Genomic DNA, 162,390 nt, shown 5'->3' on the forward strand with positions numbered 1-162,390 from the left:
CGGCGTCGCGCCGGCGTACGACTCGGCCAGCTCGCGCGCGACGACGCCGAGCGACCAGCCGTCGGCGACCAGGTGGTGCAGCACGAGCAGCAGCACGTCGTGCCCGGGCAGGCGGACCAGCGTGGCGCGCCACAGCGGCCCGGCCGCCAGGTCGAACGGCTCGCGGATCAGCGCGGCGGCCGCCTCGTCGGTCCAGGCGGCGGCGTCGAGCCGGGTCAGCGCGACGGTGGGCTCCGGGTCCACCACCGGGGTGTCGCCGGTGAAGCGGGTACGCAGCGCGTCGTGCCGGGCGGCGAGCCGGTGCAGGGCCCGGCGCAGCGTGTCCTCGTCGAGGTGCCCGTCGACCCGCCAGGCGACCGGGATGACGTAGCTGGGGCTGTCCGGGTGGATGCGGTGCAGGAACAGCAGCCGCTCCTGGCCGAACGACGCCACGGCCGGGGCGTCGTCGCCGCCGGCGACCAGTGCCGGCGCAGGGTCGGTGGCGGGCGCGTCCGCGACGGTCTCGGCCAGGCCGGACACGGTCAGTCCTTCGAACAGGTCGCGCAGCGACACCTCCACGCCCAGTTCCTCGCGCAGGCGGGCGATCAGCCGTACGGCCAGCAGGGAGTGCCCGCCGAGGGCGAAGAACGTGTCGTCGACGCCGACCCGGGCGACGCCGAAGACGTCGGTCCAGACCTTGGCGAGGCGTTCCTGGACCGGGTTCTCCGGGGCCCGGTACGCCACGGCCATCTCCGGGCGGTCCGGGGCGGGCAGCGCCTTGCGGTCCAGCTTGCCGCTCGGGGTCAGCGGCAGCTCGGCCAGCGGCACGAACGTCGACGGCACCATGTAGCCGGGCAGCCGTCCGGCCAGCCGGTCCCGCAGCTCGCCGACGTCGAGACGGTCCCCGACGACGTAGGCGACGAGACGCTTCTCGGCGGCCTCGCCGGTGGCCACCACCACCGAGGCGCGTACGCCGGGCTGGTCGTCGAGCACCGCCTGGATCTCGCCCAGCTCGACCCGGTTGCCGGCGAGCTTGACCTGCTCGTCGACCCGGCCGAGGTAGTCGACCACGCCGGGGCGGTGCCAGCCGGCCAGGTCGCCGCTGCGGTACATCCGCCCGCCCGGCTCGCCGTACGGGTCGGGCAGGAACCGCTCGGCGGTCAGGCCCGGCCGGCCGACGTAGCCGCGTGCGAGCTGTACACCGGCGAGGTACAGCTCTCCGGGGTCGTCACCGGTCACGGGACGCAGCTCGGAGTCGAGGACGTGCAGCTGGGTGTTGTCGACGGCAGCGCCGATCGGCACGCTCGCCCCGGTCCACTCCGGCCGGCAGGCCCAGGCGCTGACCTCGATGGATGCCTCGGTCGGACCGTACAGGTTGTGCAGCTCGACGTCGGGAAGGACGCGCAGCACCCGGTTCTGCAGGTCGGTGGGGAGTGCCTCGCCGCTGGCGAGGATGCGGCGCAGGCTGTGGCATCCGGCGACGCCGGGTTCGCCGGCGAACAGCGCCAGCATGGTCGGGATGAAGTGCACGCTGGTGATCTCCCGGCTGCGGATGATCTCCACCAGGTACCGGGTGTCCCGGTGCCCGCCGGGCCGGGCGAGGATCAGCCGCGCGCCGACGGTCAGGGGCCAGAACAGCTCGTGCACGGACACGTCGAAGGCGTACGGGGTCTTCTGGAGCACCCGCTCGTCGGAGGTCATGCCGTACTCGTGCTGGCCCCAGCGCAGCCGGTTGACCACGCCCCGGTGCTCGACGACGACGCCCTTGGGCCGCCCGGTCGAGCCGGAGGTGTACATGACGTAGCAGGCGTTGCGCTCGTCGACGGCGACGTCGCACGGCTCGGCGGACTCGTCGGCCGTGTCGGCGACAGTCAGTTCCGGCAGGCCGGGCAGGCCCAGGTCGACGTCCATGCCGGGGCCGCGGACCACTGCCACCGCGCCGGCCTGACCGGCCATGTAGGTCAGCCGGTCGGTGGGCAGTTCCAGGTCCAGCGGCAGGTACGCCGCGCCGCTCTTGAGGACGCCGAGCAGGACGACCAGCAGGTCCAGGGACCGCTGGGCGCCGACGGCGACGACCGTCTCGGGCCCGGCGCCGCGGCGGCGCAGGGCGTGGGCGAGCCGGTTCGCCCGCCGGTCCAGCTCGCGGTAGGTCAGCTCCGCGCCCTCGAACTCCAGGGCCACCGCGTCCGGGGTACGCCGGACCTGCGCCTCGACCAAGCCGTGGATGGTGCTCATGCCTGCTGCTCCTTCAGTGCCTGCTCGACGTCCTCGTCGCTCATCGCGGCGATCTCGGCCATCAACCGGTCCTCGACTGCCACCGCGAGTCGCGCCACGGTGGGCTGTTCGAAGAGGGTGCGGACGGCCACCTCGCAGCCGAAGACCGCGCGCAGCCGGATGGCGACCCGGGTGGCGAGCAGGGAGTGGCCGCCCAGGTGGAAGAAGTCGTCGTGGATGCCGATCCGGTCGACGCGCAGCACCTGCCGCCAGACGTCCGCGATCGCCTCCTCGGTGGGCGTACGCGGCGGTTCGGTGCCGGCGCCGGGCGCGGCCCGGTAGCCGGCCGGGTCGGGGAGCCGGTCCCGGTCGACCTTGCCGCCGACGGTGCGCGGCAGCTCGTCGAGGACGATCACCACCGCCGGCACCATGAACCCGGGCAGCCGCTCGCTCAGCCGGTCGCGCAGGTCGTCGACTGAGACCGCGTCGCCGGCCAGGTAGGCGACGAGGCGGTCCTGCCAGGCGATGACGACCGCGTCGCGTACGCCCGGGTGTTCCCGCAGACGGGCCTCGACCTCGCCCACCTCGACCCGGAACCCACGCACCTTCACCTGGCCGTCGGCCCGGCCCCGGAACTCCAACTGCCCGTCCGCCCGCCACCGCACCAGGTCCCCGGTGCGATACAACCGGCCACCCGGCTCACCACCGAGCGGGTCCGGCACGAACCGCTCCGCCGTCGCACCCGGCCGGCCCAGATAACCCCGCGCCAACTGCGTACCACCGACGAACAGCTCACCCACCGCACCCACCGGCACCTCGGCCAGCGAGCCGTCCAGCACGTACAACGCCCGGTCCCCCACCGCCCGGCCGATCGGCACCGCGCCGTCCACTGCGGACGGCACGTCGTAGACGGTGGCGCTGATCGTGGTCTCGGTCGGGCCGTACGTGTTGACCACCGCGACGTCCGGGTGGTGCCGCCGCCACCAGGCCAGGTCGGCCGGGCGTACCTCGTCCCCGCCGAGCACCAGCAGGCGCAGCGCGGCCGGGCTCCAGGTGGGTGCGGAGGTGCCGTCGGCGGTGACCTCGGCGATCAGCTCGGTGAGGTAGCCGGGGACGACCTCCATCACCGTCACCCGGTGGCGTTCCACGTCGGCGACGAGCTGGGCCGGGGCGACCAGGCCGTGCTCGGGCAGCACCAGCGCCGCCCCGCAGCTCAGTGCGGGGAAGATCTGCTCGACGGAGGCGTCGAAGGCCAGGGCGGCGAACTGGAGCACCCGGTCGGCCGGGCCGAGCCCGAAGCGGCGTCGCATCCGGGACACGTGCGCGGCCATCGCCGCCCGCGACACCCCGACGCCCTTGGGCCGGCCGGTCGAGCCCGACGTGTAGATCACATACGCCAGCTGGCCGCCGTCCACCGGCACACCCGGGTCGTCGTCCCGGCCACCATCGGGCAAGTCGCCGTCCAGCACCACGCTCACGCCGAGGTCGGAGGTCAGCAGTTCCCGCCGCTGCGCCGGCCAGGACGGGTCGATCGGCACATACGCGCCACCCGCCTTCAGCACACCCAGCACCGCCACCAACATGTCCACCCCACGCGGCAACCGCACACCCACAAGCGACTCCGGACCCACACCACGACCCCGCAACCACCACGCCACCCGATTGGCCCGCGCGTTCAACTCCCCGTACGACACCACCCCACCAGCAGCAACCACCGCCACCGCACCCACACCACGCCGCACCCGCTCCTCGAACCCCACCACCGGATCCACCACCCGGCCCACCACCTCCGGCGCACCGAAACGCCGCAACACACCCCGCTCCCCCGACGGCAACCCCAACCCACCGACCCGCACACCCGGATCAGCCACCACCGCCACCAACAACTCCCGACACCGACCCACCAACCGACCGATCGACACCGCATCGAACAGATCCGTCCGGTACTGCACGAAGCCGCCGGCCGCGCCGGGGTCGGTGGTGAAGGTGACCATCAGGTCGAACTTGGTGACGTCGAACGGGATCTCGGCGGGACGCAGCCGGGCGGCGCCGAGCCGGGGCGCGGCGATCGAGCGCACCTCCAGGTCGAACATGGCCTGGAACAGCGGGGACCGGCCGGCCTCCCGGTCGGGGCGCAGCTCCTCCACCACCCGCTCGAAGGGGAGTTCCTGGTACTGGTAGGCGTCCAGCGCCCGGTCCCGGACCCGGCCGAGCAGCTCGGTGAACGTCGGGTCGCCGCTCAGGTCGGCGCGCATCACCACTGTGTTGACGAAGAAGCCGATGACGTTCTCCACCTCGGGCCGGGTACGTCCGGCCACCGGCACCCCGACGCCGAAGTCGTCCTGCCCGGTCCAGCGGGCCAGCACCGCCTGGAAGGCGGCCAGCAGCGTCATGTAGAGCGTGGCGCCGTGCGCACGGCCGATCCGTTCCAGCGCGGCCACCAGTTCGGGATCCAGGGTGAACTCGTGGGTCGCGCCGGCCCAGGACGGGCGGGCCGGCCGGGGCCGGTCGGTGGGCAGTTCCAGCGCGGGCAGGCCGGCCAGCCGCTCGCGCCAGTGGGCCAGTTCGGTGTCGAGGCGCTCGCCGGTGAGTTCCCGGCGCTGCCAGCCGGCGTAGTCGGCGTACTGCACCGGCAGTTCCGGCAGCGACTCCCCGGCGTAGGCGGCGCCCAGTTCGCGTACCAGCACGCCCATCGACCAGCCGTCGGAGACGATGTGGTGCATGGCCAGCACGAGCAGGTGGTCCTCCGGCCCGAGCTGCCAGACCAGGGCCCGGAACAACGGGCCGGACGCCAGGTCGAACGGGCGGTGCAGCTCCCGCTCGGCCTGCGTCACCGCCTCGGTGTACGGGTCGGCGGCGGATCGGGTGTCGTACCAGTCGGCGGTCACGTCGCCGATGGCGGCGACCCGCTGCACCGGCTGTGTGTCGACCACCGGGAAGGTGGTCCGCAGCGACTCGTGCCGGTCGACGAGCTGCCGCAGCGCCCGGTCGAGCCGGTCCCGGTGCAGCGGTCCGTCCACCCGCCATGCCAGCGCCGCCATGTAGTCGGGCGCGTCGGGCTCCAGCCGGTGCAGGAACCACATCCGCTCCTGCGCGAACGAGAGCGGGAAGTCGCCGCTGCGCCGCAGCCGGGTGATCGCAGGCGCGGCCCCGGCGGTGGACGCGGGCAGCGCGGCGGCGAACTCGGCGATGGTCGGGTGGGCGAAGAAGGTCCGCACGTCGACGGGACGGTCGAGCGCCTTCACCAGGCGGGCCACCGCGAGGGTGGCGAGCAGGGAGTGGCCGCCCAGGTCGAAGAAGTCGTCGTGGATGCCGATCCGGTCGACCCGCAGCACCTGCCGCCAGACGTCCGCGATCGCCTCCTCGGTCGGGTTACGCGGGCCCTCGAAGCCCACGCTCACGTCCGGACGGTGGCCCTCCGGGTCCGGCAGCCGGTCCCGGTCGACCTTGCCGCCGACGGTGCGCGGCAGCTCGTCGAGGACGATCACCACCGCCGGCACCATGAACTCGGGCAGCCGCTCGCCCAGCCGCCGCCGTACCTCGTCGGCGGTCACGCCGTGCGAGGCCAGGTAGGCGACGAGGCGGTCCTGCCAGGCGATGACGACCGCGTCGCGTACGCCCGGGTGTTCCCGCAGACGGGCCTCGACCTCGCCCACCTCGACCCGGAACCCACGCACCTTCACCTGGCCGTCGGCCCGGCCCCGGAACTCCAACTGCCCGTCCGCCCGCCACCGCACCAGATCCCCGGTCCGGTACAGCCGGCCACCCGGCTCACCACCGAACGGGTCCGGCACGAACCGCTCCGCCGTCGCACCCGGCCGGCCCAGATAACCCCGCGCCAACTGCGTGCCACCGACGAACAACTCGCCCACCGCACCCACCGGCACCTCGGCCAGCGAACCGTCCAGCACGTACAACGCCCGGTCCCCCACCGCCCGGCCGATCGGCGGCGCACCGGTGAGGCCCAGCGGAAGGTCGGCGACCGTCGTGGTGACTGTGGTCTCGGTCGGGCCGTACGCGTTGAGCACTGCCACGTCGGGGCACCGGGACGCGAAGCGGTCCACGTCGCCGGGGCGGACACGGTCTCCGCCGAGCACCATCAGCCGCAGGTCGCGCGGCACCTCGCCGTCCCGTTCGGTCAGCTCGGCGACCAGCTCGCCGAAGTACGCCGGCGGCAGGTTGGCAAGCGTCACGCCGTGCCGGGCCAGCAGCGGCAGCAGGGTGGCCGGGGCGACCAGGCCGTGCTCCGGCAGCACCAGCGCCGCGCCGCAGCTCAGTGCGGGGAAGATCTGGTCGATCGAGGCGTCGAAGGCCAGTGCGGCGAACTGGAGCACCCGGTCGGCCGGGCCGAGCCCGAAGCGGCGTCGCATCCGGGACACGTGCGCGGCCATCGCCGCCCGCGACACCCCGACGCCCTTGGGCCGGCCGGTCGACCCCGACGTGTAGATGACGTACGCCAACTGCCCGTCCGCGACCGGCACACCGGGGTCGTCGTCCCGGCCACCGTCCGGCAGCTCGCCGTCGAGCAGGAGTTCGAGCCCGGCGTCCGCGCGGACGACGTCGACACGTGCGGCCGGCCAGGACGGGTCGATCGGCACATACGCCCCACCCGCCTTCAACACACCCAGCACCGCCACCAACATGTCCACCCCACGCGGCAACCGCACACCCACAAGCGACTCCGGACCCACACCACGACCCCGCAACCACCACGCCACCCGATTAGCCCGCGCGTTCAACTCCCCGTACGACACCACCCCACCAGCAGCAACCACCGCCACCGCACCCACACCACGCCGCACCCGCTCCTCGAACCCCACCACCGGATCCACCACCCGGCCCACCACCTCCGGCGCACCGAAACGCCGCAACACACCCCGCTCCCCCGACGGCAACCCCAACCCACCGACCCGCACACCCGGATCAGCCACCACCGCCACCAACAACTCCCGACACCGACCCACCAACCGACCGATCGACACCGCATCGAACAGATCCGTCCGGTAGACCAGCGTCATGGCGAGTTCGTCGCCGCGCGGCTGGGCGAACAGCGACACCGCGAACAGCGCCTTGGGGCGGTCGGTCTCGAAGTCGGTGAAGCGCAGCGGTCCGGCCGAGGGGCCGTCGCCCGGCACGTTCTGCATCGCGAACCAGGCGTCGATCAGCGAGTCGGTGTCCGGCCGCTCGGGCCGCAACTCGCGGACCACCCGCTCGTACGGGACCTCCTGGTGGTCGAGCGCGTCGAGGGCGTCGTCGCGGACCCGGCCGAGCAGCTCGGCGAACGTCGGGTCGCCGCTCAGGTCGGCGCGCGTGACCACCGTGTTGACGAACAGGCCGATGAGGTTCTCCACCTCGGGCCGGTCCCGGCCGGCCACCGGGGAGCCGATGCCGAAGTCGTCCTGCCCGCTCCACCGGCCCAGCAGCACCTGGAACGCGGCCAGCAGCGTCATGTAGAGCGTGGCGCCGTGTTCCCGGCCGACGCGGTGCAGGCCGGCCACCAGTTCCGGGCCGAGGACGAACTCGGTGGTCGCCGCCGCGTGCGAGGGTCGCTCCGGGGCGGGCCGGTCGGTGGGCAGGGTCAGCGCGGGCAGGCCGGCGAGCCGGTCACGCCAGTAGTCCAGGTCGGCGCGGAGCCGGTCGCCGTCGAGCTCGCGGCGCTGCCGCTCGGCGTAGTCGACGTACCGGACGGGCAGGTCGGGCAGGGGCTCGCCGGCGTACGCGGCGGCCAGCTCGCGGGCCAGCAGGCCGACCGACCAGCCGTCGGAGGCGATGTGGTGCGTCGCCGCCAGGACCACGTGCTCGGTGTCGGTGAGCGTCCAGACGACGACCCGCAGCAGCGGTCCGGTCGCCAGGTCGAACGGCCGCTCCGCCTCGGCTTCGGCCGCCCGGGCCACCTCGGCGGCCGAGGTGGCGGCGCGCCAGTCGACGGGGGTGCCGGCCGACGGTGGCAGGACGACGCGGGGCATGCCGTCGCGTTCCACGAAACGGGCGCGCAGCGCGTCGTGCCGGTCGACCACCGTGTCCACCGCCGTCTGGAACCGTTCCCGGTCGAGCCGGCCGTGTACCCGCCACATCGGAGTGGTGACGTACGCGGTGTCGCGACCACCGGCCAACCGGTCGAGGAACCACATGCGGTGCTGGGAGAACGACGGAGAGTAATCAACCTGGACACAGTTCTCTAGCTGGCGCAATTCGAATTCTCCTCGACTGGAAACCGGCAGGCGACAAGCGATTACCGACGCAGGCGATTGCGTCGGCGCGCAATTCGGTCAGACATCCCGAAGCGCCATGCCCATTCATTCACCCACCGGGCGAAATGCATGGCAAGGCGGAAAACGGTCGCATGCACGACCCATTCCACCGCTCGCGTTGATCAGGTGTAGGGCCTGGCTGGACGCCACCCCCCCGTAGCCGTATGTCGGATTTGATCCCGCTACGACCACAAACGAGAGATCACAGAATCACTCCCAAGCGACCTTTACGATCCTTAAGTTCGTCTCCGGACGCAGATCCCCCGACACCTCCGGACGGACTCATTCTGCAACGCCGTCCGACGCTCTCGCAAACCCCATCCTGTCGGGAAGCCGATGATCGATGGACGACAACTCGACGTGGATCTTTTGGAACGGACGTCCATTCAGGGACGCCTTTTCCCGCATCGCCGCAGATGGCGGCGGGGGCGAGCGCCCGGGCGTCGTGGCCTCCCCGGAGCACCGCCGCGCCGGGCAACCCGGCGAAAAAATTCTTCGCGTACGGTTGCCCGGACGGCGGTGGTGGACATGAACGGCGGACGGGCACGCGCCCGTCGTACCACGCGCACCTCCCCCGGACGGTGTACCCGGCCGACCGGCCGGACGACCGCGCCGGCGGTGCCGGACCGGCCACTGTGGCCGCAGTGTGACGCTCGCTACACGGCCTCGGCACCGGCCGCCGGCGGCGTGGCCATCCGATGGTTGCGGCCGGGCACCCGGAAGTGGTGGAACGTGACAGTGGCGCTGACGTCCAGCGCGTGCACCCAGTGCCACCAGCCGACCGGCACCAGCAGCATCTGCCCCGGTTCGAGCACCGTCTCCAGCACCGTCGCCTCGGCGTACCGGGGATGCCGGTCGAGGTCCGGTCGCGCCGCGTCCACCGCGCTGAACGTCCCGCCGCGGGGATAGACCAGATGCCGCTGGTACGACGGCACCAGCCGGACGTGCTTGCGCCCGAGCACCTGGCAGAGCAGCACGGTGCTGTTGTCCACGTGCAACGGCGTCACGGTGCCGGCCGGCCCCAGCAGCAGGTGCCCGCCACCGGACGGGTCGACGAGGTGCGCCGGCGGCCGCACGTCGGCGGCGAGCGCCCGCAGCGCGCCGTTCCAGTTCTCGTTGCGCGGCACCATGTAGTAGTCGTTCGTCCGCGCGCCGGAGTCCAGCAACGCCACGTAGTCCGCGAACGGCATGGTGGTGCGGTGCCTGTCGTACTGCCAGGCGTGATCGGGGTTCGCCTCGCGGCCGGTCATCACCTCGACGACCGCGTCCGGGCACCTGCTGGCCATCCGGGCCGGTGTCCAGTCCCGCGCGGGCCAGTCCTCCATCAGGCCGTCGAGCACGACCGGCCGGTTGCCGTAGTAGTAGCGGGCGAAGAACTCCTCGGCGCCGGGATCGGACCGGCGTTCCAGGACGCGGCCCCCGTCGTCCTCGCGCAGCACGCGGTAGGTGTCCAGTACCGACTCCATCCAGTCGTAGCGCAGCGCGAGCCGCCGGCACACGGCGAAGTACGGGTGGCCGGCGAGCGCCGCCAGCTCCGCGTCGACGGCGTCGGCGTCCGCGCCGGCGGCGACGGCCGCCGCGCGGGCCTGCCCGGCGGCGACGCCCATCGCCAGGTTCTCGGCGAGCCACTCCCGCCAGGCGGGGAGCAGGCCCGGCGCGGCGGCCACCGTCACCGGGTGACCTCGACGGGCGGAGCGGCCGGCGCGGCCGGGCGGAGCGACAGCACCACGGCGTCGCCGCGGACGTCGGCGGGCGGCGGCGTGAGCCGGGGCGCGCGGGTGTACTCCGAGCAGTTGACGTAGGAGTTCTTGACGTGGGCCGGGATGTGGTCCGGCGTGGTGTCGGTCATGCCCGGCAGTCAACCGGCGCGGCGTCCCGGCCCGCCAGGGACGCCGATCCCGTCCGGCCCGGGACGCCGTCGCCGCACCGCACGGCCGATCCCGCCGTCCCGGCCGGACCGGGACATCCGCCCCTGGCCGCCGGGACGCCGCCGCCCGCAGGGTGACGGCGGCGGGCCGCGCCGGCGCGGGAACGGTACGGCGGGCCCGCGTACCGCCCGGCCCGCCACCCGGCTCACGCCGTTCAGGTGGTCCCCCGACGCCTCCCGGCCTGACACAGTGGACCCGACATGCGTGACGACCTCCTCACTCCGCGTCGAACGGCCTGGGCCGTCCTCACCGCCACCGGCGTGCTCACGCTCGGCGCGGTCGCCGGCTGGGCGGTGGCGACTCCCCCGTTCACCGCCGGTCAGCTCTACTCGCTCGTCGACCTGCTCGACGGCGTCGTCTACGGCGCGGCCGCCTGGCTGATCCTGAGCCGCCGGCGCAGCGGCAGCCGGCTTCCGGGGTGGATCGCCGGCGCGGCGGCGCTCGGCGGCGCGCTCGCCGCGTGCTGCGCGCAGTGGCAGCTCGCCGTCGGCGGGCCGCCGCTGCTGACCGCCCTGCACCAGTGGGCCTGGGTGCCCGGCCTCTACTCGCTCGTCGTGGTCATGCCCTGGCTGCTGCCGGAGCGGCCGCCCGGACGGCTCGACCGGATCGCGGTCGCGGCCGGCCTGGGGTACGTGGCGCTGACGGTGGCCGTCCTCGCCACCGCGCCGCCACCGGTGGGGGTGGTGCCGCTGACACCGGAACTACGCGACGCCCGCGCCGCGCTGCTGCGACAGTTGTCCCCCGTCCTGCCGTACGCGCTGGTCGGGCTCGGCGCGCTCGCCGCCGCCGGGGTCGCGTGGCGGTGGCGGCGCGGGGAGCCCGCGCGGCGCAACGGCCTCGGCTGGGTGACCGCGGGCAGCGCGTTACTCACCCTGGCCTTCCTGGCCACGCTCCTGCCGCCGGCGGTGGTGCCGCCGGCCGCGCCCGCGCTGCTGATGCTCGCCTCCCAGGCGTTCTTCCCCGCCGCGGTTGCGGTGGTGGTGCTGCGCCAGCAGTTGTGGGGCCTGCGGCTGGCCGTCCGGCGAACCCTGGTCTGGTACCTGATGACCGCGACGGTGATCGCCGCCTACTGCGCGGCGGTCGCCGTGTCCGACCGGCTGCTGCCGCACGCCGCGCCGCTGCCGCAACTGCTGGTCACCGGCGTGATCGCGGCGGCCTTCCAGCCGGTCCGCGCGCTCGTGCAGCGACGGGTGGACAGGCTCGTGCACGGCGAGCCGCCCGAACTCCTGCTGCACCGGGTGGTGCGCAGCGGCGGCAGCACGACCGACATCGGCGCGGCGGTCGCCACCGCGCTGCGGCTGGCCGACGTACGGATCACCGAGGACGGGCCGCAGCCGCCGCCGCACGAGGGCGGTCCGCCGGTCACCGTGCCGCTGACCCGCGGCGACCGGCTGGTCGGCCACCTGCACGCCTGGCCCCGGCCCGGCGAGCTGCTGGACGACCGGGCCGGGGAGGCGCTCGCCGTCCTCGCCCCGGTGGTCGCCGCGATGGTGGACCTCGCCGGCACGAACCGGGACCTGGCCCGGTCGCGGCAACGGCTGGCGGAGGTACGCGACGAGGAGCGCCGCTCGCTGCGCCGGGATCTGCACGACGGCCTCGGACCGGCGCTCAGCGGCATCGGGCTGGGCCTGGCCGCCACCCGCAACCTGCTGCGCCGCGACCCGGACCGGGCCGAGGAGCTGCTGGACCGGCTGACCGAGGAGCTGACCGCACGGGCGGCGGAGGTACGGGAGCTGGCGCACGGGCTGCTGCCGCCGGTGCTGGCCGACGGCGGCCTGCGTCCCGCCCTGGACCTGCTGCGCACCCAGTACGCGCGGGCCGGGCTGCGGATCGTGATGCGCGCCCCCGCCACGCTGGACCCGCTGCCGGAGCCGGTCGCCACCGCCGCGTACGGCGTCACCGCCGAGGCGGTGCGCAACGTGCACCGGCACGCCGGGGTGGACACCTGCACGGTGTCGCTGGACCGGCGACCGGACCTGCTCCGGGTCACCGTCACCGACGCGGGCCGGGGCGTGGCCGCCGGGCCGGTCCGCCCCGGCGTGGGCCTGCACGCCATGCGGGAGCGGGCGCAGGCGGTCGGCGCGACGCTGACCGTCGGGCCGGCGCCCTCCCGTGGCACCACCGTCTGCCTGACCGTCCCCCTGGAGTGCCGGTGACCGATCACCCGATCCGCGTCGTCGTGGTGGACGACCACCCGGTCTTCCGGCTCGGCATGAGCGCGCTGCTGGACACCCTCGACGGCATCGAGTGCGTCGGCGAGGCCGCCGACGCGTCCGAGGCCCGGGTGCTTGTCGACAGCACCAGGCCGGACGTGGTGCTGATGGACCTCCATCTCGGGCCGGGGTCCGGGATCGAGGCCACCCGGGCGTTGAGCCGTGACCACCCGGAGGTCCGGGTGCTGGTGGTGACCATGCTCAACGACGACGCCTCACTCGTCGCCGCGGTACGCGCCGGAGCGCGTGGATACGTGCTCAAGGGGGCCTCGGCCGCGGACGTGGAGCGCGGCATCCGGGGTGTGGCCGGCGGCGACCTGGTCCTCGGCGGCCCGCTCGCCGACCGCGCCGCCGCTCTGCTGGGCGCCCGCGCCGACGGCCCGTTCCCGGAACTGACCGACCGGGAACGCGAGGTGCTCGGCCTGCTCGCCCGGGGCCTGTCGAACCCGCTCATCGCGCACCGGCTCGGGCTGAGCGCCAAGACCGTACGGAACAACGTCTCCGCCATTCTGGTCAAACTCCGTCTCGGCAGCCGCGCCGAGGCGATAGCCCGGGCGCGCGACCACGGAATGGGTAATCCGAACGCCGCCGAACTGCCGCCGTCCCCGGCCCGCTGAGCGGCACTGCCGATTCCGATTCCGGCGCCCGGGATCGATTCCGACACGGCCGGCGGAGACGATTCCCGCCCGCTGTTCCGGGTGACGGCCCCGGCACCGGCCGGTCGGCGTCATGGCTGCTCACCGGCGCTGCGCCGGCCGCCCCGCCGCGCCGGGAGCGGGCGGAGAAAGACGCCTCCCCGCGTGCAAAGAAAGCCTTCCCTAACCAAGGTGAGGCTCATCTTCGCTGGACCGGGACTCGGCGCGGAAACGGCGGCTTACGGCCGCCAGCCCCGCATTCCGTTGTTAAGGTGAGCGTGATCCTCAGTGGCGGCGGACGGGTTTGAGGACCGGGCCGCCCGGCAAATACCAGACGGCATTCGAGCACCACGAGGCCGGCCGTTCGTGTCCGCCGGCCCGCATGACTTGGAGGCACCATGAAGACCCTGTTGCAGTCTCCGCCGGTACGTGAATGCGCCGCCACCGCGTGCAGCTTCAACGACAACGGCTGTCACGCTCCCGCGATCACCGTGGCGGCGTCCGCCGACGCGGCCTCCTGCGCGACGTTCGTCGAGTCCTCGCTCAGCGGCGGGATCGCCGAGGTCACCGGCGCGGTGGGCGCCTGCGCGCGGGCCGAGTGCGTGTACAACACCAACCTCGCCTGCACCGCCGAGTCGATCACGGTCGGCCCGGGTGCCACGGTCAGCGACTGCCTGACCTACCAGCCCGCCTGACGAACCGGACACCACGCCCGTACGGGTCACGACGGTCACCGTCGTGACCCGTACGGCATGTGCGGCACCCGACCCGCCGTTGCACAGGTAAGCCTTACCTACTACCGTCTGACCTGGGCCGACTTCACCCCTTCCCGGCCGAGGAGACAGACATGGCGTTGCACCCCGCCGGGCGCCCGGCCCCGTCGGCCGGCGTCGCCCCGGTCACCGCCCGGCCGTCGGCGCTCCCCTCCACGCCCCGCGACGCCGTCTCCGCCCGGTGCGTGCTGAGCGCCGCCTCCTCGGTGCGGCTGACGCTCGGCGACACCACCGCCGACCTCCTCTCCGCCCACGCCGTCCTCCCCGACGGCACGATCGTGCTCGCGGTCGACGCGATGAGCCGCACCGGCGGCCTGCTGGTGGCCGCGCGCGGCCACAGCGGTGCGGTACGTCTCGACGTGACCCACCTCGCCCCGGTCGCCGTACGCTCGCGGGTGCGCGCCCGGCTGCGGATCGTCGGTACCGCCCGCCGCTTCGACCCGGCCGCACTCGACGCCTGCGACCCGGCCACCGTGATGTCGCTGCTCGACCTGCCGCCGGTGGCGCTGTGGGCGATCGCGCCGGACGAGATCGTCCTCGACCGGGCCGCCGGGCCCGTCGCGGTGGACCCCGGCACGTACCGGGCCGCCCGCCCGGACCCGATCGCCGTCGACGAGGCCGCCCACCTCGCGCACCTGGCCCGCTGCCACAGCGATCTCCTGGAGCGGCTCGGCACGCTCGTCGACGGGGGCGCCGGCGCGACGCGGATCGTCCCGGTCGCGCTCGACGCCGAGGGCATCGTGCTGCGCGCGGAGCGGCCGGACGGTCACGCCGACACCCGGTTGTCCTTCGCTCACCCGGTCACCGCCGGCGCCGGCCTCGCCGAGGCGCTGCGGACGCTCGTCGCCTAGGGCGTGTCCTGCCGATCTTGTAGTGGTTGATCGTTGACGATGTGTCGGTGGTGCGTCGTGGTGAACTGACCGATGAGGCGTGGGCGGTGATCGCGCCGCTGCTACCGGAGCCGGGCGGTGCTCGTGGGCGGTGGCGGGATCACCGTCAGGTGATCAACGGGATTTTGTGGAAGCTGCGCACGGGTGCGCCGTGGCGTGACCTGCCCGAACGTTTCGGACCGTGGAAGACCTGCCACGAGCGCCTGCGTCGGTGGAGCGCCGACGGGACATGGGGTCGGATCCTCTCGGCGGCGCAGATCGCCACCCTCAAGACCTGGAAAATCCTGGTCAAGCTGCGCTGCTGCCCACGCCGAGCGACCGCGATCGTGCAGGCCATCCTCGTCCTGCACCGCGTCGAAGCCGACCGCCACGCAGGATGAAAATGGCTCAATCTGCTCGACCTGGCTGTCTACAAGATCAGCGTGTCCCGGGTGCTTGGTGACTACGGCACCGCTGTCGACTACGCTCGGCAGGTCGACCCGGCCCGGATCGTCATGCCGGAGCGCCGAGCTCGCTACTGGGAAGACACAGCGCTGGCACTACACGGCCGCGGGCGCCCACAGGCGACATTCCAGGCGCTGCTTGCTGCCGAGCGAGACACCCCGCAGGAGGTTCGCTACCGGCCATGGGCGCAGCAACTCACAACCGAACTACTCAACCGCGACAGCCGCAACCTGCTAGGGCGTGTCCTGCCGATCTTGTAGTGGTTGATCGTTGACGATGTGTCGGTGGTGCGTCGTGGTGAACTGACCGATGAGGCGTGGGCGGTGATCGCGCCGCTGCTACCGGAGCCGGGCGGTGCTCGTGGGCGGTGGCGGGATCACCGTCAGGTGATCAACGGGATTTTGTGGAAGCTGCGCACGGGTGCGCCGTGGCGTGACCTGCCCGAACGTTTCGGACCGTGGAAGACCTGCCACGAGCGCCTGCGTCGGTGGAGCGCCGACGGGACATGGGGTCGGATCCTCTCGGCGGCGCAGGTGTACGACGACGGCACACCGGTGCAGTGGACGATCAGCATCGACTCGTCGATCGTGCGGGCGCATCAGCATGCCGCTGGCGCCCGCAAAAAAGGGGCTCCCCGACAAGTGCGGCGACGCCTGGTACGCAAGATGGCGAGGCCATCGGCCGATCACGCGGAGGACTGAGCACGAAAATCCACCTCGCTGTCGACGGACGCGGCCGGCCGTTGTCGATCCTGCTCACCCCGGGCCAGGCCGGCGACAACCCCCAGCTTCTCGCCCTGCTCGATGCGATCCGCGTCAACGAGCCCGGACCGGGCCGGCCCCGCAAGCGCCCTGACGTGCTGATCGCGGACAAGGGCTACGCCCATGACTCCACCCGTCGAGCCCTGCGCCAACGCGGGATCCGGCACGTCATCCCCGAACGCGCCGACCAGATCGCCCGCCGCGCCGCCAAGGGCAGTACCGGCGGGCGACCACCCGCCTTCGACAAGGCGATCTACCGCAAACGCAACGTCGTAGAACGCTGCTTCAACCGACTCAAGCAATGGCGTGACCTGGCCACCCGCTACGCCAAACGCGCATCCCTCTACCGAGCCAGTCTGATCCTCATCGCCGCTGTCATCTGGCTTCCATGATCGACAGGACAGGCCCTAGCCCGTGGTGACGCCGGCCCGGGCCGCCGCCTCCCGAGACACCTTGTCTTGATGCCTGTCTAAGCAGAGACTTGCGCGCTGATTAGATGGGTGTCAACCTAGAGACATGCCGAAGCAACAGGCGCCGATCCCCCTCGTCGACCTCAGCGCCGACGGGCCGTGCTGCCCCTCGCTGGCGCAGCGCCGGGTCCCCGCCGAGACGGCGGCGGTGCTCGCGCCCGCGTTCAAGGCCCTCGGCGATCCGGTACGGCTGCAGCTGATGTCGATGATCGCCTCCGCCGAGGGCGGCGAGGTGTGCGTGTGCGACCTGACGCCGGCGTTCGACCTGACCGGGCCGACGATCTCCCACCATCTCAGGACGCTGCGGGAGGCGGGCCTGGTGGACGCCGAGCGGCGGGGCACCTGGGTCTACTACCGCGCGCGGCCGCAGATCCTGCGCCAGCTCGCCGGCCTGCTGTCGATCGAGCCGGCCGCCGCGGCGCAGCGGTAGGCCGCACGCCACACCCCCACGGGAAGGCGGTCCGATCACCGCCGAGCCCCGTTGCCGCCACACCGACACCCCACTGGAGCGTCCATGAGCACCGCCACCAGAGCCGACCATGCCCCGCCGGTGGTGGCACGCCTGTCGCGCCTCGACCGGTTCCTGCCGGTCTGGATCGGCCTGGCCATGGTCGCCGGTCTGCTGCTCGGCCGGATCGTCCCCGGCCTGGACGACGCTCTCGGCGCCGTCGAGGTCGGTGGCATCTCCCTGCCCATCGCCCTCGGCCTGCTGATCATGATGTATCCGGTCCTGGCCAAGGTCCGCTACGACCGCCTCGACACCGTCACCGGTGACCGGCGCCTCCTGGTCTCGTCGCTGATCCTCAACTGGGTCGTCGGTCCCGCCGTCATGTTCGCCCTGGCCTGGGTGTTCCTGGCCGACCAGCCGGAGTACCGCACCGGGCTGATCATCGTCGGCCTGGCCCGCTGCATCGCGATGGTCATCATCTGGAACGACCTGGCCTGCGGCGACCGGGAGGCGGCGGCGGTCCTCGTCGCCGTCAACTCGGTGTTCCAGGTCGTCGCCTTCGGCCTGCTCGGCTGGTTCTACCTGTCGGTGCTGCCGGGCTGGCTGGGTCTGGACGGCGCGGCGCTGGAGGTCTCCGGCTGGGACATCGCCGGTAACGTACTCGTCTTCCTCGGCATCCCCCTGCTCGCCGGCTACCTCTCCCGCCGCCTCGGCGAGCGCACCAGGGGCCGCGACTGGTACGAGCGGCGGTTCCTGCCCAGGGTCGGGCCCGTCGCCCTGTACGGACTGCTGTTCACCATCGTCGTGCTGTTCGCCCTGCAGGGCGAGGCCATCACCGACCGGCCGGCCGACGTGGCCCGCATCGCCCTGCCGCTGCTGGCCTACTTCGCCCTCATGTGGGCCGGCTCCTACCTGCTCGGCCGGGCCATCGGCCTGAACTACGAACGCACCACCACCCTGGCGTTCACCGCGGCGGGCAACAACTTCGAACTGGCCATCGCGGTCGCGATCGGCACCTTCGGGATCGCCTCCGGCCAGGCTCTCGCCGGCGTCGTCGGCCCGCTGATCGAGGTTCCGGTCCTCGTCGGCCTGGTCTACGTGTCGCTGTGGGCCCGCGCCCGCCTGTTCCCCGCGCCGGGAACCCGGCCGTGAGACGCCCCGACCGCGCTGCGGCACGCCGCGCGGCGACCACCCGGATCAGGGAGACCCGATGAGCGACAAGCCCAGTGTCCTGTTCGTCTGCGTGCACAACGCCGGCCGTTCCCAGATGGCCGCCGGGTGGCTGCGCCACCTCGCCGGCGACACCGTCGAGGTGCGTTCCGCCGGCAGCGCGCCCGCCGGCCAGGTCAACCCGGCCGCCGTCGAGGCCATGCGGGAGGTCGGCATCGACATCACCGGCCAGACCCCCAGGCTCCTGGAGTACGAGACGGCGGAGTCCTCGGACGTCATCGTCACCATGGGCTGCGGTGACGCCTGCCCCGTCTTCCCGGGCAAGCGGTACGAGGACTGGAAGCTCGACGACCCCGCGGGCAAGGGCGTCGACGCGGTACGCCCCATCCGGGACGAGATCCGCACCCGGGTGGAACGGCTGCTCGCCGAACTGCACCCCACCGCCTGACATCCGCCCTCTCGGTCGCCCGCCGGAGTGGCAACCGACGATGGTCCGGTCCTGATTGCACCGGCGGGCGGCCGCCGCAGGTGCAACGATGCAAGCGTGGGAACTGCGAAGACTGCCACCCCTGCCATCTCGCCGCTCACCGGCGAGCCGATCAAGCGTGCCGACGCCGAACGCCTCGCGGGCGTCCTGAAGGCGTTGGCCGACCCGGCCCGGCTGCGCCTGCTCAGCCTGATCCAGTCCGCGCCGGAGGGCGAGGCGTCCGTCAGCGACCTCACCGCGCCGCTCGGTCTCTCCCAGCCGACCGTCAGCCATCACCTCCGGATCCTCACCGAGGCCGGTCTGATCGAGCGGGAGAAGCGGGGTGTGTGGGCGTACTACCGTCTGGTGCCGTCCGCGATCTCGGCGATCGCCGAGTTGCTGACGCCGCCTCGTAAACGGCCGACGAAGAAGGTCCGCTGAGCAGTCCCCCCTTGAGGTGCGCGGCCCGAGCCGGTAGAAACGGCGGGGCCGACAGGAGGTCAGTCATGGCCGACACCGACGGGTTGTTGTCCGCGACGCCGCGTACGACGCTGCGCCGGATGAAGGAGAAGGGGCACCGCGACCGCGCCGCCCTGTTCGACGTGCTCCGGGCCGCCTCCGTCTGCCATCTCGGCGTGCTCGTCGACGGCGGTCCGATGGTGGTACCGACCGTCTACGGCTTCGACGACAGGCACCTCTACCTGCACGGCTCGGTGGCCAGCCGGAGCCTCACCACCGACGCCGAGGTCTGCGTGACGGTCACCGTGGTCGACGGGCTGGTCCTGGCGCGCTCGGTGTTCGAGCACGGGATCAACTACCGCAGCGCGATGGTCTACGGCCGGCCCCGGTGGGTGACCGACGCCGAGGAGAAGGTGTACGGCCTGCGGCTGCTGACCGAGCACGTCGCCCCCGGCCAGTGGGACCACGCCCGCCGGCCGAACCGGCGGGAACTGGCGGCCACCGCGCTGCTGGCGCTTCCGCTGGCGGAGGCGTCGGTCAAGACGCGCAGCGGACCGCCGGACGACGGCGACAGCCCGGACGCCGCCCTCGGGCTCTGGGCCGGCGAGCTGCCGCTTGTCGCGCGCTGGGAGCAGCCGGTGACCGACCCGGCGCTGCCGCCGGCGACGCCGGTGCCGGCGCACGTCGCGGCGCGTGCCGGCACCCGCGCCGACCAGGGCTGACGGGCGGCCCTCCGTCCCTACCGGAGCTGGCGGGCCACCTCCGCCAGCGGCAGCCGGGGCTGGACGGCCGCGCGGGCGGCCACCACGGCGAGCGCCCGGGGCACACCGGCGCAGTGCGCGATGATCTCCCGTACCGCCGCGCGCTCGGCGGTGAGGCGACGCTCGCCGAGGCGGGCCGCCAGCAGGTCCCACGCCTCGCCGGCGGCCAGTTCGTCGACCACGACCGGGCACGCGGCCTCGCCGACGACCAGGCCGGTGAGGCGGTTCCGGCTGGTCACGACCACCATGCAGCCGGGTACGCCGGGCAGCAGCGGCCGCACCTGGTCGTCGTCGCGGGCGTCGTCGAGCACGATGAGCATCCGGCGTCCGGCGAGCGCGCTGCGGTAGAGCCCGGTGCGCGCCGCCGGTCCGCACGGGATCCCGCCGGGTACGTCGAGCGCCTCGATCAGGCCGCCGAGCGCCTCGGCCGGCGCCACCGCAGGCCGTACCGGGTCGCTGCCGCCGAGCTGGACGTGCAGTACCCCGTCGGCGAACCGGGCCGCCGACCGGTGCGCCCAGCGCAGCGCCAGCGCCGTCTTGCCGATCCCGGACCGGCCGGACAGGACGCACACCACCACGCTCGACATCCGCCGCGGCCCGCCGTCGAGCAGCCGGTCGAGTTGCCGCAGTTGTGCCGACCGGCCGGTGAAGCCGGGGATCTCCAGCGGCAGCTGCATGGGACGGATCCGGGCCGCGACCGCCGGGTGGGCGGGCAGGCCGAGGACCTCGCGGAGCAGCCGGACGGTCGCGGGCCGCGGACGGGTCACCCGCGACGACTCCAGGTTGCGGATGCTCCGGACGCTCAGTCCGGTGCGGGCGGCCAACTCCTCCTGTGTCAGGTTGGCCATTCGCCGTGCGGTAGCGATCTCATGACCCAACGTATCCATGTAGCCGATCACAGCGTCGTCTCCGTACCGGTTCTGGTGGATTCATGACGGTGGACCACCGAAGCCGCGGCCGCTGAGCGGGCAGTCAGCAGCGACATTGCCGGTGATCTGCCGGTGAAGCTCCTGTTGGCCAGACGAGGTTAAGTCCACAGTGGGTCCGACGCTATCGACCGGAGTCGAATCGACAGTCGACGAGACGGTCCTTCCCGGCATCGGTGCAGCGTCGCAGAAGCAGCACTTCCGGTCACTCTCCGCAAACCTCAGATCCGTCCGGCGCGGGCCCGGAGGGCAGCGCCGACCAGGAGGACGAACATGCGAAGGTACGTCAGCGACACCGCCGAACTCACCGACGAGTACGGCATCCGGATCGGCCGCTGGACGCAGTACCGCGATCTCGGCCCGTTGCCGTTCGACGCCATGTGGTGCGTGATCCCGCCCGGTGGCAGCAGCAGCGAGGACGTCCACCCGGAGGTCGAGTTCGCCGTGGTGACCCGCGGCACGGCCATCTACGAGGCGGGCGGCGAGAAGGTCGAGGTGCCGACCGGCGGCGTGATCCTGCTCGAACCCGAGCAGAGCCACGTCATCCACAACCCCTCGCCGGAGCAGCCGCTCACCATCCTCAGCATCTACTGGATGCCCCGGCCCGGCGAGGCGGCGCAGCCCGGCGACTCGGCGCAGCCCGTTGCGGACGCCGGGGCCGGCCGTGACTGAGGCCGCCTCCTCCGGCGCGGTGCTGGTGGTGACGCCGCCACCGACGCCGAACGGGCCGCTGCACCTCGGGCACCTCAGCGGCCCGTACGTCGCCGGGGACATCGCGGCCCGCGCGCTGCGCGCCGCCGGCCGGCGGGTGGTGACCCAGTGCGGGCTGGACGCGCACCAGAACTACGTGCTCGCCCGGGCGGAGGCGCGGGGCGAGACGCCCGCGGACACCGTCGCCCGCTACGGCTCGTCGATCCACGCCGCGCTGCGCGCCGCGCGCATCCGGTACGACGTGATGGCCGACCCGCTTGCCGACGCCGGCTACCGCCGGGCGGTGGCGCGCCTGCTCACCGACCTGGTGGAGGCGAAGGTGGTGGAGGTCGCCCCGGTGTCGCTTCGCGCGTGCGCGGCCTGCCGCCGGACCCTGCACCACGTCCGGGTCGCCGGGCGCTGCCCGGCCTGCGGCGCCGGCGCGAACGGCGGCACCTGCGAGGGCTGCGGCGGGTTCTGCACCGCCGCGAACCTGGCCGCCGCGCGCTCGACCTGCTGCGACGCGGCACCCGAACCGGTCACGCACACGGTCCCGGTGCTGCGGCTCGACGAGCACCGACAGCGGCTGGCCGAGTTCTGGTCCCGGGCGGTGCTGCCGCCCCGCCTGCGGCGTCTCGTCGCCTCGTACCTCGACGGCGGGCTGCCGGAGGTGCCGCTGGCGTACCCGACGGACTGGGGCGTCGAGTGGGACGACGGCCTGCGCATCGACGTCTGGGCGGAGATGGCCCTGGCCAACCTGGTGCTGCCCGCCCGCCACCTGCGGCCGGACGCGGACACGCTGGCCGGGTACCTGGACGCGTGGCGGGACGTGGACGAGCAGTGGATCTTCCTCGGGGTCGACAACGCGTTCTACTACGCGCTGCTCATCCCGGCCCTGCACCTGGCCGCCGGGCTGCCCGACCGGCCGACCGGGCTGGTGGTGAACGAGTTCTACCGGCTCACCGGCGCCAAGTTCTCCACCAGCCGCGAGCACGCAATCTGGGCGCACGAGTTCCTGGCCACCGAGGATCCGGCGGTGGTCCGGGCGTTCCTGAGCTGGGACCGGCCGGACAGCTACGAGTCGGACTTCCGGCCGGAGGCGTACGAGGCGTTCGCCGCCCGGTACGCCGCGACAGTGGCCGGCACCACCGCCGGCCTGGACGGCGTGCTCGCCGACACCGAACTGACGCGCGGCGAGCAGGCGCTGCGGCCGGAACACTTCGACCCGGCCACCGCGGTCCGGGCGGCGCTGGCCGCGTACCCCGGTGCGCCGGAGCGGGCGGCCCGCCTGCTCGGCGTCGTCGGCGGCGCGGAACCGGCGGGTTCGGATGGGTGAGCCGTGCGTGCTCGTCGTCGGCGCGGGCATCAGCGGCGTCCTGCTCGCGCGGCGGCTGCGGGACGCGGGCGCCGACGCGGTCCTGATCGGCCCGCACGACGGCGGTCCGGACGGGCGGCCCGCCGACGCGACTGCCGCGTCCGGCGGGCTGGTGCGGGCCTTCGAGCCCGATCCGGCCGCCCGGTCCCTCGCCGCCGCGAGCCTCGCCGAACTGCTGGCCGATCCGTCCCTCGCGACAGCGGCCGGGTGGCGGCGGACCGGCTCGCTCTACCTGCTCGACGCCGGGGCGACGGCCGGCGTGGACGGCGCCGAGGTGCTCACCCGGGACGAGGTCACCGACCGGTTCGGTTTCGCCGGACTCCCGGACGGCACGGTGGGGATCTGGGAGGACCGGGCCGGCTACCTGGACCCGGACCGGCTGCGCCGGGCCGTCCTGCGTGGCCTCGGCCGGACCGAGACCACACCGGTGGCCCGCCTCGACGACCGCGTGGTCGAGCTGCGCGACGGCCGCCGGCTCACCGGCGACCTCGTCGTCGTGGCCGCCGGGGCCTGGACCCCGCGCCTGCTGCGCGCCGCCGGGCTGCCGGCCTCGCTGCGCACCAAGCACATCCAGTACGCCCACCACGTCACCGGCCGCGCCGAGCTGCCGTGCTTCGTGGACGAGACCAGCGGCCTCTACGGCCGGCCGGCCGGTCCCGGGCGGGTGCTGCTCGGACTGCCCAGCGACAGGTGGGACGTCGACCCGCCGTCCCCCGAGCCGGACGCCGCGCTGGTGGCACGGGTCCTGACCGTGGCGGCTCGGCGGCTGCCCGGCCTGGACCCGCGACCGGCCGGACCGCCGGTGAGCGCCGCCGACTGCTACAGCGAGCCCGCCGGCCTGGCCCTGCGCCACGTGTCCGGCGCGGTGCACACCTTCACCGGCGGCAGCGGCGGCGCCGCCAAGACCGTCCTGGCCGCCAGCCGGCTCGCCGCCACCGCCCTGCTGAACACCCGAACCGCGATCCCTGTCCCCCACGGCCAGACAGAGGAAGACTGATGACGCAGACCTTTCACACAGTGGGAATCGGCGCCGGGCCGGCGAACCTGAGCCTCGCGGCGATGTACGACACCCTCGCGCCGCACGACATCGCGCTGTTCGAGGCCCGCGACCGGCCGGGCTGGCACGACGGGATGCTGCACAGCGGCGTCCGCATGCAGACCGGCTGGGTCAAGGACCTGGTCTCGCTCTACGACCCGACCCACCCGCTGTCGTTCCTCAACTACCTGGTCACCACCGGCCGGGTATACGCCCTGCTGGGCGCCGGGTTCGACACCATCCCCCGGATCGAGTACCAGCAGTACCTGGTGTGGGCGGCGGGCCGGCTGCCGCGCATCACGTACGGCACCCGCGTGGACCGGGTCGAGTTCGACGGCGCGCTGGTCAGCCGCAGCGGCGGTACGGCCCTCGCCCGCTCCCGGCACCTGGTGCTCGGCAGCGGAACCGTCCCCTTCGTACCGGAGTTCCTGGACGCCCTCGACCCGCGCCACCTGTTCGTCGCCGACGAGCTGCACCGGCGCCTCGCCTCGGTGCCGGACGAGCCGGACCTGCCGTGGATCGTGATCGGCAGCGGCCAGACCAGCGCGGAGTGCGTCGCGGCGCTGCTCGCCCGCGGGTGCCGCGACATCAGGTGGATCGGGCGGCGGTCGTGGTTCGCCCCGCTGGAGGACTCCCCGTCGGCGAACGACCTGTACCGGCCCGCCTACCAGGAGGCGTTCCTCACCCTGTCCCGGGACGTGCGGGAACGCCTCGTCTCCGGTCAGATCCTGACCAGCGACGGCATCTCCCCGGGCACGTTGCGCGGCGTCTACCAGCACAACTACGAGGAGCGGCTGCGCACCGGCCGGTTCCCGGTGACGATCATGCCGAGCCGTACCGTCACCGGCGCCCGGCAGCTCGACGGGGAGGTCGAGCTGGAGTGCCTGACGGCCGGCAGCGGCGAGGAGCGGCACCGGGCGGTGAACCTCGTCGTCGCGGCGGGACGCCGGCAGGCGCCACTGCCCTTCGACCCCGAGCTGACCGCGCTGATCGACCTGGACGAGCGCGGCGAGCCGGTCATCGAGTCGGACTACTCGATCCGCTGGAAGCACGCCGACGACCACAAGATCTTCGTGCTGAACCGGGGGCGTTACGTCCAGGGGCTCGTCGACTCCAACCTGAGCATCCTGCCGATCCGCAGCGCGATGATCCTCAACTCGATCGCCGGCCGCACGGTCTGCCGGTTCCGCGACGACTACCTGAGCACCCGATGGGCGTGAGCGCGATGACGTCGTTCGACTACGACGACCGGATCTTCGTCTCCGTCGACCACGCCGGTGACGCCGATCCGCTGCGGGGCCACTACCACCAGCGCGGCGACCTGGTCTGGGCGGAGATCTCCGGCGGTCCGGTACGGCACGGCCGGCTCGCCGGCACCTGCGACGCGCAGGGCGTGGTGCGTTTCGCGTACGTGGAGGTGCTCACCGACGGCAGCATCGTGGTCGGCGAGTGCGAGTCGCGGCCCGAGCGGCTGCCGGACGGCCGGATCCGGCTGCGCGAGCAGTGGCGCCGGCACGGGCCGCGCCGCGACAGCGGCGTCTCCGTCATCGAGGAGGCCGCACCGGCCCGGGCAGAGGCGAGGGGCAAGCAGCATGTCTGACATCCAGATCGTCGGCTTCGTCGCGGCGAGCCTGCTCATCATCATCGTGCCGGGCGTCGACTTCGCCCTGGTCACCCGGCAGACCGTGCGGTACGGGCGGCGGGCCGGATTCGTGGTGCTGGCCGGGCTGTTCGCCGCCGCGCTGGTGCACGCCTCGCTCGCCACCGCCGGCCTGTCCGCCCTGCTGGTGTCCTCGCCGGCGCTCTACACGGTGCTGCGGGTCGCCGGTGCGCTGTACCTGCTCTACCTGGGCGGCACCATTCTCTGGGCCACCCGGCCCCGCCGGACCGCCCCGGTGGCGCAGCCGGTCCCGGTCGGCGCGGGCGGGGCCGGCACAGAGGCCGCCGCGCCGGTCCGGGACATCCCGGCCGCCGACGAGCCGCACGTGGCCCGGCGCTCGTTCGTCATGGGCGTCACCAGCCAGCTGCTGAACGTCAAGGTGGTCGTCTTCTACGTCTCGTTCGTGCCGCAGTTCGTCAAGCCCGGCGACGGCGCGGCGGCCCGCACGGGGGTGCTGGCCGCCACGTTCATCGGCCTCGCCGTGCTCTGGTGGGCCTGCTACATCCTGCTCATCGACCGGTTGCAGCCGTGGCTGACCCGGCCGTCGGTGCTGCTGGTGATCGAACGGCTGACCGGGCTGATCCTGATCGTCCTGGCGGTACGGATCGCGCTGAGCCACTGACCCGCATCACGGCGCCCGCCGGCCCGGCCGTCCAGCCGGTCCGGCGGGCGCTCGTGCTGTCAGGCGTTGCGCGGGCGGTGGGCGACGGTGAGGACGTGGGTGGTCGGCCAGTCCAGCGGCCGGCCGTCCAGGTCGGTCAGGGACGCGACGGGCGCGATCCGGTTCTCGATCACCCAGTCGTTGCGGACCGGCGCCGACGCGGGGCCGATCTCGAAACCGGCCTCGGTGAGCAGTTCCGACCAGTCGGCGAAGCTCAGGCCGCAGAACTGCTCCTTCGTCTCCGACAGCCAGTTGTCGGTGTAGTCCTTGCGGGTCAGGTAGTCCATCGCCGCGCCCAGGCCGAGACGGACCGCGCCGTCGGCCAGCGGCTCGTACGCGAAGCCGAACGCGAAGTCCACGGCGAACTGGTCGAGCCGGGCCCGCGTCGACAGTCCGGAGACGTACCGCCGGACCTCGGCCGAGGACAGGTCGGCGAGATCCCGGCGCGGTGAGGCGGGATTGTCCCCGTCGTCGCCGGTCAGCCGCAGGATCACCGGCCGGTCGGGCTCGTCCGGCCCGCACACGTCGCTGTTGATCCAGACGCCGCCGGGCACCGTGTGGTCGTGGATGCGGCGGGCGAACTGGAGCAGCGACTCCCGCTGCCGCCCGTACGACCAGATCTCGTGGGTCAGCGCGAAGGTGAGCGTGGTGTCGACCGAGCGGTCCTTGAACACCGCGCCGCCGAGGACGTTGCGGTGGAAGAAGTAGACGTTGGCGTTGCGGAACACGCCCTGCGCCTTCTTGTGCAGGCACTCCTGATAGAGGTGGCGGGCCACCTCCACGCCGATCAGGTCGCTCTCCCGCAGCGCGGACTCCCGGTCGGCCAGTTCCAGGACGGCACCCGCGCCGCAGCCGATGTCCACGATGCGGCCGGGCTGCACGTACCGGCGCACCGAGTCCCACTTGCGGTGCGCGGCCGAGGCGAACGCCTCCACGTAGGTGCGGTAGTCGCGGGTGACGGTGAGGCCGCCCTCGTCGCCGACCAGCGGGTCGTTCACCACCGACCGGATCGCCTCGACCAGGCGGTAGCGCTCGAACACGTCGATCGTCGCCGGATGGGTGAGCGTCCGCCAGCTCTCGTCGCCGACGGCCAGGCGCAGCAGCACGTCCCACGGCCGTTCCGGCGTCTCGGGCAGGTCCGGGTCGGCCTCGACCTGCGCGATCGCGAAGCCGAGCCGCTCGTACAGCTTCGCGACCTCCGGCGTGGAGCAGGCCACCACCGTGTCGGCGGGGGTGAGTTCGAGCCCGGTGGCCACCGCGATGCTCTTGAGCGTGACCTCGGCGAACGCGTCGGTGTACGCGGTGTCGAAGATCGGCACGGCCAGCGAGCGCAACCCGGTCAGCACGCTGAACCGCTCGATCGCGGCCTCCCGCCTGTGGTACGCGACGGGGTTGCGCCTGGTGTTCTCGTGGTTGGCCGACGTCACCGCCCAGACCACTGTGGCCTCGTCGCCGGCGAGCCGGCTCAGGTAGTCGGCCTGGAACCGGGTCAGCAGGTGGTGCCGCCCCGGGAAGAGCACGAAGCGGGTCGGCAGGTCGGTCATGGTCACCTCGCCTGGGCTGTGGAGCGGTCGGTGATCATACCGGGACGCGCCAGGAACGCCAGAGATGGCCGTACCGGCCGTCGGCGGCGAGCAGTTCCTCGTGCGTGCCCTGCTCCACGATCCGGCCGTGGTCGAGCACGACGATCCGGTCCGCGCTCACCGCCTGGCTGAGCCGGTGCGCCACGATCAGCGTGGTCCGTCCCTGCGTGGCCGCGAGGGCCGCCCGGTCCAGGTCACGGGCCCCGGCGCTGCCCGCCTCGGCGGTCGCCTCGTCGAGCACGGCGACGGCGGGCGCGGTGAGCACCAGCCGGGCCAGGGCGACCTGCTGGGCCTGCGCGGCGGTGAGCCGGTGGCCGCCCTCGCCCACCGGCGTCGCCAGCCCGTCCGGCAGGGCACGCAGCCAGGTGGTGGCGCCGACCCGCTCCAGCGCGTCGAGCAGCTCGGCGTCGGTCGCCTCCGGGGCGGCCAGGCGCAGGTCCTCGGCCAGCGGGCCGGCGAAGACGTGCACCTCCTGGCTGACCAGTGCCACGTCCCGCCGGGAGGTGGCCTCGCCCGTCCCGGTCAGCGGCGCGCCGTCGAGGCGTACCGATCCGTCGGTGGGCGCGATGATCCCGGCGGCGATGCCGGCGAGCGTGCTCTTGCCGGCGCCGCTGGCGCCGACCAGCGCGACCCGCTCCCCCGGTGCCAGGCGCAGCTCGACGTCGGCGAGCACCGGCGGCCCGTCGTCGTAGTGGTGCCGGCGCACCGTGACGTCCAGCGCGGCCGGGCCGCGCGGGCCGGCGGGCGGGGTGGCCGGGCCGGAGGCGGTGGCCGGGCCGGTGCCGGGCAGGTTCGCCACGCCGACCAGCCGGGCGAGGCTCGCGCCGGCCTGCAGCACCGAGTCGGACTCCATCAGCAGCAGGCCGATCGGGTTGAACAGCCGGTGGAAGTAGAGCGCGGCGGTGGTGGCCGCGCCGACGGTGACCAGGTCGTCGCGGACCAGGAGGAAGCCGGCGACGAGCACGGCGGCCAGGCCGAGGAACTCCGACCTGTTGATCCGCAGCCCGAAGCGGGTGTGCAGGTTGAAGATCTCCAGCGACAGGTCGCGGGCCAGGCCGGACCGCTCGGCGATCGCCGCCACGTGGGCGTCCTCGGTCCGGTACGCGCGCACCGTCGCCGCGCCGCGCAGCGCACCGGCCATCGCCTGCGTCCGCTCACCGGTGGCGACCCGCTCGCGGGCGTAGTACGGCATCGAGCGCCGCAGGTACCAGCGCAGCGCCAGCGCGTACGCGGGCGCTGCGACCAGCCCGGCGAGGCCGAGCCGCCAGTCCAGCGCGACCAGCCCGAACACGGTGAGCACGACGGACAGCAGCGCGCCGACGAACGCCGGGCCGCTCACCGCGATCACGTTCGTCACCACCGCCACGTCGTCGCCGACGCGGGCCAGCAGGTCGCCGGTGCCGGCCCGTTCCAGCGTCGCGGACGGCAGGTGCAGCGCCCGGTCGAGGACGCGCTCGCGCAGCCGGGCCAGCACCGTCTCGCCGAGCCGGGACGCCAGCGCGGCGCCGAGCGCGGTGAGCAGGCCGGTGAGCACGGCAGCGGCGGCGATGACCGCCACCCGGCCGGCGATCCGGGAGGGCGGGGCGTCGGCGATGACGTCGTCCACCAGACGGCCGAGCACCCAGGGTGCGACCAGTCCACCGGTGGCGGCGGCGACGAGCACGGTCGCCGCGGCGGCGCTGAGGCCGGGCCGGTCGCGGAACCGGGCGACGAGCGTGGTCCAGGTCTGGCGGGCGGACGCGACAGGCAGCAACGTCCGGCCGGGGGTACGCGGTTCGGCGGTCACCGCAGCGTCTCCTCGCGGTAGCGGGGGTCCTCGGCGAGCAGGCGCTCATGTGGTCCCTCGGCGGCCACCCGGCCGTCGGCGATCACCACCACCCGGTCGGTGATGCGCAGCAGGGCCGGGCTGCTGGTGATCAGCAGCGTGCCCCGGGGCGCCGCCCGGCGCGCTTCGGCCAGCCCGTCGGCGAGCTGCGCCTCGGTGGCCGCGTCGACGGCGGTGGTGGGGTCGTGCAGCACCAGCACGGGCGGGTCGGCGTGCAGCGCCCGGGCCAGCCCGAGCCGCTGGCGCTGTCCACCGGAGAGGTTCGCGCCCCGCTCGACGAGCCGGTGGTCCAGGCCGCCGGGGTGCGCGTCCACCACGTCCTGGGCGGCGGCCGCCCGGACGGCGGCGTGCAGCCGCGCCTGATCGGTACGGGCGCCGGCGGCGAGGTTCGCCGCCACTGTGCCCTCGAACAGCGTCACGTCGTGCGGCTCGACGAGCACGGTGCCCCGCAGCGCGTCGACGTGCAGGTCGTCGGCGGGCACGCCGTCGACCTGCACCGTGCCCCGGCGCGCGTCCGGCGGCACCCGCCCGGACAGCAGCGCCACCAGCGCCTCGGCGTCGGCCGGGTCGTACGCGAGCACACCGACCACCTCGCCGGGGCCGACGCGCAGGTTCACCCCGTCCAGTCCGGCGTGCCCGACGTCGTCGAGGGCGAGCCGGGGCCCGTCCGGGTGGGCCGGGGCGGGCGTGTCGCCGGGCCGGGTGAGCGGCTCGACGCCGAGCACGCGCGCCACCCGGGCGGCGGAGGCGCGGGCCATCGCGAACAGTTGCACGCAGTAGCCCATGGTCTGCACCGGCTCGGCGACGAACTGCGCGAGGCCGACCACTGTGACCAGCTCGCCGATGGTGAGCCGGCCGCGCAGGGCGAGCCAGCCCGCGACACCGGCGACCGCGGCGAGGAACAGGCCGTTGGCGGCGGTGGTGAGCCCGAGGTGCAGTCCCTTGGTGTTGGCGGCGCGCAGCGTCACGGCGAGCGCGTTGCGGCTGGCGGCGGCGTACCGGCCGGCGGCGTGGTGCTGGGCGCCGATGCCGCGCAGCACGCGCAGGCCGGAGACGAGGTCGACGGCGAGCGCCGTGGTCTCCGCGAGGGCCTCCTGCTGGGAGCTGCTGCGCCGGGACAGCAGCGGCGCCATCCGTTGCAGCACCAGCACGAGCACCGGTACGCCGACGAGCACGCCGAGCCCGAGCGGGATGTCGATGACCAGCAGCGCGGTCGCCGCGACGGTCAGCGCGGTCACCGCGGCGACACCGAACCCGGCGACCCGCACCACGTAGGCGGCGAGTTCGGCGTCGGAGGCGGCGACCGAGAGCAGTTCGCCGTCGCGCAGGCCGGACCGGTGCCCGCGCGGGTCGAGCGCGCGCTCGGCGATCTTCACCCGGAGCAGGTGCGCCTCCCGTTCGACGGCGGCGAACGCCTGGCGGGCGCCGTTGCGGTAGGCGAACGCGAGCACGGCGAACAGGGCGGCGAGGCCGGCGACCGAGTACGCGAGCGCCCAGGGGTCGCCGGTCACCACGGCGCGGTCGATGATGACGCCGATCGCCACCGGCACGAGCGCCTCGGCGACCTGGTGCAGGCCGAGCAGCGTCACGCCGATCAGCACCGGCCGTCGCTGGCGGCGCAACGCCTGACGCAGCACGTACCGGGCCGTGACGGCGCCGCCGGCGGGTTGCGGGGACACGAGGGGAGGCCTCCAGTGCTCGAAGTGAGGACAGCCTAACCTCAGCACGCGCGGTGACCGAGGCGGGTGGCACGGCTCACCACGGCCTCCGCCAGCGGGGCACGGTGACCGCCGGTAATGTTGATCAGGCCGAGAGTGCACCCATATGTCCGCTGCCCCGAGGAGCGACCATGCTCGATCACGCGTCCGGCCGCATCGACATCGCCCGCCTTCAGGAGACGCTCGACGGACCGTGGGCCGAGGTCCGCCGGGCTCACCGCGACCATCTCGACGAACGGTTCCTGCCGGTCTACGGCGAGACCGGCGACCAGGCGCGCGAGCGGATCACCCGGCTGCTCGGCGAACTCCCGGTCGAGCTGGGCATCGCCGCGGGCTTCCCGGCCGAGTACGGCGGCCGGTCCGACGTGGGCGCCTCGATCGTCGCCACCGAGATGCTGGCGCAGGTCGACCTGTCACTCATGGTGAAGGCCGGCGTGCAGTGGGGCCTGTTCGGCGGCGCGGTCGCCGCGCTCGGCACCAAGCGGCACCACGACGCCTACCTGCGGGACATCGTCTCCGGCCGGATCTTCGGCTGCTTCGCGATGACCGAGACCGGCCACGGCTCGGACGTGCAGCAACTGCGCACCACCTGCGTGTACGACCCGCAGACGCAGACCTTCGACCTGCACACGCCGCACGAGGCGGCCCGCAAGGACTACATCGGCAACGCGGCGCGGGACGGGCGGATGGCCGTGGTCTTCGCCCAGCTCATCAGCGACGGGCGCCGCCACGGGGTGCACGCGTGGCTGGTGCCGATCCGCGACGAGCACGGCAACCCGATGCCCGGCGTGACCATCGGCGACGCCGGACCCAAGGCCGGCCTGCTCGGCGTGGACAACGGGCGGCTCAGCTTCGACCACGTACGGGTGCCGCGGGACATGCTGCTGGACCGGTACGCGCAGGTGGCCGAGGACGGGACGTACTCCAGCCCGATCGAGAACGACTCCCGCCGGTTCTTCACCATGCTCGGCACGCTGGTGCGGGGACGGGTCAGCGTGGGCGGCGCCGCCTCGGCGGCCACCAAGGCGGCACTGGCCATCGCGGTGCGCTACGGCGACATCCGCCGCCAGTTCAGCGACGCCGAGGGTGACCGCGAGGTGCTGCTCAACGACTACCTGGCCCACCAGCGCAAGCTGCTGCCCGCGCTGGCCACCACGTACGCGCTGCACTTCGCCCAGACCGAGCTGGTCGCCGCGCTCGACGAGATCCAGGGTGGCGACGGGCCGGTCGACGAGCACCGGCAGCGGGAGCTGGAGTCCCGGGCCGCCGGGCTCAAGGCGGCGCAGACCTGGCATGCCACGCGCACCATCCAGATGTGCCGGGAGGCGTGTGGCGGGGCCGGCTACCTGTCGGAGAACCGGCTGCCCAGCCTCAAGGCCGACACCGACGTGTTCACCACGTTCGAGGGCGACAACACGGTCCTGCTCCAACTGGTCGCCAAGGGCATGCTGACCGGCTACCGGGACGAGTTCGGCTCCCTGGACGGCTGGGGGCGCGCCTCGTTCGTGGCCGAGCAGGTACGCGAGATGGTGCTGGAACGCACCGCCGCGCGGGCGCTCATCGCGCGGCTCGTCGGCGCGGTGCCGGGCCGGGACGACGAGGTCGCCGTCACCGACCGGGGCTGGCAGCTCAAGGTGTTCGAGGACCGCGAGGAGCACCTGCTCGACAGCGCGGTACGCCGTCTGCGCGGTGGCGCCTCCACCAAGAAGGACCGTCCGTTCGACATCTTCAACGACGTGCAGGACCACGTCCTCGCCGTCGCCGCCGCGCACGTCGACCGGGTGACCCTGGAGGCGTTCGTCGCCGGCATCGACGCGACCGCCGACCCGGCGGTCAAGGAGCTGCTGTCCCGGGTCTGCGACCTGTACGCGCTGAGCGTCATCGAGGCGAACAAGGGCTGGCTGCTGGAGCACGGCCGGCTCACCCCGGCCCGGTCGAAGGCGATCACCGGCGTGGTGAACGGGCTGCTCAAGGAGCTGCGCCCGTACATGCGCACGCTGGTGGACGGCTTCGCCATCCCGGATGCGTGGCTGCACGCCGCGATCCTGCGCGAGGAGCCGGCACGGCAGGAGACGATGGCCGCCCACGACGCCACGGGCGACCCGCAGGCGGTCGCCGCGTAGCCGGCCGGCGCCACGGCCCCGGCCGCGGACCGGTAGCCGATCCGGCGGCAGACATCGACCGACGTGCATTGACACATTTCGTTACGGCGGTGATAGTAACTGCAAAGCTCCCGCCGGTCCCTCCGCTGGGACGCATCGCGGCGGCGCCACACCGACGTGGCCGGCACACCGCCACCACCACCGTCCAGGGAGCGCCGTCGACGACGTCCCCTGGAGGACGCATGAGAAGACGAACGAAGATCTACGCGGGACTGGCCGCCGCCCTCGTCCCGCTCGCCTCCGTGGTCGTGGCGCTCGGCGCCACACCCGCCGGCGCCGTGATCGGCGGCTCGGGGCCCTACCCCGCCGACTACGAGACCTCGTCGAGCCTGCCCAGCCACACCATCTTCCGGCCCCAGACGCTCCCGTCCGAGCGCCTTCCCGTCCTGGTGTGGGGCAACGGCGCGTGCTCGGCCAACGGCCTGTCGCAGGGCACCTTCCTGCGCGAGATCGCCTCCCACGGTTTCCTCGCCATCGCCAACGGCGCGCCGAACGGCTCCGGCTCCACGAACGCCCAGATGCTCACCCAGTCCATCGACTGGGCGGTGGCGGAGAACTCCCGGTCGGGGAGCAAGTACTACAACCGGATCGACACCACGAAGATCGCCGTGGCCGGGTTCTCCTGCGGCGGCCTGGAGGCGTACGCGGTCTCGAACGATCCGCGCGTCACCACCACCGGCATCTTCAGCAGCGGCCTGCTCAACGACGCCGACGACTACCAGCTGCGGCGACTCACCAAGCCGATCGCGTACTTCGTCGGCGGGCCGAGCGACATCGCCTACCCGAACGCGATGGACGACTGGGGCAAGCTGCCGGCCGGGCTGCCCGCCTTCATGGGCAACCTGGACGTCGGGCACGGCGGCACGTACGACCAGCCCAACGGCGGCGAGTTCGGCCGGGTCGCGGTGCTCTATCTCAAGTGGCGCCTGAAGGGCGACGTCAGCGCCGGCGCCACCTTCGTCGGCCCCGACTGCGGTCTGTGCCGCACCCAGTGGAGCGTCCAGCAGAAGAACCTGACGCTCGACGGCCCGCCGCCCACCACTCCCCCGCCCACGACCCCGCCGCCGCCCACCACGCCGCCGCCGGGCGGGGCCTCCTGCACCGCCGTCTACGCCGTCCAGGACCAGTGGAACGGCGGCTTCGTCGCAGGCGTGACGGTGACCGCGGGGAGCACCGCGCTGACCGGCTGGCGCGTCACGCTCACGCTGCCCGGCGGCGCCGCGATCAGCTCACTGTGGAACGGCGTGCCCAGCGGCACCAGCGGCACCGTCACCGTGGCGAACCAGAGCTACAACGGACGGCTCGGCGCGGGGCAGAGCACCACCTTCGGATTCCAGGGCACCGGGACCGGCGGGGGCGCCACCGCCACCTGCACCGGTAGCTGAACCATCTCGGCGGGGCCGGCGCCGGACGCCGGCCCCGCCGAGTGAGTATCGTCTCGCCGGGACGCCCGGCCCCTGCCCGGTCCGTCGTGGACGGTCCGGACCGGCCTCGGAGAGACTGCCTGCTCGCGCGACCGGCGGCGGCCGGAGACGAACGGTACGTGCACCGGAAAGCCCTGCGCCGTAAGCTTTTCGGCCATCCACATGAAGTTGACATGGTAGATGGTTGGGCTAGGGTTCCGCCGAACGGTTGTCACCGAGGCAGGTATCCGGTCACCACGAGGACGGCATGACGGCACAGTGCAGTGGCTTCGACATCCGCTTGCTGGGCAGTCTCCGGATCACGTTCGCCGGGCGGGAACTGCCGCTGCGCTCGGCCCAGCGCCGGGCCGTCTTCAGCGCGCTGGCGCTCACCCCGGAACGGGGCCTGTCCCGGGACGAGCTGATCTCCGCCGTCTGGGGTGACCATCCGCCGGCCAGCGCGACCGGCAACCTCTACACGTACGTCTCCGCCCTGCGCCGCATGCTCGAACCGGACCGCGACAGGTGGTCCTCCGGCCGGGTGCTCACCTCCGAGGGCGGCAGCTACCGGCTGCACGTCGACGCCGACGCCGTCGACGTCCACCGCTTCGAGCGGTTGCGCGAACGCAGCCGCGCACCCCGCGCCGCGGGGGACACGACGGGCGAACTGGCAGCGCTGGACGCCGCGCTGGCGCAGTGGCGGGGCGACGAGGCGCTCGTCGGCGTACCGGGACCGCGGGCGGCCGGCCACCGGATCCGGCTCGGCGAGCTGTACCTGACCACTGTGGAGCGCCAGGCCGAACTGATGCTGGGCCTCGGACGCGGCGCCGAGGTCGTCGACCGGCTGCTCACGCTCGTCGACCGCCACCCGGCCCGGGAGAGCCTGTACGCGGTGGCGATGCGGGCGCTGGCCGCGCAGGGCCGTACCGCCGAGGCGCTCGCGCTCTACGCCACGCTACGCGACCGGCTGGTCGAGGAGGCGGGCACCGAACCCGCCGCGGCCGTCCGGCAGATCCACGACCAGCTGTCCGGCGCCACCGCGGCCCCGGTACGCGGCCCGGGACCGGTCCCGGCCCGGCACCCCGGCTTCCGGGGCCGTTCCGCCGCGCTGGCCCGGCTGCGCGCGGCGGTCACCGGCCTCGCCGGCGGACGCGGCGGCAGCATGTGGATCAGCGGCGAGGCGGGCATCGGCAAGTCAGCGCTGCTGGCCGAGGGGCTCAGCGGCGCGGCGCCGCTCGGCGTCCAGGTCGGCTGGGCCGTCGGCGACGAACTGGCGTACCGGATGCCGTTGAGCATCGTGCTGGAGTGCCTGTCCCTGGGCAACGACGCGGACGGCCTGCCCGCCTCGCTGCACGCCTGCACCGGTGGGGCGCCACCGACCATGACCGTCATCGACACGGTCCAGCGGTTCGTGGTCGCGCGGTGCGCCGAACGGCCGCTGCTGCTGGTCCTGGACGACCTCCAGTGGGCCGACGACATGTCGCTGCTGGTCTGGCACGCGCTGCACAAGCTCACCACCCGGCTGCCGCTGCTGCTCGTCTCCGCCGCCCGCCCGGTCCCGGCCGGATACGAGGTACGGCTCCTGCGCCGGGTGCTGCCCCGCGACGGCACCACGGTCGTCGACCTCGGCCCGCTCGACGACGACACCGCGACCGGCCTGGTCCGCGCCTGGTCCCGTCCACCCGGCCCGGACCCCGGCACCGTGCGCTCGTTCGTCGCGGCGGCCGCCGGGAACCCGTACTACCTGCGGCATCTCGTCCTCGCCGACCGCGACGGCCGGACCGCCGACACACCCGGACCGGAACTGACCGACGCGGTCTCCCGGCACCTGCAACCACTCGCCGACGACACCCGCCAGTTGCTGCGGGCGATCGCGTTCCTCGGCAACAACTACCTGGTGGCCGACCTGGCCGCGGTCACCGGCAAGTCGGCGCCGGAACTCGTACCCGCGGTGGAGGAGGCGCTGGCCGCCGGAATCCTCGTCGAGGACGGACGCCGCTTGCGGTTCCGGCATCCGGTCATCCGCCGCGTCCTGCGCGGCGCGATCCCCACCGCGCTGCGGGTGCTGATGCACAGGCAGTTCGCCCAGCGGCTCGCCGAGGCCGGCGGCGACCTCGGCCGGGTCGCGGGCCAGCTGCTGGCCGGGCCGGTGCCGGTCGACGCCTGGGTACAGGAGTGGCTGACCGCGCACGCCGCGCAGCTGGGCGCCGCCGCACCCGCGCCCGCGATCGCGGTGCTGCGCCACGCCGTCGCCTCGCCCGGCCTGTCCGCGTCGTCCCGCGAGCTGCTCACCGCGGAACTGGCCCGGGTGCTGCACCGCTGCGGCCTGCCCGCCGGCCCCGAGGCGACCTGGGTGTCGGCGCACACCGGGGACGCCGCCACGCGCGCCGAGATGTACCGGATCGCCGGCCCGGACGGGCCCTCGGCGAACGTCGGCCCGGCGGTCGTCGGGCAGCGGTGAGGAGACTGCGCATCACCGTTCTGGGCCCGGTACGCGCCTGGAACGGCGAGGTCGAGATCGACCTCGGACCGGCCCGGCGGCGGGCCCTGTTCGCGATGCTGGCCGCGAACGCCAACCGCCCGGTCACCCGCGCCGAACTGATCCGGGCGTTGTGGGGCGAGTCGGCGCCGAGCGCCGCGGCGGGCAACATCTACACCTACGTCTCCGGTCTGCGGCGCGCCCTGGGCCCGGCCGGTGGGCTGCTGCGTTCCGGGCGGGCCGGATACACGCTGCGCCTCGAACCGGGCGCGCTGGACGCCGACCGGTTCGAGACGCTGTGCGAGGCGGCCGGGGCGCAGGCCGGCGCCGGGCGGCCCGGACCGGCGGTCGCCCTGCTCGACGAGGCGCTCGCGCTCTGGCGGGGTGAGGCGTACGCGAACGTCACCGGACTCTTCGCCGACCTCGACCGGCACCGCCTGGCCGAACTGCGGATCGCCGCGGCGGAGCGGCGGGCCCGGCTGGTCCTGGCCGGCGGCGGCGACGACACGCTGATCGCCGACCTGACCGCACTGGTCCGCGACCATCCCCTGCACGAGCCGTTCCACGAGCTGCTGATGCGCGCGCTGCACCGGGCCGGCCGGGGCACCGAGGCGCTGGACGTCTTCCACGCGGCGCGCCGGGTGCTCGCGGACGAACTCGGCGTCGAGCCCGGCCCGGCGCTGCGCGAGCTACAGGGCCGCATCCTCGCCGAGCCGGCACCGCCCGTACCGGTGGCACCGGCGGCGGTGGCGGCGGTGGCGGCGCCGGCCGTACCGCGACGGGGACGCCTGGTCGGACGCGACGCCGAACTGGCGCTGCTGCGCGACCTGCTGGACGCGGTGGGCGAGGGCCGCAGCGCGATCGTGTGGATCGAGGGCGAGCCGGGCATCGGCAAGTCCGCGCTGCTCGACGCGGCGCTGCACGAGGCGCGGGCCCGGGGCCACCGGGTCGCGCGCGGCAGCGCCGAGGAACTCAGCAGCCGCATCCCGCTGCACGTGATGCGGCGGGCGCTGCGCCTGGAGGACGCGCCGCACGACGAACCGGCCTCCGCCGTCGACCGGGTGCTCGACCACGTCCGCGGGCTCACCGCGACGGGCCCGCTGGTGCTGGCCGTCGACCACCTCCAGTGGGCCGACGACGTGAGCCTGCTGGCCTGGGAGCGGCTGGCCGCGCTGACCCGGTGGCTGCCGCTGCTGCTCGTCGCGACCGCACGGCCCGAGCCGGGCCGCCGCGACCTGGCCCGGGTACGGCGGGGCGTGAGCACCCGCGACGGGCACCTGATCCGGCTCACCCCCCTGCCCCCGTCGGACATCGAGCAGATCTTCGGCCGGACGGTGGGCGTGCCGCCCGGCGCCACGCTGCGGTCGCTGGCGCCGCTGGCCGCCGGCAATCCGCTGTACGCCCGGGAACTGGTCAGCGGCCTCGTCGCCGAGGACGGGGTACGCGTCGTCGACGGGCTCGCCGAGGTCGACGCGCGGGCCGACGAGATGCCGCGCGCGCTGCTGGACACCGTGCGGGCCAGCCTCGACCACCTCTCCCCCGGTGCCCGGGAGTCGTTGCGTTACGCCGCCCTGCTCGGCGACGAGTTCGCCGTCGCCGAGGTCGCGGCGGTCACCGGTCGGTCGCCGTTCGACCTGATGGCCGAGCTGGAGGAGGCGGTCGCCGCCGACGTCCTCGTGGACGCGGGCAGCGAACTGGCGTTCCGGCAACCGGTGCTGCGGCGGGCGCTCGCCGGCAGCATCCCCGCCGCGCTGCGGCCGACGCTGCACCGGCATGCGGCACAGGCGCTCGCGGACGACGGCGGCGCCGTCACCCGGGTCGCCGACCACCTGCTCGCCGGGCCGCCCGAGGTGGACGAGTGGCTGGTGGACTGGCTGGTCACGAACGGCGCCGAGCTGTCCCGGCGCGCCCCGGAGGCGGCCCGCGAGCTGGTACGCCGGGCCCTGGCGGGTCGCCGGCTGCCGCCGCCGCAGCGGGCTGCGCTCGCCGCCCTGCGCGACGGTCTCGACCGGTAGCGCCTCAGCGCAGCCCCGGTACGCCCACGAACCGGCGGGCGGCGGCCGCCGGGACCGGCGTACCCGGGCCGGTGCGGCGCGCCAGGTGCTGGCGCAGGGCGGCCAGGGCGAGGGCGTCGAAGCGTACCCGCCCATCCACCGGCGGCTCCTCCACCGCCAGTTCCCGCACCAGCAGCCGGGCGGGGGCGCCGGCCTCCGGCTCCTGCACCTGGAGCACCGTGAACGCCGTACCGGGGAGGAACAGGACCCGGGCCGGCACGCCGTCGGCGGTCTCGAACGCCGCAGTGCGCCGCGCGGTGGCCGACCAGATCAGCACCTCGACCGTGCCCGGCAGGCCGGCGGGCGGCTCGGCGAGCGCGTTTGTGAACCCCCAGTCGGTGAGCACCCGGCGCTGCGCGATCCGCCGCAGGTCCGCGGCGGTCAGCTCGGCGCCGGCGTACGCGACGCCCCGGTGCACCGGCAACCGGCGTACGCCCGCCGACACGCACCTGGCGAACGGCACGTGACCGCCGGGCTCGGCGGACCGCAGCGCCTGGTCGAGGCCGTCGCCGGCAGCCGAGAGGTAGAGGCGGACGGCTGTCGCGTACTCCACCGCGTCGGCGCCGCCCGCGAGCGCCGGATGCGCGGCGAGCACGTCCGCCACGCCGGCGGCGACGTCGGCGATCTCCCGGCGGAACGCCCGCCGGAACCAGGTCCGCTCCTCGTCCAGGTCGGGGCCGGGGCGTACGCCCCGCGCGTCGTCGCCGGGGGTGCGCTGGAAGCGGACGGGCGCCGGCGCGGGACGGTGCACCGGCAGCGTCATCGTCGGGCTGGTCGCCCAGCCCGCACCGCCGCCGGCCACCGGCCCGGCCACGTCCCGCGCCGCCGCATCCGGCGCCCTCGCGTCCGGCGCCCTCGCGTCCGGCCCGATGCCGTCGCGGCCGGCGACGCCCGGCCCGGCCACGTGAAGCCCGGAGCCGTCCGGCAGGGTCGTGTCCGGCGGGACGGCGGGACCGGCGGCTGCGGGAACGGCCGCGGCCACCGCTTCGGCCGACGGCGCGGGCGGGCCCGCCACGGCGACGGGCACCGGCTCCGGGACGGGTGCCGGCACCGACGGCGCGGGAGGCAGTCCGGCGGCGTGACCCGTCGTGTGCCGGTACGTCCCGGCCTCGATCCCCCGGGCCGAGAGCCCCGGGCGACCCGGCGCCACGAGCGAGGACGGCTGCACCGCCGCCCGCTGGCGGGTCGCCGGGTCCAGCCGCGCCGCCAGGTCACCGGCCAGTTCCCGGTGGCGGTCCGCCACGGCCGGCGCCGGGTCGTCCACGACGAGCCGGACGCGGTCCGGGTCCATCGGCACGGCGCGGATCCGGTCGGCGTGCCGGGGTGGCTCCGGGCCGCGCAGCCAGAGGCCGGACGGGATCACCTCGACCACCGCGTCGTGGGCGTACTGGTAGACGCGCGGGCCGACCGGCTCGCCGAGTTCCGGCGGCTCTCGGTGACGCAGGATGCGCGGCGTCACCGCCTTCGCCCCCAGCGTCTCCCGGGGGCGGTAGGCCAGTTCCTCGGCGAAGACCTGCCAGCCGGGCCGCCCGTCGGCGTCGACGGTGAACAGGGCGGGGCCGTCCGGACGGCCGGTGGGCACGCCGGTGAAGACCCGCACCGGGCAGCGCAGCAGGTCGGCCAGCGCCTGCCCGAACGGCTCACCGTCGGGCAGCGCGACCGGGCCGTACTGGACGAAGCGGGCGTGCTCGCGCCCCTCCGGCGCCAGGCCACGCCAGAACCGGGCGATGTCGTCCAGGCGCAGCGGCGCCGTCCCGGGGCAGCCCACCAGGACCGGCATGGCGTCCGGCAGGCACGGCATCGTCGAGGTGAGGTGGCTTCCGTGTACGGCGACGGCGGCCTCGTCGCGGCTCTCCCGGAGCCAGACGCCGCCGGGCAGCGGCTCGGCGGCGCAGGTCGAACTGATCGTCAGGTGGTCGACTGCGGCGCCGTCCCAGGCCGGTACGGGATAGCGCTTCGACTGCCAGACCGGCGTGTGGCCGCGCCGGTAGCAGACCCAGCCGCCGAGATCCGTCGCGTGCACGAACAGCAGTCCCGCCGCGCCCGGGATCATCCGTCCGAACGGGGCGATCACCGGCCGGCCCAGCCGGTCGGCGAGCCACTGGCCGGCGAGCGCCCCGGTCTCCGGGCGGGCGCCGCAGACCACGAGCCGGATGCCCCGGCGCAGGCGCTGCCGGCGCAGCTCGGTCGCGACCGTGTCCCAGATGTCGAACGGCAGCTCGTGTTGCAGGTCCAGGATCACGATGTCGTTGTCGGGATCCCGGTCCACCGACAGCGCGACCGTACGGGCCTCCGTGCTGATCCGCTCGCTGGCGTGCAGCACCAGGGCGTTGCCGACGGTGTGGCGCGTGATCACCTCAGATCATGCCGGAGCGCAGGGCGTAGGCCACCGCGTGCGAGCGGTTGCGCAGCTTCAGCCGGTGGTTGAGGCCGTAGATGACGTTCTTCACCGTGCGTTCGGAGTAGCGCAGTTCGTCGGCGATCTCGTTGGTGTCGAAGCCCTCGGCCATCAGCCGCAGCACGTCGATCTCGCGCGCGGTCAGGCCGGAGGCGTTGAGCCCGTTGGGGTTGAGCACGTCGCGCTGGAGCCGTTCGATGTGCTTGAGCAGCTCGCCCACCAGGTTCGGGGGCAGCACGCCGCCGCCGGAGGCGGCCGCCCGGACGCTGTGCACGAGGCGTTCGGCGGTGACCGCCGCCCGTGGCAGGACCGCTACGACCCGGCACTCCACGGCGGTCAGCAGTTCCTGTTCGCTGACCTCGGTGGTGATCAGGACGACCGGGGCGCCGATCTCGGTCGCCGCGAGGCGCAGCATCGCGATCACGTCGGTGGTGAGCCGCTCCGCGGCGACGACGAGGACCTGCGCCCGCGTCCGGTCCGCGCTGTCCAGCAGCGTGATGTCGGAGCGCGACCGGAGGTGGGCGGTCAGACCGGTGTGGGTCAGCGGGTCGGGCGCGTGCACAAAGACGGCAACTTGCTCCACAGCCATCTCCATCACTGTCAGTAGGGGCTGACAGTCTCATGGAGAGTCCTTCAGGAAATCTCCACACTTCCTTTCCGGAGGGCGCCGAGCCGTGAAGATCTACCCATAACTACTGGTCAGACTTTTTTCAGTCAGTGAAGATTGATTTCGACGGGGCCCATCTTCTCCGTCGCGAGCTTCCCGGCGTTCGCGGCAGCGGCCTGGATCGCCTCCATGATCGCCGTCTGCAACGACGCTGCGTCACGCTGCTCGTACACCCTCGGGTCGACCCGGACGGCCTGGACCTTGCCGAGGCCGCTGGCCATGACCACGACCGTGGCGTCCTGGGAGCGGCCGGTGACGATCGCCCGCTCCAGCTCCGCCTGCGCGTTGCGCATCTGGTCCTCCAGGCGCTGCGCATTCTCCATGAACTCCTGGAACGAGGGGGGAACGGGCTTGGACTCGGGCTGCATGCCGGGCCTTTCTGTGGGTGACGGTCGGGTGGTCAGCCGACGGCGGCCAGGCCGCCGAGCCGCTCGCCGGCCGCCGGGCCGGGCGCGGCCAGGTCGGCGAGCGCGAGGGTACGGGAGCCGGTGCGCCGGGTCAGCGCGAGCGAGAACTGGTGGGCGGCGTGGACGGTGCGCTCGGGCAGCCGGCCGGCCAGCTGCGTCAGCGCGGCCCGGACGTCGTCGGGCACCTCGTGGCCCCGGCGCACCAGGTGCCGCAACACGATCGAGGCCAGCTCGTCGGTGCTGAACTCCGGCACCGACCACTGCTGGCCGAACACCTCGTTCGCCGCCGGCACCGCGGCCCGCAAGCTCGCCAGGGCCGCCTCCTCGCCGGTCAGCACCACCACCGGATCACCGAGCCGGGAGCGCATCCGGCCCACGAGCGCCTCGGCGATCTCCGGCGCGACGCCGGAGCCGTCGTCGACGTAGTCGAGCTGGAGCACGCCACCGGCCGCGTCGTCGAGGACCGCGTCCACCAGGCTGCCGGCCTGGCCGGGCCACTGCGGTGCCAGCTCCCGGCTCGTGCTCACCCGCACCAGCTGGCCGACCGGCACCAGGCCCAGCTCCGACAGGCATGCGGCGTACAGCCGGGCGTACTCGCTGCGGCCGCTGCCGGCCCGGCCACCGAGCAGCACGTTGCCGGTGCGGCCGGGGCCGCGCCGGCGGTTGCGTCCCTCGCAGAGCTGCAGCAGCGTCTGCCCGGCCGCCTCCTTGACCCGCTGCCCGCCGACCAGGCCGCAGATCCGCTTCCAGCTGCGGGACGCGTTTATGGCGCCGGTCGGGTCGGTCGCCGCGTCGGGCTGCTCGCCCTGCTCGACCGGCAGGTCCTCCAGCAGCGCCAGCTCGGGTTCGACGTCGGCGGCGGTGAGCCGGTTGAGTTCGTTGTCCTTCGTGGGCGGCGTGGTCGCCAGGCGAGACGCCTGGTTGTTGATCAGCGCCTCGAACAGCTTGCGGGCCACCCGGCCGTTGCCGAACGTGGCGTTCTTCGGCACCCGGGTGAAGTACGCGGTGAGCGCCTCCACCGCGTCGTCGGTCAGCTCGTAGTAGTGCTTGCTGACCAGGTTCGAGGTGATGGTGACCAGTTCCTCGACGGAGTAGTTCGGGAACTCGATGGTGCGGGTGAACCGCGACGCCATACCGGGGTTGGAGGCGAGGAACTGCTCCATCAGCTCGGAGTAGCCCGCGACGATCACCACCAGCTCGTCGCGGTGGTCCTCCATCATCTTCATCAGCGCGTCGATGGCCTCCTGGCCGAAGTCCGGCCCGGAGCCGCCCGAGCCGCTGGACAGCGTGTACGCCTCGTCGATGAAGAGCACGCCGCCGAGCGCCTTGGTGACCAGCTCGGTCGTCTTGATCGCGGTGGAGCCGATGTACTGGCCCACCAGGTCGGCCCGCGCCGCCTCCACCATGTGGCCCTTGGACAGGATGCCCAGCTCCTTGAGCACCGAGCCGTACAGGCGGGCCACTGTGGTCTTACCGGTGCCGGGCGGGCCGGCGAAGACCAGGTGCCGGCTCATCGGCGGCATCGGCAGCCCCATCTGGAGCCGGACCTGCGACATCTTGATCAGGTTGATCAGCGCGGTGACCTCCTGCTTCACCCCGCGCAGGCCGATCAGCCCGTTCAGCTCGCGAAGCGGCTCGCTCAGCTCGTCCGCGCCGTCCTCCGCCGTACCCCCGTCGCCGGCGACCGGGACCGGCGCGGCGGCCGGCGGGCCGGCGGGGGTGGCCTGCGGGCGGCCCACCGTCAGCGCCTCGGTGGTCACTGTGACGCCGGGCGCGCGGCGGATGTCCTCGGTGCCGCTGTCGCGCACCACGCACCGCGTGAGCGCCACCGGCTCCACGGTGTCCACGCCGATGCCGGCCGCGCCGCTGCCGAGCACCTCCCCGTCGCTCACCGACCCCCGGGAGCCCGCCTCGAAGACGATCCCGTCGGCCCGGGCGTCCCGCACCCGGGTCTGCGTCACGGTCGCCGATCCGATGACCCGCAGGCCGTCACGGGCCGCGCCGACGACCTCGCTGTCCCCGAGCTGGAGGGCGCCCTCGGCCAGCGCGCCGGAACCGCGCAGCAGGGCCGCGCGCAGCGTCAGGTCGGCGCCGGCGCCCACCCGGACGCAGACCGCGCCGGTGCCGGTGAGGCGGGCCTCGTGGACGACGCCGCGCGCCGGGCCGGTCAGCGTGAGCGCCGTCGCCTCGCCCGCGTCCACCACCAGGTCGGTGCCCTCCAGCGAGGCACCGTCCTGGACCAGCACCCCGCCGCCGGTGGTGATCTCGGCGCGTAGCCGCTGGAGCACGACAGCCGACTCACCGGCGAGCACGGCGACGTTGTCGCGCGTACCCCGCACGGTCAGCCCGAGGAACCGGGGCGCGCCGCCGTTGACGGCGATGCCCACCGGCGCGTCCTCGACGGTGCAGTCGGTGAAGGTCGGCCGGCCGCCCCCGAGCACCTGCACCGCGGTGTGCCCGGCGCCGCCGAACGTGCAGTTCCGGAACTCCGGCGACGCGCCCTCGGCGATGTGCGCCGACTGCACCGCGGCGCCGGTGAACGTCGAGTCGCTGATCTGCACGTCCGCCTCGCCCCGGACGAAGACGTCGACGTTGCCGCTGCCGGTGACGGACAGGCCGCGGATGCGGGCCCGGGCCCGCTGCTCGACCACGAGGGCGGGCTTGCCGGCGCCGGTGATCTCGCACTGCTCGACGGTGAGCCGGGCGTCGCCGCCGACGCACACGCTGTTCGCGCCGGCCGTCCGCAGGCGGCACCGGCGCAACGTCAGCGCGCTCTGCTCGCCCGCCACCACGCTGCTCGTGGCGACGTCGTGGACGTCGGTGTCCTCGATCGTGCTCGACCCGGCCGACATCACCACCACGCCCGCGCCGGCCGAGCTGGTCACGTCGCAGCCGCGCAGCGCGACGGTGCCCTGCATCCGGGCCAGCAGCGTCACCCAGGAGGCGCCGCTGACCCGGCAGTCGTCGAGCGCCACCTCGCCCGCGTACACGTCGACCGCCGCCAGCGTCGTGTCGGCGCTGCTGAGCGTGATGCCGCGCAGCTGGGCGCCCTCACCGCGGACGACCAGGACGCTGCCCTCCTCCACGTGCACCTCGACGGTGCCGGGCTGGGCCGCGCTGATCGTCACCCGGTCACCGACCACGAGCTTCTCGACGTACCGGCCGGGATGGACGTCGATGGTGGCGCCGGGCTCGGCCCGGGACAGCGCGGAGCCGATCGTCGGATAGGACCCCGGCTTCCGGTCGCCCACCACAAGAACCTGCCGACTCACCGCGTCATCCCTTCCGGTCCAGCCCGGGCAGCACCCGCAGGCGCCCACGGGCCGCCGCGCCGATGCGTACCCGGGGCTCGGCCGTGGCCCAGCGGTCCACGCTGCGCCGCAGCGACGTGATCGCCAGTTCGTCCAGCGACACCCGGTTGGAGTCGACCCGGCCGGTGTCGTCGATCTCGTTGGCGCCGATCTCCCGCAGCATGACCGCGCCGCGCTCGCCCGCCGAGGGCCGGCGCAGGTCCAGCACCTTGAAGTTCGTGCCGGGCAGGAACAGCACCCGGTCCTCGACGTGCTCGTCCCCCTCCGGTTCCAGCAGGCTGGTCCGGCGGGCGGTCATCGACCAGATCAGCACGTCGGTGTCGCCGTCCTCGGACGCGCACGGCTGGGTCAGCGCGTTGACGAAACTCCAGTCGGTGACCAGCCGCCGGTCCTGGTAGAGCGCCCACTCCCCGTCGGTCGGCGACAGCCGGTAGACGGTGGTGCCCCGGAACGACGGCATCCGGGAGACCCCGGCGACCACGCACCGCGCGAACGGCACGTGCGGTCCCTTACGACCGGAGCGCAGACCGGCGTCGACGCCCGGTCCCCGGCCGGTCAGGTAGAGCCGCAACGCGACCGTGTCGGCGAGCACGTCCTCCGTGGACACGCCGGAACCCTGCATGCCCGGGTGCTCGGACATGATCCGGGACACCGAGCTGGCCATCACGTCGAACTCGCGGCTGAGCGTGCGGCGCAGCCAGGCACGCTCGTCGGCGAGCCCCTTCCTCTCCGAGAGCAGGGCACCGGCGCCGGCCGAGGGCACCGGCTGCACGCGCGCCTCGACGGCCACCTCCGACGGTTCGGCGGTCTCCGACGGTCCGGTGTTCCCCGAAGACGGCTCGGAGGCGTCCGACGGCTCGGCGGGTGCGGCGGGTTCGGCGGTCCGCGCGGCCTCGACGGTCCGCGCGGGCGCGGTCACCGGCGACGGACCGGCTCCGGCGGGCGGGCCGGACGGCAGGTCGACCCCGACGACCGGCATCGACGGCGGGGCCGCGACCGGCGCCGCCGGCCCGGCCGCCACCGGCGGGGCCGCGAGCGCATGGCCGAACCCGGCGGGCATGGTCGGCGGTGCCGGCTCGCCGAAGCCCGCCGGCATGGTGGGGGGCGCGGGGTACGCGTCCCGCCCGGTGTCCTCGACGGATGCCGCCGAGGGCCCGTTCCCGGAGTCGGCGGCGACCACCGGCTCACCGGTGGCGACCGGCGGCGTCGGCGCGGACACCACCGGCGGCGCTGCCGGCAGTGGCACCGCGGGTGGAGGCGGCAGCTCGGACACGACCGGCACCGTGGGCGGCTCGGGGAGCTCGGACGCGGTCGGCGCGGTGGGCGGCGCCGGCAGCGTCGCCACGACCGGCGGCGGGGGCAGCTCGGCGACGACCGGAGGCGGTGCCGGGAGCGGCACCGCGGGCGGATCCGGGAGCGCCGACACGAACGGTATCGCGGGCGGCTCCGGCAGTTCCGGGATGACCGGCGCGACGCCCGGCGGCGGTGCGGGCGCGGCCGGAAGCGGCACCGCCGGAGGTGCGGCCGGCTGCTCCCGGTCGGCGGGGACGGCCGGGACCGGGGCGGGAACGGCGACCACCACGTTGTCCGCCGCGGGCGGGGCGACAGGCGCGGGCGGGGCGGCCTCCACGTACGCGTGCACCGGCGCGGTCGTGCCCACCGCCCGCGTCTCGGCTTCCAGGTCGATGACCACCTCGGCCCGGCTGGCCGGTTTCGCGCCGGGCACCAGCACCGACGCCGGCATCAGCGCGCGGCTCGTACCCGCCATGCCGTCGACGCGTGCGGCCAGGTCGAGCGCCAGCTCCCGCATCCGGTGGGCGGTGGAGTGGACGGTGTCGTCGAATACCAACGTGCCACTGCCCGCGTCGAGCATCGCGGACCGGACCTGCTCGGCGTTCCTCGGCTCGACTGTGGAACGTACCCAGAGACCGGTCTGCACCACCTCGACCACGGCGCCGGGTGCGAACCAGTAGACCCGGGGCGCGACCTCCTCGGCGCCGGGCAGCGGCGGGCGGTGGCTGAGCACGGCGGGCCGGCGGGCCCGCGAGTTGGGGTGCGCCCGGGGCGTGTAGGACAGTTCGAGCGCGTACGGTGCCCAGCCGAACGCGCCGTCCGGCAGCACGGTGCGGATCTCGTACCGGTGGGGGCTGCCGATCGGTACGCCGGTGTAGCAGGTGACGTCGGTGTTCAGCAGGTCGGCGAGCGCCTGGCCGAACGCCTCGCCCTCGGGCATGCGGACCTCGCCGAACTGCACGAAGCGCACCCGCTGCCGGTTCTCCTCGTCGAGTCCGCGCCAGAAGCGCACCACGTCGTCGAGCGACAGCGGCGGCGTGCCGGGGCAGCCCAGCAGCACGGTCATGGTCTCGGCCTGGCAGGGCACGTACGCGGTGAGCCGTTGCCGTTGCGGGTCGACCACCTGCGGGTCGCGGTTGCTGTGGATCCAGACCCCGGCGGGGATCGGCTCGATCTCGGCGGTGGCGCTGGACGGCCGGGTGTCGACCGCGGCCCGGTCCCATCGCGGCGTCGGGTAGCGCTTGGCGTCCCAGGCGGGCGGACGGCCGGGCCGGAACCGCACCCAGCCGCTGCCCGGGGCGGAGTGGACGAACAGCGTCCCGGCGGAGCCGCGTACCAGGTCGCCGTCCGGGGCGATGACGGTGCGGTTGAGGCGTTCGGAGAGCCACTGACCGGCCATCGCGGCGGAGTTGCCGGGCCGGCCGCAGGCGATGAGCCGGATGCCCCGGCGGCGGCGCGGCAGCACCCCGGCCATCGACTCCCACGCGCTGATCGGCATGCCGTCGCCGAGGTCGAGCACGACCACGTCGTTCTCCGCGTCCTCGATCATGGACAGCGCCAGCGACTGGGCCTCCGGGCTGATGGCGTCGTCGGCGTGCACCACCAGGGCGTTGCCGACGGTGTGCTGGACGACGCCCTCGGGGCGGTCCTTGCCGCCGCCGAACAGTTCCCGGAACCGGGTTGCCATGATCGACCTACCCCACTTCTGCGGCCGCGAGGGCCCTCATGCTCAGCGCCGGGCCCTGCGGCACCAGCGCGAGCAGTTCTCTCGGGAAGGGAACGTTCACGACCCGGTCGAGTCTGAGCGCCCGTACCGCGTCCTGGTCGCCGATCGGGTACGCCTTTCCGTCGTCCGCGATGTACGTGGGCAGGGGTTGCGCCGCACCGGAGCCGACCGGAGCCGGGAGTGCCGCCATGCCGCTGCCGGGCGCGGTGAGCACCGTCGCGCGGCCGTCGGGGCGGACACCGGAGCGGGCCAGCGGGGCGAGTACGGCGGTGCTGTCGAACCGCGTCCCGTCGACCGCGCTCTGGCGCAGGCACAGCGCGTACGGGCCGGGTTCCTGCGGGGTGAGGCCGGTCAGGTCGGGCAGGCGGGTGAGCAACGACCGGTCGGCCGACATCCGGGCCGCGGCGAGGTCGGCGGCGCTCAGCTCCACCGGCTCCTCCCCCGAGGTGGCGGTGGCGAGCAGGAACTCGGTCCGGCTCAGCGGCGCGAGGCCGTCGCGGCGCAGCACCAGCAACTGTTCCGCGCCGGTGTCGGGCCGCTGCCGGAACAGCGTGCCGATCGGGTACGTCCGGTCGCCGACCCGCCCGGAGCGGCCCGCGCCGGGGATCGTGGCCGGGGCCAGGTCCGGCCCGTCGGGCAGGAAGTCGAGCCAGTCCTGCGGGGCGGGCACCTTGCGGGTGGTGGTGGCGCCGAGCGCGACGAGCACCGCCGGGTCGGCGACCCGGTGCCTGCGGCCGGCGGTCACCAGGTAGGTGGGTCCGTCGGCGGCGCGGACGACGGCGAAGCGGTCGGCCGGCAGCGCGACGGCCTCGGCGCGCGGGTCGAGGTTGAGGCCGAGCCGGTCGCCGGGTTCGTCGGTGACCGAGCCGGGCAGGCAGGCCAGCCAGGGGCCGGCGACCATCTGCCCGGTGGCGACCGACTGCGGTGCGCCGTCGATGCCGATCGACGGTCCACGCGGCACGTCCTTGATCGACTCCTTGGAGATGAGCTTCACGGTGGCGCCGCTGCCCTGGATCAGCATGGCCGAGGTCAGGTTCGGCGTCGGGCGCAGCACGCCGTCGAGGTAGACGTACCGGTTGCCGCTCTCCTTCTCCACCAGGATCACGCCGCTGCGGGTGTACGCCTTGCTGCCGCCCGGGACGATCCATCCGTAGACGGCGAAACCGGCCACGACCAGGACGCTGATGAGCACGCCGAAGGCCAGGCCGGTGACGGCACGCTGGCCGGGAATCTCCGCCGTGGACGGGTCGCCCTGCACGAGGGCGGAACTCAGCCGGCCCATCATGAACTGGTGGGCGTGGACGTGGTCGCGCTGGGTCTGCACGGCCGGCTACCCGAAGAGTCCGCGGGCCCAGGCGTAGAGCCCCAGCACCTGGGCGAGCACCGGCAGCACGGCCAGGCCGGTGGCGACGTCCAGCCCGCCGGCGGTGTACTCCCAGAACGGCAGCATGCGTCGCGGCCACGGCCGCAGCGCGGCCATCACCAGCGGCACCAGGAGGGCGACGAGCCCGCCGAGCAGGACGTACCGGCCGGTCGGGGCGAGCTTGTCGGAGAACATCAGGGCCACCATGAGGTAGCCGACGGTACCGGCCGCGACCAGGGCGATCCGCTGCCAGAACCCGAAGAAGGTACGCGAGCGCAACAGGATTGCACTCGATGTCACCAGCACGAGCGTCCACCCGGACCAGCCCGGCGCCCGCATGGTGTGGTGCATCAGCACCGGCAGGACCAGCGCGGACGCGGTCATGCAGGCGGTCAGGTACGTGTCCGCCTCGTCGGCGCGCGACTTGACCAGGTCGGAGTCCTCCGGCTCGATGTCGTACGACATGTCGGCGCCGGTCTTCGGTAGCTGCGGTCCGCGCAGCCGGGCGAGCTTCACCGCCGCCCGGGGTGCGATCACGATCAGCACCAGGATCACCGACACCGCCACCGCGGACACCTGCGGCGCGGTGAGCGCGAAGCCGTCACCGGCCAGCAGGACGAGCGCCACCATCGCGGCGGTCAGCGCGACGATCAGCAGCGGGGCGAACGGCATGACCGGTGTGACGGTCCGCTGCGCGATCAGCAGGAACGCGGCCACCCCGACGACCGCGACGGCGGCGGCCAGCCCGGCGGTGGCGGTCCAGGCCACGCCGTCCGGGTCACCGTCGACGGCGCTGGACGCGGCCACCGCCGCGAAGAACGCCGCGCCGCCGCCGAACAGCAGCGGGAACGCGCCGTCGGTCTGCTGGCGGGCGCTGACGATCGCCGCGGTGAACAGCCCGGCCGCGAGCACCGCGCCGGCGACCACCTGGGGCAGCACCGGGCCCCGGTCCACGAGCACGGCGGCGATCAGGCCCATCGCCACCAGGGAGAGCACCAGGAACAGCACCCGGCGGTACTCCGGCTGCCACCTGTCGGCCCGCCTGTTGACCACTGTGGCGACGCCCTCGGCCAGGTCGTCGAAGTCGAGTTCGGGCAGCGGATCCTGCGCCGGGCGCAGGTGCAGTTCCTCGCCCTCCAGCCAGTCCAGGCTCTCCGGCGTGCCGGACAGCTCGAACGGCGCCTGGCCGAGGCGTTGCAGCACCCACGACTCGTCGGGCACCTCACCGTCGGGCACCCGGGCCAGGTCGGTGGTGTGCCGCACCAGCAGCGGCATCAGGTTCGCCACCGGCATCCGGGCCGGTACGGCCAGATCGGCCCGGCGCGCCGGGCCGATCACCGTGATCCGGCACAGTTGGTCGTTCAGCGCTGCGGTCACCAGCGAGCCTCTCTCATCGGGCCGTGTCCGACACGAAACCGGTCTGCATCAGGCGTACGCCGCGCCGGGTGACGAGCTGGGCGCGTCCGGGCGGCAGTTGGCGGGGCTTCGCCTCGCCGAGGAACTTGCCCTCCTCCTTGGGGTAGGAGAAGAGCGTCGCGGGCGTGCCCAGCTCCCACATCCGCCGGATCACCGGGTCCATCAGGGCCCGCATCGCGCCGGAGGTGCTGCGCGCGACGATCACGTGCAGGCCGATGTAGGCGCCCTGGGCCAGCAACGGCAGGAGCGGGTCGAGCGTCGAGCCCATCCCGGTGCTCTTCGTCATCAGGTCGTAGTCGTCGACGATGACGAACAGCTCCGGGCCCTCCCACCAGTCGCGCTTGCGCATCCGCTCGGACGAGACGTCGGCCCCGGGCATCCGCCGGTTCATCGACACCGACGCCTGGCCGGCCAGCTCGTGCATCTTGTCGCCGGTGAACGCGAAGCCCACCTGGTACGCGGCGCTGATCGCGGTGTCCAGGTCGCGGCGCGAGTCGCCGAGCACGACCTTCGCCCGCTCCGGCGGGTAGTGCTGCTGGATGGACCGCAGGACGAGCCGGAGCATGTTGGTCTTGCCGGTCTCGCTGTCACCGAGGACCAGCATGTGCGGGGTGGCCATGAAGTCGTGCCAGACCGGGGCGAGACGCTGCTCGTCCTGACCGATGACGAACTTGAAGTCGGACTCGGGCGGCGGCAGCGTCTCGGCCATCAGGTGCGCCGGGAGCATCCGTACCGGCGGGGCGGCCGGGCCGGGCCAGAACGTGCCGATCTCCTCGACCACCGACTTGGTCGCCTCGGCCAGGTCGCCCACCTCGGAGCTGCCGTCCATCCGGGGCAGCGCGGCCAGGAAGTGCAGCGCGCCGCCGGTGAGGCCGCGGCCGACCTGGTTGGGCACGGTGGCCGCCTTGCGGGAGCCGTGCTCGGACTCCATCGCGTCGCCGAGCCGCAGCTCCAGCTTGGTGCCGAGCAGATCCCGCATCCAGGTACGCAGCTCCGACCAGCGGGTCGCGGTGACGATCACGTGCACGCCGAAGGACAGGCCGCGCGAGGCGAGTTCCTGGAACTTCTGCTCCAGCTCCTGGAAGTCCTGCTTCATCGTGTACCAGCCGTCGATGACCAGGAAGACGTGCCCGAAGCCGTCCTCGATCACCCCCTCGGCGACCTTGGCCAGGTAGGTGGACATGGAGTCGAGGCCGTGCCGCGCGAACTCGGCCTCGCGCCTCTCCATGACCTGGAGGACCTCCTCGACCGTCCGGACGACGCGGTCGCGTTCCATCCGGGTGGCGATCGAGCCGACGTGCGGCAGGCCGGCGATCGAGGCGAGGCCGCCGCCGAAGTCGAGGCCGTAGAACTGCACCTCGCGCGGCGTGTTCGCCAGCGACAGCGCCAGGATCAGGCTGCGCAGCAGCGTCGACTTGCCGCTCTGCGGGGCGCCCGCGATGCCGACGTGGCCGTCGGCGCCGTTCAGGTCGACCACCAGCAGTTCGCGCAGCTGCTCGGCGGGCCGGTCCACCACACCCACCGGCACCCGCAGGCCACCCTGGACGGCCGGATCGTCGATGGTCATGCCGCGGACCGGGTCGGGCAGCACGCTCGGCATGAGCGAGTCCAGGCTGGGCGCGCTGGACAGCGGCGGCAGCCAGACCTGGCGGGCCGGCGGACCCGAGCCGGCGAGCCGGTCCAGCAGCACCTCGACCAGGCTGGGCCCGTTCGCGTCGGCGGCGGGCTCCTCGACCTGCTCGGCCGGGCGTTCCGGCCCGGGGTCGTGGCGCACCGCGACCTGCCGGGTGGTGAACGGCACCACGTCCGCGGTGGGCTCGTCCCCGGCGTCCGCGACGCCGTCGCGGCGTCCACTTCCGGTGTACGCGCCGGAGACGTACGCCGCTTTGAAGCGCACCAGGTTGGTGGTGTCCACCTTCAGGTAGCCGTTGCCGGGCTCGGGCGGCAGCTCGTACGCCGCGCCCACGCCGATCACCGACCGTGACTCCATCGAGGAGAACGTGCGCAGCGCCAGCCGGTACGACAGGTGTCCCTCGACCCGGTTGATCCGGCCCTCGTCCAGCCGCTGCGAGGCGAGCAGCAGGTGCACGCCGAGCGACCGGCCGAGCCGGCCGATGGACACGAACAGGTCCATGAACTCGCTCTTGCTGGACAGCAGCTCGCTGAACTCGTCCACGATGATCAGCAGCACCGGGAACGGCACGAGCTGGGCGCCGTTGCCACGCGCCTTCTCGTAGTCGAACAGCGAGGCGTAGCCGCTGGCCCGCAGCATCTCCTGCCGCCGGGTCATCTCGCCGTTGAGCGCGTCCTGCATCCGGTCGACGAGCGGCAGCTCGTCGGCCAGGTTGGTGATCACCGCCGAGGTGTGCGGCAGCTTGTCCATGCCGAGGAAGGTGGCACCGCCCTTGAAGTCGACGAGCACCAGGTTGAGGATCTCCGAGCTGTGCGTCGCGGCCAGGCCGCAGACGAGGGTACGCAGCAGCTCCGACTTGCCCGAGCCGGTGGCGCCGATGAGCAGGCCGTGCGGGCCCATGCCGCCCTGCGCGGACTCCTTCAGGTCCAGCTCGATGACCTCGCCCTCCTCGGTGACGCCGATCGGCACCATGAGGCGGTTGCGCTGCGGCGTCCGGGTCCGCCACAGGGCCTGCACGTCGAAGGTCATCGCGTCGCGGATGCCTAGTAGCGTGGTCAGCTCGAAGCTGGTGTCCAGCGGCTCGTCGGAGACCTCGAGGGTGCCGCTGGTCCGCTTCGGCGCGATGATGCGGGCGAGCGCCTCGCACTGGGTCCGGTCCAGGCCGTCCCGCTTGGCCGAACCGGTCGTGGCACCGGCCGGGAACTCCACGACGTCGTCGGTGACCGTCAGCCGCAGCACCTTCGGGCCGCCGGGCATCGCGCCGGTCAGGTCGAGCAGCACCACGTTGCGGATGCCCGCGCCGAGCAGACGGGAGCTGTCCGGCAGGTCCACCAGGTGCGCGACGATCACCAGGAACGGCTCGCTGGTGGTCGGCTTGACGGCCCGGTCGTGGTCGCCCCGGTCGGTGATCTCCGGGCCGAGCATGTCCATCAGCGCGTCGTGGCTGCCGGCGAACATCCGCACCGGCCCGGCCGCGTCGTACGCGGTGGGGTGGGCGTTGTGCGGCAGCCACTTGACCCATTCCCACGGGCCCCGGTGCACCTCGGCGGCGAGCACCGCGATCCGCAGTTCGTCCGGGGCGTGGAAGGTGGCGAGCTGCGCGACCATGGCGCGGGCCAGGTCGATCGCCGGGTCGATCGCGCCCTCGAACTCGACGCTGGTGAAGCTCGGCAGGCCGACGGAGGTGGGGATGCCGGACACCGTCCGGTACGCCTCGGAGAACCGGCGCAGCGAGATCGACGACAGCGGTTCGAGGTCCTCGATCGGCTTGGTGGACGGCGGGTTGAACGTCAGCATCGCGGTCTGCCGGCCGAGACCGATACGCACCCGGCCGAAGTCGTCGTGGCTGGGCCGGCGCTCCCACAGCCGGCTGCCCATCGCGATCGACCACAGCCAGCCCGGCTGCGGGTTGTTCCACAGCACGTGCCGGCGCTGCTGGTCGGCCGCCTCACGGGCCTGCTTGCGCAACTGCCCGATGTAGCGGAGGAAGTCGCGCCGCTCGCCGCGCATCTTGCGCTTGCGCTCGGCGGCCGCGCGGCCGATCTGCATGACGCCCATGAGCAGCATGCCGCCGGCCATCGCGCCGCCCATCACGTACATGATCGGGGTGCGGTTGTAGAGGCCGAACATGGCGAGCATCGCGCCCATGCCGAGGCCCATCGGCACGACCATCGCGAACGAGCGGAAGTCGAGCGGGGCCTCCTCCGCCATCAGCGGCGGCTCCTGGAGCTCGATCGAGCCTTCCGGTGCCTCGGGGCCCGGCGCGCGGGGCGGGCGCTTGACGGTGACCGTACTCATCCGAGCGTCCCCGCGTCGGCGCCGTCGCCGCCCCAGACGGTGCGCTCCTGGCGCAGCAGCTTCACCGCGTAGCGGTCGTTGCGGTAGCGCTCGGCCACCTTGACGTCGTCGTCCTCCTCGGCCTGGCGCTTCTTCTCCTTCTTCGCCCGCTCCTCCTCGTCCCTGCGGCGTCGCTCCTGCTCGGCCCAGAACGCCTCGGCTCGGGCGGCAGCCGCCTTCTCCTCGTCGGCGAGCGACGCCGTGAACTCGGCGTCGCTGACGCCGGGCTCACCGCACCGGGGCATCTTCTCCAGGTCGGCGCTGAAGAAGTCGAGCGTGCCGTCGGACGGCCGGGGCGCCTTCACGGGCGCGACCCGCCGCCACACGGCGCGCGGGGGCTGCGGTGTCTCCGACATGGTCACCCTTCCCTGCCGTCGTCCGCTGACGGGCCGGTCAGCCAGTCGGCGTCGCTGAGGTCGTCCCAGCCCGCCGTGTCGTCCGGGTCGTCGTCCGGACGGACCACCGGCACGTGGTCGTCGGCCGCCGGCCGGGCGCGGTCACCGCCCCAGACGGCGTCGTCCTCGCGCAGGCCCGCGGCGGGTTCCCGGCCGGTGCCGGGCTCGCGCTCGTCGTCGCGACCGGAGCGCGCCCGGACCGTACCGGCCCGCGCCGGGTCGTCGGGGTCCGCGCCGGACGCCGCGCGGCCGGACGCCTGGGGACCGCCGACTCCGGCGACGGCGGCGGCGCCGGCCAGGCCGAGCGCGCCGGGGACCGCGACCGCCACCTCACCGTCGGCCACGACCGCTGTCCTCCGCTGCGTCCCCTCCGGACTGCCACCGCCCGGCGAAGGCGGTTGGTTCGGCTGCGCAGGCGAGTTCGGCTGCCCGGACGGGTTCGGCGCGGCCGTCTGGGCGGGTGGGCCCGCCGCCGGACCGGGCGCGGCGGGCAGGCCCGGCTGGCCGACGATCACCGGAGCCGCCACGACCCCGCCGACCACCGGCGGCACGACGGCCGCGGGCGGCTCCACGGCCGGGGACAGGTCGACCACCGTCGGCACCTCCACCGCCGTCGGCGGCACGACCACTTCCGGTACGGGCACACCCGGCGTACCGCCGGTGCCGGACACGGGTGCCGCCGCAACGTCAGGCGCGGCGGGTTCCTCGGCGGCGGCCTCCGGCACGCCCGGATCCGGGCCGGCAGGCGGACCGTCCGGCTGCGGGCCGGGCACGTCGACGACCGGCGCGGAGCCGTCCAGGCCCGGGCCGCTGGCCGCGGTGCCGTCGCCCGGCGCGCAGTCCTCCGGCCGGGCCGAGGTCCAGCCGGTCTCGTCCGGACGGATCAGATCGGATGCATCCGGTGCGGTACGTGGTGTGGTGCCGGCGGGCGCGTGGTTGCCCGGCGGGCCGGCCATCGGCGGCAGCACACCGCCGACCGGTGCCGTCACGTCGGTGCTCGGGACCGTCACACCGGTGCTCGGCGGCACGGCGGGGACCGGCTCCACCAGTCCGGCGCCGCCGGTGCCCGCTCCCGCAGGCGCCTGCGGCGTACCGGCGTCGGGGGTCGACGGACGCCAGTCGTCGGGGTCCGCCTCGATCAGCCCGGAGGCGTCCGGCGCGTCCGGCACACCGGCGGGCGCGCCCGCACCGGCGCCCGGCGCTCCCGGCGCGCCCGGCATCATCGGCATCGCGGCGCCGGCCGGCGCCCCTACCGGCGAGTCGACGCCGACGCCCGGAGCCACGGGCGCGGCGGGGATGTGCGGGCCGTCGACGCCGAGCCCGTCGCCACCGGCCGGCGCGCCGCCCGACCCGTCCGGCCAGCCCGCGTCCACACCCACCGGCCCCCAGGTCTCGGGGTCGCCGCTGACGAGTCCCCGGGCGTCGGGGGACTCGGCCCCGGCGGGGTTCGTCGCGCCGCCGGCGGGCCCCGGCATGCCGGGCATGGGCGGCATACCGGTGCCCAGCCCGGCGCCGCCGGACGAGACGCCGGCCGGCGCGCCGGGAACCTGTACGCCGTCGAACCCGGGTGACCGCCAGTCCGCCTCGTCGCCCTCCACCAGGCCCTTGGCATCCGGCGCCTCGGGGACGCCGGAGCCGCCGCCGGCACCGGCACCGGGAGCGCCCGCGCCGGGCATGCCCGGCATCATCGGTGACTGGAAGCCACCCCCACCGGGCACGGCGCCCCCGGGAGCCGCCGGGATGTCCACGCCGTTGACGGCTCCGGGGGCGAAGTCGTCGCTGTTGCCGAGCAGCCCGTTCGCGTCCGGTTTCTCCGGCAGCCCGGGGCTGCCGCCCGCGCCGGGACCGGCGCCGCCGGGTGGGCCGAAGCCCGGGATGCTCGGCGCGGTGAATCCGCCGCCTGGTCTGCCGATGCCTGTTCCCGTTCCCGTGCCCGCCCCCGGCTTCGGGCCGCCCACCTCGCCCGGTCCGGAGAACGACGGCGGCTTGACCGATCCGGCGCCGCCCGCGCCGCCGCCGAGGTTGGCCGAGCCCGGCGGCTTGATGCCCGGCGGTACGACGCCGGAGCCGAGCCCGCCCGGCAGGCCGACCCCACCCGGTGCGCCGACGCCGGGGAAGCCGACGCCTCCCGGCCCGTTGATGCCCGGCGCGTCGAAGCCGGGCAGCCCGCTGCCACCGCCCCCGCCGGGCGTGGGACCACCGATCTCGCCGGGGCCCGAGAACGCCGGCGGGGTGATGGCGCCCGGTCCCTGGCCGGAACCCGGACCACCGGTGCCGGCCAGGTTCGGCGGCGTGATCGAGGGCACGGTGATGTTCGGCGGCGTGGTGAACACCGGCGTGGTGATGCCGCCGATGGGTGGCGTGGTGAACCCCGGCGGGGTGAGCGTGGGCGGGGTCGTGAGGTTCGGCGTCGTGAGGTTCGGCGACGAGATCGGCGGGCCGGTCGGCACGTTGATGCTGGGCGTCGGCATGGTGATCCCGGACGTCCCCGCCTTGTCCGTGGTGATCTTGTATTGCTCGGCGACCGTGTGGACGACCTCGGCCATCTGCTGGGCCATCGGCTTCTCGTACTCGGTGCCGCTGATCGGCACCGGGCCGTCGCCGCCGCCGACGCCGTTCTGCGAGGCGATCGTCGCCCAGGCGCCGTCCAGGTAGGCCATCGTCTGCTGGGCCCACGAGAGGTGGTTGGCGGCGTCGTAGAGCTGCGACGGCAGCGACGTGACGTTCGTCGAGGAGTTGATGCTGTTGGACGTGGTGGTGGAATCCGGGACCGCGCCGCCGGCGAGGTGCTCGGCCTGCTTGCCGAGCAGGTCGGCGTAGAAGTTCATCTTGTCGCGGAACCCGTTCGCCGCCGGCCCCTTCCACGCCTTGTCGTCGCCGACCATCGAGGTGACAGCGGTGCGGATGGTCTGCTCGAGCCAGATCAGCAGGTCCTGCGTCGCCTGGAAGGCCCGGGCCGCCTCGACCACCGACTCCACGTTGACGCGGCTGGCCGCGTACTTCAGCCCTTCCTCGCTGAACACGGCGGCGCCGCCGTTCACCGCGGCCTTGAGCTTGCGCCAGCCTCGGGTCTCGGTCGCCCAGGTCTGGTAGTCGTACAGGTCGCCGACGGGGATCACCTTCGGAGGGAAGGTTCCTTCCGGCTCCGCCGGGTCGTTCCACCCGTCGAGCTTGCTGTCACCGAGACCGTTTCCCATGCCCCGTCCGCCCGCGTCAGTTGCCGTCGGTCTTGATGATCTTCTGACCGTAGGTGCTCAGGTTGTCCAGGCCCTTGAAGGAGTCACCCATGATCTCGCCGAGCTTGTCGGTGGTCAGGGCGTTCAGCTCTTCGAGGTTGTCGTACTCCACTGCCATCTTCAGCAGGGCGGTCTGCACCGCGAGGAGGGCGGTGTTCATGTTGACGAGCATGTCCTTCATGTCGCCCTTGACGCCGCCGTCCTGAGCCGTCGCCCCGACGACCGCCTGCCGCAGCACCTCGGCCCGGGCGAAGGCGCCGGGACGCGGGTCGATCGCGCCCACCTGGTCGGCAGTGGTGAGCAGGATGTTCCCGGCACCGGTGACCTTGCCCAGCACCTCCTCGGCGAACCACTTCAGCGCGGCGGTGTTGACCGCCACGCCGCCGGTCGAGGCGGTGTCACCCTTGAACGTCGGGTTGATCGCCGGCGGCTTGAAGCCCGAGTCGGTCGGGGTCTTCTCCTCGTCGATCCAGTCGGGTTTGTCGGTGAACGCGGGCGGCTTCACGTTCGACGGGTCGGTGATGTTGTCCTTGTACGTCTTGACGAGGTTCTTCCAGCCCTCGGTGTCGAGGATGTTCTTGTCGTACCAGTCGCGGGCCTCGATCCACTCCGGATGCTCGGCGCGGACCTCGTCCTTCCACCGCTCGTAGTCCACCCCGGTGCGGTTGTTCTGGTGCTTGTTGTAGAAGGCCATCCACGAGTCGTACGCCGCCTGGGTGGTGCCCTCCGGCTTCCCGATGGCGGCGTCGCCCATGCCGTAGGCGTTCATCGCGCTGATGGCTTTGTCGTTGGGGTATCCCCAGTCAATGCGGGCCAAGGAGCTCACTCCACTCGGGTGTCGACGGCGGAACGTTGGCACAGACCCCAGCGGCCCGGGTCGTCTGGCGCACCGGGCCGGGGACGGACGACGCCGGCCGCCACGCCGCGTCCGCGGCGGCCGTCCGGCGGGTCAGCCGCCGCGGACGTCGTTCCAGATCATGGCGTGACGCTGCTCGGTGGTGCCGTAGTTGTCCGAGATCTGCAGCAGCGTCTGCCGGGCCTGCTCCAGGTAGCCGACCATCGAGTCGGCCGCCTGGTTCCAGGCCGCCTTCGAGACCCGGTACTGCTGCTGGGCGGCACCGGTCCACTGGGCCAGGCTGGCCTCGACCGTGCGCTCCATCTCTTCCAGCGACGACTGGATCTGGCCGTTGATGCGGTGCATGTCCGTCAGCACGGCGTCTGCCTGCACGAAGTCGAAGGTGTAGTTGGACACGTCAGTCCTCTCGGGAGATCGGGGGTCGGGGGATGCGGCTCAGATGCCCGGCAGGGCAGCGCCGAAGGAGTTGGCCACGCTCGACGCCTCGTCCTCGGCCGTCTGGTAGCCCTTGGTGGTCACGCCCATGACCTCGAGCATGTTCAGCAGCTCGTTGATCACCCGCTGGAACGCGTTCTCCCAGTTGTCCATGGCCTGGTTGAAGCCCTGCGACGCCTGGCCGGTCCAGGAGGAGATCAGGACGGCCATCTGCCCGTTCACGGCGCGCAGCTGGCCGGTGAAGGCGGTGGCCTTGTCGGAGAACTCCTGGGCAGCCCGCTGCATACCCTCTTCGGTGGTGCTGACGGTCGGCATCGTCACGGCCGGACTCCTCGTGTCAGGGAAAGGTGGCAGGGAAGAGTGTTGATCCGCGGCGGTGCCCGGCGGCAACCCGGTCGCGCCACCATGTCCGAACGTCACCCAACATTGCACGGCAGCGCCCCCGCAACCGCCGCCACCGGCCGACAGCCCGGGAAGAGTGGTTGCACTTTCATGCACTGATCACCGGCCGGAGTTCCGGCGCGACGATCGTGGCGGCTTCACTTGACGGCGACGTCGAGGGAGTGGTCCGTCGTGAACTACAGCGAGCGCATCGAAGGCCTGTTCCAGGAGTACGAGCGGCAGCGCACCAGCCTCGCCGAGATGCAGGCCAGGATGAGCGCGCTCTCGGCCACCGCGACGTCACCGCGCCGCGAGGTGAGCGTCACCGTCGGCCAGAACGGTGTGCTGACCGACATCCAGTTCCCCTCCGGCGCCCACAAGCGGCTCACCACCGCCGACCTGACCCGGCTCATCCTGGACACCTACGCCGACGCCAAGGAACAGGTCATGAACCAGGCGGCCGACGTGCTGGCGCCGATGCTGCCGGACGGTCTGGACGCCCACAAGCTGGTCCGGGGCCAGGCCGGCGCGGACGCGTTCCTGCCGAAGGAACCCCGCATGGTGACGAGCGTGCGGGAACTCCTGACCCGGGGGCCCGAATGATCAGCAACAATCCCGGCGGGCGGCTGTGGGTCGACCCGGACGGTGTGGAAGGGCTCGGCAAGGCGTACGAGTCGCACGTCCAGCTCTACGAGTCCTACCTCTCTCAGCTGACCGCCCTGCGCTCCCGGTACGCGAACGCCTGGGGCGACGACGACATGGGCGAGCAGTTCTCGACGAAGTTCCTGCAGGGCCTGGACAACCTCGAAGCGATCATCGGCGGCGTCAAGGGCACCCTGCACTACACCGCCCAGGGTCTCAAGGAGAGCGGCCGGGCGTACCGCGAGGCGGACGAGGCCGCCCTGGACGTCAGCCGGAGGATGGCGAAGGACTTCGACGGCCTGGACGGCCCGGCGTACGCGAGGCGGGCGGCGGCCGGCCCGGTGCTGGAGCCCACCGCGGAGGGTGAGGCACAGCGGCCCCATCTGCTGTCCCGCCGGCTGGCGGCCGGTGAGCCGGTCGCCGAGCGGGCCAGGCTCCTCCCGCAGCAGCAGGGCACGCCGATGCTGCCGCTGGAGCCCGCCGAGCCGCTGACCCCGCTCACCGCCGCCCACCCGGCGATCTCGTCCTACTTCATGGGGCCGGAGTACGCCACCGCGCACGTCGGCCGCCGGCCGCTGCCCGAGGGGTACCGGCTGATCGCGCTCAACCCGTTCGAGGACGGCAGCACCCGGGTGGACGCGAACCTCTACGACTCGATCACCCCGCTGACCGGCGCCCCCGTCACCACGCCCGACGGCACGGCGATCGACCCCGGACAGGGCCGGTTCTTCGTCGTCAAGGAGAACCCGGCCGTGGACCCGACAGTGCCCGGCTACCAGCCGCTGTACCTGAGCTACGCGCCGGACGGCACGCCCACCCCGATCATCCCCGGCGCCTGAGCCACCCACCCGCGCCCGGTAGGCCATGCCCGACTTCCACATCCCCAACGACCCGCAGTGGCAGTGGGCGTACGACCTGATCCTCGTCGCCGTCGGCGAGGAGTACCCGAAGGCCGACCCCGCCGCCCTGCGGGCCATGGGCGACGAGCTGTACGCGCTCAGCAGCACCATCCTCAACGGGATGGGCGCCACCGCCAACCTCGGCTACGGGCTGGCCGGAAGCCTGTCCGGCCCGGCGATGGACGCGTTCCAGCAGTACCAGGTCGGGATCACCAAGAACGTGCCGGCCGGCGGCAACATCGCGCTGGCGCTGGGCGGCTCGGCCTACAACTTCGCGCTGGACTCGGAGAACACCCAGTACAACATCGTCATCGCGGCGTTCACCCAGGTCGTGGAGATCGCCATCGCGTTGGCCTCCGGCTTCGGCGCGGCAGCGGTGCCCGCCCTTATCAAGATCGGTCAGGAGATCGTCGGGGCGCTGATCAGCCTGTTCCGTCAGCGGCTGCGGAACATGCTGATGCGGCTGGCCTGGGAGGCGTTCCAGGAGGGCCTGGAGGAACTCTGGCAGAGCGCCGCCGCCCAGGTCACGCAGATCATCGAGGGCAACCGCAAGTCCCTCGACTACAAGGATCTGGCGATGGCGTTCGCCGGTGGCGCCTTCATCGGTGCGGGCGTCAGCGGCGTGCAGATGATCGGCGGCAAGTTCTTCCCGAAGATCAACAACAGCGTCCTGTCACGGGAGGGCCTGTCGGCGCTCGCCGAGACGCTGTTCGAGGGCCTGTTCACCATGATGGTCGGCGGCGGCGGCTTCAACCCGTGGGCCACCATGAGCTCGTCGATGATCGGCGGGATGGCCCACCACTACGCCACGGTGGTCGGCCAGAGCTACGGCCCGGGCGCCGGTGCCGGTGCGCCACCGCCGACGATCGAGACGAAGAACCTCACGACCACCGCCCCCACGCCGCCGCCCACCTCCGTGGACGGACCACCCGTCCCGCCACCCGTCGGCTCGTCCGCCGGCCCGGGAAGTCAGGGCGGCGGCCCGGGTCCGCAGCCCTCGGGCGGCCCGGCCGCCGGAGGCGGTGCCGGGGATCAGGGCCCGGCGCATCAGGGCTCCGGTGACCAGGGTCCGGGCAACCCGGGCACCGGCCAAGGCAGCGCCGGAAACACCGCACCAGGCAGCCAGCCTCCCGGGGGCGAGACGGCGGGCGGTCAGACCCCGGGTGCTCAAACCTCGGGCGGTCAGACCGCAGGCGGCCAAACTGCGGGTGGGCAGACCTCGGGCGGTCAGACTCCGGGCGGTCAGACTCCCGGCGGTCAAACCCCGGATGGTCAGGCCGCCGGTGGTCAGGTCCGCGACGGGTCACAAGCGGGCGTACCGAACGGCAGCGCGGGCCCCACCGGCGCAGACGGTCAGACCCCGAGCGGGCCCGCCACGGCCGGTCCGGGCGTCGGCGCCGACCCGCGTGGGGTCGGCGGGGTCGCCACGGAGCCGGGCCCGGCCGCAGGCGGCGAGGCCACGACCCCGCGCGCCGACACCACGGCTACGCCGGGCGGCAACCCGGCGAGCGCCGGCACCGGTACGCCAGCGACCGGCATCCCGGCAGCGGGCGCCGGCGTCGCCGCGACCTACGGTGGCGGACTTCCCGGTTTCGACACTCCGACATCGAGCGGTGAGACGGCAGATGCCGACGCCACGGCACCCGCGACCTCGCCCGCCACCACTGCCGGCCCGGCGGCCGTCCCGTCCGGCCCCGCACCGTCCACCGCCACGCCGAGCGCAGGCACACCGAGCGCAGCCACACCGACAACCACCACGCCGGGCACCGCACCGAGCACCGGCACGTCGACCACGAGCACACCGACCACCGGTACGCCGACGTCGGGTTCGACCACCGGCGGTCAGGCGTCCGCTCCCCCACGCGACGTCGCCGGGGCCGCACCACCGCCACCACTGGCGCCCGTCGACGGCGTCGCGGTCGACGGTCCGGCCGTGGTCGCCTCCCCGGCCACCGATCCGGTTGCCGGCACGCCCTCCACAACGGAGCAGGCGGTCGCGGTACCGGGCCCGGCTACCGACACCACAGCGGGCGACGTGCGCTCGGACGCCTCGGTGGACACCGCCGGCCGCGACACGGTGGCGGACCACGCCACGGACACGAGCGCCGTCGGCACCGCACCGACGCCGGACGGACCGACGGCAGCGCGGGACGACATCGCCGAGCCCTCGCCGGACGGTTCGCGAAGCGTGCAGGCGCCGCCGCTCGCCGTCGCGGACCCTTCCGCGCCCACCCGGTCCGAGCCGAGCCCGCAGTTCCGGCAGGCCAAGGCGGGCGCGGAACCGAAGCGGCTGCGCACCGAGCGGTACGTGCCCTGGACGGACACCGTCGTCCCCGGCACGCACCTGCTGCGCGGCGAGATCACGACCATCGACTTCACCACCCGGGAGTTCAGCGCCGACGGCAGGGACTACCGGTCGTTCGACGTACACCTGGATCTGGTCTCGAAGAACGACCAGATGTCCCCCCGGGAGTTGCGGGACTTCGCGGCGGCGGTGCAGCGCACCGTCGACGACATGGTCAACGGCCGGTACACGCTGCCCGACGGCCGGCTGCTGCACATCGACCTGGTCGTCGACACGCCGCCGTGGCGCGACGGCATGACCCGCGACTGGCAGGCGGATCCACGCCGCAACCCGCCGGTCGAGGTGACCTCGGAGACCGGGGTGAGCACCGACCAGCACCTGTGGAACACCGGGGACCGTCTGTCGGTGATGGTGCACGAGGTGATGCACTACCTCGGGGCCAAGGAGGGTCACCAGGCCCCCGAGCACCTGTTCACCACAGTCGACCGTCCCGGGGTGATGGGCCTCGAGGTCGGCACGCTGCCGACGTCGTCGCAGCAGGCGGCCACCTCGACCGGGCCGACGGACTATCTCACCGCGCAGGATCTGGCGACGATCCACGACGCCGCGCTGACCGCCGGCCCGGTACGCGACCTGCCGGCGCCGCAGACGGCGCACGACCAGACGCCGGACCCGCGTCCGAACCCGCAGATCCCGTCCCGTGCCCCGGCCCCGCCACCACCGCCACCACCGCCCGGAATGACGGGCATGCCGCCACCGCCACCACCGCCGGGCATGCCGCCACCGCCGTCGGCCGGTCCCACGGCCCAGGCCGTCGACCTGACCCCGACGGACCTCTCACCCGCCACGCTGCGGCACCGCGACCCGAGGCCCTCGCCCACCCCCGTCGGCCAGAGGCTGAACGAGAAGTACGGCGTCGTGCACATCGTGGACCAGGGGTCGCCCGGTCTGGGCCACCAGGCCGCGACGGTCGCGATGCTCGACGGGCTGGCCGCCACCGGCTACCGGGGCACGGTCGTGTTGACCTATCCCGGCAACAAGACGCCCTACTACGCCGAGCAGCTCGGCCGGCAGGAGGAGTTCGGGACACCGGCGGGCTCGTACGACCTGTTCCACCGGGAGTGGACCGGCCACCGCGGCGGGATGGACGTCGTCATGCGACCGCAGCGGCCGCCCGGCACGAATGAGCAAGCGTGGAAGACGAGGGACTGGCCCGGCGCGCCGACGACCAGGGCGTGGGAGGTGGGCCGGCAGGAGGAGATCCGCGAGAAGACGATCCGCGCGCAGGGCAACACCCAGAGCCTGCGCATGGACGAGCTCGCCACCAGCCCGCTCCCCGAGGGCGACGTGCTGACCGTGCTGCCGGCCGTCGACGTACCGAAGAACGACGACGGCTCGGAGTGGACCGCGGAGCAGAAGCAGGAGTGGTTCCAGCAGGCGTGGGCCGGTCCGCTGCGCGACGCCGCCGGCGGCCGGGACCACGACGTCGTCACGCTCCAGCCGTTCCTGTGGGACCAGTTCCCCCGGCAGGTCCGCAGCACCACCGGGACGGTCAAGGCGGAACTCGACGAGACCTCGACCGGGGTACCGGCCTACCGCCGCCCGCCGCCCGCCGATCCGCCGCCCGCCCGGGACGTCATCACCGCCACCGGCATTCCCGGGGCCGACGACCTCGCGACAGTGGTCGACGACGACGCCACCGACGTGGTGCTCGTCTACTACGGCGACACGCCCGACACGCCTCCGCACCAGAAGGTCGTCGACCGGCTGGCCGCCGCAGCCCGGCCCGGCCGGACGACCGTCGTCCTGGTCCTCGGCAACGACAAGCGAGACCTCGCCACGAGCAATGCCGGCGTCCACGTCGCCGCGCTGCCCCACGTCACACCTGAACAGATGGCCGGGCTCCGGAACCGCGCCACGCTCGTGGTCACCGAGGGCGCGAACACCTGGCAGGAGGCGCTCACGGCGGGCAAGCCCACGCTCTCGGTGACCGGGACGGCGGGTGACACCCGGCCGTGGGATCACGAGCCCGCGTCGGTCCGGAACGACTCCGCCCGGGGCGGCCACGACCTGCTCGTGAACGCGTCGGAGTACCTGCGCAACGGCGGCGATCCCGCCACGGTGCGGGACTTCGTCCAGGACGACGACGGCGGTGTCCGCACGTACTTCGACGGGTGGCGGGACGCGCTCGGCCAGACCGGCTCCGACCAGGTCGACCAGGCCCTCGCCACGGTCACCGGCCTGCCGCTGGACCCGGACGCCCGCCCGCGCACCGACGCCGCGCCGGCCGCTCCCCCGGCCGACGACACCCTGCGCGTCCCGGGAGTCCTGCCGGACCGGTTCCCCACGCCCAAGACCCGCGACGAGATCGCCCAGGCGCGCGCCGAGCAGCACGACACCGCGCCACGGCGGATCGCGAACACCAGCGCGTACGACGTCATCGACCGTGGGCTCCATCCCGACACCCGCGTGCCCGACGTGGTCGCGCGCTCGTACGAGCAGGCCGGCCTGACCGTTCCGGCGGGCGACCGGCCCCGCCTGCGCCTCGACGCGGTGGACAACCGCATCGCGTACGACCATCGGGTGCTGGACCTCGGCGACCGCAACGTGCAGGACTTCACGGTCAAGGTCTTCCTGGACGCCCGGGACGACACGGCGGCGGATGCCCGGCCGGACGTGGAGACCCGGGTACGCGACGCGGTCGACGCGATCTACAACCGGGGCTTCCGGATCGGTGCCGATCAGCTCAACGTCACAGTGGAGTTCGTGACCCGGCCGAGCGAGGCGCACGCCGTCGTGGCGCTGCACGGCACCCCGGCACCGACCACCCAGACCACCTGGTCGACGCACTCCTCCGACCTCGACCTCGCGCACGAGATCGGGCACTTCCTCGGGCTGCGCGACGAGTACTCGGTGGCGGACCGCGCCCTGGACGGCACCTTCGTCAAGGGCGACGACTCGCTGATGGCGACCACCACGCGGCAGCCCGGCAACGATCCACGGCTGCTGGCGCGCAACGTCCACCGGATCGCCGGTCAGCAACGCGACGTGCTCTCGCCCGACCGTGGCGGGCTGCCGCCCCGGGCGGCGCCGGTCCGCTTCCAGCCGGTACGGGTGCCCGGCGGCCGCAACGCGCGGTTCGACGAGCTGACCCGGCACACCCGCCACATCGGTCCGGGCAACTACCGGCAGGAGACGGCCGACCTCAAGGACGGCGGCGCGCCCATCGGGTTCGTCGTCAACTCGATGCTGCCCGCCGACGACGTCGACCAGATCCCCGAGGTGGTCCGCGCGATCACCGAGGGACTCGCCCCGGGCACCACAGTCGCGTTCGTCTTCGGCGTCAACACCACCGCCGAGGTGCCCGACCTCGCCTTCCGGGACGCGGTCGCCCGGGCCGCCCGGCTCGCCGAGAGCCTCGACGTGCCGGTGGCGGTCAACGGCTACGCGGTCGGGACGAAGAACGACAAGTTCCCGTACGGCCGCACCCGCAACCAGGTTCTCCGTGACCCCGACACGGTGGCGGCGATCCAGGGCCTCGCGCAGGGCGGCCCGGACGGCGAGGCCCGGCGCTACCCGTACGTGTCGATCCAGGACTTCGACAGGGGTGCCCGGACGACGGCCGACGGCACCCACGTGTTCGACCGCATCGACCGCCGGACCCGTTTCGACCCGGAGTCGGCCGGACCGCAGGACGAGCCACCGGCCCGCCCGTTGATGATCTCCGGGGGCTACCGTGTCGGCGACACCGAGGAGCTGATCCGGCGTACCCGGGAGCGGCTGGAACGACGCGCACGCGACCACCAGGCGAGGATCGCCGCTCTCCCCGCGGGCAGCGAACGCACGACCGAGCAGCAGAAGCTGGCCGCCGTGCGCAACGGCCTCGCCAAGCTCGACACGCAATCCGGTCGGGACGCCTTCGTCCGGGACTTCACCACCGCCGTGGACGAGGACATGCGGTCCCGGGACCGGCAGGCCACCGTCCACCCGATGCTGCCGTACTCGCCGGAGCCGAACCTGTTCGTCGACGGCCTGCTCACCCTGGGGCGGCCCGAGGTCCGGTTCGGTGAGGCGGGCGCGGAGTTCCTCCTGCTGGCCGAGAGCCTGCACCAGGCGTACGGCGAGGAGCTGGCCGTCGCCCACGGCGCGGCGACGCCGGCCGGCCTGCCGGCGGACGTCCTCACCGTCGACGTCCAGGTCGACTCGCAGAACAACAGGCATCCCGACCGCGACCTGGCCTTCATGACGGACTTCGTGGGCGCCGCCACGCCCACCGACCTGTCCCGGCTCGCGGCCGACTTCGCCGTCGGCAACTTCCTGCCGCAGTCGCACGCCGTGCCGACGAACGTCAACCGGCAGCTGTTCTACACCGAGGGCACCGGCTTCAAGGAGTACCGGGCCGAACTGCGCAAGCCCGCAGTCGCCGCCCCGAAGCCGTTCGCCGCGCCCACCGACCTGGTGCCCGGCCCGTCGTGGACGTGGCAGGAGACGCTCACGCCGCAGCAACTGCGGCAGCTCGGCGCCCAACCACACAACAGGTACGTCACCGCCGTCTCGCTGCCGGCGCCGGGCACCACCACGGCGCCGGACGTCCCGCCCGCGGTCGACCCCGACCTGGACCCGGCGCGGCCGGCCCGGACCGTCGGCCTGCCGGACAGCCAGCGCCTCGTCGCCGCGCACCTCGTCGCGACGTCGAACGACGCCGGAACCATCCAGCAGGAGTTCGCCGCCGCCACCGCCATCGCCGACCGTGGCGGGCTCGGCCGGCAACCGGGCTCCCTCTACGACGCGATCGCCGGCGGCCTGCCCGGGAGCGACGCGGACGCCCTGCGGACGAGCACCCTGCACGCCGGCCGGGACACGATGAGTCTCGACGTCGCCGCGGAGATGCGGCAGCGCAACCCGTACGACAACGGCCACTTCGTCCGGGCCGTACTCGCCCCCGACCCCGGGGAGCAACGCCGCCGGACGCCGATCGACGACGCCGAACGGCAGCGCATCGCCCACGCGCACGACGTGGTCGAGTTCGCCGCCGCCCGCGGCACCCAGGTCCACCTCGTCGTGTACGACGACCCGGCCGGGACGCCGCGCGACTACCCGGTGACCGGCGCCCGGCCGCGGGGCCGGCTGGCACTGGTCCGCACGATCGACCCGGCGGGCCACGTCACCTACGCGCCCCACGTGCCGGCGTCGACGACCTCGACGAGCGACACCGACGACGACTCCGACGGCGGCAGCGACTCCGGCGGCTTCGACCTGTTCGGCGACGACGACGGCGACGACGGCCCCGGCACGCCCGACGATCCGGCGAGCCCGCCGACCGACAGCCCGGCCACCTCGTCGGCCACCGAGACCACCACGGCACTGCCGTCGCCCGACGCGGTACGCCGGGGCCTGCCGTCGTACCTGCGGGACAGCCGCACCCTCGGCCTCGCCGAACAGCTGCGCGCCACCGAGAACGCGGCGCTCGGCGCGGCGCTGCGGACCCTCGACCCCGGCCTGTCCGACGACGTGGTCGCCACCGTGGAGGCGGACAGCCGCGACGACGTGGACCAGTTCCTCGGCGAGGGCCGCCCGTACCCGGTGACGATCGGCGGGCGCCCGGCGGAGCTGCGGGTAACCGCCGTCCTCGACTGGGACGCGCTCACAGTGGACCGGGCCCACGACGACCCGCGCAAGGTCACCGCGAAGAATCGGGAGAACCTCACCCACAAGCTGCGCCACAACCGGGACCGGCGGGTCGAGCCGAAGGTGACAGTCACCGCGATGCCCGGTGTCGTCGTCGGCGTCGGCGGCTCGCTGCCGGCCGCGCCGGTCACCGAGCACTCCGCCGACCACAAGGACACCTACACGTCCACCACCACGGTCAAGGTCACCGGGCTGACCGAGGTGACGGTGCCGATCCGGTTCGTCGCCAGGCTCGTGCGGCCCGGCCGTCCCGCCGTCGACCCGGTCGAGACGTCGGGCACCGTCGCTCTCGCCGTACACACGGGGTTGCGGACGGCGGACGCGACAGCGCCGGCCGCCGCGGACCGTGCGCTCGGCGCACCGCTGCCGGACCGGTTCGGGGTGGAGAGCGTCCGGAGCCGGCCGGCCGATCCGGGCGCCACGTTCTTCGACCAGGTGGAGGCGATCCTCGCCGAGGACGGCATGGCCGACCTCGTGCGGATCGGCGCGCCCGGCCGCCCGGTGATGCAGAAGCTGCTCAGCGACGCGGCGTTCTCCGGCAGCCTGCCGGCGATGGTGGTCACCGACCCGGCGAACGTCCACGACGGCTGGGTGCGGTCGGGTTCGCTGCCGCGCGCCGCGCGCAGCGGCTGGCGGCGGTTCCTCCCGGGCCGCGCCCGGCAGGTCGAGGTCCGCCTCGTCGCCCGGCGCGTCGAGGAGGTGGAGCGGGTCGACGGGCTCACGCACGTCGGCACGTCCGCGCTCGCCGCCGAGAGCACGAGTGCCGCCGCCACCAAGCGGCCGTTCGGTCTGTGGGGTCTCGCCGGCGCGGGTGTGGACACCGCGCCGCTGAGCCTGATCGTCGGGCCACGGATCGGCGGCGGCCGGGAGCGTGGCGCCACCCGGACGGTCGCCGAGCGGACCGGCGGCAGACAGACGGTGACCGGCACCGCGCCGGGCGTCCGCTACCGGGTCGAGTACGGCGTCCAGGTGCGCGTCCTGGGCCGCGCGCCGCGGATGCTGTCCGGTTCCGTCGACGCGCTCCAGTGGACCACCGGCGACCGGCTGCCCGGCACCGCCCTCGACCCCGACGGACGGGAGTGGCGCGGACGGCACGGCACCGCCCGGACCCACTTCGCACCGGCGCGCATCGAGCGGGGCGAGTCGTTCGGCGGCGCGTACCTGACCCGGGTCGGCGACCGGGGCCTGTACGAGACGGTCGCCGAGGCGGTGCGGTCGGTGCCCGGCCACGACCGGTTCCGCCTGGCCACCCGCGACGAGATGCTGCGGCACTTCGGCGACGCGCAACTCGCCGACGGGCTGACCCCCGAGCTCCAGGCGGCACTGAGCCGGGCCACGGACCTGCGCACGCAGCTCTCCCCCGACCAGTTGCGCCACCTGGCGGACCGGATCGTCGGCCCAGGGCTGAAGATCCCGCTGATCCGCACCGGCACGTTCCACGACCACGTCACGGTGGTGACCGTCCAGGGCAGCCTCCGCGACGTGTCCGACGGCGACCTGCTCGGCCACGACAAGGTCGGCACCGCCGACAAGCGGACCGCCAGGTCCACGGTGACCAGCGCCCGCGACGACAGCCGGTCGGCCGAGCTGAGCCTGGAGCCCCGTGTCCTGGGCCCGCTCGGCCAGGCCGCGTCGACGCTGCTCGGCGGGCCGCGCGCCGCTTTCACCTGGGGCACCACCGACGAGAGCGCCGTCACCGGCGGGCAGTCCACCGAGAGCGACCACGGACCGGCGCTCGACGACGACGGCAAACCGGCTGAGGTACGGCTGCGCGAGTTCGCCGCCACCCTCGACCTCACCGTGAGCACCCGGTCCACCGTCCAGGTCAACCAGGCGGGACGGCAGCTGTCGTTCGGGGCGTACGGCCGGGGTGTGCCCGCCGTCGTCGCCGCGTCCGAGACGCGGCCCCGGACGGACCGCCTCGACGTGCGCATGCTCGTGCCGGAGGCGCGCGTCTCCCGGCAGCGCCCGGACGCCGAGCCCAGCCCGGTCCCCCGCGACGTGGAGACCATGGCGTACCCGCCGCCGCTGAGCCGGATGACCGGCGGGCCGCACGACCTCGACGGACGCCGGGTGGAGTCGTTCGTCGGCGCCGACCGGTTGCAGGAGGCGGTGGTCGAGACGCTGCGCGAGGCCGCCCGGGACGACATCTACGCGGCCGAGGACGGCCTGATCTCCACGGTGATCGCCGACGAGCTGTCACCGGAGCGCCTCACCGGTGACGCCGAGCTGTTCAGCCGCCCGCTGGCGCTGAGCAACCTGTGGCACGGCCGGCGGGCCGCCGACGCCCGCGCCGACGTGCGGGTACGGCTGCGCCCGACCAACCCGGCGGTGCTCGACGGCGCCGAGTTCGCCCGCGTCAAGCGGACCTTCGCCAGCGGCACCGCCCGCAAGACCACTCACGCACGCGCGGTCGAGCTGAGCGTCTCCGCCACCGGCGTCGCATCGGTCAGCGGGCCGGTCGCCGACCACGGCGGCAGCACCGGCCGGCCCGGCGGCGCGGTCATCCTGTCCGTCACGCCCTGGCGGCGGGCGTGGGGCCGGATCAGCGAGCGCAGCGCCTCCGGGGTCTCCAAGCTGCGCCTCGGCGGTGGCCGGGCCGAACGTGAGCTGCTGGTACGGGTGGACGTCGAGGCCGAGGTGGTCGCCGAGGCCCGCCACGACAGCAACCTGCGTCCGCTGGGCCGCTGGCCCGGCACACCGGCCCGGCGGGCCGGCCGGCGGCTCACCCTGCCCGGCGCGGTCGTCATGCGGATGACCCCGGCGGAGCTGAAGCGACTCCAGGACCGCGACCGCGTCCGCCGGCACGGCACCGCCGACGTGCGGCTGCACCTGCGGCACGCCGAGAACGCCGAGACGCTCCGCGCCGGCCAGCGCGAACAGGTCGCCCGGCTCAGGCGCGAACAGGCCACGGAACTGGCGAACCTGCTGCGGCGGCAGCACGCCCACCCGGACGCCGGCCCCGCCCAGCGGCAGGAACGCGAGGAGCTGGCCGCGAAGCACGAAGCGGACACGGCCGCGCTGCTGGCGAAGCAGGATCAGGAGCGCGCCGAGCAGGCCGAGCACCAGCAGCGGGAACGCGACCTCGTACGCGAGGCGCAGCAGCGGCGGAACGAGGACGCGGACGGCCCCGGCACACCGGCCCACGCGGCACAACCGGAGTTCCGGCCCGGACCGGCACGGTCCCTCGGCATCGGCGGCGTCACCACCCACCTCGACCTCACCGACCGCATCCCGCACCTGCGGCGTGCCCTGGCCCGCGAGTCGAGCGAGGAACTCGCCCAGGCGATCCTGCCGCCCACCCGGGACCGCGGCCCGGACGACCCGATCCGAGGGCTCGGCAGCACCGGTTTCCTCGGCGCCGCCCACCTGCACCTGGCCGACGCCCTCAACGGCGGCCGGAGCGAGACGGTACGGCTGGAGCGGCGGTTCCGGGGCGCCACGTACCACGTCACGCTCACCGCCGAGCCCACGGGAGAGCCGGGCTTCACCGGCATCGACCTGGTCGACGAGCTGTCCGTCACCGACCGCGCTGTGGTCGGCGAGGCGCAGACCCGCACCACCTCGCAGACGGCGGCGCAGGTCACGCTGACCGGGCGGGCGCAGGGCACCGAGACCGACCGGGTCCAGGGCGACGCCACCCGCACCACCGGGCACGGCCCGGCCTCCGGCACCGTCGCCGCCGGCCTCACCGGCACCGCCGCCCTCGGCAACCGGGCCACCAAGGCGATCGAGCGCACCGCCCGCACGTACGAGCAGTCGCTGACCGTCTCCGGCCCGGTGGCCACGTACCGCGGGCCGGTCCGACTCACCGTCACCGTCACCGGCAGAGGGCTGCCCGAGGGCGGCGTGTCGGTCCACGCGGTCCACGACGTCACCACGTACTCGGCGACCGAGGGCCGGGAACTGGCCACATCCGGCCCGGTCACACCGGTTCCCGCCGGGCAGACCACCGACGAGGGCCGGCGGCGATGGCGTGAGGAGGCCGGGTTCGACCGGCTGCCCGAGCCGGGCCGGTTCGCCGTCGAGGACGTCCTCGTCGACCTGTCCGACCTGCACGACGCGGCCCGGCAGGCGCTCGTCGCCTCCGGCGCCGCACCCGGCCGGGACGTCGACGCGGCCCTGCGCGACACCCTGACGGTGAGCCGGGTCAAGGCGCTGCCGGCGATGCTGAACGGCGCGTACCCGCTGCCGATGCCGGCCGGGCTGGGCCGCGACCTGTTCCTCGACGCCCGCCTGGTGGCCCGCCCGAAGCTCCTGCGCGCGGACGCCACGGTGAAGATCGGCGGCTCGGCGAAACGCGCCGCGGACACCGAGTACGAGCAGACCGCCGGCCGCTCGTTCGCGCTGAAGACGGCCGGGCCGCTCGTCGTCGGCGGCGTCGGCCACCCGGGCGGCGCGAGCACTGTGGGCGAGCGGCAGGAGTTCGCCGCCGTCAACGCGGCCACGCTGGTCGAGCAGCAGCTCTACCGGACCGACCCGGGCGCCCAGGTGAAGGACGAGGGCAAGGTATCGGCCGGCACCACCGGCAAGCCGGCCCGGCGCACCGACCCGGACGACAAGCTCACCGCGGCGGTCGAGTACGACGTCGAGTTCCGTTTCGTCGCGCGGTCCCGCGACGCGGCCGGCAGGCACCGGGCCGGCACGGAGGTCCGGGTGCCCGGCGGCTTCGTGGTCCGGCTGGACGAGGCGGCGGCCCGGGACGTCACCGGCCGGGACCTTCCCCCGGGGCTGCGCACGTCGGCGCTCGCCGTCGCCGGCGCGGCGAAGAAGCTGTCCGCCGCGGCGGCCCGCCTGGACGGGCTGACGTCCCGGACCGACGCGGACCCGGACGCCGTCGCCGCCGCCGAGCGGGCCCTGACGGACGCCGAGAACACCTGGTGGGACGCCTACCGTGCGCACGAGGCCGAGGTGGCCCCGCCACCACCGGCACCCGCCCCGCCGGTGGACGTGCCCGCCGCCGAGGTGGCGACGCCCACCGCACAGGCGCCCGTGGTCGGCGACCCGGTCGACGTCACCACCGGCCGGGTCCTCTACACCGAGGTCGACGCCCGGCTGCCGGGCCTCACCCTGGAACGGACCCACCGCTCCGACTACCGGTGGGGCCGCTGCTTCGGCCCCACCTGGGCCTCCACGCTGGACCAGCGCGTCGTCACCGACGACACGTACGCGCGGTTCCTGGCCGCCGACGGCTCGATCCACACGTACCCCATGCCGGCCGAGGGCGACGAGGCGCTGCCGGTCGCCGGACCGGGCGGGCCGCTGCGCCGGCTGGCCGGCGGCGGCTGGCTGCTCACCGAGCCGGGCCGCTCGCTGCTGTTCGCGCCCGCCGACGCGCACGGCGACTCCTGGCTCACCGACGTGGTCACTGACCGCACCGGGTGGCGGATCGAACGCTCCGCCGACGGCACGCCCGACCTGCTGGTCTCCGCGTCCGGCCTCGTCGTGGTGCCGCACCTGGCCGGCGGCCTGGTGATCGGCGCGCACGTCCGCGCCGACGACGGCACCGTCCACCTTCCCTCCTTCGGCTACGACGAGCGGCGACACCTGGTCGAGGTGCGTAACTCCTCCGGACACGGGACGCGGCTGCGCTACGACGACGCGGGCCGGCTCGTGCGCTGGCAGGACCGCAACGGCGAGTGGTTCGGCTACGACTACGACGAGGCGGGCCGCTGCGTCCGGGCCGGCGGCGGCGGTGACGTCCTGCGCTACTCCCTGCGCTACGACGACGGCGTCACGCACGTGACGAACTCGCTGGGCCGGGTGACCCGGTACGAGTTCGACGAGCGCCACCTGGTCACCGCGATCGTCGACCCGCTGGGCGCCACGGTCCGGCAGGAGTGGGACGCGGCGCACCGGCTGCTGTCGCGCACCGACCCGCTCGGTCGCGTCACCCGGTTCGACCACGACGCGCGCACGCTCACGCTCCCGGACGGCTCGACCCACCCGGTCCCGCCGCGCCCGCCCGCACACGCGGACGACATCGAGTTCGACGCGCTCGGACGGGTCCGGGCGACCCGGGCGCCGGACGGCGCGGTCACGACGTACGGCTGGACCGCCGAGGGGGATCTCGCGTGGCGGGTCCGCCCGGACGGCTCCACGCAACGGTGGTTCTACGACGGTGAAGGGAATCTGGTGGACGTCATCGACGCATCAGGAAGGGCGGTGAGCTTCGAGTACGGCCCCTTCGATCTGCCCACGGCACGGGTGGATCAGGCGGGGAACCGCACCGAGTTCACGTACGACACGGAACTACGGCTCGTCGGGGTGACGAATCCGGCGGGCCGGACGTGGCGCTACGAGTACGACGCGGCCGGCCGCCTGTGCGGGCAGACCGACTTCGACGGCCGTACCCAGCGCTACGAGCACGACGAGGCGGGCCGGCTGATCGCGCACACCGACGCCGCCGGCACCGTCACCCGCTACCGCTGGGACGCGCGGGGCCGGGTCGTCGAACGCCGGGCGGGCGACGCCGTCACCCGCGTCGAGTACGACGCCGACGGCCACGTGGCAGCCGTACTCAGCCCGGACGCGCAGGTGCGGTTCACCCGTGACGCCGAGGGCCGGGTGCTGTCCGAGACGATCAACGGCCGGACGGTGCGCACCTCGTACACCGCCTCCGGCGCGGTCGAGGCGCGCACCACGCCGTCGGGCCGGTCGAGCCGGTGGGCGTTCGACGCCGCCGGCCGCCCGGAGAGCCTGACCGCCGGGGAGCACCTGCTCGGCTTCACCCACGACGACGCCGGCCGGGAGATCGGCCGGACCGTCGGCGGCCTGGTCGCGCTGCGGCAGACCTTCGACGCGGCCGGGCGGCTCATCGGGCAGCACATCGCCGACGCCGCCGAGCGCCGCTACACCTACGACGCCGCCGACCGGGTCACCGCGATCGCCGACTCACTCGCCGGTGACCAGTCCTTCGCCGCCGACGACACCGGCCGCATCCGGGCCGTCGACGGCGACGTCCCGCAGCGGTACGACTACGACGAGGCCGGCAGCCTGGTCGGCGCCGGTGGCGGGCGCTGGGAGTTCACCGGCACCATGCTCGTGCGCTCCGACGACGCGACGTTCTCCTACGACGCGAAGGGCCGCCTCACCGGCCGGGTCGACGACGCGGGCGCGTGGCGCTTCGAGTGGGACGCCGAGGACCGGATGGTCCTGGCCGTCACGCCCGGCGGTGACCGCTGGCGTTACCGCTACGACGGCTTCGGCCGGCGCATCGCCAAGCAGCGCCTCGGCGACGGCGACCGGGTGCTGGAGGAGGTGTCCTTCGCCTGGTCCGGTGACCTGATGCTGGAGCAGACGCACCGCGACGCCGCCGGCGCCACCACCACGACCACGTGGGACTACCGCCCGGACGCGCCGGTGCCGGTGGCGCAGACCGACGACGGCACGCTCCGGGCGGTGATCACCGACAGCATCGGCACCCCGACCCACCTGGTCGAGCCGGGCGGCGGGCTGCGCTGGTGGTCGCGGGGTGACCTGTGGGGGCGTGGCGCGGACCGCACGGCGACGCCGCTGGCCTTCCCCGGCCAGTACGTCGACGCCGAGACCGGCCTGCACTACAACCGGTTCCGCTACTACGACCCGGCCACCGGCCGGTACGTCAGCCCGGATCCGCTGGGCCTGTCCGGCGGGCCGAACCCGACCGCGTACGTGAGCGACCCGCTGACCGTGGCCGACCCGCTGGGCCTGACCAGTTGCACGCCGGCTCCGACCACGCCGCACCCGCTGGCCGCGGTGGAGCCGGCGCTCGCCGCGCCGTCCGACCAGACGCCCAGCAGCCTGCCTGCGAACGCGGCACCGCCGCCGCCGAGCGCGCTCTACGGCATGCCGACCTGGGTACGGGAGGCCAGGCGCAACCCCGACGGCACCGTCACCTACGAGTACGTGGAGCGCGACACCCCGTCGCCGCCGCCGCTGAGCACACCGGTCGGGCAGGTCACCGCGCAGGCCCAGGCCTGGTTCGACACTGTCGGTTTCGCCTCGCAGGCGACGCTGGCCGACACGTCCTCGACGGCGTACCAGAGCTACCAGAGCATCCGTTCCGACCTGTACGCGAGCACCGGGCACCGCCCGCGTACCGGGCCGCGCAGCAACCGGGACGGTCACTTCAACGAGCCGATGGTCGGCAACCGCCCGTACAACAACGCGGACGGGACCGGCCTCGGCGACCGGATCGGCGCGGAGGCAGACGGCGGTCGCCGGACGGCCGGCCAGATCGCGAACTACCTCCGCGGGTTCACGGCGCTGGACTCCATCACCAGCGCCGCCGGCCGGGAGTTCGCCACCGTGGTCACCTTCGCGGAGCAGGCCCGTGGCTACGCCCAGGAGCGTCACGAGGCGGCGAACGCGCTCCAGGAGATCCACTCACTGGCGAGGAGCGAACGCGCACGGCACTACTGGGGGAACGTCGGTCACTGGTACGGCCCCGCCCGTCGTGGCTATGCCAGCGAGGAGGACTACGTTCCGCCGTCGCAGCGGCCCCGGCCCGATGAGCTGATCACCGGTACACGCAGGCCGCAGCGGACCACGACGCACGCGTTCGCGGTCGACGGCGAGCCGAGCGGCAGCCGCGACCGCAGCGACCGGTCGCGCAGCCCGCGGGACCGGAGCCGTCCCAGTGGCAGCAGCCACCGGCGGGGCCGTCGCCAGGAGTACGGCTTCCAGGGGCAGCAGACCGGCCCGGTCAGCATCGGCACCGCCTCCGCCGCGACGCAGGCGGACACCACGACGCCGCTGGCCGAGCAGCTGGCAGCGGCGCAGGGCGACCCGCAGGCACAGAACCGGATCCTCGACACCTTCCGGGACGCGCTGTCCCGGGACGTCCCGTTGAGCAACGGGTCGACGTTGCAGATCATGGCGGCGAACTCGCACGGGGGCACGGCCAACACGGCAGCCGACCTGGACACGCTCAACGACGTGGACCGGCGGCACCTGCGGCAGATCCACCAGTCCCGCGACGCCGGCAACCAGAACGACTGCATCACGCTCACGATGGCGGTCGACAGCTACAAGCAGTCCGGGCTGATCACCCAGATCCCGTCGCAGACGCAGCCGAGGGAGCTGAGCGACCTCCAGAAGCAGTACCCGGGGCGCACCACCGAGGAGGTCGGCACCCTTCAGGGGCTGGTGGACGCGCTCGGCGCCATGCCGAACGGCACCAACGGCATCGTCGGCTTCCGCACGGGCGGTCCCGGCACCGTCGGCCATGTGGTGAACGTGTCGAAGGACGCGCGGGGCCGGGTGACGTTCGAGGACTCGCAGGTGCCCGGTCTGGCGACGCTGCCGCAGATCGGACCGGACGGTTCCGTCGTCCTGATTCGGACCAGCGACCCGGTGCCCGGCCCGTCCAGCGACGTCGACATGGCCTCGGTCCGCGACAGCGACTCCGACGTGGACATGGCCTCCGTCCGCGACGCCGACTCCGACGTCGACATGGCCTCCGTCCGCGACGGTGACAGCGACGTCGACATGGCGGACTTCTCGCCGACCACGGAGACGTTCGCCGGTGTGGCGCCGGAGGCGGTGGCGAAGACCACCGCGGAGACGCCGACCGTGGGTGACCCGATCGATGTCACCACCGGCCGGATGATCCTCACCCACACCGACGCGGTCGTGCCGGGGCTCACGCTGGAGCGGACGTACCGCTCCGACTACCGGTGGGGCCGGTCGTTCGGCCGGGCCTGGGCCTCCACGCTGGACCAGCGGATCATCGTCGACGGCGAGCAGGTCCGGTACCTGGCCGCCGACGGTTCGCTGCTCACGTATCCGCTTCCCGCCGAGGGCGAGGTGGCGCAGCCGGAGACCGGCCGGACGCTGCCGTTGCGCCGGCTGGTGGGCGGCGGGTGGCTGCTGTCCGATCCGACGTCCGGCCGCAGCCTGCTGTTCGCCGCGGCGTCGGACACCGAGTCGCTGCTCACCGACGTCACCGACGGCGGCGTCAGCTGGACGATCCAGCGCGACCGCCGGGGTACGCCGACGCAGCTGCTGTCGTCCACCGGCGCCACCATCGCGTTCACCTCGTCCGCCGGGCTGGTCACGATGGTCTCCCTGCCGAACGCGGCCGGTGACCTGATGGCGGCGTCGCAGTTCGGCTACGACGCCGACCTCAACCTGATCGAGGTGACGAACTCCTCGGGCGACCCCGAGCGCTTCACGTACGCCGACGGGCGGCTGGTGCGCTGGGAGGACCGCAACGGCGAGTGGTACACGTACACCTACGACGAGGCCGGCCGGTGCGTGGCCACCGACGGCAAGGGCGGCTACCTGCGCTACCGGTTCGACTACCGGCCGGGCCGCACGGTGGTGACCGACTCGCTCGGCGCGGTGCGCGTCTACGACCTCAACGACCGCTTCCAGGTGGTCGCGGAGACCGACGCGCTCGGCGCTACCACGCGCAACGTCTGGGACGAGGCGTACCGCCTGCGGTCCACGACCGACCCGCTGGGCCGCAGCACCACCAGCGAGTACGACGCGCTCGGGCGGCTGGTCGCGGTCGTCCGGCCGGACGGCAGCCGGTCCGTCACCACGTACGACGAACTCGGTCGCGCGGTGTCCTGGACCGACTTCGACGGCAGCACCCGCAACCGCCAGTTCGGCCCGGACGGCCTGCTGATCGCCGAGGTGGACGCCTCCGGTGAGGTGGTCCGGTACGAGCAGCCGGCCGCCGACGGGCGGGGCACGACCACCCACGTCGGCCCGACCGCCGTCGTGCACAACACGGCCCGGCAGATCACCGCGGTGAGCACCGGTCAGGGCGAGACGGAGTACACCTACGACGCGCTCGGCCGCCTGTTCAGCATCCAGGACGACACCGGTCTCACCGAGTTCGGCTGGACGCTGGAGGGTGACCTGGCCTGGCGGGAGAACCCGGACGGCTCGGTCGAGGAGTTCCGCTACGACGGCGAGGGCAACCTGGTCGAGTGGGTCGACGCCACCGGCCGCCGGACGATCCGTGAGTACGGCGCGTTCGACCTGGTGACGGCCGAGATCGACGACGAGGGCAACCGCACCGAGTACGCGTACGACACCGAGCTGCGGCTGGTCCGTGTCACCGATCCGGCGGGCGCGACGTGGACCTACACGTACGACCCGAACGGCCGGATGGTGTCCGAGACCGACTTCGACGGCCGCACCCAGCGGTACGTCTACGACGCCGCCGGGCAGCTCGTCGAGCACACCGACGCGGCCGGCGAGGTCACGCACTACACGTACGACCTGCTCGGCCGGGTGGTGGAACGGCGCACCGGCGAGTCGGTGACGCGCTTCCCGTACGACGCGGCGGTGTCCACCTCGTCCGGCGGTTCCCTGCCGGAACCGCGCCCCGCTCCGGTCCCCCGGCGGTGAGCCGCCGCCCGCCCCGGCCGTCACGGCGGCCGGGGCGGGCATCCGTCCGACCACCATCGACAGAGAAGGACAACCCGATGAACGCCGACGACGCCCGCAACCGGGCGCAGGCCGCGCTGCGCGGGCTGGAGAACCCGGGGCAGCCGCTGACGCTGCTCGCCCCGGACACCCCGGCCGAGTACGAGTGGTGCTGGGTCTACCCGTTCAACACGGTCCGGGCCATCGAGACCGGCAGCATCATGGACGCGCTCGCGGTGGGCCCGCTGGTCGTGCCGAAGAACGGCGCCGAGCCGTGGGTGGCGCCGTCCGGCCCGCCGCTGGAGCGCTGGCTCAACGAGTACGCCGCACGGGAGGGGCTGCCGGCGGTGCCGGTCCCGGCCGCACCGGACCCGTTCGCCTGAGCCCGGACGGGCGGCCCGCCGTGAACCCTCGCGGCGGGCCGCCGCCACCTGGAGGAACCATGACCGACAGCGCCGAGCCGCTCGACGTGCTGCTGCGCCGGATGATGCGCGGTGACGCCACGATCGAGCAGGTGCAGTCCGCGCTGCGCGGCGCCCGGCTCGACCTCGCCATGAACGTCGACGGCCGTCCGCTCGTCGTCCGCTCCTTCGACGACGAGCCGTGCGTGACGGTGGCGACCACGGCCGAGGGGCGCGCGCGTACCTTCGCCCCCGAGTGGCGCCGGGTCGAGGCGGTCGAGCTGGCCGAACTGCTGCCGGACGGCATCGACGTCCTGGTCGACCCGGACGGCCCCGAGCCGGTACGGCTGGCCGCCGCGCTCGTCTGGCACACGCTCCGGTACGCGGACGAGGACACGGGCGGATGAGCGACGACGAGTTCGTGTTCCTGCTCGACCCGGAGTGGCCGGCGGGTGACGACGCGCCGCCGTTCGAGGCGGTCCTCGGGGTGTGGCAGGTCGGCGACGACGGCGAGGTGGGCGAGTTCCGGCGCAACCCGGACTACCGCCGGCACTTCCCGGACTCCCCCGGCGACCCGCTCGACGCCCTGCTGCGCCTGGTCGCGGCCGGTACGGCGCAGCCGGCGCACCTGCGGGCGGTGCTGCACGCGTCCACCCTGCACCTGGCGGTGAACGGCGACGGGCGGCCGCTCGTCGTCCACGCCCCCGACGACGAGAGGTGCGTGGTGGTGGCGACCGGCGAACCCCACCGGGAACCGGTGCCGGCGCCCGGGTGGCGGCTGCTGGACCTGGCGGATCTGGCCGCCCTTGCCGGTGACCGTGTCGTGCTCGTCAACCCCGGCGGCCCGGCGCCCGCCCGGCTGGCCGCCGCGTTCCTGCGCGAGACGGCGGCGATGCGGTGAGCACGGGCCTGCTGCACCTGCTCTGCCTGCGCGCCGCGGGCCGGATCCCGGACGACGACCTCGCCGGCCTGCGTACCCTGCTCGCCCGCGGCGACCACGGCCCCGGCGCGGCCGGGCTGCTCGGCGCGTTCCCGCAGTCCGCGGCGGAGATCACGGCGCTCGCCGCGCTGCTGCCCCCGCATACGCCGCTGCCCGGACCGGCGGCGGACGAGGACGTGGACACCGATCCGGTGGCCCTGTTCGTCCCGTTCCCGCCGGCCGACCTGCCGCTGTACGCGACGGACGGGCCACCGGTGGTGGACGAGACCGCCGGCGGCACCGTGGACGACCTCGACCGGGCGCTGCTCGACGTGCTGGACCCGGCGCGCACCGCCGGGGTGTGGCGCTGCTGGCGGATCACTCGGGAGCCGAACGGCACCGTCGACGCCGTGCGGGTCTACCTGGTCGAGGCCACGGTGCCCGACGACGAGCTGCCCGCCGTCGCCGACCGGGGGCAGCGGGCGCTCGCCGACGCCGGGCACGCCGCACCGGTCGAGGTGTACCGGCCCGACCTGCCGCTGCCCGCGTACCAGTGGACGGCCCGGTCCCGGTCCGCGCTGATCTGGGCCCCGCAGCCGCCCGGCGAGGTACGCCTGGCCGCCGGCTGGGACGCCCGGCTGCCGGTCGACGACGACGAGGTCGCCGCGTTCGTCACCCACCTGCGGTCGGCGCCCGCCCTGACCGCGCACCTGCGCACCGACGGCGCCTGGGTCTGGCCGGCCGACGTGGCCGACCGGCTGCTCGACGAGGGCCCGCTGGCCGACGAGGGTCTGCTGTGGCACCTGCGGCGGTGCCGGGCCGACCCACCGGAACCGGCCGGCGCGGTCGCCGTCCACCGGGCACTCGCCGCCCTGGTACGCGCGGGCGCGCTCTGACCGGATGCACGAACGGCCCGGGTCGCGGTGTTTCTCGGGCACGAGCCCTCGCGCGGCCCGGCGCTCCCGGCTGCCGCCGTGGTCGAATGCGCCCGCCGACGAGGACGCGAGGAGGCCGGGAATGACGGAGCAGGACGAGCTGCACACCGCGCTGCTGCACCTCGGTGGCCGGGTGCCGGACGCCATGCTCGCCGAGGCGCGGCTCCGGCTCGCCGACACCGGCACGGTGTCCCTCCCCGAGCCGCCCGGACCTGTCGACCTGCCGTTCACGTTCGCGTCCGCCGTACCGAATCCGCGTGTCTTCGGTGGGCGGGTGCCGCCGCTGGCCGATCTCACCGGCCGCGACGGCCTGATGGACGACACCGACCGGGTCGCGGTCGCGGCGGCCCGGCAGCAGCCCGGCGCGGTGGCGCTGTGGCGTGGATGGCGGATCGCGCCGGAGTGGGCCGCCGCGGTGATCCCGCCCGCGCCGGTCTACGTGCTGGAGACCGCCGGGCCGCAGGCCGCGACGGCGGCGACAGTGATGCGGGCGCTGGCCGCGGCCGGGATCTCGGCGCCGCTGGTCGAGGTGTACCGCCCCGGCGACAAGCTCCCGCCGTACGCGTCCGCGGCCCGCCGGTCCGGCGCGCTGCTCTGGGCCGGCCGGGACACCGGACCGCTGCGGATCGCCCGCGTCTTCGACGAGGTGGACGACGACGGCGCGCGCTTCGCGCCGGACCGGGAGCGGCTGTCCGGCACCGACCTCGAACGGGCGGCGGCGTACCTGGACGCGGGCACGCCGGTGCTCGCCACCACCGCGCGCGGGCACGACGTGGTGGAGCCCGCACGCGGCCGGGTCGTGCCGATGACCTACCGCACCGACGGGCGCTGGCTCTGGCCCGAGTCCGTCGCCTACTACCTCCAGGCGTACGGGCTGGCGCCCGAGCCGGACCTGCTGGCCCACATCCGGTCGCGCGGCGACCTGCTGCCGGCCACCGACCCCGCCGACGAGCACCGCGCGCTGGCGCTGCTGTTCCAGTCGTACGCCCTCGTCCCGGCGGAGGTGGACGCGTGACGATCTTCGTGGCGATCGCGTCGTACCGGGACCGGGAACTGGTGCCGACGGTGCTGGACTGCCTGGCCAAGGCGGCGCAACCGGAGGACGTCCGCATCACGGTGTGCTGGCAGCACCTCGGCGACGAGGACATCTCCGCCATCCGGGACCTGCCGCAGGTGGACGTGCGGGAGTACGACGCCCGGGACAGCCGCGGCGCCTGCTGGGCCCGGGACAAGACGTTCCAGCGGTACCGCGGCGAGGACTGGCTGTTGCAGGTGGACAGCCACACCCGGTTCGCGCCGGACTGGGACGTACGGATGATCCGGATGGCGCGCGAGACCGGAGCGGCGAAGCCGGTCCTGACCGCGTACCCGCCGAGCTACGAGCCCGATCAGGAGTTCACCGGCGCGGGCGCGCCCACCGAGATCGTCGTCAACGACTGGACGAACGTCGGCGTACCGGTCTTCGGCCAGCGTCTGATCGAGGGTGCCGCGCCCGGCGTACCGCCCAAGCCGGCGCTGTTCCTGGCCGCCGGGTTCCTCTTCGCACCCGGGTCGTTCGTCACCGAGGTTCCATACGACCCGGGCATCTACTTCCACGGCGAGGAGATCACCCTGGCCCTGCGCGCCTTCACGTGGGGCTACGACCTGTTCCACCCCACCGAGGTGCTGATCTGGCACTACTACATCCGGCAGGACAGGCCGCGGCACTGGAGCGACCACGTCGAGTCCGACTGGGCCCGCTACGAGGAGCTGAGCCGCCGCCGGGTGCTCTACATGCTGCACACCCCGCCGGTGGACCGACTCGGCATCGGGCCGGTACGCACCCTGGAGCAGTTCGTGGCGCACACCGGCTGCAACTTCACCCGGCGCACGTGGACCGACATGCTGGCCCAGGAACTGGTGGTGCTCTGAGCGGCCGGTCTGGTCAGGTGCCCCGCGCCGGTTCCCCGGCGCCGCTCGACCAGCGGGTCTCGGCGATGGCGGTGGCGAGCCGCGCCAGCTCCGGATGCTGCCGCGCGTACGACGTCACGTGCTCGGCCAGGTCGTACTGGGACTGCCACCGGACCTTCCCGGCCCGCACCAGCGCCCGGTCCAGCGCGAGCGGATCGCCGCGCAGGTGACGCCGGACGTCCACCAGGACACCGGTGAGCGACTGTTCCTGCTCGTCGGTGCCGGGCAGCGCCGTCACCATCGCGGGCAGCGCGGCGACCGTCTCGTCGTCCATGCCCGGCACCAGGCCGATGAGCGCCTTCTCGCGCGCCTCCGGCCGGGTCTCCGCCAGGTACGCCATCCCCGCCTCGTCGGCGGCCAGGTGCCGCAGCGCGGGGTCGCGGCTCAGCTCCGCCACCGCCGCCGTCACGGCCGGCCCGGTGTCGCCCGGATCGGTGTCCTCGGAGGTCGTGCCAGCAGGTACGGCGCCGGCGGTCGACCCGGTGTCGCCGGGCCCGGTGTCCTCGGCAGCGGCGACGGCCGGCCGGGCGGATGCCGGGGCGGCGTAGGCCCGGCCGGGGCCGGCCTGCTCGGCGAGCGCCGCCCCGGAAGATCCGGCACCGTCGCCCGCTCCCGCCCGGCGGCGGGCGCGCAGGCCCAGCAGGACGGCGGCGAGCGCCGCCAGCCCGGCGAGCGCCGGCAACGCGGCCCGACGGCCGATACCGGCCGTGGAGCCCGATGTCTGCTCGGCCGCCTGCGCCCGGGGCGTCTCCTCGGGCAGCACGGCGGTGACGGAGGCGGTCAGGTCGATCTCCGGCGCGACGCCGCCGATGGTCTTCGCCGTCCTCAGCACCCGGTTGCGGACCTGCGCCGGGTCGAGGTCCGGGTACGCCGACCGGATCAGCGCCACCTGCCCCGCCACGTACGCGACGGCGTGGTGCGTGCCGGTGCCGGTCACCGGCCGGGTGCCGGTGATGCCGAGGCTTGTCACGTCGACGCCCGGCGCCACCACGTCCACGCCGCCGGACCGGTAGCTGTCTGCCGTACCCCCGTCCGGCCCGATCCCGCCCACGCGTAGCACCGCGTCGCGCAGCGGTACGTCCGGATCCGCCGGGTCCTGCTCGCCGGCGGCGCCCACCACGACCACCACTCCCGCGTCGACCGCCTCGTTGACGGCGGTCACCACCTCGGCCTGCCCGAGGTCCACCTGCGGCCCGAGCGCGATGACGGAGGCGCCGGAGCCGACCGCCGCCCGGACGCCCGCCGCGCTGGCCGCGGCCGAGGCGCCGGCAGTCCTGCCCGCCACCCGGACCGGCATGACCGCCGCGTCGGGCGCGACGCCGGCCACCGCCGACCCCTTCACCGGCTGCGCCACGATCAGCCCGGCCATCGCCGTACCGGTGCCCAGACAGTCGGTGTCACCGCGGGCGCCACCGGTCGCCCGGTCGACGCCCGTCGTCACCCGGCCGGCGAGCGCGGCCAGACCGCCGGCGACGCCGGAGTCGACGACTGCCACGAGCTGGTCCCGGCCCCGGCTGTGCGCCCACGCCTGGTCGGCGGCCACGCGCGGACCGGCCCACGACGAGGTGGCGCGCGACGTCGCGACGGTGCGGCACCCCTTCGGCGGGCGGGCAGCCGCGTCACCGTCGGCGGTGCGCTGCCCGTCGTCCGGCGTGGACCTACCCGGCGCCGGTCTCGCAACCGGCGGCACGCCCTGGCGGACCTCGCTGCCGTACGCGTCCCACGGCAGCACGAGCACCCAGCCGGCCCGGAGCCGGGCGCCGTCGGTGAGGGTGCCGCCGTCCGGCTGGATCCGCCCGCTGTTGAGCGCGAACAGTTCGGCCGCTCGTGCGCCGTCCCCCAGGAACCGCTCCGCGATCTCGGTGAGGTTCTCCGGCTCGCCCCGGTGGGTCGCCACGACCGTGTAGTACTTGACGGGGTCACCGTCGGGGCGGGCCGCCGACGCCGGGAGCGGCGTCAGCGCGAGCACCGCCGACGCGACGACGGCGGCGAGCGCGGCCCCGATGACAGCCGGTGCGGTACGCGTCATCGGCGGCCACCCCGGGTGCCGGTCCCGGACGTCGCGTGGTGCCGCGGACGCCGGGCGTCCGAACCATCCGTCATCGATCCACTCTTGAACCCGGTCGAGAAGACTGTCCATACCAGACGGGCAGGCTAGCATCGCGGATCCCCGATGCACGAAGCGCCGCCGGACGATCCGGACACGGCCGCGGCGGCACGCCCGCGCATCCCCGATGAGATGCCGACGTCCCCGGACGACGAGGCTCGGCGGTGTGCCGGCCGTCGCGGCCCGCACACCCTCTAGAGCGTCCTAGGACATTGGGTGCACGGCGGGCGCGGATCCCGCCGAGCCGAGCGCGTCACGGACAGGGGCCGCCCGCGCAGACGTCGATCACCTTGCCGGTGAGCAGGAACACCGCCTTCTGCCGCTGGGCGCCGGGCTGGGCGCGCGGGAACTCGTGCGAGTCCTCGCCGTACTCCGGTCCGGCGGGTGCCAGGTTGGTCGGCGGCGGCGCGTACGTGGCGCCGCTGTTCCACACCACCATCGCCGACCCGGCGTACGGGTACCTGCGGATCGGCGCGATGCCCCAGAACGGCCGCACGTCCGGTGACCAGCCGCCGGCGAGCGCCGGGGTGTGCAGGCGGGCGCCGATGGTGCGCGCCTGCACCTCCGCCGCGACGGTCGACACCTGGTGGTCGCCGAACGCCACGTGCATCAGCACCCGGTGCGCCGGGGTACCCGGCAGCGGCCGGCCGGTCATGTGCTGGGCGTACCCGTTGGCCTCGGACCGGTCCCACAGCATCTGCAGCAGGCCGAAGACGAGCTGCTGGTCGATCCGGTCCGGGTAGTAGCCGTCCATGACGGTCTGGAACGGGGCGAAGTCGACGCTGCGTTGCAGCAGCGTGGAGTAGTTCATCGCGGGCACGCCGAGCACCGAGCGGGTCCAGTCCTGGGCGATGGCGGTGAGCGCGCCGCCGTTGATGCCGCCCTGGCTGTTGCCGTCGTAGTGCAGCCCGCCGGCCACGTCGATCAGCGGCCGCCCGGCGGCGTCGCGGAACGCCGGGTGGGCGGCGAACCCGTTGCGGTGGATCATCGTCCGGCCCAGGAACAGGAAGTTCAGGAAGCTCTGCTGGAGCCGGTCGGCCACCGCGGGGAAGGCGCTGAGGTCGGTGAAGGCACCCGCGACGTACGGGACGTCGGCGGCGGCCATGCCGATCCAGCTCGTCGCGCAGAAGGTGAAGTCGTACGTCTGCGACATGGTCCTGACGTTGCCGGCGTTGATCTCGGTCGGCCGGCCGAGCAGGCCGTGGCCGTAGAGCGAGAGGTGCGCGGGTCTCGCGGCGGACGCGCTGCGCGGGATGTTGCAGACGAAGTCGGCCGCCACCGTCGTGCCGGACGGTGTGGGCAGCGCGTTCGGCGTCGGCGGGGTGCCGTCGCCGCCGGTCGGCCCGTAGTGCAGCCGGGAGCCCGGTCCGCCGTCGCCGGTCAGGTAGGACGGTACGGCGACGGTGCCGGTGACCTGCCGGGCGATCAGCGGGTCCTGCTCGGGCGTGTAGTCGGTGACCTGGGTGACGGTGAAGGAGGGCGCGCGGCGGCCGAGCGCGGCGAACGCGCCGTCCCGGACCGCCAGCATCCGCCCGGTCAGCCCCTGCCGGCTGGCGACTGTGAAGTCCCAGGCGAGGTAGAGGCTGTGCCGCTTGACGCCGGCCCGGGTCAGGTCGGCGAGGATCCGCTTCATCTGCGGCGCGCGGGGGTCACGCCGGTCCAGGCCGGCACCGGTGACGTAGGCGCGGAACGCCGTCGGCGCCGGGATGAGCACGCCGTCGCCGTCGCGCATGCCGCGCAGGCCGACGACGTACCTCGTGCCCTCGGTCAGCGCCACCGCCGGCCGGATGATCAACGCCTGCCGGTCCGGGTTGCCGGCTGCGTGCGCGTCCAGTTCTGCCCAGTACGGCGTACGCCGCCCGGTGCGGGCGTCGAGCAGCACGATCGGCGCGTCCGGCGCGAGCGAGCGCGCGACGTCGGTGACCGGCGCGATCCGGGTCCGCGCGGCGTCCAGGCCGGGTACGCGCGCCAAAATCGGCGAGCCGGGGCTGAACCCGTCCTGCCGGTTCCACTCCGCCGGGTCGATCGGCACGCCGAGCACGTTGGCGGGCATCGCGGAGGCCGCGAACCGGACCCGCTTGCCCGTCGGCGTGCTGCGGTCCGGCACGGTGAAGTAGTCGTTGGGGAACGGCAGCAGGCAGGCCGCCGGGTCGATCGGGTCGCAGGAGCGCTGCCCGGCCGGCGCGGGAGGTGCGGACGGCGCCGCGGCGGCGCCGGAGCCGAACAGCACGGCAGACGCGGTCACCAGCGCGGACACGGCGAGACGGAGCCGTCGGGGTGTACGCACGCGCGTCTCCTTCGACATCGGACGGTGGTGTTCTTCCTACGCTCGTGAACGGATCTCGGCAAGGCCCCCGGCATCGGCCGGGTCACGAAGCATTCCGTGGTGTGACGGGCGCGGCCTCCCGCCGTCCGCCTCGTGCCGGCGGCGGACGGCGGGAAGGGCACCGGGCTAGCCGACGACCACGACGCGGCCCTGGTTCAGCGGTTGCAGGTGCGCCGGGTCGAGATCGTCCGGTGCGCCCCGTCCGCTGTCGTAGACGACGCGCTCTCCGTCGATCTCCCAGATCCGGATCCGGAACCGGTCCACGTCACGTCCGTCCGGGGCGTCGGAGACCGTGAGCTGGTACGCGTACCCCGGCCGGCCGTTCACCGTGCCCTCGCCGCCGTACCGGCCCACCGATCCGGCGACGGTCAGGCGCTCGTGTGTCGTACCGGCGAACGTGAACTCGCGTCCCGGCAGCCGGAAGGTGGTCGCGCCGAACGGCGTGGGTGAACCCTTCACCAGGCCCGCGACGAAGGCGAACTCCCCCGGCCCGGTGGCGGCCACGTCGGCGCTGAGCGCGCCGGCCGGTGAGACGATCGCGCCGGCGCCGGCGACCGTCACGTCCGACGGGTCGTAGACCACGATCCGTACCGTCTGCTGCCCGGTTCCGCCGTCGTCGCCGGTCACGGTGAGGCGCGCGACGTGCACGCCGGGCCGCAGATCGCCGGTGGCGACGCAGCCGCCCTCGTTGCGGTCCTCACTGACCACGCCGGGCGTGGCCGGGGCCGGGCCCTCGCCGTCCCAGTCGACGGCGCACCTGTGGGTGTCCGGCACGCCCGGGTCGGTGAACGTGGCCCGCACGGTGACCGGACCGGCCACCCGCAGCTCCTCGTCGAGCGCGATCGGGCTCACCTGGACCGGCCGGTTCGCCACGGTGACGGTCACCGTGTCGGTGGTGCTGCCGTGGCGGGCGTCGGTGGCGGTCAGTTCCAGCCGGTACGTGCCGGCCCGGTCGGCGCGGAACGACGGCGTGCGGGCCGGGCCCTCCAGCCGCAGGCCGCCGCCGAGCCCGCCACCGTCCGGCTGGGCGAGCACCGTCCAGGACAGGGTGACCGGGTCGCCGTCCGGGTCCGTGGTCCGGGTCGCGTCGAGGGTGACGGTGTCGCCCTCGACGGCGGCCCGGTCCGGTCCGGCGTCGGCGGTGGGCGGGCCACCGGCCGGCAGGACCCGGCCCACGGTCACCTCGGTGCGCGCGGTGGCCCGCAGGCCGTCGGCGTCGGTGGCGGTGACGGTGACGACGTGCCGTCCCTCGCTGAGCTGCCCCGGGGTACGGGTGGCGCCGGTGCCGAGGTCGCCGTCGCGGTCGGAGGTCCAGCGCACCGCCGGCCCGTCCAGGTCACCCTGCTCCGGGTCGGTGACGGATGCGGCGAGCGTGACCGTCTGCCCGGTGGCGAAGAACGTGCCGTCCATCGGAGCGGTGATCCGTACCGCCGGGTTCTTGCCGGCGACGGTGAGCGGGCCGCTCGTCGCGTCGGCGGTGTTCACCCCGTCGGTGACCCGCACCCGCAGCCGGCCGGTGGCCGCGCCGCCGGTGCCCGCGAGCTGCGCGGCGTCCACCGTGTACGACGTCCCGGTGAGCCAGGAGGCCAGCACCCGCCATCGGTCGCCGCCGTCCGCGCTGTACAGGACGCTCGCGGTGACCGGGCCGCCGTCGGTGTCGCCGGCGTTCCAGCCCACCGTGACCGGCCCGGTGGTCGGTACCGAGGCGGGTGGCGCCTCGCCCGCCAGCGCCACGACGGGCGGGTTCGCCGACACCGCGAGGGTGGCGAGGTTCCGCCCGGCGCGGGTGTCCACGAGCGCCACCCGGCGGGTGCCGGGTACGAAGTCGACGACCTCGTGGAAGGGACGTGTCGCGGCGTGCTCGGTGGCCGCCCCCGGGGTGAACGGGTGCTCGGCGAGCGTCGCCCCGGCGGCGTCGAGCTGCCGCAGCGCGTACGGGCCGGGCGTGGTGGCCGGGCGCTCGGTGGTGCGGGTCAGACGCTGCCCGGTGAGGGTGCCGTCACCGTCGCCGACGGCGCCGGACAGTGCCAGCAGGTCACCCGTCGCGCCCTGCTGGACGGGCGGGTTCTGGACGCGGTCGCGCCACAGCCGCCACAGGTCGTCGGAGATCCACTTGTTCCGGCAGTAGCTCATCATGTCGGCGACCGGCGGGCTGGTGTCCGGCGCCCAGACGACCCGGCGCGGAGCCCCGACCGAGTAGTCGCCGATGTCGTAGCCGGCGAAGTGGGGATTCGCCGGGTCCGGCCCGCCGATGGTGCCGCGCGGGTACGGGTAGGTTCGCCGCCCGGTCTCGTCGTCGGGGTCGTCAGTACACTCGACGTGCTGCGCGCCGAGCAGGTGCCCCAGTTCGTGCAGGATGATCGTGGGATCGTGCGACCCGCCGACCGCCACCCATCCGGGGATGGCGTCGGCCCGGCCGCCCATCTGTCTCCGGTTCACCATGACCAGGTGGTAGACGCCGGGTTCCCGCGTCCCCGCCGTCGCGGTCAGATAGTTGTTCAGCACCGAGAGCGTGTCCGAGGCGTCGCGGTAGTAACTGTCGTCGCCGATCCATGGGAACGCCTCGTCGGTGCGGTAGTCGGCGCGGGTGACCTCCAGCCGGCTCGTCGGCAGCGTCCGCCGCAGCAGCGACTCGGCCCGGTCCAGGTCGGACTCGGGAGGCAGCACGGTCTGCCCGTCGCGCTGGTAACCGAGCCGGATCAGCTTGACGCGTACCGGTTCGGACGCCTGGAAGCGCACCGTGCGCTCGGCCACGTTGTCCAGGTAGTCGGGTTCGGTGACGCGGCGGTCCGGGTTGATCTCGACCCGCAGCCTGACCTCTCCCTCGCTCGTCCACGTGGTGGGCAGCTCGAACAGGAACCCCCCGCTCAGCTGTCCGCGTCGCACCGTCCGGTCGGGCACCAGCAGGCGGCCCGGGTTCGCCGGGGCGAGCGGCGGGCCCAGCGACGTACCGTCGGCCCGGAACCCGTGCAGGGCGGCCGTCACCGCGGGCGTCGCCGCGTCGGTGCCGACGTACGCCCGCACGACGGTGCGGCGGTCGGCGACCAGGTCGACGGAGTTGCCCAGGTCCTGGATGACCTGGGTGGCCTCCACCCCGTGCACCGTCAGGTTCGGCCCGGGTGCGGTGCAGGTGTTCAGGTAGACGCGCAGGGTGTTGTCGACCTCGTCCAGGACGGCCACGTCGAGGGACTGGTTGTTGTCGAACCGGCCCACTGCCGCCTGCACCGGCCGGCTGCCCGCCGCCAGAACGGCCGGGGTGCCGAACGTGCCGTCACCGTTGCCGGGGAAGACGTAGACCGCCCGGCTGGCGTAGCCGACCACCACCAGGTCCGGACGGCCGTCCCGGTTGACGTCGGCGACGTCCACGTCGTGCGGGCCCTCGCGTCCCGGGGTCAGCGGCCCCAGGTCCAGCGACGGCAGTTCCCGGGGCGCCGGCGGGAAGCCGCCGGACGGCGGGTCGCGGAAGTCGCTCCACAACCGGATCCGGTCCTCGCCGAGGATCGCCACGGCCGCGTCGAGCCGGCCGTCGAGGTCGAAGTCGGCGATCGCCGGCTGCAACGCCTCGCCCAGCCCTTCGAGCCGGGGCGCGGGGCTGTTCATACCGTCACGGATCACCGAGACCGTGCCCTGCCCGTAGCTGCTGAGCAGCACGTCGGGCACGCCGTTACCGGTCAGGTCGCCGGCGGCGAGGAAGTCGGGCCGGACGTACGACGGCTGGTCGCCGAGGAGGAACCGCTGGTCGAAGGTGCCGTTGAGGTTGCGGAACACCAGCACCCGGTCGTCGTCCGGATCGGACTGGATCCGGGGGTCGACGGCGGCGAGATCGGGCCGCAGATCGCGGTCGAAGTCGGCCACCGCGACGTCCGCCACGCTACGACCGTCCAGCAGGAGCCCGCCCGGCCCGAACGTCGGGTCGGTACCGGCGTTGCCGTACCACATGCTCACCCCGTCGGTGGTGGCGGCGGCGAAGTCCGGTTCGGCGTCCCGGTTGAAGTAGCCGACAGTGATGCGGCGCGGCGTGCCCGAAACGGGATAGACCTCGGGCCGGCCGCCGGGCGTCGTCGACGTGCGGAACGTCCCGTCGCCGACGGCGATGAGCTGGTGCACGTCGCCGTCACCGCTCGCCGAGGCGACGAGCAGGTCGTCGAAGCCGTTCTGGTTGGTGTCGACCGCCTCGACGTCACGGGGCCCGGCGACACCGGCGACCGCCGGCATGGCCGTGAACCCGAACGTCTCGCAGCCGGCGGCGAGGCCCGCTCCCGGCGGGCCGGCGACCCGGACCGGTGCCGCGGCGCCGGGCACCGTCGCCCCGGGCCCGAGCAGGACCACCGCCAGAGCGGCCGCCGTCGCGGCGGCCCACCGGCCTGATCTTCGTGAACGCATCACTGCCACCTTTCCGCGCGCACGACCGTCCGGCGTGAGGCCGGACGGCGACGCACGATCGTCGTAGGAGAGGGGGAGGTCTCGATCGGGTCGACCGGGAGACGGCCGGCCCGGGCCGGGTGCCGCACACGGGGCACCGCCGGTCCGGTACGAGTCTCGTCCCCCGGGGACGCCCGGCTACAGGGTCGGCGGTCCAGGGCGGCGCTACGGCGTGCCGGATCTTTCTGCCCGCGCGCAAGACAACCCCCTGCCCGTCCGGCCACATCGGGCGGTCGAGTCGGGAAGACGATTGCGCGCGGCGGTGGACGCCGAGCCGGCTCGGCACCGCCGGCCGGCGAGGCGGTCACGACGGTGGGGGCCCTGCCGGGGCCGCCGCGAGTCCCGAGGTGTCCGCCCTGGTCCGGTCTCCGTCCGGCGGTACGCCGAGGGCGGCCGACAGGTCCCGTACGGCCTGCTCGACGCCGCCGGCCGTGACCAGGGCGAACACGAAACGGTCCGGCCGCAGCACCACCAGGTCGGCGCCGTGCCGCCGCAGCCACCCGCCGAGCACCCCGTCGGCGTCCACCACGTCGACCAGGTCGGGCCGGCCGGTCGCCGGTGGGCCGGCGGGCGGAGCCGGCAGGTCGGCGAGCGGCGTGCCGGACGGGTGGACCGCGACGAACCGCGCCGGCAGCCCCGGTCGCCACGCGCCGAGCGGGTCGGCCACGCCGGCGCGGCCGAGCACGGCGAAACCGTCGCCGAGCACCTCGTCGAGCAGGCGCTCCCCGGGCGCGCCCGGAACGAGGACCGGCGGCTGGGGGAACATCGTCCCGACCACGCCGTCGCGCCGTCCGCCGGCCATCAGGCCCCGCCGGTACGCGGGCACCGGCTTGAACTCGAACCGTTCCACGAACCGCCGTACCCGGGGGATCGTCTGGACCGCCCGCAGCGCGGCGTCGCGCACCCCGGCGGTGACCCGGTTGCGGGCCAGGAAGACGCGTCCCAGCCGGACGCTCGTCTGCGCCATCTCCACGGTGTGCGGACGGCGCTCGGTCTCGTACGTGTCGAGCACGGCGGCGCCGGCGGCGCCGGACAGCACCAGCGACAGCTTCCACGACAGGTTCGCCGCGTCGCGCAGGCCGCTGCACAGGCCCTGGCCCATGAACGGGGGCATCTGGTGGGCGGCGTCGCCGAGCAGGAACACCCGTCCCTCCCGCCATCGCTGCGCGACGAGGTGGTGGAAGGTGTAGACCACCGCGCGGGTGACGGCGAACCGGTCCGGGTCGACGTACGGCGAGACGAGCGCGGCGATGGTCTCCGGCCGCCGCATCTCGTCCTCGGTCTCGCCCGGGCGCAGCATGAACTCCATCCGGTAGCTGCCGGCCGCGCCGGGGGACACGAAGGCCGGGCGCCGCCAGTCGCAGACGAACGTGGTGTCCGGCACGCGTACCGCGTCGGGCGGCACGTCGCCGGAGACGGCCAGCCACGGCTCGGCGTAGCTCGCTCCGGACAGCGGGATCCGGACGGCGGCGCGGGTGGCGCTGCGGGCGCCGTCGCAGCCGAGCACGTACCGGGCGCGGACCGCCCGCCGCTGCCCGGTGACCACGTCGGACAGCAGCACCGTCACGCCGTCCTCGTCCTGGGTCAGGCCGACCAGTTCGGTACCGAGTGCGAGCCGGACGTGCGGGAAGCGGTCCAGCCCGGCGCGCAGCGTGTGTTCCAGTCGCGGCTGGTCGAAGAAGCGCAGCGGCGCATGCCCGTACCCGAAGTCCGTCTCGGACAGCCTCATCCGGGCGAACACCCGGCCCGCGCCGTTGCCGTACTCGACGAGCGGCGGCGCGATCGTCTCGTCGCGTATCTCGTCGAGCAGGCCCGCCTGCTGGTAGATGCGCAACGCCTCGTCGTCGCAGGAGAAGGCCCGCGGCTGGCCGTGCGGCGCGGCGCTGCGCTCCACGACCAGCGTGGTGACGCCGCGGGCGCCGAGCAGGTTGGCGGTGAGCGCGCCCACCGGCCCGCAGCCGATGACGGCGACCTCGACCTCCTGGACCTCCTGGTGAGCCGGCGGCTGAACTGATTCCATCCTGGTGCCCCTTCGGAACGTGGTCCCGGACGGCTCACCGCCGCCCGGCACCGGTCAGGGCACCAGTCCGGTGTGGAAGGGATGTGGAGACGGCGTGGAGGCGGGCCTCCACGCCGGTCAGAACGCGGCGAACCGGGGCAGCAGCAGCCCGGCGCCCTGGTCGGCGGCGATCCGCGCGCCGAGGTCCCACTCCGCGCGGTCGCGCCGGGCCGCGCCGCGGATCCGGTGCAGCTCCGCGACGAAGACGCGCTCGCCGACCCGGTCCGCCACCGCCAGCGCCTCCCGGGCCAGCGTCGCCGCGGTCTCCGGACGACCGGCGGTCAGGTACGCCTCGGCCATCGCGCACAGCGTGATGGTCCGGGTGGACCGCAGCCCGGGCCGGTAGAACTCGTCGGCGGCGGCGCGCATCGCGTCGAGCCGGCCGTGGTCGCCGCCGCGCGCCGCGGCCCACTCCAGGAAGTACGCCCCGGTAGCGGTCATGTGCGGCAGACCGGTGTCCCGCCCGATGTCCCGGCACCGCCGGCCCGCCGCGTCGGCCGCTGCCACGTCGTGTTCCTGCATCGCCAGCCAGGCCGCGTAGAGCGCCGCGTTGGCGCGGCCGTACGGGTCGTCGAGTTCCTCGGCGAGGGCCTCCGCGGCGGCGATGTCCGCCCACGCGCCGGCCGGGTCGCCGCGCATCGAGCGTACGAGCGCCCGGAAGTTGTGGCAGGCCAGCACCGGGCGCCGGCCCACCTCGCGGCGCAGCAGCGTCCGGTCGACGGTACGCAGCCGCTCGATCCCGGCGGTGAGCCGCCGCTCGCCGTCGGCCTGCCGGCCGGTGAAGTAGCCGACCGCGCCCAGCAGGTACTCCCCGGCGACGGCGATCAGCCCGCTGCCGTCGTCGGGCGCCCGCACGAGCCGCCCGGCGAGGTCGGCGCAGATCGCGAACTCGGCCCGGTTGGCGGCCAGCTCACCGAGCGCCCAGAGCGCGTGGCGGATGTCCGCGTCCGGCCCGACGAGCGTCAGCAGCTCGCGGGCCCGGGCGCAGACCCGGTCGACCGCGTCGCTGCCGACGCCCACTGTCATCTGGAGCAGGGACGCGCGGTGCAACTGGACGGTCAGCTCGGTGTGCGCCGCGTCCGGCGACGCCCGTGCGGCGGGGGCGAGCCGGAGCGCGGCACGTTCCAGGTGGCCCAGGGCGTCCTCGTAGGCGACCCGGCGGGTGGCGTCGTCGGCGGCGCGCAGCGACCACCGCAGGTGGTCCTCGCCGTGGCCCAGCCCGATCGCCTCGCCGTAGTGGTGGGCCAGTTCCGCCGGTGCGGTGCCCGCGGTCCGCGCGTACGCGGCGGCCAGCCGGGCGTGCAGCGCGGCCCGGCGCGGCGGGACCAGCTCGGCGTAGGTGACCTCGGCGATCAGCGGATGGCGGAACGCGAGCGCGCCCGGCCCGGTCTCGACCACCAGCGCGGCCGGGTAGGCCGGTGCGAGGTCCTCGGCGACCGCCTCGGCCGTGCCGTCCAGCGCCACCGCCAGCACCGCCAGGTCCAGGTCGTGTCCGGCGACGCTGAGCAGGTCGAGGCAGCGCCGGGTGGCAGCGGGCAGCCCGGCCAGCCGCAGCCGTACCGTGTCGCGGATGCTCGGCGGCAGCTCCGCGTCGGCACCCGCGTCGGCCCGGGACCGCAGCAGCTCGGTGAGGAAGAACGGGTTCCCGCCGGTCCGGGTCACGAGCCGGGTCACCTGCGGCTCCGGCGGCGCCACGCCGGTGCGGTCCCGGACCAGGTCGGCGACCGCCGCGGCGTCCAGCCCGGCGAGCCGGACCTGACCGAAGCCGCGCCCGCGCGCCAGCTCGGCCACCGTCGCCACCAGGGCCGGATCGTCGTCGTACGGCCGCAGCGTGGCGACCACCAGCGCCCGGGACACGGGCAGGGCGGTGGCGAGGAACCGCAGCAACAGCAGCGAATCCGGGTCGGCGGCGTGCAGGTCGTCGAGGACGACGAGCAGCCCGCGCTCCCGGGCCGCCGCGTGCACCAGGTCCGCCACCGCCTCGTACACCTGGAACCGTGCCGTGGGGTCCAGTCCGCGACCGTCGCCCGGTCCGCTCGGCGCGCCCGCGGCGAACCCGTCCAGCCGGCTCGCCGAACCGGCGGCGCGGGTGTGCGGCAGCGCCAGCAGCGCGCGTACCACCTGACTCCACAGCCAGAACGGCGGCGCCTGCCCGACGTCCGGACAGCGACCCCAGACCACCGGGACGCCGTTCGCGGCGGCGCGGGCGCCGAGCGCCGCGGCGAGGCTGGTCTTGCCGATGCCGGCCTCCCCCACCAGCGTCAGCACCCGCCCGCCCTGCCCGCTCGCCGCGTCCAGCGCCTCCCGCAGGCGGTCCAGCTCCGCGTCCCGCCCCACGAGCGGGCCGCCGTCGCGCTCCGGCGAGGCCGGGCGTCCGGCCGCCGCCGGGCCGCTCCGGTCCTGCGGTACGGCCTGCTCCAGGATCAGCCGGTGCGCCGCCCGGATCTGCTCCCCCGGGTCGATCCCGTACTCGCCGGCCAGGATCCGGCGGCCCTCGTCGAAGACGGCGAGCGCCTCGGTCTGCCGCCCCGACCGGTACAGCGTCAGCATCAACTGCGCCCGGGCGCCCTCGCGCAGCGGATGCGCCGACACGAACCGGCGCAGCTCCGGCAGCAGGGTCGCGTGCCGTCCCGCGGCGACGGCCGCTGTCAGCCGCCCCTCCTCGGCGCTGACCCGCAGCTCGGCCAGCCGGGCCGCCTCCGGGCGCACCGCGCCCAGGTCGGCCACGCCCGCCAGCGGCTCACCGCGCCACAACGCCAGCGCCTCGGTGTACGTCCGCTCGGCGGACTCCGGCCGCCCGCCCGCGAGCGCGTCCGCCGCCCGGTCGACCAGGGCCCCGAACCGGGCCGCGTCCACCGCGTCGGCGTCCACCCGCAGCTCGTACCCCCGGGGGTGGCTGCGCAGGACGCGCGCCGGCTCGCGGTGGGACCGTTGCGGTTCCACGGCCCGGCGCAGTCCGGCGACGTACGTGCGCAGCGTCGTCTGGGCGCTGGCCGGCGGTCGTCCGTCCCAGAGCGCGTCGACCAGCCAGTCGGCGGCGACGAACCGGTTCGGGCGCAGCAGGAACAGGGCCAGCAGTGCCTGCTGCTTCGGGCCGCCGAGGGGCACCACGCGGCCGTTACGGACGACCTCCGGCGGACCCAGCACCCGGAACTGCACCGTCACCTCGACGACGACCGTCTCGTCCGGCGCCGGGTCAGGCCGCCGCCATCTCACGCAACTTCAGCACCGAGCGCCAGTTGCGGGTCGTGCCGACCATACCCGTCTTCTTCTCCACGAAGGCGTTGCCGAGCTTGCTGCGCCCGTACCCGTCGGGCACGTGCACGAACACGTCCCGGCCGACGAGCGTCAGCGTCCCGGTCTCGCCGGGCGGGGACGCGAGCGCCGCCTGCTTGTCCGCGCCGGGGTCGCTGCTGAGCATCGTCACCAGCAGCTTCGTCAGATCGGTCTGCCCGTCGACGTACGGGTTCGCGGCGATCATCGCGTCCAGCTCGGCCAGGCTGCGCAGGAGCACCGGCACGTCCCGGCCCCACCGCCGCGTGATGCCCCGGCCGATCTCGGCCAGGATCGCGGCCTCGTCGGTCTCCGGGCAGCCGAACACCACGTTGCCGCTCTGGATGTAGGTCGCCACCTGGTCGAAGCCGCAGGAGACGAAGACCTCCTTCAGCTCCGCCATCGCCATGGAACTGGCGCCACCGATGTTCACCGCGCGCAGCAGAGCGACGTATCTCGCCATGACTCGGGATGGTAACCGACCGTGGCGTCACCGTGGTACGTCAGTGACCTCGACGCACCGGCCGGCAGTCGCCTGCGTACGCTGTCCGGGCAGGCCGACGGCGCGAGCCGGCCGCCTCCGCGCCGGTCCCCGGCACCGACATCGAGGTGGGAGATGCCGCAGCTCAACCCCGTCACGACGCAGCGCGTCGAGGCCGCCGTCGTCGCCGTCCTCGCCGTCGTCGTGACCGTCGCGGCCGGGTACCCGTGGTGGTCGCTGCTCGCCCTCTTCCTCGTCTTCGACCTGTCCATGCTCGGCTACCTGCGCGGGCCGCGCGCCGGTGCCGTCTGCTACAACCTGGCGCACTCGTACACGCTGCCGGCGGCGCTCGGCGCGGTGGCCGTGGCGGCGGCCGCGTCCGGCGACCGGATCGACTGGCTCGGCGTCCTGGCCGTCGCATGGGCGTTCCACATCGCCGTCGACCGCGCCCTGGGATACGGCCTCAAGACGGGCGAGGGGTTCGAGCACACCCACCTCGGCCTGATCGGGAAGGCCCGCCGCGCCCGGACCACCACCGACGGACGCTGACCGCCCCGGTCACTGGCGCGGCGGCGCGCAGTTCGCGCTCGTCAGCCGCACCGAGTACTCGCGGTCGTCGGACGTGATCCCGGACGGCACGCCGTCGAAGTGGGTCTCCACCTTCTCCCAGCCCCGGCGCTGCTCGTAGTGCAGGTGCGGAGCCCCGGAGTTCCCGGTGCTGCCGACCCGTCCGAGCTGGTCGCCCCGGGCCACCCGCTGACCGGCCTGCACGGACGGCGGTTCGAGCAGGTGCAGGTACTGCGTCTCCCACTTCCCCCCGTGGTCGATCTTGACCCAGTAGCCGCCGCCGCGCCCGCGCGGCCCGTCCGGATCCTGTGGGGTACGGCCACCCAGCGAGCCGTTGATCCCCGCGACGGTGACGGTGCCGTCGGCGGAGGCGAGCACCGGCCTCCCCCACGCCTCCCCCGAGGTCGGGAAGAAGTCGACGTCGTAGTCGTCGTGCCCCGGATAGGTGGACAGCCGCCACGTCTCGCCGCACGCCACCGGGAGCTGGAAGTCCGGTCGTGGGCCGGGCGGCCGCACCAGCGGCACCACGACCGCCGCGACGGCGGCGAGCGCCCCGAGGACGCCGACGATCAGCAGGACGCGCGGAAGGCGGGAGCCGCGAGGGCGCTCGGTGGTCATCGTTTCGAGCATGACAGGCGGTGTCCGGTGGCAGACACGGGTCTGCCGATCAGCGACGCACTGGCTAGTCTCATGGCGCTCGCCACGACTAGGAACGGCGGAACGGCGTGACGGACCATCAGCAGGTGCCGGTGTGGACCCTGGCGACGGAGCCCGGGAAGATCTCGCGGGCGGCGGAGCTTCCCGTGGACCACAAGGGCATGTCACCGGAACGGCTCGCCGGGCTGCGGCAGGCGCTCGCCGCGTTCCTCGACACGCCGCTCGTCACGGTGGAGGCGTACCCGCTTCCGCCGGCGACGGACATCCGAGGCGGACGGCTCCTCGACGCCGCGTCGCCGCTCGCGATGGAGCTCCGACGACTGCTGAAGACGCCGAACGCCGGGTCCGCGGCGACGGCCGCCGCAGGGTCGACGGAGACGCTGTACCGCATGGTGGTGCCGAGGTCGGTGGCCTCGCAGCTCGGTGACGGTCTCGTCCGGTCCATGCCGTCCAAGGCCGTCGCGGGTGGCATCCACGGCGACATCCTCGGCAAGACGGGCATCGTGCAGAAGGCCACCTTCGTGCCGGTGGCGGCCGACGCGTCCCGGCCAGGCGTCACGGGAGCGGTGAGCGGCACCGCGAAGGCGGCGACCACCGCCGGTATCGTCACCGCCGCGGCATCGTTCATCCTGCTCGCCGTGGCGACTGCCGCGAGCGTCTACGCCGAAGAGCAGCGTCGTAAGGCCATGGAGAGGGTCACCGAGCTTCTCGAGGAGCTGACCGCCGAGAACCTCGACGCGGAACGCGACCGCCTCCACGGCGCGACGGCAGCCGTCGAACGGGCGACGGCCCTCCTCCTCGACAAGGGTGAGGCAGGACATTCCCTCGGCCTCGACGCGGCCGTCCACACCGTCGACACCGCCATCGCCGCAGCCCGACGCAGGGCGGGCGCATGGCGGGCGAAGGTCGCGGCGTTCTCCTCCGACGGGGTGGAGGTCGCCGACCTCATCAAGGCCTTCCCCGGGATCGACAAGCCCGACGGCGCCTTCCGCGTCGAGCTCCGGCTGGCTTCACTGGCCATCGCGACGAAGCGACGGATCGCGGTGCTGCAAGCCGTCGAGCACGCCCAGAAGTCGCCCGAGCTCAGTTTCCGCCGCTTCACCGCGATGTTGCAGGACGAGCAGCGGAGCGTGGACGAACTCCAGGACGAACTGCACGCGCTCCTCGGTGCCCTCGCGGACCTGCGGCTGCGGGCACCCACCAAGAGCTTCACCGATCGCCTGTTGACCCAGGGCGAGGTGAACAACCTGCTCGAATGGCCGGGCCGCCTGCGTCAGATCGCGGCCGAGGAGACCGTGTCCGTGTCGGATCTGCCCGATGTCGAGATCGGCCTCGTCGAGAAGGAGGACGGGAAGGTTCTGGTGCTGCCCACCCGGGCGTTGCCACGAGACCGGGTCGCTTAGGGCGCGCGGACGCTGACCCCAGGCCCTATCCCCTCAGCCATCGCGCGACGAGTCGGTGGTCCGCGTCGGTGAGGCCGCGGCGTGCATCGACGCGGTGCAGGAGCGCCGGTGCGCCGTGGTTCCCTGCCACCCACCTCCGGTCGGCGTCGGTGATCTCGTCGTCCAGCCAGACGAACCGGCGTCCGGCGGCCCACTCGACGAGCCGCCGCGTCTTCCAGTGCAGCCGACCGCCGTCGTCCTCGTCATCCGGCCAGTCGACGACCGGCAGCGGAGGCAGGCCGAGCCGCGGCGCGAGCACCTCGTTGGCGTCGTGCATCCAGGTCGTGGCCCACACGAGGTCGCACGGCAACGCGGCGAGCCGGCGGCCGTGCCCGGCGTCCAGACAAGCCAGCAGCGGGTTGACCCCGTCCTCCGGCGGCCCGGCGGAGCCGCCGAAGGGCAGGAGCGTCCCGTCGACGTCGAGGAACAGCAGCGGACGATCAGTCATCGCCCGCCGTGCCGGAGGGTTAACGGATCCTGGCGTCCATCCGGGCCTCAGCCCAGCTCGATGACGGGCCGGGTCAGGATCTCGTCGGCGTACCCGTCGTCGGAGGCGGCCCACCGGCCGAAATCCTCGTCGCGGTACGCGGTCGCGAGGGTGAGCCAGCCCAGGAAGAAGCCGCTGCCGCCGCAGGTGGCACCGCCGCCGTCACCACCGCACACGACGGTGCGCTCGGTCGTCGCCTCATGCCGGTAGGGATCCTGCCCGATCGCCAGACCCCAGAGGTTGTCCTGCCGGTGCGGGCCGGTCCTGTGGTCGTACGGGTAGCCGTCGCCGGGGCAGTCGTCGCCCCAGCGGAACAGCGTCGCCGCGCCGGCACCGCACGCCCACTCCCACTCGTCCGGAGTGGTCGTGCGCAGGCCGAGATCGGCCAGCCCGGCCATCGCGTCGTCGTACGACACCTCGCGGATCGCCCGGGCGCGCACCACCTGCCCGGTCGTCCGGTCGAACTCCACGGTCAGCCCGTCACCCGACCGGAAGGTGCGCACCCCGCCGAACCGGCCCCCGGCCGACGCGACCAGCTCCCGCACGCGAGGGTCGTCCGGCGCCAGCGGAACCTCGCACGGGTCGAAGGCGTCCACCGCGACCAGCATCGCCGGCATGTCGACGTCACGGACGGGCGACGTCATCGAGTCGACGAACTCGGTCAGCGACGGGAGGCCGAACTCGGCGGCGCTGTCGGCGTAGTCGGCGGCCTGGTGCGCGGCGGGACTGAACCGGGCCGCGTCGTAGCCGAGCGCCGGGCGGCCGCCGGGGACGAGCGCGAACCGCATCCCGCCGCGGTCGAACAGCGCCCTACGGTGCGACCGGCCCGCGTACGCCCTGTCCTGCACACCGGCCACTGTCAGCTCGTGCCGGCCGGCGATGTCCCGGGCCAGGCGGCCGGCGGCGCTGTCGGAGAGGTCGTTCCACTGCGCGGACGTGAGATCGGCGTACGACACCGCGAAAGGATAGCCACGGGCTCTGACAACACCGGATCGACGCCGAGCTGTCCGGCTGCGCGGGCAGCGCGCGACCGGTCGGCGAAGCGGTCAGGCGTCGTCGACGGCAGTGGTGAGCGCGAGTTCGCGGCCGGCCTCGATGTCGGCGAGCAACGTCGCCACGCGGGCCCTGGCCAGGTCGTAGGAGTCGGAGCCGAGCACCTGGTGCAGCAGGGCCGTGCCGCCCACTGCCACCTCGATGACGGCGGCCGCGGCCTTGACCGGGTCGCCGAGCTGGGTGCCGGGCATGGCCAGGTGCGCCTCGGTCATCTCCGGCCGCGCGTCGATCTCAGGCCGGCGCGGCGTCCGCGGTCCGCGGGATTCCGGCCGGCCGGTCGCGGCAGAAGTCCCGGAACGTCCGGGGCGGCCGGCCGGTCACGTCCGCGACGGTCGTCGTGACCCGGTCCTCCGAGCCCGCGGCGACGGCCGTGTCCAGGGCCGCGAGGAAGCGGGCGTAGTCGGGCGCGAGGCCGTGAGCCTCGTGGTACGCGGTGAGCGCGTCCTCGTCGACCGCGCGGTGCCGGACCGGGTGGCCGAGGAGGTCGGTGAGCGTGGCGGCGACGTCGGCGTAGCTCAGCCGCTCGGGGCCGGTGATGACGTGCTCGGTGTCGTGGGGCGCCGGGTCGGTGAGGGCACGCACCGCCACCTCGGCGATGTCGGCCGGATCGACGAAGCCCACGCGGGCGTCGCCGGTGGCGCTGACGATCTCGCCACGCTCCCGGGCGCTCGCGGCGTGCGGATGGTCGCCGACGAAGTTCTCCATGAACCAGGACGGTCGCAGCACCGCCCACTCGGGGATCATCTCGCCGAGCTGGGCCTGCACCTCGCCCAGTCCCGGGGTGCCGGCCTCGATCGCCGACGAGCTGAGCAGGACGGCCCGCCGTACCCGGGCGCGCCGGGCCAGGTCCAGGAACGGCAGCATGGTCGGCGCCGGGTCGGCGTCGCCGAGGGGCGCGATCAGGTAGAGCCCTGTCACACCGTCCAGCGCCGTGTCGTGCGTGCTGCGGTCGTACCAATCGAAGCGGACGCCCTCGGCGGACGCCCGGCGGCTGGCGACGCGGGCCCGGCGGCCGGCGGCGGCGAGTCTCGCGGCGACGAGCCGGCCCGTCGTTCCCGTGCCTCCGACGACGAGGATCATGCCCGCACCCCCTCGCCGAACAGTTCCCGCACGGCCAGCGGGTTCCAGTAGTCGCGGTAGCGCACGATGCGCCCGGCCCTGATGGTGAGGACGGCGATGTAGCGCAGGCGGTACGGCTCGCCGGTGGCGACGACGACGCCGGTGGCGGTGAACTCGGCGACGATCACCTCCGGGTCGGCGGTCTGGCGCACGGTGACGTCGGCGATCTCGCGGATGTCCAGGGTCCGCGGGTAGTCGATGAGGTAGTCGTGCAGTTCGGCGCGGCCGGCCACCCGGCTGGGCCGCCCGGCCGGCGCGAACGGGAACTCCATGACGGCGTCGTCGGCGAACAGGGCGATGAAGCCCGGCATGTCCTTGGCGAGCAGACGATCGAGGGCCTGGTGGAACACATCGGTGGCGGTACTCGGCACTGCTGTTCCTTCCGGTCGGCGGGCCGCCCGCGGTGATCTACGATAAGCGGACAGCCGGTCCGCTTCACCATAGCGGACTGGTGGTCCGTTTGCGAGAGGGGGCAGGAGTGCGGGCTGACGCGGCGCGGAATCGGGAGGCGGTGCTCGCCGCGGCCGATCGGCTGTTCGAGGCGGCGACCGACCCCGACCGGATCTCCATGGACGACGTCGCCGCCGCCGCCGGTGTGGGCAAGGGCACGCTGTTCCGCCACTTCGGTGACCGGCTGGGCCTCGTCCGCGCCCTCTACGCCGCACGCGGCGAACAGCTCCAGGCGTCACTCACGGCGAGCCCGCCCGGCGACTCGCCGACGGACCGCGCCCTGCACCTGCTGCGGGAACTGGTCCGGTTCAAGCGGGCCAACCGGGTTCTCACGCTGGCCCTGGAGAACGCGGGCAGCGGAAGCCCCTATCGCAACGAGTCGTACGAGGAGTGGCACGCGACGCTGACCGCCGTCGTGTCCGAGGCCCGGGGCCCCGAGTCGGCGGAGTTCCTCGCCCACGCCCTGCTGGCCGCGGTGCGCAGCGATCTCGTGGAGCATCTCCGTGACTGGCCCGACGAGCGCTGGGATGCCGGGCTCACCGCGTTGACCCGTTCGGTGCTGGCCGCCGGGCGGTAGCCGCGGCGCGTGCGCCGTCCAGGTCCGGCCGTCGAAATGCCCGGCGTACGACTCGCCGAGGCGCCGGAAGCCCACCGTCCAGACGTCCCGGGCCTCGCCGCGTCCACCTTGTACAGCAGATACGCCATGGTGGCCCTCTTCCCCGATCGGTGGCCGGACCTCAGCATCGCGTTCCGCGACGCTGGGCGTGTGCCCGAGCGCGGTCCCGTAAGTGAGTGGTATGGGACGGCTCCTCCGGGGGGAGTCGACTGCGGGCGCGACGGCGCCGCCCGTGGTCAGGCAGCGCGGCGGGCGCGGCGACGGGCCCGGAGGAAGACGGCGTCGTGCCGCTCGTCACCCCACCAGGCCCACGGAACGCCGGTCGCGTACCGGCCGATCGATGCGAACACCGGCGCGGCCTCCGCGTCGCGACCGGTGCGCACCAGCCCGTACGCCAGGAAGTTCGCGTCGTCGAGCCAGGCGGCGTGCCGGGTCGCCGGCTGGTGGAACCACCGGGAGAGGGCGTTGTCGAGATCCGCCTGCATGACCGGATCCTGTCGCCACCGCTCGCCGATCTCGTCGGCGGTACCGCCGTGGGGTTCGCGATCCTGCTCCCACAGCGCCCACTCCGCGGCGGCCCGAACCGGCAGCACGAGCAGTGGTGAGCCGGTCGGCGCCGTGGCGGCGACCGAGCGGGCGAAGCCGAACATCGCCTCGTGCGAGCCGCTCCACTTCCGGCAGTGGTAGGTCAGCCGGAGCACGTGGCCCAGATGGTGCCACGGATCCCGCTTGGTCAGCTCACGCCACGTCTCCTCGACGTCCTCCAGTGGCGCACTCGTGTCGATCATGAGGTCGAGGCGGTGCGCCCACGGCGTCGGGTCGTCCGGTGCGAGCCGCATCGCGACATCGTTCACCTGCCGGGCCAGGTCCAGCAGACGGCTGAACTCGACCCACTGCTCCCGGCGTACGTTGGAGGCCCAGTCGCCGCCGCGCACCTCCCACGCCCGCGCCATCAGGGAACGGGCCCGGACGAGCTGGGCGTCCGGATCGGCGGGCGCGCGCGACGCCCAGCGGTCGGTCCACGCGTCCGTGGTGTCGACCCGGCCGGTCGTACGGTCGATCCGCGAACCCAGCCCACGAGCTGTCGATTCGGCGAGCACACGGACGTACCGGGCCCGGCGGTCGTAGTCGTTCCGGGTGGCGATCAGAGCCTTCCGGGCCGGTCCGATGTCGGAGCCGTACCGCGCCTGCGTGCACGCCTCGCGCAGCACGGCGTCGTCCTGCGCCGGGTTGGGGTCGATCTGGCGGGTGAGAATCCGCCACACGGTCGAGATCATGATCAGGGATGGTAGATGTCAGCGAGCAGGGGTGGGGGCCGCAGCGTCGCCGTTCTGCCGCGAGCTAACCCGCTTGTCGCGGTGCGGGGCGCCGGAGAGGATCGGTGGATGGATCTCCGTGCTGCGGAACGGCGGCTCCAAGCCGCTCAGCGGGCCGCCGATGTCGATTCCCTCGACGCGCTTCTGCACCCCCGGGTCGTGGGTGCCGGACCGGACGGCATGGTCTTCACCAAGGAGGACGATCTGGAGAGCTACCGCTCGGGGGCCCTGCGGATCACCGGTCTGGTGGAGGAGTCGCTCGACGTCCAGGACGACGGTGAGACCGGGGTGACCCGCACGGTCGCTGCGGTGGATGCGGTTCAGGGCGGGGCCGTCGTGTCCGCACGGTTGCGTTACACCAGGCTGTGGGTGCGTGACGACGGCAACTGGCGGGTGCTGGCCGCCACCTTCGTCCCGGTCCAGTGAGCACTCGGACCCACTCAGGCTCCGGCGTGCACCAGTGCGGTCGCCGCTCCGATCAGGAGGGTCACGCCGGTGCCGGCACCGACGACGGCGCTGGGGGTGAGGTCGTACCGTCGGGCGACGGCAACGCTGACGACCGCGACCAGGGTGACGAGCGCGGCCCAGATCGCGAGGGCCGGATACCCCAGCAGTGGCGCCAGGGGGAAGAAGTGCAGGCCGACGATCAGGGCGATCCAGGCCGGAACCAGGGACGCGCGGCCGGTCCGCCGGAGCCAGATCGCGCCGGCGGCGCAGAGGACCACCTCGATCAGGACGATCACCCCGAAGACCGGCCCCGTCCTGTCGTCCACGGAGCTGCCCTCGTCCCAGGTGCGCACCGTGACGACGCCGCCGGCGATCGCTGCGGCCAGGGACGACACCGAGCCGACGCCGAGCCACGGACGCCACGCCTTGGGCGGCGCCTCCTGCGCCCAGCCGAACCAGGCCATCCCGAAGACTCCGAAGATCGCGGCGTTGGCCGCGGCGTTGGCCGCGAATTCAGCATCCATCGGCGCAGTCTAGGGGCGGACGACAGTCGCTCCGGACGGTGCCCGCGCGGGCGTCACGACGCCGGCTCCGGGACGCCGGCCGGGTCCGGGCGCTGCGCTGGGCGCATCCGGTGAGCCGTCAGCCGGCCGCCGTCCCGGCGGTACGGATCACCGTGTCGAGCCAGCGCAGCTGCCGCCGGACGTGGACGGCCTCCCCGCCCTCGTGGCCGTTGAACGGGTACGTGTGCATCTCCCGTAGCGGCGCGGTCGACCCGGCTGCGGCGTACTGGTTGTAGGCGGCGAAGCCGGTGCTGGGTGGGCAGACCTCGTCCCGCAGGCCGATCCCGAAGTGCGCCGGGGCGGTGGCCCGCCGGGCGAAGGTGACGCCGTCGACGTACGACAGCGTGTGCCGGACCGGTTCCTCGGCCTCGCGGTGCACCGCCAGGTAGCTGGCGATCTCGCCGTACGGGGACGCCTCGGTCAGTTCGATGGCGCGCTGGATGTCGCACAGGAACGGGGCGGTGACCAGGAGCGCGGCGAGGCCGTCCACGAGGCCCGCAGCCGCGAGTGCGAGGCCACCACCCTGGCTGTTGCCCACCGCGGCGACCCGGGCCGGGTCCACCCCGGGCAGGACGCGGAGGGCGTCGATCGCGCGTGCCGCGTCGGTGATCAGGCGGCGGTAGTGGTAGTCGTCCGGCGACAGGATCCCCCGCGTGGCGGGGCCGGGCCCGCCGGGCGCGTCGTGCGGGTCCGGGGTGTCGCCGCGGCTGTACAGGCCGGCCTGACCCCGGTTGTCCACCAGCAGGTGGGCGTAACCGGCGACCGGCCAGGTGAGCCGCTCCCCCGGCAGGCCCCGGCCGCGTCCGTAGCCGGGGTACTCCACCACAGCCGGCAGCGGCGCCGGTACGCCCGCGGGCCGGGTGTACCAGGCCCGTACCGGCTCGCCGGCGTACCCGGCGAACGTCACGTCCCACACGTCGACCAGCCGCAGGTCGGTGGGTTCGGGACGGACGTCGACGAGCACCGGGGTGGCCGCGGCGGCGGTGAGGGTGGCCCGCCAGAACCGGTCGAAGTCGGCGGGCTCGACAACGGCCGGTACGTAGCGGCGGAGCCGCTCGAGGGAGATATCAATCGACGCTCTTGACACGCTGATAACGATACCCATAAATTTCCGAAAGGCTTACGACGTATTACCGGAAAGTTCCAGCCGACGGTCAGGCGGGAGGACGAGTTTGGCAGCCACGATCCCGCGCAGTCGCCGTACGCCCTGGCGGCGGGCCCTGCGCCGGGACTGGCAGCTCTACTCGCTCGCCGTCCTGCCGCTGCTGTTCTTCCTGACGTTCCGCTACCTGCCGATGCTCGGCAACGTGATCGCGTTCCGGCGCTTCCAGCCGGGCGGCAGCATCTTCGGCGAGTACTGGACCGGGCTGCGGTACTTCCGGCTGTTCTTCACCGACCCGACCTTCTGGAGCGTGTTCACCAACACGCTCGTGCTGGGCGCGCTGACCCTGCTGTTCTGCTTCCCGCTGCCGATCGTGCTGGCGCTGCTGCTCAACGAGGTGCGCAACCGCGCGCTCAAGCGGTTCGTCCAGTCGGTGTCCTACCTGCCGCACTTCCTGTCGATCGTGATCGTGGCCGCCATGGTCCTCCAGTTGCTGTCGGTGGACGGCACGGTGAACCAGATGGTGCGCGCCGTGGGCGGCGAGCCGGTCCCGTTCATGCAGCAGGCCGGATGGTTCCGGACGATCTACGTCTCCTCCGAGGTCTGGCAGACCGTCGGCTGGGGCACCATCCTCTACCTCGCCGCGCTCACCACAGTCGACGGCGACCTGTACGAGGCGGCCCGCATCGACGGCGCCAACCGGTGGCGGCAGACCTGGCACGTCACGCTGCCGGGGATCCGGCCCACGATGGTCACCCTGCTGATCCTCAACATCGGCACCTTCATGGCCGTCGGCTTCGAGAAGATCCTGCTGCTGTACAACCCGCTCACCTACCCGACGGCGGACGTGATCTCGACCTACCTGTACCGGGTGGGCATCGTCTCCGGGAACCTCAGCTACGCCGCCGCGATCGGCCTGTTCGAGTCCGTGATCGGGCTGACGCTGGTGCTGTCGGCGAACGCGATCTCCCGGCGCACGGTGGGGACGAGCCTGTGGTGAGCACGCGCGCCCGTACCCGGGCATCGGCGGTCCGCCCGCGTGGCCCCCGGCCGACAGCGGGCTACCGGGTCTTCCAGGTCGTCAACGCCGTCGTGCTGACCGGCGTCGTGGTGGTGACCCTGTATCCGTTCCTCACCATCGTGGCCCGCTCGCTCAGCGACAACGCGTACATCGTCGCGGGCGAGGTGAACCTGGTGCCGCGGGGCTTCAACCTCACCGCGTACCGCGTGGTGACATCGGACCCGACGTTCTGGATCAGCTACCGCAACACCGTCTTCTACACGGTGGTCGCCACGCTCATCTCCGTCGTACTGACCACCTGCTACGCGTACGTGCTGTCGAAGCGGCACCTGCGGGGCCGGACCGCGCTGGTCGGGATCGCCGTGTTCACCATGTTCTTCACCGGCGGCCTGATCCCCAACTACGTCCTGGTCACGAGCCTCGGGCTGAAGAACACCGTGTGGGCGATCGCCCTACCCAACGCCATAAACGTGTTCAACCTGCTGGTGATGAAGGCGTTCTTCGAGAGCCTGCCGGTCGAACTGGAGGAGGCCGCCGCCGTCGACGGGCTGAACACGTACGGCACGCTGCTGCGGATCGTCCTGCCGCTGTCGAAGGCGATGGTCGCCACGATGGTGCTGTTCTACGCCGTCTCGTTCTGGAACTCCTGGTTCGCCGCGTTCCTCTACATGGACCGCCAGGACCTGCTCCCGGTGACCGTCTACCTGCGCAACCTGATCGCGGGCGCGACAGACGCCACGCAGACCGGCGGCGGCCTCGGCAGCGCCGGCGACGTCGTCCAGTCCGCCGCCACCATCCAGTCCGTGACCATCGTGCTGACGATCCTGCCGATCCTCGCGGTCTATCCCTTCATCCAGCGCTATTTCGTCTCCGGGATCATGCTCGGCGCCGTGAAGGGATAGCCGCCCACCGCACCGCCCCCACCACCGGAAGGAAGAATCCATGGCCCAGCTGTCCCGGCGCCAGGTACTGCTCGCCAGCGGCGCGGCCGCCGTCGTCGCCCTGGCGGGTTGCGGCGACGACACCCCGGACAAGAAGGACCTCGACCGCAACCGTACGGGCGCGATGGAGAAGTACGGCATCGGTGACCAGTTCAAGGCCACCGAGCCGGTCACGTTCTCGATCCTCTACAACAACCACCCGAACTACCCGCTCAAGCCCGAGTGGCTGTTCTGGACCGAGCTGGCCCGGCGGACGAACGTCAAGCTGGACCCGGTCGCCGTGCCGCTGAGCGACTACGAGCAGAAGCGCAGCGTGCTGGTCGGCTCCGGCGACGCCCCGATGATCATCCCGAAGACCTACCACCCGCAGGAGAACTCGTACGTCTCGTCCGGCGCCATCCTGCCGGTCAGCGACTACCTCGACCTGATGCCGCACTTCAAGGACAAGATCGAGCGGTGGGGACTCCAGCCGGAGATGGACACGCTGCGGCAGGAGGACGGCAAGTTCTACCTGCTGCCCGGACTGCACGAGAAGCCCTGGCAGGACTACACCCTCGCGGTCCGCACCGACGTGCTGGAGCAGTTGAAGATCCCGTCCCCGACCACCTGGGACGAGGTGTACGCCATGCTCAAGGCGATGAAGGCGGCCCACCCGGACGTCATCCCGTTCTCCGACCGGTTCGGCAAGCCGAACCCCGCCGGCAACCTGCTGAACATGCTGGCCCTCGCGCACGGCCTGCCCGGCGCCGGCTGGAACTACCAGCCGACGGCTTGGGACTCCGGGGCCGGGAAGTACGTCTTCACCGGCGCCTCGGACGGTTACCGGCAGGTGGTGGAGTACCTCCACAAGCTGGTCGCCGAAGGGTTGCTCGACCCGGAGACGTTCACCCAGACCGACGACCAGGCCCGGCAGAAGCTGGCCAGCGGAAAGTCCTTCGTGATCAGCACGAACGCGCAGACCCTGGTGAACGACTACCGCCCGGACATCGCGAAGATCAACCCGAACGCCCGGCTCGGCAAGATCCTCTTCCCGGTCGGACCGGCCGGCCCGGTCAACGCGGCGAGCCGGCTGGAGAACGGCGTGATGATCTCCAGCAAGGCCCGCGACGGCAAGAACTTCGTGGCCATGATGCAGTTCGTCGACTGGCTCTGGTACTCCGACGCCGGCCAGGAGTTCGCCAAGTGGGGCGTCGAGGGAACCACGTACACCACTGACGCCTCGGGCAAGCGCAGCCTCGCCCCGGACGTCAACGTCATCGGGCTCAACCCCAAGGGCAGCAAGCATCTGCAGAAGGACTTCGGCTTCTACAACGGCGTCTTCGCCTACGGCGGCAAGCTCGACCTGGTGCAGTCGTTCTTCTCGCCCGAGGAACTGGAGTTCCAGAAGGAGATGAACGCCCGCAAGGCCGCGCCCTGGGTGACTCCGCCACCCGCACCGCTCAGTGATGAGGAGCGCGAGCAGACGACGCTGTGGGCGACCGCGCTGAAGGACCACGTCACCCAGAACACGCTGAAGTTCGCCCTCGGCCAGCGGCCGCTGAGCGAGTGGGACGCCTACGTCTCGGAGCTGAGGGGCAAGAACGCGCAGGCCTACATCGACCTGGTGAACAAGGCGTACGACCGGTACCGCAAGAACCACGGATGACGCGGCTCCTCGTCCCCGACCGGCCTGCCGGCCGGCTGACCGACGCCTGGCGTACCTGCGTGGGCACCGGCCGGTTCGACCTGGCCCTGCGACGCGACTATCAGGACTCGCTGGCGCTGGTGCAGCGGGACATCGGCTTCCGGCACATCCGCGGGCACGGGCTGCTCAGCGACGGCGTCGGCGTGCACCGCCCCTACACGTACCAGGGCGAGCGCCGGGTTCGGCACGCCTTCACCTACGTCGACCAGGTCGTCGACGCGTACCTCACGATGGGCATCCGGCCCTTCGTGGAGCTGGGGTTCATGCCCTCGGCGCTCGCCTCCGGCGACCAGACGGTCTTCTGGTGGCGGGGCAACGTGACGCCTCCCCGGTCGTACACCGAATGGGGTGACCTGGTCCGCGCCACGGTGGCCCACCTGGTCGACAGGTACGGCCTCGACGAGGTACGCGGCTGGCCCGTCGAGGTGTGGAACGAACCCAACCTGACGGCGTTCTGGGCGCGCGCCGACCAGGACGCCTACCACCGCCTGTACGAGGTGTCGGCGCACGCCGTCAAGGACGTCGACGCGGCGCTCCAGGTCGGCGGCCCGGCCCTCTCCCCCGGCGCCGACGAGTGGCTGAAGCCGTTCGCCGAGTTCGTCACCGACCGCGACGTGCCTGTCGACTTCGTCAGCCGGCACGCCTACACCTCCGGACCGGCCCGGCACCTGCCGTTCGGCACCCGGCAGACTTTGGCCCCGGCCGCGGACCTGCTGGAGCAGTTCGCCGCGCCTCGCCGGCATCTGGCCGGCACCGCGCTGGCCGGCCTCCCGGTGCACATCACCGAATTCAACTCCTCCTACCGGCCGGACAACCCGATCCACGACACGGCCTTCCACGCCGCCTACCTCGCCCCGGTGCTGGCCGGCGGCGGGGACCTGGTCGACTCCTTCTCCTACTGGACCTTCAGCGACGTGTTCGAGGAGGAGGGGGTGCCGACCGCGCCGCTGCACGGCGGCTTCGGCCTGCTCACCCACCGGCAGATCAAGAAACCCACCTACCACCTGTACGCGTTCATGGCCCGGCTCGGCGACGAGGTGCTCGCACGCGGACCGGACCACCTCGTCACCCGGCACCCCGACGGCCGGGTCGCGGTGCTGGCCTGGGCCCCCGTCGACGTCACCGGCCGGGAACCGGCACCCGATCGGCACACCCTGTCGTTGTCCGTTCCGATCGGGCCGCCGGGCACCGGGTCGGCGTTTCTGCTCCGCTCGTCGGTGAGCGAGGACGCCGGCAACGCCTTCGCGGCCTGGCGGGAGATGGGCAGCCCGCACTCACCACGGCCCCGGCAACTCGACGCGTTGCGGGAAGCAGCCGAGCCGGCCCGTACCCATCGCGCCCTGCCGGTCGCGGCCGGGCGGGCCGACCTCGACCTCGTCCTCGCCCGGCACGAGGTGACGCTCGCCGAACTGACGCCGGTCGTGGACGAGACCCCGCCGTGGTGGGACGACAGGTTGCTCGACCCGCCCGGGGACCGGCGGTGACCGGCGCGGCCGGCGGGCTGCGGGAGTTCGGCGACGGCCCGTTGTCGCGGGCCGCCGCGAGGGTCCACACCCTGCTCGTGGTCGAACTGCTGCTCCTGGTGAGCGTGCTGCCCGGCCTGGCCGTGCTCGTGCTGCTCGACCGCGACAGCAGCAATCTCCCGCTGGTCGCCGCCGCCGCGCTGCCGCTCGGTCCGGCCGTCTCGGCCGCGCTGCACACGTTGCGGCACCAACGCCCCGACCTGACCGATCTCCGTCCCGCCGCCGCGTTCGGCCGGGCGTACCGGGCCAACCTGCCGGGCGTGCTGCGCGTCTGGGCGCCGACGCTGCTGTGGCTCGCCGTCATCGCTGTCAACCTGGCGAACCTGCCCGCCGCCGCCGTCCCCGGCTGGTGGGCGGTGCCGCTCGTCGTGGTCGGGGCGGGGGTGATCCTGGTCGGGGTCAACGCGCTGGTGATCGTCTCGTTGTTCACCTTCCGCACCCGCGACGTGCTCCGGCTCGCCGTCTACTACGTGGCGCGCAAGCCCGGCGTCACGGTCGGCAACGTCGCGCTGCTGGCCGCCGCCGCCTGCGTCACCGCGGTGTTCTCCGAGGCGGTACTCGCCCTGCTCGCCGCGCTCCTGGTGCTGGCACTGCTGCGGATCGGCGACCCCATGATCGACGAGATCCGGGCGGAGTTCACCGCATGAGCGTTCCGGTCACCGGCCGGGCGTCCGCGGACGCCGGCGAGTCGGCCTGGCACGCCGCCTGGCTCCCACCAGCGGCGTTCCGCGAACTCGGCTCGCGCGGGGTGCTGGTGCACGGCGACGGCCTCCTGGTCGACACCGTCCTCGACGAGGTGCGCCGGGCCTGCGCCCGGTACGGCGGACGGCTGTGGCACGGTCCGCCGTGGCCTGTCGACGCCGACCTGGTGCTGGCCCTGCGCGGGGCCGGCCCGGTGCCGAACCCGGCGGCGGAGACGGCCCGGCTCGGCGCGACACCGGCGGTGAACGGCACCGGCGACGGCTCCCTCGGCGACGAGGGGTACCTGCTGACGCGGGTGGACGGCGTGACCGTGGTCCTGGCCGACGCGCCGGCCGGCCTGATGTACGGGATGTTCCACGTGGTCCGGCTCGGCGCGGCGGCCTTCGACGACGACCTGCCGACGCGGCGGCACCGACCGGCACTGGACCGGCGGATGCTCGACCACTGGGACAACGTGGTCGTACACCCGGTGTCGGGCCAGGTCGAGCGGGGCTACGCCGGCGGCTCCCTGTTCTGGTGCGACGGCGCCGCCCGGCACGAGCCCGCCCGGCTCCGCGACTACGCCCGCCTGCTCGCCGCCTGCGGCGTCAACGCGATCTGCGTGAACAACGTCAACGTGCACGACACCGAGGCGCGGCTGCTGACCGACCGGCTCGGCGACGTCGCGGAGATCGCCGAGGTGCTCCGCCCGTACGGCATCCGGGTGCATCTGGCGGTGACCTTCGCCGCCCCGGTGGTCCTCGGCGGCCTGCCCACCGCCGATCCGCTGGACGAGCGGGTACGGGCCTGGTGGGCCGCCGCCACCCGGCGGGTGTACCAGCGGATCCCCGACTTCGGCGGCTACCTGGTGAAGGCCGACTCCGAGGGCCGGCCCGGCCCGTTCGCGTACGGGCGCGACCACGCCGACGGCGCGAACCTGCTCGCCGAGGCGCTCGCCCCGCACGGAGGCGTGGTGCGCTGGCGGGCGTTCGTCTACGACCACCACCAGGACTGGCGGGACCGGTCGACGGACCGGGCGCGGGCCGCCTACGACCATTTCGCGCCGCTGGACGGACGGTTCGCCGACAACGTGATCCTCCAGGTGAAGTTCGGCCCGATCGACTTCCAGCCACGCGAACCGGTGTCCCCGGTGCTCGCCGCGATGCCTGCGACGCGGCTGGCGGTGGAGGTGCAGGCGACGCAGGAGTACACCGGCCAGCAGCGGCACGTCTGCTACCTCGCGCCCTGGTGGAGCGAGGTGCTGCGGTTCCGGCCGTGGGGCGAGGCCGGCGGCACGATCGCCGACGTGGCGGCCGGGCGGGCGGGCACCGGGGGCGGCCTGGTGGCGGTGTCCAACGTGGGCGACGACAGGTTCTGGACCGGGCACCCGCTGGCGCAGGCGAACCTGTACGCCTTCGGCCGGCTCGCCTGGGATCCGCTGCTGGATCCCGGCGCGATCCTCGACGAGTGGATCGACCTGACGTGGCTGCCGGTCACCTCCGGCGATCCGGAAGCGGTGCGGCGGACGATGCACGCGATCATGGACGATTCCTGGCGCACCTACGAGCGCTACACCGCCCCGCTCGGCGTCGGGTTCATGGTGCGGCCCGGTCACCACTACGGCCCGGACGTGGACGGCTACGAGTACACCCCGTGGGGCACGTACCACTTCGCCGACCGTGACGGCGTCGGGGTGGACCGGACCCGGGCGACCGGGACCGGGTTCACCGGCCAGTACCCGCCGCCGTGGTCGGAGGTGTACGAGTCACGCGAGCGCTGCCCGGACGAACTGTTGTTGTTCTTCCATCACGTCCCGTACCGGCACGTGCTGCACAGTGGCCGTACCGTGATCCAGCACATCTACGACACGCACTTCGCCGGGGTCGAGGAGGTCGCGGCGATGCGGGAACGGTGGCGGCTCGTCGCCGGGGCGGTCGACCCCGCCGTCCACGACCGGGTCGCCGAGCGCCTCGACGAACAGTTCCGCAGCGCCGTCGAGTGGCGGGACCAGATCAACACCTACTTCTTCCGCAAGTCCGGGGTGCCGGACGCGCACGGTCGCCGCATCCACTGAACCGGCGCGCTCACCATGGGTGCACGGTGCCGTCCGTCAGCCGGTTCACCGGCAGGTAGGCCGGCGCGTACGGGTAGCGGGCCGCCGCCTGTTCGTCGATGTCCACCCCGAGCCCCGGAGTCTCGGCCGGATGCAGGTAGCCGCCCTCGTAGTGGTAGCCGTGCGGGAACACCTCGTCGGTCGCCTCGGTGTGCCGCATGTACTCCTGCAGGCCGAAGTTGGGGATGGCGAGGTCCAGGTGCAGCGCGGCGGCCATGCAGACCGGGGACAGGTCGGTGGCTCCGTGCGAGCCGCTGCGGACGTGGTGCAGCGCGGCGAGGTCGAAGATGCGTCGCAGGTGGGTGATCCCGCCGGCGTGGACCACAGTGGTGCGCACGTAGTCGATGAGCTGTTCCCGGATGAGCTGGGCGGCGTCCCAGATGCTGCTGAAGACCTCGCCGACGGCGATCGGCGTGGTGGTGTGCTGCCGGATGAGCCGGAAACCCTCCTGCAGGTCCGCCGGGACGGGATCCTCCATCCAGGTCAGCACGTACGGCTCCAGGCTCCTACCGAGCCGCGCCGCCTCGATCGGGGTGAGCCGGTGGTGCACGTCGTGCAGCAGCCGAAGGGTGGGTCCGAACTCCTCGCGGACGCGGGCGAACACGCCCGGCACGTGCGCCAGGTAGGCCTCCGTCGACCAGGTCGTCTCGGTCGGCAGCGCGGCGTCGGCGGGCTCGTAGAACATCTTGTCGGCGCTGACGCCGTAGGTCCGGGGCAGGCCGGGCACACCGCACTGCACCCGCACCGCGCGGTAGCCGAGGTCGACGAAGCGGGCGACCTCGGTCAGCACGTCGTCGACGGACTCGCCGTTCGCGTGCCCGTACACGGTCACGCCGTCGCGGGACCGGCCGCCGAGCAACTGGTAGACCGGCAGGCCGGCGACCTTGCCCTTGATGTCCCACAGCGCGGTGTCCACGGCGGCGACGGCGCTCATCGTGACCGGCCCGCGCCGCCAGTACGACCCCTGGTAGAGGTACTGCCAGGTGTCCTCGATCCGGGCCGGGTCGCGCCCGATCAGCAGCGGCACGACGTGGTCACGCAGGTAGGATGCGACTGCGAGTTCGCGGCCGTTGAGGGTGGCGTCGCCGACGCCGGTGACGCCGGCGTCGGTGACGACCTTCAGGGTCACGAAGTTGCGGCCGGGGCAGGTCACGATCACCCGGGCGTCGACGATCCTCATCCGGTCTCCCCTGCGGTCGGCGCGCCGGTCACCACAGGATTATCCATCATCGTCGATCTGTTGGGTGCCCCGGTGCCGGCAGTCAGGCCGGTTCGGGCACGCCCCCGGGCTCCCCGTCGTCGGGCATCGGCTCGACCGGCGCCTCGGGCAGCTCACCAGGCGTGTCCGGGAGGAGTTCGCCCGGGTCGTCCGGCACGTCCTCGCGGGGGTCGATCGGCGGGTACACCTCGGGATCGAGGTCGGGGTTGGTCATCAGCTCAGTATCCGACGCCTGAGCCGGGGCCGCCCGCCGAGCACGCCGGCCCTTTGCCGCCCCCTGTCACGGGCTCCCACCGTCGCCGGCCCACGGCGCGGACGGGTGGTCCGCCGGCTTGCGCCACCACAGCCACACCCCTGCCAGCAGGCACGCCGCGCCCCCGATCGCGACCGCCGACTCGGCCGGTTCGGAGAGGTCGTCGAGAAACGGGAAGGTGTAGGTGGCCGCCATCGCTGAGCTCCGGCGCGACCGAGAGGCCCGCAAACGGCTTCAGACAGGCGGCCGAGGCAACTCCCAGACTCGCTCGAACTCCCCAGCCACCTGCGGCCACACCAACGCGAGGCCGTCCGCGACCGAGCGAATCTCCGCGGCCTGCGGCCCGCAGATGACGAACTCGTGCGGAATCAGCCGGCCCGACTGGTCCTGACGCCCCAGCGGATCCGCGATGCGCAACGCCACCCTGTCCCCGACGGCGTGGCAGATCTCCGGTGCGTCGCCAGCACCCGCGAAAGCGGCTTCGTACTCCGGAAGAGGGTCCGGGAACCCGCCGGTGAGCAGGAAACGGAAGCCCCACACTCGGCCGCGGGTGGCCCAAATGAGGCTCATCGCACACTCCGGAGCAGGATCTGGTTCTCCTCGCCCTTCTCCAGGTCTATCCGGAAACCGGTCAGTGTGGCCGAGAGGAACTCCTTCTTGGACAGCGCCTCGGCATTGACGGTCCTCAGCTTGTCCCCCGCCAGTTTCGCCGCGTTGCTGACGAGGTCCGGACCGACGATATTCATCAGCAGACCGAGCGGGCCGGGCAGTTTGGTCTTGGCCAGCAACGCGAGTGCCAGATCGTCGGCACGACCGAGAAGGCCCTCGAACAGGCGTGCCGGAAGCTGTGTCAACTCGTGCCACCGGTGATGACGCTCGAACGGCAGGACGGCTGCCAGCGGCAAGATCAGATCTAACCCGACGCGCTCGGCCACCGTGATCCTGCCCGGCTCGAACTTCGCCGACGAGAGCAGCACGAAATCCTCGCCCACCGACAGCGCCTCGCGGCCCTCCACCAGCCCGGCGATCGCCTCGCGCAACTGCTCGAGCTCGTCGCATGCCTTGGCCACGAGCAGATCACGGAACCTGTACACGTCCATGCCCGGAAGGAGGTCGGCCTTCGACAGCGCCATCACCCAGATCCGGGGGAACTGGGCAAGCGGCTTGCCGTCCTCGATCAGCTCGTCCCGTAGCGACAGCATGCCATTTCGGAGATTGCTGAACAGAGACTTGAGGTACCGGTCCTCCTCGCCCGCGTTGTCGAGCAGCTTCTGGCCGTCCACCAGCAGCAGGGCGACGTCCGAGCTCAGTAGGGACCGGAAGGTGTCGGCGCGGCGCTGAGCCTCCTCCGGACTCTGCACGGACTGCTCGAACCACTCCCCCGGATAGTCGTGCCATACCACCCGCAGCACGTCGAACGGCCGGGACTTCGCCGCCGCGGGATCTGATCCGTCCTTCATCTGCACTTTGAAGGCGTACGACGTGGCGGCGAAGCGTGTGGTGAGCGGCAGCGTTCCCTCGTCCTTCATGCCGAGGTAGTTCTTGTGCAGCCGGTTACCCTGGCCGATGTCTTCCGCCAGGACGTGGAAGAGGCTTCTCTTCAGATATTGCGGCTCCTGCGTGCCACCGTAGAACGACGAGAGCAGGACGGTCTTTCCGCTACCGCTCTCCCCGAACACGGCGATGTGCTGCTCGAACGCCCTCGGTTGCATGTGAGAACCTTACGCGAAACGGCGATCATCGCGATGACCGACGCCAACCCATTGGGCGCATCAGATCTCGGCTTGACCGGGTGCGCCTGGTGGTCGCGAAGTCCGCGGTGCGCTATCTCCCTCCGTCGCCGACGAGGAGGACTGCGGGATGCCAGGCACGGCCGCGTCATCCCCATCCGCCCTGCGCGCGGACGGGTCGGACGCCGCGGCGAAGGTGACCGGCGCGCCGAACGCGGCCCGCCGGACGGCGCGGCGCAGCGCGGCGAGGACGGCCGGACCGGCGAGGACGATCGCCACGGCGGTGGTGATCGCGCGGCCGGTGTCCCAGCCGAAGGTGGAGGTGACAGCGGTGAACAGGGCGAGGCGGTGCAGGTTCTCCAGGACGGGGGCGCCGGCGACGTAGGACAGCTGGGTGTCCGCGCCGACGCTGAACGGCCAGAACCACAGGTTCATCAGCAGGCCGTAGCCGTAGGCGGCGAGCACCCCGTACCCGGCCAGGACGGCGACCTCGGCGCGGCCGCGCAGCCGGGCCGGCAGCAGGCCGGCGCCGAGACCGATCCAGGAGGCGCAGAGCATCTGGAACGGCAGCCACGGCCCGACGCCTGCGGTGAGCAGGGCGGAGGCGAACAGCGACGTGGCGCCGAGCAGGAACCCGAACCCGGGCCCGAAGACCCGGCCGGCGAGGACGAGCAGGAAGAACACGGTCTCGATGCCCGCGGTCCCCGCGCCCAGGGGGCGCAGGGCGGCGTTGACGGCGGCGAGTACGCCGAGCATGGCCAGGGCTTTGCTGTCGATGCCGCCGGAGGTGAGTTCGGCGAGGACGAGTGCCACGAGTACCGGCAGCATGACGATGAAGACCAGCGGCGCCTCGCCGGTATGGGCGGTGGTATCCGGGTGGGCGGGGACGAAGAACGGCCAGGTGAAGGTGGCCAGCGCGGCGGCCGAGGCGAGGGTCAGCACCACAGCGGTACGCGGGGCGACCCGCAGCACGCTCACGCCGGTGCCCTGGTGGAGGTGAGCGCGACGGCGACCTGTTCCACTGTCAGCCAGGGTGCCGGGGCGAGAACCTTGGCCACCTGCGGCGCGAACGCCGGTGAGGCGAGCATGACCTCTGCGGTGGTGCCGTCGGCGACGATCTCCCCCTCGGCCATCACGATCACGCGGTCGGCGAGGGTGGCGACGAGTTCGACGTCGTGGGTGGCGACCACCACGGCTCGGCCGCTGCCGGCCAGCATCCGGACGACGGCGGTGAACTGCCGCTTGGCGTGGTAATCCAGGCCGCGGGTCGGCTCGTCGAGCAGGACCACCGGCGGAGCGGCGGTGAGCTGCACGGCGAGCGCGAGGGCGAGCCGCTGTCCCTCGGACAGGTCCCGGGGGTGGCGGTCACCGGGGACTCCGGGGACGAGCTGGTCCACCAGCGCCCGGCAGGTGCCGGCCGGGACACCGGTCTGCCGGTCGGCCTGGGCGCACTCCTCGTCGACGGTCTCCAGGTAGAGCAGGTCGCCGGAGTTCTGCGGGACGAGGCCGACGTGCCGGCGGGCCTGACCGGCAGGCAGGGCCTTCGGGTCGACGATGCCCTCCGGTCCGGTCACGGCGACGGTGCCGCCGTGGCGGGGGCCGCTGCCCTGCACCGCCCAGAGCAGGCTGGACTTGCCGGATCCGTTGCGGCCCATCAACGCGACGACCCGACCGGCGCGCAGATCGAGGTCGACGCCGGCCACCGCGACGGTCCCCGGATACCGTACGACGATCTTCCGCGCGGTCAGCGTGGGACCGGTGTCCGCGCCCGCCGGGACCGGCGGCGGCGCCACGCCGGCGAGCCGGTGCCGCAGGTCGGACGCCCGTCGGCGGGCGTCACGGACCGACAGCGGCAGCGGTGTCCAGCCGGCGAGGCGCCCCAGCTCGATCAGGGGTGGCGCGATGTCGATGTGGGTCAGCGCGGTCGCCGGTGTCCCGTCGTGGACGTGCCCGTCGCCGGGCAGGTACAGCAGCCGGTCGGCGTACTGCAGGACGCGTTCCAGCCGGTGCTCGGCCAGGACCACCGTCACTCCGAGGTCGTGCACCAGCCGGGTGACGGTGGCGAGCACGTCCTCCGCGGCGGTGGGGTCCAGCGCGGAGGTGGGTTCGTCGAGCACCAGCACCCGGGGGTGCGCGGTGAGCACCGCGCCGATGGCCACCCGCTGTTGCTGCCCGCCGGACAGCGTCCGCAGAGGCCGGTCGCGCAGGTCGGCGATGCCGAGCAGGTCCAGCGTCTCCTCCACCCGCTTGCGCATCACCGCGGGTGGCAGGGCGAGCTGCTCCATCCCGTACGCCAGTTCCTCCTCGACGGTGTCGGTGACGAAGCCGGCCAGCGGATCCTGGCCGACCACGCCGACGACGTCGGCGAGGTCGCGCGGCGGGTGCGTGCGGGTGTCCCTGCCGTCGACGGTGACGGCGCCGTGCAGGGTGCCGCCGGTGAAGTGCGGGACGAGACCGTTGATGGCCCGCAGCAGCGTCGACTTTCCGGCACCGGTACGGCCCGCGACCAGGCAGAGTTCGCCCTCCTCGACGCGGAGCGTCACGTCCCGCAGCGGCGGTGGGCCGCCCTCGGAGTAATGGACGGTGACCCGGTCGAAAATGATCATGGACGGTCTCCCGGTGTCGTCGCCGTCGCGGCGCGCTCTCCGTCTGCCGGTACGTCCGTGACGCGGATCGGCCGGCCCACCGCCGGTGGGCGTCCGGCACGTGCCGTCGGCGGTGGTGGCGGCGCCAGCCAGGCGGGTGCCGCCGCGACGCCGACGGCGAGAACCGTCAGCGGGGTCAGCTGGGGCCAGGTGAGCGGGCTGACCGGCGGGTAGAGCAGTTCCGGGTCCACCGAGCCGGCGAGCACGGTCAGCGCCGCGGCGGCCACCCCGCAGCCGGCCACGAGCAGTTCGGCCGGGCGCCAGCGGTCCGGTCGGTACCGGCTGCGGCGGACCCGGCGGCCGGCGAGCAGCATGCCGACCACGGCGGCGGTCAGTCCGGCCAGGAGCATCGGCAGCCCCAGGTAGCCGGGTGCGGCGGTGTCGAGCAGCCCGTAGGTGCCGGCGCAGACGCCGACCAGCCCGCCGAGCACGAGCGCCCCGGTGACGGTTCGCTGCCCGGCGGGCACCGACGCGGTGCGGCCGTAACCACGGGAGTCCATCGCCGCCGCGAGGGCCAGGGACCGGTCCAAGGCGTCGGCCAACACCGGCAGGGCGATCCCGCGCAGCGCCCGCGTCCCCCGGCCGGACGCGCCGCGCAGCCGCCGGGCCCGGCGGACCCGCAGCACGCTCTCCACCAGCTGCGGGGCGACCGACAACGCGACCACGATGGCGGTGCCGACCGAGTACAGCGCTCCGGGTACGGCCTTGAGCAGCCGTTTCGGGTTGGCCAGGGCGTTCGCCGCGCCGAGGCAGATCAGCATCGTCGCCAGTCGCAGCCCGTCGTAGAAGCCACCGAGGATCTGCTCGACGGCGACCGGTCCGAACAGGCGGATGCCGGCCGCCCACTCGGGCAGCGGGATCTCCGGCAGCCGGACCAGGATGTGCTCGCCCTGGCCGCCGCCGAACACGATCCGGAACACCACACGCATGGTGACGATCACCGCGCCGAGCCAGACGTACATGCGGAACGCCAACGCCCACGGCGCGTCGCCTCGGCGGCGCACCACCACCAGACCGGCGACGGCGACGAGCAGGGCCAGGGGCAGCGGATTCGTGGTGTGGCTGGCCGCGGTGGCCAGGCCGAGCGCCCACAGCCACCATGCGCCCGGGTGCAGCCCCCGGGGCAGCCACCACACCGGCCACCGGCCCGGCAGCCGGCCGGCGTCAGCCGTCCGCGACCCGGTCACCGTGGCGTCAGTCATCCGGGTCGGCGGTACGCCGTCGTCGGGCCGCGACCAGCGCGCCGGTGGCGAGCACGGCGAGCAGCAGCACCCCGGCGATCGTGCCCAGCGGCAGGCCGTCGTCGTCACGGGACGCGGCGGCATCCGTCACCACCGGCTCGTCGGAGGAGCCCTGCGGTGCGGTGCCGGTGGCGGCACCCGGCGTCGCCGTCAGGGTCGGCGTACCGGCCGTCGGTGACGTGCCGGCGGAGGCCGGCGGGCCGGCGGAGGCCGGTGGTCCGGAGGTGCCGGCCGGCCGGGTGGGCTCGCCGGGCCGGCCACCGGCGACCGGCGGCGGCACGACGGTTCCGCCCGCCGGTGGTGGCGCCGCCGGCCCGCCGCCGGTGGGCGGCGGCGGAGAGGGCGGCGGCGGTGGCGGCGGCGAGGCGGGGCGTTTCGGCGCGACGCCGGGACGAGGCGCGTCATTCGCGTCGCGGTTGAGGGAGAACGACCAGCCCTCGAAGCTGCCCGCCGCCGGTTTGCGGTTGAGCACACCCTTGTCGCTGTACGTCCAGCTGCCGCCGTTCGGCGCGTGCCAGTACGACCAGTAGGCGCTCGCAGGTGGGGTGTCGACGCACTTCTCCGTCGCGGCCGACGGCTTGCCGTCGATCCGGCAGATGAACCCCTCGCCCCAGCGCAGGGTTCCGGTGATCGGGAAGCCCGCGTTCTTGAGCGCCGCGAGGCCGGTGGCCTGGGCACCCGGCGCGCAGCGCACCACCGTTCCGCCGCCGAGTTCGTGGAAGTCCACCACGACGGTCACTCCGGAGGCGTCCGGGCAGTAGCCGGCCGACCCGGCGGCCACCGCAGGACTGCCCGGTCCGATCGTGGTGAAGGCGGTGACCAGGGCGACGGCCAGCGCGCCGCGGGCGGCGCGGAGATTCATCCCGCCCGCCGTCGGCCGAGCACGAGCAGTGTCACTCCACCACCGATCAGCAGCAGCGCGATCAGCAGGTAGCTGCCGATCGCCGCGCCGGTCGTCGGCAGGCCGCCCAGCCCTGATGCGGCCGGGGTCGTGCGCGGCGGAGCGGCGGTGGTCGGCGCCGCGGTCGTGGGCGCGGATGTCGCCGGAGGGCTGGTCACGCTCGGCGTCGGCCCGGCGGTGCCGGTCGGCGGAGGCGACGTGGTGCGCGTGGGAGACGCGGTGGGCGTGGACGGCGCGGTGGGCGAGGCCGTACCGGTCGGGGTGGGCTGCGACGTGGGCGGCGGGTCGAGGCCGATCCGGCCCAGCGGGACCTGGGCCAGCCCGAGCAGGGCCTGCGCGGTCGCCCGGCGCCACTGGTCCCGGTCGGTGTCGGTGATACCGACCGCGGCGGCGGCCGTGAACCCGTCGGTGTTGTAGGCGATCGCGCCGGCGTCGGCGGAAGCCGCCCCGCCGTTGCCCGCGGTGAGCTGCAGCGCGGTCAGGGCCTTCGCCGCGCGGGCGGCCTCGTCGTCGCGGCCGGCGGCGGCGAGGGCCTGCGCGGCCAGGCCGGTGCTGTTGGAGTTCGCGCCGGTGGTCGGTCCGGAGCCGCCGAAGGAGCCGTCGGCGTGCTGCTGGGTGACCAGCCAGTCGGCGCCCTTGCGGGCGGCGTCGCCGGCGCCGGTGGCGCCGTCCTCGGCGGCGGCCAGCAACGCCTGCACGGCCATCGCTGTCGAGTCGACGTCGAGGGTGGCGCCGGGCTGGTCGTCGCAGGACGGCGACGGCCCGTCGGCGGCGTCCGGGTAGAGCCGGAAGCCTCCTGCCGCGCACTGCTGCCGGATCAGGAAATCCACAGTGTCCTGCGGCAGGTCACCGCTGCGGGCCAGGCCGAGCACGGCGAAGGACTGGTCGAAGGCGTTGCTGGCGTCCGGCCCGCTGTCGGCGGTGGTACGGCTGGTGATCCGCCCCCGCTGGTGCCCGGCGTCGGCCGTGGCGATCAGCGACAGCGTTTCCGCCCGCAGGTCGTAGCCGCCGAAGTCGGTGGGGTCCGCGTCGGCGGCGGCCGCGGCGTAGAGCAGCTTGGCGGTGGCCCCGCCGTCGGTGAAGCCCTCGATGCCCCAGTCGTCGTAGCTGTTGTAGGACCGTACGTGTCTGGCGAGCTGCGCGGCCGCCGCCTGCCGGGTCGGCGCGTCGACACCGGTGGCGGACAGCGCGACCAGGCCGTCGATGGTCAGCCCCCAGTCCTCGGGGGCGAACGGGCCGGGCAGCGAACCGTCGGTGAACTCGCCGGCCAGCCAGGACGCGGCGTCGCGGGCGGCGGTGACGTGGGCCGGGGCGGGTGCCGCGACAACGGCCGGCGGGGCGCCGGTGATCGCGGCGAGAGCCGTCACCGTGGCCATACCGAGACCGGTGGTGAGACGCCGGGACAGGGACATCAGGGGTGCCTTTCGCAGAGCGGTCGGTGAAACCTCCGGAAAGCACCCCGAGAGACGGACACCCCGCTCCGCGTGCTGCGGTGGGCGGGGTGGTCGGACCTCGGCGGCCCGGACTTCACCCTGTAGACCTCGACAGTGGAAGCCGCTCGTCCCGGGCGGGGCATTCCGGCTCGCGAAAGGGGACTCTCGCTCACGGTTGCGGGTCAGCGCCGGCTTCGAACCGGCTTCCCCCCGCACGGGACGTATGCAGTTGTGTGCCCGGCGAACCGGGTGCCGCCACCGTACCGCTAGGGCGCGCGACGACGCCAGAGCAGTTGCCGGCACCCGGTGCGCCGCTGGTCACACCGTTCGCAGCGGACGGTTCAGGGAGCGGCGATGCTCGGCGGGGCGCCGGCGCCGAAGGACCAGCCCTCGACGCTGCCCGGCGCGGGGTTGTAGCCGGTCGCCCCAGACGTACTGTAGGACCAGGCACCGCCGCTGGACGCATGCCAGTACGACCAGTACGCCGTGGCCGGCGGGGTGTTGACGCACGGCTCGGTCGCGGCGGTGGGCTTGCCGTTGATCCGGCAGACGAAGGCCAGGCCCCAACGGGCGGTGCCGGTGACGGTGAAGCCGGCGGCCTGGAGCGCGGCCAGGCCGGTGGCCGGATCGCCCGGCGCACACGCGACCTGGACGCCACCGCCGAGCGCGGCGAAGTCGACGACCACAGTGACTCCCGAGGTGCCGGCGCAGGCGGCGGCGTGCGCCGCCCGGGGCGCGGGTTCGACTGCGGTCAGCGCGACGCCGGCCACGACGGCGGCCAGCAGGCCGGCCAGCCAGGTGCGGGCGGTGGAACGGTGACGGAACACGGGTCCTCCTGTGATCGGGTGAGCGGCGAAGGGGTTCACGGGCAGGCGAGCGCCGGTGCGCCGGGGTCGGCGCCGGCGGCGGACAGACGGGCGTACCCGATCCCGGTGAGACCGAGGACGGCCTGGGCGGTGGCCCGGGGCGCGGTGGCCGGGTCGAACCCGCCACCGTCGAAGTCGACAGCGCCCCGGTCGGCGGGCGTCCCGGCGCAGCCGACCTGGAGTCCGGCGAGGAATGCCCGGGCCCGCGCCCAGGCCGGCAGCCGGTGACCGTCGCGCAGGGCCTGCGCGGCGAGACCGGTGCTGTTGGCGTTCGGTGTGCCGGCCGCGTTGGTGAAGCCGCCGTCGGCACGCTGAACGGACACCAGCCAGCGCAGCCCGGCGGCGGCGTCGGCCGGACGGTCCGCGGCGCGCAGGGCCTGCGTCGCGAGAGCGGTGGCGTCCACGTCGGACGTGCAGGCCGGTTGCGCGGGCAGCAGCGGGTAGCCGCCGTCCGGGCACCGGGTGCCGGCCAGCCAGGCGGCCGCCGCCGGTGGCGCCCCGGCCGCGGTACGGTCCAGCGCCAGCAACGCGAACGACTGGCTGAACGCGTTGCTGTAGTCGCCGTACGCGGACCGGTCGCTGAACCGGCCGGCCGGCGTCTGGAGCGAACGCAGCCGGGCGATCAGGTCCACCCCGCCGACGTCGGCCGGGTCGCCGCCGCGCACCTGCACGGCGAGGGCGAGCTTGGCGGTCGCGCCCGCGTACGCCTCGGAGACACCGTCGCCGAGGTAGCCGTCGCGGATGTCGGGCCGGGTGACCCAGGCCAGCGCGTCGGCGCCGTGGTCGTCGGCCACGCCGCCGGCGGCGAAGGCGAACACGGCGTCGAGGGTCAGCCCCTGGTCGGGGTAGGCGACCCCGTCGAAGACCGCCTCGAAGCGTTCGCCGTCGACGAGTTGCCGGGCGAGCCAGCCGCCGGCGGCCTCCGGGCGGGTGAGGGCGGCGCGCTCGGGGGCGGCGACGGCGGGTGTGGTGAGGGTGAGGGCGGCGAGTACGCCGCAGAGGAGCGCGAGCAGGCGGTGCCGGCTTCGGCGGACGACCATCGGAAGCGCCTTTCCGGCCCGGCGGTCGTCGAAAGCCCGGACGACCGAGGCAACGCCGCGTCGACCGGGACTCCGACCCGTGGGCCACGACGGGTGGGGAGCGGATACACGCGTACGACGGGTATTCGGGCTCGCCGCCGCAGAGTCTCTCTGGGCGGCCTACCGTTGCGGGCCAGCGCCGGATTTCGACCGGTCTTCCCCCGCACGTACACGCAGTGGTTGAGTTGTCGCGACAGTCTGCTGTGGCCGGAGCGCCGATGTCAATGCGCCAGGGCCCGGCCACGTGCCGTGACGGCCGGCGGAGTCGCCGTTTCACATCCCGGCGCCGAGACGTCGTCCCGGCGCGTCCGGGTAGGCGCGCCGGCGAAGGACGCCCGGTGGAGACCGGGCGTCCTTCGCCGTGGGGTCACTGTCAGCAGGGCCGGCAGTCGGTCATCGGCGGAACGGCCCGGTGACGCAGTAGGTGATGCCGCCGGACGACGAGCCGGTCGTGCCGCGTTGCGACGAGAAGTACAGCCGGTCCCCCGCCGGGGTGAACGCCGGGCCGGTGATCTCCGAACCGCTCTGTCCGGTGATCCGCAGGAAGACGGAGATCTTGTCGTCCGGCGTGATCATGCAGATCTCCATGTTCCCGCCGTCCTCGGCGACGTACAGGTCACCTGCCGTGGATCCGGTGATGTTGTCGACCCCGGTGAGCGGAGGGGCGCCCGGACCGACCAGGTTGTCGTCGTAGGCGAGCTCGTACGTGCCGGCGGCCAGGTTGACCTGCCAGACGCGGTTGTCGCCCTTCGTGGTGAACCAGACGGTGTCATCCGCGTAGTGACAGCCCTCGCCGCCGTTGAACGTCTTCGCGCCGGACACCTGCTGCCGGGTCGGGGTGGGCGAGCCGTCCGGATCGGGCACCGTGGCCCAGGTGAACGTGCCGGAGGTCGCCGTACCGGCGCGGAAGACCTGGAGGGTTCCGGCGGAGAGGTCGCCCCAGGTGGCCGGCACGAACCGGTAGAACTTGCCGTCGGTCTCGTCCTCGGTCAGGTAGACGACCCGGCGGACCGGGTCGGCCGCGGCCGCCTCGTGCTTGAACCGGCCCAGCGCGGGACGCGCCACGGCGGTCCCGCCGAGGGGGTACGTCTCGAAGACCCGGCCCAGGGACACCTCCTCGCAGGAGAGCCAGGTGTTCCACGGTGTCTTCCCGCCGGCGCAGTTGTTGTTGGTGCCGGAGAGTATCCGCGACGCCCCGATCACGGCGCCGCTGGAGTCGAAGACGAGGCGCGAGGCACCGCCGCCCGCCCCGGCCGACACCTCCGAGTTCGACACGTAGATCCACCCGGTGCCGTTCGGGAACACGGCGCCACCGTCCGGAGCGTCGTGCCAGGTGTACGACGTCCCCGGCACCGTCCGACGGGACCGCGCGACGACCGAGCTGGTGAAGCCGGCCGGCAACTGGATGCCGTTGGCGTCGGCGGGCTGGAGCCCACCGTAGGGCCCCGCCGCGTTCTGCGCCGGGGCGCCGTACGCCGCCGACCACGCGGTGAACGGCAGCGCGACAGCGCCCGCACCGACGACCGTGGCCCGCAGCATTGCTCGACGATCCATGGAACCTCCTCGGTAGGTTCCCCAGATCCGACCGGGCGGAGCTTACGCACATCGATCTGCTGGATGAACGTCGATGGACGCCTCGGTGCGAGGCCGGTCAGCCCTTGCGCCACTTCTGGTTGGCCGTGCCCCCGCAGTCCCAGAGCTGGAGCCTCGCGCCGTCGCCGCCGTTCCAGTCCTTGATGTCGACGCACTTGCCGGCCTGGAGGTTGACCAGGTCTCCGGCCGCGTTCAGGGTGAACTGCTGGGCGCCGGTGCCGTTGCAGGTGTAGAGCTGCACCGCCGCCCCGTTCGCGGTGGACCCGGCGTCGACGTCCATGCACTTGTTGTTCTGGCTCTTGAGCGCCGTGCCGCTGAACGTCCACCTCTGCGCGTTGGTGTTGTTGCAGTTCCACATCTGCAACGGCGCGCGGTCGACGAAGTTGGAGCTCGGCACGTCGATGCACTTGTTGTTCCAGTTGCTGACCACTGGCACCCCGGTGGCCGGGGTGCCGCCGCCACCGCCGGTGAACGGGCTGAGGATCAGTCCGGCCGAACGGGGATCACCGTCGTGCACCAGCGACTCGAATCCGCCGACGTCGTCGAAGGCGAACGCGTACGCCCGGCCGTCGGTCATGTTGGCGTGGATCAGGCGGGCGTACTGGTTGGTGGGGTTGCTGCGGTAGAAGTCGGCGGCGTTCGTACTGGGCTGGGTGTCGATGGTGCCGAGCGTGCCGCGGTTGAGGGCGGCGCAGAGCGTACGCGAGATCGGGCCGACCACCTGGTCGTTCGGCGCGGGCAGGTCGCCGTCGCAGCCCCATACGCTGGCCGAGGAGGGCCGGTTGAAGGAGGCGACGACCTGGCCGCTGCCGTTGGTGAAGGTCATGGTGTTGCCCGAGGTGCGGCCGTAGTACCGGATGGCGGGCTGGTCGGCGAAGGGCGTCACGGTCAGGGTCTTGGTGGTGTACGCGTTCCACGCGGAGGCGATGTACGAGTCCAGGTAGGTGGTGCTGAGCAGGCCGGCCCCGGCCGCCTTGCCCGGAGCCAGGACGCGCAGCACGGTCCCGTCGGAGCGGGTGTGGACGGTGCCGGCCCAGCCCGGCTGCGCCCGGATCCCGTCGATGACCGCGTTGCGTCCGTTGGCCACCACGTCGCCGGTGCGCTTGGTGACTCCGGTGGCGCCGGTCACGGTGACCGCGTGCGGGATCGCGAACATGTCGACCTGGGAGCTGTTGAGCCACAGCCCGGAGTCGTTGTAGGTGAACTCGCTCCAGTCGAAGAGGATGTCGCGGTTCGCGTCACCGGCAGCCCAGGGCGCGGGCTGCACCAGTCCGTCCGGGGTGAGGAAGAACTTCAGCTTCTGCCCGAGGGAGAAGTAGGCCCGGCCGGAGAAGCCTCGGGGGAACTGGATCGTGGTGCTGCCGCCGTTGCCGGGGCCCGGTATGGAGACGTCCGGCGCGGGCGACGGCGGGATCTGCCCGCCGGTCCACGGCACGAAGGCGCCGCCGGAGGTGACGTAGCCGAGCCGGCCGGAGGACAGCTGGACGCCGATGACGTAGAGGTAGACCGGGTCGCTGCGGCCGGTGGTGTTGGTGACGGTGACCGGCAGCAACGCCGGTCCGACCGCCTGGGCGGGCGTGGCGACGACGGCGCCGGTGAGCCCGGCGAGCAGGGCGGACGCGGCGGCGAGCAGCCTTCTTCGGAGACGCATGGCGACACCTCGCGGGAGAGAGGGGGACGGGAGAGCGCTCTCTCAGCAGGGTCCAATTGTTAATATTGTTTTGTCAATAGGTGTTTGCCTATGGATCAGGGCCACGGCGAAGGTCACCGGTCGATTAAGATCCACTCCGGCACAGTCGACTGTGGATTGGGTATTTCATGAGACGCATGCTTTCGGCGCTGACCGCGCTGGTGACCGTCGCGGCGGGCCTGACTGTCGGCGCCCCCGCCGCCCAGGCGGCCGGCTCCTGCTCGGGGACCATCACCTACAGCCAGGTGCAGTCGTCGGGGCTCGGTGAACTGGTGATCTACTACAACAGCAGCAACGGGGGCACCAACAGCGCCTGCTTCTACCACCGCGGCGCGGCGTACGGGAAGTCGGCGCCGACCTTCGTGCAGATCTACCGCTGCGCGGAGCGTTCGAACGAGGGCGCGCACTGCACCCGCTCCGGAAGCCCGGACACCGACTCCGGTGACTTCAGCTATCACGCCGGCCCGGTCGCCGTCACCGGCACGGCGAACTACTGCGTCGAGGCGGTCGGCTACATCGGATGGGCCGGTCAGCGCCACCAGATCTACAGCCGCCGCCAGGGCTGCTGAATCCGCTACCCCTCGACCGGGCCGGCGCACGATGAGCGCCGGCTCCCCGGCCGGGCCGGGTCAGACGGCCAGCGCCCGGCGGCACCTGGCGAGTTCCGCCCGCAGATCCCGCCGTAGAGCCCGGTCCAGGCCGGGCTGGGCGAGCGCCTGGGCGAAGTCGCGGGCCGCCTCGTCCCACCGGCCCAGCCGGGCCAGGGCCGTACCCCGGTTGTAGCGCGGCACCGGTGCCTCCGACAGTGCCACCGCCCGGTCCAGGTCGTCGAGCGCGGCGGCCACGTCGCCGCGCTCGAACCGGGCGGCGGCCCGGTTCGTCCACGCCTCCACCAGCTCGGGATCCCCGCTCAGGGCCCGGGTGAGCAGTTCGTCGGCCTCGGCGGGCCGGCCGCGCTCGGCGAGGACCAGGCCCAGGGTGCACAGCAGCGCGGGATCCTGCGGAGCGCCGGCCAGCCCGGCCCGCGCGCCCGCCTCGGCGGCGTCCAGCGCGCCGCGCTCCACGTGCAGGTTGACCAGGGCGATCCGGGCGTCGAGGTGCCCCGGTTCGATGGCGAGCACCCGCTCCAGGTCGGCGCGCGCCCACTCGGGTCGGCCCCGTTCCTGCTGGAGCACGGCCCGGTTGTAGTACGCCTCGGGCAAGTGCGGTCCCAGCCGGATGGCGGCGTCGTAGTCCCGGATCGCGGCTCGGGTCCGGCCCGCCGCCCGGTGGAGGGCGGCGCGGTCCACGTAGTACTCGCAGTTGCCGGGGTCGTGGGCGATCACGGTGTCCAGGTCGGCCAGCGCCCGGGCCGGATCGCCCAGCGCGAGGTGCACCTGCGCCCGGTTGTGGCGCAGCCGGGCCAGATCCTGCGGGCGTTCGCCGGGGCCGAGCGCGGCGGTCAGCCGGGCCAGCCCGTCGTCGACGAGCCGCAGCGCCCGGTCGGGCCGGCCGGCCCGGCTGTCCAGCAGCGCCAGGCCCTGCTCGTAGAAGACCGTCGACAACAGCCGCTGCCGCGGGTCGGCCAGCTCGGCGGCGAGGTACAGCGCCCGCTCCAGCCAGTGCCGGGCCAGCGCCGGGTCCTGGTCGGCCGCCGGCAGGTGCCGGGCGTGCAGCATGGCGGTGGCGTACGCCGCCGACATCGTGATCTTCGGGTCGTCGGTGACGGCCCGCGCCTCGTCGTAGAGGTCGAGCGCCTCGGCGGCCCGGTTCAGGGCCGCCAGGGCGGTGGCCAGGCCGGTGGTGAACGCCCACCAATGCCGCAGGTCGCCGTCGGGGGTGACCGCCGCCCGCCCGCGCCGGGCGACCCGGGCCGCGTGGTGGTAGTAGCCGCGGGCCAGGCTGTCGCCCAGGTCCCGCCGCAGCGCCTGCGGGGTGCGCTCGTGGGGCGCCGGGTCGGGGGCGCCGTCGTCGCGCAGGTCGAGGCGCACCGGTGCCGGACCGAGCCGGCGGGCCAGCGCGTCCAGCAGTTCGGCTGTCGTCTCGTCGGCGCCGGCGACGTGGTCGAACCGGACGGTGACGGGCCGCCGGAGCGTGCCGGCCCACTCCGCCACCAGCTCCGCTGCGCCGTAGGCCAGGCAGGCGGTACGGCGGGCCGGGTGGAAGCGGATCGGCTCCTCCTCGGCGGCGGGCCGGGCCGCCGGATCGAGCCGGGGGGCGATCGCGTGCAGTTCGACCGCGTGCCGGGCGGCCAGGCGGGGCCGGTCGGCGGCGACGCGGGCGAGGAAGGCCGAGACCCCGGCGTACGGTCCGTGGTCGCGGTGGCAGTCGTAGCGCTCCGCCCCGTCCGTCACCGCAGGGCCCAGCGCCGCAGGGGCGGGCGCCCGGGAGCGCCCGCCGGGCCGGCAGTTACCAGCACCACTCGATCCACAGCCGGCGTGCGCCGGACACCAGACGGAGTGCAGTCGTGCGACGGATGGTCATCGTCCTCATAGGAACCTCCGATGTGATGCACCTCAGGGCTGGCCCAGAGCGTAATGCCGGTCGATGGGAATAAGAAGGCTTCTCGCGATTCGCGGCGGCACCGGCTACTCGCTGCCGAGCCGGCGTACGACGGTCAGCGCGACAGCATCCGGCGGACCCGGCTGCCCACCGCCTGCTTGACCTGGTCGCGCAGTGGCTGCGCGCGGCGTGCCTTGAGCTTCTGCTGCAGCGTCTGGTTCTCGTCCCGCAGCCACTGCATGCGCGCCAGCAGTTCCTCGGTGGTGCTGGCGGAGGCCGGCCGGACCGCCGGCGGGTAGACGGTTCGGCGGACCTGCTCGTCGAAGCGGGTGGCGCTGTCCCCGTCGGCGAACGAGAGGCCGAGGTCGTGTTCGGCGAGGAACGCGGTGATCCGCGCGAAGCGCTCCTTGTGCCCCTCGTTCAGGGCCGTGTAGTCGGCTTCCTCGTAGAGCTGGGCGGCGTCGACGTCGGCCGGCACGTCGCGCATCAACCGGTGCGGGATGTCGAAGTAGCGGGCCAGTTCCAGGGTGCGTGAGTCGTGTGCGAGGAGATACCCGGGAGTGCCGGAGATCAGCGCCGTGATGGTGCCGTGGATCCGGGTGCCGAAGGCGAAGTCGAATCCGGCGAGATACTCCATCCAGGGCCACGGGTCCATGAACATCCGCACCTTGTCCTCGGCGAAGAGCGGATGTGAGGTGTGGATCGGCATGTCGTCGGTCTTGCCGCGCAACGTCGGTGCGTCGCCGTAGAGCAGGGTGCCGAGGGTGTACAGGCCCTGCGCGATGTAGCGCAGGTTCGGGTAGCGCTGGTGGTGGTGCCGGACGATCGGGGCCAACGCGCGGACGTATGGCGAGATGACGAACGCGAGCCGGTCCTCGGTGTCCAGGGTCGCCTTCGCCTTCTCGACCCGGAGACTGTCGCCGTGCAGGAACATCGACGGGCAGCCGATCTGCTCGACGGCGGAGAAGCCCAGCGTCCGCAGGTAGTTCTCGCTGATCTCGCCGCGTACGCCGATGCTGTGCGACCGGTCCAGCACCGCCCGGCAGAACGCCGTCACCGGCTCGTCGATCGGGCGCAGGGACTCCAGGCCGCCGTCCACGTCGGTCTGCGCCCCGACCCCGAGCACCACCACCGGGATCTTGAGCCGCTCGATCAGCCGGGTCATCGACGTCAACCGGTTCACGTAGTCGTGGCGGAACGCGTTCGCCAGCGGGATCACGAAGACGTCGTACTTCTCGTTGATCTCGTCGGCATCGCGCGGGTCCGCCCGGAACCGCGACGGGGTGATCTCCGCCGTCGAGGTGGCCAGCAGCTTGTGCGCGGCGTGGCTGAAGACCAGGTTGCCGCTGTTCTTGCCGATCCAGTCCCGCTCGTAGGTCTCCTCGGCGGTGACGACGTCGAACGGGCCCTTGCGGGCTCGCAGCAGGATCCGCTGGTGCATCCGGGGTGTCCACCCTTCGTCCCGGACGCCGCGGCGCCCGGCGAGGCCGAAGCGGCGCGTCCGGCCGGGCACGGCCCCGTTCCGTGCAGGAACAGAGATCCTACGCCCTGACACAGAGAGGTGCCGTCAGCCCCACCCTGCCCGGGCCGGGTCAGGCGGCGTGAACCGCTGTGGTGTCCGCGGCGGGCCGGCCGTAGCGGCGAGGCAGCCGGGCCTCGGCGCGGAGGTTGCGATTGGCGAGGTTCAGGTCGCCGCCGTAGTGCGCCAGAACCCGTGGGTTCATGACCCGGTACCACAGCGGCGGGACGAGGGCGAGCAACACCATCGAGGCGTAGCCTCCGGGCAGTCGCGGCGAGACGTCGAAGCTGCGCAGCGTCTGGTAGCGGCGCAGCGGGTTGGCGTGGTGGTCGCTGTGACGTTGCAGCTGGAAGAGGAACACGTTGGTGACGACGCGGTCACTGTTCCAGCTGTGCCGCGGGTCGACCTTCTCGAAGCGGCCGGTGGCGGTACGCCGGCGGCACAATCCGTAGTGCTCGAGGTAGTTGACCGCTTCCAGCAGCGAGAAGCCGACGATCGCCTGCAGGAGCAGGAAAGGCACGAGCCGCCACCCGAACACGGCGATCAGCAGGGCGAAGAGCACGACGGTCATGAGCCCGGCGTTGAGCAGGTGGTTACGCAGCGTCCACGGACTCCTGTGCCGCAGCCGGAAGCGGCCGATCTCCAGCCGCCACGCCGAGACGAGGCTGCCCCAGACCGTACGTGGCCAGAACGCGTAGAAGCTCTCCCCCAGCCTGGCGCTGGCCGGGTCCTCCGGTGTGGCCACACGGACATGGTGTCCACGGTTGTGCTCGACGTAGAAGTGGCCGTACCCGGTGGGCGCGAGCGCGATCTTCGACAACCACCGCTCGACCGTCTCGCGCTTGTGGCCGAGCTCGTGCGCGGTGTTGATGGCCAATCCGTTGACGATCCCGATGGTGGCGACCAGGCCGGCGGCGCCGGCGACACCGAGACCGCCACGCGTCCACACCCATGCGCCGAGCAGCAGGGCGGCGTACTGCACCGGCAGGAACAGGAACGTGATCCAGCGGTAGTAACGGACCTCCTGCAACCGCCGGGCGATGTCGTCGGGCGGGTTCTCTCCGTCGTCACCGAGCAGCACGTCGATGATCGGGATGAGTCCGAAGACCACCGCCGGGGTGAGCCACCAGGCAGCGGGGCCCGCGCCGACCCGCCACGACGCGTACGCCAGAAACGGCAGCACCGGCACGAGGAGAGCCAGTGGCCACAGGTGCTTCTTGCCGTCACGCCAACCGACGGCGACTGCTGGAGCATCGATCGAGGTCTGCATGTGCCGCCTCCGGGGTGTCGAGTGCTGCGTCGACTGTCACACGGATAGCCATGCTTGACAATATCTAGCATCGCGTCAATTCCGTGGACACGGAAGTGGCGTGTGTCCAGTCGCTAGACTCGGCGCACCATGGCCGCCCCTCCGCCCTATCGCCACACCGCCCGCCGGCACCTGCGTGACGCGGTCATCACGGCCGGCCGCGACCTGGCGATCGACAGCGGCTGGGACGCGGTACGAATGGCCGACGTGGCGGCCCGCGTGGGCGTGAGCAGGCAGACGCTCTACAACGAGTTCACCAACAAGGCCGGACTGGGCGAAGCCATCGCCCACCGCGAGATCGACCGGTTCATGGACGGCGTGCGGGAGGCGTTGTCCGCCCACGGCAGCGACGTGCGAGCCGCGATCCATGCCGCGGTCACGTTCGTGCTGACGCAGGCCGGCACCGACCCGCTGGTCAAAGCCGTCCTCAACAGCGCCCGAGGCACCGACGCCCTGCTCCCCTACCTGACCACCCGCGCCGACCTGGCCCTGGCCGCCGCCGTCACGGTGCTGAGGGAGTGGGCGGGCACGCACCTGCCCCGGGTGCCGCCCGATGACGTCACCGTCGGCGCCGAATCCCTCGCGCGACTGGTCGTCAGCCACATCGTGCTGCCGACCGCGCCGGTCGACAACACCGCCGGCACCCTCGCCGACCTGGCGCACCGCTTCCTGGACCCGCCGCGCGCGTGAACGAGCCCATCAGCTGGGATACGGGCGTCGGCCGGGTGCGTACAGCGGCGGACGACCGGACGTGCCCGAGGGCCTCCCCGGCCGAGTCCGGCCGCCACGGCGGGGCGGGGCGGCCGGCGGTCGCCACCCCGCCCCGACGCGACTCGCCCCCTTCAGGTCACCGGGCCCGCCGGTCGATCGGCGCCGAAGTACTCGGGCCGGCTCACCCAGGCCTCACTGACGAACATGACGCCGGGCCGGTGGGCCAGGATGTCGCGCAGGCCGACGACGACCGGCTCGGCCCGCTCGAGCGGCAGCACGGCGATCACCATGACGAGTCCGGCCCGGTCGTTGAAGAGCAGCCGGCCCTCGTGGGTGCCGTGGTGGCCGAAGCCGGAGACCCCGCTGAGGCTGGTCCAACCGCTCACGCCGGAGGCGTGCAGCAGCGTCCGGACGGCGTCGACGTCGTCGGCGCGGGTCACGACCTCCACCTTGACCATGCGCGTCAGTCCGAGCTCGTTCATACGCTGTACTCCTTCTCTGGGTCGGGGGCCGGGAGCGGCGCGGTGCGCCGGGATCCGCCCGGGTCAGTCCATTCGCCGGTACGGGGGTCGATGACGGTCAGGGACATCCAGCCGCCGTCGATCAGCTGGCGCAGGGCCGGGTTGCGGCCGAGCACGGTGTCGACGAGGTGGTGCGGGGCGTGGACCACGGCTGCCAGCCGCAGCGGGTCGTGCGCCGGCCGTGTCCCGTCGTCGACGGACTGCAGCGGCAGCCCGACACGCAGGTCGCCACCGGATCCGGAGAGGACGCCGAGCGCGTCGCCGAGGACGGTGTGCACGGTCTTGGTGCCGGCCCCGAGGCGGTGCGGATCCACAGTGGAGAAGTAGTACTGGAGGTTGATCCAGGACGCCACGACGAGCGGGCCCGTCATGATCGTCTCCAGCGCGACCGCGTCCGGATCCGCGGTCCAGTCGTAGGAGTGCAGGAACGTGCGGCAGCCGAGATCGCGCCCGGCGGTCAGTTCGCGCGGCGCGGCGATGAACGCGGCATTGCCGGCCAGCGCCCACTCCGGCCGCACCTGGGCCCAGTCCGAGGCGCGGCCGGGCAGGTGGCGGGAGCCCGGCCGGCCGGGCAGCCGGGTGGCCCGTTCCGCGCGCAGACCCGCTCCCGCCTCGGCGAGCCGGCGCGTCAGGTCGTCGACGTGCGGGCGCAGCCGGACGGGGACGGTGTCGACATCGAACAGGCGCACCTCGTCGGTGACGGTGTCGTGCTCGCCGGCCAGGACGTGGGTGTCGGCGGGCAGTTGGATCCCCCGGTCGACCAGCGCCTCGCGGATCTCGGGCCGGTTGAGCAGCGCGGCGACCAGCCGGGCGCTGACCCCACCCCGGTTGCCGCCGCAGGCGCCGCAGTCGAGCGCGGCGGCGTAGGGGTTGTTGGTGCTGGTGGCCCCGTGCCCGCAGAGCAGCACCAGCGGGGCGAAGCCGGTCGTCAGCCCGACGGTGCGCAGCGTCGCCTCCGCGTAGTAGACCTGCTCGTCGAGGGTCAGGGCGGCGGCGAGGTCGGCCACCGTCGGCGCGGTGTCGTCGGCGGGTGGCGCGAACCGGCCCGGCGCCACGGCGCGCACCGCCAGGGCGGCGGTGGCGAGCACGCCGGCGACCTCCACGAAGGCGAACGCGCCGACCGGGTCGGTCTTGGCCGAGGCGAACGCCCGGCGCCACGCCTGCCGGGCCCGCCGGCGGCGTACCCGCGTGGCGTCGGCGGTCTCCCCGACGGTGGCCACCGGTCGCATGAGCACCGGGCAGCGGTCCCGGCCCCGTGCGGCATCGGCCGCCACGGTGCGCACGGGTAGGCCGAAGAAGCCGGCGAAGCCGTAGGTGTCCACCGGCCCGGCCGCCTCCAGGTGCCGGCGCAGGCCCTCGCTGCGCACGTCGATGCAGAACACCGCCTGGGCGAGCGGGGTGACGCGGGCGGCGCGGCGTGGGCGCGGCCGCGCGGCGTGGTCCAGCCGATTCCGCAGCCGACGCCGGTATGCGTGCTCCGCGGCGGCGAGCCACACCTCGGCCTGCCGCGCCGGGGACAGCTCGGCCACCACGTCGCGCACCACCGCCACCGTCGCCTCGGGCAGCAGCGCCAGGGCCGGCGCGTCGACGCCGAGCGCCGCGACCAGCCGGGCGAGAGCCGCCGGCTCGTCCGTCCCCGGCGCGCCGGCGGCCGGTACGGCCCCCGCCGTCCCGTCGGTGGGCGTCGACACGGCGGTCGGCGTCGCGGCGGTGGGGGTCGTCGCGGCGGTCACCGCTTGGAGCGTCGGCGGGACGCCGAGGTGGCGGTGGGTGGCGGTGCCGGCCAGCGCCAGCTCGTAGCTGAGCCGGACCGCGAGCAGGTCCAGCGGGGTGAGGTCCGGTCGCTCACCGGGACGCGTCTGGGACCAGCGGGCGTAGCCGGCCCAGCCCGGCAACCGGAGCAGGGACCGGGTGAGATACGCCGGCCAGGCCGCCGGCGCCACGCCGAGGGCGCGCAACAGCAGGGCGACTGCCCGCTCGGGCTCGGCGGGCAGCGCGGCGACGAGTGCCCGCAGGCCGCTGACGCCCGCGCGGTCGACGCCGGCCACCCGCCGCCAGCGCGCCCAGCAGCTCTCGTCGGCCGGGCCGGGAACCGGCCAGCGGGCGGCCGGACGGCCGCAGTGCGCCGCGCACCAGCCGGCCACCAGTTCGTCGACGTCGGCGCCGATCCGGGTACCCAGGGCCCGGTCGAGCAACTCGGCCAGGGTGAGCGGGTCCGGGTCGGCCTCGACGGCGGGCCGGGTCACCGCGAGCCGGCGCCGCGCCACGGCGAGCAGGTCGGGTGGCGGGGGCGGCCCGTCGTGCACCGGGTGGACCAGTGCAGCGACCTGGAGGTCCGCGGCCGTGATCGACCGTCCGCCGAGCGTGACCGGCGCCGAGGCCGCCGGGGGGAGCACCGCGGTCAGGTCGGCCGGCTCGATCTCGCCGTCACGCAGCCGCCGCCGGTACTCGTCGACCGGCAGGTGGGTCCGCGCGCCGCCGAGCGCCCGCAGCTCGGCAGTGGCCCGCGCGAACGGCACCCGCTCCCGGCCGGCGAGCGGGTTGACCGCCACGAACGTGTCCAGCGGCCAGACCGCGGCGACGTGGTCACCGGCAGCGGCCAGCGCGGCGACGACCCGGGCGGCGTCCGACCGGTCGGACGCGTCGCGGCGGCGTACGGCGGTCACGGCCCAGGCGGCCGGCTCCCCCGCCGCCACGCCGGCGGACCGGCGCCACCACGCGCCGGCGCCGTCACGCCAGGCCCACCACCACAGCGCGGCGCCGTGCCGGCGCACCAGGAACGCGCCGGCGACGGCCACCAGGGTCAGCGTGACCGCCGCGACGCCCACCCCGGCGTCCGTCACCGAGGCCGGCAGCCCCAGCCACCGGGCGACGGCCCGACCGGCGACCAGGTAGCCGCCGGCCAGCGCGCCCGCCGCGAGGGTGATCGCGACGGCGGTCCGCGCCGGCACCTCGCGGTCCGCGAGCGCCGACCGCACCGCGGTCAGCGCGGCCGCACCGGCCAGGACGGCGCTGAGCAGGCCGCTCGGGTTGGCGCCGAGCGACAGCTCGGTGAGCGCCACGGCGGCGAGCACCGCCGCGCCGGCCAGCGCCACGGTCCGGGTCCGGGGCGGGCCGACCGGGCGGGGCGCGGCCGCGGTCCGCGCCTGGGCCTGGAGCGCGCCGCCGGCGGACAGGAACGCGTACGCCTTGTAGACCGCGTGCCCGACCAGGTGCACGGCGGCCAGGCCGAACGCGCCGAGCCCGCACTGGGCGAGCATGAAGCCCATCTGCGCGACGGTGGACCGGGCGAGGGTGCCCTTGACGTCGGTGCGCACCGCGGCGAACACCGTCCCGGACACCGCGGTCACGAGGCCGGTCAGCACCATCGCCGGCATCACGCCGGGTGCGGCGACCACCACCGGCGCCAGTGTGATCATCAGGAAGCCGGCGACGTTGACCATGCCCGCGTGCAGGAAGGCGGAGACCGGGGTCGGGGCGTCCAGGGTGTACGGCAGCCAGCGGTGCGCCGGCACCTGGGCCGATCGCACCGCGCCGGCCACCAGCAGCAGCCCGCCGGCGGCGGCCAGGAGCCAGCCGGGCCGGTCGCCGGCGGCTTCCCGGACCGCGTCCAGGTCGGCGTCGCCCACCGGCGCGACCAGCAGCGCCAGGCCGGCGACCAGGGCCACGTCGCCGACGAGGAACACCGCCCGGGTACGGCGCACCGCCGCCCGTACCCGGGGCTGCTCCCGGTAGTGGCCGATGAGCCCGATGAGCAGGTGCCCGGCCGCGATCCAGCCGACGGCCAGTTGCACGAGGCTGGGCGCGGTGGTCATCACCAGGGTCGCCGTGGTGGCCGCCGCGATCCGGGCCTGCAGGGCGCGGGCGCCCGGCTCGCCGTCGAGATAGCGGCGCGCGTAGCCGGCGACGACGGCGGCCAGCCCGCAGACGAGGAGCGCGAACAGCGCGGTGAACCGATCGAGCCGGATCCCCACGGAGAACGCCGGCCCGGGTGGGTCGAGCCGGAGCAGGAGCGCCGGGACCACCGGGTCGTACGCGACCCGGGCCAGCAGCGCGGCGGCCGCGGCGGCGGTGAGAGCGAGCAGCGCCCCCACCACCCGGGCGGCTCGACGGGGATCGGGTACCGCCAGCGCGCACAGCGCCGCCGATGCGGGCCCGGCCAGGACTCCCAGAACCAGTGCGACGGACATCGTCACCTCCTCAGACATGCGCACTGTATTACACGATTCGTAATTCGTGTATCGTGAGACGCACGACAGTGGCTCGGCACGAGGAGGAGCGATGGACGCGACCGGATCCCCGTCGCAGGTATGGCAGACCAGCCCGAGCTTCGCCCTCGCCCGGCTACGCGCCGGGCACCACCGGTTCCGGGCCGGCGGCCTTCCCGTCCCGTCGGCCGGCGCGGCACCGGTGGCCGCAGTCCTGTCGTGCGCCGACCCGCAGCCCGAGGCCGTGACCGTGTTCGGCGGCGTCGACGTCTACGCGGTCCGCACCGCCGGCCTGCAGGTCGGCCCGGCCGTGCTGGGCAGTCTGGAGTACGCGGTCGCGCGCCTCGGCGCACCCCTGCTGGTCGTGCTGGGCCACGCCTCCTGCTCCCTGGCGGGCGGCAGCGGGCCGGACCGGGTACGCGCCACGCTCACCGCCCTGCGCCGCCGGTCCCCCCTGCTCGACCAGGCCGTCCGCTCCGGCCGCTGCGGCATCCACGGCATGATCTGGCACGACGCGGACCGCCTCCTCAACGAGGTGCGGCCCGTGCTGCCACCGCCGGCCCGGCGGGCCTGCCGCCTGCGGCCACCGAACAACGCGTCGATGCGGTCGCACTGAGTGGGCGACGCCTCATCAGGGGTTGCACACCGGGCACGCACCGGGGTCCGCGGCGCCGCCCACGGGCCGGCGCGAGCGGTACGCGCACCTGCCGCATCCCGACACGTCCACCCCCACAGCGCTCAGCCCGGCCCTGGTCAATGCCACCGACATCCGGCCCGGACCGCACCCCAGGTCGAGTGTGGGACCGGCACAGCGGGCCACCACCGTCGCCTCCGCGGCTGTGGCCTGCCGATGCCACCGCTCCACCGGCAGGCGGCGGCTGGGCCCGTCCGCAGGCACAAGCCAGTGCACGTCTCCGGCGGGGTCGCGTAGCGCGGAGGCGAATCCGTCCCCGTTCACGCGCGTACCACCATGTCGCGACGCACGGCCTCGACCTGGCGGGCGAAGCGGCTGTCCGGGACCGCCGCCGCCACGGCGTGCGCGTCGGACCAGTCGTCCACGTCCCGCAGCACGGGCAGCGGCACGGGGCGTAACCCGCGCCCGGTCAGCGCGGACCATGTGGATCGGCCCGTGACCGGCGTCGACATCGGCACCGCGCGTAGCATCACGGCCTGCCGGGGGTCGCGTAGCCCGAGCGCCCACCAGCCGCCGTCGTGGGCGATGCCGAGCGCCGCGTCGGCATCTTCGAGCCGGCGCACGGCGGCGGCCAGCGACGCCGGGGTCAGTTGCGGGGTGTCCATCCCGATCTGCAGCACCCAGCGGCCGGGGAACGTCTCGGCGACGTCGAGGTGGGCGTGCGCGAGCCGGTCGGCGAGGTCCGTGCCGCGCTGCGGCAGGACCGGCCAACCGGCGAGGGCGGCGGTCAGCTCCACGCCGTCCACGGCTTCCGCGAGATGTCCGGCCAACGCCAGAACCGGCGTCACCCCCGGTGTCCCCCGGACGGTGTCCACTGTGTCGAGCAGCGCGGCAGCGGCCAGCCGGGCGGCCTGGACGGGGGTCACCGGCGGGCACAGCCGGGTCTTCACCAGGCCGGGCACGGGCGCCTTGGCCATCACCAGTACGACGGTCACCGGGACTTCCGGACGGTACGCAGGACGGCGGCGAAGTCTCGGGTGGCCCGCAGGGTGCCCCGTACCGAGCCGGAGACCTTGGAACGGGTGCCGGCAGCGCGCGGTGCGTAGGTGACGTCCACCTCGTGGATGCGCCAGCCCGCCGCGGCGGCTCGGATCAACAGCTCCAGCGGATAGCCGAAGGCCCGGTCGGTGACCCCGAGGGCGAGCAGCGCCTCCCGGCGGGCCACCCGGATCGGGCTGAGGTCGCGCAGCGGCATGCCCCGGTGCCGCAGCAGCGCGGCGACCAGCGCCGTGCCCGCTCGGGCGTGCCAGGGCCACGCCCCGGCACCGACCGGCCGGCGACGGCCGACGGCCAGATCAGCGACCCCGTCGGCGACGAGGGCGACCAGAGCGGGTAACTCCCGGGGAGCGAAGGAGCCGTCGGCGTCCAGCACGCAGACCAGTTCCGTGTCGGCGGCCTCGATCCCGGTGTGCACGGCCGCTCCGTACCCCCGCCGTGGTTCGTGCACCACCCGCGCCCCGTGCCGGGCGGCCACCTCGGGTGAGCCGTCGCGCGACCCGTTGTCGACGACGATCGCCCGGTACCCGGGCGGCAGCGCGGTCAGCACGGCGGGCAGGGCAGCGGCCTCGTCCAGGCACGGCAGCACCACGTCGATCTGTGTCGGCATACCGCCGACGCTAGGGCCGTCCGACGGCGGTGCGCGCTCGATTCAACCTTACGGAACACTTACCGTGCCGACACTTCTTACCGTCCGGTGACGTACCGGCGAAGCGGCTGACAGCGGAGGAACCGAGCCGTACCGTCCGGTCGACATGAGACCCGGTGCCACCGTTTCCCGCTCGTCCGTCCACCACCGCATCCCGGATCGACACCGGGGGGACCTGCTGGTGCTGGGCGTCGAGGCGACGCTGCTGGTCACCGCCGTGGCGGTGGGCGCGATGCTCAACCGCGCCGGGGTGGGCCTGCACGCCGACGCCGCGCCGCTCTACGCCACCTGGAGACCGCACCTGGGCTGGGGCACACCGGCCGCGTTGGCGATCGCCGTCGCGGTGGTCGGCCCCGGAACGCAGTGGGCCCGCACCGCCCGGTGGGGCCCTCTGCTGTCCGTCGGCTACCTGGCGGCGGTCGGCTGGACGCTCGCCCTGGCGCTGGTGGACGGCTGGTCGGAAGGGTTGACGACACGGCTCACCCCGCAGGCGGAGTATCTGCACGAGGTACCCCGGGTCACCGACGTCGGGCGGATGCTGGCCGGTTTCGCGGACCGCATCCTGGACTTCCAGCCGGACTCGTGGTCCACCCACACGGCCGGCCATCCACCAGGTGCCCTGCTGGTGTTCGTCGCACTCGACCGGGTCGGCCTGGGCGGTGGCACGGCCGCGGCGACGGCCTGCGTCCTGGTCGGGGCGAGCGTCGTGGTGTCCGTGCCGATCGCCCTGCGGGCACTGGGCGCCGGAGGGGCCGCCCGCGCGTCGTTGCCGTTCCTGGTGCTGCTGCCCGGAGCGGTCTGGGTGGGTGCCTCCGCCGACGGTCTCTTCACCGGGGTGGTGGCCGCCGGCCTCGCGCTGCTGGCCGTGCGGGGAACCGCGACCGCGTTGGCGGGCGGCCTGCTGCTCGGCTTCGCGCTGTACCTGTCCTACGGCTTCGTCCTCGTCGCGCCTCTGGCTCTCGTCGTGCTCGCGCTGCGTCCAGGCGGCCGGGTTGCGGCGCTGCTCGCCGGTGCGACCGGGGTGGCCACTGTGGCGACGGTGTTCACCGTCGCGGGTTTCCACTGGTGGCAGGGGTACGACCGGGTGGTCGAGCGCTACTACCAGGGTTGGGCGGCCGACCGTCCGTACGCCTACTGGGTCTGGGCGAACCTGGCGGCGCTGCTGCTGTCTGCCGGGCCGGTCGTCGGACCGGCACTGCGCCGCACTCTGCACGCGGCCCGCCGGGCCTGGCGAGGGTGGGACGGTTCCCCGGCACCGGCCGCGTCGCCACCGGGGACCGGCGGACCAGGACCGGACCGTGACCCGCTGACCCGCGTCGCGGTGCGGAACCGGCGGCTCGGCGCGCTCGCGCGACGGGCCGGGACACTGGGGCCCACCGTTCTGCTACCGGCCGCCGCGGTGCTGGCGGTGCTGGCGGCCGACCTGTCGGGCATGAGCAAGGCTGAGGTCGAGCGGATCTGGCTACCGTTCACGGTCTGGCTGCTCGTCGCCGTGGCGCACCTACCCGCCGCGACGCACCGCTGGTGGCTGGCCGGGCAGGCGCTCACCGCCCTCGCCGTCAATCATCTCGTGTTCACCGTCTCGTGAGCCGGCCCCGGCGCCGACGGCTGGTGGGGCGGGCCGTTCAGACCGACACGGCGGCGCGTTCCCGCAGCGGATCCGTGGCGAAGGCGGCCACCCCGTCGGCGAAGCTGACCCGTGCGGTGTATCCGAGCAGGTCGCGTGCGCGGCGGGGATCGGCGACCACGTGCCGCCCGTCGGCCGGCCGGGCACCGCCGACGACCACCGGCGCCGGACCGTCCATCGCCGCCGCCAGGGCGGTGGCGAGATCGCCGACTGTGTGCGGGTGGCCGGAGCAGACGTTCACCGGTACCAGGCCGTCCGGAGCCGGAGCGGTCAGTGCCAGCACGTTGGCGCGCGCCACGTCGGAGACGTGCACGAAGTCGCGCTGCTGCAAGCCGTCCTCGTAGAGGCGCGGCGGCCGGCCGTGGGCCAGCGCCGACCGGAAGATCGACGCGACTCCGGCGTACGGCGTGTCGCGGGGCATCCGGGGGCCGTACACGTTGTGGTAGCGCAGTGCCCAGACCCCCGCCCCGGTCTGCCTGCTCCACGCGGCGGCCAGGTTCTCCTGGGCCAGTTTGCTGGCCGCGTAGGTGCTGCGCGGTTCGAGCGGGGCGTCCTCCGGCACGAGCGCGCTGGCGAGTGCGCCGGCGCAGACCGGGCAGGTGGGGTCGTACCGGCCGACGGCGACATCGGCGGCGCGGCGTGGGGCCGGCCGGACGACGCCGTGACGGGCGCACGTGTATCGCCCTTCGCCGTAGACGACCATGGAACTCGCCAGCACCAGGCGAGACACGCCGGCCCGGTGCATCGCTGCCAGCAGCACCGCCGTGCCGTAGTCGTTGTGGCTGACGTAGTCGGGCGCATCCGAGGGGTCCAGCCCGTGCCCGACCATCGCCGCCTGGTGACACACGGCGTCGACGCCCGCCAGCAGATCGTCGAGCAGGTGCGCATCGCGGATGTCGCCGACGACCGGTTCATGGCGGCGGAACCACTCGGGCGGCTCGCTCCCGTGCGCCTGGGGCAACAGCGCGTCCAGGCACACCACCTGATGGCCTTGCGCGACGAGCAGGTCCGCGACCTGCGATCCGATGAACCCGGCGGCGCCGGTGACGAGTACCCGCATTGCGTCACGCTAGGTCAGCGGAGAAGCCGCCGGGGCTCGTTCGGCTCCGACGTCAGCACTTCGTAAGGGGACGGCCGGTAAGCCTTCGGTAATGCGGCAAAGCCCGCCCGAGGGCGCCGTTGCCGGTTAGCGTCCTGCACGAAGCCCGTCGCGTCCGGTCCGACGGCCTCGCCGACTGGAGGAACCGTGCCAGCCGACCCGCCGTCCGACGAACCACCTGCCGCCTACCCGGCGCGGCTCTGGCGTACGTTGGACCGGCATCGCCCGCCCGGAGCCGACGCCGCCGCCGACGCGTGGCGCAGTCCGGTGCGTGGTCCCTGGCTGACGTCCGTGTTCGGCGTCGTCCTGCTCGCCACGCTTCCGTTGGTGATCATCACCGGTCTCCTGGACTGGATCGCGTACGGCCCCCGGCTCGGCCAGGCATTTCCCAGCGACGTGGGCTGGCTGCACCCTCCCGTCTTCGACTGGCCGACCCGTCCCGCCTGGCTGTTCCGGCTCACCCAGGGACTGCACGTGACGCTCGGCATCGTGCTGGTACCGGTGGTCGTGGCGAAACTCTGGTCAGTGGTACCCAAGCTGTTCGACTGGCCGCCGGCCCGGTCCGTGGCGCAGGTGCTCGAACGGCTCTCCCTGCTGCTCCTGGTGGGCGGAATCCTCTTCGAGACGGCCACCGGCCTGCTCAACATCCAGTACGCCTACCTGTTCGGATTCGACTTCTACACCGCGCACTGGTACGGCGCCTGGATCTTCACCGCCGCCCTCGTCGCGCACGTGCTGATCAAGCTTCCTCGTACGATCTCCGCGCTGCGCGGCCCGCGCTTCATGCGTACGCCGGCGGAGGAGACCGTGCCGGAGCCGCCGGATCCGGACGGGCTGGTGGCCCGCCGGCCCGGCCCGGCGACGATGAGCCGGCGTGGCGTCCTCGCCCTGACCGGGGGCGGCGCGTTGCTGCTGGCTGCGCTGGCCGTCGGGCAGGGCCTGGACGGGGTGCTGCGCCGGACCGCGCTGCTGCTACCGCGGGGCCGGCAGCACGACGACGGACCCAACGGGTTCCCGGTCAACCGGACCGCCGCCGCGGCCGGTGTCCGACCCGACGACACCGGTGCTCAGTGGCGGCTGACGGTGCGCGCCGGCAGCCGCACGGTGGAGGTGGACCGCGACGGCCTGCTCGCGATGACGCAGCACACCGCGGACCTGCCGATCGCCTGCGTGGAGGGCTGGTCGACGACGCAGACCTGGACGGGGGTGCGGCTACGGGACCTCGCGGCGCTGGTCGGCGCACCCGGCAGCGCCGTGGCGCGGGTCGAGTCGCTGGAACGGGGCGGCCTGTTCCGTCAGGCCCGGCTACAGGTCAACCAGGTCCGCCACCCCGACTCGCTGCTCGCCCTGAGAGTCAACGGCGTGGACCTCTCGGCCGACCACGGCTACCCCGCCCGCATCATCGTGCCGGCACTGCCGGGCGTGCACTGCACGAAGTGGGTCCGCGACATCACCTTCGAGGACCAGCCCGATGACTGAGTTCCGGCGTGGCTACGGCGCCGCACCCTGGCACCTGCTGCTCCTGCTGGGCTGCTTCGCGGTGACCGGCTGGATAGCTCTGCGGCTGGCCGGAGAACCGGCCGCCGGCCGGATGCTGCTCTGGTTCGTCGGCGCGGTCATCGCCCACGACCTGCTCCTGTTCCCCTTCTACGCGCTGGTCGACCGGGCGCTGCGCGCCGCGGTGGGCGGCCCCGGGCGCCGATCGGCGCTGAATCACGTGCGGGTGCCCGCGCTCGCCTCCGGACTGCTCCTGCTCGTCTATCTTCCCGGCATCCTCGGGCTCGGCGGCGACACGTACACGGCGGCGACCGGCCTGACCCCGCAGCCTCTGCTGGCCCGCTGGCTGCTGGCCAGCGCAGCGATCTTCGCGGTCAGCGCGGCGCTCTACGCGCTGCGGCACCGTCGTGGCACGCTGCGTCCGCAGCGACGCCGGACTCCAGGACGAGCAGCCCGTCGACCACCGGCGGAGACGTGAGAACCAGGTGATCCTGCCCTCGCCGCCTGCGGCGCCGCGCCGCGGGTGTCGGCCGCTCGGCGTGGTCAGAGGCCGGCGGCGGCGTCGTACCGGCGCCGCAGGTCGGCCATCTCCGACGGGGGCAGCGCCTCCCTGAGTGCCAGGGCCTCGTACTTGTCGGGGAACATCTCCCGTAGCCGGTCGACGAACCTGACGTCGGCGGTCGCCTCGACCACCTTGATGCCGGGAGGCTGGGTGGTCATGTCCATGATCACCGGGCCGACGAGTTTCACCGCCCCGTCCCAGTGGCGCTTCTGTTCGGCGACGCCGCAGAGGTGGAAGCCGTAGACCGTCCGGACGTCGGCCAGGGTGGCGGCCCCGGTGGGCTCGTGGCCGTAGACATGGACTCCGCAGACGACCGCCGGCGCGGCCTGCTCTCCGGCCGGCACCTGCGGGGCGGTGTGCCCGGCGTGCTGGTGATGTGCCGGGTCCGCCTGCTCGAGGGTCGTACGCATCCGGGCCAGGATCTGCCGGCGGAGATCTGCCGGGTCCGTCCGCGGGGTGGTCGCGGTGACCACGGCGGCCACACCGATCGACGCGGCCAGCAGGCACACCTCGATCCACACGACGCGGCTCCGGTACCAGCCGCCGACGCCTACCCGGGAAATCATGATCGTCTTCACCTCATCGCGGTTCCTGATGGTGGCGGAGGGCGCCGGCGGTGGGGTGGCGCGTGCCGCGCCACCCCACCGCAGATGCTGTTACCGAGCGGTGCAGGTGAGGGTGGGTGTGGAGTTGGTGCCGTTCCAGGAGGCGTTGAAGCCGAAGCTGGTGGTGGCGTTGGCGCTCAGGGAACCGTTGTAGCCGACGTTCGACGCGGTGACCGACGAACCGCTCGAGGTGACCGTCGCGTTCCAGGCGTTGGTGATGCTCTGGCCGTTGGGCCAGGTCCATGCCACCGTCCATCCGGAGATGGCGGCGTTGCCGGCCCGGACGGTGACCTCGGCGCCGAATCCACCGGACCACTCGCTGGTCTTGCGGTAGGTGGCGGTGCAGGCACCGTTTCCGGCCGGCGGCGGCGTGGTGGGCGGCGGGGTGGTCGGCGGCGGAGTGGTCGGCGGCGGGGTCGTCGGCGGCGGGTTGCCGCCGCCGCCGAAGATCACGTCACTGCAGAGGTAGTACGGCTGGTCGAGGTGGGACGCCTGCCAGATGGTGTAGACGACGTGCCGCCCGGTGCGGTTGCCCGCGTTCACCTGCGCCTCGTAGAGCCCGGTGGTCGGGTAGCTGCCGGTGCGGAGCACCAGTTCGAGGCTGTTCCAGGTGAGGGGCTGGGTGGTCGGGTCGAACCCCTGCTTCGTGATGTAGATCAACATGTAGTCGGCGCCGTGCTTGGCGCCGTCGGTCAGCGTGAGGGTGAAGTTGTTCGGCATCGGCTTCGCGGTCCACGCGCCGACCGCGTCGAGCGAGGCGTACAGGCCACCCTGGGTGCGACCGCCGCTGCACAGCTGTCCGTCCGGCACGGCGGCCTGGTGGTTGCCGCCGACGTTCTCGCGGTACAGGCCGTTCCAGTTCCACATCGTGTTCGGGTTGGCCTGCCACGCCTGCCAGCACATCGGGTCGGTCTGGGCCATAGTGGGGTTGAGGTGGTCGGAACCCCAGCGCTCCCAGCATCCGTAGTTGCGTGTCGGCGGGTTGGTGACCGATCCGTGCGCCGAGGCCGGACCGGCCTGGTTGACGACGACCATCGTGAACGAGGCGAGGAGAACTGCGACCGCGCCCAGTCCCAGACGGCGTGCTGTCCGAGAGATTCTCATGATGCTCCAGTGGATGCGCCGGCGCCCAGTGGCCCTCGCTGGGTGCCCACCCCGGAGAAGGTGACGCCGATCGATTCAAGCCGTCCCAGGGGTGGACGGCACTGCTGCCCAGCAGCGCATGGCGACTCCCGGCAACGATGTTAGTAAAGACGACCGTCAATGTAAATCGATACCGGCGTATCGGGTCAGACCGCGAGGGCCGCGCGTACCTCACGCTCCGCCGAGACTCCCCCGTCGCCGTGCGAGGTGACCCGGCCGGATTCGAGGACGCGCGAAACGGCGCAGGAAGCCCATGTCGTGCTCGATCACCACCACCGTGCGGTCCCGGCTGACCGTCTCCAGCCGGGCACCAGTGGCGTCGCGCTCCTCGTGGCTCATCCCGGCGACCGGCTCGTCGAGCAGCAGCAGCCGCGCGTCCTGCACCAGCAGCATGCCGATCTCCAGCCACTGCTTCTGGCCGTGCGCGAGCGTGCCGGCGAGCTGGTCGGCCCGGCCGGTCAGCCCGATGGTCTCCAGCGCGGCGGCCACCTCGTCGGGGATCCCCCACCGGCGCCGGGCCAGGGTGGCCCAGCTCCGGCGGGCGCCCGCGGCGATGTCGAGGTTATGCACGACCGACAGCTCCTCGAAGATCGTCGTCGTCTGGAACGTCCGGCCGACGCCGAGCCGGCTGATCCGGTGCACCGGGCGGCCCAGCAGCTCCTGGTCGCCTAAGCGCACCGAGCCGGTGGCCCGCACCAAGTCAGACGACGGTCACGACGGCTTTCCCGAGGGCGCGGCCCTCTCCGACGTGAGCCAACGCCTCCGGCACCTCATCGAGGGTGAAGGAGCGGTCGATGTGGATGGTGAGGTCACCAGTGGCGCAGAGGTCGGCCACCGGTTCGAAATGCGTCGGCCCTTCCTTGACGGCGAGCACACCCAGGCGGCGGTGGGTGAGCCGGCCGGCCGCGGCACCGATCGTCAGTACGCGGAGCAGCGCCGGGACCGAGCCCCCGACGCACCGGTAACGGCCGCCGGGGGCCAGCGCCCTGCGGTAGTCGAACACCGACCGGTGCGCGACCAGGTCGAGGATGAGGTCGTACGGGCCGCTGCGGGTGAAGTCCTGGCTGCGGTAGTCGATCACCTCGTCCGCGCCGACCGACCGCATGAAGTCGAGCTTGCCGGCGTTGTCGACGCCGGTCACCTCGGCGCCGAACTGCTTGGCGATCTGAATGGCGAATGAGCCCGATCCTCCGCCGGCACCGTTGACCAGGATCCGTTTCCCGGCTGCCGCGCCTCGGATCCCTTGCCATGCGATGGCTCCCGCCTGCGGAATCGCTGAGGCCTGGGCGTAGGTCAGGGCGGCGGGCTTGTGGGCCAGAACCGACTCGGGAGTGATCGCGTACTCGGCGAAGCCGCCCTTGAGCATGAGGTTGTCCCCGTACACCTCGTCACCGGGCCGGAACCGGGTGACGGCCGGGCCTACCGCATCGACCCGGCCTGCGATGTCCGAGCCGAGCGTCCGGCGTGCCGGTGAGCGCAGCCCACCGATGCGCGAATACAGCGGCGAGCCGCGCAGGGTCTCCCAATCGCTCAGGTTGACCGAGGTCGCTGCGATCTTGACGAGCACCTGCCGGCCCGCAGGAGACGGCTTGGAGACGTCCTCGATCCGTAACACATCCGGCGACCCGTACCGGTCGTAAACGACGGCTCTCATCCACGCACCCCCAGCCCTTCACCAAGGCGCTCCTGCCGCAGTACGGCCAAGGCCGGCAGGCAACGGCTTCTTGGTAGCACACCGAGACAGGCCCGATCTGCTGCCATGAGTCTCCGGTCGCGCACATGGCATCCACCTGGCATCGACTTGGTCGTCGCTCCCTGCCCCGCCTGAGCCGGCAGGGGAGGTGGAAGGCGGCGCAGGGTCGCGCCTGGTGCGCCTCGTGGTCTGGCGTCAGGTTCTGACTGACGCCCCGCTATGTTCTTCGACGCGATGCGCCGAGGTGATGCCGGCGGTGGCTAGCCAGGCTGACGGCCACGACGCAGAGGCCGGCGATGACTGCCGCGGCGAGGATGTCGCCCGGGTAGTGCACGCCGACCCAGACGCGGGCGACCCCGACGGCGATCACCTCGACTGCCGACAGCGCGACGAGGACCAGCAGTTGGGTCGCCCCAGCCGACGGGTGTGCCGCCGCCGGGCAGCACGCCCACGAAGGCACCGGGGAGGGTGACCAGCCCCACCGTGCGGGTCTGGTCCAGCGCGGGCACCAGCGACTGCCCCGCACTGGGCCGGCAGATCTCCAGCGCCGCGTCCCGCGAGGCGCGAGAATCGTCACGTCATCGGGGCGACTCCGTGGTGCTGAGCGACGTCGGTGCCGTCCCGCTCTGGGTCGTGCTGCGGCTCGCGGTCGCTGCTGCCGGAACCGCGGTAACCGACCCCGGGGACCGGGCCGGCCTGGAGCATCACACCTGGGCCTGGGTGAGGTCGCGGCTGGCGGTGGCTCGAACGGCCCGGGGCCAGGTCCATGCGGCGCGCAGGATGAAGGCCAGGAGCAGCAGCTCGAGTGTGATGGAGAAGCCGTAGAAGTAGAGGTAGGCCCAGGACTCGCCGTCCGCGTTGTACACCGTGACGGGGATGTAGAGCGTTGCCACGACGAGGTTGGTGGCGCGGTTGACGCGGGCCGGAAGTGTCGTGGAGAGCACGATCATGAGGATCGGGATGGCCATGAGCGTGAGCGCGAGGGCCACGAAGGTTGGGCCGGTGTCGAACTCGTGAACGGCGCCGCCCAGGATGTCGTTGATGAAGCCGGGCTTGTACAGGGCGAGGTAGTCGACGTAGATGTAGAGGAACATGAAGCCGGCCCAAGCTGCGGCGAGCTTCGCCTGGACCGGGATGTGCGCTTCCCGGAGCCCACCGGCTGGTGTGTCGGTTCTGGTCATCACGTCTCCTGTTTGCTGGCGTCAGCCGGGTCGGCTCACTCGACGTCTCCACCATGGCCAGCGTCGGCGGGCGCCACATCCGCTTGCGGGCTCGGGCTGTCCTGGCCCCAGGCGCGGGACACTCGCCGTACTTTCGGCTGATCCGCCCGAGGGGCGACCCCCTTACGTTCTCCGGAAAGGGGGAAGGATGCTTGCTGGGATCTGGGCTGAGCCTCGCCCCACACGTCAGCCGGTGCGGGTGTGGCGGGACTGGGCGCTGTCCTCGGCTCTTGTCGTGATCTCGGTCGTCGAGATGCTGCTGCGCGACGACCGGGCATGGGCGCCGCTGCTGGTCGGTGTCAGCGTCGTGGTCGCGGCGTGCCTGCTGTATCGACGCACGCGACCGCTGGCCGCGGTAACCGTTGCCTTCGGAACCGTTCTCGCCTTCGACATCGCGAGGATCGCGGTCGTCGACGCCACCGGCCTGCTGGGCATCGCAGGGCTGCTCGTACTGCCCTACGCCCTGCTGCGCTGGGGAGCGGGTCGCGAGGCTGCCCTCGGGCTCGGCATCATCCTCGTCTGGCTACCCGTCACCCTCGTCGCGGCGCCGACCTCACCCGCGGAGAAGGTCGCCGGTTACGGCTTCTTCCTGTGCTCGGCCGCGCTCGGAGCGGCAGTGCGCTACCGCACCAGAAGCCACGACCGCGACGTCGAGCAGGTCCGGCTCCACCAGCGCAACGAACTCGCCCGCGAGTTGCACGACACGGTCGGCCATCACGTCTCGGCCATCGCCGTCCAGGCACAGGCAGGTCGCGCGCTGGCCGCCGCAGATCCGGAGCGCGCGCTGGCCACCCTGGTCACCATCGAGGAAGAGGCGTCCCGGACGCTCAGGGAGATGCGAGCCCTCGTGGGGGTGCTGCGCGACGGTACGGACGCCGATCTCGCCCCTCGGCGAGGGGTGGTGGACATCGAACGACTCGCTCGCGCCGGCGGTGAGGTGCTGGGCGTCCGCGTGCAGGTCTCCGGTGACGCCGAGGCCGTTGAGCCGGCAGTCGGCACCGCCCTCTACCTGATCGCCGCCGAGGCGGTCACCAACGCGACCCGCCACGCCTGCGGCGCCACCGGAGTCACCGTCGACGTCACCGCATCCCACGGCCAGGTGCACCTGCGGGTGCACGATGACGGCGCGGCGACCACGACCGGTTCCCCGCACGCCGGCTACGGGCTGCGCGGCATGGCCGAGCGGGCGAGCCTGCTCGGCGGCACCTTTCGGGCCGGACCTGCCCCGGGCGGCGGCTGGAGCGTCGACGCCTCGCTGCCTCGGGCCGCGCTGACGTCATGACCATTCGCGTGCTGGTCGCTGACGACCAGGACATCGTCAGAGCAGGGCTCTGCATGATCCTGAACGCCCAACCGGGCATCGCCGTCGTCGGCGACGCCGCCGACGGCCGCCGGGCGATCTCCATGGCCCGTTCGCTGCGTCCCGATGTGTGCCTGCTGGACATCCGCATGCCCGAGGTCGACGGGATCGAAGCCACCCGTCGGCTCGCCGGGGCCGACGTCGCCGATCCTCTGGCCGTCGTCGTCATCACCACCTTCGACCTCGACGAGTACGTCTACGGCGCGCTCAAGGCAGGCGCCCGAGGCTTCCTCCTCAAGGACGCGGGCGCCGAGATGCTCACCCAGGCCGTCCATGCCGCCGCCCGCGGCGACGCCCTGATCGCACCGAACATAACCGCGAGGCTCCTGTCCTCCTTCGTGGACAGCCGCTCGCGCTCGGCGCCACCTGAACCTGTCGAGCCGCTGACCGCGCGCGAGGAACAGGTCCTGCTGGCTGCCGCTCGCGGGCGGACCAACAGCGAGATCGGCGATGAGCTTTCCATCAGCCTCAGCACCGTCAAGACCCACATCGCCGCCCTGATGCGCAAGCTCAACGCCCGCAACCGCGTCGAGATCGTGATGTGGGCCTACGAGACACGTCGCGTCGGCACCTGATCGGCACCCGCAGGCTCGAGTTGCGGAGACCGACGCTGACCACTTCGGTCTTCTCGCGGAGGTCTCCGGTCGGATCAGCCGTCAGCGCTGCGCCGTCATGCAAGCGCTGGCGATCGGACGGGGCCGTCGTTCACTGCCCGAGCGGGCGGTAGCGGAGGCGTACGACGCCGTTTCGGAACCGGCGCTCATCGAGGAGTTCGAGGTCGATGCGCATGCCGGTCGGCAGGCCCGGCTTACCCCCGCCGACGACCACGGGCCAAACGAACAGCTGGCACTCGTCGACCAGCCCGGCCTCAAGAGCCTGCGCCGCGAGGTGGGCACCTCCAACGGTGAGATCGCTGCCGGCCGTGGCCTTCAGTTCGTGTACTTCGGCGGGGTCGAAGCGGCGTTCGAGTCGGGTGTCGGCGGTCGACACCGCGGCGAGGGTCGTGGAGTACACGACCTTTCTCGCCGCCTGCCAGACGCCTGCGAAGTCGGCCATGAGGTCGGACTGCGCGGCCAGAGCGGCGTCGGTCTCCCAGACGGCCATCGCCTCGTACAGTCGCCGCCCGTAGAGGAACGTGCCCACGGACCGCAGCAGATCGGTGTAGACGACGAATACCTCGTCGTCCATCGGCAACCAGGCGAACGCGCCGCGTTCGTCCTCCATGTAGCCGTCAAGCGACACGTTGTTCACATAGATCAGCCTTGCCATGCCTCTACCTCTCGATGATCAACCGCAACAGCCCGGACACTCAAGGTCGCGGCGGCAATGGGCAGACGAGATCGAACATGCGGCAGACCTTGACGCACGGGCGCATCACCCATCACCTCCTGTGACCGCGACAGCACCCTCGCAGGCTGCCCCTCACCCTGACTACGAACACCCCTGCCCGAATCCGACACCTCGGGTCGACACCAACCCGGACGAGTTCAGCCGCGCTCTCATGGCCGCGACCCGGGCGCCGGTCCACCTCCATCGATCACTCACCGGGGCGGTGGACCGGGCCGCGATCTTCGCCCGGGCCCTGGCGCCGGACGAGGTCGCGGACTGGCAGTCCCGGGCGTTCGGCTGACGCCTGCGCCGTGAACGCGGGGTGGGTGCCGAGAGGCGCCCACCCCGTGCCGGCGCAGGCGGGCCCGGTGACCTCTACGCTCGGCGGGCCGGGTCGCAGCACGGCCGCGACGCCACCTGCCGGCGGCGGACGAGAGAGGGTTACCGAAGCGTGAAGAGGCTGGTCGAAGCGGCCCAGGCCGGTGACCGGGCGGCGCTCGCCGAGTTGACGACGAGGTCGCTGCCGTCGGTCTACCACCTGGTCCGTGGCGCCCTGGGCGACCACGCCGAGGTGGACGACGTCGCGCAGGAATGCATGATCCGCATGATCCGGGGCCTGCCGGAGCTGCGTGATCCCGACCGCTTCCGCTCCTGGCTGGCCACCATCGCCTACCGGCAGGTCAGCGACCACCTGCGGCGGCAGCCACCGGTCGAGCCGCTCGCCGAGCCGGACGCGCTTCCGCACACCGGCGGTGACGTGGCCGACCGCACCGTGGTCGCGGTCGCGCTCAGCGGGCAGCGCCGGGAGCTGGTCGAGGCGGCCCGCTGGCTGACGCCCGACGACCAGCGGCTGCTGGCGCTCTGGTGGCAGGAGGCGCTCGGCGACCTGAGCCGCGCGGATCTGGCCGAGGCGCTCGGGATCGGTGAGCCGCACCTGGCGGTGCGGCTGCAACGCATGCGCGACCAGTTGGCGACCAGCCGGACGATCGAGGCCGCGCTGCGCCGGCGCGCGGCCTGCCCGGAGCTGGCGGCGCTGGCGCGGACCTGGCACGGCGAGCGCTCGTCGGTGTGGCGCAAGAGGTTCGGCCGGCACGTCCGGAACTGCGTCCGGTGCGGCGCCCACCGGGCCGGGCTGGTCCCGCCGGAGCGGCTGCTCCATGGCCTGGCCGTGGCGCCGGTGCCGGCAGCCCTGGTCGCGGCGGTCCGGGCCGCGGCCGAGGCCGGACCGGCGGCGCCCGCGCCCGGACCGGCGTACACACTCACCTCGCACAAGCTGGCCGTCGCCGGGGCCGCGGCGACGGCGCTGGCGCTGGGGGCGATCTCGTACGCGGTGTACGTGACGCCCGACCGCAGCCCGGTCCCCGCCGTGGCCGCTCCGGTCGCCTCGCCACCGGCCGCCGCCCCGCCGTCCCGGTCCCCGGGCGGCCCGTCCTCGACCCCGACGGCCGGCTCGGCCACACCCCGGCCCGCGTCGGTGATCGGCGTGACCGTCGCGGACATCTTCGTCGCGCCGGACGGGGACGACGACGCCGACGGCAGCCGGCAGCGGCCGTTCGCGACGCTGAACCGGGCGGTCGCGGTGGTCCGGCCCGGCCAGACCATCGCCCTGCGCGGCGGCGTGCACCGGCTCACCCGGCCGGTGGAGATCGACACCGACGGCACCCGCGCGCGGCGGATCGTGCTGAGCGGCTACCGCGGTGAGCGCGCGGTCCTGGACGCCGCCGGGGTAGCGCCGGACAAGTACGCGGTGACCCAGCGCACCGCCTTCTGGACCGTCCAGGACCTGGAGGTACGCGGGTCCCGCAGCCACGCGTGGACGTGCAGCTCCTGCCGGTTCACCACGTTCCGGCGGTTGTCCGTGCACGACAACTACCGCTCGGGCCTGACGCTGCGGGATCCGGGGACGACCGGCAACCAGGTGCTCGACAGCGACTTCTACCGCAACTACGAGCCGGGTGCCGGTGGTGGCGCCGGCATCGGTCTGGGCGTCAAGTTCGGCGACGGCGGCGGCAACGTGGTCCGGGGCAACCGGGCCTTCCACAACGCCGACGACGGCTTCGACTTCGGCGCCTTCCGGAGCCCGGTCACCATCGAGGACAACTGGTCCTACGGCAACGGCCAGAACCGGTGGAACGCCACCGGCTGGAACAGCAACGGCTTTGGCTTCTCCCTGGGCGGCGGCGAGACCACGCCGTCGGCGGCGCACCGGGTACGGAACAACGCCGCCTGGGGCAACCGCGGCGACGGGTTCGGCGCGGAGGGGAACACCGGCGAGATGTCGTTGGCCGGCAACACCGCTTACCACAACGGTGGCGACGGGTTCGACCTCAGTGGTGGCCGGGGCACGGCGCGCGCCAATCTCTCGGTGGGCAATGGGGGACGACCGGCGGTGCTCGGCCCGGACGTCTCCGCCGACGGCAATTCCTGGGATCGCGGCGAGTGGCGCGACTCGTCCTTGCGATCGGTCGATCCGGCGGTGGCGGAAGGGCGACGGGCGGCCGACGGCACCCTTCCCCGAACCCCGTACCTGGGCACCGAGGACGGTGTCGGCGCCGATCTGGCGGGCTGACCGCGCACCCGAAGCCTTTCGGATGCGGTACGCGGTATCGTCTGGTTCCATTGTCGACCACCTCGGGTAGTCGCGTCATGCCGCGAAAAGGCGTGCGACGCATTCGGGTAAAGCAGATAACACGAATCTGCGAGATTTTTCGGCAGGTGCCGTACGGGCAGCTCAGGACACCCCCGGAGCAGGCTTCTATCCGTTGACGCGCACGACTCCGTGGCTTAACCGAACTGACATATGGTGCCGGTTGTCGAACTGTGCTTAGCTGTTCAGGCACGCGCCGGAGCCGGCAGCGTCGCCCCTCCGCAAGGAAGGGCTCAGGACAGGACTGAAACCTGACCGCCATTCGCACGGGCAGCGAATGGCATCGCTCGGAGTCAATGTCCTTCCGTCACGCACACCATTGCCCCGCACTCGCGGGAATGACGTCCCGACCGGGTCTCACCGGGCGGCGCCCGCTGCCGCCCGGTGACGGCCTCATCTCAGTTCGCGTCCATTGAAGAGGAAAAGAATGTCCAGAAGAAGATTCTCCGGGCGACGACTCGTCATCGCCTCGTCGGCCATCGCCGCGGCGCTGGCGGTACCCGCGGCGATCGTCGCCCTGGTGGGCCCGGCCGGCGCGGCCGTGACGCCGACCAACGGCGGAACGTACACCCTGGCCAACGGCTCCAGCGGCAAGTGCGTCGACGTGACCGGCGCCGGCACCGACAACGGCGTCCGGCTGATCCAGGTGCAGTGCGGCAGCACCACCCCGTCGCAGCAGTTCCGGGCGGTGTCGCAGAACGGCGCGTACGGCCTGACCAACGTCAACAGCGGCAAGTGCGTCGACGTGCCCAACTACTCCAGCACCACCGGCGAACAACTCTGGCAGTGGACCTGCGGCGCCAGCACCAACCAGACCTGGACCCTCAGCCCCTCCAGCGTCGCCGACAAGTTCCTCATCCGCAGCAACTTCAACAACCTCTGCGTCTCCAACAAGGACGGCTCCACCGCCGGCAACAACCCCATCGTCCAGGAACCCTGCTCCGACGTCGCCCGCATGCAGTGGCGCTTCAACGCGATCGGCAGCACCCCCACCAACCCGCCCACCACCACCCCGCCGCCGCCGGGTGG

General features: G+C 73.6%; 116 protein-coding genes, 2 pseudogenes and 2 riboswitches (1 of these 120 running past the window's edge). Of the genes and pseudogenes, 53 read left to right on the top strand and 65 right to left on the bottom strand.

The window, feature by feature from the left end:
- The 4 genes from NMK34_RS18930 to NMK34_RS18945 all read right to left on the bottom strand — a co-directional run.
- On the bottom strand, window positions 1–2,214 hold the beginning of the coding sequence (locus tag NMK34_RS18930) for a non-ribosomal peptide synthetase (RefSeq protein WP_318334561.1). It extends 5,673 nt beyond the left edge of the window; 2,214 of the gene's 7,887 nt are visible here — the first part of the coding sequence; the start codon lies at window positions 2,212–2,214; the stop codon falls past the left edge of the window.
- A complete protein-coding gene (locus NMK34_RS18935) occupies window positions 2,211–8,384 on the bottom strand; it encodes a non-ribosomal peptide synthetase (RefSeq protein WP_318334562.1) in 6,174 nt (2,057 codons plus the stop codon). The genes NMK34_RS18930 and NMK34_RS18935 overlap by 4 nt, the downstream gene beginning before the upstream one ends.
- Before the next feature lie 716 nt (window positions 8,385–9,100).
- Window positions 9,101–10,117, bottom strand: coding sequence for a cupin-like domain-containing protein (locus NMK34_RS18940; RefSeq protein WP_318334563.1), 1,017 nt, complete (start codon window positions 10,115–10,117; stop codon window positions 9,101–9,103).
- Window positions 10,114–10,293: a hypothetical protein gene (locus NMK34_RS18945; protein WP_318334564.1), complete on the bottom strand. Its 180-nt coding sequence runs from the start codon at window positions 10,291–10,293 to the stop codon at window positions 10,114–10,116. The genes NMK34_RS18940 and NMK34_RS18945 overlap by 4 nt, the downstream gene beginning before the upstream one ends.
- Window positions 10,294–10,572: 279 nt before the next feature.
- On the opposite strand from NMK34_RS18945, the gene NMK34_RS18950 reads away from it, so the two are divergent.
- The 13 genes and pseudogenes from NMK34_RS18950 to NMK34_RS19010 all read left to right on the top strand — a co-directional run bounded on the left by NMK34_RS18950 (window position 10,573) and on the right by NMK34_RS19010 (window position 19,823).
- The gene (locus tag NMK34_RS18950) at window positions 10,573–12,528 is read left to right on the top strand and encodes a sensor histidine kinase (RefSeq protein WP_318334565.1); all 1,956 of its coding nucleotides are present in this window, start codon (window positions 10,573–10,575) and stop codon (window positions 12,526–12,528) included.
- Entirely contained in the window at window positions 12,525–13,202 is a 678-nt protein-coding gene (locus tag NMK34_RS18955) for a response regulator transcription factor (RefSeq protein ID WP_318334566.1), read from the top strand. The genes NMK34_RS18950 and NMK34_RS18955 overlap by 4 nt, the downstream gene beginning before the upstream one ends.
- 416 nt (window positions 13,203–13,618) lie before the next feature.
- Window positions 13,619–13,915, top strand: coding sequence for a DUF1540 domain-containing protein (locus NMK34_RS18960; protein WP_135240735.1), 297 nt, complete (start codon window positions 13,619–13,621; stop codon window positions 13,913–13,915).
- A 152-nt stretch (window positions 13,916–14,067) separates the two neighbouring features.
- Window positions 14,068–14,844, top strand: a complete 777-nt coding sequence (locus NMK34_RS18965) for a DUF2470 domain-containing protein (RefSeq protein WP_318334567.1) — start codon at window positions 14,068–14,070, stop codon at window positions 14,842–14,844.
- A 50-nt stretch (window positions 14,845–14,894) separates the two neighbouring features.
- Window positions 14,895–15,143: pseudogene (locus NMK34_RS18970) on the top strand (transposase); the annotation flags it as partial.
- A pseudogene (locus NMK34_RS18975) lies at window positions 15,141–15,263 on the top strand (IS5/IS1182 family transposase); the annotation flags it as partial. The pseudogenes NMK34_RS18970 and NMK34_RS18975, both read left to right, overlap by 3 nt.
- A 51-nt stretch (window positions 15,264–15,314) precedes the next feature.
- The gene (locus tag NMK34_RS18980) at window positions 15,315–15,587 is read left to right on the top strand and encodes a hypothetical protein (protein ID WP_318334568.1); all 273 of its coding nucleotides are present in this window, start codon (window positions 15,315–15,317) and stop codon (window positions 15,585–15,587) included.
- Window positions 15,588–15,614: 27 nt separating this feature from the next.
- Window positions 15,615–16,480, top strand: a protein-coding gene (locus NMK34_RS18985) for an IS5 family transposase (RefSeq protein ID WP_318336375.1) whose coding sequence is annotated in 2 segments (ribosomal slippage) — window positions 15,615–15,954 and window positions 15,954–16,480 — 867 coding nt in all. Because the reading frame shifts where the segments join, the coding sequence is not laid out codon by codon here.
- Between the two features lie 124 nt (window positions 16,481–16,604).
- Window positions 16,605–16,988: a metalloregulator ArsR/SmtB family transcription factor gene (locus NMK34_RS18990; protein WP_318334569.1), complete on the top strand. Its 384-nt coding sequence runs from the start codon at window positions 16,605–16,607 to the stop codon at window positions 16,986–16,988.
- An 84-nt stretch (window positions 16,989–17,072) separates the two neighbouring features.
- Window positions 17,073–18,158, top strand: a complete 1,086-nt coding sequence (gene arsB, locus NMK34_RS18995) for an ACR3 family arsenite efflux transporter (RefSeq protein WP_318334570.1) — start codon at window positions 17,073–17,075, stop codon at window positions 18,156–18,158.
- A 58-nt stretch (window positions 18,159–18,216) separates the two neighbouring features.
- On the top strand, window positions 18,217–18,624 hold the full coding sequence (locus tag NMK34_RS19000; protein WP_318334571.1) for an arsenate reductase ArsC: 408 nt from the start codon (window positions 18,217–18,219) through the stop codon (window positions 18,622–18,624).
- A 96-nt stretch (window positions 18,625–18,720) separates the two neighbouring features.
- Window positions 18,721–19,083 (top strand): ArsR/SmtB family transcription factor, encoded by a 363-nt coding sequence (locus tag NMK34_RS19005; RefSeq protein ID WP_135240741.1) that lies wholly within the window; start codon window positions 18,721–18,723, stop codon window positions 19,081–19,083.
- A gap of 65 nt (window positions 19,084–19,148) precedes the next feature.
- Window positions 19,149–19,823, top strand: coding sequence for a pyridoxamine 5'-phosphate oxidase family protein (locus tag NMK34_RS19010; protein WP_318334572.1), 675 nt, complete (start codon window positions 19,149–19,151; stop codon window positions 19,821–19,823).
- A 17-nt stretch (window positions 19,824–19,840) separates the two neighbouring features.
- Here the strand turns inward: NMK34_RS19010 and NMK34_RS19015 are convergent, their stop codons facing one another.
- Complete coding sequence (locus tag NMK34_RS19015) at window positions 19,841–20,749, bottom strand: NB-ARC domain-containing protein (protein ID WP_318334573.1); 909 nt, start codon at window positions 20,747–20,749, stop codon at window positions 19,841–19,843.
- 312 nt (window positions 20,750–21,061) lie between these two features.
- On the opposite strand from NMK34_RS19015, the gene NMK34_RS19020 reads away from it, so the two are divergent.
- The 6 genes from NMK34_RS19020 to NMK34_RS19045 are packed head-to-tail and all read left to right on the top strand — an operon-like array spanning window position 21,062 to window position 26,171.
- On the top strand, window positions 21,062–21,460 hold the full coding sequence (locus NMK34_RS19020) for a cupin domain-containing protein (RefSeq protein WP_318334574.1): 399 nt from the start codon (window positions 21,062–21,064) through the stop codon (window positions 21,458–21,460).
- Window positions 21,453–22,814 (top strand): class I tRNA ligase family protein, encoded by a 1,362-nt coding sequence (locus NMK34_RS19025; protein WP_318334575.1) that lies wholly within the window; start codon window positions 21,453–21,455, stop codon window positions 22,812–22,814. Before NMK34_RS19020 ends, NMK34_RS19025 begins: the two co-directional genes overlap by 8 nt.
- Entirely contained in the window at window positions 22,807–23,850 is a 1,044-nt protein-coding gene (locus tag NMK34_RS19030; RefSeq protein ID WP_318334576.1) for an FAD-binding oxidoreductase, read from the top strand. Before NMK34_RS19025 ends, NMK34_RS19030 begins: the two co-directional genes overlap by 8 nt.
- Window positions 23,850–25,109 (top strand): lysine N(6)-hydroxylase/L-ornithine N(5)-oxygenase family protein, encoded by a 1,260-nt coding sequence (locus tag NMK34_RS19035; protein WP_318334577.1) that lies wholly within the window; start codon window positions 23,850–23,852, stop codon window positions 25,107–25,109. The genes NMK34_RS19030 and NMK34_RS19035 overlap by 1 nt, the downstream gene beginning before the upstream one ends.
- Window positions 25,100–25,489, top strand: a complete 390-nt coding sequence (locus NMK34_RS19040) for a hypothetical protein (protein ID WP_318334578.1) — start codon at window positions 25,100–25,102, stop codon at window positions 25,487–25,489. The genes NMK34_RS19035 and NMK34_RS19040 overlap by 10 nt, the downstream gene beginning before the upstream one ends.
- On the top strand, window positions 25,482–26,171 hold the full coding sequence (locus NMK34_RS19045) for a LysE family translocator (RefSeq protein ID WP_318334579.1): 690 nt from the start codon (window positions 25,482–25,484) through the stop codon (window positions 26,169–26,171). The genes NMK34_RS19040 and NMK34_RS19045 overlap by 8 nt, the downstream gene beginning before the upstream one ends.
- 59 nt (window positions 26,172–26,230) lie before the next feature.
- Here the strand turns inward: NMK34_RS19045 and NMK34_RS19050 are convergent, their stop codons facing one another.
- The 3 genes from NMK34_RS19050 to NMK34_RS19060 are packed head-to-tail and all read right to left on the bottom strand — an operon-like array spanning window position 26,231 to window position 31,297.
- Window positions 26,231–27,754, bottom strand: coding sequence for a class I SAM-dependent methyltransferase (locus NMK34_RS19050; RefSeq protein ID WP_318334580.1), 1,524 nt, complete (start codon window positions 27,752–27,754; stop codon window positions 26,231–26,233).
- 34 nt (window positions 27,755–27,788) lie between these two features.
- Window positions 27,789–29,579: an ABC transporter ATP-binding protein gene (locus NMK34_RS19055; RefSeq protein ID WP_318334581.1), complete on the bottom strand. Its 1,791-nt coding sequence runs from the start codon at window positions 29,577–29,579 to the stop codon at window positions 27,789–27,791.
- Window positions 29,576–31,297 carry an ABC transporter ATP-binding protein gene (locus NMK34_RS19060; protein ID WP_318334582.1) on the bottom strand — a complete coding sequence of 574 codons (1,722 nt, stop codon included), beginning with the start codon at window positions 31,295–31,297 and terminating at the stop codon, window positions 29,576–29,578. The genes NMK34_RS19055 and NMK34_RS19060 overlap by 4 nt, the downstream gene beginning before the upstream one ends.
- Window positions 31,298–31,467: 170 nt before the next feature.
- On the opposite strand from NMK34_RS19060, the gene NMK34_RS19065 reads away from it, so the two are divergent.
- From NMK34_RS19065 to NMK34_RS19080, 4 genes are all read left to right on the top strand, one after another.
- The gene (locus tag NMK34_RS19065; RefSeq protein ID WP_318334583.1) at window positions 31,468–33,459 is read left to right on the top strand and encodes an acyl-CoA dehydrogenase; all 1,992 of its coding nucleotides are present in this window, start codon (window positions 31,468–31,470) and stop codon (window positions 33,457–33,459) included.
- Window positions 33,460–33,680: 221 nt separating this feature from the next.
- Complete coding sequence (locus NMK34_RS19070; RefSeq protein ID WP_318334584.1) at window positions 33,681–34,883, top strand: cellulose binding domain-containing protein; 1,203 nt, start codon at window positions 33,681–33,683, stop codon at window positions 34,881–34,883.
- Between the two features lie 286 nt (window positions 34,884–35,169).
- Window positions 35,170–37,362 carry a BTAD domain-containing putative transcriptional regulator gene (locus NMK34_RS19075; RefSeq protein ID WP_318334585.1) on the top strand — a complete coding sequence of 731 codons (2,193 nt, stop codon included), beginning with the start codon at window positions 35,170–35,172 and terminating at the stop codon, window positions 37,360–37,362.
- Window positions 37,359–39,395 (top strand): BREX system ATP-binding domain-containing protein, encoded by a 2,037-nt coding sequence (locus tag NMK34_RS19080; protein ID WP_318334586.1) that lies wholly within the window; start codon window positions 37,359–37,361, stop codon window positions 39,393–39,395. The genes NMK34_RS19075 and NMK34_RS19080 overlap by 4 nt, the downstream gene beginning before the upstream one ends.
- A gap of 4 nt (window positions 39,396–39,399) precedes the next feature.
- Here the strand turns inward: NMK34_RS19080 and NMK34_RS19085 are convergent, their stop codons facing one another.
- The 13 genes from NMK34_RS19085 to NMK34_RS19145 all read right to left on the bottom strand — a co-directional run bounded on the left by NMK34_RS19085 (window position 39,400) and on the right by NMK34_RS19145 (window position 61,228).
- Window positions 39,400–41,790: a hypothetical protein gene (locus tag NMK34_RS19085; RefSeq protein ID WP_318334587.1), complete on the bottom strand. Its 2,391-nt coding sequence runs from the start codon at window positions 41,788–41,790 to the stop codon at window positions 39,400–39,402.
- Between the two features lies 1 nt (window position 41,791).
- Window positions 41,792–42,427: a helix-turn-helix transcriptional regulator gene (locus NMK34_RS19090; protein WP_194802792.1), complete on the bottom strand. Its 636-nt coding sequence runs from the start codon at window positions 42,425–42,427 to the stop codon at window positions 41,792–41,794.
- A 119-nt stretch (window positions 42,428–42,546) separates the two neighbouring features.
- Window positions 42,547–42,867: a YbaB/EbfC family nucleoid-associated protein gene (locus NMK34_RS19095; RefSeq protein WP_318334588.1), complete on the bottom strand. Its 321-nt coding sequence runs from the start codon at window positions 42,865–42,867 to the stop codon at window positions 42,547–42,549.
- 32 nt (window positions 42,868–42,899) lie between these two features.
- On the bottom strand, window positions 42,900–46,178 hold the full coding sequence (locus tag NMK34_RS19100) for a right-handed parallel beta-helix repeat-containing protein (RefSeq protein ID WP_318334589.1): 3,279 nt from the start codon (window positions 46,176–46,178) through the stop codon (window positions 42,900–42,902).
- A gap of 4 nt (window positions 46,179–46,182) precedes the next feature.
- Window positions 46,183–49,197 (bottom strand): hypothetical protein, encoded by a 3,015-nt coding sequence (locus NMK34_RS19105; RefSeq protein ID WP_318334590.1) that lies wholly within the window; start codon window positions 49,195–49,197, stop codon window positions 46,183–46,185.
- A 7-nt stretch (window positions 49,198–49,204) separates the two neighbouring features.
- Entirely contained in the window at window positions 49,205–50,560 is a 1,356-nt protein-coding gene (gene eccB, locus NMK34_RS19110; protein ID WP_318334591.1) for a type VII secretion protein EccB, read from the bottom strand.
- A 6-nt stretch (window positions 50,561–50,566) separates the two neighbouring features.
- The gene (gene eccD / locus NMK34_RS19115; protein ID WP_318334592.1) at window positions 50,567–51,976 is read right to left on the bottom strand and encodes a type VII secretion integral membrane protein EccD; all 1,410 of its coding nucleotides are present in this window, start codon (window positions 51,974–51,976) and stop codon (window positions 50,567–50,569) included.
- 13 nt (window positions 51,977–51,989) lie between these two features.
- Complete coding sequence (gene eccCa, locus NMK34_RS19120) at window positions 51,990–55,946, bottom strand: type VII secretion protein EccCa (protein WP_318334593.1); 3,957 nt, start codon at window positions 55,944–55,946, stop codon at window positions 51,990–51,992.
- Window positions 55,943–56,341, bottom strand: coding sequence for a hypothetical protein (locus tag NMK34_RS19125; RefSeq protein ID WP_318334594.1), 399 nt, complete (start codon window positions 56,339–56,341; stop codon window positions 55,943–55,945). The genes eccCa and NMK34_RS19125 overlap by 4 nt, the downstream gene beginning before the upstream one ends.
- A 2-nt stretch (window positions 56,342–56,343) precedes the next feature.
- On the bottom strand, window positions 56,344–59,577 hold the full coding sequence (locus NMK34_RS19130; RefSeq protein ID WP_318334595.1) for a hypothetical protein: 3,234 nt from the start codon (window positions 59,575–59,577) through the stop codon (window positions 56,344–56,346).
- A 16-nt stretch (window positions 59,578–59,593) separates the two neighbouring features.
- Window positions 59,594–60,433, bottom strand: a complete 840-nt coding sequence (locus NMK34_RS19135; protein WP_318334596.1) for a hypothetical protein — start codon at window positions 60,431–60,433, stop codon at window positions 59,594–59,596.
- A gap of 132 nt (window positions 60,434–60,565) precedes the next feature.
- The gene (locus tag NMK34_RS19140) at window positions 60,566–60,868 is read right to left on the bottom strand and encodes a WXG100 family type VII secretion target (protein ID WP_318334597.1); all 303 of its coding nucleotides are present in this window, start codon (window positions 60,866–60,868) and stop codon (window positions 60,566–60,568) included.
- Window positions 60,869–60,907: 39 nt separating this feature from the next.
- Window positions 60,908–61,228, bottom strand: a complete 321-nt coding sequence (locus NMK34_RS19145) for a WXG100 family type VII secretion target (protein WP_135240767.1) — start codon at window positions 61,226–61,228, stop codon at window positions 60,908–60,910.
- 252 nt (window positions 61,229–61,480) lie between these two features.
- Here NMK34_RS19145 and NMK34_RS19150 point away from each other — a divergent pair, with 252 nt between their 5' ends.
- The 9 genes from NMK34_RS19150 to NMK34_RS19190 all read left to right on the top strand — a co-directional run bounded on the left by NMK34_RS19150 (window position 61,481) and on the right by NMK34_RS19190 (window position 86,352).
- Window positions 61,481–61,891 (top strand): YbaB/EbfC family nucleoid-associated protein, encoded by a 411-nt coding sequence (locus tag NMK34_RS19150; protein ID WP_135240768.1) that lies wholly within the window; start codon window positions 61,481–61,483, stop codon window positions 61,889–61,891.
- A complete protein-coding gene (locus tag NMK34_RS19155) occupies window positions 61,888–62,769 on the top strand; it encodes a hypothetical protein (RefSeq protein WP_318334598.1) in 882 nt (293 codons plus the stop codon). Before NMK34_RS19150 ends, NMK34_RS19155 begins: the two co-directional genes overlap by 4 nt.
- Window positions 62,770–62,794: 25 nt before the next feature.
- Window positions 62,795–82,168, top strand: coding sequence for a DUF6531 domain-containing protein (locus tag NMK34_RS19160; protein ID WP_318334599.1), 19,374 nt, complete (start codon window positions 62,795–62,797; stop codon window positions 82,166–82,168).
- Window positions 82,169–82,245: 77 nt separating this feature from the next.
- Window positions 82,246–82,569 (top strand): YrhB family protein, encoded by a 324-nt coding sequence (locus NMK34_RS19165; RefSeq protein ID WP_318334600.1) that lies wholly within the window; start codon window positions 82,246–82,248, stop codon window positions 82,567–82,569.
- 20 nt (window positions 82,570–82,589) lie between these two features.
- On the top strand, window positions 82,590–82,994 hold the full coding sequence (locus NMK34_RS19170; RefSeq protein ID WP_318334601.1) for a type VII secretion system-associated protein: 405 nt from the start codon (window positions 82,590–82,592) through the stop codon (window positions 82,992–82,994).
- Window positions 82,991–83,488: a type VII secretion system-associated protein gene (locus NMK34_RS19175; protein WP_318334602.1), complete on the top strand. Its 498-nt coding sequence runs from the start codon at window positions 82,991–82,993 to the stop codon at window positions 83,486–83,488. Before NMK34_RS19170 ends, NMK34_RS19175 begins: the two co-directional genes overlap by 4 nt.
- Entirely contained in the window at window positions 83,485–84,402 is a 918-nt protein-coding gene (locus NMK34_RS19180) for a hypothetical protein (RefSeq protein WP_318334603.1), read from the top strand. Before NMK34_RS19175 ends, NMK34_RS19180 begins: the two co-directional genes overlap by 4 nt.
- Window positions 84,403–84,523: 121 nt before the next feature.
- On the top strand, window positions 84,524–85,456 hold the full coding sequence (locus NMK34_RS19185; RefSeq protein ID WP_318334604.1) for a hypothetical protein: 933 nt from the start codon (window positions 84,524–84,526) through the stop codon (window positions 85,454–85,456).
- Complete coding sequence (locus NMK34_RS19190; protein WP_318334605.1) at window positions 85,453–86,352, top strand: GlcNAc-transferase family protein; 900 nt, start codon at window positions 85,453–85,455, stop codon at window positions 86,350–86,352. The genes NMK34_RS19185 and NMK34_RS19190 overlap by 4 nt, the downstream gene beginning before the upstream one ends.
- Before the next feature lie 13 nt (window positions 86,353–86,365).
- Here NMK34_RS19190 and NMK34_RS19195 read toward each other — a convergent pair whose 3' ends face one another.
- From NMK34_RS19195 to NMK34_RS19220, 6 genes are all read right to left on the bottom strand, one after another.
- Entirely contained in the window at window positions 86,366–88,420 is a 2,055-nt protein-coding gene (locus NMK34_RS19195) for a S8 family serine peptidase (protein WP_318334606.1), read from the bottom strand.
- A 331-nt stretch (window positions 88,421–88,751) separates the two neighbouring features.
- Complete coding sequence (locus NMK34_RS19200; protein WP_318334607.1) at window positions 88,752–90,785, bottom strand: hypothetical protein; 2,034 nt, start codon at window positions 90,783–90,785, stop codon at window positions 88,752–88,754.
- 165 nt (window positions 90,786–90,950) lie between these two features.
- The gene (locus NMK34_RS19205) at window positions 90,951–95,207 is read right to left on the bottom strand and encodes an FG-GAP-like repeat-containing protein (RefSeq protein ID WP_318334608.1); all 4,257 of its coding nucleotides are present in this window, start codon (window positions 95,205–95,207) and stop codon (window positions 90,951–90,953) included.
- Window positions 95,208–95,550: 343 nt separating this feature from the next.
- The gene (locus NMK34_RS19210; RefSeq protein WP_318334609.1) at window positions 95,551–97,266 is read right to left on the bottom strand and encodes a bifunctional 3-(3-hydroxy-phenyl)propionate/3-hydroxycinnamic acid hydroxylase; all 1,716 of its coding nucleotides are present in this window, start codon (window positions 97,264–97,266) and stop codon (window positions 95,551–95,553) included.
- A 117-nt stretch (window positions 97,267–97,383) separates the two neighbouring features.
- Window positions 97,384–100,521: a BTAD domain-containing putative transcriptional regulator gene (locus NMK34_RS19215; RefSeq protein WP_318334610.1), complete on the bottom strand. Its 3,138-nt coding sequence runs from the start codon at window positions 100,519–100,521 to the stop codon at window positions 97,384–97,386.
- Entirely contained in the window at window positions 100,502–101,041 is a 540-nt protein-coding gene (locus NMK34_RS19220) for a DUF1697 domain-containing protein (protein ID WP_318334611.1), read from the bottom strand. The genes NMK34_RS19215 and NMK34_RS19220 overlap by 20 nt, the downstream gene beginning before the upstream one ends.
- Before the next feature lie 21 nt (window positions 101,042–101,062).
- Here NMK34_RS19220 and NMK34_RS19225 point away from each other — a divergent pair, with 21 nt between their 5' ends.
- Window positions 101,063–101,608, top strand: coding sequence for a DUF4260 domain-containing protein (locus NMK34_RS19225; protein ID WP_318334612.1), 546 nt, complete (start codon window positions 101,063–101,065; stop codon window positions 101,606–101,608).
- Between the two features lie 9 nt (window positions 101,609–101,617).
- Here NMK34_RS19225 and NMK34_RS19230 read toward each other — a convergent pair whose 3' ends face one another.
- The gene (locus tag NMK34_RS19230) at window positions 101,618–102,244 is read right to left on the bottom strand and encodes a M23 family metallopeptidase (protein WP_318334613.1); all 627 of its coding nucleotides are present in this window, start codon (window positions 102,242–102,244) and stop codon (window positions 101,618–101,620) included.
- Window positions 102,245–102,351: 107 nt separating this feature from the next.
- Here NMK34_RS19230 and NMK34_RS19235 point away from each other — a divergent pair, with 107 nt between their 5' ends.
- Window positions 102,352–103,686: a hypothetical protein gene (locus NMK34_RS19235; protein WP_318334614.1), complete on the top strand. Its 1,335-nt coding sequence runs from the start codon at window positions 102,352–102,354 to the stop codon at window positions 103,684–103,686.
- Between the two features lie 25 nt (window positions 103,687–103,711).
- Here NMK34_RS19235 and NMK34_RS19240 read toward each other — a convergent pair whose 3' ends face one another.
- The 5 genes from NMK34_RS19240 to NMK34_RS19260 form a co-directional block, all read right to left on the bottom strand.
- Window positions 103,712–104,173 (bottom strand): HAD domain-containing protein, encoded by a 462-nt coding sequence (locus NMK34_RS19240; protein WP_318334615.1) that lies wholly within the window; start codon window positions 104,171–104,173, stop codon window positions 103,712–103,714.
- 47 nt (window positions 104,174–104,220) lie between these two features.
- On the bottom strand, window positions 104,221–105,168 hold the full coding sequence (locus NMK34_RS19245; protein WP_318334616.1) for a hypothetical protein: 948 nt from the start codon (window positions 105,166–105,168) through the stop codon (window positions 104,221–104,223).
- A gap of 90 nt (window positions 105,169–105,258) precedes the next feature.
- Window positions 105,259–105,477, bottom strand: a complete 219-nt coding sequence (locus tag NMK34_RS19250) for a hypothetical protein (RefSeq protein WP_318334617.1) — start codon at window positions 105,475–105,477, stop codon at window positions 105,259–105,261.
- A gap of 19 nt (window positions 105,478–105,496) precedes the next feature.
- A complete protein-coding gene (locus tag NMK34_RS19255; RefSeq protein ID WP_318334618.1) occupies window positions 105,497–106,345 on the bottom strand; it encodes an ergot alkaloid biosynthesis protein in 849 nt (282 codons plus the stop codon).
- On the bottom strand, window positions 106,342–106,755 hold the full coding sequence (locus tag NMK34_RS19260) for a nuclear transport factor 2 family protein (protein ID WP_318334619.1): 414 nt from the start codon (window positions 106,753–106,755) through the stop codon (window positions 106,342–106,344). The genes NMK34_RS19255 and NMK34_RS19260 overlap by 4 nt, the downstream gene beginning before the upstream one ends.
- 107 nt (window positions 106,756–106,862) lie before the next feature.
- Here NMK34_RS19260 and NMK34_RS19265 point away from each other — a divergent pair, with 107 nt between their 5' ends.
- Window positions 106,863–107,411 (top strand): helix-turn-helix domain-containing protein, encoded by a 549-nt coding sequence (locus tag NMK34_RS19265; protein WP_318334620.1) that lies wholly within the window; start codon window positions 106,863–106,865, stop codon window positions 107,409–107,411.
- Between the two features lie 275 nt (window positions 107,412–107,686).
- On the opposite strand, the gene NMK34_RS19270 is transcribed toward NMK34_RS19265, so the two are convergent.
- Window positions 107,687–108,727 carry a DUF4034 domain-containing protein gene (locus NMK34_RS19270; RefSeq protein WP_318334621.1) on the bottom strand — a complete coding sequence of 347 codons (1,041 nt, stop codon included), beginning with the start codon at window positions 108,725–108,727 and terminating at the stop codon, window positions 107,687–107,689.
- A gap of 108 nt (window positions 108,728–108,835) precedes the next feature.
- On the opposite strand from NMK34_RS19270, the gene NMK34_RS19275 reads away from it, so the two are divergent.
- Window positions 108,836–109,192: a nuclear transport factor 2 family protein gene (locus tag NMK34_RS19275; RefSeq protein WP_318334622.1), complete on the top strand. Its 357-nt coding sequence runs from the start codon at window positions 108,836–108,838 to the stop codon at window positions 109,190–109,192.
- 14 nt (window positions 109,193–109,206) lie between these two features.
- Here NMK34_RS19275 and NMK34_RS19280 read toward each other — a convergent pair whose 3' ends face one another.
- Window positions 109,207–109,737 carry a hypothetical protein gene (locus NMK34_RS19280; RefSeq protein ID WP_318334623.1) on the bottom strand — a complete coding sequence of 177 codons (531 nt, stop codon included), beginning with the start codon at window positions 109,735–109,737 and terminating at the stop codon, window positions 109,207–109,209.
- Between the two features lie 118 nt (window positions 109,738–109,855).
- A complete protein-coding gene (locus tag NMK34_RS19285) occupies window positions 109,856–110,881 on the bottom strand; it encodes an acetylxylan esterase (RefSeq protein WP_318334624.1) in 1,026 nt (341 codons plus the stop codon).
- A 67-nt stretch (window positions 110,882–110,948) separates the two neighbouring features.
- On the opposite strand from NMK34_RS19285, the gene NMK34_RS19290 reads away from it, so the two are divergent.
- The 6 genes from NMK34_RS19290 to NMK34_RS19315 are packed head-to-tail and all read left to right on the top strand — an operon-like array spanning window position 110,949 to window position 118,802.
- The gene (locus NMK34_RS19290; RefSeq protein ID WP_318334625.1) at window positions 110,949–111,878 is read left to right on the top strand and encodes an ABC transporter permease; all 930 of its coding nucleotides are present in this window, start codon (window positions 110,949–110,951) and stop codon (window positions 111,876–111,878) included.
- Entirely contained in the window at window positions 111,875–112,801 is a 927-nt protein-coding gene (locus NMK34_RS19295) for a carbohydrate ABC transporter permease (RefSeq protein ID WP_318334626.1), read from the top strand. The genes NMK34_RS19290 and NMK34_RS19295 overlap by 4 nt, the downstream gene beginning before the upstream one ends.
- A gap of 40 nt (window positions 112,802–112,841) precedes the next feature.
- A complete protein-coding gene (locus NMK34_RS19300) occupies window positions 112,842–114,485 on the top strand; it encodes an extracellular solute-binding protein (protein ID WP_318334627.1) in 1,644 nt (547 codons plus the stop codon).
- Window positions 114,482–116,008 carry a GH39 family glycosyl hydrolase gene (locus tag NMK34_RS19305; RefSeq protein WP_318334628.1) on the top strand — a complete coding sequence of 509 codons (1,527 nt, stop codon included), beginning with the start codon at window positions 114,482–114,484 and terminating at the stop codon, window positions 116,006–116,008. Before NMK34_RS19300 ends, NMK34_RS19305 begins: the two co-directional genes overlap by 4 nt.
- A complete protein-coding gene (locus tag NMK34_RS19310) occupies window positions 116,005–116,694 on the top strand; it encodes a hypothetical protein (RefSeq protein WP_318334629.1) in 690 nt (229 codons plus the stop codon). The genes NMK34_RS19305 and NMK34_RS19310 overlap by 4 nt, the downstream gene beginning before the upstream one ends.
- Window positions 116,691–118,802, top strand: a complete 2,112-nt coding sequence (locus NMK34_RS19315; RefSeq protein ID WP_318334630.1) for an alpha-glucuronidase — start codon at window positions 116,691–116,693, stop codon at window positions 118,800–118,802. Before NMK34_RS19310 ends, NMK34_RS19315 begins: the two co-directional genes overlap by 4 nt.
- A 10-nt stretch (window positions 118,803–118,812) precedes the next feature.
- Here the strand turns inward: NMK34_RS19315 and manD are convergent, their stop codons facing one another.
- From manD to NMK34_RS19385, 14 genes are all read right to left on the bottom strand, one after another.
- Window positions 118,813–120,021, bottom strand: a complete 1,209-nt coding sequence (gene manD, locus NMK34_RS19320; protein ID WP_318334631.1) for a D-mannonate dehydratase ManD — start codon at window positions 120,019–120,021, stop codon at window positions 118,813–118,815.
- 82 nt (window positions 120,022–120,103) lie between these two features.
- Entirely contained in the window at window positions 120,104–120,274 is a 171-nt protein-coding gene (locus NMK34_RS19325) for a hypothetical protein (protein WP_013287071.1), read from the bottom strand.
- A gap of 66 nt (window positions 120,275–120,340) precedes the next feature.
- Complete coding sequence (locus NMK34_RS19330) at window positions 120,341–120,508, bottom strand: hypothetical protein (protein WP_318334632.1); 168 nt, start codon at window positions 120,506–120,508, stop codon at window positions 120,341–120,343.
- Window positions 120,509–120,547: 39 nt separating this feature from the next.
- Window positions 120,548–120,883 carry a hypothetical protein gene (locus NMK34_RS19335; RefSeq protein ID WP_210882212.1) on the bottom strand — a complete coding sequence of 112 codons (336 nt, stop codon included), beginning with the start codon at window positions 120,881–120,883 and terminating at the stop codon, window positions 120,548–120,550.
- The gene (locus tag NMK34_RS19340) at window positions 120,880–122,025 is read right to left on the bottom strand and encodes a TRAFAC clade GTPase domain-containing protein (protein ID WP_318334633.1); all 1,146 of its coding nucleotides are present in this window, start codon (window positions 122,023–122,025) and stop codon (window positions 120,880–120,882) included. The genes NMK34_RS19335 and NMK34_RS19340 overlap by 4 nt, the downstream gene beginning before the upstream one ends.
- 60 nt (window positions 122,026–122,085) lie before the next feature.
- On the bottom strand, window positions 122,086–123,021 hold the full coding sequence (locus NMK34_RS19345) for an ECF transporter S component (protein ID WP_318334634.1): 936 nt from the start codon (window positions 123,019–123,021) through the stop codon (window positions 122,086–122,088).
- The gene (locus NMK34_RS19350; RefSeq protein ID WP_318334635.1) at window positions 123,018–124,649 is read right to left on the bottom strand and encodes an ABC transporter ATP-binding protein; all 1,632 of its coding nucleotides are present in this window, start codon (window positions 124,647–124,649) and stop codon (window positions 123,018–123,020) included. The genes NMK34_RS19345 and NMK34_RS19350 overlap by 4 nt, the downstream gene beginning before the upstream one ends.
- Window positions 124,646–125,890 (bottom strand): energy-coupling factor transporter transmembrane protein EcfT, encoded by a 1,245-nt coding sequence (locus NMK34_RS19355; protein WP_318334636.1) that lies wholly within the window; start codon window positions 125,888–125,890, stop codon window positions 124,646–124,648. The genes NMK34_RS19350 and NMK34_RS19355 overlap by 4 nt, the downstream gene beginning before the upstream one ends.
- Window positions 125,883–126,791 (bottom strand): hypothetical protein, encoded by a 909-nt coding sequence (locus NMK34_RS19360; protein WP_318334637.1) that lies wholly within the window; start codon window positions 126,789–126,791, stop codon window positions 125,883–125,885. The genes NMK34_RS19355 and NMK34_RS19360 overlap by 8 nt, the downstream gene beginning before the upstream one ends.
- A complete protein-coding gene (locus NMK34_RS19365) occupies window positions 126,788–128,242 on the bottom strand; it encodes a prenyltransferase/squalene oxidase repeat-containing protein (protein ID WP_318334638.1) in 1,455 nt (484 codons plus the stop codon). Before NMK34_RS19365 ends, NMK34_RS19360 begins: the two co-directional genes overlap by 4 nt.
- Window positions 128,243–128,400: 158 nt before the next feature.
- Window positions 128,401–128,473, bottom strand: a riboswitch (cobalamin riboswitch).
- A gap of 131 nt (window positions 128,474–128,604) precedes the next feature.
- The gene (locus tag NMK34_RS19370) at window positions 128,605–129,090 is read right to left on the bottom strand and encodes a hypothetical protein (protein ID WP_318334639.1); all 486 of its coding nucleotides are present in this window, start codon (window positions 129,088–129,090) and stop codon (window positions 128,605–128,607) included.
- A 35-nt stretch (window positions 129,091–129,125) separates the two neighbouring features.
- Window positions 129,126–130,169: a peptidase gene (locus NMK34_RS19375; protein ID WP_318334640.1), complete on the bottom strand. Its 1,044-nt coding sequence runs from the start codon at window positions 130,167–130,169 to the stop codon at window positions 129,126–129,128.
- Between the two features lie 98 nt (window positions 130,170–130,267).
- Window positions 130,268–130,416: riboswitch (cobalamin riboswitch) on the bottom strand.
- Window positions 130,417–130,601: 185 nt separating this feature from the next.
- On the bottom strand, window positions 130,602–131,762 hold the full coding sequence (locus NMK34_RS19380) for an alkaline phosphatase PhoX (protein ID WP_318334641.1): 1,161 nt from the start codon (window positions 131,760–131,762) through the stop codon (window positions 130,602–130,604).
- Between the two features lie 97 nt (window positions 131,763–131,859).
- Entirely contained in the window at window positions 131,860–133,452 is a 1,593-nt protein-coding gene (locus NMK34_RS19385) for a beta-1,3-glucanase family protein (protein ID WP_318334642.1), read from the bottom strand.
- A gap of 167 nt (window positions 133,453–133,619) precedes the next feature.
- Between NMK34_RS19385 and NMK34_RS19390 the strand changes: the two genes are divergently transcribed.
- Window positions 133,620–134,060 carry a hypothetical protein gene (locus tag NMK34_RS19390; RefSeq protein ID WP_318334643.1) on the top strand — a complete coding sequence of 147 codons (441 nt, stop codon included), beginning with the start codon at window positions 133,620–133,622 and terminating at the stop codon, window positions 134,058–134,060.
- A 60-nt stretch (window positions 134,061–134,120) separates the two neighbouring features.
- On the opposite strand, the gene NMK34_RS19395 is transcribed toward NMK34_RS19390, so the two are convergent.
- From NMK34_RS19395 to NMK34_RS19405, 3 genes are all read right to left on the bottom strand, one after another.
- Window positions 134,121–135,824 (bottom strand): tetratricopeptide repeat protein, encoded by a 1,704-nt coding sequence (locus tag NMK34_RS19395; RefSeq protein ID WP_318334644.1) that lies wholly within the window; start codon window positions 135,822–135,824, stop codon window positions 134,121–134,123.
- Between the two features lie 263 nt (window positions 135,825–136,087).
- Window positions 136,088–137,413 carry a polysaccharide pyruvyl transferase family protein gene (locus NMK34_RS19400; protein ID WP_318334645.1) on the bottom strand — a complete coding sequence of 442 codons (1,326 nt, stop codon included), beginning with the start codon at window positions 137,411–137,413 and terminating at the stop codon, window positions 136,088–136,090.
- Between the two features lie 151 nt (window positions 137,414–137,564).
- Window positions 137,565–138,761, bottom strand: a complete 1,197-nt coding sequence (locus tag NMK34_RS19405; RefSeq protein ID WP_318334646.1) for an alkane 1-monooxygenase — start codon at window positions 138,759–138,761, stop codon at window positions 137,565–137,567.
- 129 nt (window positions 138,762–138,890) lie between these two features.
- On the opposite strand from NMK34_RS19405, the gene NMK34_RS19410 reads away from it, so the two are divergent.
- Window positions 138,891–139,490 carry a TetR family transcriptional regulator gene (locus tag NMK34_RS19410; protein WP_318334647.1) on the top strand — a complete coding sequence of 200 codons (600 nt, stop codon included), beginning with the start codon at window positions 138,891–138,893 and terminating at the stop codon, window positions 139,488–139,490.
- A gap of 152 nt (window positions 139,491–139,642) precedes the next feature.
- On the opposite strand, the gene NMK34_RS19415 is transcribed toward NMK34_RS19410, so the two are convergent.
- Complete coding sequence (locus NMK34_RS19415; protein ID WP_030268168.1) at window positions 139,643–139,993, bottom strand: DUF190 domain-containing protein; 351 nt, start codon at window positions 139,991–139,993, stop codon at window positions 139,643–139,645.
- The gene (locus NMK34_RS19420; RefSeq protein ID WP_318334648.1) at window positions 139,990–144,222 is read right to left on the bottom strand and encodes a putative inorganic carbon transporter subunit DabA; all 4,233 of its coding nucleotides are present in this window, start codon (window positions 144,220–144,222) and stop codon (window positions 139,990–139,992) included. Before NMK34_RS19420 ends, NMK34_RS19415 begins: the two co-directional genes overlap by 4 nt.
- A 91-nt stretch (window positions 144,223–144,313) precedes the next feature.
- Between NMK34_RS19420 and NMK34_RS19425 the strand changes: the two genes are divergently transcribed.
- Window positions 144,314–144,856, top strand: a complete 543-nt coding sequence (locus NMK34_RS19425; protein WP_318334649.1) for a carbonic anhydrase — start codon at window positions 144,314–144,316, stop codon at window positions 144,854–144,856.
- A 338-nt stretch (window positions 144,857–145,194) separates the two neighbouring features.
- On the opposite strand, the gene NMK34_RS19430 is transcribed toward NMK34_RS19425, so the two are convergent.
- Window positions 145,195–145,869 carry a DUF2064 domain-containing protein gene (locus NMK34_RS19430; protein ID WP_318334650.1) on the bottom strand — a complete coding sequence of 225 codons (675 nt, stop codon included), beginning with the start codon at window positions 145,867–145,869 and terminating at the stop codon, window positions 145,195–145,197.
- A complete protein-coding gene (locus NMK34_RS19435; RefSeq protein WP_318334651.1) occupies window positions 145,866–146,540 on the bottom strand; it encodes a glycosyltransferase family 2 protein in 675 nt (224 codons plus the stop codon). Before NMK34_RS19435 ends, NMK34_RS19430 begins: the two co-directional genes overlap by 4 nt.
- A 145-nt stretch (window positions 146,541–146,685) precedes the next feature.
- Between NMK34_RS19435 and NMK34_RS19440 the strand changes: the two genes are divergently transcribed.
- Window positions 146,686–148,167: a hypothetical protein gene (locus NMK34_RS19440; RefSeq protein ID WP_318334652.1), complete on the top strand. Its 1,482-nt coding sequence runs from the start codon at window positions 146,686–146,688 to the stop codon at window positions 148,165–148,167.
- 37 nt (window positions 148,168–148,204) lie between these two features.
- Here NMK34_RS19440 and NMK34_RS19445 read toward each other — a convergent pair whose 3' ends face one another.
- On the bottom strand, window positions 148,205–149,266 hold the full coding sequence (locus NMK34_RS19445) for an NAD-dependent epimerase/dehydratase family protein (RefSeq protein ID WP_318334653.1): 1,062 nt from the start codon (window positions 149,264–149,266) through the stop codon (window positions 148,205–148,207).
- Between the two features lie 186 nt (window positions 149,267–149,452).
- On the opposite strand from NMK34_RS19445, the gene NMK34_RS19450 reads away from it, so the two are divergent.
- Together NMK34_RS19450 and NMK34_RS19455 are read left to right on the top strand one after the other, a co-directional pair.
- Window positions 149,453–150,784 carry a molybdopterin-dependent oxidoreductase gene (locus NMK34_RS19450; RefSeq protein ID WP_318334654.1) on the top strand — a complete coding sequence of 444 codons (1,332 nt, stop codon included), beginning with the start codon at window positions 149,453–149,455 and terminating at the stop codon, window positions 150,782–150,784.
- Window positions 150,777–151,280, top strand: coding sequence for a hypothetical protein (locus NMK34_RS19455; RefSeq protein ID WP_318334655.1), 504 nt, complete (start codon window positions 150,777–150,779; stop codon window positions 151,278–151,280). Before NMK34_RS19450 ends, NMK34_RS19455 begins: the two co-directional genes overlap by 8 nt.
- Before the next feature lie 65 nt (window positions 151,281–151,345).
- Here NMK34_RS19455 and NMK34_RS19460 read toward each other — a convergent pair whose 3' ends face one another.
- The 6 genes from NMK34_RS19460 to NMK34_RS19485 all read right to left on the bottom strand — a co-directional run bounded on the left by NMK34_RS19460 (window position 151,346) and on the right by NMK34_RS19485 (window position 155,986).
- Window positions 151,346–151,930, bottom strand: a complete 585-nt coding sequence (locus NMK34_RS19460; protein WP_318334656.1) for a hypothetical protein — start codon at window positions 151,928–151,930, stop codon at window positions 151,346–151,348.
- Between the two features lie 90 nt (window positions 151,931–152,020).
- Entirely contained in the window at window positions 152,021–153,073 is a 1,053-nt protein-coding gene (locus tag NMK34_RS19465) for a lytic polysaccharide monooxygenase (RefSeq protein WP_318334657.1), read from the bottom strand.
- 210 nt (window positions 153,074–153,283) lie between these two features.
- Window positions 153,284–153,808, bottom strand: coding sequence for an ATP-binding cassette domain-containing protein (locus tag NMK34_RS19470; RefSeq protein WP_318336376.1), 525 nt, complete (start codon window positions 153,806–153,808; stop codon window positions 153,284–153,286).
- Window positions 153,809–153,812: 4 nt separating this feature from the next.
- Complete coding sequence (locus tag NMK34_RS19475; protein ID WP_318334658.1) at window positions 153,813–154,679, bottom strand: NAD(P)-dependent alcohol dehydrogenase; 867 nt, start codon at window positions 154,677–154,679, stop codon at window positions 153,813–153,815.
- A gap of 343 nt (window positions 154,680–155,022) precedes the next feature.
- Window positions 155,023–155,265: a phosphatase PAP2 family protein gene (locus tag NMK34_RS19480; protein ID WP_318334659.1), complete on the bottom strand. Its 243-nt coding sequence runs from the start codon at window positions 155,263–155,265 to the stop codon at window positions 155,023–155,025.
- Window positions 155,266–155,509: 244 nt separating this feature from the next.
- Entirely contained in the window at window positions 155,510–155,986 is a 477-nt protein-coding gene (locus tag NMK34_RS19485) for a DUF6326 family protein (protein WP_318334660.1), read from the bottom strand.
- Between the two features lie 274 nt (window positions 155,987–156,260).
- Here NMK34_RS19485 and NMK34_RS19490 point away from each other — a divergent pair, with 274 nt between their 5' ends.
- Complete coding sequence (locus tag NMK34_RS19490; RefSeq protein WP_318334661.1) at window positions 156,261–157,307, top strand: sensor histidine kinase; 1,047 nt, start codon at window positions 156,261–156,263, stop codon at window positions 157,305–157,307.
- Complete coding sequence (locus NMK34_RS19495; RefSeq protein ID WP_318334662.1) at window positions 157,304–157,960, top strand: response regulator transcription factor; 657 nt, start codon at window positions 157,304–157,306, stop codon at window positions 157,958–157,960. The genes NMK34_RS19490 and NMK34_RS19495 overlap by 4 nt, the downstream gene beginning before the upstream one ends.
- Window positions 157,961–158,090: 130 nt before the next feature.
- Here NMK34_RS19495 and NMK34_RS19500 read toward each other — a convergent pair whose 3' ends face one another.
- The gene (locus tag NMK34_RS19500) at window positions 158,091–158,654 is read right to left on the bottom strand and encodes a dihydrofolate reductase family protein (RefSeq protein ID WP_318334663.1); all 564 of its coding nucleotides are present in this window, start codon (window positions 158,652–158,654) and stop codon (window positions 158,091–158,093) included.
- A gap of 232 nt (window positions 158,655–158,886) precedes the next feature.
- Between NMK34_RS19500 and NMK34_RS19505 the strand changes: the two genes are divergently transcribed.
- The 3 genes from NMK34_RS19505 to NMK34_RS19515 form a co-directional block, all read left to right on the top strand.
- On the top strand, window positions 158,887–159,015 hold the full coding sequence (locus tag NMK34_RS19505) for a hypothetical protein (protein WP_318334664.1): 129 nt from the start codon (window positions 158,887–158,889) through the stop codon (window positions 159,013–159,015).
- Window positions 159,016–159,165: 150 nt separating this feature from the next.
- Complete coding sequence (locus NMK34_RS19510; protein WP_318334665.1) at window positions 159,166–161,283, top strand: sigma-70 family RNA polymerase sigma factor; 2,118 nt, start codon at window positions 159,166–159,168, stop codon at window positions 161,281–161,283.
- 505 nt (window positions 161,284–161,788) lie between these two features.
- Window positions 161,789–162,390, top strand: a 602-nt coding sequence (locus tag NMK34_RS19515) for an RICIN domain-containing protein (RefSeq protein WP_318334666.1), incomplete at its 3' end; no start/stop codon positions are given.

This window comes from Micromonospora sp. BRA006-A (assembly GCF_033433935.1).
GTDB classification, from domain to species: domain Bacteria; phylum Actinomycetota; class Actinomycetes; order Mycobacteriales; family Micromonosporaceae; genus Micromonospora; species Micromonospora aurantiaca.

What these genes read in the sequence shown, in the direction of transcription:
- manD (WP_318334631.1), bottom strand. Translation starts at nt 120,021, where the DNA reads ATGAGGATCGTCGACGCCCGGGTGATCGTGACCTGCCCCGGCCGCAAC.
- NMK34_RS18965 (WP_318334567.1), top strand. Translation starts at nt 14,068, where the DNA reads ATGGCGTTGCACCCCGCCGGGCGCCCGGCCCCGTCGGCCGGCGTCGCC.
- NMK34_RS19355 (WP_318334636.1), bottom strand. Translation starts at nt 125,890, where the DNA reads ATGACTGACGCCACGGTGACCGGGTCGCGGACGGCTGACGCCGGCCGG.
- NMK34_RS19220 (WP_318334611.1), bottom strand. Translation starts at nt 101,041, where the DNA reads ATGGCGAGATACGTCGCTCTGCTGCGCGCGGTGAACATCGGTGGCGCC.
- NMK34_RS19240 (WP_318334615.1), bottom strand. Translation starts at nt 104,173, where the DNA reads ATGACTGATCGTCCGCTGCTGTTCCTCGACGTCGACGGGACGCTCCTG.
- NMK34_RS19440 (WP_318334652.1), top strand. Translation starts at nt 146,686, where the DNA reads ATGAGACCCGGTGCCACCGTTTCCCGCTCGTCCGTCCACCACCGCATC.
- NMK34_RS19065 (WP_318334583.1), top strand. Translation starts at nt 31,468, where the DNA reads ATGCTCGATCACGCGTCCGGCCGCATCGACATCGCCCGCCTTCAGGAG.
- NMK34_RS19040 (WP_318334578.1), top strand. Translation starts at nt 25,100, where the DNA reads ATGGGCGTGAGCGCGATGACGTCGTTCGACTACGACGACCGGATCTTC.
- NMK34_RS19210 (WP_318334609.1), bottom strand. Translation starts at nt 97,266, where the DNA reads ATGGAATCAGTTCAGCCGCCGGCTCACCAGGAGGTCCAGGAGGTCGAG.
- NMK34_RS19485 (WP_318334660.1), bottom strand. Translation starts at nt 155,986, where the DNA reads ATGACCAGAACCGACACACCAGCCGGTGGGCTCCGGGAAGCGCACATC.
- NMK34_RS19035 (WP_318334577.1), top strand. Translation starts at nt 23,850, where the DNA reads ATGACGCAGACCTTTCACACAGTGGGAATCGGCGCCGGGCCGGCGAAC.
- NMK34_RS19360 (WP_318334637.1), bottom strand. Translation starts at nt 126,791, where the DNA reads ATGAATCTCCGCGCCGCCCGCGGCGCGCTGGCCGTCGCCCTGGTCACC.
- NMK34_RS19340 (WP_318334633.1), bottom strand. Translation starts at nt 122,025, where the DNA reads ATGCAACCGAGGGCGTTCGAGCAGCACATCGCCGTGTTCGGGGAGAGC.
- NMK34_RS19130 (WP_318334595.1), bottom strand. Translation starts at nt 59,577, where the DNA reads ATGGGAAACGGTCTCGGTGACAGCAAGCTCGACGGGTGGAACGACCCG.
- NMK34_RS19030 (WP_318334576.1), top strand. Translation starts at nt 22,807, where the DNA reads ATGGGTGAGCCGTGCGTGCTCGTCGTCGGCGCGGGCATCAGCGGCGTC.
- NMK34_RS19350 (WP_318334635.1), bottom strand. Translation starts at nt 124,649, where the DNA reads ATGATCATTTTCGACCGGGTCACCGTCCATTACTCCGAGGGCGGCCCA.
- NMK34_RS19375 (WP_318334640.1), bottom strand. Translation starts at nt 130,169, where the DNA reads ATGGTCGTCCGCCGAAGCCGGCACCGCCTGCTCGCGCTCCTCTGCGGC.
- arsB (WP_318334570.1), top strand. Translation starts at nt 17,073, where the DNA reads ATGAGCACCGCCACCAGAGCCGACCATGCCCCGCCGGTGGTGGCACGC.
- NMK34_RS19335 (WP_210882212.1), bottom strand. Translation starts at nt 120,883, where the DNA reads ATGAGCCTCATTTGGGCCACCCGCGGCCGAGTGTGGGGCTTCCGTTTC.
- NMK34_RS19300 (WP_318334627.1), top strand. Translation starts at nt 112,842, where the DNA reads ATGGCCCAGCTGTCCCGGCGCCAGGTACTGCTCGCCAGCGGCGCGGCC.
- NMK34_RS19365 (WP_318334638.1), bottom strand. Translation starts at nt 128,242, where the DNA reads ATGTCCCTGTCCCGGCGTCTCACCACCGGTCTCGGTATGGCCACGGTG.
- NMK34_RS19250 (WP_318334617.1), bottom strand. Translation starts at nt 105,477, where the DNA reads ATGACCGAGGCGCACCTGGCCATGCCCGGCACCCAGCTCGGCGACCCG.
- NMK34_RS19500 (WP_318334663.1), bottom strand. Translation starts at nt 158,654, where the DNA reads ATGGCAAGGCTGATCTATGTGAACAACGTGTCGCTTGACGGCTACATG.
- NMK34_RS19405 (WP_318334646.1), bottom strand. Translation starts at nt 138,761, where the DNA reads ATGCAGACCTCGATCGATGCTCCAGCAGTCGCCGTCGGTTGGCGTGAC.
- NMK34_RS19380 (WP_318334641.1), bottom strand. Translation starts at nt 131,762, where the DNA reads ATGGATCGTCGAGCAATGCTGCGGGCCACGGTCGTCGGTGCGGGCGCT.
- NMK34_RS19435 (WP_318334651.1), bottom strand. Translation starts at nt 146,540, where the DNA reads ATGCCGACACAGATCGACGTGGTGCTGCCGTGCCTGGACGAGGCCGCT.
- NMK34_RS19445 (WP_318334653.1), bottom strand. Translation starts at nt 149,266, where the DNA reads ATGCGGGTACTCGTCACCGGCGCCGCCGGGTTCATCGGATCGCAGGTC.
- NMK34_RS19095 (WP_318334588.1), bottom strand. Translation starts at nt 42,867, where the DNA reads ATGCAGCCCGAGTCCAAGCCCGTTCCCCCCTCGTTCCAGGAGTTCATG.
- NMK34_RS19465 (WP_318334657.1), bottom strand. Translation starts at nt 153,073, where the DNA reads ATGAGAATCTCTCGGACAGCACGCCGTCTGGGACTGGGCGCGGTCGCA.
- eccCa (WP_318334593.1), bottom strand. Translation starts at nt 55,946, where the DNA reads ATGAGTACGGTCACCGTCAAGCGCCCGCCCCGCGCGCCGGGCCCCGAG.
- NMK34_RS19050 (WP_318334580.1), bottom strand. Translation starts at nt 27,754, where the DNA reads ATGACCGACCTGCCGACCCGCTTCGTGCTCTTCCCGGGGCGGCACCAC.
- NMK34_RS18945 (WP_318334564.1), bottom strand. Translation starts at nt 10,293, where the DNA reads ATGACCGACACCACGCCGGACCACATCCCGGCCCACGTCAAGAACTCC.
- NMK34_RS18960 (WP_135240735.1), top strand. Translation starts at nt 13,619, where the DNA reads ATGAAGACCCTGTTGCAGTCTCCGCCGGTACGTGAATGCGCCGCCACC.
- NMK34_RS19010 (WP_318334572.1), top strand. Translation starts at nt 19,149, where the DNA reads ATGGCCGACACCGACGGGTTGTTGTCCGCGACGCCGCGTACGACGCTG.
- NMK34_RS19495 (WP_318334662.1), top strand. Translation starts at nt 157,304, where the DNA reads ATGACCATTCGCGTGCTGGTCGCTGACGACCAGGACATCGTCAGAGCA.
- NMK34_RS19275 (WP_318334622.1), top strand. Translation starts at nt 108,836, where the DNA reads ATGGATCTCCGTGCTGCGGAACGGCGGCTCCAAGCCGCTCAGCGGGCC.
- NMK34_RS19075 (WP_318334585.1), top strand. Translation starts at nt 35,170, where the DNA reads ATGACGGCACAGTGCAGTGGCTTCGACATCCGCTTGCTGGGCAGTCTC.
- NMK34_RS19160 (WP_318334599.1), top strand. Translation starts at nt 62,795, where the DNA reads ATGCCCGACTTCCACATCCCCAACGACCCGCAGTGGCAGTGGGCGTAC.
- NMK34_RS19015 (WP_318334573.1), bottom strand. Translation starts at nt 20,749, where the DNA reads ATGGATACGTTGGGTCATGAGATCGCTACCGCACGGCGAATGGCCAAC.
- NMK34_RS19410 (WP_318334647.1), top strand. Translation starts at nt 138,891, where the DNA reads ATGGCCGCCCCTCCGCCCTATCGCCACACCGCCCGCCGGCACCTGCGT.
- NMK34_RS19425 (WP_318334649.1), top strand. Translation starts at nt 144,314, where the DNA reads ATGGACGCGACCGGATCCCCGTCGCAGGTATGGCAGACCAGCCCGAGC.
- NMK34_RS19305 (WP_318334628.1), top strand. Translation starts at nt 114,482, where the DNA reads ATGACGCGGCTCCTCGTCCCCGACCGGCCTGCCGGCCGGCTGACCGAC.
- NMK34_RS19045 (WP_318334579.1), top strand. Translation starts at nt 25,482, where the DNA reads ATGTCTGACATCCAGATCGTCGGCTTCGTCGCGGCGAGCCTGCTCATC.
- NMK34_RS19175 (WP_318334602.1), top strand. Translation starts at nt 82,991, where the DNA reads ATGAGCGACGACGAGTTCGTGTTCCTGCTCGACCCGGAGTGGCCGGCG.
- NMK34_RS19420 (WP_318334648.1), bottom strand. Translation starts at nt 144,222, where the DNA reads ATGTCCGTCGCACTGGTTCTGGGAGTCCTGGCCGGGCCCGCATCGGCG.
- NMK34_RS19090 (WP_194802792.1), bottom strand. Translation starts at nt 42,427, where the DNA reads ATGGAGATGGCTGTGGAGCAAGTTGCCGTCTTTGTGCACGCGCCCGAC.
- NMK34_RS19330 (WP_318334632.1), bottom strand. Translation starts at nt 120,508, where the DNA reads ATGGCGGCCACCTACACCTTCCCGTTTCTCGACGACCTCTCCGAACCG.
- NMK34_RS19400 (WP_318334645.1), bottom strand. Translation starts at nt 137,413, where the DNA reads ATGCACCAGCGGATCCTGCTGCGAGCCCGCAAGGGCCCGTTCGACGTC.
- NMK34_RS19455 (WP_318334655.1), top strand. Translation starts at nt 150,777, where the DNA reads ATGACTGAGTTCCGGCGTGGCTACGGCGCCGCACCCTGGCACCTGCTG.
- NMK34_RS19000 (WP_318334571.1), top strand. Translation starts at nt 18,217, where the DNA reads ATGAGCGACAAGCCCAGTGTCCTGTTCGTCTGCGTGCACAACGCCGGC.
- NMK34_RS19070 (WP_318334584.1), top strand. Translation starts at nt 33,681, where the DNA reads ATGAGAAGACGAACGAAGATCTACGCGGGACTGGCCGCCGCCCTCGTC.
- NMK34_RS19105 (WP_318334590.1), bottom strand. Translation starts at nt 49,197, where the DNA reads ATGGCAACCCGGTTCCGGGAACTGTTCGGCGGCGGCAAGGACCGCCCC.
- NMK34_RS19165 (WP_318334600.1), top strand. Translation starts at nt 82,246, where the DNA reads ATGAACGCCGACGACGCCCGCAACCGGGCGCAGGCCGCGCTGCGCGGG.
- NMK34_RS19505 (WP_318334664.1), top strand. Translation starts at nt 158,887, where the DNA reads ATGGCCGCGACCCGGGCGCCGGTCCACCTCCATCGATCACTCACCGGG.
- NMK34_RS19385 (WP_318334642.1), bottom strand. Translation starts at nt 133,452, where the DNA reads ATGCGTCTCCGAAGAAGGCTGCTCGCCGCCGCGTCCGCCCTGCTCGCC.
- NMK34_RS18950 (WP_318334565.1), top strand. Translation starts at nt 10,573, where the DNA reads ATGCGTGACGACCTCCTCACTCCGCGTCGAACGGCCTGGGCCGTCCTC.
- NMK34_RS19270 (WP_318334621.1), bottom strand. Translation starts at nt 108,727, where the DNA reads ATGATCTCGACCGTGTGGCGGATTCTCACCCGCCAGATCGACCCCAAC.
- NMK34_RS19325 (WP_013287071.1), bottom strand. Translation starts at nt 120,274, where the DNA reads ATGACCAACCCCGACCTCGATCCCGAGGTGTACCCGCCGATCGACCCC.
- NMK34_RS19125 (WP_318334594.1), bottom strand. Translation starts at nt 56,341, where the DNA reads ATGTCGGAGACACCGCAGCCCCCGCGCGCCGTGTGGCGGCGGGTCGCG.
- NMK34_RS19020 (WP_318334574.1), top strand. Translation starts at nt 21,062, where the DNA reads ATGCGAAGGTACGTCAGCGACACCGCCGAACTCACCGACGAGTACGGC.
- NMK34_RS19155 (WP_318334598.1), top strand. Translation starts at nt 61,888, where the DNA reads ATGATCAGCAACAATCCCGGCGGGCGGCTGTGGGTCGACCCGGACGGT.
- NMK34_RS19280 (WP_318334623.1), bottom strand. Translation starts at nt 109,737, where the DNA reads ATGGATGCTGAATTCGCGGCCAACGCCGCGGCCAACGCCGCGATCTTC.
- NMK34_RS19315 (WP_318334630.1), top strand. Translation starts at nt 116,691, where the DNA reads ATGAGCGTTCCGGTCACCGGCCGGGCGTCCGCGGACGCCGGCGAGTCG.
- NMK34_RS19230 (WP_318334613.1), bottom strand. Translation starts at nt 102,244, where the DNA reads ATGACCACCGAGCGCCCTCGCGGCTCCCGCCTTCCGCGCGTCCTGCTG.
- NMK34_RS18990 (WP_318334569.1), top strand. Translation starts at nt 16,605, where the DNA reads ATGCCGAAGCAACAGGCGCCGATCCCCCTCGTCGACCTCAGCGCCGAC.
- NMK34_RS19185 (WP_318334604.1), top strand. Translation starts at nt 84,524, where the DNA reads ATGACGGAGCAGGACGAGCTGCACACCGCGCTGCTGCACCTCGGTGGC.
- NMK34_RS19390 (WP_318334643.1), top strand. Translation starts at nt 133,620, where the DNA reads ATGAGACGCATGCTTTCGGCGCTGACCGCGCTGGTGACCGTCGCGGCG.
- NMK34_RS19195 (WP_318334606.1), bottom strand. Translation starts at nt 88,420, where the DNA reads ATGACGCGTACCGCACCGGCTGTCATCGGGGCCGCGCTCGCCGCCGTC.
- NMK34_RS19205 (WP_318334608.1), bottom strand. Translation starts at nt 95,207, where the DNA reads ATGCGTTCACGAAGATCAGGCCGGTGGGCCGCCGCGACGGCGGCCGCT.
- NMK34_RS19285 (WP_318334624.1), bottom strand. Translation starts at nt 110,881, where the DNA reads ATGGGTATCGTTATCAGCGTGTCAAGAGCGTCGATTGATATCTCCCTC.
- NMK34_RS19415 (WP_030268168.1), bottom strand. Translation starts at nt 139,993, where the DNA reads ATGAACGAGCTCGGACTGACGCGCATGGTCAAGGTGGAGGTCGTGACC.
- NMK34_RS19460 (WP_318334656.1), bottom strand. Translation starts at nt 151,930, where the DNA reads ATGATTTCCCGGGTAGGCGTCGGCGGCTGGTACCGGAGCCGCGTCGTG.
- NMK34_RS19255 (WP_318334618.1), bottom strand. Translation starts at nt 106,345, where the DNA reads ATGATCCTCGTCGTCGGAGGCACGGGAACGACGGGCCGGCTCGTCGCC.